This window comes from Pseudomonas sp. YeP6b (genome assembly GCF_025642995.1).
Classification (GTDB): Bacteria; Pseudomonadota; Gammaproteobacteria; order Pseudomonadales; family Pseudomonadaceae; genus Aquipseudomonas.
Map to the genome: position 1 here is coordinate 5,196,560 of NZ_CP080090.1, position 225,393 is coordinate 5,421,952.

Consider the following 225,393-nt stretch of genomic DNA (forward strand, 5'->3'; position numbering starts at 1 on the left):
ATTGGGAGCGCAACGGCTTCTGCCTTTGGCTCAAACGCCTTGAATCCGAACGGTTCAAAACCTCTCCAGAGGCCACCGATGAGGCTATCGTATTGAGCGTCCAGGAATTGAACTGGTTGCTCGACGGCTTTGACCTCTGGCGCAACCGTCCGCATCAGGTTGTGACTCCAAGATTTGTCGCCTGACAGGTATAATCCGCGGCATGATTTCCCTGCCCGATCAACTGCCTGATGACCCTGCTGCGCTCAAGCAATTGCTTGCCTATATGCAGTCCAAGGTCGCTGTTCTCGAAGAAGAGAACGCGCTGCTTCGTCAGCGTCTATTCGGGCGCAAGTCTGAGCAAAGTGCTGATTCGACGACACCACAACTGGTGCTGTTTGACGAAGCAGAAAATGTTGCTGCACACGCCACCGACGACACCGAAGAGGACGTTGTCGGCCCGGCGAAACGCCGTGGCAAACGCAAGCCTCTGTCCGCTGACCTGCCGCGCATCGAAGTCATCCATGACCTGCCCGAACACGAACTGACCTGTGCCTGCGGTTGCCGCAAGCATGCCATCGGCGAAGAAACCAGCGAGCAGCTGGATATCGTGCCGATGCAGATCCGGGTGATCAAACATATCCGCAAGGTTTACGGCTGCCGTGGCTGCGAAACGGCCCCGGTCACCGCCGACAAACCGTCTCAGTTGATTGAAAAGAGCATGGCCAGCCCGAGCGTGTTGGCGATGTTGCTGACGACCAAGTACGTCGATGGCCTACCCCTGCATCGATTCGAAAAAGTCCTTGGCCGTCACGGCATCGATATCCCGCGCCAGACCTTGGCGCGCTGGGTGATCCAGTGCAGCGAGCATTTCCAGCCACTGCTGAACCTGATGCGTGATCGATTACTGGAAAGTCCGGTGATCCATTGCGATGAAACCCGCGTCCAGGTACTCAAGGAACCGGATCGAGACCCGACCAGCCAATCCTGGATGTGGGTACAAGCCAGCGGCCCGCCGTATCGCAAAGTCGTATTGTTTGATTACACCTCCAGCCGAGCGCAGGATGTGCCATTGCGTCTGCTGGAAAGTTATCGCGGTTACGTGATGACTGATGATTACGCGGGTTACAACGCATTGGCGTTGCAACCGGGTGTGGAGCGGCTGGCGTGTATGGCTCATGCGCGGCGCAAGTTCGTGGACGCACAAAAAGTGCAGCCAAAGGGCAAGACTGGGCGTGCCGATATCGCGCTGGCGATGATCAATAAGCTTTACGGCGTCGAGCGTGATCTCAAGGACGTCAGCGATGAACAGCGGTTCACCGGTCGTCAGGAAAAGAGCCTGCCGATCCTGGGCCAACTGAAAAGCTGGGTGGATAAAACCCAATCCCAAGTGACGCCGCAAAGTGCGCTGGGCAAGGCAGTTAATTATCTGGCGAACAACTGGAGTCGGCTGGAGCGTTACGTTGAGGCTGGTTTTTTACCGATCGACAACAACGCGGCAGAGCGCGCAATAAAGCCGTTTGTTATTGGACGCAAGGCTTGGCTGTTCAGCGACACACCCAAAGGGGCGAGCGCCAGTGCGCAGATCTATAGTTTGGTCGAGACCGCGAAGATCAACGGCCAAGAGCCCTATACGTGGCTGCGCCACGTACTGGAGCGGCTACCGCATGTGTCGACGGTAGAAGACTACGAAGCGTTGTTACCATGGAACTGCTCACCGGAAATGCCACGGTAAACGAACAACCCATCTTGCGGTAGGTGTCCTTCATGGATCGGATACATTGTATCGTCGGTAATACTGCGCCCCAATGGAGACTTGATTCCAAGAACATTGCGAGAGAATGGTGTGAAGGTATCGCCGCACGCTTGGACAATTAACGATCTGCGCGATTTAAACCAATACATGAGTGGTGTGATTGCACAAAGTCGATGATGGTGAGGGCCAGCCATTGCCGGCAAACCCATTCCAGCCTCTTGCTGAAGACAGGCGAGTCGGTGGCCGTCGTGTCGAGAGGTATTAGTGCCGCTTTTCCAAAACAGCGTGCTCCCCTGCAGATCGCGCGCGCCATCAAGGCTGCTGCGCCACCACGCGATTACGACCGCCCTGCTTGGCCTGGTACAACAACTTGTCAGCCCTCTCAAGCACAACGGATACCGAATCCCCTCCCGGTTGCCATAGCGCGACGCCCAGCGAAACAGTGATGTGCCCGACAGTAACGATCTCTGCGGCTTCGATCGAGGCACGCAGCCGCTCTGCGACATCCGTTGCCGCTTGAAGCGAACTATTGGGCAATAACAATACGAACTCTTCCCCACCGACCCGGCAGGGCAAGTCGTTAGACCTTGAGTTGTGCTGCATCAGTTCTGCGATAGCCCTCAGCGTTTGATCGCCCACACCATGGCCAAATGTATCGTTCACCCGTTTGAAGTGGTCGATGTCCATGGAAACAAGTGCGAACGCTCTGTCAGCATCTTGCCAACGCAACAGGACATCTTCCATCGCCCGGCGGTTGGCCAGCCCGGTCAGCGCATCGGTTTGTGCTTGCAGGTTAAGCTTGCCGATCTTCTCCTGTAACAGGGTGGCGCCAAGCAGCAACGCCCTGCGAATCTGCCAACTCTCGAAATAGTGCGCCGGTACTGCACTGATAAGGTCGTAGCTGTCGGGGGTGTCCAGTCGCTTGGCACAATCGGCGAGCCTGGACAGCGGCGCTGAGATCCGCGCTCCCAGCCACCAGATCAAAACGATTCCGAAAAAGGCAAGTGGGGCTGTGCCCAACGCAACCTTGACCATTGTCTGACGTAGAACAGCGTGTATATTTTCGAGTGGCTGCTGCGAGATCACCCCCCAGCCGCTGCTCGGCACTTTGGCGAAGCCCGCGAGCATTTCCACTCCATTTTCATCCGCAGCCTGTAAAACACCTGCGTCCTGGCTAAGTGCCGCATCGGCGATCACGCTCTTTCCAGTGATGTCTCCGATTTGTTCGGGACGGCTGTGATAAAGCACCCGACGGCTGCTGTCGACTAGATAGACATTCGCGCCATCCTTACGCACATTTGTGTCCATCATGGCCTGGAGCGTATTTTTTTGCTCAAGTTGAACACTGCCCCCTATCAGGCCCAAGTACTCTCCTTTCGTGCCAAATACGGGCTGGTTGATAAAGATCACCAGATTGCCTGCTATGGACTTAAAGGCGTTGCTGATTCTCGGCACGCGAAGGTTGAGTGGCTCCTTGTGTTGCAAAACCCGGCCATTGAGGCGAAAGCTTTCGGGAGCTGACGCAATAATAGTTCCCGTTGAGTCGGCGACAAGTACGGAGTTGAAACTGGCATCCTGCCCAAACAACCGCTGCGTTTCTTCTGCCAAAGCGTGCTTATCTTCAAACGCTTTGCCGATGACGACTGAGCCATACTTCAATTTGTCGAGGTCGGAATTGAGCACCTGTTCGACACTCTTGGCGATCCGAGAGGCGTAGGCTTTGTTCACTTGCAGCGCATTCTCAATCAACTCCTGCTTCTGAATCTTGAACATCACCCAGAAGCTGTTGGCGAGGGTCGCGATTGCAGCAAGCAGTACAAAGATAAGAATCAGAATGCGTAGATTGAGCTTAGGCTTCGGTCGAGTGGTCATTTTACGCAGTCCGGGTAGGCGGATGGATTACAAACGATTTCGATGCTGTGTGAATCGCCCTTGAATGTGTAGGTGGGGGGTCAATCAGTTTTGACGGACAGCCCGCTCAACAAGTAAGGAAGGCTGTTAACCCATTCTGGACCTATCGCGCAGACATGTCTGAGGACAGTTCAGAAGAAATACCGCCAGTCCCCACATTGAGCCTTTATGGCCTTTTTTTCAGGTGCCAGAAACCACAAACCCCCGGCTTTCTCTAGGAAAACCGGGGGTTTGTGTTTACTTAATGTGGCGGTGAAGGAGAGATTCGAAACTACCCGCCAAGCCACTTTCATTATGATAGTGCCCGGTTTACAAGGGCTGCAGCCTAGTCGACCTCTTGAAAGTTGGCCCAGATCTGTCCCATGGCTGTCCCATGGGTTTGCGGACCAGGTTGCTGCGAGAGGGCAAAAATACCATCCGAGCCGATTTATGTTGAGGCATGGGAAAAAGGTAATTTTGGTAATGCGTTATCAAATCCCGACTAAAAGTTAATGAAATCAGCTAGTTGATACAATTCTATAGAGGTAATAATAAGGTAAGTTAATGGTTATAAAATTACCTTTAGTGGTAGTAATCCCCACCCGCTACCAAACCCCGTAAAATGGGGCTCTGATCAAAATATTACCCTCACCCTTACCTTAAATTACCCTATGAGGTAATGCGTGAAAGCCACGTTCTATAAGGCTTCCAGCCAGCTTTGATCGACCACTTACTAAAATTACCCTTTTCCCGCCCCACGTCTGAAAAATAGACATGCGCCAGCGGTTTTGGCGCTTTCGCCATACACTCTCGGTCAGCACGGACAGCACCGAATTGCTGGTGATGCTGTGCAATGCCTTAGAATGCCGGAACCCTTACCAACTAGGCTCCACAGCTATCCAGCCGCAAGGGTCGGCAGTGGCTCGTTCGCCCGTGATATGAACGGTCACGGAAACGAAAACACCGCCTGCAGCAGGTTTTCACAACCATAGCTCCCGTAACCCGGGCACCTCACCAGCACGACCACCACCCTGCCGCCTCGTGACCCGTATGCAAAGCCGCTGCACTTTTTTGCAAAGCCTTGCACTCTGTGCAGTTGCCAAACATCCCCCAAACCCCGCAGCGGGCCTAGGCGGAGATACCGTTTGCACCCACTCCGCGGTTGCACAAAAAAGGAACACAAGGCCCGTCGGCGGGAGGGGGATAAGTGCTTTTTCATCTGGATTTTTTCATCCACAAAATGTATTCGTTTAACCAGTTGGTAGGGAGCCATGAGCTTTTTAGAACAGTATCTTCATCTTCAACTTAAGCCGAAGATGAGTCGCGATCGGCCATCGTTCTTGAGGACATTTCTCGATAGATACGGCAGAATGCAAAGCTGCGCAGGAAAAGCCCTAGGCAGACTGAAAAATTGTAAATGGAGTGAGTTTATGGAAGAAAAATTCGCCGTTGCCGCTGTACGTCACTATCGTGACGCAGACATGCTTGCAGCCTCTGAACGCTTAGATGGCGCCGGCCACTTGATAGGCTTTTCCGCTGAATGCGCAATTAAACATGCCGTTCTTTCTTTAAGGCCTGGCGTAGAAAAAATTCAAAAACACTTCCCAGATTTAATTGATGTAGCAAAACGCCACCTTGATATACGGGCGCATCACGGACTTTACATAATACTAAAAAATCCAGCCTTTATGCAGAATTGGACGGTAGGGAGTAGATACTCCGACGACGGTATTGTAACCAAAAAAATGTATGATCTTTGGCGCAGCCAAACGAGAGCGCTAATGTACGCTGCAAAGTTAAGAGGTTAAAAATGGCGAGCAAAAAAAGCATAATCCGTTACGATGATGTTCTGCCATTAACTTTGCAAGTTACCACAGAAATATGCGGCGAAGGCTTCTTTTCACGCAATCTTATATTGCGTGACTCCGAAGGCTTTATTACTGTCGTGCTGCGCGAAGAAATTGATCCAATCATTAGAGATCAGCTAGCTACTCTACTTACGAATTCGTTGGGAATATATGCAACATCCCCACCGGTAGTCACTCCCGATGAAATATACGACTCTTCTTTAAATGACGAGGCACTTGATAAATTTGAGTTCGTCGTGTGTCCAAACGGGTATCAGGATTATGTCCGATATATTGAAAGACGAATCGTAGGTGGCGACTGGGTCAGAAATATTCAACAGCCGATTCATGGAGCGCCAAAAGTCGTAGTGTTTTCGAGCTTGAAAGGCGGTGTTGGAAGGTCCACTGCACTCTCGGTCTCAGCGGTCCACCTAGCGAGAAAAGGAAAATCCGTTCTAGCTATAGACCTAGATTTAGAAGCTCCGGGGATAGGTGGTATGTTTCTCGATAAAAGGAATTTGCCTGCTTACGGGGCCCTAGATTTCTACGTTGAGTTTGGTAGGACAGTAATCAATAAACAATTTATGGATGACATGCGGCGAGTTGCATTTACAGATAAATCTGGTGGTTCGTTTACGATAGTACCGGCCACAGGCTTAACTAGTCAGCGCTCACCTCAAAATGTGCTAGGTAAAATATCTAGAGCGTATCTAGAAGTAGTGGATAAAGATGGAAAACCGATATCTTTCCTTGATAAGACTCGCGAGTTAATACAACAGCTTTGCAAAAATCAAAAATACGACGTCATTTTCGTTGACGCCCGAGCGGGGCTAAACGAAAGTACAGCAGCCACTATTCAAGGGCTTGGAGCAGATGTTCTATTTTTTGGGGTAGACACTCCACAAACATGGGATGGCTATACGTATTTTCTTGCTCACCTTGCTAGGCACAAAACTGAGGCAACACCACTGGAGGATTGGCGGTACAAACTCAAGGTCGTCCATGCAAAGGCTTTAGGTTCGGAAGAGTCTATGAAGCAATTCCGGGACCGATCTTGGGAGCTATTCAGTTCATATCTATATGATGAACTCGAAGGTGAAGAGGCGGCGGAGGGTCTTACCGAAGCTTTTGGTTTTGATCTGGACGACTCTACCGCTCCTCATTACGCGTGGCCAATATTAATCTCCGAAAAATTTTTTGAATATAATCCCCTGGACGAAAATGGACTTCAAAACACAGAAGAATTTGTTCTGCCAGTTTTTGGAGAGTTCTTGGAACAGCTTTGCGAGAGGCTCGGATATTAATGGCATTGGAAGAATATGAAATTAAGGCCCTCAGAGAAGTTATCTCTGCATTCAGGCCTGAATCAGCATCAAGCGCCGCACGTGCCTTGCCTATAACTGAAATTTATGTGCCTATTGGCCATAAAGACGCGTTAGATTTCGAAAGGCCTCTTGTTGTTGGTAATAGAGGAACAGGCAAAAGCGTATGGTCTGGTGCGCTGGCGAATACAAGCATTCGGAAAACGATTGCAAAAAACAACTCATTTGACACTATGGCCTCGGCTGACGTTGAACTAGGCTTCCACCAAAGCGCAGCTGAAATGGCAGGAGTCGCACCTTCGCCTAGGGTGTTACAGGCTTTACTGCTAAGAGGTATAGAGCCAGAAGTTATCTGGACGGCAGTACTATTAAAGGCCGTATCCAAATATGCTAAGTTAAGAATAAAAAGTGACTTCGACGATCTTGTTGACTGGGTAGACGCTTACCCAGGGAAGTGCGAAGCTATGCTTATTAAGGCTGACAACTATTACACTCGAAATAAAAAACGCTTTCTGCTCGTATTTGACGCACTAGATCGACTCGGGAAGTCTTGGGAGGCTATTCGCCCTTTAACTAGAGGTGTACTGGCTCTAACATTGAGCATGCAAGGCTATACAAGTATGCGTGCTAAAGTTTTCATGCGAACAGACCAATTCAAAGATAGTGCCATATTCAATTTCCCAGACGCTTCTAAAATTAAGGCTGCGCGGATTGAGCTTAATTGGTATTCCACCGACTTATATGGTTTATTTTTTCAGCAGTTATCCAATGATGTTTCCTCTCAAAAGGCTTTTTCGAAAATATACAAGCTAGTTACTGGAAGGCCTCAAAGACCTTATTCAAAACTAACCGAAGCAGCCGAGCAAAGGAGCGCTTTCGCTCTGATTGCCGGAGAATACATGGGTACTGATCACAGGCGGGGCAGAACTTATACTTGGATTATTGACCATTTAGCAGATGCTTTCCATGAAACAACGCCTCGAAGCTTTTTAGTTACTCTTCAGCGAGCCGCCGCATCTAGACAGCTCCCATCGCATTTAGTTATAGACCACCACGGAATAAGGGAAGGTGTACAGTCGGCCTCTGCAATCCGTGTCGACCAGCTTTCTGAAGATTATCCATGGATACGCCGAGTACTGGACGACTTGGCGGGACTTGAAGTACCTTGCGCACCGCTATCATTCACAACACGCTGGGCCGAAAGAGGTACAGTAGACTCTGTAAACACGCTGAATACTGAGCAACCTGGACCTGTAGAGTTATTGGAAACAGGCTCTAACAAAGAGGAACTATTACTTGAAGCACTGGTAAATATAGGAGTCGTCGAATATCGAGCCGAAGACAAAATTAATATGCCTGATATCTTCCGGGTTGCTGCTAAAATCAAACGCAGAGGCGGTGTTAGGACGCCAACTTTTGCACGAGGAAATTAGGAGCAATTCTACATCCAACAAAGGTAGCAGCACTGATTGCCTGCCAGCCGAGGGGGCGTACGTAGTGACGCCTCTGCCAAGCGGCGTTGAATATGATGCTGACGATGTATTCCTGCATACTACTTACACCGCACAGACAAAAGTACTACTTTGTACAAATGCTTGCATGAAATAAAATCTCTCCCAAGCATACAACTAAACAATCTAAACTCTAGAACTAATTACCTTATCAGCGATCAGATTTACATCTTTAAGACGTAATTATTTTTAATGCTCCGTTAAGCGAAGCAGCCGCGCCAGCATTTACTGAGAACTCAGCTGAGTTGCTTGGTATCGGTGTAGGTCCATGGGTATGACTCGCCAGTTGAGTGTTCATATGCTGCACTAGGTCGAGCAAATCGCACAGCACCTGCAGCACGTTCACTCCCTCGGATCCCAACCAGGTCTTGGGCGCTACCAGGCGCTGGCTGACCGCCGCCACACTTTCACGCAGCCCATGAATCCGTTCCTCCATATCGCCGCCCACCGTGGCGTTGTGCTTCTGCCCCACCACCAGGTTCAGGTCCCTCCCGGTCGCCTGGTGCAGATCATCCACCGCCGCCAGGCTGGCAGATCCGCCCGACAGCAACTTGAGCGCGCCCAGGGCTTCAAGCGTCTTGATGCCCCCTACCGACTCGGTTGAATGGTCGTCCACGGTCCTGGTGTGGCTCTGGTACCGCTCCGTGTTGCCCATCGCCTCCACTTCCCGTTCGATCGCTTTGTCCAGGATCTTGCCGTCAGTCTGGCGCAGCCAGTTGCCGTCCGCGTCGACACGCTGCTGACAGGCTTCGCTGTGCTGCCACACCTGGTCCCCCTTCGGCACGCTGGGCATGCTCAGGCCGTGGGGCAGGATGGTTTGGATATAGGGTTTGTGCGGCAGACCGTAGGCAAAGCACACCACCACTTGGGTGCCTTCCTCGGGGAACGCATAGATGCCCATTTCCTCGCCACCGGTGGGCAGCGGCAAAGGCACGCCGGCCAGGATTGGCAGTTTGCTGTCTGGTTCGCCGTCCGGGCCCATGACCTCGATGTCGACCGCGTAGCGTGGCCGGAAGTCGTCGCAGATCCCGGCGCCGGCGGGCGGGTCGGCCACGGCGACAACCCGGGCAAAGCGTGGCAGGTGGTACCCACCGGTGAGTTCGGGGAATTGTCGTTCTACGCTGCGGCGGATTGCGTCGTCCATCGGATGGCCATCTGGTTGTCGATGAGCGCCACACTGGTGATGCGCTCGCCGTGGTTGATTGTTGCACCTGGTCGCAACCCGGGAAGGGCTGCAATCATTGCGCTCTGGTTGCCCTGGTAGCCGTCGAACAGTTCCACCGGCAGCTGCAGCGGCGAACGAAGGCCAAAGAAGCTGTCAGCCCAACTACCCACGAACACTTCCCCATCACCCTGCTGCTGCCAGATGAAGTCGGGGATGTTGAAAACCCGGGCCAGGCTGTCCATGGCTTGATAGCCGGCAGCCAGGCTGTAGAAAAACGGTGCCTTGACGCTCGCATATGACTGTTCCGGGACGCGGAAGCGCAAACCGGTGTGCTTGCCGATCTCGACCAGGACGGCGCGCAGGTCGACGTGACGCAGGTTCAGCGGCAGCGGGTTGCCCAGGATCGCCGCCAGCTCGCGACAGAACAGCACCTGCTGGTTGCTGCTGGCCGTGCTGCTGCGCTCGACGTAGCCAATGAAGTGTCGCTGTAGCGTACTGCTGTTGTAGCCGATATCGAGTGTCACCAGCCCCTTGACCGGCGCCGTAGCCTGGATCGTGAACGTCGCCCGACCTGGGCTTTTCGCATCCAGCCGGACTTCGTTTTTGACTAGGACATATGGCACCCCGCTGATGGTCAACTCCTTGTGCAGCTTCATGCCTTGGGACTCCCGCCTAACCAGGTATCCACCTTTTTCAGCGTGGCTTCAAAACCGGTCAGTTCTTCGGGGGCACCAGGTGAGTCTCCACCACCACCGGTACCGCCGACCGCGCCGCCCGGGCCAGACTGCGCCGTCACCGCGTTGCCCGATCGGCGCCCTTCCACTTTTTCCGGGTTGGAGAGCTTTTCGGTCAAGGTGAATTGGATCAGCCAGCCGCGCAGATTGTCGTCTTCCCGGGCGCTCACGCCTTCGGTGAAAGTCACCTGGCGCATGCCGAACGCGGCAGCGGTGTCGTTGACGATGCGGTACGTCTTGAGCTGGCCACCGCCTTCGGTCGCTTCCACCAGGCGCATCAGGTCACGCAATTGCACCTGGTCAACAAAGGGAATCATCAGGCTGACAGTCAGGGTCTTGGGCTTGAAGCCTTTGTGCCCCTTTTCGGTGTTGCTGGTCTGGCCTGACAGATCGTCGCTTTCAATACGCAGGTTGCCGGTGACCTTGAGGTTCTTGCCGCGCACCTCTTGCCCGTCGAGTAACAGCGTCATAGGCCCACCAGTTCACGGACAAAGCTCAAACCCGGCTCAGATCCCACCAGCAGCGCGCCGGCGCACAGCACCCATTCGTGTCCCGGGGCATCACCGGCCAGCAGCCGGCGGCTCAGCTCGGTAGCGTTGCCCGGGCCGATCAGCCGCGCGCGCATGCTGCTGTCAGGGTTGCCATCAGCCAGCAGGGCTTTCAGATCTGCCAACTGCTTGTCACGGCCCTGTTGCTGCGCGACCTTGCGGTTGGCCAGGGCCGAGAGGTCGGCCATGGGCGAACTGTAGGCGGCGTAGCTCTCCAGGACGGCGATCTGTCCGGCCATGGATTGCTGCGCCGCCTTAACCACTGTGCAACGCTCCAGGGGCAAATCCTGCCAACGCGGCAACGCGCCGGCGGTGGGGATCTCCCACTTTTCCGTCTCCAGTTTGGACAGGTGCCGCGCTCGGCGCTCGGCGCGCACCAGGTCAGGCATCGGTAGCAAGGCATTGAACCGCGCCAGGCTGGCGGCTAACTGATCAAAGCGAGTGGCCAGGAACATCAGGCATAGGGCGTGCTGCTGACCATCGGGCAGGCCTGTATCGCTCACGTCCACCAGCTTGCTGGCCAGCTGCTGCAGCATGTTCGGTGCAGACAGAAAACGCTGGTAGCCGCGGCCCTGCCCAATGCCACTTTGAAACGGCGTCACCACCAGACAGGCCGGCGCCTCGCCCATCTGGTCGGCGAGCGCGGCACGACCTGCAGCGATCGCGCCCTGGGCAGCACCACCGACCGGCCCCGGGCTGGTACTGGTCTTGCCACTCAAATCAGCCAAGCGTTTAGCCGTGCTGGCCAGCTCGCCGCCGGCCAGGCCCTGGGCGGCTGACAATTGCCCCATCCATTCGGTGGCCTGCGCGGGCCAGCGCATGGTCACCGGTGCCCAATTCGCGTCAGGCATTGGGCAATACCAGGGCAGGTAATTCGGCCACCAGCTCGGCGCTGGTCGGTGCCTTGCGCTTGTCCTGCTCCATGGCGGCCAACTGCTCATAGCAATAGGCCCAGCACAGTGAGCGCCAGGTGCGGAACGCCAACCCATCCGCCTGAAACTTCGGTACCGAAGGTTCATCCGCGTAGGTGATCACGTCCTTCAGGTCACTGTAGCCGGAGGCTTTCGCCGTTTTGTCGAGGAACATCTGGACGCTGGCCACGTACTCGGATTTGCGCTGCTCCCAGGTCAGCGGCGGCGGGTCGACAGCCACGGGCCGGCCCTTCACCGCTTGAATGACTTTGCCCATAGCCTGGGCGGCAAACAACGATTGGTATTCGCCCAAGGTTATTTCCAACAACTCGCCGGCAGGTGGCAAGCTGCAGCCCGGGTTGGAAACCTCGACCAAGGGCGGTATGGCTTTAGGGTCTTTCACTTTGATCGTCGGGGCCTTGTCCTTCGAGCCTTCGGCGCCCATCCAGCTGGGATCCGGGACACTGATCATCGGGTGTTTCCACTTCGGGTCGGCTACCAGCAAGGTGCGCTCGCCGTGGGCGCGTGTGTCGTAAAAGCCTGCGGTTGTGGCGTGAAAAAATATGCTCATGATTAGTAGCCTGTGGCCTCCCAATAAATGTCATCTGGCGAGCTGAACGGGCCAGAAATCACGGAAAATTGGCTATTGCTGACGATCAACGTGTTCGTGCCTGTGGCAGGGTCGGAGTAGAAAAGGCTGGTCCGGGAGGCGACCAAAGACACGCAGCGGTTGGGGAGGCGATAGGAAAACTGCGGTGTGTCACCGTGTCAGAGGCCCCCAGGGTGATCCCCCACTGACGGATCAATCCGGTCTGGGCACACTTCCACCAGCCGTTTGGGCCAAGTGATGCGTTGTTCTTGAGCACCGCACCAGGTACCTCAGGAGTCGCCTGGGGCAGGTTGGTCAGCCCGCTTGCATCGCCGCTATAACTGCCGGTAACACGCAGGTTGCCGCCTTCACTGAGTGTCAGTGCGTTATTGGTGCCGCCTACGTGCATCACGACACTGGGCGGAGTGACAGAGCCACCGCCGGCGTAAACGTCCATGGACGCCAGGTGACGTTCCGCCCAGTTGGTGGCTTTCCACATCAGGTATGCGCCGCCATTGTTCGCGCAATTGATTTGTACAGCGGGGGATCTAGAACGCCAATCCACGAACCCACCAGCCATTGCGGGAAAATCAAAGACGGCCGATCCCGTCAAAGTCCCACCACCTAGCGGCAACTTTGAGTTATCCGCGATCGCGATGTTGGCGGTGCCGTCGAACGACACACCGTTAATCAGTCGAGGCGTGGCCAGCTTGGTAGAGGTAGCAGCATTGCCCGATACAGCAATGTCATAGGTGCCGTTCAATCGGGCCTTGGCCAGCGTGCCGAGTGTCAGTGCGTTAGCGTTCAAGCCGCTCAACTGCCCACCGTCGCCAAAATACGAACCCTTGATGGTCAAGTGTCCAGAGCCGTCCAAGGTGAACGCAGAGAAGGTTGCACCCACATGCATGACCACCGAAGGTATAGAGGTCGACGTGCCGCCTGCATACACCTCCATGGCAGCCAGGTGTCGCTCGCTCCAATTGGTACCCTTCCACACGGAATACGCGGCGCCATTTGCTGCGCAGTCGATCTGGATAGCGGTTTGGCGCTCCTGCCAGCTGACAAATGAACCACCGATCATGGGCACGTTGAATCGCACGCCGCCGGTGAGCGTCCCGCCGCTAAGTGGCAACTTTGAGCCGTCGCCAATCGCGATGTTTTGAGTACCGTCGAACGCCACACCGTTGATCAGACGTGCCGTTTCCAAGCGAGTGGCCGAACCGGCGTTGCCAGTCACCTGAACATCGTAGGCACCGTACAGTCGCGCCCGGGGAACGGTCCCGGCAGTGAGAGCGCTAGCGTTGAGGTTCACCAGTCCCCCGCCGTTACCGAAAAGCAGCCCGGTAATTACTACACCGTCGACAGATACCCGTACGCCGTTGCCTGTCGCATACCCATCGGCACCTAAGCCCATGAACAGCGTATGGAAGCCAGTGGCCGTACCAAAACCGCCGATGCTACCAACGGTATTACCGCCCGACGTAAAGGTCAGCCCACGCGCCCAGCCGCTTCCGAAATAGTTTTCAGCGGCGTAGACCACATCACCAGTCATTGTGCCGCCGGTCAGTGGCAGCTTGGTGGCGTCTCGCACCGTGATGTCCTGAGTACCGTCGAAGGCCACACCGTTGATAGCACGGGGGTTGGCCAGCTTGGTGGCGGATCCCGACCGCAAGTCAGGGTAATGACCCACTTTGGCGGCAAAGTGATCCACTAGCGGTCCGTCGATTGGTGCGATCGTGCGTAGATCGTTGATCTGGTTTGCACTTAATAGGTAAGCCAGAGGGACGCTGTAATGCCATGCGCCGTCGGTGTCCAGGTAGTCCACTTGGTTAGGGTCAAACACCACCGTCCAACTAGCCAGCACGTCGTTCAGTTCTCGGCGCAGAGACACTTTCAGCCATACAGGTGACGGCAGCCCCGGCGGCGCGAACGGCAAGGCGCTGGTTTGCTCTACGCGGATACCTTCTACATAGCCAAGGCCTGGTTTTAGCTGATATCCGCTTGCGACTTTCTCCACCTGGAGGCCGCTACGGTAGAAGCACGCTCGACCAAACACGTCGCGGTTGCTCAGCCGCTCGCGCTCGTCGATTCCCTTTAGGCGAACGGTGAAGTCATGCTGCCAAGTGCTAGCATCAATTGTGATGCCAGTCAGCGCCTGGGCCCCGTCGAACACCACTAGGATGTTGCGGGTGACGTTGTTGCCGACCTGCAGCGGCGGAATGTTCTTTCGCTTTTGCTGCACAGGCACGTAGGCGACGGCCAGCAAGACATTCTCGGCGGTTTCCAGGCCGATCCAGTTCCAGTCAAAGTCGCCGATATCGCTGCCCAACATCGAGCTGTACACCACCTGGTTGGGGTTCACAAAGCCGATGTTCTGTTTCGGGATCGTGTAGGTGTGGACGATCTGCGCCGCCGGCGGTTTCGCGGCTGCGCGGTCGACCGGGGCATTTGGGTTCAGGCCTGGCACGTTGGCGAAGACAAAACGCACGACATCGAGGCGCTGCTGTGCGCCTGTTTTTTGGGCGATCAGGCTTTCACCTGCAAGGGTAATACTGGCTCCCATGGGGACTCCTACAGGCGGGCGATCAGCGTTTGCTGATCGTCGTTAAAGTCAGCCGCGACGATGCGCAGCGATACGGGGGTGATGGTCACAAAGTCATAGCGCCGGCACGTGCGGCCGTATTGCTGAATCAGCACGCGCAGCAGCTCGGGGTTCTGCGATAGCTGGGAGTCGGAAAGGCGCAGTAGCACCACGTCCCAGTCCCGATCGGGCATACGCTCGTCTATCTCGACGTAACCCACGCCCAGACGCTGCAGGATGCGTTTGAGCCCCGCGGTGCTGCCGGCATCGACGGCGTTGATAAAGGCGAACTTGACCCGCAAGCGATACAAACTTTCAGGCTCGTCCTTGAAGCGGGTGGTGTCCCGCTGCCAGGCCAGCAGATCGAGGACGGTCAGGTGGCAGGTCTCGGCGTCCATCTGCAGGAGCGGCCATTGCAGCCAGCCTTCAACTTTCTCCCACCAGGACTGCGCGGCGGCTTTCAGCTTTGTGAGCTGTGGCCCATCGAGCCAGAACGGCAAATTCAGCTTGATCATGCCAACACCACCTGCAGGCTGCTGATCCGGGGAATGGTCAGCTCTGACACGATGTCGGCGTTATCGAAGTGCAGCGACTCGACGCCCGCGAACTGCTGGTGGAGTTCTTCGCCCAGGCGACTGAATGAAAAGCGAGACTGTGGATAAGTCAGCGTTGGCTGATAGTCGCCGGCGCTGCTTTCGCGGAAGGCCGCACGAATGAACAGTTCCACTTCCGTCTGCAGCTTGGTGCGCTGCTCTGCGGTCAGTAGCTGACGTGGCCACACGGTCAAGCTCAACGCGTGCTGGGTTTCAGGCATAACCATGACCAACAGATCATCGCCGTGGCCATGGTTGCCCTGGTCGCGGATATGCGCGTTGATTTGCTCCAGGTATGTCGCCGCCGGCACGTCTGCATCAAACAGCACGTAGGCATTGGCACTGCCTGGGCCCCGGGGAGCGCCGTGCAGGAAATACACACCATCAGGCCGCACGCCCGGGAAGGCTGAAATCATGGCGCGGTATACCGAATCGGTGTGCCACTGATTGACCGCCGAGAACTGGTTGCGAACCCGCAAACGCAGCTGATCGTCCGGTTCAGGATCTGCACCAGGTGCGATCAACCAGCCGTCGACGTTCACCACCTGGGCGATGCCGGCAATGGGTACCGGCAGGATCGCGTAGTAACCCGGGGCCAGGTTGTAGCCGCTGCCAACCTCTTGGGCTTCTACCGGGACTTCCAGCTGCTGCAGGCCGTCTGCAAAGGTCGCGGCCTGCGTGGTGATCAGTTGGTAAATATGGCCGTTGATAGCGGCGGATTGCACCAGGACGCCGGCGGGCAGCTCCAGCACGCCGCCGGCGACGTCCCGGGTAAACAACAGCATGCCCTGGGCCTTGGTCGCACCTTTGCGTTCGACGTTGACCGCCCAGGCCAGCATGTCCAGCCACTTGTCCCGGGCAGTTTTTACAAAGAAGTTGGGCAGGACCGTGTCACTGACAAAGCTGATCAGCCACATGACCGGTTTGGTCACCAGGGCCGTCATCACCCGCCAGAACGGCGAATAGGCGCTGGTATTGCTCATCTTGCTGCCCTGGGCCGCTACTTCCTTTTCCCAGGCCTTACGCAAACCGTCCTCGGTCACGGGAATGCCGGCGTCAGCGAGCGCCTGTTTAAAATCTACGTCGCTCACAGGGTCACCTCGATGTCGCCAAACTTCAGCGTTTTGGCCGTGACCAGGTACTGGCCGGATTGCACCTGGTTAATCAGTGCGGTGCCCGGTACCAGGCGTTCATCAGCCTCCACCAGCAGCTCCAGTTGCTGGATGCAATCGCGCTGACGCAGGCGACTGCGCTCAGCCACCAGCGTTACCAGCAGGCCGCTTTCGCGGATCATGTGCGCGATGTCCTGGGCGATGCTGGCCCGGTCCTCGATCAGCAACGGCTGACGGGACGGGTCCAGCGACAGGTCGTTGTCGATGATCAACAGGTCGATGTATTCGCTCATCCGCCCACCGCCATGGCCAACATGCCTTCCAGCTCCAGCGGGTTCATCGGTTTACCGGTGTGAATGTTGACGTTCTCCACGTGGGTGCCCTTGTTCTGGGTTTGGTTGTTGTTCTGGATGCTGCTCAGCAGGCCGCCCCGAGGCACGGCGTCGGGTCGCTTCGGTGACAGGCTGGCCACAGATCCATTCATGCGTTGCTGGCTTTGCTCGGCCTTCTCGGTGGGTGCCGGCGCAGTCACCAGCGCCGGCGGTTGCTTCGGCTGCGGAATGTTGAGCTGCGGCCCGATCGGCGCCGGTGTCTTCAAGGCAGGCGCGGCCACCAGTGCCGGCGCTGTGCGCGGTAGCTCGGGCGCCGTAAGGGGCTGTGGAACAGGCGCCGGCGTTTTCGGTACCGGGGCCAGGACCAACGCTGGCGGCTGCGCCTGGGGCTGCAATGCGTTGAGGGCGGGCATGGCCGGCGCGGGAGCTTTCTGCGCGGCAGTCATCACCAGGGGCGGCGCCTGGATGGGTTGTTGGGGAGCGCTCACCAGCTGCGGCAGCAACGGTGCCTCGACCGTCGGGGCCGTGATGGTTGGCAGTTGCGGTGCCGCCGGCATGTCGCCAAACGCGGCATCTATCTGCACGCCCGGAATCTTGTTCAGCATCTCGATCAAGCCATTGATGGCCGATTTAAAGATATTGACGATGCCGTCCCACGCGGCGCTGGCCATGCCCGACCAACCGCCCATGGAGTCGAACCACTCCGACAGCGCGGTCAGTTGGCTGCTGACCCACTGGAACGCTTCGCTGTTGAGTAGCGCACTGGTCCATTCGTCCCAGTAGATGATCGCAGCCGCCACGGCAGCGACCAGGGCGACAATGCCGACCACAACCCACGTCACCGGGTTGGCCAGCAACGCGGTGTTGACCAGCCAGATGGCGCCCTGCCACAGCAACATCGCGCCCTTGACCAGCCCCATCCAGGCGACCATCAGCACCAGGCCCGCAACGAACCCGATCACCATAACGGTGTGATACAGGAACATGGCGATGCTGCGCAGGCCGGCCATGGTCAGGACTTTCCACACAGTGATCAGGCCCAGCCAGACCATTTTCGAGATACCCACGGTCAGCGTGAGCAACGACATGGCCGCAATGATCCCGAACACCACCAACGTGGTGATGCCGATCACGCGGGTAATGTTGGGAAACAACTGGGTCCAGCGGGTCAGCGTGCTAGCAATGCCCACCAGGCGGTCCATCAGCGGCGTCAGGATCGGGATCAGCGACTGCCCGAAGGCGATACGCAACGCCTGCACAGCGGCGCCGAACTGTTGCCACGGGTCCACCATCTGTTTGGCCATGCGCTCGGCGTTCTCCAGCCCATGCACATTGCCCAGTCGATCCATGCCGTTTTTCAGGCGGTCGGTATCGCCCAGCAGTGTGGTGATCAGCCGCGCAGCTTCGCCGCCGAAGGCGTCACGCAGCTTTTTGCCGTTGGCCTCAATCGACAGATCGCCAAACTTGCCTTTGAGCTTGTCCAGGATGTCCATCATCGGCAGCAACTTGCCCTGCTGGTCGACAAAGGACATGCCGAGTTTTTCCGATGCGCCGCTGACGTTCTCAAAGAACGATTTGTAGAGGCCGCCGGCCTCCCCGCCGTCCATGGTGCTGCCCAGTGTGCCCAGCACCGCCATTTGCTCGGCCAGGCTCACACCGGCAGTGCTGGCCAGGCCGCCGGCGGCTTTAAACGCCTCGCCGATCTGCTCGCCACTGGTACGGAACAGCTGCACCGCCGTGGCGGTTTGCCCAGCTAGGGTTTCCACCCACTGGCCCTTGCCCATCGCGTCGGCCTGGCCTTTGAACAGGTTGTACATCGTGCCGACGTAGGTGCCCATGGTGTTCGCATCGGACTTGGTGGCCTTTGCCAATAGGTTGCTGGCATTGGTAAAGGTGGCCAACTGACTGCCCGCCAAGCCTTTTATAGCTCCTTCAATCTGGTACGCCGAGGCGACAAAATCCCGGGCGTTTTCCCCGTAGGCCACCGAAAACTCCAGCGACTTGCGATTCAGTGCGGTCAGCGCATCCTCGGCCACACTCAGCGATCGGACCTCGCCCAGGGCGCGGTTCATCTCCAGGGCGGGTTCCAGCGACTGGGTGATGGCCACGCCGGCGCCGACCAATCCCGCCAGGCCAAGGCCCATGGTCTTGATGTGCTTTTCGCTCTGTTCCGCCAGGTCAGAAAAGCCCATTTTCACCTTGCCCAACGGGGCGGTGACCTTATCAGTCAGGCTCAAAATGAAGGCCAGGCGGGCGCTTTGGTCAGCCATCGATGTTTATCCGTTCAATGCGTGGGCGATGCCGTTGGCGATGGCAATTTCCATCCGCCGCCAGTGTTCGTCCTCCAGCCACTTGGCCGTGCCCATCACCTCGGCGGTGGGCTCGGCGCCTGGTAGCCAACGACCGGCCAAGGCCAGCAGTTGGCCCAGGCCGTTTTCGGTCAGTCGTTCGGCGTGGTCGAGGGCTTTTTTACGGTGACTTCAACGTCTGGGCTGTATTCCTCCAGCAGCGCGCCGGCCAGCTGCATCACGAATACCGGGTTGCCCAGCATCGGCTTGAGCGTGGCGCGTTCTTCCTGCTTAACGGTGGTCACCAACAGGTTGTTCGCCGGCGCGACCTTGTTGGCCTGGGTCACCGCGTTGAAGTACTTGGTCACGTCTTGCGGGGTCAGTTCAAAGGTGAATTCCTTGTCGCCGACTTCCAGGGTGATCTCGCGTTTATCGGTCATGCGTGTTGCTCCGTTCAGGTTTTAAAGTGGGTGAATCAGCGCAGGCAAACCCGGCGCACGTGGTCCTGCAGCCCCAGGATCATTTGCTTGCTGAGGGCAAGCTGATCTCTGAGGGTGAAATAATCCGATCGAGCGTCTGCAGTGAGTTCGGCGGATCCGCCATCAGCCACGCCGCTGGCGCCGGCATCGCCGGGCTTGGGCGCGCTGCAGGTGGCTTTGATCCGCAGCCGGCTAAGGCCATCGTCAACAGCACGGCGCAGACCGTCGTTTTGGTTGCGTTCATCGTTCAATTCCTGGGTACGTTGAAGGTCGATAGCATCACGCTCGGCCAGCCGCTCGCCGGCGATGCGGGCCGCTTCGCGCAGGCCCTCCACTTCGAACAAGGCGCTGTCGCGTTCGCTGCGTGCGGTATCGCGCTGGCCTTCCAGCAGGTCCAAGGCGAACCAGGCCACCAGGCACAGCACCAGGGGGAAAATGGCTTCGCGCACTACAAACCCGCCTTGCACAGCTGTGCTTCGGCCAACCGGCGCTGGTGCAGGCCCCGTACAAATTTCTTTTGCCCCGGGGCGGTGGTGACGTAAGCCCATACTGGAGTTTTGCCGTCAGCGGCCCACGCCAGCGCGTTGCAGCCGTCCTTGATGCGCCCGGCATTGATCAGCGCGACGGCACGACTGGCGCAAGTGCTGGGCACGCCGAAGTTGTGGCTATGGCTGCTCAGCGCGTCGAAGGTGTTCTGGCCCACGGCCTGGTTGGTGATGCAGTCGGCCAACTGCAACTGGCCCTTGCTGATCACCAGCTGCTCCACCTCGCTGCAGCGCGCATCTGACCAGTAGTCACCGACCACCACCGGATAAGGGCTGGTGTGGCGGGTGATGCCTTTGCACACGGTCGGCAGGCCCTGGGCGAGCTTGTCGGCATACACGGTGTTCTGGCCGTTGCCTTCCCAGGTGCCCAGGAACACCACCAACGTGGAGCTGCAGAGTGCAATCGCGCCGGCGGCGATCTTGCCGCGCAGGCTCATGGCTTCACCTTCCAGTCGCGCAACATCTGGCGATACTTGGGCACCAGCAGCAGGATCTGCAGCACCATATAAAGGGCAGTCAGCATGTAGGCGACAGCCGACCAGTCGACGGCTCCTGTCGCTCCGGTGGCCGCTACACCGATCGCAGGCGAGGCCTTTGCCAGTGCGATGGCGGTGTCCTGGGCCGCCTGATTCGCGCTCATCGCTTCACTCCTTTTTCGAAAAAAGACTGGCACGGGACGCAACGAGTCTTGCCGCCCAGGGCACGGCGCGCTTCGGGAATCTCTTTTTCACAGTCCAGGCAGTGGATAAAACTGGGGCCCGTTGGCTGCGCCCGGGCTTGGGCCAATTGCGCGTCGATAGCCTGTTGTCGTTGACGCTGTTCCAGGGCTTGGGCGCGGTCGAACGGGCAGGTCATCAGCTCAGGCCCTCGATCTCGGTAGCGTCGAGGTACGGCACGCCGTTGATGCGGATAAAGTCCGGGCTGGTGACCTCAAACGGCACCTTGTGCTTGGTCTTCTCGCCGCCCTTGGGATCAATGCTCAGCAGGCTGGAGACCTTTAACTTGCAGCCGAAGGCCTCAATGCGTAGCTCGTCGTCGCCGGCTTTGGCAAAAAACACCGTGTCGAAGGGCGGCAGCTTGCGAAAGCTGCCTGCACTGCGGGCCGCCTCGATCAACAGATTGAAGTTGGTGGAATCCAGCTCCAGGTCGCCAGCAGCCGCCACATCGCCGTCGACGTAGCCGTCAGGCACGCCCCGGGTTTGCGCGGTCTTGCTGTTGTCGGTGATGTCCAGGGTGCAGCTTTCAACGTGGACCTGCAGGTCGCCCAGGTTCACGTCGAAGTTCTTGCCGCCAATACGTGACATGGTGGGTTACTCCGAATCGTCGTTGGAAAGGTCCAGGGCGATGTTCGCCGTGAGGTCTTTCGGGCAGTTGTGGGGCTTGATCTTGATGAACGCCTCTACGGCGGTTTTGCTCTTCCAGACCAGCACGATGTCGCCGTCCTTCGGCGATTCGATCTCGCCCGGGAACACCTCGCCGGCGAACTTCACCGACTTGGCCATACGGCGCAGAGGCGCCATCAGCGCGGTGATGTTCACGGCCATGCTGTTGGGGGTGTTGTTCAGGCGCCGATCGCCTACACGGCGAATCAGCAGCGGACGGACCTGGCGAGCGGCCTTGTCGGCCAGGCGCAGGTATTCGATTACCTGGTAGTCACTGCCAGGGGTGTCCAGCATGTTGCCGTCACCCCAGTACACGCCCGAGTAGTCGGAATAGGTCTGGGAGACGGAGAACCGCGCCTTATCCAGCTCCGATCGGATCGAAGACGGCAGCGGTACGCCTTCGGAGTCGACAGGTACAGGCCCCAAGCCCAGCAGCGCGCCAGTGGCCACGCGCATCGGGCTGTCAGCAATACTTACTGCTGCGTTGGCCAGGCGACCGGCCAACACGCCCAGGTCGTTACCGTGCAGTTGCGGCACCACCAACACCCGAGGCGCAGCCAGGCCGGCAGTGATTGACTTCTGGGCTACCAGGTATTCCGCCCAACTCTGGAAAGGGCTCAGCGACAGGCCTGCCGTGGCCGCCATGACTAAAGCACGACGACCATAGGTGTCATTCATCGACACCGCCGCGTCGTGCATTGCCGACAGTTCGGCACCGGTGGCCACCGGCTTGGTGATGACCACCGCTTCGACGGAAAAACCCTGCTGCTGGGACATTTCCAGGGCCTTGGTCCACTCGCCGTCCGCTGTGATCGGCGCCGCCAGGCAGGCCCAGCGATCGCCACCGTTCAAGCGTGCTGCAGTGATCTGGGTTTTCAGGTCACTGGCTGGCACGCCCAGGGCGGCATCCAGGTCGCTGTCGGTGTTGAGGGCGATCAATTTGCCGGTGTTTTTCGGACCGGGGCCGATGTACAGAAAATAGCGTTCGATCTCAGTCACGGCGCCCTGGCCCAGATTGAGATTGTTAACGCTGACTTTGCCAAGTGCCATGCTGTGCCTCGTTAGCGGGGTGAATTAAGGATTTGTTGGAAGACCTGGTTAACCAGCTCGCGGGTTTCGCTCCCGGTCTCTACCCCGAGGAACTGGCGTTTTGGCAGGGTGATGTCCCAGCTTTGCGCGCCCGATGTCTCGGTTTTTTCATCGTTCAAAATGCGGATCAGCAAGCCGGCCTTGGCGTAGTTCACGTGTTCTTGAATCCATGCCACTGACGGCCTGGTCAGCGTCTTTTTGCCTTTCTGGCGGGTGCGAAAGCCCAGCCGGCGCAGCCGCTTGGCTTGTTTGTCGGTGCAGGCGATACCCGGTGGGACTTTGTTCCAGCGCTTCATCTGTGCAGCGGTGCGCCGCTCACTGGCGCCGTTGTGCTGCTGGGATGCAACCCACCGGGTAAGCGCGTTTTTCCAGCCCAGTTCGGCTTCATCGGAACTGACGCGGGTCACCTGCAGCAGCTTGGCCAGGCCGGCTTCCATCTTCTTTTTGCCCTTGGCAGAACCCTTGCGCTCGGCGAAGGGGCTGCCGTCCAGGTTCTTCTGCTCACGTACGCGCTTACGGCTCATCGTCCGCACGCGCTTGGTCACGTTGTTCAGCAGCCGCCGGCGCAACTGGGGCGATAGGTCAAGCAACGCCAACTGGGCGTCGACGTTGAGCAAGCCCCTGACATCGAGGTCGAGCGGGCTAGCTGCCATGACTGACCTCGCCGTATTCGGCAATCCAAAGGTCGAACGGCACGAACGCCCAGGTCTTGTTGAACGCCTCGATCTCGCCGGCGGGATCCTCGGCCAGGTACTGCGGCTCAACGAATTCCAGCGACAGCTCCACGTCGAAGCTGTCCTGGTCCAGGGGCTCAACGGCGAACAGCGGCGCCGGCAGTTCATGGCGGTCGCGGTTGGAGTCGTGTGTTTCCAGCCAACTGCCGACCAGGGCCATCAGCCTGGCCGGGTGACCGGTAAAGCGCTCCAGCGAGAACACAGCGCGGTAGCGCATATCAGCCATATGCAGGCCGTCGCGGTCAGGCTTCCAGATCAGTTCCAGACTGACCTGTTCGATCCAGCTGTCGAACTGCTCCGGGGGCACCAGGTTGCGGGCCATCAGGTAGGCGGTCAGCGCCTGCAGCTGGATCACTGCAAAGACGCCGTGATGCGGCCACGGCCCTGCAGAGCGCGAATGGCCTGCTGGCTGAAAGCCAAGAACGTTTCCGCCCGCTCCGGGGCTTCCTTTCCGGTGCTCTCGGCGCTTTCCCTGCGGGTGACCGTGGCGAACTGCGGCAGCAGATTGGCTTTGGTGCGGCAGTACACGGCTCGCTTGTACAGCTTCACCTTGAATGCACGCTCCTGCAGCAGCACCGTGTCTGCGGCTTCAACATTGTTGATGCCAAAGGACTGCCACCGGGCCTTGCACTTGGCCAGGTCACCATTGACCTCGATCATGGCCATCGTCATGTCACCGCCCAGCAGCTCTACCAGGTACTCCGCCGGCAGGCGGTATTCCTTCTGGAATTCGGACAGGGAGAGGTTCGGCCAAAAGCCGTCGTTCTCGATTGTCTGTTCCACAAAGGTGGTGGGTTTCCCGGAAAAGCTCATCGCTGGGCGCTCAAATAGGGCGGGGAGCCTGTTTGCAGTGGGACGGTCCATAAATGGGCGGCTCACTTCCACAGGTCCCCGCTGGGGGGGGTAGTCGGTTATTCGGGAGCCGTGCTGGCCTGTTGTTTTGCCAATGCCTTGCGGCATTTCACGATGCGCGTTTCGTTGCCGGCTTTCGGGTACAGCTCGGTGGAGCGCTCAAGGTGCTTGAGCGCGGTTTCCCACTGCTCGGCCTCCATGGCGCGCATGCCGATCAACTTGTGGTACTTGCTCGGGATCTGTTCCGTCAGGTTCCACTCGTTGTCTACACGCGGCAGCAGGTCCGACAGGTAGGGCTCTGGGCTGCGACCGGCGTTGTATTCGGCGTAGGCCCACTCGCACACGGCGTCGGCCACAAAGGTCTGAATATCCCGGCGCTTGAAGCGCTCCGGCATTTCCTGGCCCTGCTCCATCAGGAAGTCGGCCAGCTCCAGGGCGTCTTCGAACTGAGCGGTGTCGAACAGCCAGACCAACACCTGCACCGCGACGCGGTTGGGGAAATTCAGCCCCGACTCGCAGTAGCGCTGGACGTATTCCTGGTACTTGGGCAGCAGCTCTTCACGCTTGAGTGCCTGGCGTCCGGCCAGGCCGTTGATGGCGCTGATTCGAGCCAGATCCTGGTCCAATGCCGCTTCCTGCAACAGCAAGTGCTTGCGGGCGTTGGCCGGGCTGCTCAGGGCATCGGCCGGGGAATAGGCCAGGCCTGCAGCGGCGGCGAGTGCCGCCACTGCAGTGCTGCCCAAGGCGATAGTGCGGCGCTTGTGCGCCAGGGCCAGGCTCACGCGGCCACCAGCTCAACGTTTTCAGTGAACGCGATTTTTTCCAGTTGCTCGATCACGTAACCTTCGTTGCGGCTGTTGTAATCCTCAACGCGGGAGCGCTTCGGGTTCTCGATCGTCTGCTTACGCCAGCTGGAATCCTGGTAGTAAATCGAGAGGTTGTCCCAACTGGTGACCAGCACCGCGTTGACCGGGAAGTTCGGCACGCTGAACGCCGGCAGACCGCCATAGGTCGCGATGACCTGCGCGTTTTCGATGCGCTCTTTTTCGGTCGGGGTGTCGCCCTGCTTGGTGTACAGCTTGGCCTTGTCAGCAGCGAGCAAATCGGTGCCGATTATCGCGACCAGGTCGCCGTCTTCGCGCAGGATCTCGTCAACCATCTGTTTGGTGTCGTGCACCAGGGCATCAAGGTTGGCGTAGTCGCCACCGGCGCCCAGCGTGACCTTGCCAGCGGTGGTGCCCTCTTTCAGCACCTGCTGCGGGGCCTGCTCGCGCAACTGCTGCAGCCAACCCTTGTTCACGTCCTGCAGCTTGGGGAATTTCTCCAAGTCGGTCTGCGGGGCGGCGTGGGTGCCGTGGAAACCGATAACGATCCGGTCCTGTGCGATGCGCTTTTGCACTGCGGCCGAATAGCGCTCTTTGAAGTCGGGAAACTTCGCCCAGGCATCGATCTTGGCGTACGGCAGGCCCACATCCGACTGGGTATCGGCCAGTTCGTACAGGGTGTTGTCCAGCGCCGAAGCGTCTTTGGCTTCGCGATCGGTGGTCTTGGTGTTGGTGCGGCCAGTGACCGGACCATTCACACCAATGAACACCTTTTCACCCTTGATCTCACTGACCGAGGTGACGTTGATCCGCTCCAGGAAGTCGGCTTTTGCGGTGATCGCGTCGTTCAGTTCCTGGGCAATCGACGGTTCCACACTGAACATGCGGCTGGATCGCTCAACGCCATAGGCCTCGGCGATTGCGGCCTGCAGCTCAGCATATTGTTTGGCGCCACGGGCGCTTAATGGCTGGGCCATGTCAGAGCACCTTGCGTCGTGGGGCGGTTACTGGGCCACGGTTGCGTGGCAGCTGGCGACCGGTCGAGGTGTTCTGCAGAGCGGAGAACTGCTTTTGCAGCTTCTCCAACTGAGCCAGAACGGCCTTGTTCGAACCACCGCTACGGCGGAACTCACGTTCTTCCTCGGCTGTAGTAACGATCTCGTCTACGGCCGCGCTCACGTCGTCGATTGGTGCCTGGTCGGGTTCTGGTGCATCTGCGGCGGCGGGTTCAATCACGGCCTGAATGCCGGCAGCGACGACAAGCAGCTGCTCCAGCAGGGCTTTGAGGGCCGTTGCGGTAGCTTCATCCATTGGGGGTTTGCTCTCGGTTGGGGTGGTGGGTTCGGCGGGCTCGGCATCCGTGGCAAAGCGCTTGAACAGGCCAGTAAGCAGGCCGATCAATTTGCCGACCTCGCTTTGTGGTTCTGCCTCAAAGGAGCCCAGTTCAACGGACGCGGCGTAGAAGGAGTTTTGGTGGGTCTGCTTTGAAAAGTAGAGTTCCTGGGTGCCCAGACTGGCCGGTTCATCAGTGACGCCCAAACCGGTCAAGTAGGCCTTGCCGCTGCCTGCGAAATTGGGAGTGATCTCGATGCTGGAGAACAGCTTTTGGCCCTGATCATTCAGGTAAAGTAGGCGATCATTCGGCTTGAGCTGTGCCTCCAGAGCGATTTGCCCGGGCTCCAGATCTTCGCCCTCTTCCAACAAGCGCACGGCAAAGACGGTGCCGTGGGAACCGCTCCAACGTTCGTGGTCGCACCAGATCACTGCCGTATATTTCGAAGGCTTGTAGGTTTCAGCGATGTCGCGCAGTTCCTGGGGAAGGATCTCGCGACCATCGGCGGTGGTGCCGCTGGTGGCGACACGTTTCCAGTACGAAACAAGGGAACGGGGCATGTGCGTTGACTGCGCTCAATCGGTTGAATGAGCCGCCAAGATAGGGAGCCATCAGCACTCAAACAAACGGTTCACCTGCGCGTTTCTCCTATATTCACGATGTAGGAGAGACGCGGAATTTAACCCCGCGTTTCCAGCGTTTTCGCCGCATAGACTGCGGCCCATGTACTACTCGACCGAAGTTAAAGAAGCCGCCAAACGCCTATTTCTACGCCGCTGTAAGGCCAAGGAAATTCAGGCGCAGCTCAACCTGCCCAACATCCGCATCGTCTACTACTGGATCCGCCAGGGCGGGTGGGAGGACATGCTGTCGGACGAAGAACCGCTGACCGCCGTTGGCCGGCGAATCACCCTCCTCCTGGACAAAGCCAGCAGCCTGACCAAGGACGAACTGAACGAGCTGGACCGACTGACCACCGTTCGCGAGCGTCTGCTAAAGCAAGCGGTAAAGCCGTCGCCGGCACCGGTCGGGGAATCTGCGGGCGAGCCCCAGGAAGGTCGCCAGCGGCCGCGTGGCGAACGATCGGGCCGTGGAGATAGCGGAGGAAAGAAGCGCGAAAAGAAGGTGAAGAACGACATCAGCGAACTGACTGAAGTCGACTTCCTGGATAAGTTCATCAGCAAGATGTACCGCTATCAGCAGGAGCTGTTCGCGGCCAAGCAAAACCCGCTGACGTGCCGGATCCGCAACATCCTGAAAAGCCGCCAGGTCGGCCTGACCTACTACTTCGCCGGCGAAGCGTTCATGGACGCGGTACTCAGCGGCGACAACCAGGTGTTTCTATCGGCAAGCCGATCGCAGTCGGAAATCTTCCGTAGCTACATCATCCAGTTTGCAAAGCAGTGGTTCGGCATCGAGCTGACCGGCAACCCGATCACGCTCAGCAACGGCGCCGAGCTGCGGTTTCTCAGCACCAACAGCAGCACCGCCCAGGGCTACCATGGCCATGTGTACGTGGACGAATATTTCTGGATCCGCGACTTCGAAAAACTCAGCACCGTGGCCAGCGCCATGGGTACCCACAAGAAGTGGCGGAAAACCTACTTCTCGACGCCCAGCGCCGTGTCGCACCAGGCTTACCCGTTCTGGTCCGGCGAGGAATTTCGCAACAGCAAACGCGGTAAAAAGATCGGCGGTACCTGGCCCACCGAGGCGTCGTACACCCAAGGCGCATTGTGTCCCGATGGCCAATGGCGCAAGACCATTACCATCGACGACGCCATTGCCGGCGGCTGCGATTTGTTCGACCTCGAGCAACTGCAGCTGGAGTACGACGAAGACAAATTCCAGCAGTTGTTCCACTGCAAGTTCATCGACAGCAGCCAGAGCGCCTTCGGCCTCAAGGATCTGGAGCGGTGCTATTCCGATCTGTCGTTGTGGGAGGACTACAACCCGGAACTGGATCGCCCATTCGGGAACAGCCCTGTATGGCTTGGCTATGATCCGAGCCGCACCCGCGACGACGCCACGTGCGTGGTGGTCGCCCCGCCGCTGGAACCTGGGGCGAAGTTTCGAATCCTGGAGAAGCACAGCTGGCGGGGACATTCGTTCACCTACCAAGCCGTCCAGGTCAAAAAGCTTACCGAGCGTTTCAACGTCCAACACATCGGGATCGATATTACCGGCGTGGGCTATGGCGTATTCGACCTGGTGCGCGACTTCTACGCGAAGGCAACGCCGATTCACTACAGCCTTGAGACCAAAAACACCCTGGTACTCAAGGCCCAGGACACGATCCAGGGCAGCCGCATTGAGTGGGACGCCGGCTGGACGGACATCGCCCAGGCGTTCCTAACCATCAAGCGCGGCACCACCAACAGCGGCCAGGTCACCTACAGCGCTTCGCGCACCGACGCCACCGGCCACGCCGATATCGCCTGGGCCGTCATGCACGCCCTGGCCAACGAACCCCTGAATACCAACAAGCGGCGCCGTAGCCGCTACGTCACGAGCGGAAACAATGCCCAAACCACAACACAGAAAGCCCCAAGCCAGTCAGCAGTTACGACAGCAGCAGCCCATGCGGGCGTTCACGTTCGGGGAACCCGAACAGGTGCTGTCCGGCAACATCGGCGAGTATCTGGGGGTGTTTCTCAGCGACGACGGCGAAATCTACAAGCCGCCGGTATCGCGGGCGGGCCTGGCCAAGTTGCTGCGCGCCAACGCGCACCACGGCGCCATTCCCAAGTTCAAACGCAACCTGCTGTTGCGTGAGTTCATCCCTTCCGAGGGCTGCAGCACACAGACCATGGGACGGGCGAGCCTGGATTACATGGTGTTCGGCGAAGCGTATTTCTATCGCGATACCAATGCGTTCGGCGAGGTGCTGGAGATGCAGCACCTGCCAGCGATCAACATGCGCGTGAAGGTCGACGGCGGTTTCAGGATGCTGCTGCCGGACAGCAAGTTCATGGACTTCGACCAGGACGAAATTGAACACGTCCTGGACTACGACGTGGAACAGAACATCTACGGCGTGCCCGATTACCTGGGTGGCCTGCAGGCGCTGTTGCTCAACGAAGCCGCGACCCTGTTTCGCCGGCGCTACTACAGCAACGGCGCGCACGCGGGCTACATCTTCTACACCAACGACCCGGACCTGACCGAGGAAGACGAAGAGAACCTGCGCGCACAGATCAGCGCCAGCAAGGGCGTGGGCAACTTCCGCTCTATGTTCGTCAACATCCCAAACGGCAAGGAAAACGCGATCCAGATCATCCCTGTGGGCGACTTCCAGGCCAAGGACGAGCTGGAGAAGGTGAAGAACATTACCCGCAATGACGTGATCGCTGCCTGGCGGATGAATCCTGCCCTGGCCGGGATCATCCCGGAGAACAACGGCGGCTTTGGCGATATCGAGAAGATCGATCGCGTGTACACCAGCAACGAGATCAGACCGATCTGTCAGCTGTTCAATCAGTTGAATGAAACCCTTCGAAGAGACAGGCGTATCGACTGGAAAAAGATTGATAACGCAGGGGAAACCGCTACCTGACATCTCAAAAATAGAGAAATATCCTGCTCTACGTGCGAGCATAGTGGCAATTAGTTGCACCCTGGGGAGGGAACATGAGAGTTACTTGTAAATGCGGACATAAAGGGCGGATCGCATCACGTGAGGTGCTGTCAGCCGATTTTGCGAAACTTTACTGCCAGTGCCTCGACGCAAAATGTGGGCACAGTTGGGTCGCGAATCTCACGTTTTCTCATACGCTTAGCCCGTCCGCTCAGACGTTCGACAGACTGTTGATGGACAGACTGAGAGACATGCCCAGGGCCCAACAGCGGGAGCTATTTGAAAAGCTCGGATCGCAGGCCGTCGCATGATGCGAACCGCCGACAATCAAGTGCCGGCGGCCCAGGTATCAATCTTCGTCGAAGTGTTCAGGGTTACTTATCAGCACCTGAGCCAGTCTTCGCAATTGCTCCTGGTCGTGACGGTTCAATTGGCGATAAAGCCCGATCAGGCGACGCTCAATGTGCGAAAGCTCGTACCGCGCAGATGCAGCTACTTCAACATAACCGACATCCGCGTTTCTGCGATCCAACATGCTTACAACTCCATAAAATCCATTGCTGACGCAATGATATGGGGGCGAGCCGGCGGTAACGCAGTAACAGAGTGGTCAGCTCATTCCTTTGGCAGCATCGTCCGCCATGGCTCTAAGGAAGCGCCGGATAGCTTTTTGATCGTCCGCTGGAATATTGCGGTACTGCTGAACGATGCTGTCTTCAACCTCGGACAGTGCATCCGCGTTCAGCGTGGTGCGAATTCCGGTGACGATGTAGAACACATCAAATCCGAGCGAGCTTGCAGCCATGCTCAAGTAGGACGCAGGAGCGTCACTGGCACCGGATTCGTAATTTCCTTGAGTTCTTTTCGAGACACCAAGATGTTCCGCAAGTTGATCTTGCGTCAGCCCAGCCTGGGCGCGTTGTTGACGCAACCTTGCGCCAATCTCTTCGGAGAGTGTCAATATTTTTCCATCCAGATATTTACATTGGCAGTTTTTTGCCACATCCTGCGATCGTCATCACACGAAAACGCAAGGAATTGCACTATGCCCAACTCAACCATCACCGAGCAAGCTCGCCATCAGGCGCGTTCATCCTTGGAGAAGCGTGGCCAGACGGCAAAAAATTTTGCAGAACTGCACAACCTCAACCCCAGCACCGTTTACGCAGTGCTGAATGGCCAAACCCAGTGCCGTCGCGGAGAGGCCCATCGTGCTGCCGTACTGCTGGGAATCAAAGACGGCGTGATCGCACAGTAATGGCCAAGAATCTGAGGGAACAGCAGAAGATGAAAAGTCAGGTTCTAAAAACCCGCCGTGAAGTCGTCAGCGCAATTATTTGCACCTTCGATGGTGGCCGTGAACGCGCCGCTGCCAGCATCGGCCTACCGCTCAAGAAGTTTGATAACCACGCTTACGAGAACAACAACTGCCGCCCGCTGACGGACGTGCAGATTTTCAACCTGGAACAAGTCACGGGCACCCAGCATCTGGCCAACTACGTTGCCGCGATGTACGGCGGCATGTTTGTCCCAGTCGTCCACCCAGAAAACTTGGACAACGTAGAGATGTATGCCCGGGCCATGCAGACCTCGGCCAAGCAGGGCACGGTTGATCAGATCATTGCCCAGGCGCTTGAGGACGGCGTAATCACCGAGGATGAAGCCGAACTGATCCTGAACGCTCATATCTTGCACATAGCTGCACGGACTGCCGAAGTCCACGCCGCCATCGATCTCTACCGCGCCAAAACAGGGAAAGGCCAATGAACACGCAAACAAATACCCTGGATTACCAACAGTGCATGCAGAACGCTGCACTGGCATTTCTTGAGCATCATCAAGCCGAACATCTGGGCGACCTGTCGACGCTACGCAGCCGTGCAGTCGATCACCTGGTCGAGCGCTTCGACGTGGCCGAACCGGTTGCAATCAAACTGACGTCACTTGCTCACATCGAGCTGGTGGAAGTCTCGCACCGTCAGCGCTCCGCCAACTCGTAACACCCTACCCAACCAATCGCCGGCCCCACTCCCGTGGGTTTGGGTGAGCTGCGCCCGAAATTGAGGTTTAACGATGGCAAACGCCGTAATTGTCACCACACAACTGCCCCCAGCCGAGGCCGAAGCGTTGCTGGCCAACCTGCGTGAACAGTATCGCTTGAGCCTCAACGAACACTGGTACGCCGACCAATTCCGCCTAGTTACGGCCGGTCTGCGCCACGGCGCGATTCTCGCCCACATTCCGGTCATGGCTGCGCAAAAACGCCTCATGGCAGCCCTGTCCCACAGCCTCAAAGCAGTGAAGTAACCCCATGAAAGAAGATCTTCGCGAAGACGTGTTGCAACGCCTCCAGTCCGACTTCGGGCTCAAGCACCGCACGGGCACCGACTACATGCGCGGCGGCACCTGCCCGAAGTGCAAAAAGAAAGAACTGTATTCCCGCTTTGATACGCCATGGATGGTGATTTGTGGTCGCCCCGAAAAGTGTGGCCACACCCTGCACGTGAAAGAGCTGTACGACGATCTGTTCGAAGATTGGAGCAAGCGCGCGCCGGCGACAGACCAACACCCCAATGCAACGGCCCGCGCCTACCTGGAGTTCGCCCGGGGCTTTCGATTTGAACTGATCCAGGGCTGGTTCACCCAAGAAACGTTCTACTCCGCTGAACACAATGCCGGCAGCGCGACTGTGCGCTTCGCCCTGGAAAAAGGCGGCTGGTGGGAACGCCTGATCGATCAGCCGCACCGTTTCGGCAAGATGAAAGCCCGCTTCAAATCCAAGGACAGCTATCGCGGCGTCTGGTGGTGCCCGCCCTGCGTCGACCTTCTTGAAACCAAGGAAATCTGGATTGTCGAAGGGATCTTCGATGCCATCGCTCTGGTGCACAACGACATCGCGGCCGTCTCGGCCATGTCCTCTAATGCGTTCCCGGGGGACTCGCTGAAAGCGTTGGTCAAGATCCGCGATGGCGGGAAATTGCCCAAGCTGGTTTGGGCGCTTGATAACGAGCCCAGCGCCAACGCCTACACCCGGCGCTGGGTGCGCGAAGCCCGCGCCCTGGGTTTCGTTTGTGAGTCTGCACAGATCCCGCAACGCGACGGCCGCAAGTCAGACTGGAACGATCTGCATCAGCGCTGGAGCTTCATCCAGGACGACACCAAGCGCGCCGAACAGATAGCAACTGACCTCAAGCAAGCCCGCCACCAGGGCGCCCTGCTGCTGGCCGAGAGCGCAGCGGAAAAGGCCTTGCTCATGTACGACTGGAACAAGCGCGGGGAATTTCACCTGGGCTTCGGCAGCCGCCTGTACTGGTTCAAGTTGGATATGGAGAAATTCAACCGAGCCATGTCCGACATCGAGGACAGCGAGAACCACGACGACCAACTGCTGAACCAGGCGCAACAGCGCGAAAAAGCGCTGCAGCAGTCCGGCAGCGTCGTGGAGATTGCCAACTGCTACCCACAAGCCCTGTACTTCCAGCGTAACGAGGTAACGGACGAATCCTGGTACTACCTGCGCGTGGACTTCCCGCACGACTCCGAAAGCGTGAAAAACACCTTCACCAGCGGCCAGCTGTCGGCCGCAAGCGAATTCAAAAAGCGGCTGCTCGGCATGGCGGCGGGGGCGATGTTTACCGGCAGTGGCCAGCAGCTCGACAAGCTCATGAAGGATCAACTGTTTGGCATCAAAACCGTATCGACCATCGACTACGTGGGCTACAGCAAGGAATACGCCTGCTACGTCTACGGCGATATCGCGATCAAGGACGGCACCACCTACAAGGTCAACAGCGAAGACTATTTCGAGTTCGGCAAGCTGCGCCTAAAAACGCTGCAGAAAGGCGTCCCCATCAAGCTGCAGCGCGAAGCAAAGGGCTTTGATGAGAAGTGGGTGCAGTTGCTATGGACCTGCTTCGGCGCCCAGGGCTTTGTCGCTCTGGTGTTTTTCTTCGGCTCTCTGTTTTGCGAACAGATCCGCGCTCGCTACCAGTCCTTCCCTTTCCTGGAAGCCACTGGTGAGGCCGGCGCCGGCAAAACAACCTTGCTTAACCTCCTGTGGAAACTACTCGGCCGCGAAGGCTATGAAGGGTTTGACCCCATGAAGTCCACTAAGGCCGGGCGTTCTCGCTTGATGGGCCAGGTCTCCGGCATGCCCGTGGTGTTCCTGGAAGCCGATCGCCACGGTGATGACCGGGCACACGCTAAAACCTTCGAATGGGACGAGCTGAAAGACTTCTATGGCGGCGGCACCCTGGCCACGAAAGGCGTCAAGACCGCCGGCAACGAGACGTACGAGCCGCCATTCCGGGGAACGATCGCTATCAGCCAGAACGCGGCCGTGGTCGCCCACGAAGCGATCATGACGCGGATTGTGAAACTGCACTTTGTGCGGCCGACCGTCACGCCGGAAAGCCGTACTGCAGCTGATCAACTCAACGCCCTGGACGGCGGCATCCTCAGCCACTTCCTGTTGCGGGCCGTGGGGAAAGAGTCCGCGGTGCTTGAGCTGTTCGCCCAGCGTATGCCCCAACACGAATCGAAGCTGCGTCGTTTGCACACCCATTGCTTCGCCTGCAGCAAGGCCTACGTGAGTGACCAGGGTAATTGCACCAGCTGCGGCTATGACCTGCGCGCCTACATCCGCGTGGAGCGCATCAGCAAAAATCACGCGCAAATGCTTTCGCTGCTGGATGGCATTCGTCTGGTATTGAAATTGAGTGACCCCCAGGTCGCAGCCACCCAGCGCCAGATCGTGCGGATGGCCATCGAGCGCCAAGCCTCGATCAGTTCCGACCATGCGGCCGTGGCCGAGTTTTGGGAGGTCTACGACTACCTCGAATCCTTAAGCGAAGACCCAGTGGTCGACCACAGCAGCGACCCCACAGTGATCGCTATCAACCTCAACGAATTCTGCGAGCGAGCCGCCGAACACAAACAGAAGCTGGCCGAGGTGGCCACGTTGCGCGACCTGCTCAAAGAGTCCCGTTCCCGCAAGTTCCTGGATAGCAATAAGGCCGTACACAGCGCTGTCCGTGCTGCGTTCAACGGCCGTAACCCATGCTCGCAACCCCGGCCGACGACAGTCAAGTGCTGGACACTCAAGGCATAAAGGAGAGTAAGACCGATGCAGATCCAAGTGTTTATGGGCAATGCCGGCGACGGCAAAACAAGCAAGCTGCAGTCAGTGCAAGACCGCCTGGACTTCACAGGTGAGAGCGCGCCGATTATTCAAGCCGGGGCGTATGGAGAGAATGGCTTGCTGGAGATCCTAGAAGTACGCGCAGCCGGTGGCCAGCGCGAAATCCTGATGGACGACTGCAGCAGGCAACAGATTTTGAGGGTGTTGGAGTGGCAATCATGCGTTGAGCATGAGCCGGATTTTGACGATCTGGTGATCCACCTGGCCCGTAAGGACTGAACTTAAAAGAAGCAGTGTCGAGGAGTTGCAGCTCCCCGACACCTAACCGCAACAGAGGGCTATACCATGCAAGCACAGAACCTAAGCAGCAGCGGCGCGAAGGCTATCACACCGGCACGCCACCTGGTGGCCACCGCGATCATCGGCGCGGCAGTCATTGGTTACCTGGTACACAAAACCCCTGAATCACGAACCCGCCTTGAAAGCCTCAGCCAGATGGCCAGCACCCTGGGCGAACTCAGCGAAACGGATGCCGCCGTCGTCGCCCAACTGCTCGCCAAGCCGGCAACCCGAGGCGTATCACGCAATGTCTGACAGTTCTGCAGCACCAACACGGCGCTTTCCTTGGAACATTGATCACACCAGCGTTTGCGACCAATGCGGCAATTGGCGCGCCCAGGGCAATCACCTGAAATGCAGCCGGCTGCGCCAGCTGCAGAACGCCCATCTACGCAATCACAAGCCTAAAGGGTAAGCCGCGTCCACCAGAAGATGCGCTACCAGATACTTGGCCCGGAAACGGGCCTTTTTGTTTCCGATCGTCAGACTGTCGATACACGAGCACAGCGTTAGGGGTTTACATGAGTGGGGTCGAAGCTCGCGGGAAATCCGTGAGAATCTATTTTCAATACAACGGGGAAAAATGCCGGGAAGCAATCCCGGGGGGCAACACACCCGCAATCGTGGCCCAGGGAAAGCGCCTGGTCGACATCATCGAATACGAAATTCAGGCCGGCACGTTTGATTATGCGCGGCACTTCCCCAACTCCGCCAAGCTGGTCGAAAACACCTTCGGGCACTACCTGGACCTATGGTTAAAGATCAAAGCAAACAGCGTGGCGGCGTCGAGTTATCGGGGCTATGCCAACAAGGCAGAAGTTCACGTGCGGCCGCGCTGGGGAAAGGTTCAGATCCAAAACATCGATCACCTTGACCTGCAGGAGTGGATCCAGGGAACACTGTCTAAAACGCTCAAGAACAAGACCATCCGCGACATCATCAGCAACGTGCGTCAGGTGTTTAGGCTGTATCGCACCAGGATGAAAGTCGCGCACGATCCAACCGAAGGTTTGCAGGTGCGCTTACCAGATCCCGAGGCGCCAGACCCGTTTACCCGGGCGGAAATCAAACAGATCTTGGAGACCCACACCAGCCGCACACAAGAGCTGTTAATGGTTCAGTTCATGATGTGGGCCGGCCCCCGGGTATCCGAGACCATCGCCCTGGCTTGGGAGGATGTCGACCTGGAGCGAGGCACCGTAACCTTCCGCAGGTCGAAGGTGCGCGGGGCTTACCGGGTGACAAAAACCCGGCGATCGACGCGCAAAGTTCGCCTACTTCCCCCCGCCTGGAATGCGCTGCAGAAGATCGATGCGTTGAATAGAGATCGGAAGGCGGAAACTGTTGAAATCGTTGAGCGGGACAACAAGACGGTGAGAAAACACAAACTGCATTTTGTCTTCCTGAATACGAAAAGCGGCCTGCCTCACGCCAACGATTTTGTGGTCCGCGACAGGTTCTTCAAGGCTCACTTACTCGCGGCCGGGGTCCGCTATCGTGGGCCTGGCCAGTGCAGGCATACATACGCCAGTCAGTTACTAACCACCGGCGTTGCGTCGATCGACTGGATAGCCGAACAGATGGGGCATACCAACGGCAACATGATCCGTCAGCACTATGGGACGTGGATCAATGAGGACGGTCCAGACGTCGTAGGAATGCTGCAACTAGCACTAAAACTATCGCCGGTCACAGCCCTACACTGAATCAGTGATGCTACCGTCTCGGCAAAGCCATCGGACGGCCGTCAGGCTCGCGCCTGCGACACTGCACGCAGCATCTCGGCCAGCTCGCACCAGGGGTGGAGAGTAAATTCGCTGGCCAAACGGCAGCCATCGCCGTGACGGAACGGTTGGTCAGCGTCCCGGGCGCGCTGCCCGCCACTACAGCTGGCGCACAACAGCATATTTGCGTCTAACACCCATTTGGTGGACCAGGCATTCAGGCTATCGTCCAGCTGGTACCGGGCCGCGTCAACGTCAAGCGCACTCATTCAGGAACCACTCCAGAAGGCCCGCCCAGGCAGGCCGCTTCATTCAGAAACGCTGCGGCTTCGGCATGCTGCAACGCCTGACCTTGTAACAGGGGAGAGAACCAAGCGCTCAGACGGGTAACGCATCGTACCCGCTGCTGGCCGACTGCCTGTAGGCGATCGAATAACTCGCCTTCCAAAGTGCTTTCCGACAGCTCCAGAGCCTCGGGTTTTATTGCCTGGGCGATACGCGCAGCCAGATCGGCCACCTTGGGGTTATAGCTGCGCAAGGCGATCAACCGTTCCCGATATGACGGCGTGACGGGTAACGGCATGGCGGCGGTTCCTTTTTGAGTGAGGGGGTCAGTGTGTGAACCAGAATAGGGGGGGCTGAGCTACCAGTCCAGGGGGGTATTAGTTTCCTCCGGCGCACAAAAAAGCCCCCGCACCTGGTCAAAGTGGGGGCCAGTTGAACATAAACGGCACACTGGAAAAGATACATGCCGATCCTCATCCTGCACTCTCAAAGAATAAGTCGGATAAGCCGCTGTTACAAAACTTACATCTTTGTGCACGAATACACTTTGACGCATCTTCGCAGCCGCATGATGATGGCTCATTGCCAAAAGGAGAGAATCATGGATGACCTGGTAGAAGACCAACCTGAAGATTTAGTAACCGAAACCAAGACAAACGAGAAAACTGAAGCTGAGAAAATTCGGGTGTTATCTGCGATCGCAAGCAACAGTCCCGCTCGGCTTACTGATCGCGTTGGCTGGATATTGAATCACTATCCTTCCGCACGCGACTCAGACATAAAATGTCAATTCCTATATTGGAAAACATTTCAGTCTGACCTTTATTCGGGTGGAGCGATTCCAGAAGATAAGTACCCTGAGTTAGAAAAACTTAATTCTATCTCTAGAGCCCGCGCCACCGTTCAAAATACACTTGGTTTGTTCAAAGCCTCACCTGAGGTAAGGAAATACCGTGGAACGTTAGAAGAGGAGGAAAAACAAAAAGCACTGGAGGTTCGCCCTTCTCATCCGGTGTACTGCATTTACGCAGATGAAAGCGGCAAGACAGGGAAATATCTGATGGTTGGTAGTCTGTGGGTTCTACGAAGCTACGAGACAATGAAAATAACCAGAGCAGTAAATCAAAAGAAAAGCGATATAAACTTCAAAGGCGAAATGCACTTCAAGGAGATAGATAAAAATAATATAAATCAATACCTTGCACTTCTTGGCGTCATAATAGAAAACTCAACTTCGATTTCATTTAAAGGGCTAGGAGTTTTGAGAGCAGGTCTTTACAGCGTTGACGATACTTTAAACAAACTATTCTATCACATGGTAATAAATGGAATTAAAGAGGAGAACGTATCTGGCCGAGCCATTCTCCCTAGAAATCTTCAATTCAGGAAAGACAGCGAAGAAGAGTCAAAAGACAAATTATCCATAATGGAAATCAAGCTTCAACTGCAAAATGCATCGACCGCAATATTCAATGGAAATGTATATATCGACGTAGTAGAAGCAGAAGATTCAGCTATATCGCCGCTGATGCAAATATCCGACTTGTTCGTGAGTTCAATCTCTAGAGTGCTGAATAGAGAAAAACCTAGCGAACACCCAAAGGACATCTTTGCCGATAAATTCCTCGCTTCGTTTGGCATGACATACAAAGATAGAAAGCTGGATGGGTTGAGCGAATGTGTAAGCTTTTCCTGAGTTTTTCCGAGCGGCGGGAGCATCAAGCTCAGGTCGGAATTGACATTACTAAGACTGCGAGCTGAGAGGCTCGCTTATCAGTGACCGGCTAGAAGATGGCAGCGCCTCCGGCAGCCCGGGTGTTTGGACGGGAAGTCGTTTCATGCCCATTTGCCAGATTTTGTTTTTACGCACCAACATAGAGCATCTGTCCCAGATCTGTCCCATATTGCTATTTCCCAGACGTCAGAAACCACAAACCCCCGACTTTCTCTAGGAAAATCAGGGGTTTGCGTTTTCAGAATGTGGCGGTGAAGGAGAGATTCGAACTCTCGATACAATTTCTTGTATACACACTTTCCAGGCGTGCTCCTTAAGCCACTCGGACACTTCACCGTATCTCGTCAAACTAGTTCAGTCTGTCGAGGCGCGCTAATGTAGTCGAAAGCCTTTCTGATGGCAAAGGTTTTTTTCAGAATTTTCATGCGGTTAGACGGTTATGCCATTACCCACCCAGCAAGGGGCGGTGAATCTGCCATTCTCGGGCATCGGCGGTACGCGTTCGGGGCGGCGGCTGCGCCCGGCTCCGGGCCGTCTACCCTTGGGGATGCGGCAAAAGCCTGACTGGGTAGTCAGTCACGGCGCTTTACCGGGGCGGGCGTGGTGGGTAACGTCTGCGCATGCGCTTCTATAAACAGCCTATCTATAACAAGTCCTACAAGGAACCGCGTCATGAGTGAGTTGATTGCCTACCACTTCGAAGACGGTATCGCGACCCTGACCTTGAGCAACGGCAAGGTGAATGCCATTTCTCCGGCGGTGGTCAGTGAGTTTAATACGGCACTGGATCAGGCCGAGAAGGATCGGGCGGTGGTGATCATCACCGGGACGCCGGGGATTCTGTCCGGTGGTTATGATTTGAAGGTGATGACGGCCGGCCCTAAAGAGGCTATCAGCCTGGTGACGTCGGGCTCGACGTTGGCGCGTCGCCTGTTGTCGCACCCGTTCCCGGTGATTGTGGCGTGCCCTGGGCATGCGGTGGCCAAGGGTGCGTTCCTGCTGTTGTCGGCCGATTATCGGATTGGCGTGGAAGGCCCGTTCAGCATCGGCCTGAATGAAGTGGCGATCGGCATGACCATGCACCACGCCGGTATTGAGCTGGCGCGGGATCGGCTGCGTAAGTCGGCGTTTCATCGTTCGGTGATCAATGCCGAGATGTTTGACCCGCAAGGCGCCTTGGGCGCTGGCTTCCTGGATAAGGTGGTAGCACCGGAGGAATTGCACGCGGCGGCCCTGGCAGCGGCGCGTCAGTTGAAGAAGATCAACATGAACGCCCACAAGCACACCAAGTTGAAGGTACGTAAGGCGCTGCTGGAAGCCTTGGATGATGCAATCATTCAGGATCAGGGCCACAACCTAAGCTGATGCTTTATAGCTGCTGCGCCAAAGCCCGACCATGAGTCGGGCTTTTCTTACAAAAAATTCGGAAACATCCTTAACCGCTCTAGCCGGGCTTTGCCGGCACACGTTGAAACATGTGCTTAAACATCGCCTATCTCCTACGTCTGTAGGGGCAATTGCCGAATACAGTGCACATCCGTACACTGCGCCACCTTTTGTCCAGATGGGCCGTGTCGATGCTTTTTCTGTTACGTATGTTGTTGATGGGCCTGCACTTTATGGTCGCGGGTGTGCTGGGCGTGTTGCTGGGTATCTGTCGGCCGTTCAATCCGGACAACAGTCGCCTGTGTGCTCGCCTCTACGGGCTGCCTGCGATGTGGATATTGCGGCTGAACGTGAAGGCGGATATCGACTCGCTGCGTAACAAACCGGGCACGTGCGTGATCCTCGCTAACCACCAGTCCAACTACGATCTGTTTGTGTTGGGCACTGTGGTGCCGCATCGCACGGTGTGTATCGCCAAGAAGAGCCTGAAATGGGTGCCGCTGTTCGGCCAATTGTTCTGGCTGGCGGGCAATGTACTGATCGACCGTGGCAATGCGCAAAAGGCGCGCCGCGCGATGCTCACCACCACGCATACCTTGCAGCACGAAGACACCTCGATCTGGGTGTTCCCGGAGGGCACGCGCAACTTGGGCAAAGGGTTGTTGCCGTTCAAGAAAGGCGCGTTCCATATGGCGATTGCGGCAGGTGTGCCGATCGTGCAGGTGTGTGTCAGCAATTACGTCACGCATATGCAGCTTAATCGTTGGAACAGTGGTGATGTGCTCATACGTTCGTTGCCGCCGATTCCTACCGTGGGACTGACTCCGGATGACATCCCGGCGTTGATGCAGGCGTGTCAGGCGCAGATGGATGAATGCATTGCGCAGATGGATCGGCAACTGCAAACCGCTTGGACACCTGCGCCTTTGTGATTTTGGGGGGCGCCTCGCCCCCCAGTGCAAGCAAGCTTGCTCGCCACATGAAGCGCGCACCTGCAAGAGCAACAATGGAACGCCATTCGAGCTAAGCTGCCCAACACCTGTCCTCCTAATAAGAAGCGATCAGCACCATGGGTAGAGTTGTTGCGGCGGCCGTTTACAGCGCCGGAAAGAAAGTCACTGATATCACCCTCGACGAAGGCGCAGCCTGGGCTGCCAAACCCGACCACTTTGTGTGGATCGGCCTGGAAGAGCCCAACGCCCAGGAGCTGGCCAACCTGCAACGCCAGTTCAACTTGCATGAACTGGCGATCGAAGACGCGCTGGAAAAACACAGCCGCCCGAAGTTGGAAACCTTCGGCGATGCGCTGTTTATCGTCACCTATTCACCAGTGCGCGAGAACGGCAAGCTGGTGTTTATCGAAACCCATATTTTCGCCGGCAACGGCTACATCATCACTGCCCGCAACGGTCATTCGGCGTCCTACGGCTTTGTGCGCCAACGCTGTGAGGCAAGGCCACTGCTGCTCGAGCACGGTGAAGATTTCGTACTCTATGCGCTGCTGGATTTCGTCACCGAAAACTACCAGCCGGTGAGCGAAGCAATCCACGCCGAAATTGATGAGCTGGAGCGTAACGTGCTGTGCAGCTCGCTGAGCGAGCGCGATATCCAGAACCTCCACGGCCTGCGCCGCGACGTGCTGCGGCTCAAACGTTATGTGGCACCGATGGTGGAGATCAGCCAGGAGCTGCAGAAGCTGAGCTTCCCGTTTATCGACAAGAATATGCGCCCGTATTTCCGTGACGTGCAGATCCACGTGACGCGGCAGATGGAAGACCTCACCACCCTGCGCGATATCGCCAGCCAGACCATTGAGATTGGTGTGTTGCTGGAGGCGTCGCGCCAAAGCGTGGTGCAGCGCAAGTTCGCCGCGTGGGCGGCGATCCTGGCATTCCCCACCGCAGTAGCGGGGATTTATGGGATGAACTTCCAGAATATGCCCGAGCTGCAATGGCACTACGGCTATTTTGCGGTGCTCGGGTTTATCGCCGTGGGCTGCACCAGTTTGTGGGCCAGCTTCAAGCGTTCGGGCTGGCTTTAAGCTGAAGCCTGCGGCTTGTGCGCGACAAAGCGCATCATCCATTCCGCCACGGTGACGCCGTGGTGGTCACGTGCCAAGCTGGCGACGCCGTTGGTGTAGACCTTTTCGCCCAGCGTTGTCTGAAGAATCTCCAGCAGCTCGCGGGAATAATCGTGGATGAATTCCGGGTGGCCCTGGAAGCACAGCACCTGGTCGCCGATGTGGTACGCAGCGAACGGGCAAAAAGCGCTGGAAGCGATGACCGTGGCGTTTTCCGGCAAGGTGGTCACCTGGTCCTGGTGGCTGATCAATAGCGTCAACTCGTCCACTTCCGGGCTCATCCATGGCGCCTTGGCATCAAGTTTGTAGTCGTGGATGCCGATGCCCCAGCCTTGCCCGGCGCGTTCGGTCTTGCCGCCCAGCAGCAGTGCCAGCAGTTGGTGGCCGAAGCAGATGCCGAGCAACTTGTCGCCGCGCTCGTAACGTTGGAGCAGGTAGGTCTTGAGGGTCTGGATCCACGGGTCGGTGCCGAAAGAATCGGCTTTGCTGCCGGTGACGAGGTAGGCGTCAAACACTTCTTCATCCGACGGGTATTCACCCTGCACCACGTTGTAGACGACAAATTCGGCGGCAATCGGTTGCTTGGAGAACAGGCGCTTGAACATCTGCCCGTACCCTTGGTATTGATCGATCAAGCCTGGACGCAGGATATCGGTTTCCAGGATACAGACGCGTAGCGACATAAAAAATACCTGACACGGTGATGGGAATAATGCACACCCCAGAGCCTGCCTTGAAATGTACCTGCAAAGCAAGTCCCGCCAAGTGCCTCAGTGTGGGAGCGGGCTTGCCTGCGATGGCGTCATATCAGCCGACCTATGCAGTGGCTGACATACCGCTATCGCGGGCAAGCCCGCTCCCACAGTGGTTCTCTATCGGGCAGGATAGGGCGTTTCGGTCAGCCGAATATTTCTCCTTGTGCCGCTTTTTCCAGTAGCAATGCCGGTGGCGAGAACCGTTCCCCATACTGCTCAGCCAGGTACCGCGCCCGGGCGATAAAGTCGTTCAGGCCGTACTGATTGATAAACTGCAGCGCGCCGCCACTCCACGCGGCAAAGCCGATGCCGAAGATCGAGCCGACGTTGGCGTCAGCCGTGGACATCAACACGCCCTCCTCCACGCAGCGCACGGTTTCGATAGCCTGAATAAACAGCAAGCGGTCGCGTACATCCTGTGGCGAAATCTGTTTGTCGGGCTGTTCAAACCGCGTTTTCAACTCGGGCCACAGGTGTTTCTGCCCACCGACGGGGTAGTCGTAAAAGCCCCCGCCCGCCGCCTTGCCGGGGCGTTTGTATTCGTTCACCAACAGGTCAATGACCACTGTCGCCGGATGCGTCGGCAGCGGCTTGCCTTCGGCCTGCAGATCCTTCGCGGTTTGCTGTCGGATGTGGCTCATTAAGCTGAGCGACACTTCATCCGACACCGCCAACGGCCCCACCGGCATGCCGGCCTTGCGCGCTTCGGTTTCGATCATCGGCGCGGCCACGCCTTCGCCGAGCATGGCGATACCTTCGTTGGTGAAGGTGCCAAACACGCGCGAGGTGAAGAAGCCGCGACTGTCGTTTACCACGATCGGGGTTTTCTTGATTTGCAGTACGAAATCAAAACCCCGAGCCAGGGTTTCGTCACGGGTGTGGGCGCCCTTGATGATTTCCACCAGCGGCATCTTGTCGACCGGGCTGAAGAAATGCAGGCCGATGAACTTGCCTTGATCAGGCACCGCTTTCGCCAGACCGCTGATGGGCAAGGTCGAGGTGTTGGAGGCAATTACGGCGTCGGTGCCGACCACGCTTTGAGCGGCGGTCGAGACCTTGGCCTTAAGTTCGCGGTCTTCGAACACAGCTTCGATGATCAGGTCGCAGCCGGCCAGGTCAGCATCAGACGCCGTAGGATGAATCCGCGCCAAAGTGATTTCCCGCTGTTCGGCGGTCAATTGCCCACGGCTGACTTTCTTATCCAGCAGCGCGGCCGAATGTGCCTTGCCCTTCTCTGCCGCCGCCACGTTAATGTCCTTGAGCACCACCTCGATGCCCGCACAGGCGCTGACATAGGCAATGCCCGCGCCCATCATCCCCGCGCCAAGCACACCGACTTGGCGCGTGATGTACGGCGCAAAACCTTGTGGCCGCGAGCTGCCGGCGTTGATTTCGTTGAGCTGGAACCAGAAGGTGCCGATCATGTTTTTCGCCACCTGCCCGGTGACGAGTTCGGTGAAGTAGCGGGTTTCGATCAGGTGCGCGGTGTCGAAATCCACCTGGGCACCTTCCACGGCGGCGCAGAGGATTTTCTCCGGGGCCGGGAAGCAGCCATGGGTTTTGCTGCGCAAAATCGACGGTGCAATCGCCAGCATCTGCGCTACTTTTGGGTGTGAGGGCGAGCCGCCGGGGATCTGATAGGCCTTGTTGTCCCACGGTTGTTTGGCCTCAGGATTGGCCAGAATCCAGGCCCGAGACTTGGCCAGCAGCTCATCGCGATCCGCCGCCAATTCATGGATCAATCCCGCCTGCAACGCCTGCTGCGGCCGCACTTTTTTGCCTTCCAGCAAATACGGCAAGGCCTTTTCCAGCCCCAGCATACGCACCATACGCACGACCCCGCCGCCGCCCGGCAACAGGCCTAGGGTGACCTCCGGCAAGCCGAGCTGGGTCGACTTGTCGTCCAGTGCGACGCGGTAATGGCATGCCAGGCAAATCTCCCAGCCGCCACCGAGTGCCGCGCCGTTGATCGCGGCCACCACCGGCTTGCCGAGGGTTTCCAGGCGGCGCAATTGCGCCTTCAGCACCAACACGCTGTCGTAGAAAACTTTTGCATGGGCCTTATCGACTTTGATCAATTCATTGAGGTCGCCGCCGGCAAAAAAGGTCTTCTTCGCCGAGGTGATAACCACACCGGCGATGTCATCCTTTTCCGCTTCCAGGCGCGCCACGGTGGCCGCCATGGCCTCGCGGTACACGGCGTTCATGGTGTTGGCGCTCTGGCCGGGCATGTCGAGGGTCAGCACCACGATCTGGTCCTGGCCTTTTTCGTAACGAATGGCTTCGGTCATGACAGGTTCCTTGGGCTCAGAGGCGTTCGATGATGGTGGCGATGCCCATGCCACCGCCGACACACAGGGTGGCCAGGCCGTAGCGCTGCTGGCGCACTTCCAGCTCGTCGAGCAGGGTGCCAAGGATCGCGCAGCCCGTGGCGCCCAGCGGGTGGCCCATGGCGATGGAGCCGCCGTTGACGTTGACCCGAGCGGCGTCGATGCCCATGTCCTTGATGAACTTGAGGACGACTGAGGCAAACGCCTCGTTGACTTCGAACAGGTCGATGTCTTCCACACGCAAACCGGCCTTGGCCAAGGCTTTGCGCGTGGCCGGTGCCGGGCCGGTGAGCATGATGGTCGGGTCGGTGCTGGTCACCGCTGTGGCGACAATCCGCGCTCGCGGTTGCAGGCCCAGTTCGCGGCCACGGGCCTCGGAGCCGATCAACATCAGCGCGGCACCGTCGACGATGCCGGAGCTGTTGCCGGGTGTGTGCACGTGATTGATGCGCTCCACATGGCTGTAGACCCGCAACGCCGTCGCGTCGAAGCCCATCTGCCCCATCATTTCAAAGCTTGGCTTGAGCTTGCCGAGGCCTTCGAGGGTGGAGTCGCCACGGATAAATTCGTCGTGGTCCAGCAGCACGATGCCGTTCTGGTCCTGCACCGCGATCAGCGACTTGTTGAAGGCACCGTCTGCGCGTGCCCTGGCCGCTTTCTGCTGGGAATGCAGGGCGAAGGCGTCGACGTCTTGGCGGGTAAAACCTTCCAGGGTCGCGATCAAATCCGCGCCGATGCCTTGGGGCGTGAAGTGGCTGTGCATATTGGTGTGCGGGTCGAGCACCCAGGCGCCGCCATCGCTGCCCATGGGCACCCGCGACATGGATTCAACGCCGCCGACCACCACCAAGTCTTCAAAGCCGGAACGCACTTTCATCGCGCCGAGGTTCACCGCTTCCAGGCCTGAGGCGCAGAAGCGGTTGATCTGCAGGCCGGCAACGCTGACGTCCCAGTCGGCCACCAGCGCGGCGGTTTTGGCGATGTCGGCGCCCTGGTCGCCCACCGGGGTCACGCAACCGAGGACGATGTCATCCACCTGGCGTGTATCAAGGTCGCTGCGCTGGGCCAGCGCGGTGAGCAAGCCCGCCACCAGGTTTACCGGTTTGACGCTGTGCAGGGCGCCGTCGGCCTTGCCTTTGCCCCGGGGCGTGCGTATCGCATCAAAGATCAAAGCTTGAGTCATGACATCCTCGAACGCTGTGCGTGTGTGCCCCTACCTTAGGCCCGATTGACACGGTTTCAATGACCGATGCGCTCATTGCTTTTGACCCTCACGCTCGGACGAACGGTAGGGTGCTATGGGATACCTCGGGTTAATCGTTTTAGCGGTCTAGCCAAGGCATTGGCGCCAAGATGGCGGTATGCCTCATGCCTTTTTAAGTAGAAATGCTGATTAGCTGATATGAAATGGATCTAAGGCAATAAGAACGAGGGCTCTAAGGTTCACTTAGTAGGAAGTTGCTGCCGGGTTTTGCTGGAGCAGCTGTAAGAAAAGCGACACGTCACGTTGCGATACTGAAAATTACCAGCCCGCATTTGACGCTCAGGAATAACAACAAAAGGCAGTCAGCCATGTTCAAACATTCGAAAGTACGTCAGGCGGGACTTATTCTCTTCGCCACCACACTGATTCTGATCTTGCCCAATTTAACCAAGATTATTGGGTGACGACTCGATCCACACATTCCGGGCACTCATTGCACCAGGACTACAGCTTTTGGCAGCACCTGCCGGGACATTGCGTATAGCGATCCTGTTACAGGGGCTGTCTTTTTACATGCGGATTTCCGGTATCGTGGGCCGCATCGCCACCCACCATCGGGCTCTCTTCTTGAAACCAATCCTTGCCGTCCTCGCCCTGCTGCTCGCCTTGCCCGCTTCGGCTGCGCAATTGACTATAGAGCTGGATCACGCCAACAAGACCTGGCAGACCGCTGATCTACTCAAGCACCCGGATGCGCAGACGGTGCAGGTCGTTGATGACGTTTCCTACAAGCGCAACATGACTTATCGCGCGGTGCCGCTGGCGTCTCTGCTTCCAGGCTTGAAGCCTGAAAACCACCTGCAAGCCGTGGCCCTGGATGGCTTCGCCGCTGAGCTGACGGCTGCGCCCTTGCTTGAAAATCGTGGCGCCCGTGCTTGGTTGGCGGTGGAAGACCCTGCCCATCCATGGCCTGCGTTGGCGGCGGGCAAGCCGAGTGCCGGGCCGTTTTACCTGGTGTGGACCGATCCGCGGGCCGGCCATATCAGCCCTGAGCAGTGGCCGTTCCAGATCTCTGGAATTAAGCAATTGAAGACCGTGGCCGAGCGCTTTCCGGCGTTGTTGCCAGACCCGAAGTTGGCCGCCAATGACCCGGTCAACCAGGGTTTTGCGTTGTTCCAGAAAAACTGCCTGGCCTGCCACCGCCTTAATGGCGCAGGCGATGCGCAGGTGGGGCCAGACCTGAATATTCCCTATAACCCGACTGAGTATTTCAGCGGGGATTTCCTCAAGCGTTATATCCGCGACCCGCAAAGCATGCGGCATTGGCCACAGGCGAAGATGCCGGCGTTTGCTGCCAGTGTGTTGCCGGATGGCGAACTGGACCTGCTGGTGGGGTATTTGAAGCATATGGCGGGGCGTAAACAGCAGCCGTGAGCCTTGCAAACGTTCTGAAAACACCACCGCTCACTGTGGGAGCTGGCTTGCCTGCGATGGCGGTGGGTCAGCTACAAATGGGTTAACTGACAGGCCGCTATCGCAGGCAAGCCAGCTCCCACCCTCGATCAACTTCGCCGGTAAAGACGGTTATTGCTGCTGCACCGAAAGCACCGGCGTCGGCGCCACGAACACCTTGGCATGCATCTGCTCATGCCCACCACCACGGCGCATGCCGCGTACCGGGCAGGCGTCGAGGTAGTCCAAGCCCACTGCCAGTTTGAGATGCCGCTCGGGCCGCGCCAGTTGGTTGGTCACATCAAAGCTGTACCACGCGTCATCCAGCCAAGCTTCGGCCCAGGCGTGGCTGGCCAGGTGGGTGCTGTCCTCCGTGTACAAATACCCCGACACATACCGCGCAGGAATGCCCAGGCTGCGTGCACAGGCCAGGAACGCATGGGTGTGGTCCTGGCACACGCCCGCGCGCCCTGCGAAGGCCTGGGCGGCGCAAGTGTCAACTTCGGTGGCGCCGGGCGTGTAGACCATCGACTGGTTGAGCGCGTGCATCAGGTCGATCAACGCGCTGCGGTCGCGACGTTGATGGCAATGCAGCTCGGCGAACAGGCGCAAGGCCTCATCGGGCTCGGTCAGGCGCGTACTGCGCAAGAACGGAAACGCCGACTGGCTCTCGTGTTCGGCCTCGCGCAATTCATCGATATCCACCTGGCCACGGGCGCCGATGATGATGGCGTCGTGGGGTTCGTCGAGGGTCAGCACATGCAGGATGTTGCCGAACGGGTCGACCTGGGCGCGCACCGGGCGCGGCAAGTCCAGCTGCCAACTGAGCACGTGCTGGCGTTCGCTGTCGTGAGGCGTGAGGCGCAGGTATTGGATGCTGGCGCGCACTTGGTCTTCGTAGTGGTAGGTGGTTTCGTGGCTGATGGAGAGTCTCATGCGGCCTCCAGGTAGGAACTGTAGATGGCGTCGCCGAGCTGGCGCACCAAGGGGATAAAGTCGGTCAGCCAGGCGTGCAGGCCTTCCTCGAGGATTTCATCGATGGCGGTGAAGCGCAGGCGCGCGTCCATCTCGGCGGCCAGGCGCTGGGCCGGGCGACCGTTGAGGCCGGGCAGGCTGGCGAGGATCTGATCGATCTCTTCGCTGCACGCCCGTAGCGAGCGCGGCACGTCGGCGCGCAACAACAGCAGTTCCGCCACTTGCCTGGCGCCCGGCGCGTCACGGTAGATCTCGGTGTAGGCCTCGAACGATGACAACGCGCGCAACAAGGCGCTCCACTGATAGTAGGCGTGGGCCGTGCCGTCGCTGACGGCGGCGGCTTGGTCGCCGGCCATTTCGTAGCGCGCATCCAGCAGGCGCAGGGTGTTGTCGGCGCGCTCGATGAAGGTGCCCAGACGAATAAAACGAAAAGCGTCGTTGCGCATGATGGTGCCGTAGGTGGCGCCACGGAACAGGTGCGAACGTTCCTTGACCCATTCACAGAACCGGCTCATGCCGTAGCGGCTAAGGCCCTGCTGGGCGATATCGCGAATATCCAGCCAGGTGGCGTTAATGTTTTCCCACATGTCGGCGGTGATTCGCCCACGCACCGCATGGGCGCTGGCCCGCGCGGCGCCGAGGCAACTGTAGATGCTCGCCGGGTTGGCCGCGTCCAACGCAAAGAAGTGCAGCAGGCGCTCGGCATGCAGTTCGCCGTGGCGTTCGTGGTAATCATCGAGGGTGCCGGTGATCAGCAGCGGCATCGCCAATTCATGCAGGCCATCACCGCGCCCATCCTGCGGCATCAGCGACAACGAATAGCTGACATCGAGCATGCGCGCGAGGTTTTCCGCGCGCTCCAGGTAGCGCGACATCCAGTACAAATCCGAGGCAGTTCTACTCAACATGGCATCAGTCCTCGACCACCCAAGTGTCTTTGGTACCGCCGCCCTGGGAGGAGTTGACCACCAGCGAGCCTTCGCGCAAGGCCACGCGGGTCAAACCACCGGGCACTACGCGGGTTTCCTTGCCGGACAACACGAACGGCCGCAGGTCGATATGGCGTGGTGCGATGCCATTTTCGACGAAGGTCGGGCAGGTGGATAAACACAGGGTCGGCTGCGCGATGTAGGCGTGAGGTTTGGCCTTGATACGCGCACGGAAGGCTTCGATTTCCGCTTGGGTGGACGCGGGGCCGACCAGCATGCCGTAGCCGCCGGAACCCTGGGTTTCCTTGACTACCAGATCTGGCAGGTTGGCCAGCACGTGAGACAGTTCGTCGGGCTTGCGGCATTGAAACGTAGGAACGTTCTTCAGGATCGGCTCTTCATCCAGGTAAAAACGGATCATCTCGGTGACGAAGGGGTACACCGATTTGTCATCCGCCACCCCGGTGCCAATCGCGTTGGCCAGTACCACATTGCCCGAGCGATACGCCGCCAGCAGGCCGGGCACGCCGAGCATGGAGTCCGGATTGAAGGCCAGCGGGTCGAGGAACGCGTCGTCGAGGCGACGGTAGATCACATCGACCGCCTTGGGGCCGTCGGTGGTACGCATGAACACGCGGTCATCGCGCACGAACAGGTCGGCGCCTTCCACCAGTTCCACGCCCATTTCCCGGGCCAGGAAGGCATGCTCGAAAAACGCGCTGTTGAAACGCCCCGGGGTCAGCACCACCACGCTGGGGTTATCCAGCGGGCTTGAGCTTTTCAGGGTGTCGAGCAGCAGGTTGGGGTAGTGGTCGATGGGCGCGATGCGCTGGGCGGCGAACAGTTCGGGGAACAGGCGCATCATCATCTTGCGGTCTTCGAGCATGTAGCTGACGCCGCTCGGCGTGCGCAGGTTGTCTTCCAGCACGTAGTAGGTGCCGTCGCCATCACGTACGAGGTCGACGCCGGAGATGTGGGAATACAGACCGCGGTGCAAGTCCAGGCCCTGCATGGCCAGCTGGTATTGTTCGTTGGCCAGCACCTGTTCGGCAGGGATGATCCCGGCCTTGATGATGCGTTGCTCGTGGTACAGGTCGGCCAGAAACATGTTCAGCGCCTTGACCCGTTGAATGCAGCCGCGCTCGACGATCCGCCATTCGCTCGCCGGAATGCTGCGCGGGATGGTGTCGAAAGGAATCAGGCGCTCGGTGCCCTGCTCGTCCCCGTAAAGGGTGAAGGTGATGCCGGCGCGATGGAACAGCAAATCGGCTTCGCGCCGGCGCTGAGCCAGCAGCTCGGCCGGTGTTTCGGCCAACCAGCGGGCGAACTCGCGGTAATGGGGGCGGACCTGCCCTGCCCCGTCGTACATTTCATCGTAATAAGTGCGGGTCATGCCGTACTCCTTGTCACCCGGGCGTTTGAACTATCGCAAAGCCCGTGCCATCGGCATAAACACTTAAAAATCAGTGAGTTGAATTGCCATCGGGATCTATACGCACCGTCCTGGTGCGCAGAATGCCCGCCGTCGTGTGCCGCGCTTCATCACAATGCGGGCTTTGACTATCAACAGCATAGTCAGAGTTGATTTCACTGCCCGCCCACGCCTGCGGATAATCATCCCCATCGGCTGAACAGGATGCGTCCTACAGCTTCAGCGAACCGATCTTCCCTTTAGGCCACCCTCTTTGGGTGGCTTTTTTTTGGTGCGAGAAAACACGCTGCAAGTTCCGAGAGTTTTCCTACAGCACAAACAAAATCGGCCGACCCAAAGGTCAGCCGATACGCTGCGTTTCTCATTCTGCTCTGTGCAGTGAATTACATCGGTAACCCACGCACCTCCTGCTTGACGCCCCATCCCTCGATGATCCCGCCCAAAGGCTCGACCACCGCCTCAAAGTCTTGCTCGAAGTCTCCTATGCCGTCGTAGGTTGCGAACATGATTTTGCTCAGTTCCAGGTACCAGGCGCCATCATCGCGCGCGCTGACCTGGGCATTCAGGGATTCCCCACGAAATCGACCCGCAGCCCTGCGCGCCCGTTCCTCATCCGGGAATATGGCGTAGAACTCGATGGGGTGAAAACGTGAGAAGTCAAAGCCGCCCTCTTTCATGCGGCGCAATACGTTGGTGCTGATGTCTTCTTGATAGGCTGTGCTCATGAAACGTCCTCCTCAAACTGATGGATAGACTTTCCGTGCTTCCCGAAGACCGCGCCCTGCTGGCGCCGGTGCTACGGCATTAACGACACCGTGGGAAAACAAGCATGTAGCTGACAAGACCAGACCTTAGCGATTCATTCGCTGATCTCACTTGCAGAGTAGCGCGAAGCTATCACCTCCACCAGAGGCGCTTTAAAGGCATACAGAGAATGTTCAGGCGGCAGGCGATATGTCGAGGATTTGAATGCTGTTCTGGTCTTTCAGAATCTTGACCGTAGGCTCGGGTTTACGGCCTTCCAGGTCATTGAGGTCAAGTTCGGCGGCCACAGGTACGAGCTTGTTGCGAATCATGTGCGCCGCATCTTCGAGGCTGGGCTTCTGGTCGCAGGTGAACTGCTCGACGGACTTTACGCCGTGATCATCAACGAAGGTAATCTGCCACTTTTGCATCGGTGCCTCCTCGATAAAACCCGTGTGTGGGCTTACAACTATCTGGACCTTGAGGGCTCGGCAAACGTTCCACTCATGTCCGGAGGCACCGGATCAACTGCGCTTATTTTTCAGCGTGTTCTTTCAAGGCTTTCAAGGTGTTGAACGGCGCGTCCACCACAAACTTGTTGGCCAGCCACGATGGCACGCTGCCGCCTGGCTCGGTGTGCACCTGGTAGGTCACTTCGGTCTGGTTGTCGCCTTTGGGCACCAGTTTCCAATAACCGTCTACCTGGGCCACTCGCACGTAACCTTTGACTTCCGGCTGGTAGGTCGGCACTTCCAGCAGTTTGCGCGTCACGGTGCCGTCGGCGGCCTTGGAGGTGGTGATTTCGAGGATCGAATCACGGTCGGTCACCGGGAAAGGTGCCTTGAACTGGGTGTAGGTCCAGCTCTTGTCGCCTTCGGTCTTGAGCAGTTTTTGCGATTTGCATTCGTGGATCCAGGAGCAGGCACCGGCCACGTCTTCCTGCAGGGCCTGGATCTTGGCCACTGGCGCCTTGATCAAGGTGACACCGCGATACGCCTTGTATTTGGAACCGGCAATTTCGCTCAGGGACACCTTGATACCGTCTTCGTCCTTGGCGACTTGCCAATCCTCAGCCTGGGCAGTGGCAGCAAACAACACCGTAAAACCGCACAGCACAGCCATTCGTTTCAGCGAACCCATTGTTGTATTCCTTATTGTCGACGTTCTGAAAGTAAGTTCCGAAAGTAAAGCCCATCAAGCCGCCGTCATCTGCTCCCACCAGCCGATCAACCGGATCGCATCGGCTTGGTCGGTGCCACAGACATCCAGATCCGCCTTGAAATCACTGCACACCGCTGGGCGTTCCGGTTGGCCAAACAGCTGGCATAGCTGTTCGACCGACAGGTGCAAGCAGCGTTCGCCCGCCGGTTTGCCATGGGGCATGCCCGGCAATGGCGAACTGATGGAGGGGGCGATGCAGCATGCGCCACAGCCTTCACGGCATTTCATGACCAGCAGGTCCTCGACGACTCAATGTGGATGGCCGGGCTAGAGTACGCCCTTAAACAGCCGTTTTAAAATGGTCTAACAGGGGTTTTTCGCACAAAACAAAAGTGACCGACCAGTCTGCGACAGATGGTCGGTGGGCGACGTCACCTTTGCGGGAAAAATTATTGCTTGAATTCGAAATCCAGCGCGGCGCCTTCGATATCGCGCCGCTCTTCGTTACGCAGTTGCAGCTTCATCTCGTTGCTGAGCAGGCGCCCGTTGATCTGGAACGCGCTGTTGTCGGTAGGCTTTTCGCCAAACATGGGCGGCAACAACGGCACGCTCTTGGGTTTGGGCATGGTGCCGATGGGCTGCAAGTGCCTGACCATCTCAGAGGGCAAAGACAGGTCCAACTGTGCCGATGGCAGTTTAGTCTGGGCCACTTCACGGGCCGACTTGGATTTGCTCGCAATCGGTGCGCGCTTTTTGACCTTCGCGGCTTTCTTCTTGGCGACCGGGGCTTTTTTAGCCGGGACCGGTTTCTTCGCTGGGGTCTTTTGCTCGGTACTGGCCGCGGGCGTGCTTTTGGTCACGGGAGCCGCCGCCAGCACGGTGCCAACGTTACACAGGCTTAACAGGCCAATCACCACAGCAGCGCGAAAAATAGAGGTCATATCGCCTACAGCATTAACGGCAGAGGGCCATATGCTCGCTTGTTGTGCGCGGCCTGACAAGCCTGGAGATCAGCCAGCGATCGATACTGTCCCCTTTCCACGCCTCAGCCAGCCGTTTTAAACCCCGGCAGCTGTCTCTTGGCACAGTTGGCTGGCGAGCATCCCCAACGTCATCAGGGCCCGTTCTGCCTCGCGGTTCCACGGCGTGCCGCAGTTGAGGCGAATACAGTGGTTGAACTGTTCTGTGTTACTAAAAATTACCCCCGGTGCAATGCTGATGCCCTGCTGCAATGCGCGCACGTGCAGTTCCTGGGTATTGACGCGCCCGGGCAAACTGACCCACAAGATAAAGCCGCCGTTCGGGCGGGTCATCTGCGTGCCTTCGGGGAAGTACTGCTGCACCGCCAGCTGGAAAGCGCTGAGGTTCTTGCGGTATTCCTGGCGGATGTAGCGCAGGTGGCGATCATAACCACCGTTTTCCAGATAGGCCGCGACGCCCATCTGGGTGACGCTGCACGCCGAGTGGGTGCTGAACATCTGCAATCGCTGGATTTCCTGCTGGTACTTGCCGGCGATCATCCAGCCGATGCGCACGCCGGGTGACAACGTCTTGGAGAAACTCGAACAGTAGATCACCCGGTCCAGGCGGTCATAGGCTTTCAGGGCCTTGGTGCGGCCCAACTCGAACATTAGCTCACCGTAGATATCGTCCTCGACGATCTGGATATCGAAATCCGAGGCCAGGCGCAGCAACTGTTTCTGCCGATCCTCAGGCATGGTCGCGCCCAGGGGATTGCTCAGGCGCGTGGTCAACACCAGCGCTTTGATCGACCACTGGTTGGCCGCCAGTTGCAGGGCCTCAAGGCTCATGCCGGTGGACGGGTCGCTGGGGATCTCGATGACTTTGAGGCCCAGCAAGTCGGCCAGTTGCAGCAAGCCGTAATAGGTGGGTGATTCTGCGGCGATCAAATCACCCGGACGCGTCAGCACGCGCAACGACATCTGCAACGCATCGACACAGCCGTGGGTGATCACCACTTCGGAGGGGTCGACCACCACGCCGGCGTCGCGCATGCGAATCGCCACTTGGCGGCGCAGCGGCTCAAAACCGGGGCTGAACATGTAACTGAATGCCCGCGGGCTTTGGAAGCGCGTGACCTTGGCCAGTTGCTGGTGCAGCGCGCGTACCGGCAGGTAATCCACACTCGGCACGGCGGCGCCCAACGGGAAGACGCCTTCGCGGCGCGACTCGACCAAAACTTGCTGGATGATGCTGCTGCGGGTGACCAAGCCCGGGCGCTCGACCCGTGCGATGTCCGGCGTCGGCGCCGTGAGCGCAGGCGTCTGGTGCACGTAGTAGCCCGATTGCGGCCGCGCCCGGATCAGCCCCTGGTCTTCCAGGTTGGCGTAAGCCTGCAACACCGTGGCGTGGCTGACGTTGAGCTGGGAGCTCATTTTGCGCACCGAGGGCACACGCTCACCGGGCTGATAGACACCACGCCGGATGTCCTCAGCCAGTTGCTGGGCGATACGTTGGTAGAGCAACAGATTGGTCATGACGCAGCACTCGATTTCACGGGTATTTTATTTTTGTGTGAAACATACCGGCACAGTTTAGAAGTGTACGGGGACAGTTGCGAGAATAGTCGAGCACGAGCGGCAGTGATAGAAAAAACTGTAGGGGTGTTGAACATGAAAAACCCGATCAGCGATCGGGTTTGCTTTGGGTGGGAGCTGGCTTGCCTGGGATGCAGGCACCTCGGTGTATCTGGCTCAGCGAGGTGATGCTATCGCAGGCAAGCCAGCTCCCACACAAGACCGTGCCGGGCCTTAGCGCGCGGCGCCCAGCTGGCCCTTCTCATCGGAGAACACAATTTCCACCCGACGGTTCTGCGCACGGCCACGTTCGGAAGCGTTGGCTTCGACCGGGTACTGGTCGCCATAGCCTTCGACCTGGATGCGTTTTTCGTCGATCCCCAGGTCCATCAGCACATCGGCCACCGATTGCGCGCGGTCGCGGGACAGTTTGAGGTTTTCCTGCTCGCCACCGGTGTTATCGGTGTAACCCTCAATGCGCACTACGCGCTTGGGGTTCAGTTGCAAAAACTGCACGATCTTCAGCACAGTGCGGTTGGCCGAGTTTTCCAGTTCCGCCTCACCGGTGTCGAACAGCACATCGCCCAAGGTCATCACCAGGCCGCGATTGGTCTGGGTGGTGGTCAGGCTAGCGATTTGCTCTTCGAGCCACTTGCCCTGCTGCTGCACACTGGCCAGCTTGTTTTCACGCAGGGCCAGTTGCAGGCGTTGGCGTTCCAGTTCGAGCTTGGTGCCGCGCTCGGCATTAAGCCCCTGTTCGGTGTGTTCGCGGGCGATCGCGCTGTAGCGCTGGCTCAGGTAAGCGTAATGCACCACGTCGGCGCCGCTGCCCCAATAGCTGGACAAGCGATCGGCGCGGGCCAGGGATTCACCGGCGCGAATCACATCCTTGGGCGCAAAGCGCAACACGTTGGCGTCTTCCTTGACCGCCTGGAAGTCATTGCCGGCCTGCTCCAACGCTTGCTCGCTATTGGCCTGGCTGGCGCAACCGCCCAAGGCGGCGCTGCTCAGTAGCAACACACAGCTCAAACCACGGATCATCGGGCTCATTGGGCTTCTCCCAACTGCAATTGCTTGCGCAGGCGGGTGATGCGGGTGTTGAGCACGTTCAGTTGCTCCTGGCTTTTCTGGGTCAGAATCTTGGCTTCGGCGAGGCGCGCATCCAGCTCAGCTTGTTCGGCCCGCATGCGCGCACGTTTATAGGATTCGTCGGCCATGTTGGCCTTGGCCCTGGCGAACTTGTCTTCGGCCAGTTTCAGCTCTGGCGAATCATCGGTGCTGGCACCCACGGCGCTGGCTTGCTCCAAGGCTTGCTGGGTGAGGCGTATTTGTTCATTCGGCGCAGGATCGGCTGCACATCCCGCCAAAGCGACAACGGCGAGGGCCGCGAAAAGAGGTCGAATAGTCACTGTAGATCCTTACTTTGCTGGGGTGCCGACGGGTTGCTGCAATTGCGCCTTCCAGCGCTCGAGGTTGCGCTGCGTTGCCGCTTGCACCACACCGGACGCGGCCAATTCTGTCATCTTTTTAGCCAGCTGTCCGCGCAGCCATGGGTCATTGCAGGCGGAGTTGTGGGAAATCGCCAGGTACAGGCCGGGCTGATCAATGGGTACTTCGCGCGCGATCAGGTCATTGCTCATGCCCAAGGTCTGGGCCATGGCCATGCCGGAATAACGCCCGGCGAGGACGTAGTCCACTTCGCCGAGCAACAGTTTTTGGAAGGCTGGCGTGAGGCTGGGCAGGCGTTGCAGGCTCAGTTGCAGGCCGGCGAACGCTTCGAAGTCGGCACTCAAACGTGCACGTTCCGAGACCGCGCCCTTGTGGCCGTGCAGGTCGGCGGCCGAGGTGTAGACCAGCGCCGAATCCTTGCGCGTCCAGACCAGATAGTCGATCTGCATCAACGCCGGGTGGATATAGTCGAGGGTTTCCAACTCGCCCAGGTTCAGCGGCGCATCGGCGAGGATGTCCATGCGCCCGCTGCGCACTTCATCCAGGGCCAGGGAGCGTTTGCCGCCGTAGAGCAGGTCAAGTTTAAGCCCGAGGTCCTTGGCCACTTGCTGCAATACATCAGCGGTGGCGCCGATCAGGTGGGTCGGGTCTTGCGGGTCGCGCCATAGCAAGGGCGGTGCGTCCGGGCTGCCGGTGATCACCAGGCGCTCACATTTGCCGGCGGCCAGCGTCAGGCTCGGCAGTAGCGACAGGGCTAGCAATACGGGACGCAGGTCCATGGCGGTTTCTCCAGGTTAAAAAAGGCGCAAAAAAAAGCCCGGTCCAAAGACCGGGCTCTTTATAAGTGAAGCCGCTGGATTAGACCAGCTTCTCCAACTCAGGTACGGCTTCGAACAAGTCCGCAACCAGGCCGTAATCAGCCACCTGGAAGATCGGTGCTTCTTCGTCCTTGTTGATCGCTACGATCACTTTGGAGTCTTTCATACCGGCCAAATGCTGGATCGCGCCGGAGATACCGACGGCGATGTACAGCTGTGGCGCAACGATTTTGCCGGTCTGGCCGACCTGCATGTCGTTGGGTACGAAACCTGCGTCGACGGCCGCGCGGGAAGCGCCGACCGCAGCGCCCAGCTTGTCGGCCAGGGCGTACAGGTGCTTGAAGTTGTCACCGTTCTGCATGCCGCGACCGCCGGAAACGACGATCTTGGCAGCGGTCAGCTCTGGGCGATCCGACTTGGCCAGCTCTTCGCCAACAAAGCTGGAAGTGCCAGCGTCGTGGGCAGCGGAGACGGCTTCAACGGCAGCCGAACCACCTTCAGCAGCAACCGGGTCGAAACCGGTGGCACGCACGGTGATGACTTTGATCGCAGCAGTCGATTGCACGGTGGCAATGGCGTTACCGGCGTAGATCGGGCGCTTGAAGGTGTCAGCGCTTTCAACCGAGATGATCTCGGAGATCTGGTCAACGTCCAGGTGCGCGGCAACGCGTGGCAGGATGTTTTTGCCGTTGGACGTGGCAGCTGCCAGGATGTGGCTGTAGCCAGCGCCCAGCTCTGCAACCAGCGGAGCAACGTTTTCCGGCAGTTGATGAGCGTAAGCGGCGTTGTCGGCCAGCAGTACTTTGCTCACGCCAGCGACTTTCGCAGCGGCTTCAGCCACGGCGCCAGCGCCTTGACCGGCTACCAGCACGTGAATGTCGCCACCGATTTTAGCGGCAGCGGCTACGGTGTTGAGTGTGGCCGGGGCCAACACTTTGTTGTCGTGTTCTGCGATTACCAAGATAGTCATGGTTAGGCTCCCCAATTCAAAGCACCTTCGCTTCGTTTTTCAGTTTCTCGACCAGCTCAGCAACAGACTTGACCTTGATGCCCGCGCTGCGTGCAGCCGGTGCTTCAACTTTCACAGTCTTGTTGGTAGAGGCGGTAGAAACGCCCAAAGCTTCTGGAGTAACCGACTCAAGCGGCTTCTTTTTGGCTTTCATGATGTTTGGCAGGGACGCGTAGCGCGGCTCGTTCAAACGCAGGTCGGTGGTCACGATGGCCGGCAGTTTCAGCGAAACTGTTTGTGCGCCGCCGTCGATTTCACGGGTAACAGCTACGCTGTCGCCGCTCACTTCGACTTTGGAGGCAAAGGTGCCCTGGCCGTAACCGGTCAGCGCAGCCAGCATCTGGCCAGTCTGGTTGTTGTCGCTGTCGATCGCCTGTTTGCCGAGGATCACCAGTTGAGGCTGTTCCTTGTCGACAACGGCTTTGAGCAGCTTGGCAACGGCCAGGGAGGTCAGCTCTTCAGCCGACTCAACCAGGATAGCGCGGTCGGCGCCCAGTGCCAGGGCAGTACGCAACTGCTCTTGAGCAGTGGTAGGGCCGATGGAAACCACGACGATTTCAGTCGCCACGCCTTTCTCTTTCAGGCGTACGGCTTCTTCCACAGCGATTTCGCAGAACGGGTTCATCGACATCTTGACGTTAGCGAGGTCGACGCCGGAATTGTCCGCCTTGACGCGAACTTTCACGTTGTAATCGACAACGCGTTTGACAGCTACAAGAACCTTCATGGATTCCTCGTTACTCTCCGGTGAAAAGAAAGTCGCCTAGGCGAACCTGGCGGTTGATGCTCATCGGCACACAAGGGCACCTCCAAAAACCTCGGCAAGTGACTCAGCGATGGGGAAATGATGACCGTTCGTCAGGGGTGACTGAGGGGTCATTCTTTATCGCAGCGTGTAAACTGCGCGCCATCGTTTAGGCGCGCGTCACCTGTCTTGCTTTTGGACGTGCTCTTGAAACCTGCTGTCTGCCTACGGTAAGCGCAAAACCGACCGTATATTGACCGGAACACCTATTCTGGTCAATACGCCAAAATAGCCAGTCATAAGCCGCGTTGCTTTGATTTACCTAGCTTCCAAGCAATTCAAACAAACGTTTGTATTGGACGCTGCCAGTGGTGTAGATATAATGCGCCACCTAGAGAGAAAGGTGGGTCTTGCCGTTGCTGCGAGGCGACACCGAACCTCCACCCATTAGAAAAAAAAGCCTGTTGAGCCTTGAGTAGGAGATAGCCTGTGGAACGCGAATACATGGAATTCGACGTGGTCATCGTCGGCGCTGGCCCGGCAGGCCTGTCTGCCGCCTGCCGATTGAAGCAGAAGGCCGCCGAAGCCGGTAAAGAAATCAGCGTCTGCGTGGTCGAGAAAGGCTCCGAAGTCGGCGCGCATATCCTCTCCGGTGCGGTGTTCGAACCCCGCGCCCTGAACGAACTGTTCCCGGACTGGAAAGCACTCGGCGCCCCGCTCAACACCCCTGTAGTGCGTGATGACATCTATGTACTGCGCAGCGCCGACACCTCCACCAAGGTGCCTGACTTCTTTGTGCCCAAGACCATGCACAACGAAGGCAACTACATCATCTCCCTGGGCAACCTGTGCCGCTGGCTGGCCCAACAGGCTGAGAACCTGGGTGTGGAAGTCTACCCAGGCTTCGCCGCTCAAGAAGCACTGTTCGACGAAAACGGCGTGGTGCGCGGGATCATCACCGGCGACCTCGGCGTCGACCGTGAAGGCCATCCAAAAGAAGGCGTGTACACGCCGGGCATGGAACTGCGTGGCAAGTACACGCTGTTCGCCGAAGGCTGCCGTGGCCACATCGGCAAGCAACTGATCCAGCGCTTCAACCTGGACAGCGACGCCGATGCCCAGCACTACGGCATCGGCCTGAAGGAAATCTGGGAAATCGACCCCGCCAAGCACCAACCTGGCCTGGTGGTGCACACCGCCGGTTGGCCGCTGGACATCATGAGCAACGAGAACACCGGCGGCTCTTTCCTTTATCACTTGGAAAACAACCAAGTGGTCGTGGGCTTGATCGTCGACCTGTCCTACAGCAACACCTTCCTGTCGCCGTTCGATGAGTTCCAGCGCCTCAAGCATCACCCCGTACTGGCCCAGTACCTGGAAGGCGGCAAGCGTATCAGCTATGGCGCGCGGGCCCTGGCCAAAGGCGGCATCAACTCGTTGCCGAAAATGGTCTTCAAAGGCGGCGCCCTGATCGGCTGCGACCTGGGCACCATGAACGTGGCCAAGATCAAAGGCAGCCACACCGCGATGAAGTCCGGCATGCTCGCTGCCGACGCCGTGGCCGAGCGCCTGTTCGCCGAGTCTGAAGGCGGCGACGAACTGACCAACTACGTCGAGAGTTTCAAAGCCAGCTGGCTCTACGAAGAGCTGTTCGCCAGCCGCAACTTCGGCCCGGCGATGCACAAATTCGGCCCGATCATCGGCGCCGGCTTCAACTGGTTCGACCAGAACATCCTCGGCGGCAAAATGCCGTTCACCTTGCACGACACCAAGCCGGACTACGCCTGCCTGAAGCTCGCCAAGGACAGCACCAAGATCGACTACCCCAAACCCGACGGCAAGTTGAGCTTCGACAAGCTCAGCTCGGTGTTCATCTCCGGTACCAACCACGAAGAAGAACAGCCGTGCCACTTGAAGTTGAAAGACCCGAGCATCCCGATCGGCACCAACCTGCCGCTCTACGATGAACCGGCGCAGCGCTACTGCCCGGCCGGCGTGTATGAAGTGATCACAAAGGAAGACGGCGAGAAGCGCTTCCAGATCAACGCCCAGAACTGCGTGCACTGCAAGACCTGTGACATCAAGGACCCTTCGCAGAACATCACCTGGGTGACGCCGGAAGGCGCGGGTGGGCCGACTTACCCGAATATGTAAGTCGATTGCTTGACCTGAAAGGCTCCCAGACCGGGAGCCTTTTTTATGGCCGGCATAAATCGAATGTGGGACCCGCTTTCTGTGTGGGCCGGGCTTGCCCGCGATGCAGGCGACTCGGTCTGTCAGTAAAACTCAGCTGATGCCATCGCAGGCAAGCCAGCTCCCACATTGACCGAGTTGTATCAACAGAACCTAGGCCGCGCGCTCTTCACCCGGATTACGCAGGAAATAGCGCTTATATTCGCGACTGAACTGCGACGTACTCTGATACCCCACGCTGTGCGCCGCCTGCGCCACGCTCTGGCCGTCCACCAGCAGCAACTGCTGCGCCTTGAGCAAACGCAAACGCTTGAGGTACTGCACCGGCGACAACAACGTGCAGCGTTTGAAGTGCTCATGAAACGTCGACGCGCTCATGTGCGCATAACCCGCCAAGGTCTCGATATTCAGCGGCTCGGCGTAATGGGCATGCAGGTGATTCAATGACGTGGCAATCCGCGAAAACTGCCCCTGCTGTTCCACCAACGCCCGCAGCACATCGGCCTGCGGCCCGCGCAACGCGGTGAACAACAATTCGCGTACCCGCGCCGGGCCCATGATCCGGCTTTCCAGCGGATCGTGCAGGCACTGCAACAGCCGCTCGACGCAACCGCGCATCGCCTCATCCAACACCACCGAACTCATCGACTCCAGGGTCTGCGCGGTCGGCGGCGGCCCGGCCTGGATGCCCATGGCCATGACCAACTCGCCCAGCACCACACGGTCGATGCCCACCGTCACGCCATACAGCGGCGCATTCGGCAGGGCAAACGTCTCGCATTCAAACGGCACCGGCATCGCCTGGATCAGGTAATGCCCAGCGCCATACTCCAGCGTACGCGGGCCCAGGTAGGCGACTTTGCTGCCCTGGGCGACGATCATCAGGCTTGGTTCATAGATCTGCGGCCCACGCGCCACGTCGCAACTGGCGCGCAAGACCTTCACACCCGGCAGGTGGGTCGGGGAAAAACCGTCGCGGGGCGTAAGCCCTTTTATCAAGGCCACCAGCGTGGCGTTGGCGTCGAGATGGCGGGTCAACAACATGGCAAAAAACTTCGCGAAAAAGGGATGAGAGCATCATCGCAGGTCTTGGGGCGGATGAATCCAATCCAGGGGCACTGCCGGACGAATAGGCATGAGGTTCGGAGCAATCGCCATGGCCGCGTCAGGGGGTGGCGCGGAGAATGGCCCGCCTTACCTGTCACTGCTTTTGCGAGGTTTTCACCATGTACACCGCCATCGGTTATGCCGCCCAGTCGGCGACCACTCCCCTCGCCCCCATGTCCTTCGAACGCCGCAGCCCGCGCGCCGATGACGTGGCCATCGAGATCCTTTACTGCGGCGTGTGCCATTCCGACATCCACCAGGCACGCAACGAGTGGGGCATTGCCGTGTACCCGCTGATGCCGGGCCACGAGATTGTCGGCAAAGTCACCGCCGTCGGCGCCAGCGTCACCGCGCACAAAGTCGGCGACCTGGTCGGCGTAGGCTGCATGGTTGACTCGTGCCGCCACTGCGACGCCTGCCATGCAGACCTGGAGCAATACTGCCTCGAAGGCCCGACCATGACCTACGCCACCCCGGACCGGGTTGATGGCAGCAACACCATGGGCGGCTACTCCGACAGCATCGTGGTCAGCGAGCACTTCGTGGTGAAGATCCCGGCCAAGCTCGACCTGGCCAGCGCCGCACCGATCCTGTGTGCAGGCATCACCACCTACTCGCCACTCAAGCACTACGGCGTGAAAGCGGGCGACAAAGTCGGCGTGCTGGGCATGGGCGGCCTGGGCCACATGGGCATCAAGTTCGCCAAGGCGATGGGCGCGGAAGTCACGCTGTTCACCCGCTCCGCGAGCAAGGCTGAGGAAGGCCGTCGCCAGGGCGCCGACCACGTGATCGTGTCCACCGACGCCGACCAGATGAAAGCCGCCGCCGGCAGCTTTGACTTCCTGCTCGACACCATTCCGGTGCAGCACGATCTGAACCCCTACCTCGATGTGCTGCGCTTTGACGGCGTGCACATCCTGGTCGGCCTGATCGAGCCGGTCGATCCACCGGTCAACGCGGCCAAGCTGGTGTTGGGGCGTAAAATGCTGGCCGGTTCGTTGATCGGCGGCATTGCCGAAACCCAGGAAGTCCTGGACTTCTGCGCCGAGCACAACATCACCTGCGACATCGAAATGCTCGATATTCGCCAGATCAACGAGGCTTACACCCGCATGATCGCTGGTGATGTGAAGTACCGCTTTGTCATCGACATGGCGACCTTGAAGGCCTGATCAGGCCTTCGCGCCCAACTCCGCTGACAGCCGCGCTGCGACCTGTTTGATCACAGGGATCAGCTCGGCCATTTTCTCCAGCGGCATGTAGGGCACGGTACTGGCGATGCTGATGCCGGCGACGATTCGCCGGCTGGCATCGCGCACCGGTGCCGCCACACAACGGATCGACGGTTCGTTGTCCTCCAGATCGAACGCATAACCGCCCACCACGTATTCGCGCATGCGCTGCTCGAACTGCGCCCAGGATTGCTCCGGGTGCTGAGGCCATTGCTGGCTCTTGCCTGCGGCCGGCAGGCTGGCTTCATACAGGCGCTGCCACTCCTGCACCGAGTCATCCAGCAACATTGCCTTGCCCACACCCGTGCGCGCCAGCGGCATGCGATGACCGACCCGCGAGCGCATTTCCGGGCCGTTGCGGCCGGGGTTCTTGTGCAGGTAAAGCACGTCGTCGTATTCGCGAATCGCCAAGTGGATGGTGTCGCCGGTCAGCGCCGACAGCTCATCCAGGTAAGGCACGGCTAGGCTGACCAGCGGCAGTTCTTCACGGGCCTGGAAGCCCAGCTCAATCAGCTTGGGCCCCAGCAGGTAACCGACTTGCGGCACCACGCGCAGGTAACGCTCCTCCACCAGGCAACTGGCCAGGCGGTGTGTGGTGCTGCGGGTAGTGCCGATGCGCCGGGCGATCTCTTTCAGATCCCGCGCACCGGCCGCCACCGCTTGCACCACGCCCAGGCCACGCAGCAGGGTCTGGGTGCCGGTGGGCGCGGCGTCTTTGACGGGAGTGTGGGCGTTTTCCTGCATATCGGGCCTATTGGGAAGTACGAAAACGGCGCCATTATGGCAAATGCAGCCTTCCTGAACAGAGGTGATCCATTGTGGGAGCTGGCTTGCCTGCGATAGCGGTGTGTCAGCCAACCCATATACCGGCTGATACGCCCTCATCGCAGGCAAGCCAGCTCCCACATTTTGATCTCCACAGGGCAGACTTTAACGTTGCTTCATACGGTCGATAATCACCGCCAGCAACAGGATCGAACCGCGGATCACGTACTGGTAAAAGGTGTCGATGTTCTTCAGGTTCATCGCGTTCTCGATGATCGCCAGAATCAACACCCCGGCAATCACATGGCGGATCATGCCGATGCCGCCGCTCAGCGAGACACCGCCCAGCACACAGGCGGAAATCACCGTGAGCTCAAAGCCCTGCCCGATCATCGGCTGGCCCGAGGTCATGCGCGAGGCGAGGATCACCCCAGCCAAAGCACCGATCAAACCGTGCACGGCAAAGATGATGATCTTGGTGCGATCAACGTTCACCCCAGCCAGCAACGCGGCTTCCTGGTTACCACCGATGGCCATGGTATTGCGCCCGTAGGTGGTGTAGTTGAGCAACCAGCCGAAGAACACAAAGCACAGCACGGTGATGATGATCGGCACCGGTACGCCCAACAGTTGGCCGTTACCGAACACGAAGAAGCGTTCGTCCATCACACCGACGGCCTTGCCGTTGGAGAAGATGTAGGCCAGGCCCCGCACGATCTGCATGGTCGCCAAGGTGGCGATCAACGCATTGATGCGCAGCTTGGCGATCACAATGCCGTTGATCAGCCCCACCACCAGGCCCATGGCCAACGCCGCCGACACGCCGAGCACCATGCTGTTGGTGTCACGAATCACAATCCCCGCCACCACGCCGGCACAGGCGATCACCGAGCCCACCGACAAGTCGAAGTGCCCCGACGCCAGGCAGAACAACATGGTGCACGCGGCAATCCCGACCGTGGAAATCGCCAGGCCCAGCCCGCGCATGTTCAGCGGCGAGAGGAAGTTATCGATAAACAACGCGCTGAGCACAAAGATGCTCAACGCAGCGAGTAGCATCACCCATTCATCCAAAAACTTGCGCTGGTTGAAACCTGGCCAGAAGCCTTTTGCTGTTTTTACCTGGGACATCATTCACCTCGAATTCTTCAAGCCCGCGTACGCGGAAGGGCCAGTTGCAATAACCGTGCTTCATCCGCCTGGTCGCGGTTCAACTCGCCCGTCAGCGCGCCTTCGCTCATCACCACGATACGGTCGGAAATGCCCATCACTTCCATCAGGTCGCTGGACACCACAATCACCGCAATGCCACTGGCCGCTAGGTTGTGGATGATCTGGTAGATCTCCGACTTGGCGCCGATATCGATGCCACGGGTCGGCTCATCGAGCAGCAGCACCTTCATTGGCATCGACAGCCAGCGGCCGAGAATGGCTTTCTGTTGGTTGCCGCCGGACAGGTACATGATTTTCTGTTCGGCGTTCGGCGTTTTGACTTTCATGGCCTTGATTTGCTGGTCGGCGTTGCCCTTTTCCCACCCCTCACGCAATAACCAACCGAATGTGGAATGGGCACCGCGCGCACTGATGTTGATGTTCTCAGCCACGCTGGACAGCGGGATGATGCCTTCCTTTTTGCGGTCCTCCGGGCAGAGCAGCACGCCGGCGGCGATGGCATCGCGGGGCGAATGCAGTTGCAGGGTTTGCCCAAACAATTCCAACTGCCCGGCGGTGGCGCGTTGCAGCCCGCTGAGCAAGCGAAACAGCTCAGTGCGCCCGGCACCCACCAAACCAAACAGGCCGAGAATCTCGCCTTTGTGCACTTGCAAGCTGACCGCTTCACGCAAGCCCGGGCCGAGCAAACCCTCGACCTTGAGCGCCACCTCGCCGCGCTCACGTGGGCGGTAATCGTAGATGTCCTGAATATCGCGACCGACCATGCAGGTCACCAACTGGTCATGGGTCAGCGCGGCCATGTCGTCAAAGGTGCGCACGAAGCGGCCGTCCTTGAACACGGTGACGGCGTCGCAGATGCGGAACACTTCTTCCATACGGTGCGACACGTACAGCACCACTTTGCCCTCGTCACGCAGGCGCGTGATGATCGCCATCAAGCGGTCGATTTCGCGTGCCGACAGGCTGCTGGTGGGTTCATCGAACGCAATCACATGGGCGCCACGGGACAATGCCTTGGCGATTTCCACCAGTTGGCGCTGGCCCAGGGACAGGCGCCCGAGCTTCTCCTGCGGGTCGATTTCATCGGCCAGGCCTTTGAGGCAGGCCAGCGCCTGCTTGCGCAGCTGGCCGCCATTGACCACGCCGAAACGCGATGGCAAATGCCCGAGGAACAGGTTCTCGGCCACGGTCATTTCCGGCACCAAGTGCAGCTCTTGGTGGATCACCGCGACACCGTTGGCGATGCTGTCGGCGGCATTTTTGAAGGCCATGGTCTGCTCGCCGATCTGCACCGTGCCACTGCTCGGAATGTAGGCGCCGCCGAGGATTTTCAGCAGCGTCGACTTGCCCGCGCCGTTCTCACCCATCAGCGCGTGTACCGAGTGCGGCCGCGCTTCAAAGCTGATCTGCGCCAAGGCTTTGACCCCGGGAAAATCCTTGCCGATGCCGTTGAAACGCAGGGCTGCGCCGCTCATTTCCACAGACCGATTTTGCTCAACTCTTCCTTGAAGTTGGCGCGGGTGATCAGGGTCACGTTGTCCAAGGCGGTGAACTTGGCCGGCTCAGTGCCTTTGGTCACCCACTCGAACATCGCGCTGGCGGTTTTATAGCCCGAAGCGTCCGGGCTCAGCAGCATCGAGCCGTAGAAGCCAGTGTCGGATTTCTTCAGCTCTTCGATGGCGTCGGTGCCGTTGATGCCGACGCCGATCACGTTGGCCGCCTTGAAACCGGCGCTCTCGGTGGCGCGCACGCCGCCCAATACGGTGCTGTCGTTCATGCCGCCGATGATCAGGTTTTTCGCGGTGCCCGGCAGTTTCACCAGCGCCGAGTTGGTGGAATCCATGCTGCCCGGCACATCGAGGGTTTTCTGTGCGCTGAACAGGATGTGGTCGGCGGGCAGGCCGGCGGCCTTCAGGCCTTCTACCGAACCGTCGGTGCGCTTCTTGCCGGTTTCCAGCTCGTCAAAGGTGTTGATGACGGCATAGGTGTCTTTCCAGTCCCAGTTGCGACGCTTGGCTTCGGTGGCCATGGCTTCGCCTTGTTTCTGGCCGATCTTGTAGGCGTCCAGGCCGACGTAAGGCACGTCTTCCATGGGCTTGCCTTTGGCGTCGACGAAACGGTCGTCCACCGCCAGCACTTTCAAACCGTTGAGCTTGGCCTTGGCCATGATCGCCGGGCCCAGGGACACATCCGGTGGGCAGATGACGAAGCCCTTGGCGCCGTTGGCCGCGAGGGTGTCGATAGCGGAAAGGGTTTTCTCGCCATCCGGCACGGCGATCTTGATCACGGTGAAGCCCTGGTCCTTGCCGGCTTTTTCGGCGAAAGCCCATTCGGTCTGGAACCAAGGTTCTTCGGCTTGCTTGACCAGGAAGCCGATCTTCACTTCTTCGGCAGATGCAAAGCCGCTAAAGGCAACAGCGAGCGCCAAGGCGCCGAGTGTTTTCTTGAACATGAACCACCTCCTTCTTGTTATTGGAAACGTTTTTAGTCGTGGTACATCACAGAACGCCCGCCATCGATCATCAGGCAGGTTGCATTGATAAAGGGCGCCTCGTCGGTCGCCAGGAACAGCGCCGACATCGCCACCTCAACCGGCTGGCCGATGCGCTTGGGCGGGTGCAGGTCGAAGGCGCGTTGCCGTTCGGCGTGGGGGTCGGGGAAACCGTTCCAGTAATCGACGTTGAGCTGGGTTTCGATATAGCCCGGGGCGATGGCATTCACGCGGATGCCCTTGGGCGCGTATTCGATGCCGAGGGCGCGGGTCAGCCCGAGCAGGCCATGCTTGGCGACCGGATAGGGAAAGCAGCCGGGGATGATGTGGCTGGAATGGGTGGAGGCGATGTTGATGATGTTGCCGATGCCCTGCTCGATCATGTGCGGCAGCACTGTGCGGCAACCGAACCAGGCGCCGTCGAGATCGATGGCGAAGCAACGGCGCCAATCTTCGTCGGTCATTTCCAACGGGTCGCGGAACACATTGACCCCGGCGCAGTTGACCAGCACATCCACACGGCCAAAACGCTCGATGGCCAGGTTGACCAGCGACTGCCATTGCTCTTTAGAGGTGATATCGACGGCCTGCGCGACGATCTCGGCGCCGCGTTCGCGCCAGTGTGCAGCGACTTTTTCGACTTTTTCAGCCTGAATATCTGCGATGACCAAGCGCGCCTGCTGGGCCTGGAAGCAGGCGACGATCGCCTCGCCAATGCCTTGGGCAGCACCGGTGATGATCACCACTTTGTTCTTCAGCCGCTCGCCGTAGGTAGGTTCGGGCACGGCGGGTAATGACAACGGTTGGGGCTGCATCGCTTCACCTGTTTTATTTTTGGTAGTGAGTGCTGATGCTGCCGACTATAAACCCATCATTTGAAATATCTCAATATATAAATTTGCATCCCATATAGTGAAACAAAGCCAAAAAAATGTGGAAACGGGCTTGCTCGCGAATACGGCGGGTCAGGCAATAAATCATTGGCTGAACCACCGCTATCGCGGGCAAGCCAGCGCCCACATTTGATCTTCGGTGTGCGTGGAAGGGTGAATTCAGCCCTGGGCGAAATCGCGCAGTGCATCCCCTTCCATGCGGTAACGCACCCACTCTTCCTGCGGCTGCGCGCCGATGGATTTGTAGAACGCAATCGCCGGTTCGTTCCAGTCCAGCACGCTCCACTCAAAACGCCCGCAACCGTTGTCGCAGGCGATCTTCGCCAGGTGGCGCAGCAACTTTTTGCCCGCCCCGCCGCCGCGTTGCTCGGGGTTGATGTACAGGTCTTCGAGGTACAGGGAGTTGCTGCCCAGCCACGTGGAGTAACTGAAAAAGAACACCGCAAAACCAATCGGCAAACCGTCTCGCGAGCAGATCAGGCCATGGGCAGTGGCGCCCTCGCTGAACAGGCTGCGCTCGATGTCCACGACACTGGCGATCACTTCATGCCGGGCTTTTTCGTATTCGGCAAGCTCAGTGATGAACGTCAGGATCTGCGCAGCATCGCTGGGCACGGCAGGGCGAATCTCGATGGTCATGGGCGGGCCTTGGGCAATTTCAAAGGCCACATACTAAGGCGCTTTGATGACTGATTGCAGTGCATTTTCGCGGGGCCCGCGCGCTTTACTCCGTCGAACAGTAATCCGAGCACCACCAACCACAGAACAATCCGCTTGGCCACGCGTGGTAAACAGAGGGCATAAATCCAACAATTCGAGACTCGCTCATGCACACCCCGTCTACGGTGGGCGCGAAGACCTTCGCCCTGTTCTGCCTCGCCAGCTTCCTGCTGTCACTGTCCTACGGCTCGACGTTTCTGCTGTCGCTGCTGATTCATTCGCGCGGCGGTAATGAGCACGACGCCGGCAGTGTGATTTCCATGGCGATGCTCAGCACCTTCGTGGCGGTGGTGTTCTCCGGGCATTTGGCCGATGCATTGGGCGCGGCGCGAGCCATTGCGGGGATGGGTGTATTGCTGGTGGTGGCCTGCCTGGGTTTTGCCCTGATGCCGGGTTTTGGCCAAGGCTTAATGGTGTTCGGGCTGGCCCTGGGGTTGGGCTGGGGCGTGTTCTACACCTTGGGCCCGATCATCGTGAGCCTGTTGGTGGAGCCCCAGCAGCGAGCCAAGTACTTTGCCCTGCTGTCGGGCAGCATGTTGAGCGGGATCGGCTCCGGCCCGCTGCTCGGGCGCGCTGCCAGTGCGCTGGACCTGCCCCTGACCACGGCGTTCTACATCGCCGGGGTGGCCAGCCTTGCCGGGGTGGTGATGTTCTGGCGCATGGGCGCTCAACTCAAGCAGCACGCGAATGTGCCGGCGTCGAGGATTTCCTGGGCCGCCAGCCGTCGCGTGCTGTCCTCCAAGGCGGGGTTCGCGATCTTGATGGTCGGCCTGGGAGGTTGCGTGTTTGGTGGGCTTTCGTCGTTCCAGACCAGTTACGCGGCCGCGCACGGGTTGGACTATTCGCTGTTCTTCGCGGGGTTCCTGAGTGCTGCGATCACCAGCCGCCTGTTAATCGCGGGGTTCGTGGTCAAGCGTGATGCCTACCGGGCCGCCTGTGTGTTGTCCGGGATCATGCTCGGGGCCATCGCACTGTTTGCGTTTGGCGTGAGCGGTAATCTCAGCTACTTGCTGGCCGCTGCCACGCTGGGGGTTGGATACGGCCTGACGTATTCGGTGATCAATGGGTTGGTAGCCAACGAAGCGCCAGCCGGAACCACGTCACAAGCGCTGCTGCTGTTCAGCCTGGCGTACTTTGTCGGCGTGTTCGGGTTTCCCTGGCTGGCGGGCAAGATCATCGTCGACTACGGCATGCCCGTGCTGATGCTCAGCCTATTGGTCATCGCCGCGTTGAACTGGCTAATCACCGTGGCCCGCCTGATCAGGCGCCATCTTTCAGCACATAAAATCTTACAGGTGAGCTAATACCGTTCGTCGCCATCAAGGCACGAACGCGAAGGCCGGGCGGACCAATAAAGGGTAAGGACATTAATCATATGGAGACACCCTCATGAAGAATTCCAAGTTTGCCGCCCTCGCCCTCACGGGCCTGTTGTCTGCCGCCTCGCTGAACGCGTTTGCGGCCACTTCCTCGACCGGCAAGACTGACCCGGTCGGCAGCCCACCGAACCCTGCCACCCAGGAATCTCAGGATTCGATGGGCACCGGCATGGATACCAATGGTGGCGCGATCATCCAACCCGGCGCTGACCCTCGCACCCAGGGCAATGACACCCAACGCCAGGCGCCCGCTGCGGTCGGCAACGGCAAAATGGGGCCGAGTGTTAACCAGCCAAAAATCAACACCGGTGACGACTCCAATGTCCCTGGCTCGCCAAAACAACCTGCGCCTTGATACATCGAACGCAAGACGAACACCCGATCATTTCCCAGTGAAGAGGTACGCATGAACGTCGATAGAAACCTTGAGAAAGAAGTCCTCACCCGCCTGCTGCACGCCCACCCTAACGGCCTGGGCAAGGAGGTGCTGGATAACTACCGCGGCGAGAAGGAGGTTGCCAGTGTCTTGGCGTTCCTGCAGGACCGTGGGTTTATCAAGGATGGGCATGTGACCACCGACGACGCCGGTGAATATTCGTTAAACCTGCCGATCAAGCTGACCGCCTCGGGCGTTGACGAGGCGCGCAAGCTGGACGGTGAACGCTCTCAATGATCCATTTTGTCTGGCCTGGCCCGTTGATTGAAGCGCTGCGCAAAGCTGGCTAACGCCGGTTTTCCAGCCACTACAAAACTCATGTGGGAGCGGGCTTGCTCGCTCCCACAGTTTGATTTGTGCTGCACACCCGAAATCAGCGTTGAGCCGACACCAGCAGCATCATTGGGCGCTCTTGCTCTTCCGCCAGTTCGGGCCGAGCAATCAGGTCCACTTCGCTTGGCCCCCACTCCTGCACATGACTCAGCGTAAACCCCGCCTGAATCAACAAATTCAGCAACGTGCCCAAGGTACGATGCTGCTTGATCACGCCATCGGCCAGCCAGTTGGTCACCCGCGGCCCTTCCAACTGGTAACCATCCACCGGCCAACTCTTACGGCCCTGATCATCCACCAGCCACCCAGGATTGCGCGGCGCCATGAAGATCGGGTGTTCGATGGAAAACACCAGCCGCCCACCGGGCACCAGCGCCTGGTGTATGCGCGCAAACAGCCCTTTGAGGTCGACGATGTAATGGAAGGCCAGGGCGCTGTAGGCCAGATCGAATGCGCCGGCAGGTAGGTCGAGCTGTTCCAGGTCGGCGATTGCATAAGTGATGGTCGGCGCAGAGGTCATCTCTTTGGCCCGCGCCAGCATCTTGTGCGACACGTCCAACCCGAGCACCTGCGCGGCGCCCTGCTCCTCGGCCCAGCGGCTGAACCAGCCGTAGCCACAGCCAAGGTCCACCACTTTCAAGCCACGCATCGGCGGCAGCAGTGCCTGCAAGGCAGGCCACTCCGGCGCACCGGCCAGGCCTTCGACCGAGCGGCCCATCTTGCTGTAGCCCTCGAAGAAGGCCGGGGTGTCGTAGATATTCTGGGTCATGGGCTCATTCCCTGCTAAGAAGGCCCTATTCTGCCAACAACGCATCCACTTCGTCAGTACCCGGTGATGTCGCCGGCCCCCAGCGTGTCACCGCCAAGGCCGCGGCAGCATTCGCGCGACGCGCTGCTTGTGAAGGTTGCAACCCCTTGGCCAACCCCGCAAGAAACACACCGGCATGGGCATCCCCCGCGCCGTTGCTGTCCACCGCTGTCACCTTGAAACCCGGCACATGCTCGGCCTGGCCTTGGTGACTCACCCAGCACCCATTCGGCCCATCGCGCACCACCAGCAGTGCCTCAGCCGGCAGGTGGCGATTAAGTTCAAGCAGCGCCTCGGCCAACGTCCTCGCACCAGTAAACGCCAGGGCTTCGGGGCCATTGCTGGTCCAGATGTCGATACGCGGCAGCAAGGCAACCATCAACGCCGAATCCGGCGCTTTGACCAGCGGCCCCGGGTCGAACACCACCGTGATCTCACGCGGCAGCGCCAGCAGCCAATCGAGCAACGCCTGCGCCTTGCCTTCAAGCAACAGGCTGTAGCCGCTGACGTACACATAGTCGTCCGCGCGCGGCACCACACCGGCCAAATCCTCGGCGCTCAACTCCCCTTCAGCGCCGATATGCGAAATGAACGTGCGTTCGGTGGTGGCCTCGGTCAGCGACACACACAAACCGGTGTCCTTGCCATCGCTGGCCGCCTGCGCGATTTCCACGCCTTCAGCCTGCATCGCTGCGCGCGCCAGGTCGCCGAAACGGCCGTTGCCATGCCGGCCGAGGTAAATCACCGGCAAACCATTGCGCCGGGCAGCAGCCATTACGTTGAAGCCGCCGCCGGCTTCGAAGCTGGCGGATTGCGCCAGCACGTCGCCGCCGGTCGCAGGCAGTGTGTCGAGGGCCATCACCAGGTCGACGATGACCTGGCCGGTGTGCAGCAATCTAGACATTAGGGCTCTCGACTAAAGCCGGACGACGGTCAGCCGCGCCGCCCAGTAGCTCATAAATCCCGCCGGCCACCAGGAAGGTGACGATCCAGCCCAGGCCGTTATGGCCCAGCCACGAGTCGGACAACGGCCCGGCGAACCAAATATTTTCGGCGGTGGTGCCGATGGTGGTGAAGCAAAAACCCAGCACAATCGCTATCGCCCAGGCGCCGAATGCACGCCATTCCACACCGCCGCGATACCAGTAGGCGCTGCTGGGGCTCACGTCCAGCAGGTCTTGGGGGCTGTAGTAGTGACGGTGGATGAGGTCGACCACGAAGATGCCGACCCACGCGGTGATCGGCACGGCCAGCAGCGAGATGAAGGTGATGAAGGGGCCGTAGAAACTGTCGGCGATCAGCATGAAGTAAATCGAGCCGGCGAAGATCGCCACGATGTCGACGATCACCGCGTGCACGCGCTTGACCTTCAAGCCGAGGGTCAAGGTGGTAAGGCCCGCCGAGTACACCGAGAGGTTATTCGACAGCAACAGCCCGCCAAACGCGGTGATCAGGTACGGCACGGCCATCCAGGTGGGCAGCATGTCGCGGATCGCGATGATCGGGTCAGTGGCCGAGGCCAGGTCGTTGTTGCCCACCGACAGCAGGCCGCCGAGGGTGATCAGCAGCACCAGCGGAATGCCCGCGCCAAACGCGGCAGATGCCACCAGGCGTGCGGCTTTGACGCTGCGGTGCTGGTAGCGCGACATGTCGGCACCGGCGTTGGCCCAGCCGATGCCGGTGCCGGCAGCCATGGTGCCGACGCCGATGATCATTGCGCTCAACGGCGCCGGGGTGGCATTGAACACCGCGCTCCAGTCGATGGTGGCGCAGAGGAAGCCGCCCACCAGAATGTTCAGCGCGCCGAACACGTAGGTGGCCCACTTCTGGATGACCAACAAGGTGGCGTGGCCGAGGCCGGAGACGGACAGGGTCAGCAGCACGAAAATGGCAATGAAGATCAGCGTCAGCACCGGTGCGCTTTTTGCCTCGACCGGCGAACCGAACAGGATCGAGCACAACGACAGCAACACAAACGCGGCGGTGGTGGTGTTGACGGTTTCCCAGCCCAGGCGCGACATCAGCGAGACCAAGGTGGGGCCGATATTGCCGCGCACGCCGAAGATGGCGCGCGACAGCGTCAGGCTTGGTGCACGCCCGCGACGACCGGCAATCGAGATGATACCCACCACGGCGAAAGAGCCGGCGGCGCCGAGGATCGCGACGATGATCGCCTGCCAGATCGCCAGGCCACGAAAGGCCACGAGGGTCGCGCCGAGCGGCAAGCCGAGGATGCTGATGTTGGCCGCGAACCACACCCAGAACAGCTGCAGCGGATGGCCGTTACACTCGCCTTCAGGGACCGGTTCGATACCGCGTGTTTCCAATTGCCCGGCGCTTTGGCCGCTAGACGGGGTGCTCATGAGGGAGATGCTCCTGGTGCCTGTACTGTTGTGGTTGTGGCAGATAGTCAAAGCTTCAATCGGTCGTCCTGACTCAAACTGGGCTCAATGTGGGCGCTGGCTTGCCTGCGATAGCGGTGGTTCAGCCAACTGATAGGCCACCTGATACACCGATTTCGCGAGCAAGCCCGCTCCCACCTGTTTGCCTGCGGCGCTTATCGAATTTCGAGCAGCCCTTGCACCAGCGCCTGCAAATCCAGGCCATTGACCTGCTTGACCTGTTCAATCATCGCCTCAGGCCAGCACTGCATGCCTAAACACGCGCCCAACATCGCGCCGAGGATCGCGGCGATGGTGTCGGTGTCGCCGCCAAGGCTGGCGGCCAGGCACACGGCCTCAAAGGCATTCATCGCACCCACCGCCACTTGTTGCGCGAGGGCAAACGAGACCACTACCGATTCCTGGGACGCGACGGAGGTGCCGATCAATTCGTAGAGCAGGTCGGCAAACAAGGCCTTGTCGCCACTGCCGACGCTCAAGGTCCGTGCCCAACTGATTCGCGTGGAAATGCGTCCACCGGCAATCCAGTGGCCGTGGCGTTCGGCCTGCTGGGCAACCTGGGTGCCAATGTTGAGTGCTTCGCCCAGGTCCACGCCGTTGATGCCGGCCGAGACCACCGCGGCCACCGCCGCCGCACTGGAGATACCCAGCGTGGTGTTATGGGTGACCTGGCAGGCCTGAATCACGGCCTGGATAAACTGCGCCGGGTCGCTGACATCGGCGGCGATCCCCACGGGCGTGATACGCATCGCGGCGCCATTGGTGGTGCCGTAGCGCCCGGATTCTTCCGGGGTGTGGCCGGCGAGGATCATGTCGATGGCGCGCTTGGTCGATGGCCCGAGCAAATCCTGGGAGCCCTTGGCGCGCATCACCGCTTCCCAGTCGATCAGGCGTTGGGCGAGCACGGTCGGTTCGATCTTGCCCTTGCCTTCGACCAGCAACTCGCCGACCAGGATCGCCTGTTCAGTGTCATCGGTGATCGAACCGGCCGGCATATTCGGCGCAATCGGTTGGTCGCCATCGGCGTCCTCCAGGCCGGTGATGGCCCCGAAGCGCTGCTGCACCTGCTCGCGGCTCAAGGACTGGGTGGGCATGCCCAGAGCGTCGCCCAAGGCCAAGCCGTAGAAGGCGCCAAGCGCGCGATTTTCCGCGGTCATTTTGAAGCTCCAAACTGCAGATGCAGACGAAAGTGCAGAGGGTCGAGCAGGCTTTCGACGTACTCCATGAAGCGCTCGCGACGGTCGTAGGTGGTGCGCGAGGCCTTGAGAAATACCGTGCCGGCCGGACGGCCTAGCAACTCGGCGTCTTCGTCGCTCAGCGGCTCGGCGCCGATCCATTGGTCACCTTCGGCACCGATGTAGCCGTAGGCCGCCAGGGTGATGGTCAGGGAGTTGTCGATCAGGCCGACGCGGGGCAGGCTTTCCAGGCCACCGGTGGCGGGCATCAGCGAGCGCTCCAGCGACACGGCCGTGCCGTCAGTGGTGCGCCGACGGCGGTCGAGGGCGATGAACTGGTCGCTGCCGAAACGGCTGAACAGGTCCGGACGGGTCACGGCGTCCAGGCGCAGGATGTCGGTGGTCACCTGCGCGCCGGTGTCAGCCAAAGCCTGGGCCCAGCCGCTGCGTTGGTCGAGGACCATGCCGTCAAAGGTGACGATGGAACCTACGCCGCTCTGGGTGGCGATGTAGTTGCGGCGTTTGAGCTCAGCCAAGGCTTCGCGCAGGGTGCCACGGCTGACCGCGAATTCCTCGGCCAACTGATGCTCGCCCGGCAGCAGGAACCCGTCGGCCATCACTCCACCCTCGATACGGCGGATGAGCTCGTCGACGACGCGTTTTTTCTTATCAAATCGGACATGTCTAATCATGTACAAACTGATAACCGAAAGCGCCTAATGACAGCAAGCACATTATTTCAGGAGGATGAAAAAGCCGGCCTCAGGGTTCCAGGCCGATGCGGAAAAACTCACCGCCGCTCCAGACGCCCAGCCAGTTCTGACCGTTGATCGGACGGCTGACCGCAAGCTCCACCAGTTGGTAGAACACGTTGCGGTGCACGAGGGCTTCAAGGTTGGTGCGCACCCGCAGGTACGGCGCCGGTTCCTGGGTGACTGGGTCGATGACGACACGCAGCGGGTGTTCGAGGCCGGCTTCGATTTGATCGTCAACGTTGGTGCTGAAGCGCAGTACTTGGCTCTCGCCCTGCCCTTCGACCTCCAGGGTCACCGCGACAAACGGCGCATCATCGACGCTGATGCCGACCTTTTCCACGGGCGTGACCAGGAAGTAATCATCGCCATCGCGGCGGATGATGTTGGAGAACAGCTTGACCATCGACTTACGCCCGATCGGCGTGCCTTGGTAGAACCACGTGCCGTCGCGGGCGATGCGCATGTCGATGTTGCCGCAAAAATCCGGGTTCCACAGGTGTACCGGTGCCGGCCCCTTGCCCTTGGGCAGTTGGGCCAATAGGTCATTGGCCTTGGCGGAATCGGTCATCGGGCGCTCCTCTGGCTTACTGATTACTCATACCCAGCAGGCTCCGGGCGTACTGCGCCAGTGGGCGGGCAATCAGATCTTCTGGCTTGTTGTCGTGGAACGTCAGTAAACCGCCACGACTGCGAATACGTGCAGTATCAATCAAATACTGGGTGCTGGTCTCGATCAACATGATCTGAATGACGCCAGTGTCGATCCCGACGCGGTCCAGGGCCTGTTGATCGGTCCACTCGTCGGTATTGCCGATACGGTCATCGGCTGCCGCGAAGCGGCAATACAGCAGGTAATGCGCACCCGCCGCGCGGGCTTCGGACATGGCCTGTTCCAGGCCTTCAGGCTTGTGGGCGCGACGCACCATCGGGAAATATTCGACGAAACCGTTGAAGGCTTCCTCAGCCACCACGTTAGGGCGCGGATAGGCGCTGCCCGGCGGCACAAACACACCCTGGGCGATAAACACAAAAGAGTCCGGCTGTATGCGAATCGACGCGGTGCGGCGCGTATCACTGTGGTCCAGCAACCCGGCGTCGCTCATCTGATAGCGGGTGCCTTCGGCCATATCGCTGACGGTCATGCAACCACTCAGCGTCAATGACGCCAGCAACAAAACCAGACTTCGCATCCTAATCCTCCAGAAGCCGGTGACGGAAAACCGGCGAATGGGCGTGAGATGCAGAATCCGCGCCAGAGGAGCAGATATTAGCTACAAGCTTGAGACTCGGCGTCAGCCGCCAATGATTTTCATGATGGTCGCACCGCCGGAGAAGGCCACTTCCTGTTTGTCACCCAGGGCCTTCATCAACAAACCCTGCAAGGCCGGCAGCGCCTGGTGGCGCGGCTGGTCGAGCAGGTCGCCGACGTAGTGACGGTTGCTCGACGACAGGCAACCATGCAACCAACCCGTGGACGACAGCCGCAGCCGCGAACAGGTACGACAGAACGGCACGCTTTCGTTGGCTATCACACCAAAGAAGCCCTTGCCCGGCACTTCGTAGCGCACTGCCGTGGCGTCGACCGGCGCATTGGCTTGCAGGTATTCGTGGTGTTCGCCGATCAGGCTGAGCAGTTGCTGCAAGCTGACGAATTGCTGCAGGAACGCGTTGGAGTCCTTGGCCAGGTGGCCCATGCGCATCAGCTCGATAAAGCGCAGCTCGTAGCCACGCTCCAGGCAGTAGTCGAGCAGCGGCATGACCTGGTCGAGGTTCTGCCCGCGCAACGGCACCATGTTCACTTTGATCTTGATCCCGGCAGCGCGGGCCTGGTCCATGCCATCGAGCACGGTGGCCAGGTCGCCGCCACGGGCAATGGTGCGGAAGGCGTCGGCGTCCAGGGTGTCGAGGGAGACGTTGATGCGGCGGATGCCGGCCTCTACCAGCAATGGCAGCTTGCGTGCGAGCAATTGGCCGTTGGTGGTCAGGCTGATATCACTGAGGCCCATCCCACCCACCGCGCGCATGAAGGCTTCCAATTTAGGACTGACCAGCGGCTCGCCGCCAGTGATGCGCAGGCGCTCGATGCCCGCCGCTTCGATCAGATACGCCACGCCACGGGCCATGGCCTCGGCCGAGAGCTCGTCCTGGGCAGCCACCAGCCGCTTGCCGTTAGGCACGCAGTAGGTACACGCGTAATTGCAGGCTGAGGTCAGGCTGATCCGCAAATTGCGAAACCGCCTGCCTTGACGATCAACGATCATGGATCACTCCGGCAGAGGATTGTTCGGGCGCGCTAAAAGCTGACTTATAAATCAACTTTTAGCAAGGTCCTTGCCTGAGTATATTCCTGGGGTACTGCAACTGGCAGTAAATCATTGCGCCAGTAGTGTCGGGAACGGCTTAAGTCGCGGGGGTTTCGCCACTCTTGGGCTCAGCACTTGGCAGCTCGGCGCTGTGCTTACGCTTGTTGCCCATGCGCACGCCGATGTCCATCAGGAACTGGAAGAAGCCTTCCTGATCTTCCAGCACATTGCTCCAGAACGGCGAGTGGTACAGCGCCACGGCGCCATGCACCAAGGCCCAGGCAGCGCAGTAGTGGAAATACGGTGGCACGTCTTCAAGCTTGCCTTCGCTGATGCGGCCTTTGATCAACAGAGTCAGGCGCTCGAAGTTCGAGGCGCGGATCTTGTGCAGCTCCTCGACCATTTCCGGCACCTGATGGCCCTTGACCACCTTCTCTTCCAGGCGATCGAACAGGCGGTAACGCTGCGGGTCACGCATGCGGAACTCGAAGTAGGCCCGGGACAGGGCTTCCTTGTCCTTGTCGACATCGGCCGAATGCAGCAGCTCGTTCAAGTCGCGCTCGTAGTCGAGCATCAGGCGCAGGTAGATCTCGGCCTTAGATTTGAAATGCTTGTAGATCGTGCCTTTGCCGATACCCACGGCATCCGCAATCATCTCGACGGTGACGCTGTCTTCACCTTGTTCGAGGAACAACTTGAGTGCGGTGTCGAGAATTTCCTGCTCACGGCGGCGAAACTCACGGACCTTACGGGGTTCTTTTTGCATGAGGGAGAGGTCTGCAGAGGTGAATATTAGGAGGGTTGTGCATGGCCACGGCTACATGACGATACGATTTACCCAGTACGAGGGATTATCCCGACTGAACAGTCGTTGGGCAACGTCTATGTGAACCCGTCACGCACTTTAGCTTCAGCACGCCAACGATTTCATTGATATCAGTCAGAAACGAGACGTGCCCAAGGGCGCCGTGCACCTGCTCAATGAGAACTCAAGCGAAGCGCGCGTATTCCAAATCTGTTTAAAAAACGATCAGATGCGACTGGACTGAACGGGATACTGATCAATACTTGAACTGTCGACGTGACATCTCCCCCAAGTGACGCGTCGACCTGGGTACCGACGGACTGCGTACTCTTGTTTTACTCCTAATGGTCTTAGCCCGGATTCCCCCCCCAGAACCCGGGTTTTTTTTGCCTGCGATTAGGCCTTATCAGCCGGCAACGTGGGCGAGCGGGAACAGGCGCTTGAAGTTCTCGGTGGTCTGCTCGGCAAAGCGCTCGTAGGATTCGCCGCGCAGCATCGCCAGGTAATCCGCCACGTCCCGCACGTATTCCGGCAGGTTCGGCTTGCCACGATGGGGGATGGGCGCCAGGTACGGCGAATCGGTTTCCACCAGCAGGCGGTCGGCCGGCACCTGGCGCGCCACGTCACGCAGGGCGTCGGCGTTGCGGAAGGTGACGATACCCGACAGGGAAATGTAGAAGCCCAGGTCCAGCGCGGCCTTGGCCATGTCCCAGTCTTCGGTGAAGCAGTGCAGCACGCCAGCCTGTGGCAATGCGGCTTCGCGCAGCAGCGTGAGCGTGTCTGCGCGGGCGCCACGGGTGTGGACAATCACCGGCTTGCCGGTTTGCTGGGCGGCTTGCAGGTGCAGGCGGAAGGATGCCTGCTGTAATTGGGCGGCTTCGGGCTCGTAGTGGTAATCCAGGCCGGTTTCGCCAATCGCCACCACGCGTGGGTGGTTGAGTTCACCCAGTAGCCAATCCAGTGCCGGCGCTTCACCGGGTTTGAGATCCAGCGGGTGGATGCCCACCGAACAATCGACATCGGCATAACGATCAGCCAGCGCTTTGACGTCGGCGGCGTTCTCGGCGCTCACGCCGATGCACAGGAAGTGCCCTACTCCACGCTGGCGCGCCGCTTCAAGGGCAGCGTCAAGGGAGCCACCGTGCTGGGCAAGGTCGAGGCGATCAAGGTGGCAATGGGAATCTACGAGCATAGGAAGTTACAACTTAGTCCGGTAAAGGTGAACCACGGAACGTGTCTGGCCAACGATACAACCGTCGGCCACGGAAATTAACGCCGGCCGAGCAAGCCGACCCACTGCACCAGCAATGCTTCGAGCAACAGCACGCGGTTGAGGTTGGCTTTGCCCAGGACCTTCTGGCGCTGGGCCAGAATCCAGTCCTGGATGTTCAGCACTTTGTCTTGCGCGCTTTTCTGCGCGAGGTACTGCACCACCTTACGCATGTCCGGCAGGCCCAGGCCGCTTTCATCCTGGGTCAACTGGTAGCGCAGGATCAGGCTCGACCAGTCACAGAACCAGTCAAACAGCAGCAGCAACGGAATATCCTTCCAGGCGCTTTCGGCCAGTTGTGTCGCGGACAACTCCTGCTTGAGCAGCTTTTTCACGCCATCCACGACCAAAGCCCGTTGCTCGCGCACGCCTTGGGCTTGCAGCTTCACGGCCGCGAGCGGTGAACCTGCGGCCAGGATCAGCAGTTCAACCCGTTCGTCTTCGGAGCACTCCGGCAGCGCCTGCGCCAGCCACTGCAAGCTCATGGCTTCGCTAGGCAACGGGCAAGCCTGCTGCACGCAGCGGCTGCGAATGGTCGGTAACAAGCGGCTGGACTGGTGGCTGACCAGCAACAGCACGGTATCGCCCGACGGTTCTTCGAGGCTTTTGAGCAAGGCGTTGGCGGCATTGATGTTCATCGCCTCCACCGGCTCGATCAGCACCACCTTGCGCCCGCCCATCTGCGCGGTCTGCACCACAAAGCTGACGAGGTCACGCACCTGGTCGACCTTGATCGCCTTGTCGGCTTCCTCGGGTTCCAGCAGGTAGTTATCAGGGTGGCTGCCGGCCTTGAGCAGCAGGCAGGATTTGCAAGCACCGCAGGCTTCCAGACTGACCGGGCGCTGGCACAGCAGGCTGGCCATCAAGCGCTCGGCCAAGGCACGCTTGCCGATACCCGCCGGCCCATGCAGCAGATAGGCGTGGGCGTGCTGAGCACGGCCGGCCAGTTGCTGCCAGAGGCTGTCCTGCCACGGATAGGCTTCAGCCACGGGCACGCTCCAGCAGAGTCGGCAATAGGGCGTCGATGGCCTGCTGTACCTGCGTCAGGGGCTGGGACGCGTCCAACCGGTGATAACGCGCAGGCTCAGCCTCGGCACGCTGGAGGAACGCAGTGCGCACGGCGTCGAAGAAGACTTGGCCTTCCAGTTCGAAACGGTCCAGGCGCCCCCGGGCACTGGCGCGAGCCATGCCCACTTCCACCGGCAGATCGAACAACAGCGTCAGGTCAGGGCGCAATTCGCCCTGGACGAACGTTTCCAAGGTGGCGATGCGCGCCAGGGACAAGCCGCGGCCACCGCCTTGGTAGGCGTAGGTCGAATCGGTAAAACGGTCACAGATCACCACGGCGCCACGTGCCAGGGCTGGGCGGATCACTTCGGCCAGGTGCTGGGCGCGGGCGGCAAACACCAGCAGCAGCTCGGTGTCCGGGTTCATCTGTTCTTCACCTGGGGCCAGCAGCACTTCACGGATGCGCTCGGCCAGCGGCGTGCCGCCGGGCTCACGGGTCAACACCACCTCGACGCCCTGCGAACGCAAGCGCTCGGCCAGGTAATCGCGGTTGGTGCTTTTGCCGGCGCCTTCCGGGCCTTCCAGGGTAATAAACAAGCCAGTCACAGGCGGTCCTTAGTCAGAGTCATTGCGGGCTTTGCGGCGCGGCGGTGTCCCGCGCAGGCTCGGCGGGCGTTTCACCCGGTGCTTGCGCCAGTGCATCAGCAGGGGGCGACGCGTCTTCCGGTGGTTTCACCACTGGCGCCGGGCTGGAACGGTAATCGGCGCGGCGCTTGAGCTGAAACTCACGCACGGCGGCATTATGCGCATCCAGGTCATCGGAGAAAATATGGCTGCCATCGCCACGGGCGACGAAATACAGGCTGCTGCCCGGCACCGGGTTCAACGCGGCATGGATCGCCTCGCGGCCGACCATCGCGATCGGCGTCGGCGGCAAGCCGGCAACCATGTAGGTGTTGTAGGGGTTGGCTTCCTTGAGGTGCGCACGGGTCAGCTTGCCGTTGTAGCGTTCACCCAAGCCGTAGATCACCGTTGGGTCGGTTTGCAGCAGCATGCCGATCTTCATCCGCCGCACAAAGACGCCCGCGATCTGCCCGCGCTCTTGCGGCACGCCGGTCTCTTTCTCGACCAGGGAAGCCATGATCAGCGCTTGGTAAGGGTCGGTGTAGGGCGCATCAGCGGCGCGCTTGCTCCACTCTTGAGCGAGCACATCGTCCAGGCGGTTGTAGGCTTTTTTCAGGAATTCGACGTCGGTCATGCCGCGCACGAAGCGGTAGGTATCAGGAAAGAACCGCCCTTCGGGGAACACGCCAGGGTGGCCGAGCTTATCCATCACTTCGCTGTCGCTCAGGCCAGACAGGGTCTGCACGATCTTTTCATGCTTGGCCAGGGCCGATCGCACTTGGCGGAAGTTCCAGCCCTCCACCAACGTCAGGCTGTATTGCACCACTTCGCCGCGCTGCCACAGGCCGATCAGGCCTTCGGCGGTGAGGCCGGGGGTCATGCGGTATTCGCCGCTGTGCAGCGGCTGGCCGTCGAGGTTGAAACGCCAGTACAGGCGCAACCAGAAGGCATCATCGAGCACGCCTTCGGCTTCGAGGCGATTGAAAGTCCCCGTCGGGGTCGACCCCGCCGGTACATCGAGCAATTGTTCCTGGGTCAGATTCAGGGGCTGCTTCAAGGCAGAGTCAAGCTTCCAGGCCGAGAAGCCCAGCAGCAAGCCTGCCGAGACCAGGCCGATCTGCAGCAGTAAAACCAGTTTTCGTATCAACTCAAATATCCAATAGCGCGCGAACAATGGCCTGCAGTTTACGGGTGAGCGGCCCAACCGGCCAGCTCATCGCAGCACAGCCACGCACCGGCCAAATGCCATAGACGCTGTTGCAAACAAAAACCTCGTCGGCCTGCTGCAACTGCTCAAGGCTGATGTCGGCCACGTCCAGCGGCATGCCAAGTGCTTGAGCCTGGGCCAGAATCTCGGCGCGCATGACTCCGGCGACCCCGCAACGATTCAGATCGGCGGTCGTTAACACGCCGTTGCGCACCAGGAACAGGTTGCTGAACACGCCCTCGATGACGCGCCCGGACATATCCAGCATCAATCCTTCGGCGTGCTCAACGTCCTGCCACTCGGCGCGGGCGATCACTTGTTCCAGGCGATTAAGGTGCTTGAGACCGGCGAGCAACGGCTGCTCGGCCAAGCGGGTGGCGCACGGAAACAGGCGGATGCCGTCGGCTCCATACGCGGGGGGATAAGTAGCGGGCGGATTGCCCTGCAAGAGACGGCGCACCGGGGCGCCTGGGTTGATGCCATAACCGCGCAAGCTGTCGCCGCGGGTGAGGATCAATTTGAGAACACCGTCGCCAAGGGCGGCGGCATACGCCAGCACTTCGTTACGGACAAGCTTTGGGTCCGTAACCAAGGCTAGGCGCCTGCAACCCTCGTCAAGGCGTTGCAGGTGACGGTCGAGCAGCACAGGCTGCCCGGCCTTGACGGCGATGGTTTCAAACACCCCATCACCGTACGCCAGGCCGCGATCTTTCAGGGGCACGTTGTCCGCTGGCTGACCGTCGACCCAGCTGTGCATCACTGCGTGAACCGGCGGAACACCAGGGAACCGTTGGTGCCACCAAAACCGAACGAGTTGGAGATCACCACGTCGATCGGCATCGGCTGCGCTTCGTGAGGCACGAAGTTCAGGTCGCAGCCTTCGTCCGGCTCATCGAGGTTGATGGTCGGCGGAGCGACCTGATCCTTGATGGCCATCACACTGAAGATCGCCTCGACCGCGCCCGCCGCACCCAACAGGTGGCCGGTCATGGACTTGGTGGAGCTGACCGCCAGCTTATAGGCGTGCTCACCGAACACCGACTTGATGGCTTCGGCTTCCGCCAGGTCGCCGGTCATGGTCGAGGTGCCGTGGGCGTTGATGTACTGCACCTGGTCGGCGTTGACCTTCGCATCGCGCAAGGCGTTGGTGATGCAACGCGCAGCACCGGCACCGTCGGACGGTGGCGAGGTCATGTGGTAGGCATCACCGCTCATGCCAAAGCCGATCAGCTCCGCGTAGATCGTGGCACCACGCGCCTTGGCGTGCTCCAACTCTTCCAGTACCAGCGCACCGGCGCCGTCGGACAGTACAAAGCCGTCACGGCCCTTGTCCCACGGACGACTGGCACGGGTCGGCTCGTCGTTGCGCGTCGACAGCGCACGGGACGCGCCGAAGCCGCCCATGCCCAGGCCGCAGGCGGCCATCTCGGCGCCACCGGCGATCATCACGTCAGCTTCGTCATAGGCGATGTTGCGTGCTGCCATGCCGATGCAGTGCGTACCCGTGGTGCACGCCGTCGCAATGGCGTAGTTAGGCCCCTGTGCACCGAGGTGGATGGACAGGAAACCGGAAATCATATTGATGATCGAGCCCGGGACGAAGAACGGTGAAATTCGACGGGGGCCGGAATCGTGCAGCGTGCGGCTGGTTTCTTCGATATTGGTCAAACCGCCAATACCCGAACCCATGGCCACACCGATGCGCTCACGGTTGGCGTCGGTGACTTCCAGGCCGGCATTACGCACCGCCTGAAAACCGGCGGCCAGGCCGTATTGAATGAACAGGTCGAGTTTGCGGGACTCTTTGATCGAGAGATATTCCTCGACATTGAAGCCCTTTACCGAGCCGCCAAAACGGGTGGAATAGGCAGAAAGGTCCGTGTGTTCGATCAGACCGATACCACTGCGGCCAGCCAGAATGCCCTGCCAACTGCTTGGCACATCCGTACCCAGTGGCGACAACATACCCATACCGGTGACTACGACGCGTCTACGCGACACAGCACTCTCCTTTTTCTTGATGACGACACTTCGCTAGCGCTCACGCTTCATCAGACCAAAAGTCTCATCAGAGCTAAAGAAAAAACCGCACGCCGTTACAGCAGTGCGGTTTTTCCCTAACAGCAAGCGACGACTACAAACTATTACGCCTGGTGGTTCGTAACGTAGTCGATAGCAGCTTGAACAGTAGTGATTTTTTCAGCTTCTTCGTCCGGGATTTCGGTCTCGAATTCCTCTTCCAGAGCCATCACCAGCTCAACGGTGTCAAGGGAATCGGCACCCAGGTCTTCTACGAAGGAAGCAGTGTTGGTCACTTCTTCTTCTTTGACGCCCAGTTGCTCGGCAACGATTTTCTTGACGCGCTCTTCGATGGTGCTCATACCTTGTTTAACTCCTAATGGACAAATTCAGGCAGCTGGCCAGTGGGTAAGTGTATAGAAAGCCATTTCAGCTTTTCAACTGAAAGCTTCACCCTGTACCCGGTCCGCCACCTGCCTATAAATTAAGTTGCAGCTTTATAACGGATTTTAGACAGCTCGTATGACATTTTTTTGAAGCGATCCGTCACAATTTAACTCATGTACATCCCGCCGTTCACCGGGATTGTAGCCCCAGTCACGTATGCCGCACCGTCGGATGCCAGGAAAGTGACCACATTTGCGATCTCTTGAGCCTGGCCCAGACGGCCCAGCGGAATCTGCGTCAGCAGCGCTTCACGCTGTGCTTCGGGCAGTTCGCGGGTCATATCAGTGTCGATGAACCCTGGGGCCACCGAGTTGACCGTAATCGACCGCGAGCCGACTTCACGGGCCAATGCACGGCTGAAACCTTCCAGACCGGCTTTAGCCGCCGCGTAGTTTACTTGGCCTGCGTTGCCCATGGCACCCACTACGGAGCCAATATTGATAATTCGACCCCAACGCGCCTTGGTCATGCCACGCAAAACACCCTTGGACAGGCGAAACAGACTGTTCAAGTTGGTATCGACCACGTCGTACCACTCGTCGTCTTTCATGCGCATCATCAGGTTGTCGCGGGTAATACCGGCGTTGTTCACCAGAATAGCCGGCGCGCCGAACTGTGCAGTGATTTCAGCCAGGACAGCGGCAACCGACTCATCGCTGGTCACGTTCAGCTCAAGGCCGGTGCCCTGAACGCCGTTTTCCTTCAAGGTGGCGGCGATACGCTCGGCACCCGAGGCGGACGTGGCAGTGCCGATAACAACGGCGCCCTGACGGCCCAGTTCCAGGGCGATCGCCTGGCCAATGCCACGGCTGGCGCCGGTAACCAGTGCAACTTTACCTTGCAGACTCATGCAGGCTTCTCCTAAGTTCGGGGATCAGGGATTCAGGCCAGTGCCGCGCGAGCGGCAGCAAAGGCATCCGGGGTATTGAGGTTGGCAGTCGACACGCCGTCGGCGCAGCGCTTGTTCAAGCCAGCCAGGACTTTGCCCGGGCCACACTCGACAAGCGTGGTAGCGCCATTGGCGGCCAGGGTCTGCACTGACTCAACCCAGCGCACAGGCTTGTAGAGTTGCTCGAGCAGGTCGCGCTTGAGGGTGTCGAGGTCGGCGGCAACGGCCGCGCTAACGTTCTGCACCAGCGGGATCTGCGGCACCTGCCAGTTGATGGCGGCGATGGACTCGGCAAAACGCTCAGCGGCCGGGCGCATCAGCTCGCAGTGGGACGGCACGCTGACCGGCAATGGCAGGGCGCGCTTGGCGCCACGGGCCTTGCAGCCTTCGATGGCACGTTCAACCGCCGCCTTGGCACCGGCGATCACCACCTGGCCAGGGGAGTTGAAATTCACCGCGCTGACCACTTCGCCTTGGGCCGCTTCGGCGCAGGCTTCGATCACCACAGCATCGTCCAGGCCCAAGATAGCGGCCATGCCGCCCTGCCCGGCCGGCACGGCTTCCTGCATCAGTTGGCCACGACGCTCGACCAGCTTGACCGCTTCACCCAAGGTCAGGCTGCCTGCGGCCACCAGGGCGCTGTATTCGCCCAAGCTGTGACCGGCCACGTAAGCCGGGCGCGCGCCGCCTTCGGCCAGCCACAAGCGCCACAGGGCGATCGAAGCGGTCAGGATGGCCGGCTGAGTTTTATCGGTTTGATTGAGTTGCTCTTCCGGCCCCTGCTGGGTCAGCGCCCATAGGTCGTAACCCAGGGCATCGGAAGCTTCCTTGAAAGTTTCCAGGATCAGCGGATGTTGCGCGCCCAGCTCGGCCAACATGCCGAGGGACTGCGAACCCTGCCCTGGAAAGACGAATGCGAGGGATGTAGACATGTAACAAGCCCCTAATGATCTGGTCGTCAAAAATGCGCACTCCCGATTTTGAGATGAATCCAAGGTTGGGAGCGTACGAAACTGACAGATTGGATGGTCAATTGAACTGGCCGGTCACATTTAAGCACTCCCGGGCCGATTCGCCTAAGGCAACAAGTCCTCAAGACGGCCGTGCAAGCGTTGCGGCAGGTTTTCCTGGATCTCGATCAACGCCCGCGCAATCGCACTTTGAAAGCCCTGCACGCCCGCCGAACCGTGGCTTTTAACGACAATGCCCTGCAACCCCAGAAAGCTCGCACCGTTGTGCCGCGCTGGCGCCAGGTCAGCCTGCAAGCGACGCATCAACGGCAGCGCCAGGGCGCCGACCAGGCGTGAGGCCAGGTTCTGCTTGAACAAAGCCTCGATACGCGTGGCAATCATGGTCGCCAGGCCTTCGCTGGACTTGAGCAGGATATTGCCGACAAACCCGTCGCACACCACCACATCGGCTTCGCCCCGGTACAAGCCGTCACCTTCGACAAAGCCGATGTAGTTCAAGCCCCGCGCACCTTGCAACAAGGTGGCGGCGAGCTTGACCTGCTGGTTGCCCTTAATGTCCTCAGTGCCGATATTCAGCAACGCCACCCGCGGTCGGTTCACGCCCAGCGCCTCGGCAGCCACCGAGCCCATCACGGCGAACTGAAACAAATGCTCGGCACTGCAATCGACGTTCGCGCCCAGGTCCAGCAGTTGGCAGTAGCCTTTCTGCGTAGGAATCGCCGCGACCATCGCCGGCCGATCAATACCGGGCAACGTCTTGAGCACATGCCGCGACAACGCCATCAACGCCCCGGTATTGCCCGCACTGACACAGGCTTGCACCTTGCCATCACGCAGCAACTCAAGGGCCACCCGCATTGAAGAGTCAGGCTTGCCACGCAGGGCTGTCGCCGGCTTGTCGTCCATGCTGATGGTTTCGCTGGCCGGCGTAATCGTCAGGCGCGCGCGATCCACCGCCGGATGGCTGGCAATCAGTTCTTCAAGAAGGGAGAGTTGACCGACGAGGGTCAGGTGCAGCGAGGGCGTAGCAGCCAGGCTGGCAATGCAAGCCTGAACAATGCTGCGGGGACCGAAGTCCCCGCCCATTGCGTCAATCGCGATGACTTGAGCAGACAAGTGATTACTCGTCAGCGCCCTTGTCGATCACTTTACGGCCACGGTATACGCCTTCTGGCGATACGTGGTGACGCAGGTGAATTTCACCGGTGGTTTTTTCTACAGACAGAGTGCTCGCCGTCAGGGCGTCGTGCGAACGACGCATGTCACGGGCAGAGCGGGATTTTTTGTTCTGCTGAACAGCCATAATTGATTAACTCCTAAACGTTTGGGTCACGCTTTAACTGCGCCAATACACTGAACGGGTTGGACCGCGTTACCTCGTCCTCGCTCGGCTCGGCCTCGTCATCGAGACCCTCCGGCTGCTGGCATTCTTCCGGATGATGAGCAGGCACAATGGGCAAGGCGAGCAGAAGCTCTTCCTCGATCAGTGCATGCAGATCCAAAGGATCTTCGCCCAGTTCCAGCACGTCATAACCTTTCGGCAACGACTGGGTATTCGCACCCTCCTTCACCACAGCGTAACTGCATTCGCTGTGAATCGGCAGGGTGACCAGCTCAAGACAACGCTGGCAAACCATTTTGACTTCGGTGTCGATAAAACTGTGGATTACCACAGACTTACGTTCATCTCGTTCAAAAACGAATTTGGCCTGCACCGTACCGACAGTGTCGGAAAGCGGGTCGCAGAGTCTCTCCAAATCGGCCAGCAGCAATTCACCTTGAAGGGAAGTGCCACGATCTGCCAATTTGCGCGGGTCAACGTGAGGTGGAATCGGGTCATTCAACATAGGCGCAGCATTATAGGGATGCACCCAGCCATGTCAAAGGAAATTCAGCCCTGTGCGTCAGCGGGTCGCCTCGCTAGAATCTCCAACTGCCTTAAGGAGACGCCCATGCTGCCTTTATTACTCGCATCCAGCTCGGTTTACCGCCGGGAATTGCTGAGCCGCCTGCACCTGCCGTTCATCTGCAGCTCGCCGGACATCGACGAAAGCCACCGCGAAAATGAGTCCGCCATCGAGCTGGTCAAACGCCTGGCCGAAGAGAAAGCCCGCGCCCTTGCCCACAGCCATCCAAGGCATCTGATTATTGGCTCGGACCAGGTGGCCGCGCTCGACGGTCGGATCATCGGCAAGCCCCACACCTTCGAAAATGCCCGCGAACAATTGTTGGCAGCCAGCGGCAAGCGCGTGACCTTCCTCACCGGCCTGGCACTGCTTAACAGCGAGACCGGGCACTGCCAGGTCGACTGCGTGCCGTTTACCGTACACATGCGCGTATTGGACGTGGAGCGCATTGAGCGCTACCTGCGCGCCGAGCAGCCTTATGACTGTGCCGGCAGCTTCAAGGCTGAAGGGCTGGGCGTGAGCCTGTTTCAGAGCACTGAAGGGCCGGATGCCACCAGCCTCATAGGCTTACCACTGATTCGCCTAGTGGATATGTTGCTGGCTGAAGGCGTGCAGATCCCTTAAACCCACCACAAAACCAAATGTGGGAGCTGGCTTGCCTGCGATAGCGGTAGGCCAGCCGCTATAAATGCCAACTGACAAACCGCTATCGCGGGCAAGCCCGCTCCCACACTTGAAACTCTGCGCCTGCTGGATCTCAGCGCAAGGTCGGGCCCTGGAAGCCCATGTACAGGGCCAATTTCTCCGCCACGCTGGCGCCAAGCTTCTTGGAGAAGCGATCAAACGGCGACTCCTCAACCGAGAAATCCACCAATTCTTTCTCGCCAATCACATCCCGCGCCACCGAACTGGCACTGCCCAGGCCATCAATCAAACCCAGCGGCAACGCCTGCTCGCCCGACCACACCAGACCGGAGAACAACTCCGGATGGTCTTTGTCCTTCAGACGATCGCCGCGCCCCTGCTTCACGCTGGCGATGAACTGACGATGGGTGGTATCGAGTACGCCCTGCCAAAACTGGGTTTCATCAGCCTTTTGCGGCTGGAACGGGTCGAGGAAGGACTTGTGCTCGCCCGAGGTGTAGGTGCGACGCTCCACACCGAGCTTCTCCATGGTGCCGACAAAGCCGTAACCGGCCGCCGTCACACCGATGGAGCCGACCAGGCTGGCCTTATCGGCATAGATCTGGTCAGCGGCGCTGGCGATGTAATAGGCACCTGAGGCGCCGAGGTCGGAAATCACCGCGTAAAGCTTGGTATCCGGATGCAATGCGCGCAGACGGCGAATCTCGTCATACACATAGCCCGACTGCACAGGGCTGCCACCCGGGCTGTTGATGCGCAGAATAACGCCTTTGACCTTGGGGTCTTCAAACGCGGCGCGCAGGCTGCTGACGATATTGTCGGCACTGGCGGACTCCTTGTCGGCAATCACCCCGCGCACTTCGATCAAGGCGGTGTAGTTGCTGCCACGGGTGGCGCTTTTTTCCATGTCCATCAGCGGGCTGAACAGCGCCAGCATGCCGAGCAGGTAAACAAAGGTCAGCAGCTTGAAGAAAATCCCCCAACGCCGCGAACGACGCTGCTCCTGGACGCCGGCCAGGAGAGTCTTCTCCAGCAGCTTCCAGCTTTTGTCATCACCGCTCTCGGCCTTTTCGGGCGCTTTCCACTCGTCACTCATGCCATTAACCCCAGCAAAGACTTATTGGGCCCGGCTTAGCCAGGCCTGCAGTTCAGAAAAATGATCAATCGTCAGCCTCGGCTCGTACTGCTGCAAGGCCTCGGCAGCCTGGGCGCCGTAGCTGACCGCGACACTGTCCATGCCGGCATTGCGCGCCATCATCAGGTCGAAGGAGGCGTCGCCCACCATCAAGGCCTGGCGCGGCGCTACGCCGCAGTGCGCCAGGATCTGCTCCAGCATCAGAGGATGGGGTTTGCTGGCGGTTTCATCCGCTGCACGGGTGATGTCGAAATAATCTTCATAACCGTGAGCCTTCAGCACCCGGTCCAGCCCGCGACGGGCCTTACCGGTGGCCACGGCCAGGTGATAACCCTCGGCGCGGAACGCTTCCAGCGACTGCACTACACCGTCGAATAACGGCGAAGGCGTGGCCTCCAGCGCAATGTAGTGGTCAGCGTAATGGTCACGAAAGGTCACCAGTTCAGCGTCGCTGATCTGGGGGTACAAGGTACGTATCGCCTCAGGCAAGCCCAGGCCGATAATGCCTTTCACCGCCAGATCAGTGCACAACGCGAAGCCCGAACGGGTCGAGGCGACATGCATTGATTCAACGATCCGACCAATGGAATCACACAGGGTGCCGTCCCAGTCGAAGATCAGCAGCTTGTAATCAAGGTGCGACACTCAATCGCTCCACGGTCTTGGCCCACATCTCATCGACCGGCGCCTGCAGCTTCAACTCACCGCCATCCGGCAGTGGAACCGTCAGCATGTAGGCATGCAGGAACAGGCGCTTGCCGCCCAGGTCGCGGATTTCCTTGGAGAAATCCTCGTCACCGTATTTGGTATCGCCAGCAATGCAGTGGCCTGCGTGCAAGGTGTGCACGCGAATCTGGTGGGTGCGACCGGTCACCGGCTTGGCCTCGACCAGGGTGGCGAAATCGCCGAAGCGGCGCAGCACCTTGAACAGGGTCAGGGCTTCTTTGCCCTCCTCGTCCACTTCGACCATGCGTTCGCCGGAGCGCAGGTTGCTCTTCTGCAACGGCGCGCGAACGCTCTTGATCGAACTGGCCCAGTTGCCACGCACCAGCGCCATGTAGCGTTTGTCCACACCATCGCCACGCAGGGCGGTGTGCAGGTGACGCAACATGCTGCGCTTCTTGGCGATCATCAGCAGGCCGGAAGTGTCGCGGTCCAGGCGGTGGACCAGCTCCAGTTCCTTGGCATCCGGGCGCAACTGGCGGAAGGCTTCGATCACGCCGAACGTCAGGCCGCTGCCGCCGTGAACGGCAATGCCGCACGGCTTGTTGATCACGATCAGCTTGTTGTCTTCAAAGACAATCGAGGCTTCAAGGCGCTGCAACAGGCCTTGGGCCAGCGGCACGGGCTCGTCACGCTCAGGCACGCGCACCGGCGGCACGCGAACGATATCGCCCGCCTGCAGCTTGTACTCGGGCTTGATCCGGCCCTTGTTCACGCGCACTTCGCCTTTACGCAAGATGCGGTAAATCAGGGTCTTGGGCACGCCTTTGAGCCTGGCCAGGAGAAAATTGTCGATGCGTTGGCCGGCATATTCCGGCGAGACCTCGAGCAGCTGGACGCTGGGGGTCTGGGGGGCGGTAGTCGTCATGGCGGCGATGATAACAATTTTTTATGGAATTGAAGCACTTAATCATTGCTGCTATAGTCGCGAACGCCGCCAAAAGCGGCCTGGACAGAGGACTTGCGGCAAACTGCCGGCCCTGACCATCGCAATTCATCAGGACGCGAGGCCGTCCTACGGGGCTTTCGCCATCGTGAAAGGCTCGAGATTGTAACAAGCGCAGGTGACATGAGGCCTGAAGCGAGTGCAGAAAGCAGAGTGAATACTCGCGTTCTGCGCCGATATTTACGGCCAGTTCACAAAGTGCAGTCAGTCTTGAGCCAGACCATGGCGAATGCTTCGGAAACAACGCCTGTTAAGAGCTGAGTGAGAGCGCAGTCGCCCACACCTAGTCTTGTTTAGCCATGAGCGTGGACTCCCCATTGGAGAACACGGTAAATGCCAACCCGCTGCGGATTCTGCGCGCGGCAGCACCCGAATTATCAGGGATACGTGTAGGGTGGAGATGCACAACCGTCGGACCGTGTAGCACTAGGCTTATATTTAGACGCTTCATCTCGTCCACAGTCGCCGGTTGATTCCTCCTCCTGACCTTAGCTTTTGTTGAAGTGGTGCCTTTGTCACCACCGCTAACAAGCAGGACGCGTCCGTCGCGATACCGGCCCAATTGGCTCGTTATTGCTGGACACTGGAGTGGCCAACCACTCTTGACGCACCTGACACCGACCGTGAGAAGTCGTGTGTGCCGAACGCCGTTTCCGGCAGCCCGGAAACCGACGGTACAACATGAAAAGAATGCTGATTAACGCAACTCAACCCGAAGAGTTGCGTGTTGCACTGGTAGATGGCCAACGCCTCTACGACCTGGACATCGAATCCGGTGCACGCGAGCAAAAGAAGGCCAACATCTATAAAGGCCGTATTACTCGCATCGAACCGAGCCTTGAGGCTGCCTTTGTCGATTTCGGCTCCGAGCGCCACGGCTTCCTGCCCCTCAAAGAAATCTCCCGCGAATACTTCAAGAAAGCCCCTGAAGGCCGCGTGAACATCAAAGACGTCCTGAGCGAAGGCCAGGAAGTTATCGTTCAGGTCGAAAAAGAAGAACGTGGCAACAAGGGCGCCGCCCTGACCACCTTCATCAGCCTGGCTGGCCGTTATCTGGTCCTGATGCCGAACAACCCGCGTGCCGGCGGCATCTCCCGTCGCATCGAAGGCGAAGAGCGCAACGAACTGCGTGAAGCGCTGAACGGCTTGATCGCACCGGCCGACATGGGCCTGATCGTTCGCACTGCCGGCCTTGGCCGCAGCAGCGAAGAAATGCAGTGGGACCTCGACTACCTGCTGCAACTGTGGACCGCTATTAAAGAAGCGTCCCTGGATCGTTCCGCGCCGTTCCTGATCTACCAGGAAAGCAACGTGATCATCCGCGCCATCCGCGATTACCTGCGCCAGGACATCGGCGAAGTGCTGATCGACAGCGTTGAAGCCCAGGACGAAGCCCTGACTTTCATCCGCCAGGTGATGCCGCAGTACGCCAGCAAGATCAAGCTCTACGAAGACAGCGTTCCGCTGTTCAACCGTTTCCAGATCGAAAGCCAGATCGAGACCGCCTTCCAGCGCGTGGTCGAACTGCCTTCCGGCGGCTCCATTGTGATCGACCCGACCGAAGCCCTGGTGTCCATCGACATCAACTCGGCGCGTGCGACCAAAGGCAGCGACATCGAAGAAACCGCCCTGCAGACCAACCTGGAAGCGGCTGAAGAAATCGCCCGCCAGCTGCGCCTGCGTGACATCGGCGGCCTGATCGTGATCGACTTCATCGACATGACCCCGGCCAAGAACCAGCGCGCCGTGGAAGAGAAAGTCCGCGAATGCCTGGAAGCTGACCGTGCCCGCGTACAGGTTGGCCGCATCTCGCGCTTCGGCCTGCTGGAAATGTCCCGTCAGCGCCTGCGCCCATCCTTGGGCGAGAGCAGCGGCATCGTCTGCCCGCGTTGCAACGGCACCGGCATCATCCGTGACGTTGAATCGCTGTCCCTGGCGATCCTGCGCCTGATCGAAGAAGAAGCCCTGAAAGACCGCACTGCCGAAGTCCGCGCGCAAGTGCCGATCCCGGTTGCAGCCTTCCTGCTTAACGAAAAACGCAACTCGATCACCAAGATCGAACTGCGCACCCGTGCCCGTATCGTCATCCTGCCGAACGATCACCTCGAGACGCCGCACTTCGAAGTGCAGCGCCTGCGTGATGACAGCCCGGAAGCTCACAGCGGCCAGTCCAGCTACGAAATCGCGGCTGCCGCTGCCGAAGTCGAAGAAGTCCAGCCAGCCGCCGCGACCCGCACTCTGGTTCGCCAGGAAGCCGCGGTGAAGACGGCTCCAGCTCGCGCCAACGCACCGGTGCCTGCTGAAGTCGCCGCCCCGGTTGCCGCGCCGGCCGCCCTGCCTGAGCCAAGCCTGTTCAAAGGCCTGGTGAAGTCTCTGGTTAGCCTGTTCGCAACTAAAGAAGAGCCCGCGGCTCCGGTTGTGGTTGAAAAACCAGCCACCGAGCGCCCGGCGCGCAACGAAGAGCGTCGCAACGGCCGTCAGCAAAGCCGTAACCGCAACGGTCGCCGTGACGAAGAGCGCAAGCCGCGCGAAGAACGTGCTCCGCGTGAAGAACGCGCACCACGTGAAGAACGCGCACCTCGCGAAGCCCGTGAAGAAACCCCAACCGTAGCCCGCGAAGAACGTGCACCGCGTGAAGAGCGCGCACCACGCACCCCACGCGCACCCCGTGAAGACCGCAAGCCACGTGGCGAGCGTGAAGAACGTGTACGTGAACTGCGCGAGCCACTGGACGCAGCGCCTGCCGTAGCTGGCGAAGCTGCCAGTGAAGAACGCCCGGCTCGCCAGCCGCGTGAAGAACGCGCCCCACGTGAAGAGCGCCAACCGCGCCCACCGCGTGAAGAGCGTCAACCACGCGCCGAGCAAGCAGCTGCTGCCAGCGAAGAAGACGAAGTGCTGACCGGCGAAGAGCAACTGCAGGAAGATGGCCAGGACAACGCCGAAGGCGATCGTCCACGCCGCCGCTCCCGTGGCCAGCGTCGTCGCAGCAACCGTCGCGAGCGTCAACGTGATGCCAACGGTAACGTGATCGAAGGCTCGGAAGAGACCGGCGAAAACGCAGAAGCCGCCACCACCGAACCAACTGGCGCCGAATTGGCTGCCGGCCTGGCGGTAACGGCTGCCGTTGCCAGCTCGGTCATCAGCGCACCGGCTGAAGCCCAGGCGCACGAGCAAGCTGAACGCGCCACAGCTGCCGTTGAAGAAACTGTTGCGGTAGAAGCCCCAGAAGCACCGGTGGCTGAAACCCCATTGGTAGAAGCGCCGGTTGTTGAAGCAACTACCCCAATCGAAGCCCCAGTGGTTACGGAAGTGGAAGTTGCACCGGTTCGCGAAACCCAACCAGAAGTGGAAGTGGCTGCTGTCGAGCCTGCACCGGTGGTTGAGCCTCAGCCCGTGTTTGAAGCGCCGGTTGTTGAAGAAGCCGCCCCGGCAGTGCGTGAAGTTCGCGAAGAACAGACCGCCTTCCAGTGGACTGCCGAACCAGCCGCTGCAGTTGAAGCGCCAGCCTCTGCCCCCGCGGTAGAAGAAGCGCCTACACCGGTTGCCGAAGTGGTTGAAGCCGCTCCGGTTGTGGTTGCCGAGCCTGCGCCAGTGGTTGAAGCGCCAGTGGTTGCCGAAGTCGCCGCCCCGGTGGTCGAAGCAGCACCTGCCAGCGCCCTGACCGAAAACGGCCGCGCGCCGAACGACCCACGTGAAGTGCGTCGCCGTCGCAAGGAAGCTGAGGCAGCCGCTGCAGCTGCCGCAGCAGCACCGGCCGCTGTCGAAGTAATCGAGGCACCAGCCCCGGTTGCTGAAACAGTGGTTGAGCACGCCCCAAAGGCTTTGGAAGCAGAACACGAGCCTAAACCCCTCGTCTGATTCCATCAGCCACTAAAAAGCCCCGCCTGAGTGATCAGGCGGGGCTTTTTTATGGGGCTGAACACACCGCTATATTGAATTGAAATGCACTCAACTGTGGGAGCGGGCTTGCCCGCGATGACGTCGGCCCAGCAAACATTGATGTTGACTGACCCACCGCTTTCGCGGGCAAGTCGAATCGTCGCACCGCCGCTCCCACAGGGGATCTGCGCTTAACTGAACGGCATTAGGGCAAGCCCGCTCGCCACAACAAGCCAGCTCCCACATTCAGTCCACGTGGAAACTTAGCATCTGCGGTAGGTCCACATCCCAAAGCACGCCAGGATCGCTAACCTGGACCTCACTCACCGTCGCACAGGCAAATAACGGCTTGGCGCCGCGATCCCCGTTCAGCGCCATCAAGGATGGCCCAAGCGCCCGGCCAAACGCCACTGGATGCCCGTATTCACCCGCCAGCACCGGCACACGGATGCCATCTGCTGCCAGCGCATCAACCACCCTTTCGATACTAGAAGATTGGATAAACGGCATATCCCCCAACACCACCAACCAGCCATCAGACTCACCACTGGCTGCGACCGCCGCCGCAATGCTATCGCCCATCCCAACTGAGTGCAGCAGCAACACCTCACAACCGTAGGCCCGCGCCAGGCGAATCACTTCGGGCCGGTCCGGCGAGGTCACCAACCAGCGCGTTACAACACGCTCAGGCAAATTCAATAGCACCTGCTCGATCACCGGTCGCGTCACGCCATCCAAGCCTACGCAGTCGGCCAACAACTTATCCTTATCAGCCCCCGCTTCGGCACGAAAACGACTGCCCTGCCCGGCCGCCAGCACAATCGCGGTAACGGTCATTCAGCCACTACCGGCAGCGGCTTTTTCTGCGTCGGTGCCACGCCATTCTTGATGGCGACGATTTCCGCCATCAACGACAACGCAATCTCGGACGGAGTATGGCTGCCGATGTGCAAACCAATCGGCCCATGCAAACGTGCAATCGCCTCCGCCGACAAACCCAGCGCCGTCAGGTTTTCCCGGCGCTTTTGCGTATTGACCCGCGAACCGAGGGCACCGATGTAGAACGCGGTGGAATTCAACGCCGTCAGCAGCGCCATGTCATCCAGGCGTGGGTCGTGGGTCAGGCAGACGATGGCCGTGCGCTCATCCGTCTGGATATTCAAGACCGCCTCATCCGGCATGCCCGGCACAAAGCGGCCGTGTTGCTCTTCCCAGCCATAGACGAACTCTTCGCGCGGGTCACAGATCAGCACCTCGAAATCCAACAGCCGCGCCATCTCAGCCACGTAGCGCGACAGCTGCCCGGCGCCGATCAACAGTAGTCGCCAACGCGGCCCGTAAATGGCCCGCAGGCGTTCGCCGTCGAAGGTCACGACATCGGTTTTGCTCGCACCGACCAAGCTCACGCGGCCCGTGACCAGGTCCAGCTCTCGGGCGACGATTTCATGCGCTTCGCAACGCTCCAGCAATTGCGCGACCCAACGCCAGTCATCAACCCGCTCCTCTGTAAGGCGCAGAGTGCCACCGCAAGGCAAGCCAAAACGCGCCGCCTCATCGCGGGTAACGCCATAGGTCACTAACTGCACCGGCGGCCCATCCTCAGGCAAGCGGCCATCCTGCAAGCGCGCGATCAAGTCATCCTCGATGCAGCCACCGGACACTGAGCCAATCACCACGCCATCGCCACGCAAGGCCAACATCGCCCCCGGCGGACGCGGCGCGCTGCCCCAGGTCTGGACCACGCTGTAGAGCACCACGCGGTGCCCGGCACGGCGCCAGTCGAGCACGCTGCGCAAGACATTCAGATCCACACTGTCCATCAAGACTCCTGCAAGCAATTACTGCGCAAACATGCGGCGGGTTAAGGGGTTTTAGAGCGGGCAGCACGGTGCGAGTTTCATCAGCGTAACCAACAGCCGCCTTGTAGAGACGGGCTTCATCGCAACGTGATGAACTACTCACTGAATGTAAATCAAAACATGCAAAAAGTGACCCAGCAGAAACGCAAACGCCCCGAACAAGTCGGGGCGTTTGTTGGTAACTTCGGCGTCAGTTCACGCCATCAGCCCCTTACTTCACAGCAGCAGGAGCAGGGCCTTCGGCCACACCCAGGTCATCTTCCGGACGGGTGTCGGAGATGCCAGTACCGCCGGATGCCAACTCGCTGTGCAGCTTGTCAGTGTCCAGTTCCTTGACCCACTTGGCCACAACGATGGTGGCAACGGCGTTACCCACCAGGTTGGTCAGTGCGCGGGCTTCAGACATGAAGCGGTCGATACCCAGGATCAGCGCCAGGCCGGCAACCGGCAGGTGGCCGACAGCCGACAGGGTAGCAGCCAGTACGATGAAGCCCGAACCGGTCACGCCAGCAGCGCCTTTGGAGGACAACAGCAGCACCAGCAGCAGGGTGATCTGGTGAGTGATGTCCATGTGGGTGTCAGTCGCCTGGGCGATGAACACGGCAGCCATGGTCAGGTAGATCGAAGTACCGTCGAGGTTGAACGAGTAGCCGGTCGGGATCACCAGGCCTACTACGGATTTCTTCGCGCCCAGACGCTCCATCTTGATCAGCATGCGTGGCAGTGCGGATTCGGAGGAGGAAGTACCCAGAACGATCAGCAGCTCTTCACGGATGTAGCGAACCAGCTTCAACACGCTGAAACCGTGTGCGCGGCAGATAGCGCCCAGCACCACGACCACGAACAGGATGCAGGTGATGTAGAAGCAGATCATCAACTGGCCGAGCTGCACCAGGGAACCTACACCGTAGGCGCCGATGGTGAACGCCATGGCGCCCAGGGCACCGATTGGCGCGAGCTTCATGATCATGTTGATGATGTTGAACATCACGTGAGCGAAGCGATCGATGAAGTCCAGTACCGGCTTGCCATAGGCGCCCAGGCGGTGCAGGGCGAAACCGAAGATCACCGAGAACATCAGCACTTGCAGGATGTCACCGTTGGCGAAGGCGCCGACGATGGTGTTCGGGATCACGTTGAGGATGAAGCCAACCACGCTCTGGTCTGCACCGGCAGTCACGTAGGCAGCGACTTTGGAGGCATCCAGGGTAGCCACGTCGATGTGCATGCCGGCGCCCGGTTGCACAACGTTGACCACGACCAGGCCGATCAGCAGGGCGATGGTGGAAACAACTTCGAAGTACAGCAGCGCGTAGCCGCCGGTTTTGCCGACCGATTTCATGCTTTGCATGCCAGCGATGCCGCTGACAACGGTGCAGAAGATGATCGGGGCGATGACCATTTTGATCAGTTTGATGAACCCGTCACCCAGTGGCTTGAGGGCCACGCCGGTCTGCGGGTAGAAGTGACCGAGCAAAATACCGATAACGATTGCAACGATCACTTGGAAATACAGGGATTTGTAGATTGGCTGACGAGTCGTCATTGCAAAGTTCCTCAATCGCACCGTGTGGCAAAGATCCGCCATTGCCCACGACACTTGAATTGCGAACCCTCCTGCACTGGAGGGATTTGTTGTTTGCGAGGTCTGTAAGAACATTCCTGCGCTGTGATCTTTATCGCAAACGCCGTGCCACTTTGCTTAAAAACCCTGAAGGCCTTTAGACATCAGGGCTGAGGGGTTGAATGCCCCCGTCAGGGCCACCAAGAAGCTGGCGGAAACCCGCCACGCCCTCTGATCTCGTCCTACAATTTGGCGGATATCCGCCTTGTCGTCCCGCCCTCGGGTGGCTACCATCCGCCACTCCATGGACGAGGACCTCACATGCGTGAACGTACCATCGCCAGTCACTACGCGCGGGCCGCCCTCGGCGGGGCGCGTCGGGCGGGCTACGATTACTCGCCCCTGCTGTTGCAGGCCGGCATCACCCCGGAACTGTTGACCGAGCCACGCGCCCGCATCGCCCCCGAGCAATTTACCCGGCTGTTGCAAATGCTCTGGCTGGCGCTGGACGACGAATACCTGGGGTTTGCCGAAGGCCCAAGCAAACGCGGCACCTTCGCCATGATGTGCCACGCGCTGATTCACTGCCGCACCCTGGAGAAGGCTCTGGAACGCGGCTTATTATTTTATAGCCTATTCCCACAGGGTCCGCGCTGGCAGCTGACAAGAGAAGGCGACATGGCCCGCCTGAGCCTGGACGATTCGCAGCTGTGGGACCCGGATCATTTCCTCAGCGAATGCCTGCTGGTGATCTGGCATCGCCTGGGCAGCTGGCTGATCGGCCAGCGTATTCGGCTGCACCAGGCCACTTTCAGCTACCCGATGCCGGCGCATGCTGGCGAATATGACCTGCTCTTCCCCTGCCCTCAGGTGTTCGGCGCGCCGCACAGCAGCCTGGTGTTTCCGGCGCGCTACTTGAGCCTGCCGCTATTGCAGGACGAACGCACCCTCAAGCACTTTCTTGAGCGCTCGCCCGCCGACCTGCTGTCGCGGCCGGATGAAGGCGACAGCCTGAGCAGCCAACTGCGCCGCTTGCTGAGCCGCGACTGCACGCCCTGGCCGGACCTGGAAGCCGTCGCGCAGCACCTGCACATCAGCCCACAAACCCTGCGCCGGCATTTGCGTGAAGAAGGCACCAGCTTTCAGGCGCTCAAGGATGAGTTGCGGCGGGACATCGCCATCTACCATTTGGGGCGGGCGGATTTGTCATTGCAGGAGATTGCCGAACAGCTGGGGTTTTCCGAACCGTCGGCGTTTCATCGGGCGTTCAAGAAGTGGACTGGATTGACGCCGGGGGCGTATCGGGCGCAGGAGAGTTAGAGGTGAATTGCCTGCGATAGCCTTAGGTATCTACACATCTTTTTATGGGTTGAATTCTTTGGTTGTTGCGGGGGCGCTGGGTGCATATCCGTTATTTGGGTAACGGCGGCTATGGGTTCCGCCCTTACGGCGGGTCACTTTTGGAAAAGAGCCCCAAAAGTAACCAAAGGGCTCTTGCCCCACCACTCGGCACCTCGCTTAGGCTCGGTGTGCCCTCACTCCGGCTTTGGGCGGGGCCGCCGCCATGGGCCATCCTTGGCCCATCGCGGCTAAACCGGCGTCCTGCCGGTTTACCCCGCTCCAAAGCCTGCGTTCGGCCAGCGTGGTTTAACGGGGCGCCTAAGATCAAGATCAAAAGCAAGAGCACGGCGGCCTAGTAGCCGACCTGAGTGGTTAGATCAAAAGCAAAACCGAGGCGGCCTGAAAGCCGATAATCGTGGAGGCTGAACTCAATCTAATGTGGGAGCTGGCTTGCCTGCGATGGCATCGGCTGGTTATGCCTGACACACCGAGGTGCTTGCATCGCAGGCAAGCCAGCCAGCCCACAGAAAAGCAGAGCACTGCGGTGCTGGCAGCTAAACTCGGTCAAAACTGTGGGAGCGGGCTTGCTCGCGAAGGCGGTGGGTCAGTCAGATCATGTGTAACTGACTCACCGCGTTCGCGAGCAAGCCCGCTCCCACATTGGGATCTCATTACATCAGCTAGATAGGGTGGTGCTCTGCTTCTGCTCTGCTTCTGCTCTGCTTCTGCCTTGCTTTTGCTTCTACCACTCAGGTCGGCTACTAGGCCGCCGTGCTCTTGCTTTTGATCTTGATCTTAGGCGCCCCGTTAACCACGATGGCCGAACGCAGGCTTGAATCCGTGGGTAACCCGGCAGGACGCCGGGTTAGCCGCGATGGGCCAAGGATGGCCCATGGCGGCGGCGGCCCACGGATTCAAGCCGGAGTGAGGGCATGCCGAGCCTAGGCGAGGCACCGAGTGGTGGGGCAAAGACCTTTGCTTACTTTTGGGTCTTTCCAAAAGTGAGCCGCTGTAAGAGCGGAACCCTAAGCAGCCGTTACCGCAGCAACGGATATGTACTCATATCCACCTAAAAACCCCGTCAAAAGCTTAGCGCAACACAAAAAGTTGCGTAGATACCCATGCTGCGATGAGGCCCGCCCAGGCAATAAAGATCAAACAGCCGGAAAGTGAATCTTGAACGCCGCGCCACCCAGTGGCGAATCCCCAAGGGTCAGCCGCGCGCTGTAGCTTTCGATGATGTCCTTGACCACCGCCAAACCAATGCCCTGCCCCGGGTGCTGACGGTCAAGCCGTTCGCCCCTTTGCAGAATCCGTGCACGCTGATCGGGCGGCACGCCAGGGCCATCATCCTCAATGCACAGCTCAGTGCCTTCGAGGTTTTCCGTCAGGCTGATGTGCACTTCGCTCAGGCACAGGCGGTAAGCGTTTTCCAGCAGGTTGCCGAGCATCTCGAGCAAGGCGCCCTTCTCGATCGGCAAATCACACTCTGGCGGCAAATCGAAGGTCACCGTCACGCGCTTGTCGCGGTAGACCTTGTCCAACGTGTCGCACAGGCTTTGCAGCACCGGCTCCAGGCGCACCTGGTGGCGCACCAAGCCACTTTTGCGCAGGCTGGCACGCTGCAATTGATAGCCGATCTGCTGGCTCATGCGCTCGATCTGCGATTGCAACACCCAGGCCTGGCCGCGCTCTTCGGGGCGCTGGGCCATGTCTTCGCTCACGCCCTGCAACACCGCCAGCGGGGTTTTCAGGCTGTGGGCCAAGTCGTCGAGGGAGTCGCGGTAGCGCGCCCGCTGCTCACGCTCGCTGTGCAGCAAACGGTTCAGAGAACCGGTGAGGCGCAGCAGTTCGCGCGGGTGCTCTTCGGTCAGGCTTTCGCGGGTGCCGCCTTCAATCTGGTCAAGTTCCTGGCTCAGGCGCCGCAGGGCCTGCAGGCCCCAGGTCAGGCCCAGCCACAGCAGCGTCAGCAACACCAGCAAGGCGGCGCCGAAACCCAAGTAGAGGTTTTCTTGCAGGCCTTCAAGGGTCAGCTGGTATTCGCGTACCGGTTGCAGGGCGACGATACTGAACGCCGCGCTCTTGCCGCCCAGCAGCCTGACCTCGACGTCATACACGAAAAACTCCTGGCCATTGGCCTCGCGGATCCGCGCAAACTCATTCCCGCGCCCGTCATAGCGCGGCTTGTAGTTGATGTTTTCTTCCTGGGTCGCCCGCGAACGCCAGACCAGATGGCCTTCACGGTCGTAGATATAGCCGAGCAGGCGACTGTCGGTGAGGTTGAAGCGTTCATCCGGCAACTGCGCCGGCATCAGCAGGCGGTTGTTGTCGACCCGCGCGGCGGAAATCAGCGTGGTAACGTCCGAGGCCAGGCGCTGCTCGATGGAATCCTGCAGCGCCAGGCTGAACGCACCTTGCATCGCGGGCAATAAGCCCAGCATAAACAGCACGGCCAGGGTGGTGGCCGCCAGCATCAAGCGCACACGTAACGAGCGTATCAACGGCAGCGCTCATTAAACAGGTAACCCAGGCCGCGCACGGTGTCGATCGGCTTGAACCCGGCCGGGCCTTCCAGCTTGCGGCGCAGGCGCCCGACCAGCACTTCGATCACATTCGGATCACGCTCGTCGTCATCGGGGTAGAGCTGTTCCATCAAGCGGTCCTTGGCGACAACTTGTTGATGGTGACGCATCAGGTATTCGAGAATCCGATACTCATAGGCGGTCAGCGCCAAAGGCTGCTCATCCAGGGACGCCTGCTTACGATTGAGGTCCAGCAGCAAGGGCCCGGCGACGATGGTCGACTGGGTGAACCCGCTGGAGCGGCGCAGCAAAGCGTTCATGCGCGCTTCCAGCTCTTCGAACTGGAACGGCTTGACCACGTAGTCATCGGCGCCGGCCGCCAAGCCTTCGACCTTGTCCTGCCAGTTGCCGCGCGCGGTGAGGATCAGGATCGGAAAGGTCTTGGCCTGGCTGCGCAGTTGGCGGATCAGGTCCAGGCCGCCCATGCCGGGCAGGCCCAGGTCGATGATGGCCAAGTCATGGTTGAACTGCCCGGTCTGGTACAGGGCTTCCTCGGCATTGGCCACGGCCTCGACCACGTGCCCGCTGTCGGTCAGGCGGGTGAACAGGTGATGACGCAACAGCGCCTCATCTTCCACGACCAGCAATTTCATAAGGCTCTCCAAGGCAATTCAACTGTCCGACAGGGGGATATCATAGCGGCCCTGCAAGTCTTGCGGGCGCAGTTTAATGCCATTGTATTGGCTCGTCAGGTGTTCGTAGCCGGTGCGGTAGCCTGGCTGCGGGCTGGTCAGCCCCAGGGACTGGCCCCACGGTGCGGCCTGGCTGCCCGCGTCTTCGAAGCTGACACGCTGGATCAGGTTGCTGGACTTCTTGGTTTTCTCGCCACCAAAGCCTGCAAAAGCGCTGTCCGAAGCCTGGACCCCGGCAGTGGCACTGAGCATGGTTAACGCCAACATCAGCTGTTTGATCGCAGTCATGGTGCTTACCTCTACGCGTTTTGGCTGTTGAAGCCAGACTACGCAAGCGCCCCTGAACTCCCCCTGAACAGGCTCTGAACCTGGCCTGAACCGTTACGGGCTATCCACTGGCGCGCCAACTGACGCAAAATACCGCGCATGACGCCCCTACCTGCTTGCTGCACCCCACTCGATGCCCATTGGCCGCTGCCCGTCCCGTTACCGGGCACGGTGTTTCTGAGCACCCGATTCGATCCAGCTTTATTAGAGTCCGGTGATTTCCAGCGCTGCGCGGTGCCGCCGCCGGCCAGCATCCAGCGTTCGGTGGCCAAGCGCCAGGCCGAGTTCCTCGCTGGCCGCCTGTGCGCCCGTGCGGCATTGCAACAACTCGACCGCTTGGACTGCGTGCCGGCCATCGGCGAAGACCGTGCGCCGGTATGGCCTGGGCACATCAGCGGCTCCATCACCCATAGCACCGGGCATGCGGCGGCGATTGTCGGGCACAAGACGCAATGGCGTGGGCTGGGAATAGACTTGGAGAATGTGCTGACACTGGAACGGGCGGAACGCCTGGCCGGGGAAATTCTTACGGCTGAGGAAATGCAGCGCATGGCAAGCGTGCCGCGCGAGCAGCTCGCCTTGTTGGTGACGCTGACGTTTTCGGTCAAGGAAAGCCTGTTCAAGGCGCTCTACCCGATTGTGCAGAAGCGTTTTTACTTTGAGCATGCCGAGGTGTTGGAGTGGTCGGTGGCTGGGCATGTGCGGTTGCGGTTGCTGACCGACCTGTCGGCGCAGTGGTGCCATGGCACCGAATTAGAGGGGCAGTTTGTGGTGGATGGGGAGCAGTTGTTGAGCCTGGTGGCTATCGGCGCCTGATTTACCGCCATCGCGGGCAAGCCCGGCTGCCGCATTTGATTGGGTTCACACTTTCAAACTGTGGGAGCTGGCTTGCCTGCGATAGCGGTGTCAGGGTTTCTCCTGATCCCTGGGCCAACTCAGGCTAAAGCACGCCCCACCCAGGTTGTTGCTCTTGCTGATCAACGCCCGCCCGCCGTGCCAATAGATAATCCGCCGCACAATCGACAAGCCCAGGCCATGCCCGCCCGAGGCGCGGGTGCGGCTGTCGTCCAGGCGCAGGAACGGCGTGAAGATCCGCTCCCAGGCGCTTTCCGGCACGCCGGGGCCGTCGTCTTCCACGTCGATGCGGCAACGCACCTGGCCCACCTGATAACTGATCAACACGTGGCCCTGAGCATGGCGCATCGCATTGCTCACCAGGTTTTGCAGGGCGCGATGCAGGTAGCGCGGCTCGGCGTCGACCCAGGCGTCATCCCAATGCGCGGAAGACAAACAAACGCCGCGAGTCACCGTGACCTGCGGGCGCAGTGGTGACAATTCGCCGATCACCTGATCGAGCAGCGTGTTGAGGTCGACCCGTTGGAAACTCAGCTCCGGCGCGCCTTGCTCCAGGCGTGCGTAAGTGAGCATTTCGTCAACCAGGCCATCCAGGTCTTGAATGTCGCTGTCCATGCCGTCCATGTATTTGCGCCGCGCCTCGGGGGTGGCGGCGTCGCCGATCATCTCCAGGCCAAAGCGCAGGCGCGCCACTGGGGTGCGCAGTTCGTGGGACACCGCGCGCACCAGTTCACGCTGGATCGCCAGCAATTGCTGCAGGTGCTCGGCCATGCCATTAAAAGCAGCGGCCAGGCGCCCCACCGAGTCGGCGCCGCGCGCCGGTACGCGCACCTCCAGGTTGCCTTTGGCAATGCGCGTAGCCGCCGCTTCCAGGCCCTTGAGGCGCCGCTCGAGCTGGCGCACCAATAAATACACGATCAAGCCGATCAGGGTCAGGCTGATCAAGGCAATCAGGATCAACCACTGCGGCGGGTAAGGGTTCATTTGGTAAAGCGGGCCGATTTCCAGCACCCACGGCGTGCCGACCATGCCGGCAAACACGCGGATCGAATCGCCGCCCTTGCCCAAGGCCATCACCGTGTCGCCTTCCGCAACCCGGCGGCGCTGGTCATCGTCCATGTCGGCCTGATCCAGGGTGATCAGGTGCATGTCAAAACCAAAGCCCTTGGCCTGCTTAATGTCGGCCAGCGTTTGCGGCTGCTCGGCGACCGGGAAGCGCACCAGTTCGTCAGCCAGCAGGTAAATCGTCGCGCGGGCCAGTTGTTCGCTGATCTGCTGCACTTCGCCCGTGAGTACCAACTGCTCCGGTTCGCTGACCAGGCGCAACACGCGCGCCGCATGCGGCCCGGTCTGCTCCACCAGCACCTGGCCGCGTTGCAGGCGGTTGCGTTGGCTCAGGTCCAACTTGGCATCAGCCAGTGTGCGCAACTCCAGCGGGATACCCAGTAAGCGCTCCCACACTGCCAGCGCGCGCTGGCGTTCGATGGGGCTCATGGGTTGCAGGTTGTCGCCCATCAGCGCAAAGGTGCCGTGGGCCAAGCGCTCACGGTACTGGCCACTGCGCACCTCATTGAGCAGGTGCAAGGCCAGCACGCCGAGCAGCGCGACCAGGATCAGCGCCGCGCACATGCCGCCGTAGATGCGCAGGAAGATCGAGTTCACAACGGCATGTCGGCAGCGGCTTCGGGGACGAACAAGTAGCCTTTGCTGCGAATGGTCTTGATCAGGCGCGGGTGGATCGGGTCGTCGCCAATTTTTGGGCGAATGCGTGAGATGCGCACATCAATGGAGCGGTCCTGGCCGTCGTAGCCGATGCCACGCAGCGCAATGAAGATTTCCTCGCGGGACAGGATGCGCCCGGCGTTCGCCACCAGCAGCCACAACAGGTCGAACTCGGCACTGGTCAGCTCGATGCCACCCTCGTGCAGCCAGGCTTCGCGCAGGGCGTTGTCCACCACCAGCGGGCCGAATTGCAGGCGGCGCTGGTTTTCCACGGCGACGGGCAACGCCGGCTCGCTGCGCCGCAGCAGGGCCTGGATACGCGCCAGCAACAAGCGCGGGCGCACGGGTTTGCACACGTAGTCGTCGGCGCCCATGTCCAGGCCCAGCACCTGGTCCATGTCGTCGGTGCGCGCGGTCAGCATCAGGATCACGCCGTCATAGCGTTCGCGTACTGAGCGGCAAATGCTCAGGCCGTCTTCGCCGGGCAGCATCAGGTCGAGGATCACCAGATCAGGCTGCTCCGCAATGATGCGCGCCGCCGCCAGGGCGCCGTCGCCCTCCACCGACACCCGCAGGCCGTTGCTCTCCAGATAATCACGGGTCAACTCGGCCAATCGCTCGTCGTCCTCGACAATCAATATTTGCCAGGCTTCTTGCTCCACGGGTGATCCTCATTGTTATAAAGGGATTGGTTGGCCAACTCGCTCACCCGCCGCACCTTATTTGTAATGTTTTGAGGGCATAACAACGCCTGTCAGTAGTCCGATTGTAGCCATGGGCCAACCCTCCAGCACAAGCCGGGAAATCCATTCGGTGATCAGGTTTTTTTGTGGTAGGGTTCGCGCCCTCAAAATTCCAATCAGCTGTTTTTACCTTGGAATATTCGGTGACAAACGGCGCAATCCAGCAGTACTGCGGCCTACACGGGCGTTCCACGTTTCATACACATTTTACCCACAGCGTTATCCACAGGTAGTGCGTTGCTAAGCCCCTGAAAACGCATTATCTTGTAGCTCGGCGCTAAAAAAACCCTACATGTAGGGTTTTAAGCAAAAAACCAAACACAGATCAGACAAGAAACTCAAGTGCTTTCTTGCTCCCGTTTGGTTGAACCAAAACATTTTTTCAAAGCCCAAACCGCGCACGCGGATGGCAGCCGTTTTCCAGCCTCAACGGCAGAAAGCGGTACGGGTGTTGCAGTGTTCGAAGCGAGCAACTGTCACCCACCAGGAATACGGCGAAGGGTGCTTCAAGGCCCGAACCGAAGACTTCGGCATGGAAGCGGCGCGATGAGCTCCCTTCCTCCTGTCCCGAAGTTGTTATGCCAGGCCCAGGCCTGCTGTAAGTGCTTCAGGACGGAACGGTGGGCACCGTGATGGTGCCCAAATAAATATAGAATGTGGAGACAACCCCCCCATGCAAACCGACACAACTCGCGAGAACCCGCAAGGCTCCGTGCCGCAGGCCGCTGATTCGAACCTGGATCTGTCCGCCACCGCACCGGGCCAACTGCGCGTGATCAAGCGTAACGGCACTGTCGTTCCTTACACCGATGACAAAATCACCGTCGCCATCACCAAAGCGTTTCTTGCAGTTGAAGGCGGCACCGCTGCTGCCTCGTCGCGCATCCACGACACCGTTGCCCGCCTGACTGAACAAGTCAGCGCAACCTTCAAGCGTCGCATGCCATCGGGCGGCACCATCCACATCGAAGAAATCCAGGACCAGGTTGAACTGGCCCTGATGCGTGCCGGCGAGCAGAAAGTAGCCCGCGACTACGTGATCTACCGTGACGCCCGTTCCAAAGAACGCGCCGTGCGCTCCCCGGCCGAAGAAGCTGCCGTACAAGCTCACCCGTCGATCCGCATCACCCTGGCTGACGGTACATTTGCACCGCTGGACCTGGGCCGCCTGAACACCATCATCACCGAGGCCTGCGAAGGCCTGGAAGAAGTTGACGGTGACCTGATTCAGCGCGAAACCCTGAAGAATCTGTACGACGGCGTGGCCCTGACCGACGTCAACACCGCCCTGGTGATGACCGCCCGTACCCTGGTTGAACGTGAGCCGAACTACTCGTTCGTGACCGCGCGCCTGCTGATGGACACCCTGCGTGCCGAAGGCCTGGGCTTCCTGGGCGTGGCCGACAGCGCCACTCACCACGAAATGGCCGACCTGTACGCCAAGGCCCTGCCTGCCTACATCGCCAAGGGTATCGAATTCGAATTGCTGAACCCGATCCTGGCCACTTTCGACCTGGAAAAACTCGGTAAAGCGATCAACCACGAGCGCGACCAGCAGTTCACCTACCTGGGCCTGCAAACCCTGTACGACCGTTACTTCATCCACAAGGACGGTATCCGCTTCGAACTGCCGCAAGTGTTCTTCATGCGTGTGGCCATGGGCCTGGCGATCGAAGAGAAGAACAAAGAAGACCGCGCCATCGAGTTCTACAACCTGTTGTCGTCCTTCGACTACATGTCGTCGACCCCGACCCTGTTCAACGCCGGCACCCTGCGTCCACAGCTGTCGAGCTGCTACCTGACCACCGTGCCGGATGACCTGTCGGGCATCTACCACGCGATCCACGACAACGCCATGTTGTCCAAATTCGCCGGCGGCCTGGGTAACGACTGGACCCCGGTGCGTGCACTGGGTTCGTACATCAAGGGCACCAACGGCAAGTCCCAGGGCGTTGTACCGTTCCTGAAAGTCGTCAACGACACCGCCGTTGCGGTTAACCAGGGTGGCAAGCGTAAAGGCGCTGTGTGTGCCTACCTGGAAACCTGGCACATGGACATTGAAGAGTTCATCGAGCTGCGCAAGAACACCGGTGATGATCGTCGTCGTACCCACGACATGAACACCGCCAACTGGATCCCTGACCTGTTCATGAAGCGCGTCTTCGATGACGGTCCGTGGACCCTGTTCTCGCCATCCGAAGTACCGGACCTGCACGACCTGACCGGCAAGGCCTTCGAAGAGCGTTACGAGTACTACGAAGCGCTGTCCCAGTACCCGGGCAAGATCAAGCTGTTCAAGACCATCCAGGCCAAAGACCTGTGGCGCAAAATGCTGTCCATGCTGTTCGAAACCGGCCACCCATGGTTGACCTTCAAAGACCCGTGCAACCTGCGTAGCCCGCAGCAGCACGTCGGCGTGGTCCACAGCTCGAACCTGTGCACCGAGATCACCTTGAACACCAACAAGGACGAGATCGCCGTTTGCAACCTGGGCTCGATCAACCTGCCGAACCACATCGTCAACGGCAAGTTGGACACCGTGAAGCTTGCACGCACCGTGAACACCGCCGTTCGCATGCTCGATAACGTTATCGACATCAACTACTACTCGGTGCCACAGGCGCAGAATTCCAACTTTAAGCACCGCCCGGTTGGCCTGGGCATCATGGGCTTCCAGGATGCGCTTTACCTGCAGCACATTCCTTACGGTTCGGATGCTGCGGTCGAGTTCGCCGACAAGTCCATGGAAGCGGTCAGCTACTACGCGATCCAGGCTTCCTGCGACCTGGCCGACGAGCGCGGTGCCTACGAGACGTTCCAGGGTTCACTGTGGTCCAAAGGCATCCTGCCGCTGGATTCGCAACAGATCCTGATCGAGCAACGTGGCCAGAAGTACATCGACGTTGACCTGAACGAATCCCTGGACTGGGCGCCGGTACGTGCCCGTGTGCAGAAAGGCATTCGTAACTCCAACATCATGGCCATCGCACCGACCGCGACCATCGCCAACATTACCGGCGTATCGCAGTCGATCGAACCGACCTACCAGAACCTGTATGTGAAATCGAACCTGTCGGGCGAATTCACCGTGATCAACCCGTATCTGGTTCGCGACCTGAAAGCCCGCGGCCTGTGGGACTCGGTCATGATCAACGACCTGAAGTACTACGACGGTTCGGTGCAACAGATCGAGCGCATCCCGCAAGAACTCAAAGAGCTCTACGCAACTGCCTTCGAAGTCGACACCAAGTGGATCGTTGACGCCGCCAGCCGTCGTCAGAAGTGGATCGACCAGGCTCAGTCGCTGAACCTGTACATCGCCGGCGCTTCGGGCAAGAAGCTCGACGTGACCTACCGCATGGCGTGGTACCGTGGCCTGAAAACCACTTACTACCTCCGTGCCCTGGCCGCGACCAGCACCGAGAAGTCGACCATCAACACCGGTAAGCTGAACGCTGTTTCCAGCGGCAACCACGGTGATGATTCGGTACTCGCAGCGCCAGCCGGCCCGGCACCTGTGCCAAAGGCCTGCGCGATTGATGAGCCGGATTGCGAAGCTTGCCAATAAGCTGAGCCAATCCAGGGCTTGAACGCCCTGGATTGAAAAAGCCCGATAGACCCTGATTGCATGGGGTTTATCGGGCTTTTTCGTTTCTCGCCCCTAGAGGAACGCGTACGCAATACCCTGCTTCGGCGCGCCACCTCGTCTTCCCCACAACTCCACTCGCCCATCGATGACCGCCATCGAGTGGCGATCATAGGCCACGACACCGAGCTTACCGCTCGCCAGCTCACTGCTCGAAGACTGCCGGTAAAGCCCTTTCAACCCCAGGCGATCCAACGCTTCGTGGGGCATTTCGCCGTTATTCAGGCTTTGCATCGCATGGGCAAAGCTCTTTTTCGATTCATTCGGGTTGTCGTCCAGGCCATTGCCTTCCATCTGCGCGCGCTTGGCACTCGCCGCAAACATGAAGTTGGCATCAGTCAACATCTGCGGATTATCGCCCTTGAACTGCGCATACCTGGCCGCTTGCTTCAATTCGTCCTTGGATAAATTGAGTTCGAAGCCGTCACGCATTTTCACCTGATAACCATTGGCCGTCTCTTTCACCTCCTTGAAAACGTCAGTGGGCTTCTGACCAAACTTCATCATTGCGCCCTTTATCGCTGAAACGGTGACGCAGTTACCGTCCGGCCCCTGGCTGAACCCACTCCAGATATTGTCTGGTTTTTTCCCTGGATTACTTTGATCAGGCTTGTAGTTGAAGTGCTTGGAGCCTTCGGTAACCGGCAGGTTACTCATGGGCTGGCTGGGACCAAAATTGTTTGGACTGGCCCTGCCACCGCCGCCGCCTCCGCCACCTCCGCCAGGCGATGGCGCGGGGGAAGGCGGTGATGGTGTTGGAGATGCATCATCCATTTCTGGAAACCACAACTTCATCAGGCGGCGCATATACTCCAACCAAGAGACGTCAGCCTTTTCCATCAGCTCTTTCACGATCTCTTTGAATTTTTCGTCACCCAGCTCTTCGCGCTTATCATTCAACTTGTTGCGAAGGTCTTGAGCCGTCTGGCTCTTGGATGTTTTTTCGGCATCCATCAATTCACTGAGCAGTTGCCTGACCGACTCCGTTTTGGCAGCCTTGTCATCGTTGGCCCCATACGCCGGACTTTGCCGCCCATACGTGCCGCCATAGACAGTCGCGTCGAAACCACGCGCTCCACGCGCGCTTCCCTCCCACAGTGCATAGCCCGCCATTTACTTACCCCTATAGTCGCTGGACGACGTTCGTCCGTTGGCTCATACGTGGCGAAATTGGCGTTACGCGTTCCCGCATCGGGGTAAGGTGAAACAAGCAGTAAATGACTAAGTAGCGCACACAAAAAAGGCCCCTCGATCGAGGGGCCTTTTTTGTGTGCGCTGGTACTTGAGCGACGATATCAGGTCATCTGAATGATGGTCTGCATGATGGTGCTCTGGGTGGAGATGGTCTTGGCGTTCGCCTGGTAGTTGCTCTGGGCCTTGATCAGGTCCACCAGCTCGCTGGTCAGGTTGACGTTGGAGTTCTCCAGGGAGTTGGCCACGATCGAACCCAGGGTACCGGATTGCGGGGAATCGTAACCCGGCTGGCCCGACGCGAAAGTCTCTCTCCAGGTAGTGCCGCCGGCTGGCTGCAAGCCCTGCTCGTTGTTAAAGCTGGCCAGGGAGATCTGGCCGATAGCCTTGCTCTGCTGGTTACTGAAGGTGGCGAACAGCACACCGCTGCCATCGATCTTCAGGCCGGTGATCTGGCCGGTGGCGTAGCCATCGGTAACCGGTGGGTTACGGTAGCTGGCCGAGTTGTACTGGGTGACGGTGCCCATGTTAATGGCGATGCCGTCTTTGTTCGCCGTCGCATCGTTAGCCTTCCATACGCCATCGGTCACCGTGCCAGGCACCCAATCCTTGATGGTCAAGGTGTTACCGGCAACCCCCCCGGTCACGATGCTCTTGAGATTACCGGCACCATCGAAGCTCAAGGTCGACGGCACAGGCGCCGTCACGCCAGCACCAGTACCGGTAGGGGCCGAACCATCAGGATTGCGGCCATCGATCAAGGTGTAGGCCTGCCACTGGTTGGCATCGGTTTTCACCAGGTACTGCACCATCGGGTGTGCGTTGCCCTGGGAATCGTACAATGTGGTGCTGTATTGCGTGGTGAAGGTCTCGGACTTGGTTGGATCAAACGGGTTCTTGGTCTGATCGATCACCGGCGACGAGGAGTTCAGGTTACTGCTGGAGTCCACCTTGGTGGAGGCCTTCGGTGGCAGGTTCGACAGGTTCAGTTGCAGGTCGACCAGGCCGCCCTTAGTGATCTTGCCATTCTCATCCGCGGCATAACCCTGCAGACGCGAGGTGCCGGTGTTGTTGGTGATATAGCCGTCTTTGTCAGCACGGAAAGCACCACTGCGGGTGTATTCCAGCGAACCGTCGCTGCCCTTCTGTACGAAGAAGCCGCCACCCTGGATCGCCATGTCCAGAATACCGCCACTGCCGTTAACGTCGCCCTGGGTGAACTGCTGAGACACCGCCGCCAGGTTCACACCATTGCCGATGCTGTTCTGGCCGGTGCCCAGCTTGGAGGCCGCGTAAATGTCCGCGAATTCCGCACGGGACGACTTGAAGCCAGTGGTCGCAACGTTGGCGATGTTGTTGCCGGTCACGTCCAGTTGTTTGTTGGCCGCATAGAGGCCGCTAAGGCCGATATTAAAAGACATGTTTCTCTCCCTCTGCCGTATTTAGCCGGCTCTATGTACCGATAGTCTGAATTTGCGACAGCTTGACGCTGCCCATGCCGCCAGCAAGGTTGAGCAGCATTTCGCCGCCGGTCTTGCTCAAAGTCACGCTGGTTACCGTGGCTGGCAGCGAAGTAGCGAGGGCAACCGAGTCGCCCTTGTCGCTCTTGGTGGTGGCATTGAAGGTGTAAGTGCCAGCAGGCGCGACCTCACCTTTGTCGTTCTTGCCATCCCAGATAAAGCTGGCATCGCCGGCACTCTGCGCACCCATGTCGAGGGTGCGTACCACGTTGCCGTCCTTGTCGGTGATCTTCACGGAGACGTTGCCCGTCGCCGCCGTCACCGCCACTGAGCCGGTCATGCTCTTGCTGGTATCAACCATGGCCTTGTCGGTCTGGGTGATGATCGAACGCCCCACCAGCGACGACGCTTGCAGCGCTTGCGACGAACTGAAGTTGCTGGAGATCGCATTCACCGAGTCGTTCAGGGTGTTGATGCCTTCCAGGCTGCTGAACTGTGCCAGTTGAGCCACGAACGCACCGTTGTCCTGAGGCGACAGCGGGTTCTGGTTTTTGAGCTGGGTCACCAGCAGTTGCAGGAATGCGTCCTTGCCGAGCGACTGGTTACCCGTCGCGGCCTTGGAAGCAGCACCGACACCGCTGTTGTCCGTCGCAGTCTTGACCTTGGCGTTAAAAAGGTTCTGGACTGCCGTGTTGTTAGTGGTATCAACGATGGCCATTATTTGGCGCCCCTTATCACTGACCCAGGGTCAGGACCTTCTGCATCATGGTTTTGGCGGTGTTCATCATTTCCGCGTTGGTCTGGAACGAGCGGCTGGCGGAAATCATGTCGGCCATTTCCTCGACCACGTTGACGTTGGGGTAGTAGACATAACCCTTTTCGTTCGCGGCGGGATGGTTAGGCTCATAACGGGCTTCCAGGTTGCTCTGGTCTTCGACCACACCAAGCACCTGCACGCCTTGGCCCGCCGCATCCTGGTTCTGGAACAGTGAATCGCTACCGCCGCTCTGGCCACCCTGGAACATGGTGGCAAACACCGGGTGACGGGCGCGGTAGGTCTGGTCAATGCTCGAAGACACGGTCTCGGCGTTGGCGATGTTACTGGCGACGGTGTTCAGGCGCGTGGTCTGCGCGCTCATGCCACTGCCGGCAATATTGAAAACACTGGCTAAAGACATGGCTTACTCTCCACGCAGGGCTGACATCAGCCCTTTGAATTTACTGTTGAGCAGGGTGAAGCTGGCCTGGAAGTTCACCGAGTTCTCGGCGTAGGCCGATTGCTCCAGCTGGGCGTCGACGGTGTTCTGGTCGATCGATGGCTGCATCGGCGTGCGATACAGCAGCGACTCGTCGCCACTGCTCAGGCCTTGCGCTTCGATATGACGGCTATTGGTCATATTCAAGGCGAAGGTGCCGTTCTTGTTCTTGTCCTGCTGTGCGGCGAGCACGGCGGAGAAGTCCAAGTCCCGAGCTTTGTAGTTCGGGGTATCGGCGTTGGCAATGTTGTTGGCCAGGACTTCAGCACGCTGGGCGCGGAAGCCCAGGGCTTGTTCGTGGATACCGAGCGCTTTATCGAAGCTGATGCTCATGGCGGAAACCTTTAGGCTGACCTGCTTTTCGTATCTGGGTTATAGCAAGGCGCATGCCAATTCCCTTAAGGCCCGTAATTCAAGGGGTTGCGGGATGTTTGCCAGCGGCAATGCCAGAAAAGCGGCAACGGTCTTCCGCGTGGCGCCAGTAAAGCGGCAATGGCGGTTGCCGCTTTACTGGCGGCGGCAACGGTGAGAGGCGAACGTCGAGGTTGTTGAGTGACCACTTGTCTGCACTGTCATTTCTGACAGTTGCGCTGTACGTCGCCTCGAATGCCTTATTAGCAGACGTCCCACCGTGCCTGGCAGAGGTTAAAAATGTTGAACATTCCGCCTCCAAAATTTAACGAACAAGATTCAGTGGTCCCCATCCCGAATCTGAACACCCTGCTTATTCTCGGCGACAGCGCCAAGTTGACGCTCGATTTCCCCGTCCAAGCCGGCGACATGATCTATCTGACATTGAGCAGCAGCGTCCTCGGCGGCGAGTACAACCAAAGCTTTGCAGTTGCCCAAAACGCCCCCCGGCGCGAGATTCTGATACCTAAAACCTTTGTTGAAGCCAGCACGGGCACGGTTGTAAGTTTGCTGCTGCAGATAAGACGCGGACAGCTAATTACCCCCGCGCCGACCGCCAGAGTGCGTATCAACTCACTCCCCATCATCGTGCCAACTCCAACCACAATATGGGATTTCAGCAATGGCACTTTCCAGGGCTGGGTACCCCAGGGGCCTTACGCCGGCGGGTTGCTGCACGTTCTCAATTCAAGCGTGGTCGTTGACGTGCCCAACAGCCAGGCAACCCGTTCCCATATCATTACCCGTCCCGTGCAGGTGACTGCAGGGCGCACGTATGATTTCAGCTTTGATGTGATTGGAGGCGGCCCAACCTCCGATGGTTCGAGCCTATATATGACGATGAACGGTCTGCGGATAAGCACCGTCAATGTCCAGAACATTACCCAAGCCTCGCCGCAAACCGGGCGAGCAACCTTCACCGCCTCCGCCTCCGACACAGCCGGGCGGCTAGGTATTTTCAATGAGGCGGTTCCCAGCGGTGTTCATCGTCTTTCCCTGGGAAATATCCGAATGACGCTCAGGCCCTGAGTGACGACGACCAGGTGTCGTCAACACTTTGAGCGCATAAAAAACGGGAGGCCTTTGCGGGCCTCCCGTTTTTTATGCTCCAGCGCCGATCACTTGGCTTGGTAAATGATACCGGGACTGCACTGCACCATTTGGTAATGATCCGGCAGACCATTCAGTGCTTCGGATGCACCGAGGAACAGGTAACCACCGCGCTTGAGCGTACCGTGGATACGCAACAGGATGTCTTTCTTCACTTCAGCCGAGAAGTAAATCAGTACGTTGCGGCAAAACACCATGTCGAACTTGCCCAGACTGGCATAGCTATCGAGCAGGTTGAACGAGCGAAACTCCACTCGGCTCTTGATCGGCGCCTTGACCGCCCAACGCCCGGCCCCTTTCGGGTCGAAGAAACGTTGCAGGCGTTCCGGTGACAAACCACGGCCCAGGGCCAGGCTGTCGTACTCGCCGGTCTTGCAGTTGGTGAGCATAGAGCCCGACAAGTCAGTGGCGACAATTTGCGCCCCAGCCTTCAGCTGGCCCATGTTGGTGCGCTCGAACTCGTCGATGGACATCGAGATCGAGTACGGTTCCTGCCCTGAGGAACAGGCGGCCGACCAAATGCGCAGGCGCTGGCCCGGGCTGGCCTTGATGGCTTCCGGCAGCACTTTGTTCTTGAGCACTTCGAAGGGGTAGGTGTCGCGAAACCACAGGGTTTCGTTGGTGGTCATGGCATCCACCACCATTTCCTTTAGCCCGCTGCGCGGCTGGCCCTGGATGCGCTGTACCAACTCACCCAGGGACTTGATGCCCTGCTGCTCCATCAGTTTGTTGAGACGACTGGATACCAGGTACTGCTTGTTTTCACCAAGCAATATGCCACAGGCTTTTTCCAGGAAGACCCGGAACTGTTCGAAATCCAAATTACCCGTAGACACTGATACCGCCTCTAAAATCGTAAGACCGCCAGGGAAAAAGCCCCTTAGCCATGATCTGCTGCCTTGATCCGGTCGACTACCCGGGATGCCAGGTCATCAGGGCGGAATTTGGCCAGAAAGTCATCAGCACCGACCTTCTTGACCATCGCCTGATTGAATACACCCGACAACGAAGTATGCAGGATGATATGCAACTTTTGCATGCGTGGATCGTTGCGAATCTCGGCCGTGAGCGTGTAGCCATCCATTTCCGGCATCTCGATGTCGGAGATCATCATCAAGAATTCTTCTTCCGGCTTCTTGCCTTCATCCACCAGCTTACGCAGGTAATCCAAGGCCTGGCGACCATCGTTGAGGGCCACCACTTCCACACCCACGGTTTGCAGGCAACGGCTCACCTGCTTGCGCGCGACCGAGGAGTCGTCCACGGTCAGCACGCGCAACGAGATCGCCTTGTGCGCCGTCTCAGCGTCGACGACACCCACCGAAATGGATTCCGAGGTCGGCGCCACTTCGGCGAGGATTTTCTCCACGTCGATGATTTCGACCAACTGGTTATCGACCCGCGTCACCGCCGTGAGGTAGTGATCGCGGCCGGTGCCCTTGGGCGGCGGATGGATCTCCTCCCAGTTCATGTTGACGATGCGTTCCACCGAGCGCACCAGGAAACCCTGGGTCTTGGTGTTGTATTCGGTAATGATCACGAACGGGCTCTGGCGGTCCTGCAAACCTGCAGAACCGGTGGCCAAGGCCAGATCAAGAATGGGGATGGTCGCACCACGGATGTTGGCCACGCCACATACCACCGGACTGGACTTGGGCATGATCGTCAGTTTGGGGCACTGCAGCACCTCCCGCACTTTAAACACATTAATGCCATACAGCTGCTTGCCATCGAGGCGGAACAGCAACAACTCCAGGCGATTCTGCCCTACCAGCTGTGTGCGCTGGTTTACTGAATCCATTACTCCTGCCATGCCCAGACTCCTACGCTAAAACCTAGAGGTACGAAGCGTACCCAACACAAAACGGCACGAGCTTTGCTATTTATTGATTTATGAACTTTAAAACGACAGTTTCCCGACGCCTGCCACGGTACCGCAGATTGCTCTGCGTCACGATGGCGTTGCTCGCCTTGAGCTCGGGCACGGCGGCCCGTGCAGATAATGTCACCTTGCCTGATCTCCTTATCGGCGTCACTCAAGGCTTTCTTGAGTTCACTGTAGAAGATTATTTGGCGACCACTCAGACGCCTGGCCGTTATGAAATCCAGGTCAGCCAATTGGACCCGCGCCTACGCATGCCAATGTGCGACAAGGAATTGACAGCCACCCTGGAAAGCCCCGCCCAGCCCATCGGCCGCGTGACGGTAAAAGTGCGTTGCGACGGCGCTTCGCCCTGGACCGTATTCGTACCGGCCCAGGTCAAGCTGTTCCGCGATGTAGTGGTCGTCACACGCCCGCTCAAACGCACCGGTATCATCGGTTTTGAAGACGTTGCGCTGCGCGAACGGGACATAAGCCTGATCAGCCAGGGCTACCTCACCTCTGTGGACCAAGCCGTCGGGCAAAAACTTACCCGACCAATGGTCACCGACCAGGTGATAACGCTCGTCCACCTGGAACAGGCTGAAGTGATTCGCAAGGGTGACCAAGTGGTGATTTCGGCCAGCAGTGGCGGGCTGATGGTAAAGATGCCGGGCGAAGCGCTGTCCAACGGAGGGATGAGCGAACAGATACGAGTCAAGAACCTCAACTCCAATCGCGTGATCAAGGCTCAAGTTACCGCGCCGGGCCAAGTCGAGGTAGCTTTATAGATCACTGGTATCAAGCGTCAGGTTTTCCTACACTGTGCGTTGGATGTCGACCTGTACAGGTTTATTGTCATTCGAGCCTAAAGTTTGTTCGGGTATGGCCGAAAACATGGCAAGCGTCCAAATACCCAGAGGTTTTTTTATCATGGTCATCGATTTCAGTCGTTTGAATAACACCCCGGCATTGCCCGGCAATACGCGCACCAGCGGTGCCAAGGACAGCGTAGAAGCCAAGGCCCAGCCAGCGCCCGCCGCCAAGACCGAACAGGCCAGCGCCAGCCAAAGCGGGGAATCGGTACACCTGAGCAATGAGGCTCAACAGTTGCAGAAGGTCACTGACTCGCTGCGCGACCAACCGGTTGTCAATAAAGCCCGCGTGGCCGAGTTGAAACAGGCAATCGCCGATGGCAGCTATAAAGTCGACAGCAACCGTGTAGCCAGCAAGCTGCTTAACTTCGAAGCCGAGCGCTAGGCAAAGGCCTGCGCAGGGCTTTTGGACGCTTAAAACCCAAGGCCAGCCATGCACCACGACGAACATTTGCTTGAACTGATCATTGATGATCTGGCGCCGACGCAACATTTGCTCGAGCTGCTGAAAGAAGAATCCCTGGCACTCTATGGCCGGGACATGCGCTTGCTGGAAGAAATTCTGGCGCGCAAGCAGTCGCTGATTGTGCTGCTGGAGCAGCATGGCAAAAAGCGCAGCGAGATTCTCATCAGCCTCGGCCTACCGGCTGATCACGACGGCCTCGCACAACTGGCTAGCCACTCCTCAGTCGGCGATCAGTTGCTGGCGCAGAGCACCGCACTCAACCAATTGCTCACCGAGTGCCAGGACGCCAACCTGCTCAACGGTCAGTCGATCCAGCTGCAGCAAGCCACGACCGCCAACCAGTTGCGCATACTTCACGGCGGAGAGCCTCCGGCCCTTTACAACGCCCAAGGCTCAACCTCGCGCCTGGTCAAGCCAAGCACCCGCAGCCAGGCCTGACACTGGTTTACAGCGCGCCCTATCCAAGGCGCGCTACATGCTGGCAAAATGCCGGTTCTTGCGTGTAGTCGTATTTTGTCTGGAGATGGAAGAACCGTGTTCAACGCCCTTAATGCGGAAGATGCCCCGCAGCCACCCAAGGTGCTCACCACGCCTCTGGAAATCGCCAGCACGTTGCGCATGCTGCAAGAAAGCCATGATCCGCTGATCATCACTTTCCACGAACGCAGCCAGCGCTTCCAAAGCTACTTGGTGGACGTTGACCGGGACAGCAAGACGCTGGCCCTGGACGAAATGATCCCCCGCGACGGTGAACGCTATCTTGAGAATGGCGAACCGTTCCGCATCGAAGGCTTTCATGACGGCGTACGCGTCGCCTGGGAAAGCAATGGCACGCTGACGATCAGCGAAAAAGACGGCCATCGCATCTACACCGGCAGCATGCCCGACGAAGTGGTCTACCATCAGCGTCGCAATGCTTTTCGCGCCGCCTTGAAGCTGGCGCAATTGGTCAACATCGAGCTGGGTGGCGAGAAACTCAAGGCGCCGATCAGCGGCAAGTTGCTGGATATCTCCGCCACCGGCTGCAAATTGCGCTTTGAGGGCGATATTTCCGAGCGCCTGCAACTGGGCCAGGTCTACGATCGCTTTATCGCCGCCCTGCCCTTCGGCAGCATGACCACCTCCGTCGAGCTGCGTTACTTGCACCTCGAAGACAAGATCAACACCACATTCGCCGGTGTGCGCTTCCACAACATGAGCGGCCTGGTGCAACGGCAGGTGGAGCGGTTTGTGTACCAGTTGCAGCGTGAAGCGCGGCGCTTTGACAAAGACGACGACCTTTAAGCCTTAAAGGTCGCGGCAAAAAAAACGGGCAGATCCTGATGGGATCTGCCCGTTTTTGCTTTCAGGGGCGTGCCCTGCTCAAGTCATGAGGATGCTCGTCCGGCCCCAGAGGCTCCGGCGGACCTTCAAAAGCCGGCTCATCCGCCGGTTGTTGCGGATCAGCTTCAGGCTCTGGGTCCGGGACAACGGTCTGCATTTGCTCCTGTACCACGGCTTCGTCTACTCGCGGGTCCAGGCACGCCACCAGCGGCGAGCTGGACATGCTGTCGGGCATCGCCACGTGGTGCAGCGGCGCATCGTCCACCTGATGCAGGTTGGTCACCGCCTTCGGCCGGATACGCCACACCAGGATCAACGCACACAGGCTGAAAAACGCATACAGCATGTGGCTGCCGAACAGCTTCATGACCACACCAGCCAACAGCGGCCCAATACTTGCGCCGATGCCGTAGGTCACCAGCAACATGGCGGTCAGCGAGACCCGACGATCGCCTTCAACATGGTCATTGGAAAACGCCACCGCCAGCGGATACAGGCAGAACTGCACCAGGGAACACAGGAACCCGGCCACAAACAGCACTTCCAAAGGCACTTTGGTCAACACCGCCAACGGCAATGCAGCCACCGCCAGGCACAAGGCAAAGCAACGAATCAGCAAGGCTCGATCATAGCGGTCCGATAACCAACCCAACGGCCACTGCACCAACAGCCCAGCAAAAATGCAGCTACCCATAAACAGACCGACTTGCTCGGTGGTCAGGCCTTGCTGCGAGGCATAGAGCGGCGCCAAACCGTAGAACGAACCGACGATCAACCCTGCGCCCAACACCGTGCTCAGTGACTGCGGCACACGTTTGATAAAGAAGCGCGGCTCCATCGGCGCAGGATGCAGGGGCGCCGGGTGAATCCGCCGGGTCATGGCTACCGGCACCAGGCACAGCGCAAAACACAGGGCGACCAGCATCAGCAACTCGAGACCGAGCTCGGGGTGCATCACTAGGATCAACTGGCCCAGTACCAGGCCGAGATAGGACGCGATCATATAGCCGCTGAACACCACGCCACGCTGCTTGGCGTCCGCCTGCTCATTGAGCCAGCTTTCGATGACCATGTACTGGCACATCATCCCCAGGCCCACGATCATCCGCAGCACGATCCAGGCCGGCAGCCAGTTGATCAGGCCATGGCCCAACACCGCCGCACCGACAATCCCGGCACAGGTGGCATACGCGCGAATATGCCCGACCCGGGCGATCAGGCGGTGCCCGATCTTGCCGCCCAGCACCAGGCCAAAGTAGTTGGCCGCCATCAGCGCACCCACCCACAGGCTGTCGACATGGTCGGCAGCCAGGCGCAGGGCCAGGTAAGTACTGAGCAGGCCGGAGCCGATCAGCATCATCAAGGAGGCGAAATAAAGGGCTCGAAAAGATTTCCAGATTTGGCGCATCGGCGTTCCGAGCGGCTCCTTGCAGTGGGTGACAGGGCTATCGGCATGATAGTCCGGGGTTGCCGGGTCCGGACAGGCGATAAATCGGTATCCGGGGAATATTTTGCTTAATAGCTCAGACGTTGCCTGGCCGCGTGCAAGGTACAAAGATGGCGATAAATACATCGCGCACCTGCTGTGAACACCGATCGCCGGCAAGGTTCGACCGGTGTTTGACAAGCACCCACAAAAAAGCCCCGCCAGAGCAATCTGTACGGGGCTTTTCAGCGTTGAATCTGGTGTCCCAGGGCCGGTTCGAACGGCCAACCTTCCCCTTAGGAGGGGGATGCTCTATCCAATTGAGCTACTGGGACAAATGACAGCCATCGGGCCAAAAGCGCAGCGACGGACGGCGTGCATGTTAACGGCCGAGGTCGGTTTTGTCATGTCGTCCGTTGGCTTTTTGAGTGTAGGCCGATCCTTGTCGTGGGGATTACAGTTTCGCCGAGTAAACCCGGGCACTTGGCGCTATCGTGCAAATTGCACTCCTGCAAAATAGCCGCATTGCAAATTGCAACGTAGCATGACTAAAAATAACACCTAACTTATTGTTTTTATTGATATAAAAGATTGGCACGGGACCTGCAATACTTATTCTACAAAACCATTCGGCCCAGCCACTGCGGAGAACAAGAACATGAACAGCGCCCTACTGTTAAGCCTCAACGCTTTGGCCCTGGCTGCACTGGTCATGTTCCATTTTCAAGCAACCCAAGATGACGTCGCGCAAATCAGCCAGCCGGTGCCTCACCACCTGCAACAGCGTCCGCAATTGGCGGTGATGAACCCCACTGTGCAGTCGCCGATTCGTGTGGCCCAAGACACTCAGGCAGCCCCCGTCTCTGAACACTGGGTTTTCTGAGGAAACCTTTATGACGAAACCCGCCTGGTTATTCCTGTGCCTGACCCTGGCAGCCGGCCTATTTGGCCTGAGCACACCCTCTCAAGACGGCCAAACAACAGCCCTCATAGCCGCCGGCGTCTTCGCTGGTTTGCTGGTTCTGACGCTGATCGTTGGGCGCCGTATCAAGTTCGATCCTGTGCTGCGCTAAGAACCTCCTCGCGTCACCCCTTCCTACCTTATGTCGCAACGCCCTAGCAAATCGGCAAATTGCCACTAGTCTTAAATGCGAGGGCAAAAGGCCATATTGCTATAGGATGTGCGGCCTCAAACCCAGTCGTGGCCTGGACTTACGAGAAGTTCCGTCGCGGAATCACTCGTTGAAAAGTTTTCAAACCAGTCCGCAAAAATGCAAATGAGTGCTGGCATAAAGCCTTTAGGCGGTTCAATATTTGTCACAGAATTGACGCCAAGGAAATGTCAAATCTGAGGCATGATGCGGCCTCTTTGCAATTCGGGTTGAACTTTGGTCGTGAGCCTTGTCTTAACACTCATCTTGCGGCCAATTCCAAAAACCGCTCCCCTGAACTAACCGGTTAAATATATGCGCCCATTGAAACAGGCAATTTATTCCAGCCGTACGGCTGACAAGTTCGTCGTACGTCTGCCAGACGGAATGCGGGAACGCATTGCCGAGGTGGCTCGCAATCATCACCGCAGCATGAACTCCGAAATCATCGCGCGCCTCGAACAAAGCCTCATTCAGGAAGGTGCGCTGGGCGAAGAGTTGAGCATGCGCCTGGACAGCCCAGAGCTGTCACTGCACGAACGCGAACTGCTGCAGCGTTTTCGTCAGCTCTCCCACCGCCAGCAAAATGCTCTCGTCTCGCTTATTGCGCACGACGTTGAGGCGGCCGCAGAAGCCAATTGATCTGCAACTGAAAGCCGAAGCCAGCCCTGTGCTGGCTTTTTTTTGCCTGGGATTTGAGTAGAAGAAGCAAAGCGGGAGCAGATTTGCTCCCGCGGGAAGGGATCAGAGCAGGAAGATCGTCGCCAAGCCCAGGAAGATGAAGAAGCCACCACTGTCGGTCATGGCGGTGATCATCACACTGGCGCCCATCGCCGGGTCGCGCCCAAGGCGCGCCAGGGTCATGGGGATCAGCACCCCCATCAGCGCCGCCAATAGCAGGTTGAGGGTCATGGCGGCCGTCATCACGACGCCCAGTGACCAACTGCCATAGAGCAAATAGGCGACCACACCGATCACACCACCCCACACCAGGCCGTTGATAAGGCCCACGGCCAACTCTTTGCGCAGCAGGCGCGAGGAGTTGGCGGTACTCACCTGATCCAGCGCCATCGCGCGCACGATCATGGTGATGGTTTGATTACCGGAGTTGCCGCCGATACCGGCCACAATCGGCATCAGCGCCGCGAGGGCCACCAGCTTCTCGATGGAGCCTTCAAACAGCCCGATCACACGTGAAGCTATGAAGGCGGTGATCAGGTTGATCGCAAGCCACGCCCAGCGGTTATGCAGGGAACGCCAGACCGACGCAAAAATGTCTTCCTCTTCACGCAGACCCGCCATGTTGAGGACTTCGGTTTCACTCTCTTCACGGATCAGGTCGACCATTTCATCGATGGTCAAACGGCCGATCAGCTTGCCGTTCTTGTCGACCACCGGCGCCGAGATCAAGTCATAACGCTCAAACGCCTGCGCCGCCTCATAGGCGTCTTCATCCGGGTGAAAACTCACGGTATCGCTGGCCATCAGATCCGCAACTTTCTTGTCAGGATCATTCACCAGCAAACGCTTGATCGGCAACACGCCCTTGAGAATGCCTTCGTAGTCGACCACGAACAGCTTGTCGGTGTGACCGGGCAATTCTTTGAGGCGGCGCAGGTAACGCAATACCACTTCCAAGCTGACGTCTTCGCGGATGGTGACCATCTCGAAGTCCATCAACGCGCCGACCTGATCCTCATCGTAGGACAGCGCTGAACGCACACGCTCACGCTGCTGGCTGTCGAGAGCCTCCATCAGCTCATGGACAACATCACGGGGCAACTCGGGGGCCAAGTCGGCCAACTCGTCGGCGTCCATTTCCCTGGCCGCAGCGAGGAGCTCGTGATCGTCCATGTCGGCGATCAGGGTTTCACGGACCGAGTCGGACACTTCGAGCAGGATATCGCCATCGCGGTCAGCCTTGACCAACTGCCAAAGGGTCAGTCGATCATTCAGCGGCAAGGCTTCGAGGATATAGGCGACGTCGGCGGAGTGCAGGTCGTCGAGCTTGCGCTGCAACTCGACGAGGTTTTGCCGGTGCACCAGGTTTTCGACGCGGTCGTGATGCGGACCTTCCTGGCGGTGCGTGAGGTCTTCGACCACGCGCTGGCGCTGCAGCAGCTCGATAACTTGAGCCAAACGATCCTGCAGGCTGTCTTGTGTTTTCTTTACTTCTACTTCGGTCATAGGCGAACTCCACTCCCAGCAGCGGGGCACGCCGGAAGGATCAATCAGTCAATTCATGATTGGAAAAACGGGGTACTGAGTAACTACTGGGTAAGTCCATGGAGGTATTCCACAAGCCCCGGCGGGGCTGACGGGCGCAATGATACACCTTGCGTCCGTTTTAAACGTTAAAAAACTGGAAAGAACAAGCGCTTGCGAGCCAAAGCTGAACATCGGCTGCATATAGAACTGCGACGACGCAGGCTGAAAGGAAAACACATGGCGCTGGAGAAAAAGATGAAACCCTACACAAACCCCAGACGGCAAAAAGCCCGCACTAGGCGGGCTTTTTGTTTGTATGGTGCACTCGACAGGATTCGAACCTGTGACCGCTCGGTTCGTAGCCGAGTACTCTATCCAGCTGAGCTACGAGTGCAGATTGTGTTTTTAGACCAGATCACAACTGGTTGAAGCTGAGTCACCTGCATCGCTGCAACTGACTCTTAAATGGTGCACTCGACAGGATTCGAACCTGTGACCGCTCGGTTCGTAGCCGAGTACTCTATCCAGCTGAGCTACGAGTGCATTTGTTGCCGCGCATTATAGGCTGTTCAATCTCTATGTAAAGCTATTTTTTCGAGCAATTTCAACAACTTACCGAAAAAACCAGATTGCAACGTACTAAGCAAATAATGGCGGAGAACGGGGGATTCGAACCCCCGACACCCTTTTGAGGTGTACTCCCTTAGCAGGGGAGCGCCTTCGGCCACTCGGCCAGCTCTCCGCAACACGGGGCGTATATTAACCACGTTCATCCCCGTTTGCAAACATAAAAAACGATAAAAATTAAAGGCTTGGTTCTTCGTCCTTCTCTTTCTTGATCCGCAGGTAGATTTCCTCGCGGTGGACCGCTACCTCTTTCGGAGCGTTAACCCCTATACGTACTTGATTGCCTTTGACGCCGAGCACGGTCACGGTGATTTCGCCATCACCGATAATCAGGCTTTCTGCGCAACGACGAGTCAGAATCAGCATACCTTTCTCCTCACGCATTTCAGTTCAGGAACAACAGTCTGCAAAAAAAAGGCCTTCGAACTGCAACCCAAAGGTCACAGCCCTACTCGCCTAAGTATTGTCGAGCGCACCAAAAAGAACATGCGCCCGGCAAAAAAATGAAAGGCGCGGTAAGCCGCGCCTTCCTGGCATCGCATCACTCGCCCGGTCGGGCCGGAGCATCCAGCTCAAAAGCGGTATGCAGCGAGCGTACAGCCAGTTCCAGGTACTTCTCTTCGATCACCACCGAGACTTTGATTTCCGACGTGGAGATCATCTGGATGTTGATGCTTTCCTTGGCCAGCGCCTCGAACATGCGGCTGGCAACGCCGGCATGGGAACGCATGCCCACACCCACGATCGACACCTTGGTAATCTTGGTATCGCCGACCACTTCACGGGCGCCGATCTCGCTCGCGGTGTTCTGCAGGATCCGTTCCGCCGCATCGTACTCGTTACGGTGCACGGTGAAGGTGAAATCGGTGGTGTTATCGTGCGAAACGTTCTGCACGATCATGTCGACTTCAATGTTCGCACCGCTGATAGGGCCGAGGATCTTGAAGGCCACGCCCGGGGTATCCGGCACGCCACGGATCGTCAGCTTGGCTTCATCGCGATTGAAAGCGATGCCGGAAATGATCGGCTGTTCCATGGATTCCTCTTCATCAATAGTAATGAGGGTGCCCGGACCCTCTTTGAAGCTGTGCAATACGCGCAGCGGAACGTTGTACTTGCCGGCGAACTCCACCGCGCGGATCTGCAACACCTTGGAACCGAGGCTGGCCATTTCCAGCATCTCTTCAAAGGTGATCTTGTCCAGGCGCTGGGCCACGGACACCACACGCGGATCGGTGGTGTACACGCCGTCCACATCGGTATAGATCTGGCATTCATCCGCCTTGAGGGCCGCTGCCAGCGCCACACCGGTGGTGTCCGAACCACCACGCCCAAGGGTAGTGATGTTGCCGTGTTCGTCCACACCCTGGAAGCCTGCTACAACTACCACGCGCCCAGCCTTGAGATCAGTACGAATTTTCTGATCATCAATCTGCAGGATGCGCGCCTTGGTATGTGCGCTATCGGTGAGGATGCGCACCTGACTGCCAGTGTAGGACACTGCCGGCACACCGCGCTTATTCAGCGCCATAGCCAGCAAGGCGATAGTCACCTGCTCGCCAGTGGACACGATCACATCCAACTCACGCGGCAGCGGCTGTTGATCACCGCTGATTGCCTTGGCCAGATCGATCAGGCGATTGGTCTCCCCGCTCATGGCTGACAGCACCACCACCAAGTCGTCGCCGGCGTCGCGGAATTTCTTAACCTTGTCGGCGACCTGCTCGATTCTTTCGACAGAGCCGACCGAGGTGCCTCCAAATTTCTGTACGATCAAAGCCATTTCTAAGCCGCCTCAGCCCGTAAAGGGGCGCCCAATAAACAAATATTCCAGCAACCGAACGAGCCCATGACTAGACCACGGGCTCAGCCATAGCGCCTTAAATACCGGCTTCGACAAACGGCACGGTCAGGGCCAGGGCCGCGTCCAGGCTGCCGGCGTCTACACCACCGCCTTGCGCCATGTCCGGACGACCACCGCCCTTCCCGCCCACTGCCGCAGCGGCTTGCTTCATTAAATCACCGGCCTTGAGTTGGCCAGTCAGGTCTTTGGTTACACCGGCAACCAGAACGACCTTTTCCTCATGGACACCGCCGAGCAGGATCACTGCGCGGCCGAGCTTGTTCTTCAACTGATCGACCAAGGCCAACAGCGCCTTGCCGTCCTGACCGTCCAGGCGTACGGCCAGGACTTTCACGCCCTTGACGTCCAGCGCCGAGGCCGACAGATCGTCGCCCGCCGCGCTGGCTGCCTTGGCCTGCAACTGCTCCAGCTGTTTCTCCAGCGCGCGGTTGCGTTCCAGTACGGCGGACAGCTTGTCGATCAGGTTGTCGCGACTGCCCTTGACCAGGCCGGCCGCTTCCTTGAGTTGTTCTTCGCCCGCATTGAGGTAGGCCAGGGCCGCAGCACCAGTAACCGCTTCAATACGACGTACGCCGGAGGCCACACCGCCTTCGCTGATGATTTTCAGCAGGCCGATGTCGCCGGTACGGTTGGCATGGATACCGCCACACAGCTCCACCGAGAAGCTGCCGCCCATGCTCAGTACACGCACTTCGTCGCCGTACTTCTCGCCAAACAGCGCCATGGCGCCTTTGTTCTTGGCGGTTTCGATATCGGTTTCTTCGGTTTCCACCGGGGTGTTCTTGCGGATTTCAGCGTTGACGATCTCTTCCAGCGCCTTGATCTGTTCAGGCTTGATCGCTTCAAAGTGGCTGAAGTCAAAGCGCAGGCGCTGGCTATCGACCAACGAACCCTTCTGCTGCACGTGCTCACCCAACACCTGACGCAACGCGGCGTGCAGCAAGTGAGTGGCAGAATGGTTCAAAGCAGTTGCATGCCGCACGTCGGCATCAACCTGCGTGTCGACTGGCGCGCCGACCGTCAGGTTACCCAACACCAACACACCGTGGTGCAGGAACGCACCGCCGGTCTTGGTGGTGTCGCGCACTTCAAAACGACCGGACGTCGAGCTCAGGAAGCCGCAATCACCCACCTGGCCACCGGACTCGGCGTAGAACGGCGTCTGGTCAAGCACCACCACCGCCTCTTCGCCTTCGCTCAACACGTCAACCGACTTGCCATCTTTATAGATAGCCACGATCTTGGCCGAGCCTGCCGTGGCCTGATAACCGGTGAACGCGGTCGGCACATCAACTTTGACCAGGGTGTTGTAGTCCAGACCAAAGGAGCTGGCGGAACGCGCGCGTACACGCTGGGCTTCCATCTCACGCTCAAAACCCGCCTCATCGACGGTCAGCTCGCGCTCACGGGCGATGTCGGCGGTCAGGTCCATCGGGAAACCGTAGGTGTCATACAGCTTGAACACCACGTCGCCCGGCACCACAGTGCCTTTGAGCTCAGCCAGGTCCTGCTCGAGAATCTTCAAGCCGTGCTCCAGGGTCTTGGAGAACTGCTCTTCTTCAGCCTTGAGCACACGCTCGATGTTGGCCTGCTGCTGCTTGAGTTCCGGAAAGGCATCGCCCATCTCGGCCACCAGCGCGGCAACGATTTTGTAGAAGAAGCTACCGGTAGCGCCCAGCTTGTTACCGTGACGGCAGGCGCGACGAATGATACGGCGCAACACATAGCCACGGCCTTCGTTCGACGGCAGTACGCCGTCGGCGATCAGGAAGCCACAGGAACGGATATGGTCCGACACCACCTTGAGCGAAGACTGGCCTTCGTTGGCGCAACCAATGGCTGCGGCAGACGCGCTCAACAGGTTGGTGAACAGGTCGATTTCGTAGTTGGAGTGAACGTGCTGCATCACCGCACTGATCCGCTCCAGGCCCATGCCGGTGTCAACCGACGGTGCCGGCAGCGGATGCAACACGCCATCGGCGGTGCGGTTGAATTGCATGAACACGTTGTTCCAGATTTCGATGTAACGGTCGCCATCTTCTTCCGGCGAGCCCGGTGGGCCGCCCCAGATGTCGGCGCCGTGATCGTAGAAAATCTCGGTGCACGGGCCGCACGGGCCGGTATCGCCCATGGTCCAGAAGTTATCGGAGGCGTAAGGGGCGCCCTTGTTGTCGCCGATGCGAATCATGCGCTCAGCTGGAACGCCGATTTCTTTGGTCCAGATGTCATACGCTTCGTCGTCCGTCGCGTAGACGGTGACCCAGAGTTTTTCTTTCGGCAGCTTCAGCACGCCAGTCAGGAAGGTCCAGGCGAACGTAATCGCATCTTTCTTGAAATAGTCGCCGAAGCTGAAGTTACCCAGCATCTCGAAAAAAGTGTGGTGGCGAGCGGTGTAGCCGACGTTTTCCAGGTCGCTGTTCTTGCCCCCGGCGCGTACGCACTTCTGGCTGCTGGTCGCGCGGGTATACGCGCGCTTTTCCTGGCCCAGGAAGCAGTCCTTGAACTGGTTCATCCCCGCGTTAGTGAACAGCAGGGTTGGGTCATTGCCTGGGATCAAGGAGCTGGAGGCTACACGGGTGTGGCCTTGCTCTTCGAAGAAGCGAAGGAAGGCTTCACGGATTTCTGCGCTTTTCATTAGGTTCTTCCACGGAGGCTGCGGCCAAAGGCCAGTGCGCAACATCATCAGACGGAGCGACGGCAAAGGGCCGCATTATATCGGCCCTTTGCCGGTGGTACAGCGTGTTTATACGATAGAAGCGCTCAATTAGACGGCGGGCACGGTCATTTCTGCGAAAAATCGACAAATGCCTGCACGACGTGCTCAATCTGCGCCCGGCTGACATCCAGATGCGTGACCATGCGCAGACGCGGCGCGGCGCTCAGCTTGATGCCGCGCTCAGCAGCAAATGCCTTCAAGGCCTGCGCCCGATCACCGACCTGCACATACACCATGTTGGTCTGGACCGGTTCCACCTCAAAGCCGGCTTTGCGCAACGCATCGCCCAGCCACTGCGCATTGGCGTGGTCATCGGCCAGGCGCTGCACCTGGTGATCCAACGCATACAGCCCCGCCGCCGCCAGGGAGCCGGCCTGGCGCATACCGCCACCGACCATCTTGCGCAGGCGACGCGCCTTGGCGATCAACGCCGCCGAGCCGCACAACACTGAGCCGATCGGCGCACCCAGGCCTTTGGACAGGCACACCGACACCGAGTCGAAATGCTGGGCGATTTCCCGCGCATCCACCCCAAGCTTGACCGCCGCGTTGTAGATTCGCGCGCCATCCAAGTGCAAAGACAGGCCATGCTCACGGGTAAACGCACGCGCCTTCGCCAAGTATTCCAGCGGCAACACTTTGCCCTGCATGGTGTTTTCCAACGCCAGCAGACGGGTGCGGGCGAAGTGGAAATCGTCGGGTTTGATCGCTGCCAGCACGTGGTCCAGATCCAGCGAGCCGTCAGCCTGTACTTCCAGCGGCTGCGGCTGGATCGAGCCCAGCACCGCCGCGCCACCGCCTTCGTATTTGTAGGTATGAGCCTGCTGCCCGACGATGTACTCCTCGCCGCGCTCACAGTGAGCCATCAACGCCAACAGGTTGCTCATGGTGCCGGTGGGCACGAACAACGCCGCCTCGAACCCCAAGCGCTTGGCCAGTTCGGCCTCCAGGTGGTTGACGCTCGGGTCTTCGCCGTAGACGTCGTCGCCGCTGGCGGCACTGGCCATCGCGTCACGCATGCCGGAGGTGGGTTGGGTCACGGTGTCGCTACGCAGGTCGATCACAGACATGAAACAAGCCTCTAATGGGTTAAATAAGTTCCTTTTATGGATGATTACTGCGGGCAAAGCCACGCAATATCAAGCCCCACGTTACTTCAATCGAATACCAACCAAACAAACCGATATAGGTTATCGATGCGGCAATCGTGCAGTTTTTGAAAAACCATGTTAAAAACTCTCCGCCACCAGGGTTCTGGCGGCAACGTTCTCAGGGCGGGGTGCAATTCCCCACCGGCGGTAATTGCACGCAATGTGCATAGCCCGCGAGCGCTTGGCGCCTCGAACTGCTCACGCAGGACGGCGACAAGGTCAGCAGACCCGGTGTGATCCCGGGGCCGACGGTCATAGTCCGGATGAAGAGAGAACGGGATTGGCACCTAAGGGCCGCGCGCCGGGTTCATGCTTGCATGACGCAGCGCTTCGTACCCTTAAATCCCATTCGATTCATAACGCCCTGTTTTTTTCTTAAACAGGAGTCAGAACATGCAACCCACCGCAATCGACAGCAAAAGCAAAAACCATCACGGCGAGCGTGTCGCGTTTATCCAGGCCTGCTGGCACAAGGATATTGTCGACCAATCGCGTAAAGGCTTCCTCGCCGAAATGATCGCCCAGGGCTACCAGGAATCGGACATCGACTTCTTCGAAGTCGGCGGCGCCTTTGAACTGCCCCTGCACGCCAAGCTGCTGGCTAAGACCGGCCGTTACGCCGGTATCGTTGCCGCCGCGCTGGTGGTGGACGGCGGCATCTACCGCCACGAATTCGTCGCCCAATCGGTGGTCAGCGGCCTGATGCAGGTGCAGTTGGAAACCGAAGTGCCGGTGTTCTCGGTGTCCCTGACCCCGCATCACTTCCACGCCGGCAGCGAGCACACCACGTTCTTCTACGAGCACTTTGTGCACAAGGGCCAGGAAGCTGCACGCACCTGCGCCGATACGCTGCACAAGGTCCGCGCTATCCGTCGCAGTGAACCGCGCGCTGTAGCGGTTTAAGCAACACCGCAAAAAAAATGTGGGAGGGGCTTGTGTGGGAGTCGGGCTTGCCCGCGATGCAGTCACCTCGGTGTGTCAGTCACACCGCGGTGATGCTATCGCAGGCAAGCCAGCTCTTACACAAGCCCGCCCCCACAGTTGGATCCGATCAAGCCTTGAGATTTATGCCAGGCCAGCATCCGTGGTCGGCACAATCAATATCCCAGCACGCAAACCATTCTTCACCTTAGGGTTGGGAAAGATGATGCGCGCGCCCTCCTCTTCGATCACCCAACGCGTCTTGGCCACGTCTTCAGCCAGCAGATAGCCCTTGGCCAATGGCGAAAAGTTTTCCACATCCGCCGGCAGGTGCAGCAAGAACGCATCACTGTGCTTGATCACTTCACGCGACACGGCAAACAGCTGCAGGCCATCCAGGCTCTCGGTCGCAGGCTCAGAGCCTTCGATGATGTGCTTGAGGCGCGCCTCCAGGCGGGAAACATCCACGCCCTGGTTATGCCCGAACGGCCGCGCCTTGCCCAATTCCAACGTGAAGGCTTCGGCCTCCAGTTGTTCGTAGGTAAACGCGGTGAAGGTGATCGAGGTCTTATTCTGCAACAGCACCGCTTGCATGCCGGCGGCGCACAGGCGCGCCAGTTCGTGGCGTGAGTGCTGGCGGCCTTCCTTCCACGGGTACAGGGCGAACTGCTCGATCTTCGAGCCGCGAATGGCGGTGTGCAGGTCGTAATGCAGGCGCGAACGGCCAGGCAGGCTGAAGAAGGTGCGGGCCAGTTGCTCAAGCTCGGCGGCGCGCATGGCCTCCGGGCCGATGTTTTGTTCATGGCGGCCGTTGAACAGCCGGTTGACGTCCAATTCGAGGTAACGCTCGCCGCGGCGCATGGCCTCGGGGTTGCCGAACAGGAACAGAATACGGGAGCGGGGTTTAATCTCCCCACGGGCGATGCCATGCAACAGGCGATCGAGCAGTTCGATCGGCGCCGTTTCGTTGCCATGGATGCCGGACGACAGCAGCAGGTCGCCGCCGTTGTCCTTCGCTTCAGGCGGGCGCACTTCGAGCGCGCCCTCGCTGAGCCAGCGCATCTGCACGCCGTCGACAGTCAGTTGAATTTTTTGCGCCGGTTCGCGACCGGCGAGGGTCAGTTCAAGCAGTTTGCCGAGGGCGAGCATAAGCAGCTTCCTTAGTGGTTGCAGCCAGGGCCGTGGACGTGATCGTCGTCATCACCTTCGACATCAGCCGGTTCCATTTCCAGCTGCAGGCTCATCAGGTTGGTGGCCAGTGGGCGCATCAGCAGGTTGGCGTACTCGGCGTCGCCTTCTTCCACGTCTACACCGATCAGCAGTTGGCCGCGGCCGTCGTGCTGGATCCAGATCTCTTTGCCCTGCCAGACCACGGCGACGCGGGTGCAGGAGGTTTCCAGCTGGGTGCCGTCGGTGTCTTCAAGGATCAGTTTCAGGGTGTCGGTGGTCATAAATAGTTCTCAGCCGTGCGGAATTAATTGATCTGGAAAGGATAAACCGAGCCCAGTTTAAGGATTTGCGTCAGTTCATCCAGTGCCGTCCGGCACTCAAGCAGCAATTGCGGGTCAGCCAGGTCGCTTTCGCGCAGGCTGTCGCGGTAGTGCTTGTCGACCCATTGGGTCAGCGTGTCGTACAACGGCGCCGTCATGATAACGCCTGGATTCACCGCCGCCAGTTCCGTTTCGTTCAACGCTACGCGCAAGCGCAGGCACGCCGGGCCACCGCCGTTCTGCATGCTTTGCTTGAGGTCGAACACCTTTACTTCGCGGATCAGCCCGCCGGACGCTGTCAGGCCTTGCAGGTACTGCCAGACGCGCTCGTTGGCACGGCATTCTTCCGGCACGATCAGCAGCATCGAGCCGTCGGCGCGGGTCAGCAACTGGCTGTTGAACAAGTAGGAACGCACTGCGTCCTCGACGCTGACCTGGGCGCGCGGCACGCACACCGACTGGAAGTTGCCGCCCAGCTTGCCCAACTTGCCGTGCAACTCAGCGAGCATCTGCTCGGTGTTGAGGAAGGCGTCCTCGTGATAGAACAGCACCTCGCCGTTGCCCACCGCAATCACGTCGTTGTGGAACACACCGGCATCGATCACTGATGGGTTCTGCTGGGCGTAGACCACGCCGTCGTCCTTCAAGCCGTGCAAGCGCGCGACGGCTTGGGAGGCTTCAAGGGTCTGGCGCGCCGGGTATTTCTGCGGCGCCGGGTAACGGGTGTCGAACGCACTGCGGCCGAACACGAAGAACTCGACGCCCGCCTCGCCATAGTCACGGCAGAAACGCGTGTGGTTGGCCGCGCCTTCGTCGCCGAACTGCGCCACCGCCGGCAATGCGGCGTGGTGGGCGAAGTGTTTGCCATTGGCAAACATCGCCCCCAGCACGCGGCTGGTGGTCGGGTGCTCGATGCTGCGGTGGTATTTGCAGTTGAGGTTGGCGGCAGTGAAATGCACGCGACCATCCGCCGTGTCGGCGCTCGGGCTGACCGTGGCGGCGTTGGCCACCCACATGCTCGACGCCGAGCAGCTGGCGACCAGCAGCGGCATGGCTTGCTTGGCGGCTTGCTGGATGACTTGGGCATCGCTGCCGCTGAAGCCGAGGTTGCGCAGGGCGGCTACGTCAGGACGTTCCTGCGGTGCCAGCACGCCTTGCACAAAGCCCATGTCCATCAGCGCTTTCATTTTTTGCAGGCCCTGCAACGCCGCTTCCTTCGGGTTCGAAGACTGCTGGCTGTTGCTCTGGGACGCGACGTTGCCGTAGGACAAACCGCCGTAGTTATGGGTCGGCCCCACTAGACCGTCAAAATTGACTTCATAGGATTTCATCGGCGAGGCTCCACGAACATCTGTTTTTATAGGCATCTAGTGCAGATCTCTATCTGTAACCCGATCAAGTGCGGGAGCTGGCGTGCCTGCGATGCAGACGACTCGGTCTTTCAGCTGGACCGAGGTGATGCCATCGTAGGCACGCCAGCTCCCACATTAGATCAGTGTCACCTTCACTTCAGCGTTATACCTGGGGTCAGCGTTGCGGGGACCACCAAGCTCGGGGTCTCAAGCGAGGCCACCGGGTACGCGCAATAATCCGCCGCGTAATAAGCACTCGCGCGGTGGTTGCCCGAGGCCCCTACCCCACCGAACGGCGCAGTACTGGCGGCGCCGGTCAGCTGTTTGTTCCAGTTGACGATGCCGGCGCGGCTTTCCAGCCAGAACTGCTGGTAGCGCGATTCGGAATCGGACAACAAACCCGCGGCCAAACCGTACTGGGTGTTGTTGGCCTCAGCGATGGCCGCGGCAAAATCAGCGTAGCGGATCACCTGCAACAGCGGGCCGAACAGCTCTTCATCTTCGCGCTCGGTCACGCCGGTCACATCGATAATGCCTGGGGTCAGCAACGCGGCCTGATCCTGGGGCTGGGTCATTTCCAGCAGCGCCACGGCGCCATTGGCCAACATCAATTGCTGGGCGTCCATCAAGGCTTTCGCCGCACCGAGGGAAATCACCGAGCCCATGAACGGCGCCGGCTGCTGGTCGAACGCACCGACTGCAATCGTCGCGCTCACCGCCACCAGGCGCGCCAGCAACGCATCGCCCCAGGCGCCTTCCGGCACCAGCAAGCGACGCGCACAGGTGCAACGCTGGCCGGCAGAAATGAACGCTGACTGGATGATGGTGTAGACCGCCGCATCCACGTCGGCCACTTCGTCGACCACCAGTGGGTTGTTGCCGCCCATTTCCAGCGCGAGGATCTTGTCCGGGCGCCCGGAGAATTGCTGGTGCAAGTGATTGCCGGTGCGGCTGGAACCAGTGAAGAACAACCCGTCGATACCTGGGTTGGCCGCCAGGGCAATACCGGTTTCGCGCGCGCCTTGCAGCAGGTTCAACACGCCCGCCGGCAAACCGGCTTCGATCCAGCACTGCACGGTCAGCTCGGCGACTTTAGGGGTCAGCTCGCTCGGCTTGAACAGCACGGTATTGCCCGCCAGCAATGCCGGGACAATATGCCCGTTCGGCAAGTGGCCCGGGAAGTTGTAAGGGCCGAACACCGCCACCACACCGTGGGGCTTGTGGCGCAACACGGCAGTGGCGTCGCCCAGCGGGCCGCTCTTCTCGCCGGTACGTTCGCGGTAGCTTTGCACCGAGATCGCGATCTTGTTGGCCATGCTGGTGACTTCGGTGGCCGACTCCCACAGCGGCTTGCCGGTTTCTTCACCGATGCAGCGGGCGATTTCATCGGCGCGGCTTTTCAGCGTGGCGGCGAAGGTTTCCAACACGCTGATGCGCTCTTCCAGCGGGCGCCGGGCCCAGCCGGGGAACGCTTGGCGCGCGGCCTGCACCGCCGACTCAACCTGTTCGGCAGTGGCGCCATTGCCGGCCCACAGCACGTGCTGGGTGACGGGGTTGCGCGATTCAAACAGTTCACCCTGGCCAGCCAGCCAGCTACCTGCGATATACAGCGAATTCATTATTTCGACTCCCGAGCAGCAGACAACGCAACAGCACGCACTTGATCACCCACCACCAGTTGCAGGCGTTTGGCGGTCTGCTGATCGACCACCAAGGTGCCTGCCGCCAGCCGGGCCGGAGCGGCCGTGATGCGGCACTCCTCGCGCTTGCGGTTATGAATCAGGAACGGCGTGGCGTCGTCCCCCGGCGTGCCGATGGCCAACACCAGCGACTGGCTGTCGCGCACCGCACGGATTTTACTGGTCTCACACTCCACCGCCGGGCCAGCGTCGAAAATATCGACATAGCCCTGGTAGCTGAACCCTTCGCTCTTGAGCATGCTCAGCGCCGGCTCGGTATCCGGGTGCACCTTGCCGATCACATTGCGCGCGTCTTCAGACAGGAAGCAGCTGTACAGCGGAAACTTGGGCATCAGCTCGGCGATAAAGGCCTTGTTGCCCACACCGGTGAGGTAGTCGGCCTGGCTGAATTCCATCTTGAAGAAGTGCCGGCCCAGGCTTTCCCAGAACGGCGAACGCCCGGCCTCGTTGGACACGCCGCGCATCTCGGCAATGATCTTGTTGCCGAACAGCTGCGGGAATTCCGCGATAAACAACATGCGCGCCTTGGCCAGCATGCGGCCATTGAGGCCGTTGCGGTAATCGGCGTGCAGGAACAGCGAGCACAGCTCGGAATTACCGGTGAGGTCGTTGGCCAAAAACAGCGTCGGAATCTCGCGGTAGATATTCAGCTCCTGGGAGGCGCTGACGGTCAGCCCGACCCGGAAGTTGTACCAAGGCTCGCGCAGGCCGACGGCACCGGCAATGGCAGAAATACCCACCACACGGCCTTCGTCGTTTTCCAGCACAAACAGGTAGTCGGCATCGCCGCGCCCGGCTTCGCCGCGAAAGGTTTTCTCGGCCCAGCCCACTCGGTGGGTCAGGCGCTCTTCGTTGGCCGGCAAGGTGGTGAGGCCGGTGCCGGTGCTGCGCGCCAGATCAATCAGGGCCGGTAAATCGCTGCTGCGTACGGGACGAACGATCATGCTATCTCCTCAAACGGGCCGCTTTGCAGCCACCCGCGAAACTCTTTTTTAAACAGCAACCAGGCGCACACTGGCACCTTCGCCAACACCCAGGGCTTCGGCCGTTTCCAGGTCCAACGTCACCGGTTTGCCGGGTGCGTAGTCCAGGTCCAGCATCACCGCGCGGTAATCCTGCAACTGCGCATTGCTTACCAGGTACTGACGGCCGGCCCCCTTGACCATCTCGCCGATCTTCACCGGCACCACGCGGCTCTGGGCAATCGAGCGAATGCCCGAGACCCGTGCATGCAGCGTTGGGCCGCCGTCGAAGATGTCGATGTAATGATCAGTTTCAAAACCTTCACGCATCAGGATGTCGAAGGTGATCTGCGCACGCGGGTGTACCTGGCCCATGGCTTCCTGGGCTTCGTCCGGCAGCAGCGGCACGTAGATCGGGTAATGCGGCATCAGTTCGGCGAGGAACGTGCGGCTTTTCAGCCCGCACAGCCGTTCGGCAGCGGCGTAGTTGAGGTCGAAGAAATTGCGGCCGATGGCGTCCCAGAACGGCGAATCACCGTTCTCGTCGCTGTAGCCGACAATCTCGGTCACCACCGAGTCGGCAAAGCGCTCGGGGTGGCTGGCGACGAACAACAGGCGGCCACGGGAGTTGAGTTCCGACCACGGCGAACCGACCAGCGCAGGCTCCACATAGAAGCTGGTGAGCAGGCTGTTGCCGGTGAGGTCGTGGCACTGGGAAAGCACGTGGATCTTGTTGTGGATCTTCAGCTCGCGGGAGGCGTGCACGAAGGTTTCGTTACGAAAGCTGTAGAACGGCTCCGAGTAACCGGCCGAGGCCACAATGGCCGAGCAGCCGACGAGCTTGCCGGTTGAGGTGTCTTCGAGCACGAAGAAATAACTTTCTTCACCGTTGAAACTGACCTCGGCCGCGAAGGACGCTTCGCTGGCGGCGATCTTGTCGCTTAGGCGTTCCACATCATCCGGCAAGGAGGTGACACCAATCGGGCTGTCCGCAGCCAGACGCTGTACCTCGCCCAGATCAGCCATTTGCGCGGGGCGCATCACCAGCATGGTGTCACTCCTTAACTCGAAAACTCACAGAGGGAAAAATGCCGGACACAGGATCTGGGCTCACACAGATCCAATGTGGGGAGTCTTTTGTGGGCGCTGGCTTGCCTGCGATAGCATCAACGCGGTTTAACAAATGCACCGAGTTGTCTGCATCGCAGGCAAGCCAGCTTCCACAGAAATTGGCTCCCACATTTGATTCGGTCCGGCATATAGAATTTTTGCTCGACGCCCGATCACTCAGGCGCCGAACGGTCAATCAGGCTTGCGTCAACGTCTTCACAGCACGTTCAAAACGGTCCAGGCCTTCCTGGATGTCCGCCTCTTCCACCACCAGGCTCGGGGCGAAACGCACCACGTCGGGGCCGGCTTGCAGGATCATCAGGTTTTCTTTCTCGGCCGCGTTGAACACGTCCTTGGCCTTGCCTTTGAACGCATCGCTGAGCACGCAACCAATCAGCAGGCCCATGCCGCGCACTTGGGTGAAGATGCCGTACTTCTCGCCGATCTGTTCCAGGCGCGCCTTGAACAGGTCGTGCTTGGCATTCACGCCGGCCAGCACTTCTGGGGTGTTGATCACGTCGATCACCGCTTCTGCCACCGCGCACGCGAGCGGGTTACCGCCGTAGGTGGTGCCGTGGGTGCCGACCACCAAGTGCTTGGCCAGGTCTTCACGGGTGAGCATGGCGGCAATCGGGAAACCGCCGCCCAGGCTCTTGGCGCTGGTGAGGATGTCCGGCACCACGCCGTAGTGCTGGTAAGCGAACAGGTGGCCGCTGCGGCCCATGCCGGTTTGCACTTCGTCGAACACCAACAGCGCGTTGTTGGCGTCGCACAGCTCGCGGGCACCTTGCAGGTAAGCCAGCTCGGCCGGCAGCACGCCGCCTTCGCCCTGAATCGGTTCCAGCACCACGGCGCAGGTCTTGTCAGACACGGCGGCTTTCAGCGCGTCCAGGTCGTTGTAAGGAACGTGCGTAATGCCGGTGATTTTAGGCCCGAAACCGTCGGAGTACTTCGACTGGCCACCGACGTTGACGGTGAACAGGGTACGGCCGTGGAAACTGTTCAGCGCGGCGATGATCTCGTACTTCTCAGTACCGAAACGGTCGAACGCCACACGACGAGCCAGCTTGAACGCGGCCTCGTTGGCTTCGGCGCCGGAGTTGCAGAAGAACACGCGCTCGGCAAAGGTGGCGTCGATCAGCTTATGTGCCAGGCGCAGGGCCGGCTCATTGGTGAAGACGTTGGAAACGTGCCACAGCTTGTTGGCCTGCTCGGTCAGTGCACCGACCAGCGCCGGGTGCGCGTGGCCCAATACGTTAACCGCGATGCCGCCGGCAAAGTCGATCAGCTCGCGACCGGCCTGGTCCCAGACGCGCGAACCTGCGCCACGCACGGGGATAAAGGCGGCAGGTGCATAGTTGGGAACCATGACCTGGTCGAAATCGGCACGTTGCACCGGGGCTTGCTCAACGGACATCGGAGTCTCCTGAAGAGGAACGCCTGCCTGGAACTGGCGGGCGATGCAGGGATTGTAAGGACAGTTTTCAGCGCCACCTTGTCGCCAAGCGACAACTTCTTATAGCGCCAACCCCGGTTTTACGCGGGTTTACGGCAATGCGACATATTGCGTCGCAATGGCGCAGTGTAAACCAGCGGCGGATGTTTCGGCACAACGCGCCGGGATCAGATCAACCCCTGTCGATTGCGATAAACCTGTAGCGCCCCGAAAGGGTCGTGCGCCGATTAACTGGAGCTCTTTCATCACGCTCAAGGATTGGCACCATGCCCGACGCTACTGAACAAACGCTGCAAGCCGCGCCCCCGAACCAGCCCGACAACCACTACGCCCCGCTGAAAAACGCGCTACCGCGCTGGCTCGGCGAAACCTCCCTGCGCCGCCGCCAAGCCTTGGGCAACAGTGTTGTGGGCCTGCCTCAATCGGTGCGCAGCGCCAGCCCCGACAACCTGGGCGAACTCAAGCGCTTGGCCACCGCCCACTGGAGCGCCCAAAACACCGTCGAACACGCCCTGGCCAACGTGCTCAATGCCCAAGACTTTGCCGAACCGATCCTCACCCTGGCCCTCAAGACGCAGTTCGGCCTGGACCTGGACGTCAAAAATACCTTCTTGCGCCTCTATGTCCCGCAAACACTGCCTGGCCTGCCGATCCACTCGGGAGCCGCGCGCACCTGGACCGTGTCACTGCTGGAGGCCGTGCTGCACAACTTTGAAGCCAAGGAAACCCAGGCAGACGCCTATGAAGCGGTGTCGACCTTCATCACCCGCCCCGACGCCAGGGGCCACTTCGACACCTTGCCAGCCATCAAAAAGGTGCTGTCGATCCACGCCTTTACCCAGCTGTGCCGCGACCTCGACATCGGCGCGCTGTATGCGAGCTACCTGCGAGAGCAACTGGGCTTGAACGAACCGGTCGCCGAAGCCGCCTTGCGCCTGAAGGTTGAGAACAGCCACAAGGCCGAGCTGCAAGCCGCACTGCACTGGGCCTTGATCACCGGCGACATCCAGCTGGACTATTTTCGCTTGATCCAAGGCCTGCTCGACGGCCTGGCCGGCATGCGCCTGGACGGCCAGGCGCTGCGCTATCACGACCTGAGCCTGATGGGCGCCGACCTGCCCGGCATCATCGTGTTTGCGCCTGACCTTGAGACCAGCCGCTCGGCGGCGCGGGTGGTCGCCTATGTGCCCGGCGACCCCAAGCACCCATTCAAGGAATATGCCTCCTCCCAGGCGATGCAAAAAGAGCTGGTGCGCCAGCTGCGCGATGAAGGCTACCAACGGTTTTTCAGCCGGTTTGTCGCCCATGACCAACGCGGGCATTTTTTCGCCAACCTGGGCCAACTGCTGGCCAAAGTCACCTGGCACCCCCATGTACATGGCAGCGGCCTGCCGACTTGGTATGAAGCGCCCACAGACAACCCACGCGTGCGCTTTGTCGCCACACCCCGCAGCGGCGGGCTGGAGCGACATCAATACCAGCGCACACTCAATCAGATCCTCAACGACGGCCGCACCACCGCCGTCACCACGGCAACCGTGGACCGCAATGCCCGTTGGGCACTGTGGGATTCATTCGTCAACGTCGCCTCCTCAATCCTGCAAGCCGCTGCTTTGATCATTGCGCCCTTCGTGCCGTTTGCCGGCGAATTGATGCTCGGCTATATGGCCTACCAATTGCTGGATGAGGTGTTCGAAGGGATCATCGACTGGAGCGAAGGCGTGCACAGTGAGGCCGTCGGTCACCTGCTGGGGGCGGTCGACGCCTTGGTGCAACTGGGTGGTTTCGCCGTGGGCGGTACGATTGCCATCGCCGAGTTTCGCAAGGTCCTGCCCCAGAGCGTCATCGACTTCATCGACCGCTTCAAGCCGGTAAAACTTGCCAACGGCCGCACCCTCTACTGGAAACCCGACCTCAGCGCTTACGAACAACCGATCAGCGTGCCGCAGGGCAGCTACCGCGACCCATCGGGGCTGTTCCAACACCCGCGCGCAAACCTGCTGAAGCTGGACAACAAGGTCTACAACGTGGAAACAGACCCGGCGTCCAACACCCAGCGCATCGCGCATCCTTCGCGCCCTCCCGCCTACCGCCCGCTCGTGCGTCACAACGGCCATGGCGCCTGGCACACGGAGCTGGAACAACCGCTGCAATGGGGCCGAGAAACCCTTTTGCGGCGCTTGGGGCACAGCGTGGAAGGCATCAGCGAGGCTGACCAGACGTTGGCGCTGAACATCAGCGGTGTCGACGAAGCGGCGCTACGCAAGATGCACGTCAACAGTGAAAATCCCCCGGCCCTGCTGATTGATACCCTGGACCGCTTGCGCGTCGACCGCGCGCTTCAAACCCAGATCGACCAGCTCAACAGCGATGACCCGCAGGTGTACGGCAAGGTCGACCCACAGGCCAACCTGCAGTTATTGACCGGCCAGGGCTATTGGCCGCAAACCCGCAGCTTGCAATTTATCGACGCCCAAGGGCAAACCGCCTGGACGTTTGGCGACAACCAACTGCCCGCCATCCGGATCCTCGAAAGCCATTTGAACAATGGCGATCTGCTCAAGGCGATACTCACCCAACTGCCCCCGCAAGATGCCGCTCAAGCGTTTGGCGCAGACGTGGGTGATTCGCGCCTGAGCCTGGACACACGCGCCACCCACTTGCGAAAAAAACTTGCGGCGATTGCCCAAGAAAAGCGCATGTCGTTGTTCGAATCACACTACGCGCCCCTGCAAGCCACCCGTAATCCAAGAGCACAGCGCCTGATGGATGCCGCCCCTGGGCTGCCGGCCAGCGTCGCGGAAAAACTGCTGGACCACGCCACAGCCGAGGAGCTGGCAGAACTGGACAACCAACGCACGCCCCAGCGCCTGAACCAGTCGGCACGCGATGCGTGGGCCGAAGTACGCGTTTGCCGCGCCTACGAAGGCTTGCACTTTGGCGCGGCCACCTGGGACACCGAGCGCCTGGCCCTGCATTCGCTGCCCCAACTGCCGGGATGGCCTGCGCAGGTGCGCCTTCAGGTCAGGGACTATTCGGCCAACGGCCTGCTGCGCGATCAGGTCGGCACTGCCCAGGCGCCGATCGCGCGCACGTTGGTACGCAGCGAAACCGGCGAATACACATGGCCTGACGACAACGGCGCACTCACCAAGCCCACCGATCTTTACTCGGCGATCCTCGGCGCACTGCCCGAGGCGCAACGCCAAACCCTTCAGCTGGGCATTGATCAAGGCGTACGCCTGCGCCGGCGTATTCGAGAACACGCCCTGGCACGCAATCAATTGCGCGAACTGCTCAGTGCAGCCCCCCTTCGCAAACCGACTTACGACCCGGGCATCATGAAGCTGCTGGGCGGCATGGAGGGCTACCCGGCCCTGGCTGAGCACGGTGATGGACCGCCGCCGCTGCTTGCGCAGGTACGCGATCTGTTTCCCACGCTTGACGATGCGCAAATACAGAACGCACTCGAACACATGCAAGCGCAACCAGGCGGCGCCAGCAATGAGCTCGCCCTCCTACGCGCGGAGCGCCAGGTATTGCGCCAAAACCTGCAAACCTGGCAGCAAGCCATCCCCGCTATCGACCCCGAAACCCAGCTTGCAATGACGCCTCAGCGACGGGATTACGAGCAAAGGACCCGCCACCTGATAGCCGCACAACTGGAAGAGTGCTGGCGTCAGGAAACCCCGCGCGACCAGTACTTTACGGATGGCTCGCCCAATGGTTATACCCTGAGGCTCAATGCCCCGGGCTTAACCGACCTGCCGGACCCCGGCTCAACCTTGAAGCATGTGTCACTGTTGTCCGTGATCGGCGGCCCCCACCTGCAAGGAATCGAAGGGTTTTTGCAGCGTTTTCCCTGGCTTCGCCACTTGGAACTGCGCTCGATTGCGCTGGGAGACTTGCCGCCCTACATCAGCACGCGGCCCGATCTGAACAGCCTGATCCTGAGCGACTGCAACATTACCCTCACCGCGCAAAGCCAGGCCCGATTGAACGCCATGACCGGCCTGCACGCGCTGGACCTGCACAACAATCCGCTGGGCCTGGTACCCGATGTGCAGGCCATGCCCAACCTGAGCCTGTTGGACCTGTCTTCCACCGACATCGACCGCCTGCCCAATGGCGTATTGGATCACCCGCAGTTGCAGGCCATCTTGCTGAGCGACAACCAAATCGCCGAGCTACCCCAGGGCCTGTTCAGCGTGACGCCTGAGACCGCCCAAAAGTTCGACCTGTCCGGTAACCCACTCACTCGGACCACCCTGCAGCGGGTCAAGGCCTACTGCCAAAACCAGGGCGCGTTTTTCGCCGCCCAGGCGCCCAGCGCGGAGCGTACCAGGGTCATGAACCTGTACCCGACCTTTCTGGAGACTGAAGCGGACCGGTTCATCTTTCGTATGCCCGGCGACATGGACGCCGTCGCCCCGACACTCACGCGCCTTGAAGCCGAATACGCGCAACTGGGCACCGACCTTCAGCAATGGGCCCTGAACATCCCCGCGCGCCATCCCACCCTAGGCATCCCGCTTGACGAACAGACTGCCGCGCTGGAGCAACTGGCACGCCAGAACTTCAAGACCTTGCTTGAAGACGCTTGGCGTCGCGAAAGTGAGGAGGACCAAGAAAGCCTGGACAGTGAATTCACCCATTCAGTGGCCATTGAAACATCGACCCTGGGCCCGCTGCCTGAACTGAGCGCAAGGTTCGAGCATGTCACCAACCTCGAAATCAACGGCAGCGGCGTCACCAACGGGGTTGATGGCACGCTCAGATGCTTCCCTCACCTGGAAACACTGACCCTCAACCAATGCATGCTCGGCAAGCTGCCGCAAACACTCGCGCACCTGCCGAGGCTGTCCATCCTGAACCTTGAAGACAGCCGGGTCACGTTGACCGCGCCAGACATCAATATGCTCAGCGACATGACCCAGCTTGAGTACATCAGCCTGAGCAATAACCCACTGGGCATGGCACCTGACGTCAGCAAACTGCATGAATTGAAGGCGCTTCATCTACGCAATAGCGGGATCAGCGCGGTACCTCACGGCCTGTTCAGTCTTCAGGAACTGGAAACGGTGGACCTGAGCGACAATTTGATCAGCGACATTCCGGCCGACCTGCTGGAATCGACAGCGGCCTATGGCGAGGACAGCGATTTCAGCGGCAACCCGCTGTCACCGCAAAGCCTGCAGTATCTGAGGCAACACTACCTGCGCACCGGCATCGATTTTCAGGTAGAGGCCGCCACAGTGGACGATCAAGGCGTGCCCTTGGTGTTCGTGGGCCCGACGCCGATGGAGGAGTAATCAGCCGCGCTCGGAAGGCACTGACGACAGCTCGAAGGGGCTGCTGCTGCGTCGCTGGTTGCGGTCTTCACGTGGGGTGGCGCCGAAGAAGTTGCGGTAGGCGCTGGAGAAGTGCGGCCCCGAAGAGAAGCCACACGACAGGCCGATCTGGATGATCGACTTGCTGGTTTGCATGAGCATCTGGCGCGCCTTGTTCAGGCGCAGTTCCAGGTAATACTGGCTGGGAACGCGGTTGAGGTATTGCTTGAAGATCCGTTCAAGCTGTCGTCGCGACACGCACACGTGCTGGGCGATTTCGTCGGTGGTCAGCGGCTCTTCGATGTTGGCTTCCATCAACAGAACCGCCTGGGTCAGCTTTGGATGGCTGGAACCCAGGCGATTTTGCAGCGGGATACGCTGGCGTTCGCCGCCTTCGCGGATGCGCTCCACCACCAGCTCTTCGGACACCGCGCCGGCCAGCTCAGCACCGTGGTCACGGGCCAATACCGCCAGCAACAGGTCAAGTACCGACATGCCGCCACAGGCGGTCAGGCGATCACGGTCCCAGTCGAACAGATGGCTGGTGGCGATAACCTTGGGGAAACGCTCGGCAAAGTCATCCTGCCAGCGCCAGTGCACGGCGGCGCGGTAGCCGTCGAGCAAGCCCAACTGAGCCAGCGGATACACCCCGGCCGACAAGCCGCCGATCACGCAACCTGCCCGCACAAGCTGCTTGAGCGCAGTGCTTAGCTGGGAGGCGATGACGGTGGGCGGTTCGTCCGCGAGCAGGAAGAGTTTCTGGAAGCCTTCAAGCTTGCCGGCCCACGGCTCGCCCGGCAATTGCCAGGCGCCTTCAATGGCAGGCTCTGCGAGCAGAAACGACAACTCGTAGACCACGTCCGGATGCACCCGCTGAGCAACGCGCAAGGCCTCCTCAGCCAGCGCAAGCGTCAGGGCTTTTGTGCTGGGCCAAATCAGGAAACCAATTTTGTGGGCGGTCATGGAATGCTATCCGAAGCGAAGAACGGTAATGAAGACAAAGGCCAATGCTAGCCCGGAAACCAACACAAATCTCTAAAGCTAATGAAGATCAAAATGTGCGAGCTGGCTTGCCTGCGATGGCGGTGGGGCAGTTGGCACATCGGTTACTGATACACCGCTATCGCAGGCAAGCCAGCTCCCACAGGGACCGAAGTCAACTTCCGAGCTGCCAAGCATGCACTAACTCGGTGCACAAAAGCAGTCTTGATTATTTCAGGCTGCCGGACAGAAACTGCTGCAACCGCTCCGATTGCGGGTTCACCAGCACTTCGCGCGGGTTGCCACGTTCTTCGACGATGCCTTTGTGCAAGAACACCAGTTGGTTGGACACTTCACGAGCAAAGCCCATTTCGTGGGTCACCACCACCATGGTGCGGCCTTCCTGGGCCAGGTCCTGCATGACCTTGAGCACTTCGCCAACCAGCTCCGGGTCGAGCGCCGAGGTCGGTTCGTCGAACAGCATTACCTCAGGCTCCATCGCAAGCGCACGGGCAATCGCCACGCGCTGCTGCTCGCCGCCGGACATGTGGCCGGGGAACGCATCCTTACGATGGCCCACGCCGACTTTGGCCAAGTAGTGCTCGGCCTTCTCGCGCGCGTCTTTCTTCGACATGCCCAGCACGTGCACCGGCGCTTCCATCACGTTTTCCAACGCAGTCATGTGCGACCACAGGTTGAAATGCTGGAACACCATCGACAGGCGCGAACGCATGCGTTGCAGTTGCTTGGGGTCGGCGGCCTTCATGGCGCCGTCCTTGTTGGCCACCAGTTTCAGCTCTTCGTTGTTGAGCAAAATCTTGCCGGCGTGGGGTTGCTCGAGCAGGTTGATGCAGCGCAAAAAGGTACTTTTGCCCGAACCACTGGAACCGATGATGCTGATCACATCACCGGCCGCGGCGGCCAAGGACACACCTTTGAGCACTTCATGACTGCCATAGCGTTTATGCAGGTCTTGGACTTCAAGTTTGTACATGCGGTCGGTTCTCACAAAAACAGGTGGTCAGTCGTTGAGCAAGCGCCCGTGACGCAGCGCTTCGCGCCCCGCCACCTTGGCCAGCCAGAAACCCGCTTGGGCATAACGTAGCCGTTCAACGGCAAACAACACCCCCGAGGTGCCCGCGCGGATGATGCTCACGCGGTCTTCCAGAGGGTCAATCACTTCAAAAATCGGCTCGCCGGCCTCCACCCAGTCACCGGCTTTACGCAGGTAACTGATTACGCCGGCATGGGGGGCGAACAACAATTCGGTGCCTTCAAAGGGCAAGCCTTCGCAAGGTTCGTGCTGCGGCGCGGGCCATTCACCTTTGATCAAGCCTTGCTCGGCCAGGAACGCCAAGATGCCTTCAGCGTGGAAGATCGCCTCATCGCGGCCGGTGTCGGCCTGACCACCCAGTTCCAGGGTCGTCGCCAGGCACGCCAGCGGAATCTGCGCCTCGGGGAACGCCCGAGACAGACGCAACCACGGCAGCGAGCACGCCTCATCAAACGAGCTGCCGCCGGAGTCTTCGGCCAGCAGGCCGACTTTCACATTCAAATGCGCCGACAGCGAGCGCCACTGCGGCCAATGCTGGGGCAGCGCGTACATATGCAGCGCGGCTTCGGCGTCGCAATGCAGGTCCAGAACGATATCGGCGCTGCAGGCGTGGCTCAGCAGAACGCGCTGCATGCCTTGCAACTGGCTGCTCGGCTCGGGCAATGCACTGAGCGCATCGCTCATCGCCTGGCGGATCATGCGCACATTCGCATGCGGATCATCGCCCAGCTTGCCTTGGAGCAGCGCGGCAACCGGCTCGCTTAGCTCAACGAAATCACGGTTGAAATTCTTGCCGCTGCCGACCTCGAAACGCCCCTGGTGGCTGCCTTGCAACAGCTGGCCCAAGCCCATTGGGTTGGCCACCGGCACCAGCTCGATCACCCCGTTGAGGGCGCCTTGCTGTTCCAGTTCACTCAGGCGTTTTTTCAGCTCCCAGGCCGCGCGCATGCCGGGCAACTCGTCGGCGTGCAGGCTGGCCTGGATGTAGGCCTTGCGCTCGCCCTTGCCGAAACGAAACACGCTCAGCTGGCGCTCGCAGCCCAGGTGGCCCCAGGGCAACCGGTGATCGATACGTTCCATATCAGTGCTTCCGTGGCGCCAGGTAGCTCAGCCAGCGGCGCTCGGCCAACTTGAACAGGCGTACCAGGATAAAGGTCAGGCACAGGTAGAACACGCCGGCCGTGATATAGGCTTCGAACGGCAGGTAGAACTGGGCGTTCACCGTGCGCGCGGCACCGGTGATGTCGATCAAGGTGACGATGGACGCCAGACTGGTGGTCTGCAACATCATGATCACTTCGTTGCTGTACTGCGGCAGCGCGCGGCGCAGGGCCGACGGCAGCAGGATGCGGCGGTACAGCTTGTAGCGCGACATGCCCATGGCCTTGGCCGCTTCGATCTCGCCATTAGGGGTGGCCTTGAGGCTACCGGCAATGATCTCGGCGGTGTAGGCGCTGGTGTTGATCGCAAAGGCCAGGCACGCGCAGAACGTGGCGCTGGACAGCAGCGGCCAGAGGAAGCTTTCGCGCACGGCTTCGAATTGGGCCAGGCCGTAGTAGATCAAAAACAGCTGCACCAGCATCGGCGTGCCGCGAATCACATAGGTGTAGAGCCAGGCCGAGCCGTTGACGATCGGCTGCTTGGACACACGCATCAAGCCCAGAGGCAAGGCGGCGAGCAGGCCGAAGAACAGCGAAATGGCGAGCAATTTCAGGGTGGTTGCCAAGCCGCCGAGGTACAGCGGCATGGCGTCCCAGATGACGTTGTAGTCGAAGATCATAGATCAGCCGCCCTTACGCCTACCGAGTAGCGCTTCTCAAGATAGCGCAGGGCCAGCAACGACACGCTGGTGATCACCAGGTACATCGCCGCCACTGCGAGGAAGAAGGTAAAAGGCTCGCGGGTGGCATCTGCCGCCTGCTTGGCCTTGAACATCATGTCTTGCAGGCCCACCACTGAAATCAGCGCGGTGGCCTTGGTGAGTACCAGCCAGTTGTTGGTAAACCCAGGGATCGCCAGCCGAATCATCTGCGGCACCATCACCCGGAAGAACACCTGAAAACTGCTCATGCCATACGCAAGGCCGGCCTCGGCCTGGCCCTTGGGAATGGCCATGAAGGCGCCACGGAAGGTTTCCGAGAGGTAGGCGCCAAAGATGAAACCCAGGGTGCCGATACCGGCGGCCAAGGGGTTCAAGTCAATATAGTCGTCATAGCCAAGCAGCGGCGCGACGCGGTTCAGCAAGTCCTGACCGCCGTAGAAAATCAGCAGGATCAGCACCAAGTCAGGGATCCCGCGGATCACCGTGGAGTACAAGTCACCCAGCCAGGCCAACCAACGCACCGGCGACAGGCGTAACGCGACCCCGATCAGACCCAGAACGATCGCCAAGGCCATGGACGACAAGGCGAGCTGAAGCGTCAACCATGCGCCATCGAGGATGACGGCCCCGTAGCCTTTCAACATGATTCAGGTCCTCGAAAAGGGGGATGAAAAAATGGCGCAAACCGCAGGAATTCTGTTGCTTGCGCCATTCTGGACAGACAGCTAGGACGAGTTACTTAAGGTCAGCGCCGTAAATATCGAAGTCGAAGTATTTGTCCTGGATTTTCTTGTATTCGCCGTTGGCACGGATCGCAGCAATAGCAGCGTTGATCTTGTCCAGGTCGGCCTTGTCGCCTTTACGTACCGCGATACCGATGCCTTCACCGAAGTATTTGACGTCGGTGAACTGTGGGCCCACAAACGCGTAGCCTTTGCCTGCGTCGGTCTTCAGGAAACCGTCTTGCAGCAAGGTAGCGTCAGCCACGGTGCCGTCGAGGCGACCGGCTTCCACATCCAGGTAAATTTCGTTCTGCGAGCTGTAAGGAACCACGGTGGCGCCTTTAGGGGCCAGTACTTCCTTGGCGAAACGATCGTGGATCGAACCGCGCTGCACACCGATCTTCTTGCCTTTGAGTTCATCCAGGCTGTCGCTGACGGTGGTGCCTTCCTTCATCACCAGGCGCGCTGGGGACAGGTAGTAGCGGGAAGTGAAGTCCACGGACTTCTTGCGGTCGTCAGTGATGGACATGGACGACAGGATCGCATCGATCTTGCGCACTTTAAGCGCAGGGATCAGGCCGTCGAACTCTTGCTCAACCCAGACGCACTTGACCTTCATCTCTGCGCACAAGGCGTTGCCGATGTCGTAGTCAAAACCGACGATGCTGCCATCCGGCGCCTTCGAGGCAAACGGAGGGTAAGCCGCTTCGATACCAATCTTCAGGGGCTTTTCATCAGCGAAGGCCTGCATGGACAACACGGACAGCGCCAGGGCGCCCAACAGCACAAGTTTCTTCATCTTGGGACTCCATCGGTAGGGCAAAAAGCAGAATGAGCCGTGGCCCACGATGCGACTTAAGTGAAACCGAATAGCGGTGCTGCGTCCTACCCCGAATTGATACAGGAGACGACGAGCGAGTGATCGGCATTCTAACGACAGGCCGGAAGCCGATATTTCCTCAATGCGACAACAATTTACAGAAGCACCGAGAAAGCGGTTCCAGCACATTGACAGCCGCTGCTTTTTATGCAGAGACAAAAGACATTAAACCTATTGATGCTGCAAATTGCGGGCCTATTATTCGCAAACCCTTCTAGCACGGCAAGTCTGGCGTTTAATCTTATTTCTGAGGGTGTCTAAACCGTGGGTTTTCGGGGCATGGGCGTAGCACTTTGCCTCATGTTTGGGCGTGGGGTTACACATTTAGTGTGCTCGGTAACATTCAGAAATATCCAACCAGGTAAGTCGATATTTATTGGCTTGAGGGTTATGCGGGCCTGTCAGACCACGGCTTCAGCCAGCCTGCAAATACATTCCAACTGTGGGAGCTGGCTTGCCTGCGATAGCGGGCTGTCAGCTAGCCCATTGTTGCCTGCCCCACCCTTATCGCAGGCAAGCCAGCTCCCACGCTAGCCCGCTTCGTATTCTGAACCCCACAAAAAAGCCCCATCCAGCTCACGCCGAATGGGGCCCTGTCCCATCAACCTCGCCTTACGCGACGTTCATGGTCTTGTGCGTCTCAATCAAATGCGCCACCACACCTGGGTCCGACAGCGTGGAGATATCCCCCAACCCGTCATACTCAGCCGTAGCGATCTTGCGCAAGATACGGCGCATGATTTTCCCCGAACGCGTCTTCGGCAAACCCGGCGCCCACTGGATCACATCCGGCGAAGCAATCGGCCCGATCTCTTTGCGCACCCAGTTTTTCAGCTCCAGGCGCAGCGCTTCATTCGGCTCTTCGCCATTTTTGAGCGTGACATACACATAGATGCCCTGGCCCTTGATGTCATGCGGCACACCCACCACCGCCGCTTCGGCGACTTTCGGGTGGGCAACCATGGCGCTTTCAATCTCGGCGGTGCCCATGCGGTGGCCGGACACGTTAAGCACGTCATCCACACGGCCGGTGATCCACCAGTAACCATCTTCATCGCGACGAGCACCGTCACCGGTGAAATACATGCCACGGAAGGTCTTGAAGTAGGTATCGACGAAACGGTCATGGTCGCCGTACAGCGTACGCGCCTGGCCTGGCCACGAATCGAGGATCACCAAGTTGCCTTCGGCAGCGCCCTCAATGATGTTACCGAGGTTATCCACCAACGCCGGCACCACACCGAAGAATGGCCGCGCCGCCGAACCCGGCTTGAGTGCATGAGCACCCGGCAGCGGGCTCATCAGGGTGGCGCCGGTTTCGGTCTGCCACCAGGTGTCGACGATCGGGCAACGGGATTGGCCGACGTTCTTGTAGTACCAGTCCCACGCTTCCGGGTTAATCGGCTCACCGACAGAACCGAGCAAGCGCAAGCTGCTGCCATCCACGCCTTCGCAAGCAGCGGTGCCCGAAGCCATCATCGCGCGGATCGCAGTGGGCGCGGTGTAGAGGATATTGACCTTGTGCTTGTCGACGATCTTGCCGACACGGGTGATGTCCGGGTAGTTCGGCACGCCTTCGAACAGCAGCGTGGTCGCGCCATTGGCCAGTGGGCCGTAGACAATATAGGTGTGGCCGGTGACCCAGCCGACGTCGGCGGTGCACCAGTAGATTTCGCCCGGGCGGTAGTCGAACACGCGCTCGTGGGTCAGGGCTGCGTAGAGCAGGTAGCCGCCGGTGGTGTGCTGCACACCTTTAGGCTTGCCGGTTGAGCCGGAGGTATACAGGATGAACAGCGCTTCTTCGGCGCCCATCTCTTTGGGCGCACACACGGTGCCCGCCACTTTCATCAGGTCTTCGTACCAGATGTCGCGGTGCTGGTTCCACTTGATGTTGCCATTGGTGCGCTTGCACACGATGACTTTCTGGATGCTGCTGGTTTCCGGGTTGGTCAGCGCGTCGTCGACGTTGGCTTTCAGCGGAATTTTCTTACCCGCGCGGATGCCTTCGTCAGCGGTGATTACCACCTTCGACTTACAGTCGATGATGCGACCGGCCAGGGCTTCCGGCGAAAAGCCGCCAAACACCACGGAGTGAATCGCACCGATGCGGGTACACGCCAACATGGCGACCACGGCTTCGGGGATCATCGGCATATAGATAGTCACCACGTCGCCGCGGTGCACATCCTGGCCGCGCAGGGCGTTGGCGAACTTGCAGACTTCTTCATGCAGCTCGCGGTAGGTGATGGTGCGGCTTTCGGAAGGATCATCGCCTTCCCAGATAATCGCCGCCTGATCGCCACGCTCGGCAAGGTGACGGTCCAGGCAGTTGTAGGAAACGTTCAGGGTGCCATCGGCGAACCATTTGATGTCGACATGGTGGTCGTCGAAAGAGGTCTGCTTGACCGCGGTGAAAGGCTTGACCCAGTCAAGGCGCTTGGCTTGCTCACGCCAGAAACCATCGGGGTTGACCACCGACTGCTGGTACATGGCCTTGTAGGTCGCCTCGTCGGTCAGCGTGTTGGCTGCTACTTCGGGGCGAACGGGGTACAGGGAAGCCGCACTCATCTTTCTTACCTCGGTGACATAGTTGTTGTTGTATGGCCCCTGTTGTAGCCGGGGCTGCCCCATAGAACCATTCGACGATGGTAGTAACAAGCCCCTACACATTGCCCTGCTATGCCCATATGCGGCTCTGGCCCGCGCCCTGCGTGGCTTTCACGCTGGGTGAAAAAACCTTTACCACAGGATTGTTACAAAAACCGCCAATAGTCTTTATCAAAAGCACGGGTATATGAATATAACCCGCGAGCCTAGAATCAACTCCGCCAACCAAGGCAATGTGATTAACACCGTAACAGCCCCCACGAAGGCAACGTTAATCCGAACTAACCCATCCTAAGTTACACACGCGGCCTCATAAGGGCCCCGTGACCCCTTTCGCCCAGAAGAAGGTAAAAAGAGAAATGAAAGCTTTAGTAGTTATGGCCCTCAGCAGCGTGTGCGCTACCGCCGCCCTGGCCGACGAAGCCCCGACTGAGCTGGCTGGCCAGAACGCCCCGATTGTTGAAGATTACACTTACAGCACACACTTGGATGTGGCCAAAGTATTGTCCATGAGCGCTGTTCCAGAAGTCTGCCAAGTTGTACCGGTGAAGATGGAATATGAAGACTCACACGGCCAGCGCCATATTCTTAATTACCAAGTGATGGGCAATGGTTGCTCTAACGGATAACAACTTCCCGCCGTGGAGTTAAATCCAGATCTTATTCGCCGCAAGAAATCGTTCTTGCGGCAAAGAGCCGATCCAGAGCCCTCCACGAAACAAATGTGGTAGCTGGCTTGCCTGCGATGGCGATTTCGGCCTTACACACCTCCCAAAGCCCTCCACATCCCCGCCTCCTCCAGTCCCACAAAAACTATCCCACCGCCCGTCAAAAAATTCCTACCCTGGCAAAGCCTTGCAAACACACGCCTTGGCCGAAAACCACGGCATTTTGGCCCTCCATCGTGACCATCCGCCGCAACACAAAGACAAATTTTTCCTTATAATGCGCGGGTAAATCGGGCCTGCAATATCCCTTTACACGGGGATGAAGAGCCAGACCTGAGGCCCCCGCTGGAGCATGCACCTGTCGCTCCGCCCCTCAAGCCTCACGCAGAGCACCCGTTACCCTATTCCGTTTAATGCCTGCGCTAGCTGTTGCAACAAACGATTCCTTAAGATCCACCGCGGCCCGAGGGCCGTGTGAACACCCAACCATCCGGTTTCACACGGGCACCTTTGAGCCCTCACGCAGGAGACGACACGTCATGCTGAGCTGGGACGAATTCGACAAAGAAGAAGACGGCGAAGTAGTTGCCAAAGGCGCCAACGCCGGCCACGCCACCGAAGCCAACATGGACCGCCTCGACGGCGCCGGCGCTGCGGCCGCCATCGAAGCCCGCGCCGTCACCGCCAGTGACTCCGCCGCCATCGTGCGCGCCAAGGCCGCCCTGGACAAACTCGACGTCGCCGAAGGCCTCGCTGAGCTGGAAGGCTCCGCCGCCCGCGTCGCCGTTGACGAAAAGCGCATGATCAACTGCCGCGCCGACCTCAACCAACTCGTGCCGTTCAAGTACGACTGGGCCTGGCAGAAGTACCTCGACGGCTGCGCCAACCACTGGATGCCGCAAGAGGTCAACATGACCGCCGACATCGCCCTGTGGAAAAACCCCGAAGGCCTGACCGACGACGAACGCCGCATCGTCATGCGCAACCTCGGCTTCTTCTCCACTGCGGATTCGTTGGTCGCCAACAACCTGGTGCTGGCCGTGTACCGCCTGATCACCAACCCGGAGTGCCGCCAGTACATCCTGCGCCAGGCCTTCGAAGAAGCGATCCACACCCACGCTTATCAGTACTGCATCGAATCGCTGGCCATGGATGAAGGCGAGATCTTCAACATGTACCACGAGATCCCATCGGTGGCTAAAAAAGCCGCCTGGGGCCTGAAGTACACCCGTTCGATCTCCGATCCGAAGTTCGAAACCGGCACCGTCGAAACCGACAAAGAACTGCTGCGCAACCTGGTCGCTTACTACTGCGTCCTGGAAGGCATCTTCTTCTACTGCGGCTTCACCCAGATCCTGTCCATGGGCCGTCGCAACAAAATGACCGGCGTGGCCGAGCAGTTCCAGTACATCCTGCGCGACGAGTCGATGCACCTGAACTTCGGTATCGATGTGATCAACCAGATCAAAATCGAAAACCCACATTTGTGGGATGCTGAAATGAAAGAAGAAGCGACCCAGATGATCCTGCAAGGGACGCAGCTAGAGATTGAATATGCGCGCGATACCATGCCGCGCGGTGTTCTCGGCATGAATGCGGCAATGATGGAGGACTACCTCAAGTTCATCGCCAACCGTCGTCTGTCGCAGATTGGCTTGAAAGAAGAATACCCAGGCACCACCAACCCGTTCCCGTGGATGAGCGAGATCATGGACTTGAAGAAAGAGAAAAACTTCTTCGAAACCCGCGTGATCGAGTATCAAACCGGTGGCGCGTTGAGCTGGGATTAATCCCTAAGCCGGCAACATCAAGAAGCCCTGACATGTTCAGGGCTTTTTTATGCTCCGTGATTTGAATAGGAGCCTTCTTACACCAAGATCATCCATTCAAGGGTTGATGTGAGTTTCAATGCTGAATAGTCTCGTCCACCGGTGCCTAAGAAACGCCCAACGTAGAAGCTAGCCACACTTACAGCCAAAATCCGCCTGATCTCATTCATGCGAACTTAATGCTGCTTTGAGGCCAGGCAAGTTGGAGTTTCTTAAACCCGCTCTCTACGTTGGGCTCCTGCCCTCGCGACAATCACGTAGAGATCATAGGAAATGCCTAGCCAATATCTGCTCGACTTGCCGACAGCCAAGAAGGTTGCCACGGCTGAGCCCTTTGTTGCCGTCGTTTTCACCCGCCAAAACCTTCAACTTCACACCCTCCTTTTAGAAAACCAACCCTGGTTCTGCGCGCGCGACCTTGGGCGTTTGATGGGCTGGTATCTAGATGAGCGAACGACGCGCAAGCTCGATGAAGACCAGCGAAGAACTCTAAAACTACTGTTTCACGGTCAGCCGCAAGAAATGCTGATGATCAGTGAATCCGGGGCTTACGCATTGCTGGTTTATCACTACACACCGGGGAATCGCCTACTGCGTAGCTGGCTGACTCATGAAGTAGTTCCGACGTTGCGGGACGAGCGTCAGCCTCGGACGATGGAGCGACCGTTGTTGAGCATGTTGGATTGGCCTGAGATGTCGTTGAACCTGCTGCATTGGCAGGATGAAGGTTGGATACGACTTCGGGATATGCCGTATTTGTTAGTGAATCGGTCCTATCGGGGAGAATCAACAAAGACTCTGTGGTGGCGCAAGCTCATTCAACCTTTCCGAATGAAGCAGCGATTTCACTAAATTCGACGACAGCCAAATCTGACCGATTCGCAGGAAATTTCGTAGACGCCATAATGGCTACTCAGTATCGTCCGAGGGTTTTCTACCCTCGGCGGCTGTATGGATACGCAAAAAAGTAATACCGGATGGAGCGATCAGGAGCTTGAAGCGTCCGTCGATGGCTACCTGAAAATGTTGAAGCTGGAAAGTCTCGGCCAGTCGCTTAACAAGAAAGCTGAACACGAGCTTCTGCGCGAGGGCGCTCTAAGCGATCGGTCCTTGGCGTCGGTCGACTACCGCATGCGCAATATTTCTGCTGTATTTGAAACACTGAATCAGACGCCAATTGCAGGCTACACAGCTGCAAATAATGTCGGCTCGGGAATCGTCTCTCGTATTCGTCGAATGCTTGAACAGCGCGGCATCGTTGAATCTGAAAACAACGCCCCCACGTTTGATGAAGAGCTATTGGAGCGGCGCGCGGCAAAGCTTCAAAGCAAACCCATCAAGACTAAGCCCGAAGGCATCGCCACGCCGCAACAGGTCAGCACAACCAGCACATCTTACGTCCGCGATCCGGAAGTACGCGCTTGGGTGCGTCAGCAGGCGGCGGGTATTTGTGAGGGTTGCGGCCTACAGGCTCCGTTTACTCTAGATAACGGCCAGCCATTTCTTGAAGTACATCACGTCAAGCACCTCGCCCAGAAGGGTTCGGATCGCACCACCAATGCTGTAGCCTTGTGCCCCAATTGCCATCAGCGTTGTCACCGGTCGAGCGACCGGGATGAATTCACCGCTGGGCTGTACTCGAAAATCAGTCGATTGATACAGGAGTAAAATCCTGCTGTCACACCTGATGCACGCTTAAAAAATATTAGATAGGACCGAGGCCAACCCGTGAACCCAGACATGCTCGAAGCCGGCCCAGTAGACGCCAAAGTACTCTCCGTCTTTGACTTCGACGGCACCCTGACCCATCACGATAGTTTCGTGCCGTTCCTCAAGTTTGCCTTTGGCCCCGGCGAGTTTTATGGCCGGATGGTCAAGCTGGCGGTGCCTGGGCTGCGCTTTTTGCTGCGGCAGATCAGCCGGGATGAGTTGAAGGCGCAGTTGATCCGCACCTTTATGACTGGGGTGGAGAAGGCGTGGGTGCAGCAGCAGGCTGAGGCGTATTGCCAGCGCTATTGGAGCAAGTTGATGCGCCCCACCGGGTTGCAGTCGGTGGCGGATGAGGTGAAGTCCGGGGCGGTGGTGACCTTGTGTTCGGCATCGCCGGCATTGGTGTTGCAGCCGTTTGCGAATCGGTTGGGGATCAAGTTGATTGGCACTGAGCTTGAGGTGGTCGACGGGGTGTTGACGGGCAAGCTCACGGGGAATAATTGCCGCTGTGAGAATAAGGTGCTGCGGCTTGAGGCGGTGTATGGGGATTTGGGCGAGTATCGGCTGCGGGCTTGGGGCGATACTCGTGGGGATCGGGAGTTGTTGGCGGCAGCACAGGATGCGCATTTTCGGCATTTTCATGCGAAAAAGAAGCGGGCTCGGTTGCAGCGGTGATGCAGGTGGATGGGGGCGGCGGGTGGACCGAGGCGATCCCATCGCTGCCTCGCTGGGGCTCGAGAGCTCCCACATTTTGATCGGTGCAGGGCTGGGTGGCGCACTCGCATGAGGTGCTTGGGGGTCGATGCAGATGGATGGAGTGGGCAGGTAAACCGAGGCGACCCCATCGCTGCCTCGCTGGGGCTCGAGAGCTCCCACATTTTGATCGGTGCAGGGCTGGGTAGCGCACTCGCATGAGGTGATGGGGGTCGATGCAGATGGATGGGGTCGGCAGGTAGACCGAGTCGATCCCTTCGCTGCCTCGCTGGGGCTCGAGAGCTCCCACATTTGAGCTTTGTAGGCTCATTGATCAGTGTTCGGCGGGGGTTTAGATCGGGGCTTTGAGGTCTACGCCCAGGGCTGTGGCGAAGGCTTTTAGCATCGCGCTTCTTGGCGCGTTGTGGCGCAGGATCAGGTTGAATGCGGTGCTCAGGTGAACCTGTTCCGGGCACAGTGCGCGCAGGCGCCCTTCCCTTACCAGTGGCGCGGCGTAGTGTTGGAAGCGGTCGGTGAGGATCAGGATGGCGACGGCTTCCACTTGTGAGGCCGAGGCGGACTGGCTGTCGTAGGTGACGAAGTTGGCCTTGTCGCGGTGGATCGCGTACCGGTGGTTGACCACTTGGTATTGACGCAGCACATCAGGCTTGCCTGCGATTGCGGTGGGTCAGCTTGCCTATACCTGACTTGATACTCCGCTATCGCAGGCAAGCCAGCTCCCACATTTTTGATCTCCGTAATAAAGGATATTTGCGTAATATCCAGCAACTCATCTCACGGATCCGAGCCCCATGAAATTCGACACGGCCTACAGCCTGAGTCTCGACGAAAAACTGTCGATCTACGACGTACGAGATCTGAATTTCGACGAAACCAGCCCTTTCGACTCCGACAAGGACAGTTTCCTGTGCCCCAACGACGAATGCCGCGCAGCGTTCGATGCGGGCAATGCGTTGAGCACCTTCAACGCGAAAAACATCAATTACCAGCGCACGCCGCACTTCAAGAACAAGACCAGCACCCAACACATTGATGGCTGCCGCTATGCCAGCACGCACAAGAGCGCGCCCGGTGAAAGTGACGACGAGCGCGAGGACAATTTCCCATCAGAATTTGTACTGACGCGGCGTCAGTACCCACGCAAAACACCACTCGCGGGCACCGAGGGACACGTCCCGCAGGATCCAACGAAAGCGCCTTCGCCCCGCACCGCCACATCCCACAGCGCCAGCGACACCACCCCGGAAAAAACCAGCGTGTTCGCCCACCCGGTGGAATGCTATGTGTCGAATATCGACGACAAAGACAAGCTCAAGGCCATGCCGCTGAAGATCGGCGAGCACACCGCGACCTACTGGACGTTTTTCAAGAAGGTCGAATACCTGCAAGACAACAAAGGCCTGATCTACTGGGGCAAGATCAAAGCGATCAAGGACTACACCAGCAGCTTTCGCATCGACTTCGAAAAGAAGGTGTGGCTCGACAAGAAGCCCTATTCGGTCAACGTCTACCTGAGCAAAAAACTCATCGAGAACTACCGCAAGCGCAAGGCGTTCCTGGAGCAGATCAAGGCGGCGGTGGACAGTGAACGGGCGTTGTATTGCTTCTTCTATGGTGTGACGCCAGCGTTGCAACAGGTGCCGAGCAAGAAAAACCCCGAGCAGACCTTCGGGGTGTTCAGCGCGAATATCGAAAACCTGGATCACCTGATCATTCGGGAGGCGCCGAGGCTGCAAGGGCATTAGGGGATAGAGCGTGACCGCTGGCTTTGCCGATATTTTTCACGTGCCTGTTGAGCCATCGCCGCGTCCACACCACCCACTGCCATCAACCAGAAAATCAGCATTTCTTCCTCGGGCCAGCCATAGCCCTTTAATCCTGTAATGGTTCTGGGCGTCCGGTTAATGGTCGCGTCATACCGGCGGGTGCTCCAGGGTTGCGTCACAAAGTCGAAATCTTCGGCATCCCATTTGAAAATACGCAGGATTTCGTTGATTTGCCCTTGACTGCTGCGGTCGCCGCGCTGGACCAGGCGATAGGTGTTCCCCAAGTCGCTCAATAGCCGTTCATACGCCTGTGGTTCGATCATATCCAGCACATCACACTTCAAGGCCAGGTCCATGACGCCATCGATCCAGCGATGGGTAAATGCATGCACAAAGCCCGCGTGGTCGGCCTTCTTCATATCGAAGAACAGCATGCTGTAGCGCGTTTTCAAGTGGATCGCCACCAGCACATGCTTACGCTTAACAGTCGCGGCGTGGACCAGCCACTGGTTAGGGTCTGCGTGTAGCCCTTCATCCTCGGCGCTTGGAATCGGCGGCTTTTCAACTGGGGTTATTTTTTTCCCTTTGTGAATGCGGCTGAAGAAGTCGCAGGCGGCCTGCGAGCAATTGAATGTCAGCACTCTGTGCTCCTGTGTAAATTAGTCAGCATTGAGTGTGCCCATTAATCGAGGGGTGGTCGCTCTTCAACCCACTCAAGCTCATAGGGCTGGATGATGGCCTGAAGGCGTTTCTTCGCTGAGCATCGCCAGCTCGGCATCGGTCAGAAGGTCGTGACGCACCATCAACGCCAGACACGAACAGGCCCACGCGCGACTGTAATGGTCAAACATATCGGCCATGTCCCTGTTGCGGTCGTAAATCACGCCGTACAACATTCCTTAGCGAGCATGAGCGGGCAGAGCACCGTGCATGCTGATGGTCTTGGCGTCGGCCAATACGCCCTGGCAAAGCGGTCGAGGGCCAACGCCCTTAACCTTTGAATTTCTTCCAATCGCTTTCAAAAATGGACATCGCGCCTTCCTCTGGTACGCCCAATCGCACCCGGATTTTCCTATTGATACATGAGCGCTGCAACCTCCTGAGCTCATCATGGAGGCCGCAGGGGTAGTCATGATGAAAAATCCAGTTGATGAGCGGTCAAAACAACTGTACAAAAACACAGTATAGTTTGCCCTCCCCCGTCGAACCTGGAGAAACCCCATGTCCTCTCTGGCAATGAGCAATTTCGTAGAACAGCAGATCGTCCTGCATCAATTCACCACCAAACACAGCGTGCAGGCCCGCGCGATGCTCGGTTGGAGCCGCGAAGAACTGGCCCGACAAGCCGGGTTGACGGTGGAAGCGGTACAACGCTTTGAAAGTCAGGGTGATGTGGATGATGACACTCGCCTGGCATTGGCCTTTCGGCTGGAGGCTGAAGGGCTGGTGTTTTTTCCGGGGTTTGCGCCGGGGTGGGGGATGAGTGTGCGCGGAGCGTCACTCAAACCATCAGCGCCTGTGGCTTATGAGGCGGCAGAGTAAATTATTTACTCGCACTCACGCTTATCCCTATTTAGGTATGTCGTCTCATGAGTCCATGGAAGCCACTCCTATGGGTGGGCGGCAGTAAAAAAGATCTTCAGTTGATGCCCGGTTCTGTTCAGGACGTGTTTGGTTTTGCACTGCACCTCGCTAAAGAAGGTGGCAGGCACTCACAAACCAAGGCATTGAAAGGATTTGGTGGTAACGCGGTATTGGAAATTGTCGAAGATTTCGACGGCAGCACTTATCGGCGGGTGGCGGGTCCACTGCGAGCGATTGCGCACCCTGTCGGATGATCGAGTACATGCCATATTCAACGCCAACCATAAGGCCTCTCCAGGGTTCAGAAGTCATCAAGGATCAAGGTTGACCCGTTGACCATTCTAAGAACCCCAGCCCCTTCCAGACGTTAGAACCCTAGCCACTTACAGCGTAAGAGGGGTTAGCACGCCACGTAGTTGATCCTCGCCCCCTCACACGTTAGCGCTGAGCTGTCGATACGCACGCAGCAACGTGGGTAACGCATCACGCGACCACTGAGCGCCATAAAACCAGAGCTTCGTCCCACCTGCCACAGGCACGCTGAACGAGGGATATCCGCTTACGCAAGCGTCATGAAACGCGGCACTTTGATCTTCAGACATCAACGCATCAAGACGATGCCCGGAAACAAGTTCGTCGATTTCATTACGTTGCAGAGTGAATTGGAGGGTGTGATCCTTACGTCGTGCGTTCACCGGCACCAACTGCGCCCCGGCCTGGCGCAGGATATCGAAGGCTCCACGCAGGGCCGCGCTGTGTTCCATGGGCTCATCAAGCACGTAACGGTAAGCGAACCCAATACGCCAACCCGAAAGCAGCTCGGAGGCGGTGAAGGTGGTGTTATTCAGCACAAAGGGGACTTCTTCCATCACCGGCCCTGTGGGATCGATACCACTTAAGGCAATGAGTGATAACGAAGGATCTCGCAGCGACCTCAGATGCGGAGCCAAGGTGTTATAGCCGGGAATTAGCGCGACGCCATCACGGTGCCCGGCGCCGAAGACAATACCGCCCGAGTTTGGCTTATCCGTTTGAGAATGGGTTGATGCGAGCGGCGAACCGACCGGTTCCTCGGTCAAGGGCAATGAATGCCCTATCGGGCACGGCAACCTCATGCACCAATGCACCCCACAATAGTTATCCATCAAAACCTACACCCCCGAGAATAGTCTGCCCGGGATCATCGCACTCCCATCTGACGTTTGTCGCAGAGCTGAAACACCCTGAAAAACCCTTTTTCCAGAACGCTTGGCCTTACCCCGCAGCGTGCTCTTTTACACCCTGAGTTTCCACGTCCAGCCACCACGCATGCCCGCGTTCAGGCTGGTTCAAACTGAACGCCTGCCCCATCGCCGGGGTGGTAATCGACACGTTGCGCTCCCAGGCCAGGGCCATGATGCGGTCGAAGGGTTCGTGCCAGGCGTGGAACGCCAGGTCGAAGGTGCCGTTGTGAATTGGCAGCAGCCAACGCCCTTTCAGGTCGATATGCGCTTGCAGGGTTTGTTCCGGCTGCATATGCACATGAGGCCAGTCGACGTTGTAAGCACCTGTTTCCATCAGCGTCAGATCGAACGGGCCGTAGTGTTCACCGATACGTTTGAAGCCGTCGAAATAGCCCGTGTCGCCACTGAAAAAAATCCGCCGCGCGCCGTCGATCATCACCCAGGAACACCACAGGGTCTGGTTGCTATCAAACAGGCCACGCCCGGAAAAATGCTGGGCCGGCGTGGCGACAAAGCGAATGCCGTCCACCTCGGTGCCTTCCCACCAATCCAGTTGCCGCACTTTGCTGGCGTCCACACCCCACTTCACCAGGATGTCGCCCACGCCCAGCGGGGCGAGAAAGTATCGGGTTTTGTCGGCCAGTTGGACGACAGCCTTGTGGTCGAGATGGTCGTAATGGTTGTGGGAAAGAATCACCGCCTCCAGCGGCGGCAAGTCTTCAAGGCTGATAGGCGGCTGATGAAAGCGCTTGGGCCCGGCCCAACTGAAAGGCGAGGCGCGCTCGGCAAACACCGGGTCGGTGACCCAGAATTTACCGCGCATTTTCAGCAGCACAGTGGAATGCCCCAGGCGAAACACGCTGTGGTCAGGGGCGGCCAGCAGTTGCTCGCGCGTCAGTGGTTGCACCGGAATCTTGCCTACCGGCCGCGTGCTGCGTGGTTTGTTGAAAAGCATGTTCCAGAAAATCCGCAACGTCTTGCCAAAGCCACCGTGTTGCACCGGGGCGTCGTTGCTGAAGTGCCCTTGCGCCTGTTCGGCAGGCTTGAGTGCCGTTGGCGCTGGGTCGAGTCGGCTTGAAATCGTGGCCATAACTGAGTGACTCCTACATTCCGCTCTATAATTACACTGCACAGTGTAGTTTCTAGATTGCAACAAATCCCGGAGCAAGTAAACTACCGAGTGTAATTTTCCTTTTAGAGTCGAACGCCCTCCATGACTGCTCCCCTGCGCCTCACCGACCGTAAACGCGAAGCCATCGTGGCTGCGGCCATCGCCGAGTTTCGGGTTAACGGGTTCGAGGTCACCAGCATGGACAAAATTGCGGCCACCGCCGGCGTTTCCAAACGCACGGTGTACAACCACTTCCCCAGCAAGGAAGAGTTGTTTGCCGAAATCCTCCACCAATTGTGGGCCAGCAGCGTTGCACAACTGGACGTGAGCTACACCAGTGACCGCCCCCTGCGCGAGCAATTGCGCGGCTTGCTGCAAGCGAAGATGAAGATGATGGCAGACGCCAACTTCCTCGACCTGGCCCGCGTCGCGATTGCCGCCACCATCCATTCGCCGGAACGCGCGCAAGATATGGTCAACCGCCTGAGCAAGCGCGAAGAAGGTTTCACCCAATGGGTACGCGCCGCCCAGGACGATGGGCGGCTGCGCTGCACCGACGCGGCCTTCGCAGCCCACCAGATACAAAGCCTGCTCAAGGCCTTCGCCTTCTGGCCCCAGATCACCCTGGGCCAGCCGGTCCTTGACGACGCCAGTCAGGCCAGCGTTATCGAGTCGGCTATCGACCTGTTCCTGGCCGGCTACGAAGTCAGCGCGCCCTGCCCGCAGTAAAAGCCTGTTGCAGGCGCGACATTCCAGGTCGTTTTTAGCCGATTTGCACGCAGTGCTGCGCAAATGGCCTGGAAGGACACTGATTATTGCTACGCGAATAACTGACAATATTCACAACTATTATCCGATCAACGGTTCCAACCGCTGACGCATGCTGTCGTATCTGCAAAAAAGAGCTGACCTGGAACATTATGGAAAACAGACGAGGCAAAGGGCTTTCATTTGCCAGGCGTATCTACAAGCCAAGGATCATCGGCCTGGGCATCGGTTGTATCAGTGTCGCTGGCGCGCTTTACCCTCTGGCAATGCCCGGCTGGGTCTGGGCGTTTCTGCTATTTAACGGTTATATCTGGGCCCACGTGGCCTACCAGCTTTCAACGCGTTCGCAGTTTCCCTTCCAGGCCGAACAACGCAACCTGCTCTACGACTCACTGTTCGGCGGTTTCTGGGCCGCGGCTATCCAGCTCACGCCGCTGACGACGGTGACCATCCTGTCAATGATGACCATGAATAACGTCGCTGCGGGCGGCAAGCGTTTGTTCCTGCGCGGGCTGCTGGCACAGGCCGCCGGCATCGGGTTGGCGTGGGGGCTGTTCGGGATCAAGTTCAACCCCAACGTCAGCCTCACCCAGGTCTACACCTGCCTGCCGATGTTGACGCTCTATCCGATGGCCATCGGTATGGTCTGCTATCAGTTGGCAATCAAACTGTCCGAACACAAACGCGCCCTGAGCGCCCTGAGCCGCACGGACAGCTTGACCGGGTTGCTCAACCACGGCTCCTGGAAAGACCTGCTGCACTTGAAATTCCACAAATGCCAACTGCAACAAAGCCACGCCACCATTGCCCTGATTGATATCGACCACTTCAAGCAGATCAATGACGCCCACGGCCATATCGTGGGGGATGCCGTACTGAGGCAACTGAGCCTGGAACTGCGCAAAGTCCTGCGAGAAAACGACTTGGCCGGTCGTTACGGTGGCGATGAATTCTGTGTGATTCTTCCGCAAATGCCTTTGCAAGCACCCGCGAAGGTCATGGAGCACATGCGCGAAACATTCAGTAACTACCGCAACCCGCAGATACCCGAGCTGCGCGTGAGCCTGAGCATTGGCCTGGCGGACTTCCAGCCCACCTTCAGCGATGCCGCGATGTGGCTCAACGCCGCGGATCGCGCGCTGTACGCGGCCAAGGACACCGGTCGCAACCGAGTGAATGTCAGCGACTATGTAATGGCCCATTCCGCCTAAGTCGTCCTACAACATCTCGTCTGAATTCTCTTACGTCAGCCTGTCGCAATAGCATAATGCCTCCATTGGTCGCTTCCCCTGAAAATGCCCGTTCCGGCGGCGAACTCCTTGACCGACCGATCACTCTGACCCCGTTGTTCCACCCCACTCTGTCAGCACAAGGAAGCTGACAATGAGCAAGTCAACCGTAAGGCCTGGTGCCCTACGGGGGCAGGCGCATATTCATGGATACCTCAGACGCGTGGTTCCCCGAGCCTTCGAACATGCTATTCAACGCCCATAAAAAAACCATCAGTACCCTGCAACACACCAACGCCCAACACGCCAGCCTGCTGGAGGCCATCGAGCGCTCCATGGCAGTGATCGAATTCGACCTGCAAGGCACGGTGTTGCGCGCCAATGACAACTTCCTCAAAACCATGAGCTACCGCGCCGAACAGATCGTGGGCCAGCCTCACCGGATGTTCTGCACGCCCGCCTTCAGCCGCAGCGCCGAGTACAACCAGTTGTGGACGCAATTGCGCAATGGCCAATTCCAGTCAGGCACCTTTGAACGGGTGGCCGGCGATGGCCAGTCGGTGTGGCTGGAAGCCAGCTATAACCCGGTGCGCGATGACACAGGCCAGGTCATCAAGGTGGTGAAGTACGCCATGGACGTCACCCCACGCCTGCAGGCCGAAAGCGAAGCCAATGCCAAGCTGGGCGCCATCGACCGCGCCATGGCGGTGATCGAGTTCAATCTCGACGGCACCATCATCACCGCCAACGACAATTTCCTGCAGCGCATGGGCTACAGCCTGACGCAGATCCAGGGCAAGCATCACCGCCTGTTCTGCAAGCCGGAGCTGGCCAACAGCGCGACATACGACGATTTCTGGAAACGCTTGAACCAGGGCGAACTGTTCAGCGGCCAGTTCGAACGCATCGACAAAAACGGCCAGACGGTCTGGCTCGAAGCCAACTACAACCCGGTGTACGACGCCAGTGGGCGCCTGTGCAAAGTGGTGAAGTTCGCCTCCGACATTACCGCCAAGGTGCAGCAACACACCGCCGATGCCGCCAGCGCCGCCCAGGCTTATCACATCTCCTTGAACACCCGGGACATCGCCGAAAAAGGCGCCAATGTGATCCAGCAAACCGCCAGCGGCATGCGCGAAATTGCCGCTGACATTGACGGCTCTTCACAACTGATCGCCAAGCTGGGCGAGCGTTCGCAGCAGATCACCGCCATCGTCAACACCATCCGCGGCATCGCCGACCAGACCAACCTGCTGGCCCTCAACGCCGCCATCGAAGCGGCGCGCGCTGGCGAGCAAGGTCGCGGCTTTGCCGTAGTCGCTGATGAAGTGCGCCAACTGGCGGCACGCACCAGCGGCTCGACGGCGGAAATCTCCAGCATGATCGCGATGATCCAAGAGGAAACCCGTCAGGCCATCGACAGCATGGAAGGCACTCGCGACCGTGCCGCACAGGGTGTGGAGCTGGCCAACCAGGCCGGGACGGTGATCCTGCAGATTCGCGAAGGCACTGGCGAGGCCGTACAGGCGGTGAGCGCGTTTGCCAATGAGCGGGGCACCAACTGACCCGATCTTCATGTGTTTGGCCCGGGGGCTCGGTCTATAGTGCTGACTAGTCTTACGCTAAGGATTCGAGCCCGCCATGACCCCAGACAAGCCAGACGCCGCCCCCGTCGATCACCTGCGTTTCCACCGAAGCCACGCGCACCTGATGTCGACCTTCGGCAACGACACTTTTGCCCTCAAGGCTGAGGCGTTCGCACGGTTCTTCGGGACGCCGACCTTCCTCGGCGCGCAAACTGTGATCGTGTTGGTGTGGATAGTGCTGAATATCACCGGCATCACCCACTTCGACGTGTACCCGTTCATCCTGCTCAACCTCGCCTTCAGCCTGCAAGCAGCCTATGCCGCGCCGCTGATCCTGCTGGCCCAGACACGCCAGGCCGCCCGCGACAAAGCCCAGTCCGACGCCGATGCCCAGCACCGCGAAGACATCGCCATTGCAAACACCGAGCGCCAGGCCCAAGCGGCGCAGACCACCAAACAGCTGCTGGAACTGCTGGAGCAAAACACCCGCCTGACGGAAATGACCAAGCAACTGACCGAACGCATCGAAAGCCTGACCTGCGAAATGCATGATCAGTTTGTGCGCAAAACCTGAAAGTTTCCCGTGCGAACGGGCTTCTTATGGCGAGCGGGCTTGCCACAGTAAGCCGCTCGCCACAGCTAGCCACTGGGCAACCGCACATGCCGCCCCAGCTCATCAAACAACGTGACCACCGAACGCAGCGCCCGGCAGTCCGGGCGCGTCAGCAGCCACAGTGCGCTATCCCGCCCGGCCAACGCAGGCCCCAACGGTTGCAAGCCATCGCCCAAGAGAAAATCCGGTAACGCCGCCACGCCCAACCCCGCCCGCACCAGTTCGGTGACCGACAACATGCTGTTGCAGCGATAACTGGGGCGCACGCCCGGCAAGTGCTCGCGGCGCCAGGCGACCGTGGGGTGATCGGGCAGGAAGTCGTCCGGCGCGATCCAGGGCAGGTCGGCCAACTCGCGGCCTGCATGCTGGCGCACAAAACCGGCACTGGCGCACACCTGATAGGCCACCGTGCCCAGGCAACGCCCCACAAGGTGCTCCGGCGGCGTCTTGGTCAGGCGCAGAGCGATGTCCGCATCGCGGCGGCTGAGGTTGGCGAAATCATTCGAGGTGCTCAACTCCAGGGTCAACGCCGGGTACTCGGGCATGAACTGCGCCAACGCCGGCAGCAGCAAGCCTTGCAATACTGAGTCGGTGCAGGTCAGGCGCACGGTGCCGCTGATCACTTCACCGCCCTGCTCCACGCCAATGCGCGCCGCTTCCAGGGCCTGTTCGGCGTTTTCGGCCTGCTGCGCCAGGTGACTGGCTAAGCTGGTGGGCAGGTAACCGGCGCGGCTTTTTTCAAACAGGGTCTGGCCCAGGGCCGCCTCCAGCCGCCGCACCGCACGGAACACCGTGGATACATCCACCCGCAATAACGCCGCCGCCCGCGCCAGGGTGCCGCCGCGCACCAAGGCGAGGATCAGCGACAAGTCTGGGTAGTCAATTTGATAGTGCGTGGCTGCATTGAGCATGTGGGCAAACGCCAATTTTTATTGCGTGAGCGCCAATCTATAGTGCGTACCAAGACACAACAAGCCATGGGGCCTACACGATGAAAGCCAGCACCCTGCACCTCGCCCTGATCGGCGACTACAACCCTGACGTGATTGCGCACCAAGCCATTCCCGTGGCGCTGCAACAGGCGGCCGAAGCCCTGGGCCTGAACGTCCACGTGCAATGGCTCGACACAGATTCGCTCACACCCAACACCCAACTGCACCGCTTCGATGGCTTCTGGTGCGTGCCCGCCAGCCCCTACCGCGACACCGACGGCGCACTGCGGGCGATCCGTTTTGCCCGCGAGCACAAGCGCCCTTTCCTCGGCACCTGCGGTGGTTTTCAACACGCGGTGCTGGAATATGCTCGCAACGTGCTGGGCTGGGCGGATGCCGAACACGGCGAACTGGCCCCACAGGCCAAACGCGCGGTGATCACGCCACTCAACTGCGCATTGGTGGAGGCGACCGATACCGTGCGCCTGGTGCCGTACACCCGCATCGCCGAGGCCTACGCCAGCCTGGATATCCATGAAGGTTACCGCTGCCGCTACGGCATCAACCCCGAGTTCGCCAACGCACTGCTTGAAGGCGACTTGATTGCCAGCGGCCACGATTCGGCGGGTGATCTGCGCGCCATGGAGCTGCTGGACCACCCGTTTTTCGTCGCCACCCTGTTCCAGCCTGAACGCGCCGCGCTCAAAGGCACTACCCCGCCGTTGGCGACTGCCCTGCTCCAGGCCTGCCAGGCGCTGGCACGATGATCGCCAACACACCCGCCCCGCCCTACTACGCGGTTATTTTCAGCTCACTGCGCACCGAGGGCGATCAAGGCTACGGCCAGGCCGCCGCGCGCATGCTGGAGCTTGCGCGCGAACAACCGGGGTTTCTTGGGGTGGAATCGGCCCGCGAAGACGGCTTGGGGATCACCGTGTCCTATTGGCAGAGCGAGGCCGCGATACTGGCCTGGAAACAGCAGGCCGAGCATCGCGAGGTGCGCGAGCAAGGTCGCGCCAGCTGGTACTCGGCGTTCCACACGCGCGTGTGCAAGGTGGAGCGGGCGTACGCCTTCCAAAACTGAAATGCTTACCCCTGTGGGAGCCAGCTCCCACCTTTGATCTTTATTGTCTGCAAAAACGACATTCGCTTAGCTGACCAAACTGCGCAGCGCACTGATCTGCGGGATCTCCACTCGGCGCATATACACGCGCAACGGCTCGGTGATGTTGATGCGATCGTCGATGTTCTGGTCCAGCAGCAATTGCAGGCGTTCGCGCGATAAGGTCATCGCGTGGTCGGCGGCCGGCAGCCAGACAAATTCGGCGGTGGGGATGATGCCGTCATCGGCCACGTCCATGCCGAAGGAATCTTCGCTGAAACGTACGATGTACTGGCCAGTTTTGCGGTTCAGGCCGACAAACCCGTGGAGTTGGTCGGCGGCCTGGCAGATAAGCTCGGACGTGATGCGCATGGTAAACCTCACTGAAAAGTCCCACAGGGACTGGAAAGATGGTTTACACGCGTGGCAGAAATCACTGCCCTCTAACGGGGCAATTCGGCCAAGAATACTGCAATGCAGCACAAAAAAACCCAGAAAAATGGCCCGCGCGCACGTTAATGTCGGTTTGGTGATAGCGCCTTTCGCAATCAATTGTTAAAAAGGATGCCTTCTCAAAGTTACCTCCACGAAAGGACTTCGCTTATGCCTGTCACGTTTTCCAAGAGCGCCCTGCTGCTCGCGCTGATGCTCGGCCTTGGCCAAGCGCAGGCTGGCGACCCGATCAGCCCGGCTGAATTGTCGACAAACGAAGGCATTCCGTACCCGGCCGTCATCGCCCACCGCGGCGCGTCCTACGACGCCCCCGAATCCACCGCCGCTTCCTACAAGCTCGCACGCGACCTGGGTGCCGACTACCTGGAAATGGACCTGCAGCGCAGCAAGGACGGCGTGCTGTTCGCCCTGCACGACAACAACCTGCAGCGCACCACCGACGTTGCCACCAAGTTCCCGGAGCGCAAAGACGCCCCGGCCAACGAATTCACCTGGGCTGAATTGCGCACCCTGGACGCCGGCAGCTGGTTCAACACTGCCTACCCAGACCGCGCGCGCCCTGCTTTCGTCGGCCTGAAAATCCAGAGCCTGGACGAAATCATCAAGATCGCCGAAGGCAACCCGCAGCACAAACCCGGCCTGTACATCGAGACTAAAGAGCCCAAGCAGTTTCCGGGCATCGAAGCCGACCTGAAAAACAAGCTGCTGGACAAAGGCTGGTTGAGCTCCGCCGGTTCCAAGCTGGGCAAGAGCAACACCGGCGTTGGCCAGGGCAAGGGCCGCGTCGTGCTGCAAACGTTTGAGAAAGACAGCTTGAGAGAGCTGCAAAAAGAAATGCCCAACACCCCGAAAATTCTGCTGTTGTGGGTCGGCCCAGGCAGCATCGAACCGAAGTCCGCGCAGACCTTCGCCGAGTCCGGCGAGCCGACCAAGGCCGCCTACTACGCCAAGCAAGAGCCGAAAGACGCCGCCGAGTTCGAAAAATGGGTCGACGAAGCCAAGAGCCTCGGCGCCATCGGCACTGGCCCATCGGCCGAGCTGACCAACCATGGCGACCAGAGCTACACCGACCTGGTGAAGCCTGAGATGAACAAGCTGACCCACGACAAAGGCCTGCTGGTGCACGTCTATACCGTCGATGAGCCGGTGGACTTCGAGAAAGTGATGAAAGCCGGCGTCGATGGCATCTTCACTAACCGCGCCGCCGAGCTGCTGAAGTTCTACAAGCGCTGGCCGTCGTCGAGTGTGCAGGACCTGCTCAAGGACAACGGCTACTGAGTGAAACCCGAATGGTCAGGTCGCCTGTGGTTGGGGCGTGATTACGGCCTGATCCTCGGCGAGCTGGGGCGCACCGCGCCCCACGCGCACTATGCCCATCAGTTATTATTCTGCCCCGGCAAGCCGGTCACGGTCAGCCTTGATGGCCGTGTCACCACGGCCCATCGCCTGTTTATCCCTTCGCGACACAGCCACGCCATTCTCGCGAGCGAGGGTGAGGTGTTGATGCTGTATGCCGAGCCTGCCCGCTTTGCGGCCCAAGCCTTGGAACGCCTGTTGATCGATGCGCAACCGTGCCTCGAAACGCTGGACGTGCACCTGCGCCAATTACCCCGACGCACCCTCATCGACCCGCGCGTGGAGCGGGCACTGTCAGCCCTGGATCAACACCTTAGCGGCAAGGTTTCTGCCCAGGCACTGGCACACGCCGCACACCTGTCATTGAGCCAATTGGAACGCCTGTTCACTCACCAATTGGGCTTGCCCGTGCGCCGCCTGGTGCTGTGGCGAAGAGTGCGCGCAGCCCTGCGCCTGGCGCTGGCCGGCAGCAGCTTGACCGAGGCCGCGCACACTGCGGGCTTCGCCGACTCCGCGCATTTTTCGCGGACCATGAAGCAGATGTTTGGCGTGACGGCGGGCGCGTCGCTGCGCCAGTTGGACGTGCGCCTGTTAGCGTAGTGCGTCCGGCAACGGCGGTTCTTGGCTATCGCGCACCGGCATAAACGGCTCGCGCAACTGCGCCACATACGCCAGCGGGAAATCCGGCCGGCTGCCAATCCCCAGGTCGCCTGGGCCCATGCGATAGGCCTCGCGGTAAAACGCCGTGCCCAGCAGCCAATCCCACAGGTTGAAGAACAGCCCGAAGTTCACATCCCCAGCCCGGCCATACTTCATGTGATGGAACCGATGCACCGGCGCCCAGGCGAACACCCAGCGCAACGGCCCCAGGCGCATGTCGACGTTGGCGTGCTGCAACAACAGTTGAATCGCGATGGCCAACGCCAGTAGCTGCGCAACCTCCACCGAAATCCCCAAGAGGATCAGCGGCAGCAAGCCTGCCGTGGCCTCCAGTATCTGATGCAAGGGATGCTTCATCAGCCCATTAAAACCATAGAGCCGCTGCACGCTGTGGTGCACCGCATGCAAACGCCAGAGTGGCGCAACCCGGTGGCTCGCGTAATGCATCAGGGTGATGCCGGCATCGGCAAGGACGATGGCCAGCAGCAATTGCGCCCACATCGGCCAGCCACTCGGCCAAATGCCTTCGAACGCCAGCAGGCCGGTGAGCCACGGCAGTATCAACAGGCCCAGGGCGTTCAGGCTTTCGTTGACCAGCGCGTGGAACGTATCGCGGCGTCGATCGCCGAGGCTGCGATTCCATTGCGGCTCATAGGGCAGCCAATGTTCGGTCAAAAATGACACGGCCAGCGCTGTCGCAAACACCCACACCAGCGCATCGGGTTGCCACAGCCCCCATCCCACAAATCCCAGCAGGAATACAGGCGCGTAAAGCCAAGCCACTAAACGTTTCATCCGAGTCTCCCTTTAAGTGAGCCCCCAGCATGAAAGCCGCCAGGCACAGCGGATTGAACAAATGGCGCAACTAGTTGAAATAATTAAGGGTGAGTTAAGTTGCGCTGGTTAACCTGAGCCCACTTAAACAGCTCACCGAAGAAGGACACACACCATGAAAACCCTGACTGCTCTGTTCGCCGCTACCGCCCTGACCCTGACCGCCGGCCTGGCCCAGGCGGATGTTCGTCCGGATCACATTGAAGGCCTGCTCAAGTCCGGCGCCGTGATGCCTTTTGAGCAACTCAACACCAAAGCCGTCGCCACGCACCCTGGCGCCACCATCACCGACACCGAGCTGGACCACAAAAACGGTGTACTGGTTTACGAAGTTGACGTCACCGACACCGCTGGCAAACGCTTTGAAGTGAAGCTCGACGCCAAGACCGGCGCCGTGCTGGAAAACAAGCAAGACACCTGAGTTCCAGCGCCAAAAAAACCGCGCCACTGTTTAAGTGGCGCGGTTTTTTTATGCCTGCTCGAAACCAAGCGCTGGAAAAGTACCCAGCTAGTTAATGAAATTACACTTACAACGCGCAAGGTCGCTAGAATCCCACTCATTGGTCTGGGCGCTCCGCTCACCTCCTTGCGTAACGAGATCGCTGCATGGCGCAGAAAGCCGTCGACATCGCCACCATTGGCCGCATCAGTGCCGTACCCGCGATGCTCAAAGTCATCAGCGACATGACCGGCCTGCGCTTTGCCGCCGTGGCCCGGGTGACCGAGGACACTTGGACCGCCTGCGCCGTGTTCGACCAACTGGAGTTCGGCCTCGATGTCGGTGGCGAGCTGGACCTGACCACCACGATCTGCCACGAAGTTCGCGGCTCCCACGTGTCGGTCGTGATCGACAAGGCCAGTGAAGACCCGCTCTACCACGACCATCACACCCCGCGTATGTACCAGTTTGAAAGCTACATCTCGGTGCCGGTGTTCCGCACCGACGGGCGCTTCTTTGGCACCATCTGCGCCCTCGACCCTAACCCCGCAGAGCTGCGCAGCAGCACGATCCAGTCGACCATGGAGTCGTTTTCCCGGGTGCTGTCCTTGCAGATCGAAGCCGAAGAAGCCCTGCAAACCACCCAGGCGCAATTGCAGGAAGAACGCGGCACGGCCGAGCTGCGCGAGCAGTTCATTGCGGTGCTTGGGCATGACTTGCGCAACCCACTGTTCGCCATCAACTTCGGTGCCGAGCGGTTGCTGCGCAAATACCCCAACCCGGCGACCGACCCGCTCGTGCGGCATATCCTTGCCAGCGGTCGACGCGCTTCGCAACTGGTCGAGGATGTCTTGGATTTCGCCCGCGGGCGCATGGGTAACGGCATTCCGCTGAATATCAGCGATTGCCAGGGCCTGCAGGATGCGTTGCTGCATGTGGTGTCGGAGGTGCAAAGCGTGCACCCGCAGCGCGTGATTCATGCCCAGATCGGCAACCTTCAAGGGGTAAAAGGCGATCGCGATCGACTGGCACAGTTGCTGTCCAATCTGGTGGCCAACGCTGTCCACCACGGCAGCAAGGATGGCCCGGTGGAAGTCACGGCGCTGATTGAGCACGGCCACCTCAAACTGACGGTGAAAAACACCGGGCAGATCAGCGAACAAGCCTTGCCCCGGTTATTCCAACCCTACTCACGCCCGGTGACCAACACGCCCCAGGCCGGCCTTGGCCTGGGGTTGTATATCGTCAAGCAGATCGCCCAGGCTCACGGGGGTGAACTGAGCGTGTCCACTGATGAGCAGCACGGCACCGTGTTCAGCTTCAGCCTGCCGATAGGCTGATCAGGCGCCCAAACGCGCCGTCACTTCATTCAGCTCAGCCGACAAACCACGCAGGTTCTGGCTCGCCGCTTCAGTGCGCTGCACGTTGTCCATGTTCGCCGTGGCCACCGTGGTGATCTGGGTAATATTGCGCGAGATATCCTCGGCCACCGAGGTCTGCTCTTCCGCGGCCGTGGCGATCTGGCGATTCATGTCACGGATCGCCTCCACGGCCTGGGTGATGTGATTAAGCATGGCACCGGCCTGGGAAACTTTTTCCACGCTGTCATCACTGCAGGACTGGCCGCTGACAATCGCCTCGGCCGCATCCACCGCACCGGTTTGCACCGCGTGAATAATCTGGTTGATCTCGATGATCGACGCCGCCGTGCGTTGCGCCAGGCTGCGCACTTCATCGGCCACCACCGCAAAACCACGGCCCGCCTCACCCGCCCGCGCCGCTTCAATCGCGGCGTTGAGCGCGAGCAGGTTGGTCTGTTCGGCGATCCCACGGATCACCTCGAGCACCTTGCCGATGCGCACGCTGTCGGTTTCCAGGCGGCGGATGATGGTGCCGGTGTTGAGGATTTCATTGCGCATCTGGCCGATGGTGGCGATGGTGACCTTCATCACTTCCCCGCCTTCGCGGGCCGAATGATCCGCCTCGTCGGCGGCGCGCGAGGCACTGGCGGCGTGGCGGGCAACTTCTTGGGCAGTGGCGGACATCTCGGTCATGGCCGTGGCCACTTGGTCGGTGCGGTTGAATTGTTCGTGGGTGCCGTTTGCCATCTGCCCGGCAATCGAACTCAACTCGCCGCTGGCGCTGACCAGTTCGGTGGCGCTGCGCTGCAAGCGGCTGAAGGTTTCGGCGAGGAAGTCACGCAAGGTATTGGCGGCGGCCGCCAAGTGGCCCAGTTCATCCTGGCGGCGACTGGCGACGCGTTCGGCAAACCGGCCGTGACTCAGTTGCGTCACGTAGTCGATCAAGCCACGAATCGGCAGGATCAGGTTGCGGTTGATCAACCACAAGCTGAACAGGCCGATCAACACACCCGACAGCAACATGATTGCCAACCCCACCATGACCGTGCGCTCGGCATAGGCGCTGATGGCTTGGGATTGCTGGCTGCCCTGCGCGCGCAAGTCACTGACCAGCGCGCTCATCTGGTCGCTGGTGGCGCGGTCCACACCTTTGACGGCGGTGTCGCCGACAGTCGGGTCGCCACCCGCCGCTACGTAGGCATCGCGCCCCTTTTGGTAAGCCACACCCAACTGCAGGTGTTCCTGGCGCAGGCTATCAATGCGCCGGCTCAGGCTTGGGTCGTCCTGGGTCTGGGTGACCAACCGAGTGAGGATGCCCTGCACATCGCGTTGCCGGTCCTGGAACTGGCCCCAGTATTTCTCCATGTCCTGGGGCTGTTTGCCGCGTAGCAGGACGTTTTTCCACTCCTGCACTTGTACCTTGAATTGCAGGTTGGCTTCATCAATCAGTTGAGACGTGAGCAAGGGCCCTTCGATCAAACTGCGATAACTTTGCACGCCGTTAGAGAGGAAGTTGAAACAGGCCAGGGCGATCAACAAGATCGCAAGCAGACTGCCACCGAGCAGCGACAAAATTTGTGCTCTCAAGGAAGTACGCAAAATGTTCATGGGGAAAGCCTCAAAACAAGGAAAAAGGTGCAAGCACGCCATAACATCCCTGTCATCAAGGCTCAGCCCATTCGCAGCGGGCCTTGTGCTTGGAGTCGGCCGTGCTAGAGGCTTCTTTAAGGATTCCAGACCGACGGTCAATAAAATGTCATCTCCAGGAAATACATCATAACCCGTCACAAAATTGTCAAATTACCTTGCAATGATTCGCCCACGCGAACCTGTGAAACGTCCTACAGGCGCTTTCTCTGCGAGCCTCCATGAACCACAGCATCGACCACGGCCACCAGGATCCCGATCTGTTTGGCCTGCTTTACGGTTTCCGTTTTCGCCCCGGAGAAAAAGGCGAGCAGATTGATTCAGCCACCGCGCTGGCGGCTTTGCAGGCACCACAAGACCCGGAAGAATTCCTTTGGCTGCACCTGAACCTGGCTCACGCCGCGTGCGAGCGCTGGATGCAGACGCACCTGTCGTTGCCGGATGAGTTTTTTGAAGCGCTGCACGAAGGCTCACGCTCCACGCGTATCGAACACGTCGACTCGGCCTTGCTGGCGGTGGTCAACGACGTGGTGTTCAACTTCAGCAGCATGGTCTCCTCGGATATTTCCACGCTGTGGGTGTGCGCCCGCAGCCGCTTGCTGGTGAGTGCGCGCCTGCAACCGTTGCACTCGGTGGACAAATTGCGCTCGTCGGTGAAGGCCGGTGAACGCTTTCGCTCGCCACTGGAACTGCTGGTGCATTTGTTGCGCGACCAAGGCGAAGTGCTGACGCAGATCGTGCGTAAGACCAGCCTCAGCGTCGACCATATCGAAGACCAGTTGCTGTCTTCGCGCCTGTCCACCAACCGCGCCGAACTGGGTGCCGCGCGCCGAGTGCTGGTGCGTCTGCAACGCCTGCTGGCGCTCGAACCGGGCTCGTTGCTGCGCCTGCTCAATCGCCCGCCGCAGTGGCTGCAAAAAGAAGACGTGAAGGAGTTGCGCAAATCCACCGAGGAGTTTGCGCTGATCATCAACGACCTGACGGCCCTGGGTGAGCGCATCAAGTTGTTGCAGGAAGAGATCGCCGCCAACCTCAACGAGCAAAGCAACCGCACGCTGTTCACCCTCACGGTGGTGACGGTACTGGCATTGCCGATCAATATCATTGCCGGTTTTTTCGGCATGAACGTGGGGGGTGTGCCGCTCTCGACTGACCCGGAGGGGTTTTGGATTCTGGTGGCGTTGGTGGCGACGTTTACCTTGATTGCCGGGCGCTGGGCGTTTCGCAAACGCAAAGATTACTGACCTTGGCATGCAATCAAACTGTGGGAGCTGGCTTGTGTGGGAGCCGCCGAGCTTGCCCGCGATGCAGGCACCTCGGTCTTTCAGAGACGCCGCGGTGATGCTATCGCAGCATAGGTATCTACACATTTTTTTATGGGTCGAGTTCTTTGGTTGTCGTGGGGGCGCTGGGTGCATATCCGTTATTTGGGTAACGGCTGCTATGGGTTCCGCCCTTACGGCGGGTCACTTTTGGAAAAGAGCCCCAAAAGTAACCAAAGGGCTCTTGCCCCACCCACTCGGCACCTCGCCTAGGCTCGGTGTGCCCTCACCCCGGCTTTGGACCGTGGGCCGCCGCCATGGGCCATCCTTGGCCCATCGCGGCTAAACCGGCGTCCTGCCGGTTTACCCCAGCTCCAAAGCCTGCGTTCGGCCAGCGTGGTTAACGGGGCGCCTAAGATCAAGATCAAAAGCAAGAGCACGGCGGCCTAGTAGCCGACCTGAGTGGTTAGGTCAAAAGCGAAGCCAAGGCGGCCTGACAGCCGACCTGATATTTGAAACTGAACTCAATCTAATGTGGGAGCTGGCTTGCCTGCGATGCAGACACCTCGGTCTATCAAGTACACCGAGTTGATGCCATCGCAGGCAAGCCAGCTCCCACAGAAAAGCAGAGCACTGCGGTGCTGGCAGTCGAACTCGGTCAAAATTGTGGGAGCGGGCTTGCTCGCGAAGGCGGTGGGTCAGCCAGCTCATGTGTAACTGACCCACCGCCTTCGCGAGCAAGCCCGCTCCCACATTGGGATCTCAGTACATCTGGCAGAGAGTGCACTGCCTTGCTTTTGCTGTGCTTCTGCCCTGCTTTTGCTTCTACCACTCAGGTCGGCTACTAGGCCGCCGTGCTCTTGCTTTTGATCTTGATCTTGATCTGAGGCGCCCCGTTAACCACGATGGCCGAACGCAGGCTTGAATCCGTGGGTAACCCGGCAGGACGCCGGGTTAGCCGCGATGGGCCAAGGATGGCCCATGGCGGCGGCCCACGGATTCAAGCCGGAGTGAGGGCATGCCGAGCCTAGGCGAGGCACCGAGTGGTGGGGCGAAGACCTTTGCTTACTTTTGGGTCTTTCAAAAGTGAGCCGCTGTAAGAGCGGAACCCTAAGCAGCCGTTACCGCAGCAACGGATATGTACTCACATCTACCTAAAACCCCGTCAAAAACTTAGCGCAACACAAAAAGTTGCGTAGATACCATGCTCATCGCGGGCAAGCCAGCTCCCACATTGATTGCACTCTGACATTAGTTTTGCGGGGGTTTGTAGACCAGTGGCACACCCAATTCCCTAAACACTGACTTACCGCAGCATCTCTGTAACATTCTGCAATGATCATCAACAACATCCTCCTCACACTGGATGCTCCGGCATGGCCACCCCTTCCCTGACTGCCTCCACCACCGCCTCATACGCAGACCCCAAACCCCAGCTGGACAAGAAACCCGGCCTGGTGACGGTGATCATTTTCTTCGCCGTACTTGCCATGGGCCTGTTGTTCACCGCCTACAGCCTGATGCACGACATGCACGAACTGGGCACGGTGGTGACCACCTGGACGCCGTTCCTGCTGCTCGGCGTGGCGCTGTTGATCGCCCTGGGTTTCGAGTTCGTCAACGGCTTCCACGACACCGCCAACGCGGTGGCAACGGTGATCTACACCAACTCGCTGCCGCCGCATTTTGCAGTGGTGTGGTCGGGCTTTTTCAACTTCCTCGGCGTGCTGCTGTCCAGCGGTGCAGTAGCGTTCGGCATCATTGCCTTGCTGCCAGTCGAGCTGATTTTGCAGGTGGGTTCCTCAGCCGGTTTTGCGATGATCTTTGCCCTGCTGATCGCGGCGATCCTCTGGAACCTCGGCACCTGGTGGCTGGGCTTGCCGGCCTCGTCGTCGCACACCCTGATCGGCTCGATCATCGGCGTGGGCGTGGCGAATGCCTTGATGCATGGGCGTGACGGCACCAGCGGCGTGGATTGGAGCCAGGCGATCAAGATTGGGTATGCCTTGCTGCTCTCGCCGCTGATCGGCTTTGCCTTTGCCGCCTTGCTGTTGCTGGCCCTGCGCGCCTTTGTGAAAAACCGCTCGCTGTACAAAGCACCGAAGGGCGATACCCCGCCGCCTTGGTGGATTCGCGGCATGTTGATCGTCACCTGCACCGGCGTGTCGTTCGCCCACGGCTCCAACGATGGCCAGAAAGGCATGGGCCTGATCATGCTGATCCTGGTCGGCACCCTGCCGATGGCCTACGCACTGAACCGCACCATGCCCGCCGAGCAGTCCTTGCAGTTCGCGGCGGTGGCTGAAGTGACCCAGGTGGCGTTGATGAAAAGCGCGCCGCAAGCCTTGCCCGGCGACCCGCGGCCGATTCTTTCGACCTACGTGCGCACCAAGGAAGCCACCCCGGAACTGGTGCCAGCCCTCGCCGCCCTCGCCGGCCAGATCGGTGATGAAGTCAAAGGCTACGGCTCCCTAGCCAAAGTCCCCGCCGAAGCGGTCGGCAACGTGCGTAACGACATGTACCTGAGCAGCGAAACCATTCGCCTGATGGACAAGGGCAAGGTCGGCAACTTCGATGCCGACACCCAAGGCAAGCTGCAATTGTTCAAGCAACAGATCGACAATTCCACCCGCTTTATTCCACTGTGGGTGAAGATCGCCGTGGCCATCGCCCTCGGGCTGGGCACCATGGTCGGCTGGAAGCGCATCGTGGTGACGGTGGGCGAGAAGATTGGCAAGACGCACCTGACGTATGCCCAAGGCGCCTCGGCCGAGACGGTGGCGATGCTGACGATTGGCGCAGCGGATATGTTCGGGTTACCGGTGTCGACCACCCATGTGCTGTCGTCGGGTGTGGCCGGGACCATGGTGGCGAATGGCGGTGGGTTGCAGATGAAGACCATCCGCAATCTGCTGATGGCCTGGGTGCTGACGTTGCCGGCGGCGATTCTGTTGTCGGGCAGTTTGTACTGGCTGTTCACCAAACTGTTCTGACACAACACAGATCAAACTATGGGAGCTGGCTTGCCAGCTCCCATAGGAGTTTTAGGGTGTGTCAGGAAGTAAAGAGGCCAGCCATGGCCTTCAGCCGCTTCTTGTACACCCGCCGCGCCTCCAACGCCTCCTCCAGGCTGACCGCCACAAACCCCGCCCTTTGATTCGGCTGCATCTGCCCGATCAAATCCAGATCCGCACTGATCACCGTGCCAATCATCGCGTAACCGCCGCCCGACACCGCATCCCAGTGCAACACAATCGGCTCCAACCCCGCCGGCACCTGAATCGAGCCAATCGGGTAGCAACTGTCGACGATGTTCGACGGATCCGACCCCGCGCCAAACGGTTGCTCGCGTGGCTGAAAGCTCAACGCACTGCCGCCCTTGAAGCGATAGCCGATACGGTCCGCCTCCGAGCCCACCGTCCACGGCTCGGCAAAAAAGCTGGTTTTCGCGCCATCCGTCAGCCGGTCGTAATACAGCCCCGGTACCACGCGCAACGTCACGTCGCCGCCGACTGAGCGACGCAACGCCATCGGCAAACTATTGCCTGCGCACGCCTGCCCGCTGGCCTCGCCAATCGGCAGTTCATCGCCTTCCTGCAAGCGCCGCCCCTGAAACCCGCCGAGTGCGCCAAGGGTGTAGGTCGAGCGGCTGCCGAGCACCAGCGGCACATCAATGCCACCCGCCACCGCCAGGTACGTGCGCGCGCCCGCCTTGGGAAACTCAAAGCGCAACACCTGCCCGGCGCGCACTTGGAAGGCGGTGTCTTGGTGCACCACTTCGCCGTCCAGGCGCGGCGACATCAGTGCACCGCTGAGTGCCACCAACGCGTCCTGCTGAAACTGCAACTCGGGGCCAATCAACGTGCATTCCAAACCCGCCGCGCCGAGCGGATTGCCCACCAGATGGTTGGCCGCGCTCAATGCGTATTGGTCCAGCGCACCCGATGGCGGAATGCCCAGGTGGTAATAGCCTTCACGGCCAAGGTCCTGCACGGACGTGGCGAGGCCGGGTTTGAGCACCTTGATCATGCCAGCGCCTCCTGCAGGGTTTTCGGATAGCCGATGGGGTCGGCGAGAAAGGCATCGAGGGAAAATTCCACCGGGCGGATGCGCAGGTCGAAACGCCCGGCGTCCACCTCGGCAACCGCCAGGTCATAGGCGTCACGGTCCATGGGTTTGAACTGCACAATGTCGCCGGGGCGGAAGAACACCATGTGTTCCTTGAGGTACGCCAACTGCTGCGCCGGGTCGTAGATCGGCGCAGGGGTCACGCCGAACATCTGGTAACCACCGGCGCCGCGTACCGAGTAGATACAACCAAAACAGCCGCCATGGCCGAGGGTCAGTTTGGGCGTGTCGGTGCGCGGGCGCAGGTACTTGGGCACCTGCAATTGCCGCTCGCGCTCGACCATCTGGAACATGAACGGCAGGCCCGCGACAAAACCGACCATCGACACAAACCACGGCGCGCCACTGTGAGCGGCGATAAACGCGTCCACATCGGCCAAACCGTTGATGCGCGCGGCGTACTCCAAGTCAGTGGCGCTGGGGTCTTGATGGCGGTCGCGAAAACGCATCAGCGTCTCATGGGTCCAGGGGTCGTTGTAGAGCACCGGGATTTCGATGATGCGCGTGTGCAAGGTGCGTTCGGCAACGGCCTGGGCTTCGGCGCTTTGCACGGCGTCGAGCAGCACATGCGGCGCGATGCGGTCGGGGTCGAAGCGGATCTGGAACGATGCATTGGCCAGGCACACGTCCAGCACACCGTCCAGCGCCAGTCGCTCCACGGCGCGGGTCACGGCCATGCCTTTGAAAAAAGCCTCCAGGGACATGCTGTCGCTGACCTCGGCAAACAGGTGTTCATCAGCGCCGAAGCTATAGCGGATGGGGGTCGTTTGAGCCATGTCTGTTCCTCTTGGAATCATTGTAGAAAGGCAGGCAAAAAGGGCTGTTTCAATCTTATTGGAGAGCTCTCTTATTGAAGAGCTCTGACTTCAATGCCCGCCTGGTCCAAGGCTTCGCGGGTGGCTTCCACCAGTTCCAGGGCGCCGGGGGTGTCGCTGTGCAGGCAGATGGAATCGAATTCGATCATCAGGTCTTCGCCTTCCACGGTTCGCACCAACCCCGTCTGACAAGCACGCAGGACCCGTGCCGCAACCGTTGCCGGGTCCAGCGCGCGCACAGTGCGGGTAAACACGATGGAGCCGCTCAGGTCGTACTCACGGTCGGCGTAAAACTCGCGCACCACCGGTTGCCCGAGTTCTTTGGCAACGCGCCAGATCACCGAGTTGGGCATGCAATACAGCAACAGCGTCGGCTCGATGAGTTGCAGATTTTGCACCAGCAATCGCGCGGCTTCTTCGTCACGGGCCAGGTGCATGTAGAGCGCGCCGTGGGGTTTGATGTGTTGCAGGGCCACGCCTTGAGCGCGGGCGATTTCGCGCAGGGCGCCGAGCTGGTAGAGCATGTCGTCCACCAGTTCCTGGGCCGGAGCGTTGATATGCCGACGGCCAAAACCCACCAGGTCGCGAAAGCCCGGATGCGCGCCGATAGCCACGCCCAGTTGCTTGGCACGCGCGACGGTGCGGCGCATGGTGCCGGGGTCGCCGGCGTGGAAGCCGGTGGCGATGTTGGCTGAGCTGATGTAGGCCATCAGTTCCGCGTCAACGCCATCGCCGATGGTCCAAGGGCCGAAGCCTTCGCCCATGTCTGAATTGAAATCCACTGCCTGCATTGGGGCTGCTCCGCCAAAGGGTGATGGCTGAAAGTAGGCTGACGCTTGACCCCTTGGGAAGATCTATTATCAGATGGGCCATCTTCTGAAAATCAGATACACACAGATCGTTCCTATGCTCCGCGTGGGAATGCCTCTTGTGACGCTCTGCGTCACGCATTGGGACGCTCTGCGTCCCTGGGCTGCATTTCCACGCAGAGCGTGGGAACGATCTGTTATCGGAGTGTTGAATGTCATTGACCCTGCGCCAAATCCGCTACTTCGTCGCCACCGCCGAGATCGGCCAGATTTCCCAGGCGGCGATTCACCTGAACATCTCCCAGTCGGCGGTGACCACGGCAATCAAGGAGCTGGAAGCGATGCTCGGCGTGCAGTTGTTCGTGCGCTCGGCCCAAGGCATGAACCTGACCGACGCCGGGCGGCATTTTCTCAACCGTGCCTATGTGATTGTGCGCAGCGTGGACGACGCGCTGAACAGCCCGCTGCCGGACTACCGCGCCAGCGGCGTGCTGCGGGTGGCGGCCAGTTACACGGTGCTCGGCTACTTCCTGCCACATCACTTACAGCGCATGGAACACTGGCATCCGGACGTGACCATCGAGGTCTTCGAACAGGAGCGCCAGGCCATCGAACAGGGCCTGCTCGACGGCCAGTTCGACATGGCCGTGGTGCTCACCGCCAACCTCACTCACGCGGATATCGTCTCAGAAATCCTGTTCAATTCGGAGCGGCGCCTGTGGCTGCCCAGCCATCACCCGTTGTGCGAACGCGGCGCGGTGAGCCTGGCCGATGTGGCGCAGGAACCCTACATCCTGCTCACCGTCGATGAAGCCGAACACAGCGCCATGCGTTACTGGGAACAGGCCGGGCAAACGCCAGAGGTGCGGCTGCGCACCAGCTCAGTGGAGGCGGTGCGCAGCATGGTCGCCAATGGCAGCGGCGTAGCGATTCTGTCAGACCTGGTGCATCGGCCCTGGTCACTGGAAGGCAAGCGCATCGAAACCCTGACCGTGACCGACCCGGTAACGCCCATGAGCGTGGGCCTGGCGTGGCACCGCGAGCGTACATTTACCCCGGCGATGCAGGCGTTTCGGGATTACTTCCACGACGCGTTCCTGGCGCCACAGCAGTTGTCAGCGCGGCGTTAGAGCTGGGATTGCAACGTGGCGGCCAGCCACGCCATAAACACTCGCACCCGTTGTGGCAGATGCCGTTGCCCGGCATAGAGCAACGACACGTCCAACGCCGGCGCGGGGTAGTCGGGCAACACGGACACCAGCACACCACTGTCGAGCAAATCGCGAATCCCCAGGACCGGCACTTGAGTGATGCCGAAGCCACCCAGGCACGCCGACTTGTAGGCATCGGTGCTGTTGACCGTGACGCGCCCGGCCATCGGCACGCGGTGCACCTTGTTGCCCTGCTGGTATTCGAACCCCGCTGAACGTGAACCCAATGGCCGCACGTAGTGCACCAATTGGTGATGCGCCAGGTCGGCCAAGGTCTCGGGCATGCCATACCGCTGAACGTATTCGGCGCTGACACAGTTGATCATCGGCATGCTGCACAGCAACCGCGCGACCACCGACTGGTCGGGCTGCGCGCCGACGCGCAACACGCAGTCGAACCCTTCGGCAAGCAGGTCGACCTGGCGGTCGGTGGTGCTGATTTCCAGCTCGATCAACGGGTGTGCATGCATAAAATCGGGCAGGCGCGGCAGGATCAAGTCCCGCGCCATCACGTTGGGCATGTCCACGCGAATGCGCCCGCTGAGTTGCGCTTCATCCTGGCGAAACAAGCCTTCAAGTTCCTCCATGTGCGCGAGCACATCCTTGCTGCGCTCATACAGCACGCGCCCGTCCTGAGTGGCTTGCACCTTGCGCGTGGTGCGTTGCAGCAGGCGCGCGCCGAGCAGTTCCTCCAGCGCCTGCACATGCTCGGACACGGTGGAGCGCGGCAGGCCCAGGCTCTCGCCCGCCTGGGTGAAACTCGACAGTTCAGTGACCCGCACGAAGGTGCGCAACAGCTCCAGCTTGTTCATGGGATTGTTCGCCTTATCCGGCCAGTGATTCCGATATCACCCTGTTTATCACGTAACAGCCGGACAAATACACTCAGTCCCACATCAACGCCGAGGACTGCACCATGACCCGTAAAATCGCACTGATCACTGGCGCCAGCCGCGGCCTGGGCAAAAGCGCCGCGCTGCACCTAGCCGCACAAGGCGTCGACATCATCGGCACTTACCACAGCGCTGCGGGCGAAGCCCAAGCGGTGGTGGAACAGGTTGAAGCCTTGGGTGGCCGCGCCACCATGCTGCAACTGGATGTCAGTCAGAGCGGCAGCTTCAATGCTTTCGTCGGCCAAGTCGCCACGCTGCTCAAGGGTGTTTTCGCACAGGATCACTTCAACTTTCTGATCAACAACGCCGGTATCGGTACCCACGCCAGCTTTGCCGACACCACCGAAGAACAGTTCGACCGCCTGGTGGCCATCCACTTCAAGGCGCCGTTTTTCCTGACCCAGAAGCTGCTGCCGTTGATCAGCGATGGCGGGCGCATCATCAATATTTCCAGCGGCCTGGCGCGGTTCAGCCTGCCGGGCTATTCGGCGTATGCCTCGATGAAAGGCGCAGTAGAAGTGCTGTCGCGCTACCAGGCCAAAGAGCTGGGCCCGCGCGGGATTACCGTAAACACCCTGGCACCCGGCGCGATTGCCACCGACTTCAGCGGCGGCGCGGTGCGCGACAACCCGGATGTAAATGCGATGGTCGCCCACAACACCGCCTTGGGCCGTGCCGGCCTGCCGGACGATATTGGCGGGGCGATTTCGACCTTGCTGGCCGATGGCAGTCACTGGATCACCGGGCAGCGCATCGAAGCCTCGGGCGGCATGTTTCTGTAGGCATTCTGCGCTGGCATCAATGACTACAGATCGCTGACAGGCAATCACCGATGAGTGTTGATCCCGGTGTGGCCGGCGGCATGGGAGTGTTAGCCGCCGTGGTCGACAGCGGCAGTTTTGCCCGCCGCCAAGGTGCGGGCGTTTCTGGATTTTGTCGCGTCCCTCAAGCTTGGCTGACCAGGCGACGTTGTACGAACTTTTCCCGCAGCACGTCGTAGCCCCAGTGATACACATAGGTGTACGGCAGGAAGAACAGCAGCACGCCGATGTCGAGGATGAACGCCTGCATCAGGCTGATATTCAGCCACGCCGCGATCAACGGTACGCACACCAGAATCAGGCCGCTTTCGAACATCAGCGCGTGCAGCACTCGGGTCCAGCCATTGTTGGCCAGTTTCCAGCGCGCCTTCAGGCGGTCGAACAAGCCGTTGAAGATCACGTTCCAGGTCAACGCCATCAGGCTAATCGCCAGGGCGACCATGCCCATTTCCAGGGCGGGCTTATCCATGATCCACGCCAGCAACGGGGTGCAGATCAACAACGCCAGCACCTCAAAACCAATGGCCTGGCAAACACGTTCAGTAATAGACTTGGTAGGGTTCATAACACAGCTCCGTGAGTGACGATGGTTGCCATCATTACCCCCTTGATCGATACTTCATAACCAATAACCATCGACAAAGGCGATACTCATGGCCTCTAACGAAGTGCTGCAGGCATTTGTCCAGGCGGCCACACAGGGCTCGTTTTCCGCAGCGGCGCGCAAGCTGGGCAAGAGCCAGTCCACCGTCAGCGCGGCGGTGGCCAGTCTTGAGATTGACTTGGATGTGGTGCTGTTTGACCGCAGCAGCCGCAAGCCGACGCTCACCCCGGCTGGCCACGTATTGCTGCAACGCGCCGAACAGGTGCTGGAAGCCAGCAGCCGACTGGAGTTGGCGGCGAACCAGTTGGCCCAAGGGTTGGAACCCAAGCTGAGTATCGCCATGTCCGATACTTACCAATCTGAACGTTTCGAACTCGTGCTCAAAGCCTTTGAACAACGCTACCCGGACCTGGAACTGGAGTGGTTGATCGCCGAGTGCGAAGACCTGATCGCCTTGGTGCAAAGTGGCCGGACGCAGATTGCCTTGATTGAAGCCCAGGAGGTGTATCCGCCCGACCTGACCCGCGCGCCCGTGGCGGAACGCGCGGAGATGGCCCTGTTCGTGGCCCCCACGCATCCATTGGCCAGCCTGCAACACATCGACCAGCCCACCTTGCAGCAGCACCGCGAATTACGTCTGGCGAGCATCATCAGCCCGAATGAAACGCGCCCCACCGGCCGCGTGTGGTCGGCGCCGAGTTTTCTGATGCTGATGGAGATGGCCCAACTCGGTTTCGGCTGGGCAGCGCTGCCGCGCTGGTTGGTGGAGCGCTTTGGCAATGCCGAGCTGGTTGAACTCAACGTACGCAGCTGGCCACGCTCGGTGGCGGTGGATGCGCTGTGGTCACGCCAGCACCCGCCGGGGCCAGCGGGGAGTTGGATGTTGGGGCAGATGTTGGAGTGATAAACACGCCCTTTCTGCCAATTTGGCAATAGAGACACAAACCTGTGGGAGCTGGCTTGCCTGCTCCCACAGTTGAGCTTTATTGTCTGGGGGATTTGAGTTCGGCCAGGCGGCGCTCTATGAAGCGTTTTTCGGGGGCTTGCTGCGTGAGTGACAGGGCTTTTTCGTAGGCCGCCCTGGCCTCTTCGATACGCCCCAACTGCCGACAAAACTCCCCGCGCGCCGAGTGAGCCAGGTGGTAATCCTGCAACTCACCTCGCTGCAAAATACCTTCCACTACCTGCAACCCCGCTAACGACCCATCACGCATCGCCACCGCCACGGCGCGGTTTAACTCGATCACTGGCGACGGCACTTCCCTGAGCAACACATCATAAAGCCCGACAATCTGCAGCCAGTCCGTCTTCCCGGCGCTCGGCGCTTCGGCATGCACCGCCGCAATCGCCGCCTGCAGGCAATACGGTCCAAAACGCCGTGTTCTCAACGCCTGTTCCACCAGCGCGCAACCTTCAGCAATCAAGGACGCGTCCCACAACTTACGGTCCTGTTCATCCAGCAGCACCAACTCGCCGCTGGCCGAGGTGCGTGCGGATCGGCGCGACTCGTGGAGCAGCATCAACGCCAGCAGGCCCATGACTTCCGGCTCCGGCAGCAACTCCATCAGCAGGCGCCCTAGCCGAATCGCTTCGCGAGTCAAATCCTCACGGGTAAGGTCCGCGCCCATGGACGCCGAATAGCCCTCGTTGAACACCAGGTAAACCACGCGCAACACACTCTCTAAGCGCTCGGGCAGCGCGTCGAGGGACGGCACTTGATAAGGAATGTTTGCCTCACGGATCTTGCCCTTCGCGCGCACGATGCGCTGGGCGATGGTGGTGGGTGTGACGAGAAAGGCGCGGGCGATTTCTTCGGTGGTGAGGTCGCAGATCTCACGCAAGGTCAGCGCCGCCTGGGCATCGGGCGCCAGCGCCGGGTGGCAACAGGTGAAGATCAGGCGCAGGCGGTCGTCTTCCACGTCTTCCTCACTCCACTGCGCCGCTTCCAGCGCGTCGGCTTGCTCCTGCAATAACGGCGTGAAGCGCGCTTGGCGGCGCAGGCGGTCGATGGCTTTGAAGCGGCCGGTCGAGACCAGCCAGGCGCGTGGATTGCTCGGCACGCCGTCTTGCTGCCAGCGTTCGACCGCGACAAAGAAGGCCTCGTGCAAGGCGTCTTCGGCGAGGTCGAAATCGCCGAGCAGGCGGATCAGCGTGGCGAGCACGCGCCGTGATTCGCTGCGGTAAATCGCCTCGATTTGAGGCGTCAATCGGGCATGCCTTGGGTCACCAGCGTCACTAGGCGGTCCAGGCTCTGGCCCCAGCCGTCATAAAAGCCCATGGCTTCATGGGCCTGCTTGTCGGCTTCGCTCCAGTGCATGGCGCGGGCGGTGTAGAGGGTTTTGCCGTCGCGCTCTTCGAAAGTGACTTTGGCGGTCATGAACGGCTTGCCCGACGGAATCCAGCCTGGCGAGTACGCATCGGTAAACACCAGCCGGCTCGGCGCCTCGATCTCCAGGAACACGCCTTGGGTCGGGTATTCGGCGCCATCGGGCGCGCGCATCAGGGTGCGAAACAGGCCACCGACCCACAGGTTCATTTCGCACTCGGGGGTGGTCATGCCGTGCGGGCCCCACCATTGTTGCAACAAAGCAGGCTCGGTCCAGGCGCGAAACACGCGGTTGCGCGGGGCGTCGATCAAGCGGCTGATGCACAGTTCAAATTCGGCAGGTTGCGTTGTCATGGGGTAAACCTCCTGAAGCCTTTTGGTTGTTGTGTTCAGAGATTCAATTCACGCACGGGGCGTACTTCCACACTGCCAACCCTTGCTGCCGGAATGCCACCGGCCACCTGGATCGCTTCGTTCAAGTCCTTGGCCTCGATCGGGTAAAACCCGGCGAGCTGCTCCTTGGTTTCGGCAAACGGTCCGTCGGTAATCGACAGCTTGCCATTGCGCACGCGCACGGTGGTGGCGCTGCTCACCGACTCCAGCGGCTCGGCGGCGAGCATGCGCCCGCTGGCCTGGATCGCCTCGGCATAGGCGAAACACTCAGGGTCCTCCGGGCTGTCCGGCGAGGTGTGCAGCACCTGTTCGTTGCTGTAGATCAGGCAGAGGTATTTCATGTGCGTCTCCGTTTTCGGACTACTGACTATAGTTCGTGGCGGTCAGGGTTTCAGGTCGAACAGCGCCGTGCCGCTCGCCATATCGAAAGGCGCCGACCAGTGTTCATGCACCACGCGCCATTGGCCGTTGATCCGCTGATAGCCGGCGGTTACGCGCATCCAGCAGGCCTTCACCACGCCGTCCGGCCCGGCACCGCCGCAATGGGCCAGCCAGTGGGCAAACGCACTGTCTGGCGCCTCGACGATATGCAGGTCATGAAACTCGAAAATGCCGGGGCCGGGGCAATGCTTCATGCAGTCTTCCCAGTGTGCACGGTAGGCGGCCTTGCCCTTGAATTGCAGCGCGGTGACGGCGTCGAACGAGACGATATCGTCGGCGTAAAAGCTGACAATTTTGTCGATATCCCGGTCAAGAACAGCTTGCTTCCATTGCTCGATCAGGGTGTTGATTACGGTACTCATAGCGATACTCCTGAGGGTTGGAAAATCACGAAGAACACCCTTAGTCGAATAGCTTTGGGGTAAATAGACATCCTGTTTAAAAATAATTTCGCCCTGCGCAAACCCGATAGAATCCACACCTCTTTGTAGGATTTCGGATGCACCCCTGATGGAAACTCGCCTCGTCCCCTATGAGACGCTGAGCCTTGTGCAAAAACAGCAGCTCGACACGCTGCAAGTGCACCCCGAGCAACTGGTGTTTTCCGGCGATATCTACTGCGCGCTGAACAGCTTGCTGGTCAATCCCAACCCCGGCGCTATCAAAGGTTTCGCCCTGCTCGCCGACGAACAGCCCGTGGCCTTCCTGCTGCTCAAACGCCCGCCTTGCCTGCCCCATTGGGCCGATGAACACAGTGCGACGCTGCATGCGTTTCAGGTTGATCGGCATCAGCAGGGGCGTGGCTTTGGCAAGGCATGCTTGCAAGCGCTGCCGGCGGTGGCGCTGCAGGCCTGGCCGCAGATCAAGGGGTTAGAGTTGTCGGTGGACACCGATAATGGGGCGGCGATGGGCTTGTATTTGGGCGCCGGATGGGTGGACAGCGGGGAGGCGTATAAGGGGCGGGTTGGGTATGAGCGCCGGCTGGCGTTGGTGTTTTGAACGATAAGGAGGTGGTGAATATGCTGACAACCCTAGAACAACTTGAAACCCTCTACGGCCTCCCCCACGAGCGGGCGGTGCGCAAGGAAATCGCGTTTCTCAACGAGGATTACCAGGCCATGGTGCGGGCGTCGCCGCTGGTGGTGGTGAGTTCATCCGGGCCGGACGGCATTGATGGTTCGCCGCGCGGCGATGTGCCGGGGTTTGTGCGGATTGTGGATGAGCGCACGTTGGCGATTCCGGACCGGCCGGGAAACAACCGCCTCGATACCCTGCGTAATCTGCTGCAGGACCCGCGGATTGCATTGCTGTTCATCATCCCGGGTATTGGCGAGACGTTGCGCGTGAATGGCCGGGCGCAAATTTCCATCGAGCCCGACCTGCTGGAGAGTTTTGCGGTGAATGGCAAACCGGCGCGCTCGGTGATTCTGGTGCAGGTGCACGCTGCGTATTTCCACTGCTCCAAAGCCTTTGTACGCTCAGACTGCTGGAACCCCGAGAAGCATCTGGACCGCTCGGCATTGCCGTCGGCCGGGGCGTTTCACAAGCGGCTCAATGATGGGCAGTTTGACGCCGATGCGTATGACCGTGAGATGCCAGAGCGAGTCAAAAGCACGTTGTATTGAGCCCATTGCAGGCGCCGGCTGGCCGGCGCTTGCAAGGCGGCAGTCAGCCTCGTTCCCCGATCGGCAACCAGATTTCCACGGTCCCCGTACCTTTGCGCACATCAAAATCGGCACTGTAGCGCTCGAAATCCGCCCCCATCACCTTGTAGCCCGAGTGCGGCAGCCATTCGAACATGATGCGCTCGTAAGTTTGCTCAAGTGCCTGTACCGGCCCGTAATGCGGGAACACGGCGTAGTTGAGCGGCGGAATTTCGATGCACTCGAAGTTGCCCGGCACGTCGCCCCGGGTGGGGACTTCAGCACCGGCCATATAGTCAAATTCGGCATTTTTGGGGTTATGGCAAACGCCATACGTCACGCCGCCGACGCGCTGCTTGATGTCCTTGATGCAGGTGTCGAACAACTCCCACAGCTTGGGGATATCACCCACGGTGGCCTTCGAATAACGCCCTTGGACGCCTGCGATCACCAGGGCTTTACCGGCTTCCATGCGTGGCTCTAACGGTTGTTTTGTCTGCTGATCCATCTGAACAGTCTCCTTCTTATGAGGGAACAAACCCGCATCGAGTATAGGGGCATATCCGTGCGGTGCCTCAAGCAGAAATTTTTCCCGCGACATCTGGACAACTGGCCATCATCGACCGTATTGTCTGCCCCGCAGGCCACCGCAGTGGCCGACGTCGCTCGGACGGTTCCGGGCGCTTACGTACCTCGAGGCAACAATGGCAGACCAAGGTTCGCCGCGCCGCTTTGCGCGCATAGATCGACTCCCCCCTTATGTTTTTAATATCACTGCTGAGCTGAAGATGGCTGCGCGTCGGCGCGGCGAAGACATCATCGACTTGAGCATGGGTAACCCAGACGGCGCCACGCCTCCACACATCGTGGAAAAAATGGTCACCGTCGCCCAGCGTGAAGACACCCACGGCTACTCCACCTCCAAAGGCATTCCGCGCCTGCGTCGGGCCATTTCGCGCTGGTACAAAGACCGCTACGCAGTGGACATCGACCCGGAAACCGAGGCCATCGTGACCATCGGTTCCAAGGAAGGCCTGGCGCATCTGATGCTGGCTACCCTGGACCAAGGCGACACCGTGCTGGTGCCCAACCCGAGCTACCCGATTCATATCTACGGCGCCGTGATTGCCGGCGCCCAGGTGCGCTCGGTACCGCTGGTGCCGGGTGTGGACTTCTTCGCCGAGCTGGAACGGGCGATTCGTGGATCGATCCCCAAGCCAAAGATGATGATTCTGGGCTTCCCGTCCAACCCGACCGCGCAGTGCGTGGAGCTGGATTTCTTCGAACGGGTGATTGCACTGGCCAAACAGTACGACGTACTGGTGGTGCACGATTTGGCCTACGCCGACATCGTCTACGACGGCTGGAAAGCCCCGTCGATCATGCAAGTGCCCGGCGCCAAGGACATTGCGGTGGAGTTTTTCACCCTGTCTAAGAGCTACAACATGGCTGGCTGGCGCATTGGTTTTATGGTCGGCAACCCGGAACTGGTCAACGCCCTGGCCCGCATTAAGAGTTACCACGACTACGGCACCTTCACCCCGCTGCAAGTGGCGGCCATTGCGGCGCTGGAAGGCGATCAGCAATGCGTGAAAGACATCGCCGAGCAGTACCGCCAGCGCCGCAACGTACTGGTTAAGGGCTTGCATGAGCTGGGCTGGATGGTCGAGAACCCGAAGGCGTCGATGTACGTCTGGGCGAAAATTCCCGAGGCGTATGCCGCCATGGGCTCGTTGGAATTTGCCAAGAAACTGCTGTTGGAAGCGAAGGTGTGCGTGTCCCCGGGGATTGGCTTTGGTGAGTATGGGGATGATCACCTGCGCTTTGCGCTGATCGAGAACCAGGACCGGATTCGCCAGGCGATACGCGGTATTCGCGGGATGTTTCGGGCGGATGGCTTAGTTCGCAAAACCGAGGCCTGAGGTTGGCAGGAGCGATCTGATTCGCTCCTGCCTCAGGGGTCAATAGCGGGTGCTATTGATCAATCATAAATACCTTGAACGTTGAAACTGACTTTGTATTCAGAGACCGGGATGGTATCGCCTTTCTGTACGCCCTTAATTGTCACCCCCCCCTTTACAGAATTGACGAGATTACCAGGTGGCTTAATCATCTGCGCGTCAACCAGGAATTGACCACTCCACGTCCCGCTCTTGTTGACTATAAAAGGGCCGCCAATCTCCTGCCAGCGTCGTCGTAAATCCAAACGCGAGGAAGCGGCTCGCCCTTGCCCGTTCCGCTTTCATCCCTCGGCTCACCGTACCCACCGACATCATGCCAACCTCAAGACTTGTAAGCACTCGTAGACGAATAGCCATTGCCTGCCGGAGTCGTAATTCTGAATTCAGCCATGTCCCTATACCTCCAGAACGCTGCCACGACGGTGGCAGCCTGGAGGTATTTCTAGCAACAGGCGCTCATTCAAACTACCTGTCAACGTTGACAGTTCAGACGAGAGATCAGCGCCGCTGGCTTACACCACCAACGACAGCAGCATGATAAAGATCAGCGCCACCACCGACAGGATGGTCTCCATCGCCGTCCAGGTTTTGAACGTCTCGAGCACGGTCATGTTGAAGTACTGCTTCACCAGCCAGAACCCCGCATCGTTGACGTGAGACAACACCAACGAACCCGCCCCCGTCGCCAACACCAGCAGCTCAAGGTTCACACCCGGAATCATCCCTACCACCGGCACTACAATGCCTGCGCCAGTAATGGTCGCCACGGTCGCGGAACCGGTGGCCACGCGAATCACCGCCGCCACCAGCCACGCCAGCAGGATCGGGTTGATCTGCGCGTTCACGGCCATATGGCCGATCACATCACCTACGCCGCTAGTCACGAGCATCTGCTTGAAACCACCACCGGCGCCGATGATCAGGATGATCGCCGCGGTCGGCGCGAGGCTGGCGTCGAGCAGCTTGAGGATTTGCTTGGAATGAATGCCTTGGCGATGGCCAAAGGTGTACAGCGACAGCAGCAATGCCAGCAGCAACGCGGTGATCGGGTGGCCGATCATGTCCATCCAGTTACGGATGGCGTGGCCGTCCGGCAGCGCGACGTCAGCAAAGGTTTTGAGCAGCATCAGGAACACCGGCAGCAGCACGGTGATCAGGGTAATGCTGAAGCTCGGCAGGTCTTTGGATTCCGGCTCGCGGGCCAGTTGGTCGACCAGTTCCTGGGACGGGTTGCCCGGAATGTACTTGGCGATAAACGTACCGAAGATCGGGCCGGCAATGATGGCGGTCGGCAGTGCGACGATCAGGCCGTACAGGATGGTCTTGCCGATGTCCGCGCCAAACACGCCGATAGCCAGCAACGGGCCCGGGTGCGGTGGCACCAGGCCGTGCACCGCCGACAGGCCAGCGAGCAGCGGGATACCGATCTTGATCAGCGACACGCCGGTGCGACGCGCAACGATAAACACCAGCGGGATCAGCAGCACAAAGCCGATCTCGAAGAACAGCGGGATGCCCACCAGGAACGCGGCGAACATCATGGCCCATTGGACTTTGTCTTTGCCGAAGGCGCGGATCAAGGTCTGGGCGATCTGATCGGCACCGCCGGATTCAGCCATCATCTTGCCGAGCATCGTGCCCAGCGCGAGGATGATGCCGACAAAGCCGAGCACCCCGCCGAAGCCGTCTTGGAACGCCTTGATGATCTTGTCCACGGGCATGCCCGAGGTCAGGCCGAGGAAGCCGGCCGCGATGATCAGTGCAATGAACGGGTGCACCTTGAACTTGGTGATCAGTACGATCAGCCCGATGATTGTGACCACTGCATCTAGCAGCAGGTAGGACTCGTGGGACATGCCAAACATGGGGGGTCTCTCCTGTTTGTTGTTGTTATTAAAGCCGGTGTTGAATCTTTCGCCGGGGATAGCGCTATCTTTTCCGGCAAAAAATTAATGGGTTGGTTCAAAGCCGTGCTGCAGCCACCAGGCATTGGTTTGCTCGGCCAGGTCCTCGATGCTGTCTTCGCTGGCGTTTAACGCCAGGGTCAGCGGCTCGCCCACGGGCGATTCAAGGGTGGCGAACTGGCTGTCGATCAGGCTGGCGGGCATGAAATGACCGGGCCGATGGGACACGCGGTCAGCGGCCACGGCACGGGTCAGCTCCAGGAACACAAAGCCCAGGCCCGGCGCGGCTTCGCGCAAATGGTCACGGTATTTTTTCTTCAGGGCCGAACAGGTGAGCACCGGATGCTCGCCGGCTTTGAGCGCGCGGCGCAGTTCATCGCACAGGATATCGAGCCAGCCGGCGCGGTCGTCGTCGTTGAGGGGGTGGCCGGCGCTCATCTTCTCGATGTTCGCGGCAGGGTGAAAGCTGTCGCCTTCAATGGCGGTGGCGCCGTTCAGGCGGCACAAGGCTTCGCTGACGCTGGACTTGCCACAGCCGGAAACACCCATGATGACCAGGGCGGTAACAGGTTGACTCATGAAACACCTCAGGACGCAGATAGCGCTACCTTTGCACGCTGTAAGGCTAGTGCAAAAACAGGCTTTTCCCGCGCCGACTTGTCATTTTTATGGAGTGACGCGTGCATCCTCTCCAAAACCGTTGAACCGGATCAGGCAACCCTGTGTTCAAGCATTTGCAGCCTTTTGGAGACAGCGCTACCTTAGTGCCTCGATTTTTGTTTGGCAACCGCCTGATGACCTCCAAGAACGATAAAAATACCCGCACCACCGGTCGTCCGACCTTGAATGAAGTCGCCCGCCTGGCCGGCGTCAGCCCGATTACCGCGTCCCGCGCCTTGCGTGGCGTCAGCACGGTCGCCACCGAACTGGTGGAAAAAGTGCAACTGGCCGCCGCCGAACTCAACTACGTGGTCAACCCCGCCGCCCGCGCCTTGGCCTCGGCGCAGAGCCATTCAGTGGTGGTCATCGTGCCGTCGCTGTCCAACCTGCTGTTTATCGAAACCCTCGAAGCCATCCACCAGGTGCTGCGGCCCAAGGGCTTTGAAGTACTGATCGGCAACTCCCACTATTCACGCGACGAAGAAGAGAACCTGCTGCGCAACTACATGGCCTACCAGCCACGCGGTTTGCTGCTGACCGGGTTTGACCGCACTGAAAGCGCCCGACGGATGGTCGAGGCCAGCAATGTGCCGTGTGTGTACATGATGGACCTGGACCCGAATGCCGGCGTGAACTGCGTAGGGTTCTCGCAACTGAGTGCGGGTGAAACGGCAGCGGCACATTTGATCTCACGTGGGCGCAAGCGCCTGGCGTATATCGGCGCGCAGTTGGATCAGCGCACGTTGCTGCGCGGTGAAGGTTTTCGCCGCGCGCTGCAACAGGCGGGCTTGTATGACCCGGCGCTGGAATTGCTGACGCCGCGCCCCTCCTCTGTGGGCTTGGGTGGCGAGCTGTTTTTGCAGCTGCTGGCCAGCCATCCGGATGTGGATGCGATCTTCTTTGGCAACGACGACTTGGCCCAAGGTGCGCTGCTGGAAGCCATGCGCCACGGTATCAACGTGCCGGAGCGCGTGGCGGTGCTGGGCTTTAACGACTTGCCGGCGTCGTCGTTCATGGTGCCGCGCTTGAGCAGCATCAGCACACCGCGTGAAGCGATTGGGCGGCGGTCGGCGGAGCATTTGCTGACCATCATGGCGGGCAACAAGATTGCCAAGCCGGTGGTGGATATGGGGTTTGAGTTGCAGGTGCGCGAAAGCACCTGAGCGCGGCCTGATCGTTCCAACGCTCTGCGTGGGAATGCCTCTTGTGACGCTCTGCGTCATGCTTTGGACGCAGAGCGTCCAGGTCTGCATTCCCACGCGGGAGCGTGGGAACGATCAGAGTGGTGTAGGACGCGACTGACATTGCGGTAAGCGCCTTGCCCGGTTGCCTACGCTTACGTCAGAATCCGCCGGCTTGTGCGCTTGGGTGGTGGTCTCTAAGGTTGGCCGGTCGCTGAATTTCTCGGCGATCGGGTTTAGTAGCCCGAGCCCCCTCACCAAAAGTGCATGAGCTTCATCAGTAGGACTTATTTGTCTGTACTTGATGGTGGCTGTGCGCAGGGCGCCCTCGTGGCGCGCCGGTTTTGGTGTGGGCACCGGTCTACTAACCTGCGTGCAGCCGCCACCCTTCGTTTAGTAGCGATCAGGTGGTGGCTCAGTTAGAGGCCCCACCTATGTTCAAAACAACGCCGAATCCTCCGCTTAACGACACAAAACGCAACAAAGCCGCCCATCGCGCGATTGATCACTACCTCAATCCCACCACCGAACCCGCACCAGAAACCCCTTCTTTGTGCACTGTCAGCCCCGACACCAGCCCTGAAAGCCTGATTGCCAACAGCTACGAAACCGTGTGTTCCGTCAGCGCCTTGTTGCTCGACCTGTCCGATGACCTAACCGGCAAAGAGCGCGACGTGGCCCTCGCCATTCATCAACTGAGCGAGCTATCAGTCTTGATGGTAGGCAAGGCCATGGACCAGCAAACACCGCGAACCTAAAGCCCTACTCGGTCAAAAATGTGGGAGTTGGCTTGCCTGCGATGGCGGCGGGTCAGCTACAGATGGGCTAACTGACCCACCGCATTCGCGAGCAAGCCCGCTCCCACATTTGGCCCCTGTGCACTTCTCGCCCTCGCTGTCGTTCCCGCCCCCTGCTAGATTGGTCATCTCCATCGTCAGGGAAGCACCATGGGACACTCACTGAAAATCTTAGGCCGCACCTCCTCCATCAACGTGCGCAAAGTGCTCTGGACCTGCCAGGAACTGGGCATCGACTACGTGCGCGAAGACTGGGGCATCGGCTTCAAGCCCACCCAGTCTGCCGAGTTTCTCGCTCTGAACCCCAACGCCCAAGTGCCGGTGCTGATCGACGACCATGGCGTGCTGTGGGAATCCAACACCATCTGTCGCTACCTGATCGGCCTTTACCAACGCACGGACCTGCTACCCGTCGAACCCGCGCCCCGTGCGCGCATCGAGCAATGGGTGGACTGGCAAGCCGTGGAACTCAACCGCGCCTGGGGCGATGCCTTTACCGCGCTGGTGCGCAACAACCCGGACGGCCTGGACGCTGCGCAGATTGCCGCCGCGGTACACCGGTGGAATGACAAGATGGGCCTGCTGGAGCAACAGCTGGCGAAAACCTGCGCCTATGTGGCCGGCGATGAATTCACCCTCGCCGATATCCTCATCGGCCTCTCGGTGCACCGCTGGCAGAACACGCCCATGGCGCGCCCGCCCTACCCCGCCATTGCGGCGTACTACCAACGCCTCAGCCAGCGTCCAGGCTTCAAGACCTTTGCCCTCGACGGTCATAACTAACACAAGGACACTCCGTGAAAGGACTCAACGTACTGCTCACCGGCGCCTGCGGCAGAATCGGCAAGACGTTTTTCGAAGCCTCGAAAAACCGCTACCGCTTCACCCTCACTGACCGCATCGCGCCGGATTTCGACCTGGGCGAGCACCGTTTTGTGCACGCCGACCTCAGCGACAAGTCCAGCTTGGCCGCCCTGCTCGACGGCATCGATGTGATCGTGCACCTGTCGGGCATCCCCCACGCCAGCGCTTCATTCGATGAGTTACTGCCGAACAACATCCTCGCCACCACCTACTTGTTCGAAGCCGCCGTGGCCGCCGGGGTTAAACGCCTGGTATTCGCTAGCAGTGCGCAAACCATCGAAGGCTATCCGGTGGACCGGCAGATCACCCCCGGCATGCCGGTATTACCCGCCAACCTGTATGGCGTGAGCAAATGCTACGGCGAAGCGCTGTGCGGCTATTACGCAGCCAAGACACCCCTGTCGACCATTGCCCTGCGCATCGGCGCGTTCGAATTCCCTGAAACCCACGACCTGAACAACGCCCGCGACCTCAGCGCCTGGCTCAGCCCGCGTGACGCCGTGCAACTGCTGCAACGCTCGGTAGAGGCCGAGGGCGTGAAGCACCTGATCGCCCATGGCATTTCCAATAACCGCTTCAAGCGCCTGGACTTGAGTGAGACCATACGGGTGTTGGGTTACCAGCCAGTGGATGACGCGTTCCAGACCTTCGAGATCCCCATCACTTATTGAGCCCCGCGCCATAAAACCTTTAAACCTGACACCCTGGCGCAATAAATCAGCGAATGTGAGGCCTGCCGCACGTAATTTCACAAGCGCCGATTTCCGTTAGCCCGCTAAGATTCCAGGTCACTGCTCCTGGAATCCGCTCCATGTCGACACTCACTGCCTCAGCCACGGACAGCATCGACCCAATCCGTGCCGCTCATATCAGCGCGCGCATTGACCGCCTGCCCGCCGTCGCCACCGTCTGGCGCCTGGTGGCGTTGCTGTCGATTGGCGGTTTTTTTGAGCTGTATGACCTGTTCCAGACCGCCTATATCAGCCCCGGTTTGATCAGCGACGGGATTTTCCACACCGGCAGCGAAGGCGTATTCGGCTTCTCCGACCAGGCAGCGTTTGCCTCGGCGACCTTCCTGGGCCTGTTCCTCGGCGCCAGCCTGCTCAGCCCCATCGCCGACCGTTTCGGGCGCCGGGCAATCTTCACCTTCGCGCTGATCTGGTACACGATCGCCACTGTGTTGATGGGCATTCAGACGTCCGCCCTGGGCATCATCGGCATGCGCTTTCTGGTGGGCATTGGCTTAGGGATTGAGCTCGTGACCATCGACGCCTACCTCTCGGAACTGGTGCCCAAACGCATGCGCAGCTCGGCGTTTGCCTTTGCGTTTTTCATCCAGTTTCTGTCGGTGCCGGCGGTGGCGTTGATGTCGTGGTGGCTGGTGCCCCAGGCGCCGTTTGGCATCTCCGGCTGGCGCTGGGTGGTGTTGAGCAGCGCGGTGTTTGCGCTGTTTATCTGGCAACTGCGCAAACGCCTGCCAGAATCACCGCGCTGGCTCGCACAGAAAGGCCGCTTTGACGAAGCCGGGCAGATCATGGACAGTCTGGAGGCGCGCTGCCAGAAAGACCACGGCAAACCGCTGGATGAGCCTGAGCCGCAAGCCGTCAGCGTGCAAGGCAACGGCCGCTTTGCCGATATCTGGCAACCGCCGTACCGGCGCCGGGCGTTGATGCTGATTGTGTTCCACGTGTTCCAGGCCATCGGCTTTTTCGGCTTTGGCAATTGGTTGCCAGCGTTGCTGTCGGGCCAGGGCGTGAGCGTGACCCACAGCTTGATGTACGCCTTTATCATCACCCTCGCCTACCCGCTGGGGCCGTTGCTGTTTGTGAAGGTGGCCAACCGCTTTGAAAACAAATGGCAAATCGTCGGCTCGGCCATGGGCGCGATGATCTTCGGCAGCCTGTTCGCCCTGCAAACCACAGCAGTGGGCCTGGTGATCTGCGGGGTGATGATCACCTTCTGCAACGCCTGGCTGAGCTTCAGCTATCACGCCTACCAAAGCGAACTGTTCCCGACCAACATCCGCGCGCGGGCAGTGGGGTTCTGCTATTCGTTCAGCCGCTTGTCCACGGTGTTCAGCAGTTTGTTGATCGGCTTTATCCTCGAACACTTGGGCACGCCTGGGGTGCTCGCGTTTATTGCCAGCAGCATGTTAATCGTGATGATCACCATCAGTTGGTTCGGGCCGCGTACGCGCAATTTGGCGTTGGAGAATATTGCGCACTGACGGCAACGCTTGGCCGCGATCTGGACAATGTTTGCCGCGACGGCCGCGCCATCTCCAATAAAACCGGGGGCATCGCCTCCGGCACACTATTTGCTCCACCTGTGGCACCGAACATATCCACAGGTAACCGATCATGCTGGTTAACAACAACACCCAAGCTGTGTCGACCGTGCAACAGCTCAAGCGCCCCGACATGGACCCCGCCAACGCAGCCGCCAGCGCGCTGTACAGCGGTGCCGTGCAAGCCGCGCAGCAGAGCGTGACCGTGCCGACTGCGCAAAAGGACCTGGACAAGGCCAACGACCGTATCGACGAAGCCTTCGCCAAGACCCGTGTGCAGTTGCAAGCCACCACCGCCGCCCCTACGGCGTCGACGGATGTGCCGGCGGCCGGCTCGAGCACCAGCACCGCGCGTGCCGACTTCACCGACTACATGAGCAAAACCCCGGCCGAACGCATTCGCGAACAGCTGCTCAAGGAGCAGGGTTTGACTGAGGCAGAGGTGCAAGCCATGCCACAGGAAAAACAGGACGCAATTGCCAAACAAGTGGCTGAGCGCATGAAGCAGCAGCAAGAGCAGCAAGTCGCGGCGAAGACCGCTGACCCGCAGGCACAGAGCGTGAAAGAGACCTTGGCTGCGATCTGACTACGTAGCTTTTGAGGAGGGGAGTAACTCTGCTCCCCTCCTTGCGCAAGTAACCTTACAACGCCTTGCCCGGTTGGTCGGTAGGGGCGCTGAACATGTGCTCCATCTGTGCTGAAAAGGGCACGTTCACATTCAGCGTCTTGGTCGCAATCGGCGATTCAAACCACTTCACGTACAGCGCCTTGGCTTCCCCGGAGGCCATCAAGCCCGCCAGGGTCGTGTCGACCGTACGTTTTAACGCTGGGTTATTTTTCGGCATGATCAACGCCAAGTGTTCAACCACCAGCACATCCGGCAAAAACTGATAACGCGCAGGCTCGGCGGCGCTCGCCATTAACGGGGCCACCACCACTTCATCAAACACCAGGCTGTCGGCCTGGTTCTCGACCAACAACTTGAAACCCTCGGTCAGGTTCTTGGCAGGCACCTTTTTAAGGCGCCAGCCTTCGCGCTTTTCAAGTTGCTTGACCACCTCACCCACCGTGGTGCCGTCAACGATCACCACAGACCGGCCATTGAGATCCTTCAAGGTGTCCAGCTTCTCACCCACCCGGGAGACCACTTTGATCGAGGCTGCAAAGGTTGAAACGCTGAAATCAACCTGCTTCTGGCGCTCCGGCGTATTAGTGGTGGAACCACATTCCAGATCCACCGCGCCGCTGCTGACGGCACTGATACGTTCTTTGAAACTCAAGGGTTTGAAGCTCAAGGCCAGTTCGTCGAGCTTGAGGTTTTTCTTCACATCACTGGCGATACGCCGGCACAGGTCGATGGAGTAACCCACCGGCTCACCGGCGCCGGGTTGATAGGAGAACGGCAGGGCCTCAGCCGGATAACCAATCACCATGTGTTTCGTTTCGCGGATCTTTTCCAGAACGGCATCGTTCGCGGCAACGCCGGCTGACAGCACGCACAGCGACAGAAATAAGGCACCTTGCAACTTCATAGTTAGTCCAACTCAGTGAATAAACCTGAGTTTTATACCGCCCCCCGTGGAAGCACTCTGTAGGGTAAATCGCAAAGCTCGCTGCCGGCCCAGGGCCGACCGCGAGCGCCAAGACGTTTACTGCAGCTGCAACGTCGAGTTGAACTGGCTGATCGCATCCACCACATGCCGTGAGCCTTCCTGAATCTCCAGGATCACCTGCCCCGCTTCATTCGCCAGTTCAACCCCCAGCCCCGTGCGACTCAGGCTCGACTGCATGCTCGACACCGCACTCAGCGACAGGTCGTGGTTCTTGCGCACGACATCAACAATTTCCACCGTCGCCTGGCTGGTACGTGCCGCGAGGCTGCGCACTTCGTCGGCCACCACCGCGAAGCCGCGCCCATGCTCGCCGGCCCGCGCCGCTTCAATCGCTGCGTTGAGCGCGAGCATGTTGGTTTGTTCGGCAATGCTGCGGATGGTCTGCACGATGGAGCCAATGATGTCCGACTGTTTGTTCACCGCATCGATGCTCTGGGCCGCCTGGTTCAAGTCGTTGGAAATGGCTTCGATGATTTGCACGGTTTGCTGCACCACCTGCGAACCTTTGCGTGCACAGGCGTCGTTTTGTACCGACGTGGCGTGGGCCGAATCGGCGGCGGTGCGCAGGGTGGTGACCTGCTCGGTGATGTCGCTGGCAAACTTCACCACTTTGTACAGGCGCCCGTTGGCGTCGAAGATCGGGTTGTAGGAGGCTTCCAGAAACAGGGTTTTGCCGTATTTGTTTTTGCGTTCAAAGCGATGGGAGTGATATTCGCCGCGATTGAGCGAGGCCCAAAAGGCCTTGTACGCTGGGGATTCCACTTCGCCGCGATGGCAGAACATGCTGTGGTGCTGGCCGATGATTTCTTCACGTGAATACTGCACGGTGCGCAGGAAGTTGTCGTTGGCATTGAGGATCTGGCCTTGGGGCGTGAACTCGATCACCGCCATGGAGCGGCTGATGGCATCGATCAGGCTCTGGTTCTCGTGTTCACGGTGGACCCGTGCGGAAATATCCGACGCCACCTTGATCACGCTCTGCACCTGATTGCTGCTGTCCAGCACCGGCATGTAACTGGCCTCGAGCCACACCTCTTCGCCGCGCTTGTTCAGGCGCATGAACGTGCCGCTGAGGGCTTCGCCCCGCGCCAGGTCGCGCCAGAGTTTGGTGTAGGCCTCGGTGTGGGTGTAGGCCTCTTCGCAAAAGAGCCGGTGATGTTTGCCGCGAATCTCCTCGACGGTGTAGCCCATGGTTTTGCAAAAATTGGGGTTGGCGTCGAGGATCACGCCATTGCCGTCGAACTCGATCATCGCCATGGAGCGGCTGATGGCGGCGAGTTTGGCGTTAGCTTCGGTGAGGGCACAGGAGAAACGTTCGATTTCTTGCAGGTCGGATTGGTGGTGGCGGTTGAACATGGTCAGATCACCCTAGATTCCCGGCGCCCGTGGAAGGCGCATTCCATTCTTCAGTTGGCTATTGCTGGCACACCTTCATAGGGAAAAAACCATCCAAAACGCTATATATGCCAAACGTCATCAACGGTTCTGGGTGAGCATAGACTCGGCTTGGCGCTATGCAAGGCCATTATTCAGCCAGCATTTTTAACAATGCGCTGACGGCAGCCGAGGTCGGAAGGGCTGGTGAACCGACTAAGGCAAACTCACGGTACAGCGGGACCGTAAGCGGCATCACGCGCAGGCCGTTGCGCTGGGCCGGCAAGGCCATTTCAGGCACTAGGGTGACGCCGACGCCTTCGCGCACGAGGCTGTAGGCGCTGTTCCATTCGCGCACTTCCACGCGGATGTCGCGCAGGCTCAGCCCGGCGTCTACAGCCAGGCTGCGGGCATTGGCGGTACAGCCACCGGTGGCGAGCACGAAGGGTTGTTCGAGCAATTCCTCAAGCGACACGCTGGCATCGGCCGCACGCTGCGCCAGTGGATGGTGGGTCGGCAACACCGCCATCCACAGGCCGCGACCCAATACCGTGGCGTTGCGCTCGGGCTTGGGGTTGAGCACCACGCCCAGGTCGATCAGGCCGGCGTCGAGCAAGGTGTGCACTTCGCTGTCCGTGACGTCCAGGGTGGTGACCTCGATACCCGGGTTCAACTGACGAAAACGCTGCAACAACGGCGTCAGAACGGTCGCCAACACCATCGGGAAACTGGCGATGCGAATACTCCCACGCAGCAGCGGGCGCGCTTCATCCACCGTGGTGCGAATGGTTTGCAACGCCCCCATCATCACCCGCGCCTGCTCGATCACACTCAGCCCCAGCGCAGTGGGCAAGGTCTTGCGCGGCTCACGAGTGAACAGTTGCGCCCCCAGCGTCGCCTCCATGGACGCCATGGCCTGGCTCGCGGCGGACTGGGTCATGCCCACCTGTTCGGCAGCCGCCGTGATGCTGCCGTGATCGGCCACAGCCACCAACAAACGCCAGTGCATCAGGTTCATCATGGCAGTAGCTGTCCTTATGGATGGGGTTTGAAGGTTTAATTTTACGCAAGGTGCCATGCCCGTGAGACTGGCGCAAATCCAACGGAGCGGCCTTAGATGAAACTGTATTTTTCCCCCAATGCCTGTTCGCTCGCCCCGCATATCGTGCTGCGTGAATTGGCGTTGCCGTTCGAGCTGGTGCGGGTGAATAACCAGGCCAAAACCTTCGCCGGCGGCGAAGACTTCCTACAAATCAACCCCAAAGGCTACGTCGCGGCGCTGCAACTGGGCAACGGCGAAGTACTGACCGAGGCAAGCGCCATCCTGCAGTACCTGGCCGACCTGCAGCCCGCCGCCCACCTGGCCCCGGCCAATGGCAGCTGGGAGCGTGTGCGCTTGCAGGAATGGCTGAACTTTATCGCCAGCGAGATTCATGGCGGGCTGGCGATTTTCTTTAATGGTGCGATTCAGGGTGAAGTACGGGCGATGTTCCTGGCCACGTTGTACAAGCGGTTTGCGATTCTGGTGCAGACGTTGGAGCGTCAGGATTATCTAATGGGCGCGCAGTATTCAGTGGCGGATACGTATTTGTTTGTGGTGCTGCGCTGGGCGGGGTTTCACGAGATTGATTTGCAGCAGTGGCCAGCGTTGGCGGCGTTTGAGCAGCGGATGGGTGAGCGGCAAGCTGTGATCGCCGCATTGGCCGCCGAAGCCGCATGACCTGAAATGCAATTCACTGTGGGAGCTGGCTTGCCTGCGATGGCGGTGAGGATTTCGTCGTTGGAAAAGTTGAGCGCGCCGATGTACAGGCCGTTGAGAAAGTCGATTCAGATCGGTTGCATTGTCTGCTCACTGATTAAAATCGGATGTTTTTGTGGCGAGCGGGCTTCCTGTGGCGAGCCCGCTCGCCACAACAGGCCCGCGGGTTGCAGGAAGCCCGCTGGCCGCAGGGTTTAGGGGGCCTTGAGCACGATCTGCTGCACATCGACCTTCTTGGGGATCAGGCCGTTGGCAAAAAACAGGTCGGCGGTGCGTTGCTGGTTGGCGATGTCCACGGCTTCCAGTGGGCGAATCGGTGCGGGTGAGCGGTGTTCGAAGTAGCTTTTGACCACGGCCGGTGGCAGGCCCAAAGTGTTGGCCATCAGTGCGATGCTGTCCTCGGGTTGGTCCAGGGACAGGCGCTGGGCCTTGGCGAGGGTCTTGATAATCGCGCCGACGGCCTGCGGGTGTTGTTTGGCAAACGGGCTGCTGACCACAAAGAAACTGCCGGCCGGGTTGAGGCCTTGGCCGTCGCCTAGCACACGGGCGGAACCGTCGACCACGGCAGCGGAGTAATACGGGTCCCACACCACCCAGGCATCAACCTTGCCTTGTTCGAACGCGGCGCGACCGTCGGACGGCGACAGGTACACCACGTTCACATCCTTCCATTGCAAACCGGCGCGCAGCAGGCTTTTGAGGAACAGGTTGTGCGCGCTGGAACCCTTGAGCAGCGCCACGCGCTTGCCCTTGAGTTCGGCCACGCTTTGAATCGTGCTGGCCTTGGGCACCAGCACCGCTTCGGTTTTACCCTCGTTGGGCTCGACGGCGAAGTACTGCAAATCGATGCCGGCGGCCTGGGCGAAGATCGGCGGGATGTCGCCGATATTGCCGATGTCCAGGCTGCCGCCGTTCAACGCCTCGATCAGCGGCGGGCCGCCGAGAAACTCAATCCATTGCACTTGGGTGCCGGGCAGTGCCTCTTCGAAAAGCTTGTGCTCACGGGCCAGCACCATGCTCACCGAGCTTTTCTGATAGCCGATGCGCAAGGTGGAAGGTTCGGCGGCTAAAACCGCTGCCGACAACACAACTGAAGCCAGAATCACGCTGAAAAACTTAACCATCACTGTCACCTCTGATCGTTCCCACGCTCAGCGTGGGGATGCATCCTGTGACGCTCTGCGTCACGACTTTAGAGCGGGACGCGGAGCGTCCCTGGCGGCATTCCCACGCGGGGCGTGGGAACGATCTACAGGCTTGCCTTGACCTTGGCCGCCACGTCCGCTGGTACCCATTGTTGCCAGACTTGCGGTTGCTCTTTGAGGAACGCCAGCGCCACTTGGCGTGGCTGTTCACGTTTCTCGCTCATCTGCGCGAGGATGCCGTTGAGCAGGTCGATCGGCAGGTCGACTTTCTCAAACAACGTCACCAGTTGCGGGTACTGCGCCTTGAACGGCGCCGACACGCCAATCGCCAAGTGCGCGGGCATCGAGCGGGTGCCGATGGGGTGTGGGTTGTTGGCGTCGGCCAGGGTCTTCCAGGCTTGTGCGTTGAACGGCGGCTCCTCTAGCTTGATCAGCTTGAAGCGCCCGAGCAGCGGGGTCGGCGACCAGTAGTAGAACAACACCGGTTTGCCACGTCGGATCGACGACGCCACTTCGGCGTCCAGCGCCGCGCCGGAGCCGGTGCGGAAGTTGACGAAGGTATCGGTCAGGCCATACGCCTTGAGCTTCTGGCTGTTGACGATTTCCGAGGTCCAGCCGGTGGGGCTGTTGAGGAAGCGGCCACGGCTCGGGTCTTCGGGGTCGCGGAACACATCTTTATAGCGCGCCAGGTCGGCCACCGACTTGAGGTCCGGTGCCAGGGGTTTGATGCCGCGTTCGGCGTCGCCCTTGATCACGTATTCCGGCACCCACCAGCCTTCGGTGGCGCCTTTGACCGTGTCGCCCAGACCGAACACTTTGCCTTCGCTTTCAGCCTTGACCCACGCAGGACTGCGCCCGGCCCACTCTTCGCCGATCACCTGGATGTCGTCCTTAGCCAGGGCGGCTTCCAGGCTCACGGTGCTGCCGGGCAAGGTGTCGGTGGGCAGGCCGTAGCCTTTCTCGACGATCAGGCGCAGCACTTCAGTGATCAGGCTGCCGCTTTCCCAGGTGATGTCGCCGAAGTGGATCGGTTTGACCGGTTCACCAGCGGTGGCTGGCTGGGCCAGGGCGGTGAGTGCCAGTAGCGAACCACCGAGCAGGTTTTTTAGTGTTCTCATGAGTAGCCTCTTGGAGATTCGATTCACAACACATTCAAAGTGGGCAGCTCCCACATTCGATCTGCGCAGTCGTCAAGATCGGTTGAACGTCATAACTGAGCCGCGTGCAGTGGAACGCCCCTTCCGGCGCGGTCGGCGACAGGTAGCTGTGTTGCTGGCCCGGCGCCGGCGGCTGTTGAAGTCGTCGGGTTTGGTTGAGCGCGCGGGCCATGTAGTCACTGACCGAGCGCTGGGAAATCCCCAGTTCGGCAGCGATCTCGGGATACGTCAGGCCATTGAGTTGCGACAGCAGGAAGGTCGCCTTGACCTTGGCCGGCAAGCCGTCGAGCAACTGGTCGATGGCCTGCAGGGCTTCGAGCATTTGCGCCAGGTCTTCGAGCGAAGGCGCGGTGCAGGTTTCGTCGTTGCCCAGGGCGTCGAGGTAAGCGCGCTCCAGGTCACGGCGGCGCCACAGCTGGTACATCAGGCGCTGGGCGATGGTGGTGAGTAAGGCGCGGGGTTGGCGGATTGGCGTCACACCCGACGAGCTCAGGAGTTGGACGAAGGCGTCGGCGGCGATGTCTTCGGCGTGGGCACGCGAATCCAAGTGGCGGTGCAAACGGCTGCACAGCCAGTCGTAATGACTGCGGAACAATCCGCCCACGTAATCGCAGTGTGAAGTGTCGGCGCCGGACATAGTGGCTCCATCTGAGTAGGTTGCGCGTTATGTCCGGTGTTCCGGTGGAGCGATCCTAGCAAGGCTAGCTTATTCTTTAATAATATTTAAAAGGTATTTTTATATAACTTATCGTTCCAACCCTCTGCGTATGAAAGCGTGACGCGGAGCGTCACAACAGGCGTTCCCACCCAGAGCGTGGGAACGATCAGTGCAGGTTTGGATAACCGGCGCTGACGGCTTGTTGTTGGTAGCCCAACAGCACGTGGTAGTCGTCTTCGCTGGCGGATAAAACTTCTTGAATACCCAGCGTTTCGACGACCTGCGGCAAGTCCTGCAACGCCAGGTTCATCGCCTGACGAATCTGCGCCACCTGTTCGTCGCGCAGATGCAGCGGCCCGATGTAGGGCAAGGTCGGGCTTGGCGCGCTATGGGTGACGATGCGCAGCCCCGCCACCTCCTGCGGGGCGAAACGGGCGAGGTAGTCGTAGGTGACGCTGTCGATGGCGGCAAGGTCGGCGCAGTCTTCGCGCAGCCAACGCAGGCTTTCGCGGTGGGCGCCACTGATGCCGACACGGGTGAAGAAACGGCCGTCGCGCTGCAACGGCGCGAGGCGTTCGCGCAGCAGGTTCATGCCGCTATTGGAGTCGTGGCCGTTGATCACGCCGCGGCTGCTGTAGAAGTCCGCCAGGGCGGTGCGCGGGTTGTCGTCGCGGGTCAGCAGCAGGCTGCAATGTTCGCCGTGGCTGCTGTGGGCCAACTCGTAACGTGGGCGCCCGATCACCCGCACCTGGCCGCGCAGTTGGGTCATCAGCGGGTAACCGCAGGTTTGCGTGACGAGCAGTTCGGGCGCCCGCCACAGGCTGTGCAAGTCGAGGTGGTCGGCGTTGCGCCGGCTGAGGTTCAGGCGCTCAAATATGCGCGTCAGCCATTGCTGGTTGGCTTGCTGCACCGCTTCGGGCGCGACGTACATCAACAGCTCGGCATAGCGATCACTCATGGTCGTCTCTCACGCAAAAGGGTGCCGGGGGCTGTCGATGGCCTTGAGGCCGTGACGGCTGATCAACTGGCCGTAACCTTGCACCAGAAAACCACCGTTGCGCGCCAGCCACTGTTCGCGGCGGGCGTGGTAGACCGTGGGCAGCAAGTACCAGGGCAGTTTCGGCAAGTCGTGGTGCACCAGGTGCAAGTTGTTGTTGAGAAACAGCCAGGTCCACGGCCAGGCGGCTTCGTTGAGCACGGTGCGCTGTTCCGGTTGCAGGTGCGGGCGGTGTTCATAGTAGGAACGGATCGAGGCCAGGGACAAGGCTGGCACGCTGACCAGCAGCAGGTAATGCCACACCGGCATTACGCTGAAGTGGGCGATAAAGCTGAGCATCAAGACCGTCACGGCGCCGTGGGCCAGCCACATCGGCCACACCTGTGGCAGGCGTTGAAATTCCTGGCGCGCCAATCGACCAATCGCCAGCGGGGCCGCGAGCAGGAAACGGCCGAGCACGGTTTTGGTCAGCCAATGCACACCGCGTTTAAACAACGAGCTGTTGTCCCATTGGGATTGATTCAGGTAGCGGCTTTCCGGGTCGATGCCCGGCAGGGTCAGGTCTTCGTCGTTGTGGTGCAGCAGATGGCTGTTGCGGTACAGCGTGTAGGGGTACCACACGGCAAAGGGCGCGTAGCCGAGCAGTTTGTTTACGAAGAGGGAACGGGTGGGATGGCCGTGGAGCAATTCGTGTTGCACCGACAGCCACAGCGTCACCAACGGAACCAGCAACAGGGTGCTGAGCCACAGGCCCAGCCAAGGGCTGGCGAGCATCACAGAGAACCAGCCGGCATACACGCCGATCAGCAGCAGCCAGGTCGGCCATTCGGTTCTGGCGGTAAAGCGGTGCGCCAGGGCTTCGATTTCCCGGCGTTGGGTCAGATCAAGGTAGTTGGCCATCGGCAGCTCAGAGCAGGTGTTTCCTGCTCTGTGCAGCGAGACCTAAAAATCTTGCAGATCGTTTGGTTCTAAGCTTGTAACTCAGTGACCGAACAGGCCTGTCTCGGTTTTCTTGGCCTTCTTGTCGGCGCGTTTTTCATCGGCGGTTTTTGCCGGTTTCTTCTTCGCGGCTTTCTTTGAATCCATACCTTTGGCCATGATGCATGCTCCACTAAAAGGGGATGTAACAATGGGTATACCACCTATTGCCGGGCAGAAGGCGCTTATAATCCCCGGCCCTTGAAAACGCTGGCTTAAAGACCATGCCCGAACTGCTCATCGAACCGCTGGCAGAGCCACTGTGGCCGCTGCTGAACAAGTTTTACCGCAGCCATAATTCACCGATGAAGGCGCTTAAGGGCGGGCGTTTGTGGGTGGCGCGCGACGGCGAGATTGTGGCCGGGCTGTGCCTCACGCCCGTGGTCGGAGGGCAGTGGCTGACCGGCGTATTTGTTGACCCTGGGTTTCGCGGCCAAGGGTTGGCGGCGCGCTTGATTGTGCAGGCAGTGGCCGACGTGGAAGGAACGGTATGGCTGCTGTGCCATCCTGATTTGGAAGCTGTGTATCAGCGTATGGGTTTCAGCCAGGACACGGTGCTGCCGCAATCACTCAGCGAGCGGTGGGCGCGCTACAAACGTAACAAGCCAATGATTGCCATGGGCTTAGAACGTTTGGTGAGGTCGACTGCGGATAATGTGTGATCGACCTGTGCGGGGCCCGTGCTAGCCTCGGTGGCACAGTGCCCCCTTACAGGACGATCATGAAAACGACGCTCGCAGCTCTATCCCTAGCCGCCCTGCTCTTTCCAGCTTTCAGCCAAGCAGCCGACGCCCCCATTACTGCCCAGCAATATTCAAGCGTATTGGCCGGCAGTTGGCGCGACCCGGCCAACAGCGCGCGTGACGGCTATCGCCATCCGCAGCAGACGTTGGCGTTTTTCGGCTTGGGCGCCAAGCAGACCGTGATAGAAATCACGCCAGGCGGTGGCTGGTACAGCGAAATACTGGCGCCACTGCTCAAGGACCACGGGCACTACATCGCCGCCGTGCAGGCCGCCAGCAGCAGCGCCTACGCGCGCACCTCTGAAGAAAACCTAAAGAAGAAATTCGCCGCCGACCCAACGCGTTATGCCAAGGCCGACGTGGTGGAGTTCGACCCCAAGGCGCCGGTGTTCGGCAAACCTGCGTCGGCGGATGCCGTGCTGACCTTTCGCAATGTGCATAACTGGGTGGCGGCGGATACCGCCAACGCCACGTTCACGGCGTTCTACAGCGTGCTCAAGCCGGGTGGCGTGCTGGGCGTGGAAGATCACCGCGCCAAGGACGGGGCCGATCTGGAAGCGATCAAAGACAGTGGTTACCTGACCACAGCGCAGGTGGTGAAACTGGCCACGGATGCCGGGTTCAAGCTGGCCGGGCAGAGTGAGGTGAACGCCAACCCCAAAGACACCAAGGATTATCCAGGTGGCGTGTGGACGTTGCCGCCGACGTTGAAGCTGGGGGAGCAGGATAAGGCTAAATATGTGGCGATTGGGGAGTCGGATCGGATGACGTTGCGGTTTGTGAAACCGGCCAAATAGTCTGAATGAACGCAACACCAATGTGGGAGCTGGCTTGCCAGCTCCCACATTTTTGATCGATGGTGTGTCAGGGGGCTATTCGTCCGCCGTGGGACCCATATCCGGAAACATCACTTCGATAAACCCGAACTTGCTGAAGTCGGTAATGCGCGATGGGTACAACCGGCCGATCAGGTGATCGCATTCATGCTGCACCACCCGCGCGTGGAAGCCTTCGGCGATGCGCACAATCGGCTCGCCCTTGGGGTCGAAACCCTCGTAGCGAATATGCTGATAACGGTCCACGGCGCCACGCAGGCCAGGCACGGACAGGCAGCCCTCGTAGCCCTCTTCCAGTACTGGGCTAAGCGGCGTGATCAATGGGTTGATCAGGATGGTCTGCGTCACCGGCGGTGCGTTCGGGTAGCGCTCGCTGGCCTCAAAGCCAAAGATCACCAGTTGCAGGTCGACGCCGATCTGCGGGGCGGCGAGACCGACACCGCCGACGTGCTCCATGGTCTGGAACATGTCATCAATCAACTGCCAAAGCTCGGGGCTGTCGAACATCTCCGGCGGAACCGGCGGTGCAATACGCAGCAGGCGCTCATCGCCCATTTTCAGAATTTCATGGATCATCGATCAGGCTCAATGGGTGTGGGCTTGGAGTGGTCCCGGCCTAGGCCTGAGACGTGCTGTTTTTCATCCGTGTAAGAACTTGCATCGGCGTTTTCTTCAAACTCCTTTTCCCCCGGGTCCTTGCCTTCAGCCGACATGTGTTCGATCACGGCATTCATCTCCGCGCCCAGCAACAGCACGGCAGCGGAAATGTAGAAGTACAGGAGCAGGACGATGATCGCACCGATACTGCCATACATGGCGTTGTAGTCGGCGAAGGTTTTGACGTAGTAACCAAAGCCCAGGGAAGCAACGATCCACACCACCACGGCGAGCACCGAGCCTGGAGTGATGAAGCGGAATTTCTGCTCTACATCGGGCATCACGTAATACATGAGGGCCACGGCGAACATCAGCAAAATCACGATCAGCGGCCAACGCAGGATGGTCCACAAGGTGACCACAAATTCCTGCATGCCGATCTGCCCGGCGAGCCACCCCATCACCTGCGGGCCAAGCACCATCAACGCGGCGGCGGCGAGCAGCATGCCGGCGATGCCGACGGTGTAGAACACCGAGAGCGGGAAGCGCTTCCAGATCGGTCGACCTTCGACCACGTCGTAGGCGGCGTTCATCGCGCTCATCATCAGGCGAACGCCCGCCGAGGCAGTCCACAACGCAATCACGATACCGACGGACAGCAAGCCACCCTTGGATTGCTGCAACTGGTCGATCACCGGGTTGACCTGTTCCAGCGCCTGGGGCGGCAACACCAGTTCCGACTGCAAGCGCAGCCAGGTGAAGAAGTCCGGCAGATGCAGGAAGCCGATCAGGGCAATGAGAAACAGCAGGAAGGGGAACAACGAGAACAGCATCTGGTAAGCCAGTGCCGAGGCATAGGTGGGCATTTCGTCATCGACGAATTCCTTGACGGTGCGCACCAGCACTTTGTGGAGCTTGAGGCCGTCTAGTACCGGAAAAATCATAGCGTCTCCTTTCGCCGCAAAAAGAGTGAGGTCGTGGGCGACTCAGGGGCCGTTTTCTACATTAAAAGTAGCCTACTTGGCGACTTTGAAACAATTACCAGATTTTAGTTTCAACGTAAGGCATAAAAACGGCCATCCGTGGATGGCCGTCGGGCTGCACGCATACAGCCAGCGATTCAGGCTTACTTGGTGGCTTTGTTAATCGCGTCTTTGGTATCGCCGACGGCTTTTTGCACTTCACCTTTCTTTTCCTGCACCACGCCTTCAGCGCGCAGCTTGTCATTGCCGGTGACTTTGCCGACACCTTGCTTGATGTTGCCGACGGCTTCGTTAGCCAAACCTTTTGCCTTATCCGATGTGCTGCTCATGGTATTTCTCCTGGAACAATCGAGGTTTTTGGTCATTACGTAGAGATTGACCTGAAGCCGTTCAGCAGAGTTTCAATTATTTTTCAGCGCGCATTTCATCGCCGCCTGCAGGTTTGGCTTTATGTTTTGCGGCCAACCCACGAGAATGCGCGGCACATTCAGGCTATAACGCTGAATAACAGATCCCGTAGGAAGGTTATGAAACTCAATAAAGCACAGGCCATCGCCCGCAGAAACCAGGAACTGGGCGGTGCCGTACTCGGCGTCAACAACTGCCACTTCACCGACCTGGACCACAAACGCAACATCTGGTGGTTCGACCTGCCGGTGGGCCGTATTGCCGTGGGCCAGTTCGAGTGGGTTCACCTGTTGATGCACAACGCCGAGTCCGACCAGTTGCTGCACCTGAAGGTGCCGACGGCGTTCCTGCGTGAAAAGCTCGAAGGGCTGGTGGTGCGCAATGCAGGCAAGCGCAAGCCGGAGATCACCCTGGAGTTGAGTGCGGACAAAGATTCGTTCTTGAAAGATGTGCGCCCGGCGGGTGCTGGCGTGAGCTTCGCGCAGTTCGCCCTGTAACAACGCGGTAAAAATAATGTGGGAACTGGCTTGCCTGCGATGGCGGTGGGTTAGCCACATTGCAGTGGCAGTTACACCGCTATCGCAGCATAGGTATCTACGCAACTTTAAGCTTTTGACGGGTTTTTTAGGTAGATGTGAGTACATATCCGTTGCTGCGGTAACGGCTGCTTAGGGTTCCGCTCTTACAGCGGCTCACTTTTGGAAAGACCCAAAAGTAAGCAAAAGGTCTTCGCCCCACCACTCGGTGCCTCGCCTAGGCTCGGCATGCCCTCACTCCGGCCATCGTGGTTAACGGGGCGCCTCAGATCAAGATCAAAAGCAAGAGCACGGCGGCCTAGTAGCCGACCTGAGTGGTAGAAGCAAAAGCAGGGCAGAAGCAGAGCACCACCCTATCTAGCTGATGTAATGAGATCCCAATGTGGGAGCGAGCAAGCCCGCTCCCACAGTTTTGACCGAGTTTAACTGCCAGCACCGCAGTGCTCTGCTTTTCTGTGGGAGCTGGCTTGCCTGCGATGGCATCAACTCGGTGTACTTGATAGACCGAGGTGTCTGCATCGCAGGCAAGCCAGCTCCCACATTAGATTGAGTTCAGTTTCAAATATCAGGTCGGCTGTCAGGCCGCCCTGGCTTCGCTTTTGATCTAACCACTCAGGTCGGCTACTAGGCCGCCGTGCTTTTGATCTTGATCTTAGGCGCCCCGTTAAACCACGCTGGCCGAACGCAGGCTTTGGAGCGGGGGTAACCCGGCAGGACGCCGGGTTAGCCGCGATGGGCCAAGGATGGCCCATGGCGGCGGCCCCCGCTCCAAAGCCTGCGTGAGGGCACACCGAGCCTAGGCGAGGTGCCGAGTGGTGGGGCAAGAGCCCTTTTGGTTACTTTTGGGGCTCTTTTCCAAAAGTGACCCGCTGTAAGAGCCAGCCCTTTCAAGGTCTTTGATAAAATGCCCCAAAACTCCAGTCAAGGTGACGAAAGCGATGTGGGCAGAAGTTCTAGCGCGGTTTGAGAAAAAAGCACCGACCAGTGTCATGACTAGAGTGATATTGGAACAGGCTGTTCCTGCCGAATGGGTCGATCAGGTGTTCGAAGAGCATCGTCAGCGGCAGTACCCACGTGAGCTTTTGTTTTCAACCATCGTTGAACTGAAGTCCCTTGTTTCATTGGGTTTACGACCTTCATTGCATGCTGCAGCGCGGCAGATGGAAGACCTTCCTGTCAGCTTGGCGGCGCTGTATGACAAGGTCAGCCGCACAGAGCCTGCGCTCCTGCGCGCCCTGGTCACCGGCAGCGCAGAGCGCTTGGCACCGACGATAAAAGAGCTGGGGCACTCAGCCACTTTGCCTGGCTGGCAACTACGGGTCGTTGACGGTAACCACCTGCCTTCCAGCGAAAAGCGTCTGAGCGCTTTGCGCCGTGAACGGGGCGCCGCCCGGCCCGGTTTTTCCGTCGTGGTTTACGACCCCGATCTAGACCAAGTCGTCGATCTTCAGCCTTGTGAAGATGCCTATGCAAGCGAACGCGTCAGCGTGCTGCCATTGCTGGAAAAGGCCAGTGCGGGGCAACTGTGGATGGCTGATCGACTCTACTGCACGCTACCGGTCATGCAGGCCTGCGAAAATACCGGGGCCTCGTTCATCATTCGCGAACAGAGCAAACATCCACGTCTGCTTAAGGAAAACGACTGGCAGGAGCCTGTCGTGGTCGCGGCAGGCAGCGTGCGCGAGCAAATCATCGAAGTAAAAGGTGATCACCAGTGGCGGCGAGTCGAACTGAACCTGCAAACCCCCACCGAATCCGGCGACACCACGCTGCGGTTCTGGAGCAACTTGCCCGACTCTATCAGTGCTGAGCAAATCGCCGATTTGTACCGCCGTCGCTGGAGCATCGAAGGGATGTTCCAGCGCCTGGAAGCGGTGTTGGACAGTGAAATCGAAACCTTGGGCAACCCTAAAGCAGCCTTGCTGGGGTTTGCGTCGGCCGTGTTGGCTTACAACGTCTTGGCCGTGCTCAAACGCAGCGTTGAGCAGGCTCATCACCAGACCCTGACCGACGATTGGGAGGCATCGATTTTCCACCTGACGGTCCAGGTACGCAGCGGATATGAGGGCATGCTGATTGCCTTGCCGCCAGAGTCCTTATCAATCCCCATTCCCGCAGATGGGCTAGCTCCATACTTACTGACGTTGGCGAAAAACGTCTTACCCAAAGCCGTCGCCAAGAGCAAACGAGGTCCGAAGGTGCCTAAACCCAAGGAGTGGCTTAAAGGTAAAGCAGCGAACGCCCACGTGTCGACGGATCGGGTGCTTAAGGCCGCTAAAGTCAAAAGACCTTGAAAGGGCTGGCTGTAAGAGCGGAACCCATAGCAGCCGTTACCCAAATAACGGATATGCACCCAGCGCCCCCGCGACAACCAAAGAACTCAACCCATAAAAAAATGTGTAGATACCTATAGCTATCGCAGGCAATCCAGCTCCCACAGAGGCTAGTGTTTCGCCAGCAGCAGGCAATAAAAAACCCCGCATTGGCGGGGTTTCTTATTGGGTTACTTTTTAAGTCCCAGCTTCTTCAGTTCTTCATCGCGCAACTCACGGCGCAGGATCTTGCCTACGTTGGTGGTCGGCAACGCATCACGGAACTCCACGGCCTTGGGCACCTTGTAGCCGGTGACATTGGCGCGCATGTGTTCCATCACCTGGTCCTTGGTCAGGGTCGCCCCCGGCTTGACCACGATGAAGATCTTAATGTGCTCCCCGGACTTATCATCCGGCACGCCGATGGCCGCGCATTGCAGCACGCCCGGCAGGGTCGCCAGCACGTCTTCCAGCTCGTTGGGGTAGACGTTGAAGCCGGAGACCAGAATCATGTCTTTCTTGCGGTCGACAATGCGCATGTAGCCATCCGGCTGGATGATCGCGATGTCACCGGTCTTCAACCAGCCTTCGCTGTCGAGGATCTCGGCGGTGGCATCTTCGCGCTGCCAGTAGCCCTTCATCACTTGCGGGCCTTTGACGCACAGCTCGCCGATTTCACCGAGGGCCAACTCGACGCCGTCATCGGTGATGACTTTGCACACCGTCGATGGCACTGGAATGCCGATGGTGCCGATCTGGATGTTCTGAATCGGGTTGACCGTCGCCACAGGGCTGGTTTCGGTCATGCCGTAACCTTCGCAGATGTTGCAACCGGTCACGTCTTTCCAACGCTCGGCAGCTGCCAATTGCAGCGCCATGCCACCCGACAGGGTGACTTTCAGCGCGGAAAAATCCAGCTTGCGAAAGCCTTCGTTGTTGCACAGCGCCACGAACAGGGTGTTCAGGCCGACAAAGCCGCTGAACTTCCACTTCGACAGTTCCTTAACCATCGCCGGCAAATCGCGCGGGTTGCTGATCAGGATGTTGTGGTTGCCGATCAGCATCATCGCCATGCAATGAAAGGTGAAGGCATAGATGTGGTACAGCGGCAGCGGCGTGATCAGGATCTCGCAGCCTTCGTTGAGGTTGGAGCCCATCAGCGCCTTGCACTGCAACATGTTGGCGACCAGGTTGCGGTGGGTGAGCATCGCGCCCTTAGCCACCCCGGTGGTGCCGCCGGTGTATTGCAGCACGGCGACATCGTCGCTCGCCGGGCTGGCATCGCTGACCGGTTGGCCGTGCCCCTTGGCCAGCACGTCGTTGAACTTGATCGCCTTGGGCAGGTGATAGGCCGGGACCATTTTCTTCACGTACTTGATGACGCTGTTGATCAGCAGGCGCTTGAATGGCGACAACAGGTCAGCGACTTCGGTGACGATCACATGTTTGACGGCGGTCTTGGGCACGACTTTTTCAGCCAGGTGCGCCATGTTCGCCAAGCACACCAGGGCCTTGGCCCCGGAATCATTGAATTGGTGTTCCATTTCCCGCGCGGTGTACAGCGGGTTGGTGTTGACCACGATCAGGCCAGCACGAATGGCGCCGAACACGGCAACTGGGTATTGCAGGACGTTGGGCAGTTGCACGGCGATTCGATCGCCAGGCTTCAAGTCGGTATGCTGTTGCAGGTAGGCGGCGAAAGCGCCGGACAATTCGTACAGTTCACCGTAGGTGATTGTCTTGCCCAGGTTGCTGAAAGCCGGTTTGTTGGCGAAGCGCTGGCAGGACTGTTTCAGTACCGCCTGAATATTTTGATACTCGTCTGGATTGATGTCTGCAGCAATCCCGGCGGGGTACTTATCCTTCCAAAAGTCTTCGTTCATGGAAGCCCACTCCTCAGCGACGCGAATTCATCATCGCATTTGATGCGATTATTATTGGTGTATGTTTTTTTAAGGTGAGTCTGGCGCTTTCAAGCAGGCCGAGAAGTCACAAAGCGCGCCGAGAGTAGCAGCTTTGCCAAGGGCCGCCTAGAGCCAAGAGAGGGCCCTACAGTCATAAACATGACTCAAGAATACCCAGTGGTCATTTTTAGAGCAAAGATTCTATATCTTTGAAAGTCGCTCTGGAATGGGCCTTTCAGCGCGATAAATAACAATATGGGAGCGGGCTTGCCTGCGATAACGGTCCATCAGTCGATGAATTAGGTGACTGATACACCGTTATCGCAGGCAAGCCCGCTCCCACATTTTTGAAGCCTATTTCACATCAAGCGATGTCGCGCAGCTCCCTGCGCAGAATCTTGCCCACCGGCGTCATCGGCAATGACTCGCGCAACACAATGTGCTTGGGCACCTTGTACCCGGTGAAGTTGGTCTTGCAGTACGCCTTCAGTTCTTCAAGGCTCACACCCTGGGCACGCGCCACCACAAACAGCTTCACCGCCTCACCGGTACGGTCATCCGGCACGCCGATCACTGCGCAGTTGGCGACCGCCGGGTGGGCCATCACCACGTCTTCGATCTCGTTGGGGTATACGTTGAAGCCCGAGACGATGATCAAGTCCTTCTTGCGATCGACAATGCTCACGTAGCCATCGGCGTCGATCACCGCAATATCACCGGTTTTCAGCCAGCCTTCAGCGTCCAAGGCCTCGGCGGTGGCGGCCGGTTGCTGCCAGTAGCCCTTCATCACCTGCGGGCCCTTGATGCACAGTTCGCCGCGCTCGCCCAACGGCAACTCGCGGCCCTCGTCATCAATCACTTTCATGCCCGTGCCGGGCACCGGAATGCCTACGGTGCCGAGGCGCGATAGGCCGCCGTAGGGGTTGGTGCTGGCCACCGGTGAGGTTTCGGTCAGGCCGTAGCCTTCGCCGATGGAGCAACCGGTCAGCGCCTTCCAGCGCTCGGCCGTGGCCTTGATCAAGGCGGTGCCGCCAGAGTTAGTGATCTTGAGGTGGGAGAAGTCCAGGGTCTTGAAATCCGGGTGGTCCATCAGCGCCACGAACAGCGTGTTCAGCCCCAACAGACCGGAGAACCGCCACTTTTTCAGTTCCTTGATAAAGCCGCCAATGTCGCGCGGGTTGGTGATCAACACGTTGTGGCTGCCGGTCACCA

Annotated in this window: 221 protein-coding genes, 5 tRNA genes, 4 pseudogenes and 1 riboswitch (2 of these 231 only partly in view); of the genes and pseudogenes, 79 read left to right on the forward strand and 151 right to left on the reverse strand. The window is 59.4% G+C overall.

Annotated elements, in window-relative coordinates; genetic code table 11:
• From tnpB to KZH41_RS23365, 3 genes and pseudogenes are all read left to right on the forward strand, one after another.
• Positions 1 to 185, forward strand: partial view of an IS66 family insertion sequence element accessory protein TnpB gene (gene tnpB, locus KZH41_RS23355; RefSeq protein WP_242151908.1) — the 3' portion only. The gene continues 175 nt to the left of window position 1, outside the view; only the last 185 of its 360 coding nucleotides appear in the window; its start codon lies off the left edge, out of view; it ends in the stop codon at positions 183 to 185.
• Positions 186 to 202: 17 nt separating this feature from the next.
• Positions 203 to 1,714: an IS66 family transposase gene (gene tnpC / locus KZH41_RS23360; RefSeq protein ID WP_263273809.1), complete on the forward strand. Its 1,512-nt coding sequence runs from the start codon at positions 203 to 205 to the stop codon at positions 1,712 to 1,714.
• A gap of 39 nt (positions 1,715 to 1,753) precedes the next feature.
• Positions 1,754 to 1,912: pseudogene (locus KZH41_RS23365) on the forward strand (cytochrome c); the annotation flags it as partial.
• 135 nt (positions 1,913 to 2,047) lie between these two features.
• On the opposite strand, the gene KZH41_RS23370 reads toward KZH41_RS23365, so the two are convergent.
• Entirely contained in the window at positions 2,048 to 3,607 is a 1,560-nt protein-coding gene (locus tag KZH41_RS23370; RefSeq protein WP_263273810.1) for a diguanylate cyclase, read from the reverse strand.
• A 1,448-nt stretch (positions 3,608 to 5,055) separates the two neighbouring features.
• Between KZH41_RS23370 and KZH41_RS23375 the strand changes: the two genes are divergently transcribed.
• The 3 genes from KZH41_RS23375 to KZH41_RS23385 are packed head-to-tail and all read left to right on the forward strand — an operon-like array spanning position 5,056 to position 8,227.
• Positions 5,056 to 5,433, forward strand: a complete 378-nt coding sequence (locus KZH41_RS23375) for a hypothetical protein (protein ID WP_263273811.1) — start codon at positions 5,056 to 5,058, stop codon at positions 5,431 to 5,433.
• 2 nt (positions 5,434 to 5,435) lie between these two features.
• Complete coding sequence (locus tag KZH41_RS23380; RefSeq protein WP_263273812.1) at positions 5,436 to 6,776, forward strand: KGGVGR-motif variant AAA ATPase; 1,341 nt, start codon at positions 5,436 to 5,438, stop codon at positions 6,774 to 6,776.
• The gene (locus KZH41_RS23385) at positions 6,776 to 8,227 is read left to right on the forward strand and encodes a hypothetical protein (protein ID WP_263273813.1); all 1,452 of its coding nucleotides are present in this window, start codon (positions 6,776 to 6,778) and stop codon (positions 8,225 to 8,227) included. The genes KZH41_RS23380 and KZH41_RS23385 overlap by 1 nt, the downstream gene beginning before the upstream one ends.
• 250 nt (positions 8,228 to 8,477) lie before the next feature.
• Here the strand turns inward: KZH41_RS23385 and KZH41_RS23390 are convergent, their stop codons facing one another.
• The 24 genes from KZH41_RS23390 to KZH41_RS23500 form a co-directional block, all read right to left on the reverse strand.
• A complete protein-coding gene (locus KZH41_RS23390; protein WP_263273814.1) occupies positions 8,478 to 9,449 on the reverse strand; it encodes a hypothetical protein in 972 nt (323 codons plus the stop codon).
• Positions 9,422 to 10,126: a hypothetical protein gene (locus tag KZH41_RS23395; RefSeq protein WP_263273815.1), complete on the reverse strand. Its 705-nt coding sequence runs from the start codon at positions 10,124 to 10,126 to the stop codon at positions 9,422 to 9,424. The genes KZH41_RS23390 and KZH41_RS23395 overlap by 28 nt, the downstream gene beginning before the upstream one ends.
• Positions 10,123 to 10,674, reverse strand: a complete 552-nt coding sequence (locus KZH41_RS23400) for a DNA-binding protein (protein ID WP_263273816.1) — start codon at positions 10,672 to 10,674, stop codon at positions 10,123 to 10,125. The genes KZH41_RS23395 and KZH41_RS23400 overlap by 4 nt, the downstream gene beginning before the upstream one ends.
• Positions 10,671 to 11,603, reverse strand: a complete 933-nt coding sequence (locus tag KZH41_RS23405; RefSeq protein WP_263273817.1) for a hypothetical protein — start codon at positions 11,601 to 11,603, stop codon at positions 10,671 to 10,673. The genes KZH41_RS23400 and KZH41_RS23405 overlap by 4 nt, the downstream gene beginning before the upstream one ends.
• Positions 11,596 to 12,234, reverse strand: coding sequence for a hypothetical protein (locus KZH41_RS23410; protein ID WP_263273818.1), 639 nt, complete (start codon positions 12,232 to 12,234; stop codon positions 11,596 to 11,598). The genes KZH41_RS23405 and KZH41_RS23410 overlap by 8 nt, the downstream gene beginning before the upstream one ends.
• A gap of 85 nt (positions 12,235 to 12,319) precedes the next feature.
• A complete protein-coding gene (locus KZH41_RS23415; RefSeq protein WP_263273819.1) occupies positions 12,320 to 14,815 on the reverse strand; it encodes a phage tail protein in 2,496 nt (831 codons plus the stop codon).
• Positions 14,816 to 14,823: 8 nt separating this feature from the next.
• The gene (locus tag KZH41_RS23420) at positions 14,824 to 15,348 is read right to left on the reverse strand and encodes a phage tail protein (RefSeq protein ID WP_099312221.1); all 525 of its coding nucleotides are present in this window, start codon (positions 15,346 to 15,348) and stop codon (positions 14,824 to 14,826) included.
• Positions 15,345 to 16,517 carry a baseplate J/gp47 family protein gene (locus KZH41_RS23425; RefSeq protein WP_263273820.1) on the reverse strand — a complete coding sequence of 391 codons (1,173 nt, stop codon included), beginning with the start codon at positions 16,515 to 16,517 and terminating at the stop codon, positions 15,345 to 15,347. Before KZH41_RS23425 ends, KZH41_RS23420 begins: the two co-directional genes overlap by 4 nt.
• Positions 16,514 to 16,831, reverse strand: a complete 318-nt coding sequence (locus tag KZH41_RS23430) for a DUF2590 family protein (RefSeq protein ID WP_178966268.1) — start codon at positions 16,829 to 16,831, stop codon at positions 16,514 to 16,516. Before KZH41_RS23430 ends, KZH41_RS23425 begins: the two co-directional genes overlap by 4 nt.
• Entirely contained in the window at positions 16,828 to 19,140 is a 2,313-nt protein-coding gene (locus KZH41_RS23435) for a phage tail tape measure protein (protein WP_263273821.1), read from the reverse strand. The genes KZH41_RS23430 and KZH41_RS23435 overlap by 4 nt, the downstream gene beginning before the upstream one ends.
• Before the next feature lie 6 nt (positions 19,141 to 19,146).
• Positions 19,147 to 19,290: a DUF6890 family protein gene (locus tag KZH41_RS30545; protein ID WP_370881270.1), complete on the reverse strand. Its 144-nt coding sequence runs from the start codon at positions 19,288 to 19,290 to the stop codon at positions 19,147 to 19,149.
• A gap of 20 nt (positions 19,291 to 19,310) precedes the next feature.
• Positions 19,311 to 19,598: a putative phage tail assembly chaperone gene (locus tag KZH41_RS23440; protein ID WP_263273822.1), complete on the reverse strand. Its 288-nt coding sequence runs from the start codon at positions 19,596 to 19,598 to the stop codon at positions 19,311 to 19,313.
• A 35-nt stretch (positions 19,599 to 19,633) separates the two neighbouring features.
• Positions 19,634 to 20,086: a lysis protein gene (locus KZH41_RS23445; RefSeq protein WP_263273823.1), complete on the reverse strand. Its 453-nt coding sequence runs from the start codon at positions 20,084 to 20,086 to the stop codon at positions 19,634 to 19,636.
• The gene (locus tag KZH41_RS23450) at positions 20,086 to 20,619 is read right to left on the reverse strand and encodes a lysozyme (RefSeq protein WP_263273824.1); all 534 of its coding nucleotides are present in this window, start codon (positions 20,617 to 20,619) and stop codon (positions 20,086 to 20,088) included. Before KZH41_RS23450 ends, KZH41_RS23445 begins: the two co-directional genes overlap by 1 nt.
• Complete coding sequence (locus tag KZH41_RS23455) at positions 20,616 to 20,822, reverse strand: hypothetical protein (protein WP_069078036.1); 207 nt, start codon at positions 20,820 to 20,822, stop codon at positions 20,616 to 20,618. Before KZH41_RS23455 ends, KZH41_RS23450 begins: the two co-directional genes overlap by 4 nt.
• Positions 20,819 to 21,037, reverse strand: a complete 219-nt coding sequence (locus tag KZH41_RS23460) for a TraR/DksA family transcriptional regulator (RefSeq protein ID WP_094952013.1) — start codon at positions 21,035 to 21,037, stop codon at positions 20,819 to 20,821. The genes KZH41_RS23455 and KZH41_RS23460 overlap by 4 nt, the downstream gene beginning before the upstream one ends.
• Positions 21,037 to 21,486, reverse strand: coding sequence for a DUF2597 family protein (locus tag KZH41_RS23465; protein ID WP_263273825.1), 450 nt, complete (start codon positions 21,484 to 21,486; stop codon positions 21,037 to 21,039). The genes KZH41_RS23460 and KZH41_RS23465 overlap by 1 nt, the downstream gene beginning before the upstream one ends.
• A gap of 6 nt (positions 21,487 to 21,492) precedes the next feature.
• Positions 21,493 to 22,614: a DUF2586 domain-containing protein gene (locus tag KZH41_RS23470; protein WP_263273826.1), complete on the reverse strand. Its 1,122-nt coding sequence runs from the start codon at positions 22,612 to 22,614 to the stop codon at positions 21,493 to 21,495.
• An 11-nt stretch (positions 22,615 to 22,625) separates the two neighbouring features.
• Positions 22,626 to 23,306 carry a phage virion morphogenesis protein gene (locus KZH41_RS23475; RefSeq protein ID WP_263273827.1) on the reverse strand — a complete coding sequence of 227 codons (681 nt, stop codon included), beginning with the start codon at positions 23,304 to 23,306 and terminating at the stop codon, positions 22,626 to 22,628.
• Positions 23,296 to 23,742: a phage tail protein gene (locus KZH41_RS23480; protein ID WP_263273828.1), complete on the reverse strand. Its 447-nt coding sequence runs from the start codon at positions 23,740 to 23,742 to the stop codon at positions 23,296 to 23,298. Before KZH41_RS23480 ends, KZH41_RS23475 begins: the two co-directional genes overlap by 11 nt.
• Positions 23,739 to 24,200 carry a head completion/stabilization protein gene (locus tag KZH41_RS23485; protein WP_263275132.1) on the reverse strand — a complete coding sequence of 154 codons (462 nt, stop codon included), beginning with the start codon at positions 24,198 to 24,200 and terminating at the stop codon, positions 23,739 to 23,741. The genes KZH41_RS23480 and KZH41_RS23485 overlap by 4 nt, the downstream gene beginning before the upstream one ends.
• A gap of 98 nt (positions 24,201 to 24,298) precedes the next feature.
• Positions 24,299 to 25,021 carry a phage terminase small subunit gene (gene gpM, locus KZH41_RS23490; protein WP_263273829.1) on the reverse strand — a complete coding sequence of 241 codons (723 nt, stop codon included), beginning with the start codon at positions 25,019 to 25,021 and terminating at the stop codon, positions 24,299 to 24,301.
• Positions 25,018 to 26,040, reverse strand: coding sequence for a phage major capsid protein, P2 family (locus KZH41_RS23495; RefSeq protein ID WP_263273830.1), 1,023 nt, complete (start codon positions 26,038 to 26,040; stop codon positions 25,018 to 25,020). The genes gpM and KZH41_RS23495 overlap by 4 nt, the downstream gene beginning before the upstream one ends.
• 1 nt (position 26,041) lies before the next feature.
• Positions 26,042 to 26,956 carry a GPO family capsid scaffolding protein gene (locus tag KZH41_RS23500; protein ID WP_263273831.1) on the reverse strand — a complete coding sequence of 305 codons (915 nt, stop codon included), beginning with the start codon at positions 26,954 to 26,956 and terminating at the stop codon, positions 26,042 to 26,044.
• A 163-nt stretch (positions 26,957 to 27,119) separates the two neighbouring features.
• Here KZH41_RS23500 and KZH41_RS23505 point away from each other — a divergent pair, with 163 nt between their 5' ends.
• The 3 genes from KZH41_RS23505 to KZH41_RS23515 all read left to right on the forward strand — a co-directional run bounded on the left by KZH41_RS23505 (position 27,120) and on the right by KZH41_RS23515 (position 30,284).
• Complete coding sequence (locus KZH41_RS23505; RefSeq protein ID WP_263273832.1) at positions 27,120 to 29,171, forward strand: terminase large subunit domain-containing protein; 2,052 nt, start codon at positions 27,120 to 27,122, stop codon at positions 29,169 to 29,171.
• Positions 29,110 to 29,952, forward strand: coding sequence for a phage portal protein (locus KZH41_RS23510; protein WP_263275133.1), 843 nt, complete (start codon positions 29,110 to 29,112; stop codon positions 29,950 to 29,952). Before KZH41_RS23505 ends, KZH41_RS23510 begins: the two co-directional genes overlap by 62 nt.
• 74 nt (positions 29,953 to 30,026) lie before the next feature.
• Entirely contained in the window at positions 30,027 to 30,284 is a 258-nt protein-coding gene (locus KZH41_RS23515) for an ogr/Delta-like zinc finger family protein (protein WP_186640718.1), read from the forward strand.
• A gap of 38 nt (positions 30,285 to 30,322) precedes the next feature.
• Here KZH41_RS23515 and KZH41_RS23520 read toward each other — a convergent pair whose 3' ends face one another.
• Complete coding sequence (locus tag KZH41_RS23520; protein ID WP_263273833.1) at positions 30,323 to 30,508, reverse strand: hypothetical protein; 186 nt, start codon at positions 30,506 to 30,508, stop codon at positions 30,323 to 30,325.
• A gap of 75 nt (positions 30,509 to 30,583) precedes the next feature.
• The gene (locus KZH41_RS23525; protein ID WP_263273834.1) at positions 30,584 to 30,976 is read right to left on the reverse strand and encodes a helix-turn-helix domain-containing protein; all 393 of its coding nucleotides are present in this window, start codon (positions 30,974 to 30,976) and stop codon (positions 30,584 to 30,586) included.
• A gap of 42 nt (positions 30,977 to 31,018) precedes the next feature.
• Between KZH41_RS23525 and KZH41_RS23530 the strand changes: the two genes are divergently transcribed.
• The 8 genes from KZH41_RS23530 to KZH41_RS23565 all read left to right on the forward strand — a co-directional run bounded on the left by KZH41_RS23530 (position 31,019) and on the right by KZH41_RS23565 (position 37,158).
• Positions 31,019 to 31,231: a DNA-binding protein gene (locus KZH41_RS23530; RefSeq protein WP_262667332.1), complete on the forward strand. Its 213-nt coding sequence runs from the start codon at positions 31,019 to 31,021 to the stop codon at positions 31,229 to 31,231.
• Between the two features lie 29 nt (positions 31,232 to 31,260).
• A complete protein-coding gene (locus KZH41_RS23535; RefSeq protein WP_318654908.1) occupies positions 31,261 to 31,740 on the forward strand; it encodes a YmfL family putative regulatory protein in 480 nt (159 codons plus the stop codon).
• Entirely contained in the window at positions 31,737 to 31,973 is a 237-nt protein-coding gene (locus tag KZH41_RS23540) for a hypothetical protein (protein WP_242152001.1), read from the forward strand. The genes KZH41_RS23535 and KZH41_RS23540 overlap by 4 nt, the downstream gene beginning before the upstream one ends.
• 73 nt (positions 31,974 to 32,046) lie before the next feature.
• Positions 32,047 to 32,280 carry a hypothetical protein gene (locus tag KZH41_RS23545; protein WP_106576220.1) on the forward strand — a complete coding sequence of 78 codons (234 nt, stop codon included), beginning with the start codon at positions 32,047 to 32,049 and terminating at the stop codon, positions 32,278 to 32,280.
• Positions 32,281 to 32,284: 4 nt separating this feature from the next.
• Positions 32,285 to 35,083, forward strand: a complete 2,799-nt coding sequence (locus KZH41_RS23550) for a toprim domain-containing protein (protein ID WP_263273836.1) — start codon at positions 32,285 to 32,287, stop codon at positions 35,081 to 35,083.
• Positions 35,084 to 35,098: 15 nt separating this feature from the next.
• A complete protein-coding gene (locus tag KZH41_RS23555) occupies positions 35,099 to 35,392 on the forward strand; it encodes a hypothetical protein (protein ID WP_263273837.1) in 294 nt (97 codons plus the stop codon).
• A 66-nt stretch (positions 35,393 to 35,458) separates the two neighbouring features.
• Positions 35,459 to 35,707, forward strand: a complete 249-nt coding sequence (locus tag KZH41_RS23560) for a hypothetical protein (RefSeq protein ID WP_263273838.1) — start codon at positions 35,459 to 35,461, stop codon at positions 35,705 to 35,707.
• 266 nt (positions 35,708 to 35,973) lie between these two features.
• Entirely contained in the window at positions 35,974 to 37,158 is a 1,185-nt protein-coding gene (locus KZH41_RS23565; protein WP_263273839.1) for a site-specific integrase, read from the forward strand.
• 283 nt (positions 37,159 to 37,441) lie between these two features.
• Here the strand turns inward: KZH41_RS23565 and KZH41_RS23570 are convergent, their stop codons facing one another.
• Positions 37,442 to 37,759 carry a hypothetical protein gene (locus KZH41_RS23570; protein ID WP_263273840.1) on the reverse strand — a complete coding sequence of 106 codons (318 nt, stop codon included), beginning with the start codon at positions 37,757 to 37,759 and terminating at the stop codon, positions 37,442 to 37,444.
• Positions 37,760 to 38,062: 303 nt separating this feature from the next.
• Between KZH41_RS23570 and KZH41_RS23575 the strand changes: the two genes are divergently transcribed.
• Positions 38,063 to 39,157, forward strand: coding sequence for a DUF3800 domain-containing protein (locus KZH41_RS23575; protein ID WP_263273841.1), 1,095 nt, complete (start codon positions 38,063 to 38,065; stop codon positions 39,155 to 39,157).
• A 285-nt stretch (positions 39,158 to 39,442) separates the two neighbouring features.
• Here the strand turns inward: KZH41_RS23575 and KZH41_RS23580 are convergent.
• Positions 39,443 to 39,532, reverse strand: a tRNA-Ser gene (locus KZH41_RS23580).
• 336 nt (positions 39,533 to 39,868) lie between these two features.
• Between KZH41_RS23580 and KZH41_RS23585 the strand changes: the two genes are divergently transcribed.
• From KZH41_RS23585 to KZH41_RS23595, 3 genes are all read left to right on the forward strand, one after another.
• Complete coding sequence (locus tag KZH41_RS23585) at positions 39,869 to 40,561, forward strand: crotonase/enoyl-CoA hydratase family protein (protein WP_263273842.1); 693 nt, start codon at positions 39,869 to 39,871, stop codon at positions 40,559 to 40,561.
• 212 nt (positions 40,562 to 40,773) lie between these two features.
• Entirely contained in the window at positions 40,774 to 41,514 is a 741-nt protein-coding gene (locus KZH41_RS23590) for a lysophospholipid acyltransferase family protein (RefSeq protein ID WP_094950377.1), read from the forward strand.
• Between the two features lie 137 nt (positions 41,515 to 41,651).
• Positions 41,652 to 42,623: a magnesium and cobalt transport protein CorA gene (locus KZH41_RS23595; RefSeq protein WP_094950378.1), complete on the forward strand. Its 972-nt coding sequence runs from the start codon at positions 41,652 to 41,654 to the stop codon at positions 42,621 to 42,623.
• Here KZH41_RS23595 and KZH41_RS23600 read toward each other — a convergent pair.
• The 3 genes from KZH41_RS23600 to KZH41_RS23610 form a co-directional block, all read right to left on the reverse strand.
• Entirely contained in the window at positions 42,620 to 43,345 is a 726-nt protein-coding gene (locus tag KZH41_RS23600) for an amidotransferase (RefSeq protein ID WP_094950379.1), read from the reverse strand. The genes KZH41_RS23595 and KZH41_RS23600 overlap by 4 nt on opposite strands.
• 215 nt (positions 43,346 to 43,560) lie before the next feature.
• Positions 43,561 to 45,708 (reverse strand): 3-hydroxyacyl-CoA dehydrogenase NAD-binding domain-containing protein, encoded by a 2,148-nt coding sequence (locus tag KZH41_RS23605; protein ID WP_263273843.1) that lies wholly within the window; start codon positions 45,706 to 45,708, stop codon positions 43,561 to 43,563.
• A gap of 16 nt (positions 45,709 to 45,724) precedes the next feature.
• On the reverse strand, positions 45,725 to 46,930 hold the full coding sequence (locus tag KZH41_RS23610; protein ID WP_242152031.1) for an acetyl-CoA C-acetyltransferase: 1,206 nt from the start codon (positions 46,928 to 46,930) through the stop codon (positions 45,725 to 45,727).
• Between the two features lie 648 nt (positions 46,931 to 47,578).
• On the opposite strand from KZH41_RS23610, the gene KZH41_RS23615 reads away from it, so the two are divergent.
• A complete protein-coding gene (locus KZH41_RS23615) occupies positions 47,579 to 48,385 on the forward strand; it encodes a c-type cytochrome (protein ID WP_263273844.1) in 807 nt (268 codons plus the stop codon).
• A gap of 150 nt (positions 48,386 to 48,535) precedes the next feature.
• Here KZH41_RS23615 and KZH41_RS23620 read toward each other — a convergent pair whose 3' ends face one another.
• The 14 genes from KZH41_RS23620 to KZH41_RS23685 all read right to left on the reverse strand — a co-directional run bounded on the left by KZH41_RS23620 (position 48,536) and on the right by KZH41_RS23685 (position 60,184).
• A complete protein-coding gene (locus KZH41_RS23620; protein ID WP_094952781.1) occupies positions 48,536 to 49,339 on the reverse strand; it encodes a transglutaminase family protein in 804 nt (267 codons plus the stop codon).
• On the reverse strand, positions 49,336 to 50,286 hold the full coding sequence (locus KZH41_RS23625; RefSeq protein WP_094952782.1) for an alpha-E domain-containing protein: 951 nt from the start codon (positions 50,284 to 50,286) through the stop codon (positions 49,336 to 49,338). Before KZH41_RS23625 ends, KZH41_RS23620 begins: the two co-directional genes overlap by 4 nt.
• 4 nt (positions 50,287 to 50,290) lie before the next feature.
• On the reverse strand, positions 50,291 to 51,700 hold the full coding sequence (locus KZH41_RS23630) for a circularly permuted type 2 ATP-grasp protein (protein ID WP_094952783.1): 1,410 nt from the start codon (positions 51,698 to 51,700) through the stop codon (positions 50,291 to 50,293).
• A gap of 422 nt (positions 51,701 to 52,122) precedes the next feature.
• Positions 52,123 to 52,464, reverse strand: coding sequence for a ribonuclease E inhibitor RraB (locus tag KZH41_RS23635; RefSeq protein ID WP_003193463.1), 342 nt, complete (start codon positions 52,462 to 52,464; stop codon positions 52,123 to 52,125).
• A 213-nt stretch (positions 52,465 to 52,677) separates the two neighbouring features.
• Complete coding sequence (locus KZH41_RS23640; protein WP_025854180.1) at positions 52,678 to 52,914, reverse strand: hypothetical protein; 237 nt, start codon at positions 52,912 to 52,914, stop codon at positions 52,678 to 52,680.
• Positions 52,915 to 53,017: 103 nt separating this feature from the next.
• The gene (locus KZH41_RS23645; RefSeq protein ID WP_094952784.1) at positions 53,018 to 53,623 is read right to left on the reverse strand and encodes an START domain-containing protein; all 606 of its coding nucleotides are present in this window, start codon (positions 53,621 to 53,623) and stop codon (positions 53,018 to 53,020) included.
• 54 nt (positions 53,624 to 53,677) lie between these two features.
• Positions 53,678 to 53,932 carry a YkgJ family cysteine cluster protein gene (locus KZH41_RS23650; protein ID WP_094952785.1) on the reverse strand — a complete coding sequence of 85 codons (255 nt, stop codon included), beginning with the start codon at positions 53,930 to 53,932 and terminating at the stop codon, positions 53,678 to 53,680.
• A 161-nt stretch (positions 53,933 to 54,093) separates the two neighbouring features.
• Positions 54,094 to 54,585 (reverse strand): translation initiation factor 2, encoded by a 492-nt coding sequence (locus tag KZH41_RS23655; protein WP_242152037.1) that lies wholly within the window; start codon positions 54,583 to 54,585, stop codon positions 54,094 to 54,096.
• A 117-nt stretch (positions 54,586 to 54,702) separates the two neighbouring features.
• Complete coding sequence (locus KZH41_RS23660; RefSeq protein ID WP_263273845.1) at positions 54,703 to 56,142, reverse strand: PLP-dependent aminotransferase family protein; 1,440 nt, start codon at positions 56,140 to 56,142, stop codon at positions 54,703 to 54,705.
• 273 nt (positions 56,143 to 56,415) lie between these two features.
• On the reverse strand, positions 56,416 to 57,231 hold the full coding sequence (locus KZH41_RS23665) for an OmpA family protein (protein ID WP_094952788.1): 816 nt from the start codon (positions 57,229 to 57,231) through the stop codon (positions 56,416 to 56,418).
• On the reverse strand, positions 57,228 to 57,590 hold the full coding sequence (locus tag KZH41_RS23670; RefSeq protein ID WP_083357227.1) for a DUF4398 domain-containing protein: 363 nt from the start codon (positions 57,588 to 57,590) through the stop codon (positions 57,228 to 57,230). Before KZH41_RS23670 ends, KZH41_RS23665 begins: the two co-directional genes overlap by 4 nt.
• Positions 57,591 to 57,599: 9 nt before the next feature.
• Complete coding sequence (locus KZH41_RS23675) at positions 57,600 to 58,409, reverse strand: substrate-binding periplasmic protein (protein WP_094952789.1); 810 nt, start codon at positions 58,407 to 58,409, stop codon at positions 57,600 to 57,602.
• 79 nt (positions 58,410 to 58,488) lie between these two features.
• Positions 58,489 to 59,418, reverse strand: a complete 930-nt coding sequence (locus KZH41_RS23680) for an electron transfer flavoprotein subunit alpha/FixB family protein (RefSeq protein WP_263273846.1) — start codon at positions 59,416 to 59,418, stop codon at positions 58,489 to 58,491.
• A gap of 16 nt (positions 59,419 to 59,434) precedes the next feature.
• Positions 59,435 to 60,184 (reverse strand): electron transfer flavoprotein subunit beta/FixA family protein, encoded by a 750-nt coding sequence (locus KZH41_RS23685; RefSeq protein WP_094952791.1) that lies wholly within the window; start codon positions 60,182 to 60,184, stop codon positions 59,435 to 59,437.
• Between the two features lie 507 nt (positions 60,185 to 60,691).
• Between KZH41_RS23685 and KZH41_RS23690 the strand changes: the two genes are divergently transcribed.
• Positions 60,692 to 62,356 (forward strand): electron transfer flavoprotein-ubiquinone oxidoreductase, encoded by a 1,665-nt coding sequence (locus KZH41_RS23690; RefSeq protein ID WP_094952792.1) that lies wholly within the window; start codon positions 60,692 to 60,694, stop codon positions 62,354 to 62,356.
• Positions 62,357 to 62,548: 192 nt separating this feature from the next.
• Here the strand turns inward: KZH41_RS23690 and KZH41_RS23695 are convergent, their stop codons facing one another.
• Positions 62,549 to 63,439, reverse strand: coding sequence for an AraC family transcriptional regulator (locus KZH41_RS23695; RefSeq protein WP_094952793.1), 891 nt, complete (start codon positions 63,437 to 63,439; stop codon positions 62,549 to 62,551).
• 182 nt (positions 63,440 to 63,621) lie between these two features.
• On the opposite strand from KZH41_RS23695, the gene KZH41_RS23700 reads away from it, so the two are divergent.
• On the forward strand, positions 63,622 to 64,674 hold the full coding sequence (locus KZH41_RS23700) for an NAD(P)-dependent alcohol dehydrogenase (protein ID WP_094952794.1): 1,053 nt from the start codon (positions 63,622 to 63,624) through the stop codon (positions 64,672 to 64,674).
• On the opposite strand, the gene KZH41_RS23705 is transcribed toward KZH41_RS23700, so the two are convergent.
• The 6 genes from KZH41_RS23705 to KZH41_RS23730 all read right to left on the reverse strand — a co-directional run bounded on the left by KZH41_RS23705 (position 64,675) and on the right by KZH41_RS23730 (position 70,695).
• Positions 64,675 to 65,478, reverse strand: a complete 804-nt coding sequence (locus KZH41_RS23705; protein ID WP_094952795.1) for an IclR family transcriptional regulator — start codon at positions 65,476 to 65,478, stop codon at positions 64,675 to 64,677.
• 186 nt (positions 65,479 to 65,664) lie between these two features.
• Complete coding sequence (araH, locus tag KZH41_RS23710; protein ID WP_263273847.1) at positions 65,665 to 66,630, reverse strand: L-arabinose ABC transporter permease AraH; 966 nt, start codon at positions 66,628 to 66,630, stop codon at positions 65,665 to 65,667.
• Between the two features lie 17 nt (positions 66,631 to 66,647).
• On the reverse strand, positions 66,648 to 68,147 hold the full coding sequence (gene araG / locus KZH41_RS23715) for an L-arabinose ABC transporter ATP-binding protein AraG (RefSeq protein WP_094952796.1): 1,500 nt from the start codon (positions 68,145 to 68,147) through the stop codon (positions 66,648 to 66,650).
• Entirely contained in the window at positions 68,144 to 69,124 is a 981-nt protein-coding gene (locus KZH41_RS23720) for a substrate-binding domain-containing protein (protein ID WP_263273848.1), read from the reverse strand. The genes araG and KZH41_RS23720 overlap by 4 nt, the downstream gene beginning before the upstream one ends.
• A gap of 32 nt (positions 69,125 to 69,156) precedes the next feature.
• Positions 69,157 to 69,978, reverse strand: coding sequence for an SDR family oxidoreductase (locus KZH41_RS23725; RefSeq protein ID WP_094952798.1), 822 nt, complete (start codon positions 69,976 to 69,978; stop codon positions 69,157 to 69,159).
• A gap of 237 nt (positions 69,979 to 70,215) precedes the next feature.
• A complete protein-coding gene (locus KZH41_RS23730) occupies positions 70,216 to 70,695 on the reverse strand; it encodes a GNAT family N-acetyltransferase (protein WP_094952803.1) in 480 nt (159 codons plus the stop codon).
• A gap of 188 nt (positions 70,696 to 70,883) precedes the next feature.
• Here KZH41_RS23730 and KZH41_RS23735 point away from each other — a divergent pair, with 188 nt between their 5' ends.
• From KZH41_RS23735 to KZH41_RS23745, 3 genes are all read left to right on the forward strand, one after another.
• Positions 70,884 to 72,080 (forward strand): MFS transporter, encoded by a 1,197-nt coding sequence (locus KZH41_RS23735; RefSeq protein WP_263273849.1) that lies wholly within the window; start codon positions 70,884 to 70,886, stop codon positions 72,078 to 72,080.
• A gap of 85 nt (positions 72,081 to 72,165) precedes the next feature.
• Positions 72,166 to 72,510 carry a hypothetical protein gene (locus tag KZH41_RS23740; protein ID WP_094952800.1) on the forward strand — a complete coding sequence of 115 codons (345 nt, stop codon included), beginning with the start codon at positions 72,166 to 72,168 and terminating at the stop codon, positions 72,508 to 72,510.
• Between the two features lie 51 nt (positions 72,511 to 72,561).
• Positions 72,562 to 72,828 carry a hypothetical protein gene (locus tag KZH41_RS23745; protein ID WP_263273850.1) on the forward strand — a complete coding sequence of 89 codons (267 nt, stop codon included), beginning with the start codon at positions 72,562 to 72,564 and terminating at the stop codon, positions 72,826 to 72,828.
• A 136-nt stretch (positions 72,829 to 72,964) separates the two neighbouring features.
• Here KZH41_RS23745 and KZH41_RS23750 read toward each other — a convergent pair whose 3' ends face one another.
• The 21 genes from KZH41_RS23750 to KZH41_RS23850 form a co-directional block, all read right to left on the reverse strand.
• Complete coding sequence (locus tag KZH41_RS23750) at positions 72,965 to 73,693, reverse strand: class I SAM-dependent methyltransferase (protein ID WP_263273851.1); 729 nt, start codon at positions 73,691 to 73,693, stop codon at positions 72,965 to 72,967.
• Positions 73,694 to 73,718: 25 nt separating this feature from the next.
• Positions 73,719 to 74,636 carry a PfkB family carbohydrate kinase gene (locus tag KZH41_RS23755; protein ID WP_242152050.1) on the reverse strand — a complete coding sequence of 306 codons (918 nt, stop codon included), beginning with the start codon at positions 74,634 to 74,636 and terminating at the stop codon, positions 73,719 to 73,721.
• The gene (locus KZH41_RS23760; RefSeq protein WP_242152053.1) at positions 74,629 to 76,095 is read right to left on the reverse strand and encodes a purine-cytosine permease family protein; all 1,467 of its coding nucleotides are present in this window, start codon (positions 76,093 to 76,095) and stop codon (positions 74,629 to 74,631) included. Before KZH41_RS23760 ends, KZH41_RS23755 begins: the two co-directional genes overlap by 8 nt.
• A 194-nt stretch (positions 76,096 to 76,289) precedes the next feature.
• Positions 76,290 to 77,291, reverse strand: a complete 1,002-nt coding sequence (locus KZH41_RS23765) for an ADP-ribosylglycohydrolase family protein (protein ID WP_094952777.1) — start codon at positions 77,289 to 77,291, stop codon at positions 76,290 to 76,292.
• On the reverse strand, positions 77,288 to 78,001 hold the full coding sequence (locus KZH41_RS23770) for a GntR family transcriptional regulator (protein WP_094952776.1): 714 nt from the start codon (positions 77,999 to 78,001) through the stop codon (positions 77,288 to 77,290). The genes KZH41_RS23765 and KZH41_RS23770 overlap by 4 nt, the downstream gene beginning before the upstream one ends.
• 70 nt (positions 78,002 to 78,071) lie before the next feature.
• Positions 78,072 to 78,632 carry a DUF1285 domain-containing protein gene (locus tag KZH41_RS23775; RefSeq protein WP_094952775.1) on the reverse strand — a complete coding sequence of 187 codons (561 nt, stop codon included), beginning with the start codon at positions 78,630 to 78,632 and terminating at the stop codon, positions 78,072 to 78,074.
• A 16-nt stretch (positions 78,633 to 78,648) separates the two neighbouring features.
• Complete coding sequence (locus tag KZH41_RS23780; protein WP_094952774.1) at positions 78,649 to 79,254, reverse strand: DUF4823 domain-containing protein; 606 nt, start codon at positions 79,252 to 79,254, stop codon at positions 78,649 to 78,651.
• Positions 79,255 to 79,356: 102 nt separating this feature from the next.
• Complete coding sequence (locus KZH41_RS23785) at positions 79,357 to 80,325, reverse strand: GTP 3',8-cyclase MoaA (protein WP_094952773.1); 969 nt, start codon at positions 80,323 to 80,325, stop codon at positions 79,357 to 79,359.
• 139 nt (positions 80,326 to 80,464) lie between these two features.
• A complete protein-coding gene (locus KZH41_RS23790) occupies positions 80,465 to 81,133 on the reverse strand; it encodes a TetR/AcrR family transcriptional regulator (protein ID WP_094952772.1) in 669 nt (222 codons plus the stop codon).
• Between the two features lie 445 nt (positions 81,134 to 81,578).
• The gene (locus tag KZH41_RS23795; RefSeq protein ID WP_094952771.1) at positions 81,579 to 82,364 is read right to left on the reverse strand and encodes a TatD family hydrolase; all 786 of its coding nucleotides are present in this window, start codon (positions 82,362 to 82,364) and stop codon (positions 81,579 to 81,581) included.
• A 77-nt stretch (positions 82,365 to 82,441) separates the two neighbouring features.
• Positions 82,442 to 83,431, reverse strand: a complete 990-nt coding sequence (locus KZH41_RS23800) for a DNA polymerase III subunit delta' (protein WP_094952770.1) — start codon at positions 83,429 to 83,431, stop codon at positions 82,442 to 82,444.
• Positions 83,424 to 84,056, reverse strand: coding sequence for a dTMP kinase (gene tmk, locus KZH41_RS23805; protein ID WP_094952769.1), 633 nt, complete (start codon positions 84,054 to 84,056; stop codon positions 83,424 to 83,426). The genes KZH41_RS23800 and tmk overlap by 8 nt, the downstream gene beginning before the upstream one ends.
• Before the next feature lie 19 nt (positions 84,057 to 84,075).
• Positions 84,076 to 85,221 (reverse strand): endolytic transglycosylase MltG, encoded by a 1,146-nt coding sequence (mltG, locus tag KZH41_RS23810; protein ID WP_263273852.1) that lies wholly within the window; start codon positions 85,219 to 85,221, stop codon positions 84,076 to 84,078.
• A 1-nt stretch (position 85,222) separates the two neighbouring features.
• Positions 85,223 to 86,038 (reverse strand): aminodeoxychorismate lyase, encoded by an 816-nt coding sequence (gene pabC / locus KZH41_RS23815; RefSeq protein ID WP_263273853.1) that lies wholly within the window; start codon positions 86,036 to 86,038, stop codon positions 85,223 to 85,225.
• Complete coding sequence (gene fabF, locus KZH41_RS23820; protein WP_094952766.1) at positions 86,038 to 87,282, reverse strand: beta-ketoacyl-ACP synthase II; 1,245 nt, start codon at positions 87,280 to 87,282, stop codon at positions 86,038 to 86,040. Before fabF ends, pabC begins: the two co-directional genes overlap by 1 nt.
• Positions 87,283 to 87,425: 143 nt before the next feature.
• A complete protein-coding gene (acpP, locus tag KZH41_RS23825) occupies positions 87,426 to 87,662 on the reverse strand; it encodes an acyl carrier protein (protein ID WP_094468504.1) in 237 nt (78 codons plus the stop codon).
• A gap of 191 nt (positions 87,663 to 87,853) precedes the next feature.
• Positions 87,854 to 88,597 carry a 3-oxoacyl-ACP reductase FabG gene (fabG, locus tag KZH41_RS23830; protein ID WP_015885432.1) on the reverse strand — a complete coding sequence of 248 codons (744 nt, stop codon included), beginning with the start codon at positions 88,595 to 88,597 and terminating at the stop codon, positions 87,854 to 87,856.
• 32 nt (positions 88,598 to 88,629) lie between these two features.
• The gene (gene fabD, locus KZH41_RS23835; RefSeq protein ID WP_094952765.1) at positions 88,630 to 89,568 is read right to left on the reverse strand and encodes an ACP S-malonyltransferase; all 939 of its coding nucleotides are present in this window, start codon (positions 89,566 to 89,568) and stop codon (positions 88,630 to 88,632) included.
• Between the two features lie 144 nt (positions 89,569 to 89,712).
• On the reverse strand, positions 89,713 to 90,723 hold the full coding sequence (gene plsX / locus KZH41_RS23840; RefSeq protein WP_263273854.1) for a phosphate acyltransferase PlsX: 1,011 nt from the start codon (positions 90,721 to 90,723) through the stop codon (positions 89,713 to 89,715).
• Between the two features lie 4 nt (positions 90,724 to 90,727).
• Positions 90,728 to 90,910, reverse strand: a complete 183-nt coding sequence (gene rpmF, locus KZH41_RS23845; RefSeq protein ID WP_008152339.1) for a 50S ribosomal protein L32 — start codon at positions 90,908 to 90,910, stop codon at positions 90,728 to 90,730.
• Positions 90,911 to 90,923: 13 nt separating this feature from the next.
• Positions 90,924 to 91,454 (reverse strand): YceD family protein, encoded by a 531-nt coding sequence (locus KZH41_RS23850; protein WP_032886799.1) that lies wholly within the window; start codon positions 91,452 to 91,454, stop codon positions 90,924 to 90,926.
• Between the two features lie 105 nt (positions 91,455 to 91,559).
• On the opposite strand from KZH41_RS23850, the gene KZH41_RS23855 reads away from it, so the two are divergent.
• Entirely contained in the window at positions 91,560 to 92,138 is a 579-nt protein-coding gene (locus KZH41_RS23855) for a Maf family protein (protein ID WP_094952763.1), read from the forward strand.
• Positions 92,139 to 92,271: 133 nt separating this feature from the next.
• Here the strand turns inward: KZH41_RS23855 and KZH41_RS23860 are convergent, their stop codons facing one another.
• Genes KZH41_RS23860 through rluC form a run of 3 tightly spaced genes read right to left on the reverse strand, consistent with a single transcriptional unit; the run spans position 92,272 to position 94,885 of the window.
• Complete coding sequence (locus tag KZH41_RS23860) at positions 92,272 to 93,255, reverse strand: S49 family peptidase (RefSeq protein ID WP_094952762.1); 984 nt, start codon at positions 93,253 to 93,255, stop codon at positions 92,272 to 92,274.
• Positions 93,256 to 93,276: 21 nt separating this feature from the next.
• On the reverse strand, positions 93,277 to 93,939 hold the full coding sequence (locus tag KZH41_RS23865; RefSeq protein ID WP_094952761.1) for an HAD-IA family hydrolase: 663 nt from the start codon (positions 93,937 to 93,939) through the stop codon (positions 93,277 to 93,279).
• A complete protein-coding gene (gene rluC / locus KZH41_RS23870; protein WP_032886795.1) occupies positions 93,926 to 94,885 on the reverse strand; it encodes a 23S rRNA pseudouridine(955/2504/2580) synthase RluC in 960 nt (319 codons plus the stop codon). The genes KZH41_RS23865 and rluC overlap by 14 nt, the downstream gene beginning before the upstream one ends.
• A gap of 759 nt (positions 94,886 to 95,644) precedes the next feature.
• Here rluC and rne point away from each other — a divergent pair.
• Positions 95,645 to 98,821 (forward strand): ribonuclease E, encoded by a 3,177-nt coding sequence (gene rne, locus KZH41_RS23875; RefSeq protein WP_406991545.1) that lies wholly within the window; start codon positions 95,645 to 95,647, stop codon positions 98,819 to 98,821.
• A 267-nt stretch (positions 98,822 to 99,088) separates the two neighbouring features.
• Here the strand turns inward: rne and KZH41_RS23880 are convergent, their stop codons facing one another.
• From KZH41_RS23880 to KZH41_RS23890, 3 genes are all read right to left on the reverse strand, one after another.
• Positions 99,089 to 99,679 (reverse strand): NTP transferase domain-containing protein, encoded by a 591-nt coding sequence (locus KZH41_RS23880; RefSeq protein WP_242152079.1) that lies wholly within the window; start codon positions 99,677 to 99,679, stop codon positions 99,089 to 99,091.
• Positions 99,676 to 100,662 carry an XdhC family protein gene (locus KZH41_RS23885; RefSeq protein WP_094951986.1) on the reverse strand — a complete coding sequence of 329 codons (987 nt, stop codon included), beginning with the start codon at positions 100,660 to 100,662 and terminating at the stop codon, positions 99,676 to 99,678. The genes KZH41_RS23880 and KZH41_RS23885 overlap by 4 nt, the downstream gene beginning before the upstream one ends.
• A 250-nt stretch (positions 100,663 to 100,912) precedes the next feature.
• Positions 100,913 to 102,247, reverse strand: coding sequence for a dicarboxylate/amino acid:cation symporter (locus tag KZH41_RS23890; protein WP_094951985.1), 1,335 nt, complete (start codon positions 102,245 to 102,247; stop codon positions 100,913 to 100,915).
• 339 nt (positions 102,248 to 102,586) lie between these two features.
• Here KZH41_RS23890 and KZH41_RS23895 point away from each other — a divergent pair, with 339 nt between their 5' ends.
• Positions 102,587 to 103,585, forward strand: coding sequence for an AraC family transcriptional regulator (locus KZH41_RS23895; RefSeq protein WP_263273856.1), 999 nt, complete (start codon positions 102,587 to 102,589; stop codon positions 103,583 to 103,585).
• A gap of 1,175 nt (positions 103,586 to 104,760) precedes the next feature.
• Here the strand turns inward: KZH41_RS23895 and KZH41_RS23900 are convergent.
• The 3 genes from KZH41_RS23900 to KZH41_RS23910 are packed head-to-tail and all read right to left on the reverse strand — an operon-like array spanning position 104,761 to position 107,108.
• Entirely contained in the window at positions 104,761 to 106,107 is a 1,347-nt protein-coding gene (locus KZH41_RS23900) for an ATP-binding protein (protein ID WP_094950529.1), read from the reverse strand.
• A complete protein-coding gene (locus KZH41_RS23905; RefSeq protein ID WP_017138377.1) occupies positions 106,104 to 106,781 on the reverse strand; it encodes a response regulator in 678 nt (225 codons plus the stop codon). Before KZH41_RS23905 ends, KZH41_RS23900 begins: the two co-directional genes overlap by 4 nt.
• A gap of 18 nt (positions 106,782 to 106,799) precedes the next feature.
• The gene (locus KZH41_RS23910) at positions 106,800 to 107,108 is read right to left on the reverse strand and encodes a hypothetical protein (RefSeq protein ID WP_094950528.1); all 309 of its coding nucleotides are present in this window, start codon (positions 107,106 to 107,108) and stop codon (positions 106,800 to 106,802) included.
• 138 nt (positions 107,109 to 107,246) lie between these two features.
• Here KZH41_RS23910 and KZH41_RS23915 point away from each other — a divergent pair, with 138 nt between their 5' ends.
• Positions 107,247 to 107,963, forward strand: coding sequence for a 4'-phosphopantetheinyl transferase family protein (locus KZH41_RS23915; RefSeq protein WP_263273857.1), 717 nt, complete (start codon positions 107,247 to 107,249; stop codon positions 107,961 to 107,963).
• 90 nt (positions 107,964 to 108,053) lie between these two features.
• Here the strand turns inward: KZH41_RS23915 and KZH41_RS23920 are convergent, their stop codons facing one another.
• Together KZH41_RS23920 and KZH41_RS23925 are read right to left on the reverse strand one after the other, a co-directional pair.
• Positions 108,054 to 109,664, reverse strand: coding sequence for an ATP-binding protein (locus KZH41_RS23920; RefSeq protein WP_263273858.1), 1,611 nt, complete (start codon positions 109,662 to 109,664; stop codon positions 108,054 to 108,056).
• Positions 109,661 to 110,386 (reverse strand): response regulator, encoded by a 726-nt coding sequence (locus tag KZH41_RS23925; protein WP_094950525.1) that lies wholly within the window; start codon positions 110,384 to 110,386, stop codon positions 109,661 to 109,663. Before KZH41_RS23925 ends, KZH41_RS23920 begins: the two co-directional genes overlap by 4 nt.
• A gap of 754 nt (positions 110,387 to 111,140) precedes the next feature.
• Here KZH41_RS23925 and KZH41_RS23930 point away from each other — a divergent pair.
• Positions 111,141 to 114,035, forward strand: coding sequence for a ribonucleoside-diphosphate reductase subunit alpha (locus KZH41_RS23930; protein WP_094950524.1), 2,895 nt, complete (start codon positions 111,141 to 111,143; stop codon positions 114,033 to 114,035).
• Positions 114,036 to 114,128: 93 nt separating this feature from the next.
• On the opposite strand, the gene KZH41_RS23935 is transcribed toward KZH41_RS23930, so the two are convergent.
• From KZH41_RS23935 to flgB, 5 genes are all read right to left on the reverse strand, one after another.
• Positions 114,129 to 115,226 carry a hypothetical protein gene (locus KZH41_RS23935; protein ID WP_406980038.1) on the reverse strand — a complete coding sequence of 366 codons (1,098 nt, stop codon included), beginning with the start codon at positions 115,224 to 115,226 and terminating at the stop codon, positions 114,129 to 114,131.
• Between the two features lie 182 nt (positions 115,227 to 115,408).
• Complete coding sequence (gene flgE / locus KZH41_RS23940; protein WP_094950522.1) at positions 115,409 to 116,725, reverse strand: flagellar hook protein FlgE; 1,317 nt, start codon at positions 116,723 to 116,725, stop codon at positions 115,409 to 115,411.
• Positions 116,726 to 116,756: 31 nt separating this feature from the next.
• Positions 116,757 to 117,482, reverse strand: coding sequence for a flagellar hook assembly protein FlgD (gene flgD, locus KZH41_RS23945; protein ID WP_094950521.1), 726 nt, complete (start codon positions 117,480 to 117,482; stop codon positions 116,757 to 116,759).
• A 16-nt stretch (positions 117,483 to 117,498) separates the two neighbouring features.
• Positions 117,499 to 117,942, reverse strand: a complete 444-nt coding sequence (gene flgC / locus KZH41_RS23950; protein WP_016973698.1) for a flagellar basal body rod protein FlgC — start codon at positions 117,940 to 117,942, stop codon at positions 117,499 to 117,501.
• Between the two features lie 3 nt (positions 117,943 to 117,945).
• On the reverse strand, positions 117,946 to 118,353 hold the full coding sequence (gene flgB, locus KZH41_RS23955; protein WP_016973699.1) for a flagellar basal body rod protein FlgB: 408 nt from the start codon (positions 118,351 to 118,353) through the stop codon (positions 117,946 to 117,948).
• A 318-nt stretch (positions 118,354 to 118,671) separates the two neighbouring features.
• Here flgB and KZH41_RS23960 point away from each other — a divergent pair, with 318 nt between their 5' ends.
• Positions 118,672 to 119,460 (forward strand): hypothetical protein, encoded by a 789-nt coding sequence (locus KZH41_RS23960; RefSeq protein ID WP_094950520.1) that lies wholly within the window; start codon positions 118,672 to 118,674, stop codon positions 119,458 to 119,460.
• Positions 119,461 to 119,549: 89 nt separating this feature from the next.
• Here the strand turns inward: KZH41_RS23960 and cheR are convergent, their stop codons facing one another.
• Together cheR and KZH41_RS23970 are read right to left on the reverse strand one after the other, a co-directional pair.
• Positions 119,550 to 120,377 (reverse strand): protein-glutamate O-methyltransferase CheR, encoded by an 828-nt coding sequence (cheR, locus tag KZH41_RS23965; protein ID WP_094950519.1) that lies wholly within the window; start codon positions 120,375 to 120,377, stop codon positions 119,550 to 119,552.
• 44 nt (positions 120,378 to 120,421) lie between these two features.
• Positions 120,422 to 121,354, reverse strand: a complete 933-nt coding sequence (locus KZH41_RS23970) for a chemotaxis protein CheV (RefSeq protein WP_094950518.1) — start codon at positions 121,352 to 121,354, stop codon at positions 120,422 to 120,424.
• An 80-nt stretch (positions 121,355 to 121,434) separates the two neighbouring features.
• Between KZH41_RS23970 and flgA the strand changes: the two genes are divergently transcribed.
• The 4 genes from flgA to KZH41_RS23990 all read left to right on the forward strand — a co-directional run bounded on the left by flgA (position 121,435) and on the right by KZH41_RS23990 (position 124,027).
• On the forward strand, positions 121,435 to 122,193 hold the full coding sequence (gene flgA / locus KZH41_RS23975; RefSeq protein WP_094950517.1) for a flagellar basal body P-ring formation chaperone FlgA: 759 nt from the start codon (positions 121,435 to 121,437) through the stop codon (positions 122,191 to 122,193).
• Between the two features lie 142 nt (positions 122,194 to 122,335).
• The gene (gene flgM / locus KZH41_RS23980; RefSeq protein WP_094950516.1) at positions 122,336 to 122,662 is read left to right on the forward strand and encodes a flagellar biosynthesis anti-sigma factor FlgM; all 327 of its coding nucleotides are present in this window, start codon (positions 122,336 to 122,338) and stop codon (positions 122,660 to 122,662) included.
• Between the two features lie 48 nt (positions 122,663 to 122,710).
• A complete protein-coding gene (locus KZH41_RS23985) occupies positions 122,711 to 123,181 on the forward strand; it encodes a flagella synthesis protein FlgN (RefSeq protein ID WP_094950515.1) in 471 nt (156 codons plus the stop codon).
• Between the two features lie 96 nt (positions 123,182 to 123,277).
• Positions 123,278 to 124,027: a flagellar brake protein gene (locus KZH41_RS23990; RefSeq protein ID WP_094950514.1), complete on the forward strand. Its 750-nt coding sequence runs from the start codon at positions 123,278 to 123,280 to the stop codon at positions 124,025 to 124,027.
• 61 nt (positions 124,028 to 124,088) lie between these two features.
• Here the strand turns inward: KZH41_RS23990 and KZH41_RS23995 are convergent, their stop codons facing one another.
• Both KZH41_RS23995 and KZH41_RS24000 read right to left on the reverse strand, forming a co-directional pair.
• Positions 124,089 to 125,474: an MFS transporter gene (locus tag KZH41_RS23995; protein WP_094950513.1), complete on the reverse strand. Its 1,386-nt coding sequence runs from the start codon at positions 125,472 to 125,474 to the stop codon at positions 124,089 to 124,091.
• A gap of 276 nt (positions 125,475 to 125,750) precedes the next feature.
• Positions 125,751 to 125,827: transfer RNA gene (locus tag KZH41_RS24000), tRNA-Arg, on the reverse strand.
• Positions 125,828 to 126,150: 323 nt separating this feature from the next.
• Here KZH41_RS24000 and KZH41_RS24005 point away from each other — a divergent pair.
• The 3 genes from KZH41_RS24005 to KZH41_RS24015 all read left to right on the forward strand — a co-directional run bounded on the left by KZH41_RS24005 (position 126,151) and on the right by KZH41_RS24015 (position 127,285).
• Positions 126,151 to 126,375 carry a hypothetical protein gene (locus tag KZH41_RS24005; RefSeq protein ID WP_263273859.1) on the forward strand — a complete coding sequence of 75 codons (225 nt, stop codon included), beginning with the start codon at positions 126,151 to 126,153 and terminating at the stop codon, positions 126,373 to 126,375.
• 10 nt (positions 126,376 to 126,385) lie between these two features.
• A complete protein-coding gene (locus KZH41_RS24010) occupies positions 126,386 to 126,565 on the forward strand; it encodes a PA3371 family protein (RefSeq protein WP_094950504.1) in 180 nt (59 codons plus the stop codon).
• A gap of 393 nt (positions 126,566 to 126,958) precedes the next feature.
• Complete coding sequence (locus KZH41_RS24015; protein ID WP_003193592.1) at positions 126,959 to 127,285, forward strand: Arc family DNA-binding protein; 327 nt, start codon at positions 126,959 to 126,961, stop codon at positions 127,283 to 127,285.
• 102 nt (positions 127,286 to 127,387) lie between these two features.
• Here KZH41_RS24015 and mgtE read toward each other — a convergent pair whose 3' ends face one another.
• The 8 genes from mgtE to ltaE form a co-directional block, all read right to left on the reverse strand.
• Positions 127,388 to 128,830, reverse strand: a complete 1,443-nt coding sequence (gene mgtE, locus KZH41_RS24020; protein WP_094950503.1) for a magnesium transporter — start codon at positions 128,828 to 128,830, stop codon at positions 127,388 to 127,390.
• Positions 128,831 to 129,168: 338 nt separating this feature from the next.
• Positions 129,169 to 129,245 (reverse strand) — tRNA-Arg (locus KZH41_RS24025).
• Between the two features lie 72 nt (positions 129,246 to 129,317).
• Positions 129,318 to 129,394: transfer RNA gene (locus KZH41_RS24030), tRNA-Arg, on the reverse strand.
• A 108-nt stretch (positions 129,395 to 129,502) separates the two neighbouring features.
• Positions 129,503 to 129,593 (reverse strand) — tRNA-Ser (locus KZH41_RS24035).
• A 62-nt stretch (positions 129,594 to 129,655) separates the two neighbouring features.
• Positions 129,656 to 129,844 carry a carbon storage regulator CsrA gene (csrA, locus tag KZH41_RS24040; protein WP_003175645.1) on the reverse strand — a complete coding sequence of 63 codons (189 nt, stop codon included), beginning with the start codon at positions 129,842 to 129,844 and terminating at the stop codon, positions 129,656 to 129,658.
• 175 nt (positions 129,845 to 130,019) lie between these two features.
• Entirely contained in the window at positions 130,020 to 131,261 is a 1,242-nt protein-coding gene (locus tag KZH41_RS24045) for an aspartate kinase (RefSeq protein ID WP_094950502.1), read from the reverse strand.
• Between the two features lie 97 nt (positions 131,262 to 131,358).
• Entirely contained in the window at positions 131,359 to 133,977 is a 2,619-nt protein-coding gene (alaS, locus tag KZH41_RS24050) for an alanine--tRNA ligase (protein WP_242152097.1), read from the reverse strand.
• A 146-nt stretch (positions 133,978 to 134,123) separates the two neighbouring features.
• On the reverse strand, positions 134,124 to 135,128 hold the full coding sequence (ltaE, locus tag KZH41_RS24055; RefSeq protein WP_242152099.1) for a low-specificity L-threonine aldolase: 1,005 nt from the start codon (positions 135,126 to 135,128) through the stop codon (positions 134,124 to 134,126).
• Between the two features lie 191 nt (positions 135,129 to 135,319).
• Positions 135,320 to 135,489: riboswitch (FMN riboswitch) on the forward strand.
• A 113-nt stretch (positions 135,490 to 135,602) separates the two neighbouring features.
• Between ltaE and KZH41_RS24060 the strand changes: the two genes are divergently transcribed.
• Positions 135,603 to 136,112 (forward strand): 6,7-dimethyl-8-ribityllumazine synthase, encoded by a 510-nt coding sequence (locus tag KZH41_RS24060; RefSeq protein WP_032879834.1) that lies wholly within the window; start codon positions 135,603 to 135,605, stop codon positions 136,110 to 136,112.
• Positions 136,113 to 136,274: 162 nt separating this feature from the next.
• Here the strand turns inward: KZH41_RS24060 and astE are convergent, their stop codons facing one another.
• The 7 genes from astE to KZH41_RS24095 form a co-directional block, all read right to left on the reverse strand.
• Positions 136,275 to 137,279: a succinylglutamate desuccinylase gene (gene astE, locus KZH41_RS24065; RefSeq protein WP_242152102.1), complete on the reverse strand. Its 1,005-nt coding sequence runs from the start codon at positions 137,277 to 137,279 to the stop codon at positions 136,275 to 136,277.
• A gap of 11 nt (positions 137,280 to 137,290) precedes the next feature.
• On the reverse strand, positions 137,291 to 137,581 hold the full coding sequence (locus KZH41_RS24070) for a hypothetical protein (protein WP_003214319.1): 291 nt from the start codon (positions 137,579 to 137,581) through the stop codon (positions 137,291 to 137,293).
• Positions 137,582 to 137,604: 23 nt separating this feature from the next.
• Positions 137,605 to 138,951: an N-succinylarginine dihydrolase gene (astB, locus tag KZH41_RS24075; RefSeq protein WP_094950498.1), complete on the reverse strand. Its 1,347-nt coding sequence runs from the start codon at positions 138,949 to 138,951 to the stop codon at positions 137,605 to 137,607.
• Between the two features lie 173 nt (positions 138,952 to 139,124).
• Entirely contained in the window at positions 139,125 to 140,594 is a 1,470-nt protein-coding gene (gene astD / locus KZH41_RS24080) for a succinylglutamate-semialdehyde dehydrogenase (RefSeq protein ID WP_176462923.1), read from the reverse strand.
• On the reverse strand, positions 140,591 to 141,616 hold the full coding sequence (astA, locus tag KZH41_RS24085) for an arginine N-succinyltransferase (RefSeq protein ID WP_094950495.1): 1,026 nt from the start codon (positions 141,614 to 141,616) through the stop codon (positions 140,591 to 140,593). Before astA ends, astD begins: the two co-directional genes overlap by 4 nt.
• 48 nt (positions 141,617 to 141,664) lie before the next feature.
• The gene (aruF, locus tag KZH41_RS24090) at positions 141,665 to 142,684 is read right to left on the reverse strand and encodes an arginine/ornithine succinyltransferase subunit alpha (protein ID WP_242152108.1); all 1,020 of its coding nucleotides are present in this window, start codon (positions 142,682 to 142,684) and stop codon (positions 141,665 to 141,667) included.
• Positions 142,685 to 142,940: 256 nt separating this feature from the next.
• Positions 142,941 to 144,161 (reverse strand): aspartate aminotransferase family protein, encoded by a 1,221-nt coding sequence (locus KZH41_RS24095; RefSeq protein ID WP_094950492.1) that lies wholly within the window; start codon positions 144,159 to 144,161, stop codon positions 142,941 to 142,943.
• A 305-nt stretch (positions 144,162 to 144,466) separates the two neighbouring features.
• Here KZH41_RS24095 and KZH41_RS24100 point away from each other — a divergent pair, with 305 nt between their 5' ends.
• Positions 144,467 to 149,512, forward strand: a complete 5,046-nt coding sequence (locus KZH41_RS24100; protein WP_263273863.1) for a dermonecrotic toxin domain-containing protein — start codon at positions 144,467 to 144,469, stop codon at positions 149,510 to 149,512.
• Here KZH41_RS24100 and argR read toward each other — a convergent pair whose 3' ends face one another.
• From argR to acs, 7 genes are all read right to left on the reverse strand, one after another.
• Positions 149,513 to 150,493 carry a transcriptional regulator ArgR gene (argR, locus tag KZH41_RS24105; RefSeq protein ID WP_094950490.1) on the reverse strand — a complete coding sequence of 327 codons (981 nt, stop codon included), beginning with the start codon at positions 150,491 to 150,493 and terminating at the stop codon, positions 149,513 to 149,515.
• Positions 150,494 to 150,740: 247 nt separating this feature from the next.
• Positions 150,741 to 151,505, reverse strand: a complete 765-nt coding sequence (locus tag KZH41_RS24110; RefSeq protein WP_003214336.1) for an ABC transporter ATP-binding protein — start codon at positions 151,503 to 151,505, stop codon at positions 150,741 to 150,743.
• Between the two features lie 27 nt (positions 151,506 to 151,532).
• Complete coding sequence (locus KZH41_RS24115) at positions 151,533 to 152,645, reverse strand: succinylglutamate desuccinylase/aspartoacylase family protein (RefSeq protein WP_094950489.1); 1,113 nt, start codon at positions 152,643 to 152,645, stop codon at positions 151,533 to 151,535.
• Between the two features lies 1 nt (position 152,646).
• Positions 152,647 to 153,345, reverse strand: a complete 699-nt coding sequence (locus tag KZH41_RS24120; RefSeq protein WP_094950488.1) for an ABC transporter permease — start codon at positions 153,343 to 153,345, stop codon at positions 152,647 to 152,649.
• Positions 153,342 to 154,031, reverse strand: coding sequence for an ABC transporter permease (locus tag KZH41_RS24125; RefSeq protein WP_053257623.1), 690 nt, complete (start codon positions 154,029 to 154,031; stop codon positions 153,342 to 153,344). The genes KZH41_RS24120 and KZH41_RS24125 overlap by 4 nt, the downstream gene beginning before the upstream one ends.
• Positions 154,032 to 154,122: 91 nt before the next feature.
• Entirely contained in the window at positions 154,123 to 154,908 is a 786-nt protein-coding gene (locus KZH41_RS24130) for an ABC transporter substrate-binding protein (RefSeq protein WP_094950486.1), read from the reverse strand.
• A 693-nt stretch (positions 154,909 to 155,601) separates the two neighbouring features.
• Positions 155,602 to 157,557 (reverse strand): acetate--CoA ligase, encoded by a 1,956-nt coding sequence (gene acs / locus KZH41_RS24135; RefSeq protein WP_263273864.1) that lies wholly within the window; start codon positions 157,555 to 157,557, stop codon positions 155,602 to 155,604.
• A gap of 398 nt (positions 157,558 to 157,955) precedes the next feature.
• Between acs and KZH41_RS24140 the strand changes: the two genes are divergently transcribed.
• The 5 genes from KZH41_RS24140 (at position 157,956) to KZH41_RS24160 (ending at position 162,478) form a co-directional block, all read left to right on the forward strand.
• The gene (locus KZH41_RS24140) at positions 157,956 to 158,225 is read left to right on the forward strand and encodes a DUF2790 domain-containing protein (RefSeq protein ID WP_263273865.1); all 270 of its coding nucleotides are present in this window, start codon (positions 157,956 to 157,958) and stop codon (positions 158,223 to 158,225) included.
• Positions 158,226 to 158,803: 578 nt separating this feature from the next.
• Positions 158,804 to 160,054, forward strand: a complete 1,251-nt coding sequence (locus tag KZH41_RS24145) for a ribonucleotide-diphosphate reductase subunit beta (protein ID WP_242152119.1) — start codon at positions 158,804 to 158,806, stop codon at positions 160,052 to 160,054.
• A 312-nt stretch (positions 160,055 to 160,366) separates the two neighbouring features.
• Positions 160,367 to 160,945 (forward strand): Bro-N domain-containing protein, encoded by a 579-nt coding sequence (locus tag KZH41_RS24150; protein ID WP_094950483.1) that lies wholly within the window; start codon positions 160,367 to 160,369, stop codon positions 160,943 to 160,945.
• A 99-nt stretch (positions 160,946 to 161,044) separates the two neighbouring features.
• Complete coding sequence (locus tag KZH41_RS24155) at positions 161,045 to 161,761, forward strand: HNH endonuclease (RefSeq protein ID WP_094950482.1); 717 nt, start codon at positions 161,045 to 161,047, stop codon at positions 161,759 to 161,761.
• A 72-nt stretch (positions 161,762 to 161,833) separates the two neighbouring features.
• Positions 161,834 to 162,478 carry an HAD-IB family hydrolase gene (locus tag KZH41_RS24160; RefSeq protein ID WP_094950481.1) on the forward strand — a complete coding sequence of 215 codons (645 nt, stop codon included), beginning with the start codon at positions 161,834 to 161,836 and terminating at the stop codon, positions 162,476 to 162,478.
• A 370-nt stretch (positions 162,479 to 162,848) separates the two neighbouring features.
• Here the strand turns inward: KZH41_RS24160 and KZH41_RS24165 are convergent.
• Positions 162,849 to 163,163 (reverse strand): annotated as a pseudogene (locus KZH41_RS24165) (LysR family transcriptional regulator); the annotation flags it as partial.
• 145 nt (positions 163,164 to 163,308) lie between these two features.
• On the opposite strand from KZH41_RS24165, the gene KZH41_RS24170 reads away from it, so the two are divergent.
• On the forward strand, positions 163,309 to 164,262 hold the full coding sequence (locus KZH41_RS24170) for a hypothetical protein (protein ID WP_263273866.1): 954 nt from the start codon (positions 163,309 to 163,311) through the stop codon (positions 164,260 to 164,262).
• Here KZH41_RS24170 and KZH41_RS24175 read toward each other — a convergent pair.
• Together KZH41_RS24175 and KZH41_RS30335 are read right to left on the reverse strand one after the other, a co-directional pair.
• Entirely contained in the window at positions 164,259 to 164,924 is a 666-nt protein-coding gene (locus KZH41_RS24175) for a DUF6933 domain-containing protein (RefSeq protein WP_263273867.1), read from the reverse strand. The two genes, KZH41_RS24170 and KZH41_RS24175, sit on opposite strands and share 4 nt — an antisense overlap.
• A 78-nt stretch (positions 164,925 to 165,002) precedes the next feature.
• Entirely contained in the window at positions 165,003 to 165,167 is a 165-nt protein-coding gene (locus tag KZH41_RS30335) for a hypothetical protein (protein WP_318654892.1), read from the reverse strand.
• A gap of 337 nt (positions 165,168 to 165,504) precedes the next feature.
• Here KZH41_RS30335 and KZH41_RS24185 point away from each other — a divergent pair, with 337 nt between their 5' ends.
• Together KZH41_RS24185 and KZH41_RS24190 are read left to right on the forward strand one after the other, a co-directional pair.
• Entirely contained in the window at positions 165,505 to 165,825 is a 321-nt protein-coding gene (locus tag KZH41_RS24185; RefSeq protein ID WP_263273868.1) for a helix-turn-helix domain-containing protein, read from the forward strand.
• Between the two features lie 47 nt (positions 165,826 to 165,872).
• Positions 165,873 to 166,121: a type II toxin-antitoxin system RelE/ParE family toxin gene (locus tag KZH41_RS24190; RefSeq protein ID WP_256589304.1), complete on the forward strand. Its 249-nt coding sequence runs from the start codon at positions 165,873 to 165,875 to the stop codon at positions 166,119 to 166,121.
• A 177-nt stretch (positions 166,122 to 166,298) separates the two neighbouring features.
• On the opposite strand, the gene KZH41_RS24195 is transcribed toward KZH41_RS24190, so the two are convergent.
• Together KZH41_RS24195 and KZH41_RS24200 are read right to left on the reverse strand one after the other, a co-directional pair.
• Positions 166,299 to 166,946 carry a hypothetical protein gene (locus tag KZH41_RS24195; RefSeq protein ID WP_263273869.1) on the reverse strand — a complete coding sequence of 216 codons (648 nt, stop codon included), beginning with the start codon at positions 166,944 to 166,946 and terminating at the stop codon, positions 166,299 to 166,301.
• 175 nt (positions 166,947 to 167,121) lie between these two features.
• Positions 167,122 to 168,180 carry an MBL fold metallo-hydrolase gene (locus tag KZH41_RS24200; RefSeq protein WP_263273870.1) on the reverse strand — a complete coding sequence of 353 codons (1,059 nt, stop codon included), beginning with the start codon at positions 168,178 to 168,180 and terminating at the stop codon, positions 167,122 to 167,124.
• A 123-nt stretch (positions 168,181 to 168,303) separates the two neighbouring features.
• Here KZH41_RS24200 and KZH41_RS24205 point away from each other — a divergent pair, with 123 nt between their 5' ends.
• The 4 genes from KZH41_RS24205 (at position 168,304) to KZH41_RS24225 (ending at position 172,358) form a co-directional block, all read left to right on the forward strand.
• The gene (locus KZH41_RS24205; protein ID WP_094953045.1) at positions 168,304 to 168,930 is read left to right on the forward strand and encodes a TetR/AcrR family transcriptional regulator; all 627 of its coding nucleotides are present in this window, start codon (positions 168,304 to 168,306) and stop codon (positions 168,928 to 168,930) included.
• Between the two features lie 191 nt (positions 168,931 to 169,121).
• Complete coding sequence (locus KZH41_RS24210; RefSeq protein ID WP_263273871.1) at positions 169,122 to 170,180, forward strand: diguanylate cyclase; 1,059 nt, start codon at positions 169,122 to 169,124, stop codon at positions 170,178 to 170,180.
• A gap of 263 nt (positions 170,181 to 170,443) precedes the next feature.
• Entirely contained in the window at positions 170,444 to 171,763 is a 1,320-nt protein-coding gene (locus tag KZH41_RS30340; protein ID WP_094953043.1) for a methyl-accepting chemotaxis protein, read from the forward strand.
• A gap of 76 nt (positions 171,764 to 171,839) precedes the next feature.
• Positions 171,840 to 172,358, forward strand: a complete 519-nt coding sequence (locus KZH41_RS24225; protein WP_094953042.1) for a DUF1003 domain-containing protein — start codon at positions 171,840 to 171,842, stop codon at positions 172,356 to 172,358.
• A gap of 65 nt (positions 172,359 to 172,423) precedes the next feature.
• Here the strand turns inward: KZH41_RS24225 and KZH41_RS24230 are convergent, their stop codons facing one another.
• Positions 172,424 to 173,308 carry a LysR family transcriptional regulator gene (locus KZH41_RS24230; RefSeq protein ID WP_094953041.1) on the reverse strand — a complete coding sequence of 295 codons (885 nt, stop codon included), beginning with the start codon at positions 173,306 to 173,308 and terminating at the stop codon, positions 172,424 to 172,426.
• 80 nt (positions 173,309 to 173,388) lie between these two features.
• On the opposite strand from KZH41_RS24230, the gene KZH41_RS24235 reads away from it, so the two are divergent.
• Together KZH41_RS24235 and KZH41_RS24240 are read left to right on the forward strand one after the other, a co-directional pair.
• Positions 173,389 to 174,096 carry a CTP synthase gene (locus tag KZH41_RS24235; protein ID WP_094953040.1) on the forward strand — a complete coding sequence of 236 codons (708 nt, stop codon included), beginning with the start codon at positions 173,389 to 173,391 and terminating at the stop codon, positions 174,094 to 174,096.
• A complete protein-coding gene (locus KZH41_RS24240; protein WP_094953039.1) occupies positions 174,093 to 174,413 on the forward strand; it encodes an antibiotic biosynthesis monooxygenase family protein in 321 nt (106 codons plus the stop codon). Before KZH41_RS24235 ends, KZH41_RS24240 begins: the two co-directional genes overlap by 4 nt.
• Before the next feature lie 66 nt (positions 174,414 to 174,479).
• On the opposite strand, the gene KZH41_RS24245 is transcribed toward KZH41_RS24240, so the two are convergent.
• Positions 174,480 to 174,803: a DUF2025 family protein gene (locus KZH41_RS24245; RefSeq protein WP_094953038.1), complete on the reverse strand. Its 324-nt coding sequence runs from the start codon at positions 174,801 to 174,803 to the stop codon at positions 174,480 to 174,482.
• A 231-nt stretch (positions 174,804 to 175,034) separates the two neighbouring features.
• On the opposite strand from KZH41_RS24245, the gene KZH41_RS24250 reads away from it, so the two are divergent.
• Positions 175,035 to 176,162, forward strand: a complete 1,128-nt coding sequence (locus KZH41_RS24250) for a glycerophosphodiester phosphodiesterase (protein ID WP_094953037.1) — start codon at positions 175,035 to 175,037, stop codon at positions 176,160 to 176,162.
• The gene (locus KZH41_RS24255) at positions 176,163 to 176,840 is read left to right on the forward strand and encodes a helix-turn-helix transcriptional regulator (RefSeq protein WP_094953036.1); all 678 of its coding nucleotides are present in this window, start codon (positions 176,163 to 176,165) and stop codon (positions 176,838 to 176,840) included.
• Here the strand turns inward: KZH41_RS24255 and KZH41_RS24260 are convergent.
• Positions 176,832 to 177,695 carry a sterol desaturase family protein gene (locus KZH41_RS24260; RefSeq protein ID WP_263273872.1) on the reverse strand — a complete coding sequence of 288 codons (864 nt, stop codon included), beginning with the start codon at positions 177,693 to 177,695 and terminating at the stop codon, positions 176,832 to 176,834. The genes KZH41_RS24255 and KZH41_RS24260 overlap by 9 nt on opposite strands.
• 154 nt (positions 177,696 to 177,849) lie before the next feature.
• Here KZH41_RS24260 and KZH41_RS24265 point away from each other — a divergent pair, with 154 nt between their 5' ends.
• Complete coding sequence (locus KZH41_RS24265) at positions 177,850 to 178,155, forward strand: PepSY domain-containing protein (RefSeq protein WP_094953035.1); 306 nt, start codon at positions 177,850 to 177,852, stop codon at positions 178,153 to 178,155.
• 185 nt (positions 178,156 to 178,340) lie between these two features.
• Positions 178,341 to 179,513: a GAF domain-containing sensor histidine kinase gene (locus KZH41_RS24270; protein WP_263273873.1), complete on the forward strand. Its 1,173-nt coding sequence runs from the start codon at positions 178,341 to 178,343 to the stop codon at positions 179,511 to 179,513.
• On the opposite strand, the gene KZH41_RS24275 is transcribed toward KZH41_RS24270, so the two are convergent.
• Positions 179,514 to 181,142, reverse strand: coding sequence for a methyl-accepting chemotaxis protein (locus KZH41_RS24275; protein ID WP_263273874.1), 1,629 nt, complete (start codon positions 181,140 to 181,142; stop codon positions 179,514 to 179,516).
• Between the two features lie 260 nt (positions 181,143 to 181,402).
• Between KZH41_RS24275 and KZH41_RS24280 the strand changes: the two genes are divergently transcribed.
• Together KZH41_RS24280 and KZH41_RS24285 are read left to right on the forward strand one after the other, a co-directional pair.
• The gene (locus KZH41_RS24280; protein WP_094953032.1) at positions 181,403 to 182,425 is read left to right on the forward strand and encodes a transporter; all 1,023 of its coding nucleotides are present in this window, start codon (positions 181,403 to 181,405) and stop codon (positions 182,423 to 182,425) included.
• A gap of 1,394 nt (positions 182,426 to 183,819) precedes the next feature.
• Positions 183,820 to 185,436, forward strand: a complete 1,617-nt coding sequence (locus KZH41_RS24285) for an inorganic phosphate transporter (protein ID WP_094953685.1) — start codon at positions 183,820 to 183,822, stop codon at positions 185,434 to 185,436.
• A 61-nt stretch (positions 185,437 to 185,497) separates the two neighbouring features.
• On the opposite strand, the gene KZH41_RS24290 is transcribed toward KZH41_RS24285, so the two are convergent.
• From KZH41_RS24290 to KZH41_RS24300, 3 genes are all read right to left on the reverse strand, one after another.
• Positions 185,498 to 186,472, reverse strand: coding sequence for a biotin-dependent carboxyltransferase family protein (locus KZH41_RS24290; protein ID WP_263273875.1), 975 nt, complete (start codon positions 186,470 to 186,472; stop codon positions 185,498 to 185,500).
• Positions 186,469 to 187,347, reverse strand: a complete 879-nt coding sequence (locus KZH41_RS24295) for a 5-oxoprolinase subunit B family protein (protein WP_094953683.1) — start codon at positions 187,345 to 187,347, stop codon at positions 186,469 to 186,471. Before KZH41_RS24295 ends, KZH41_RS24290 begins: the two co-directional genes overlap by 4 nt.
• A gap of 71 nt (positions 187,348 to 187,418) precedes the next feature.
• Complete coding sequence (locus KZH41_RS24300; RefSeq protein WP_094953682.1) at positions 187,419 to 188,177, reverse strand: 5-oxoprolinase subunit PxpA; 759 nt, start codon at positions 188,175 to 188,177, stop codon at positions 187,419 to 187,421.
• A gap of 230 nt (positions 188,178 to 188,407) precedes the next feature.
• Here KZH41_RS24300 and KZH41_RS24305 point away from each other — a divergent pair, with 230 nt between their 5' ends.
• Complete coding sequence (locus KZH41_RS24305; protein WP_263273876.1) at positions 188,408 to 189,325, forward strand: LysR family transcriptional regulator; 918 nt, start codon at positions 188,408 to 188,410, stop codon at positions 189,323 to 189,325.
• On the opposite strand, the gene KZH41_RS24310 is transcribed toward KZH41_RS24305, so the two are convergent.
• Positions 189,322 to 190,218, reverse strand: a complete 897-nt coding sequence (locus KZH41_RS24310) for a LysR family transcriptional regulator (RefSeq protein WP_263273877.1) — start codon at positions 190,216 to 190,218, stop codon at positions 189,322 to 189,324. The two genes, KZH41_RS24305 and KZH41_RS24310, sit on opposite strands and share 4 nt — an antisense overlap.
• A 104-nt stretch (positions 190,219 to 190,322) precedes the next feature.
• On the opposite strand from KZH41_RS24310, the gene KZH41_RS24315 reads away from it, so the two are divergent.
• Positions 190,323 to 191,081, forward strand: a complete 759-nt coding sequence (locus KZH41_RS24315) for an SDR family NAD(P)-dependent oxidoreductase (RefSeq protein WP_094953679.1) — start codon at positions 190,323 to 190,325, stop codon at positions 191,079 to 191,081.
• A gap of 163 nt (positions 191,082 to 191,244) precedes the next feature.
• Here KZH41_RS24315 and KZH41_RS24320 read toward each other — a convergent pair whose 3' ends face one another.
• Entirely contained in the window at positions 191,245 to 191,685 is a 441-nt protein-coding gene (locus tag KZH41_RS24320; RefSeq protein WP_263273878.1) for a multidrug/biocide efflux PACE transporter, read from the reverse strand.
• A gap of 88 nt (positions 191,686 to 191,773) precedes the next feature.
• Here KZH41_RS24320 and KZH41_RS24325 point away from each other — a divergent pair, with 88 nt between their 5' ends.
• A complete protein-coding gene (locus KZH41_RS24325) occupies positions 191,774 to 192,628 on the forward strand; it encodes a LysR family transcriptional regulator (RefSeq protein ID WP_242152168.1) in 855 nt (284 codons plus the stop codon).
• 79 nt (positions 192,629 to 192,707) lie between these two features.
• Here the strand turns inward: KZH41_RS24325 and KZH41_RS24330 are convergent, their stop codons facing one another.
• Genes KZH41_RS24330 through KZH41_RS24345 form a run of 4 tightly spaced genes read right to left on the reverse strand, consistent with a single transcriptional unit; the run spans position 192,708 to position 195,246 of the window.
• Entirely contained in the window at positions 192,708 to 193,931 is a 1,224-nt protein-coding gene (locus tag KZH41_RS24330; RefSeq protein ID WP_263273879.1) for an RNA polymerase sigma factor, read from the reverse strand.
• The gene (locus tag KZH41_RS24335; protein WP_242152171.1) at positions 193,928 to 194,404 is read right to left on the reverse strand and encodes an SRPBCC family protein; all 477 of its coding nucleotides are present in this window, start codon (positions 194,402 to 194,404) and stop codon (positions 193,928 to 193,930) included. The genes KZH41_RS24330 and KZH41_RS24335 overlap by 4 nt, the downstream gene beginning before the upstream one ends.
• Before the next feature lie 35 nt (positions 194,405 to 194,439).
• Positions 194,440 to 194,784, reverse strand: a complete 345-nt coding sequence (locus KZH41_RS24340) for a YciI family protein (protein WP_263273880.1) — start codon at positions 194,782 to 194,784, stop codon at positions 194,440 to 194,442.
• A gap of 42 nt (positions 194,785 to 194,826) precedes the next feature.
• On the reverse strand, positions 194,827 to 195,246 hold the full coding sequence (locus KZH41_RS24345; protein WP_263273881.1) for a YybH family protein: 420 nt from the start codon (positions 195,244 to 195,246) through the stop codon (positions 194,827 to 194,829).
• Between the two features lie 148 nt (positions 195,247 to 195,394).
• Here KZH41_RS24345 and KZH41_RS24350 point away from each other — a divergent pair, with 148 nt between their 5' ends.
• Complete coding sequence (locus KZH41_RS24350) at positions 195,395 to 195,883, forward strand: GNAT family N-acetyltransferase (RefSeq protein WP_242152177.1); 489 nt, start codon at positions 195,395 to 195,397, stop codon at positions 195,881 to 195,883.
• A gap of 20 nt (positions 195,884 to 195,903) precedes the next feature.
• On the forward strand, positions 195,904 to 196,509 hold the full coding sequence (locus KZH41_RS24355; RefSeq protein ID WP_094952569.1) for a pyridoxamine 5'-phosphate oxidase family protein: 606 nt from the start codon (positions 195,904 to 195,906) through the stop codon (positions 196,507 to 196,509).
• A 43-nt stretch (positions 196,510 to 196,552) separates the two neighbouring features.
• Here KZH41_RS24355 and KZH41_RS24360 read toward each other — a convergent pair whose 3' ends face one another.
• Positions 196,553 to 197,035, reverse strand: a complete 483-nt coding sequence (locus tag KZH41_RS24360) for a GyrI-like domain-containing protein (RefSeq protein WP_094952570.1) — start codon at positions 197,033 to 197,035, stop codon at positions 196,553 to 196,555.
• Between the two features lie 196 nt (positions 197,036 to 197,231).
• Between KZH41_RS24360 and alaC the strand changes: the two genes are divergently transcribed.
• Positions 197,232 to 198,449, forward strand: a complete 1,218-nt coding sequence (alaC, locus tag KZH41_RS24365; RefSeq protein WP_263273882.1) for an alanine transaminase — start codon at positions 197,232 to 197,234, stop codon at positions 198,447 to 198,449.
• A gap of 551 nt (positions 198,450 to 199,000) precedes the next feature.
• Here alaC and KZH41_RS24370 read toward each other — a convergent pair.
• Together KZH41_RS24370 and KZH41_RS24375 are read right to left on the reverse strand one after the other, a co-directional pair.
• Complete coding sequence (locus KZH41_RS24370) at positions 199,001 to 200,353, reverse strand: GntP family permease (protein WP_242152181.1); 1,353 nt, start codon at positions 200,351 to 200,353, stop codon at positions 199,001 to 199,003.
• Between the two features lie 84 nt (positions 200,354 to 200,437).
• Entirely contained in the window at positions 200,438 to 200,971 is a 534-nt protein-coding gene (locus tag KZH41_RS24375) for a gluconokinase (protein ID WP_094952573.1), read from the reverse strand.
• 212 nt (positions 200,972 to 201,183) lie between these two features.
• Between KZH41_RS24375 and KZH41_RS24380 the strand changes: the two genes are divergently transcribed.
• The 6 genes from KZH41_RS24380 to KZH41_RS24405 all read left to right on the forward strand — a co-directional run bounded on the left by KZH41_RS24380 (position 201,184) and on the right by KZH41_RS24405 (position 206,767).
• Positions 201,184 to 202,215 carry a LacI family DNA-binding transcriptional regulator gene (locus KZH41_RS24380; RefSeq protein WP_162276204.1) on the forward strand — a complete coding sequence of 344 codons (1,032 nt, stop codon included), beginning with the start codon at positions 201,184 to 201,186 and terminating at the stop codon, positions 202,213 to 202,215.
• 452 nt (positions 202,216 to 202,667) lie between these two features.
• A complete protein-coding gene (locus KZH41_RS24385) occupies positions 202,668 to 202,991 on the forward strand; it encodes a DUF6124 family protein (RefSeq protein WP_242152183.1) in 324 nt (107 codons plus the stop codon).
• Between the two features lie 189 nt (positions 202,992 to 203,180).
• Positions 203,181 to 203,813: a glutathione S-transferase family protein gene (locus KZH41_RS24390; protein ID WP_242152186.1), complete on the forward strand. Its 633-nt coding sequence runs from the start codon at positions 203,181 to 203,183 to the stop codon at positions 203,811 to 203,813.
• Positions 203,814 to 203,827: 14 nt separating this feature from the next.
• Complete coding sequence (locus tag KZH41_RS24395; RefSeq protein ID WP_242152189.1) at positions 203,828 to 204,565, forward strand: NAD-dependent epimerase/dehydratase family protein; 738 nt, start codon at positions 203,828 to 203,830, stop codon at positions 204,563 to 204,565.
• A gap of 140 nt (positions 204,566 to 204,705) precedes the next feature.
• A complete protein-coding gene (locus tag KZH41_RS24400) occupies positions 204,706 to 206,121 on the forward strand; it encodes an MFS transporter (RefSeq protein WP_263273883.1) in 1,416 nt (471 codons plus the stop codon).
• A gap of 133 nt (positions 206,122 to 206,254) precedes the next feature.
• Positions 206,255 to 206,767: a hypothetical protein gene (locus tag KZH41_RS24405; protein WP_094952578.1), complete on the forward strand. Its 513-nt coding sequence runs from the start codon at positions 206,255 to 206,257 to the stop codon at positions 206,765 to 206,767.
• Between the two features lie 55 nt (positions 206,768 to 206,822).
• Here KZH41_RS24405 and KZH41_RS24410 read toward each other — a convergent pair whose 3' ends face one another.
• The 4 genes and pseudogenes from KZH41_RS24410 to KZH41_RS24420 form a co-directional block, all read right to left on the reverse strand.
• Positions 206,823 to 207,713, reverse strand: a complete 891-nt coding sequence (locus KZH41_RS24410) for an amino acid ABC transporter substrate-binding protein (protein ID WP_094952579.1) — start codon at positions 207,711 to 207,713, stop codon at positions 206,823 to 206,825.
• Between the two features lie 117 nt (positions 207,714 to 207,830).
• Positions 207,831 to 208,403: a methyl-accepting chemotaxis protein gene (locus KZH41_RS30550; RefSeq protein ID WP_371917704.1), complete on the reverse strand. Its 573-nt coding sequence runs from the start codon at positions 208,401 to 208,403 to the stop codon at positions 207,831 to 207,833.
• Between the two features lie 18 nt (positions 208,404 to 208,421).
• Positions 208,422 to 209,150: pseudogene (locus KZH41_RS30555) on the reverse strand (PAS domain-containing protein); the annotation flags it as partial.
• 169 nt (positions 209,151 to 209,319) lie between these two features.
• The gene (locus KZH41_RS24420; RefSeq protein WP_094952581.1) at positions 209,320 to 210,189 is read right to left on the reverse strand and encodes a LysR family transcriptional regulator; all 870 of its coding nucleotides are present in this window, start codon (positions 210,187 to 210,189) and stop codon (positions 209,320 to 209,322) included.
• Positions 210,190 to 210,285: 96 nt separating this feature from the next.
• On the opposite strand from KZH41_RS24420, the gene gstA reads away from it, so the two are divergent.
• A complete protein-coding gene (gene gstA / locus KZH41_RS24425) occupies positions 210,286 to 210,888 on the forward strand; it encodes a glutathione transferase GstA (RefSeq protein ID WP_242152194.1) in 603 nt (200 codons plus the stop codon).
• 233 nt (positions 210,889 to 211,121) lie between these two features.
• On the opposite strand, the gene KZH41_RS24430 is transcribed toward gstA, so the two are convergent.
• The 5 genes and pseudogenes from KZH41_RS24430 to KZH41_RS24450 form a co-directional block, all read right to left on the reverse strand.
• Positions 211,122 to 212,051, reverse strand: a complete 930-nt coding sequence (locus KZH41_RS24430) for an aliphatic sulfonate ABC transporter substrate-binding protein (RefSeq protein WP_094952583.1) — start codon at positions 212,049 to 212,051, stop codon at positions 211,122 to 211,124.
• Between the two features lie 125 nt (positions 212,052 to 212,176).
• Complete coding sequence (locus KZH41_RS24435) at positions 212,177 to 213,190, reverse strand: ABC transporter substrate-binding protein (protein ID WP_263273884.1); 1,014 nt, start codon at positions 213,188 to 213,190, stop codon at positions 212,177 to 212,179.
• 178 nt (positions 213,191 to 213,368) lie between these two features.
• Positions 213,369 to 213,866, reverse strand: a pseudogene (locus KZH41_RS24440) (sigma-70 family RNA polymerase sigma factor); the annotation flags it as partial.
• Between the two features lie 187 nt (positions 213,867 to 214,053).
• Complete coding sequence (locus tag KZH41_RS24445; protein WP_263273885.1) at positions 214,054 to 214,845, reverse strand: phosphate/phosphite/phosphonate ABC transporter substrate-binding protein; 792 nt, start codon at positions 214,843 to 214,845, stop codon at positions 214,054 to 214,056.
• 9 nt (positions 214,846 to 214,854) lie between these two features.
• Positions 214,855 to 215,784: a fatty acid desaturase gene (locus tag KZH41_RS24450; RefSeq protein ID WP_263273886.1), complete on the reverse strand. Its 930-nt coding sequence runs from the start codon at positions 215,782 to 215,784 to the stop codon at positions 214,855 to 214,857.
• A gap of 302 nt (positions 215,785 to 216,086) precedes the next feature.
• Between KZH41_RS24450 and KZH41_RS24455 the strand changes: the two genes are divergently transcribed.
• Both KZH41_RS24455 and KZH41_RS24460 read left to right on the forward strand, forming a co-directional pair.
• On the forward strand, positions 216,087 to 216,524 hold the full coding sequence (locus tag KZH41_RS24455; protein WP_094952587.1) for a GNAT family N-acetyltransferase: 438 nt from the start codon (positions 216,087 to 216,089) through the stop codon (positions 216,522 to 216,524).
• A 59-nt stretch (positions 216,525 to 216,583) separates the two neighbouring features.
• Complete coding sequence (locus KZH41_RS24460; protein ID WP_242152210.1) at positions 216,584 to 217,402, forward strand: class I SAM-dependent methyltransferase; 819 nt, start codon at positions 216,584 to 216,586, stop codon at positions 217,400 to 217,402.
• A 75-nt stretch (positions 217,403 to 217,477) separates the two neighbouring features.
• Here KZH41_RS24460 and def read toward each other — a convergent pair whose 3' ends face one another.
• The 3 genes from def to KZH41_RS24475 all read right to left on the reverse strand — a co-directional run bounded on the left by def (position 217,478) and on the right by KZH41_RS24475 (position 219,350).
• Positions 217,478 to 218,017 carry a peptide deformylase gene (def, locus tag KZH41_RS24465; protein WP_263273887.1) on the reverse strand — a complete coding sequence of 180 codons (540 nt, stop codon included), beginning with the start codon at positions 218,015 to 218,017 and terminating at the stop codon, positions 217,478 to 217,480.
• A complete protein-coding gene (locus KZH41_RS24470) occupies positions 218,014 to 218,982 on the reverse strand; it encodes a YihY/virulence factor BrkB family protein (RefSeq protein ID WP_094952590.1) in 969 nt (322 codons plus the stop codon). Before KZH41_RS24470 ends, def begins: the two co-directional genes overlap by 4 nt.
• 182 nt (positions 218,983 to 219,164) lie before the next feature.
• Entirely contained in the window at positions 219,165 to 219,350 is a 186-nt protein-coding gene (locus tag KZH41_RS24475) for a CsbD family protein (protein WP_094952591.1), read from the reverse strand.
• A gap of 198 nt (positions 219,351 to 219,548) precedes the next feature.
• Between KZH41_RS24475 and KZH41_RS24480 the strand changes: the two genes are divergently transcribed.
• Both KZH41_RS24480 and KZH41_RS24485 read left to right on the forward strand, forming a co-directional pair.
• Positions 219,549 to 219,926: a hypothetical protein gene (locus KZH41_RS24480; protein ID WP_242152218.1), complete on the forward strand. Its 378-nt coding sequence runs from the start codon at positions 219,549 to 219,551 to the stop codon at positions 219,924 to 219,926.
• Between the two features lie 1,028 nt (positions 219,927 to 220,954).
• Positions 220,955 to 222,259, forward strand: a complete 1,305-nt coding sequence (locus tag KZH41_RS24485) for an IS4 family transposase (RefSeq protein WP_263275136.1) — start codon at positions 220,955 to 220,957, stop codon at positions 222,257 to 222,259.
• A gap of 209 nt (positions 222,260 to 222,468) precedes the next feature.
• Here KZH41_RS24485 and fadD1 read toward each other — a convergent pair whose 3' ends face one another.
• Entirely contained in the window at positions 222,469 to 224,160 is a 1,692-nt protein-coding gene (fadD1, locus tag KZH41_RS24490; protein ID WP_094953904.1) for a long-chain-fatty-acid--CoA ligase FadD1, read from the reverse strand.
• 385 nt (positions 224,161 to 224,545) lie between these two features.
• A protein-coding gene (gene fadD2 / locus KZH41_RS24495) for a long-chain-fatty-acid--CoA ligase FadD2 (protein ID WP_263273888.1) crosses the window boundary here: on the reverse strand, positions 224,546 to 225,393 show its 3' portion. 841 nt of this gene lie beyond the right edge of the window; only the last 848 of its 1,689 coding nucleotides appear in the window; the start codon falls outside the window, past its right edge; the stop codon is at positions 224,546 to 224,548.

Coding starts and splice junctions, on each gene's coding strand:
- tnpC (WP_263273809.1), top strand. CDS start 203: ATGATTTCCCTGCCCGATCAACTGCCTGATGACCCTGCTGCGCTCAAG.
- KZH41_RS23370 (WP_263273810.1), bottom strand. CDS start 3,607: ATGACCACTCGACCGAAGCCTAAGCTCAATCTACGCATTCTGATTCTT.
- KZH41_RS23375 (WP_263273811.1), top strand. CDS start 5,056: ATGGAAGAAAAATTCGCCGTTGCCGCTGTACGTCACTATCGTGACGCA.
- KZH41_RS23380 (WP_263273812.1), top strand. CDS start 5,436: ATGGCGAGCAAAAAAAGCATAATCCGTTACGATGATGTTCTGCCATTA.
- KZH41_RS23385 (WP_263273813.1), top strand. CDS start 6,776: ATGGCATTGGAAGAATATGAAATTAAGGCCCTCAGAGAAGTTATCTCT.
- KZH41_RS23390 (WP_263273814.1), bottom strand. CDS start 9,449: ATGGACGACGCAATCCGCCGCAGCGTAGAACGACAATTCCCCGAACTC.
- KZH41_RS23395 (WP_263273815.1), bottom strand. CDS start 10,126: ATGAAGCTGCACAAGGAGTTGACCATCAGCGGGGTGCCATATGTCCTA.
- KZH41_RS23400 (WP_263273816.1), bottom strand. CDS start 10,674: ATGACGCTGTTACTCGACGGGCAAGAGGTGCGCGGCAAGAACCTCAAG.
- KZH41_RS23405 (WP_263273817.1), bottom strand. CDS start 11,603: ATGCCTGACGCGAATTGGGCACCGGTGACCATGCGCTGGCCCGCGCAG.
- KZH41_RS23410 (WP_263273818.1), bottom strand. CDS start 12,234: ATGAGCATATTTTTTCACGCCACAACCGCAGGCTTTTACGACACACGC.
- KZH41_RS23415 (WP_263273819.1), bottom strand. CDS start 14,815: ATGGGAGCCAGTATTACCCTTGCAGGTGAAAGCCTGATCGCCCAAAAA.
- KZH41_RS23420 (WP_099312221.1), bottom strand. CDS start 15,348: ATGATCAAGCTGAATTTGCCGTTCTGGCTCGATGGGCCACAGCTCACA.
- KZH41_RS23430 (WP_178966268.1), bottom strand. CDS start 16,831: ATGAGCGAATACATCGACCTGTTGATCATCGACAACGACCTGTCGCTG.
- KZH41_RS23435 (WP_263273821.1), bottom strand. CDS start 19,140: ATGGCTGACCAAAGCGCCCGCCTGGCCTTCATTTTGAGCCTGACTGAT.
- KZH41_RS23440 (WP_263273822.1), bottom strand. CDS start 19,598: ATGACCGATAAACGCGAGATCACCCTGGAAGTCGGCGACAAGGAATTC.
- KZH41_RS23450 (WP_263273824.1), bottom strand. CDS start 20,619: ATGAGCCTGCGCGGCAAGATCGCCGCCGGCGCGATTGCACTCTGCAGC.
- KZH41_RS23455 (WP_069078036.1), bottom strand. CDS start 20,822: ATGAGCGCGAATCAGGCGGCCCAGGACACCGCCATCGCACTGGCAAAG.
- KZH41_RS23460 (WP_094952013.1), bottom strand. CDS start 21,037: ATGACCTGCCCGTTCGACCGCGCCCAAGCCCTGGAACAGCGTCAACGA.
- KZH41_RS23465 (WP_263273825.1), bottom strand. CDS start 21,486: ATGTCACGTATTGGCGGCAAGAACTTCGACGTGAACCTGGGCGACCTG.
- KZH41_RS23470 (WP_263273826.1), bottom strand. CDS start 22,614: ATGGCACTTGGCAAAGTCAGCGTTAACAATCTCAATCTGGGCCAGGGC.
- KZH41_RS23475 (WP_263273827.1), bottom strand. CDS start 23,306: ATGGCAGCTAGCCCGCTCGACCTCGATGTCAGGGGCTTGCTCAACGTC.
- KZH41_RS23485 (WP_263275132.1), bottom strand. CDS start 24,200: ATGAGCTTTTCCGGGAAACCCACCACCTTTGTGGAACAGACAATCGAG.
- KZH41_RS23495 (WP_263273830.1), bottom strand. CDS start 26,040: ATGGCCCAGCCATTAAGCGCCCGTGGCGCCAAACAATATGCTGAGCTG.
- KZH41_RS23500 (WP_263273831.1), bottom strand. CDS start 26,956: ATGCCCCGTTCCCTTGTTTCGTACTGGAAACGTGTCGCCACCAGCGGC.
- KZH41_RS23505 (WP_263273832.1), top strand. CDS start 27,120: ATGTACTACTCGACCGAAGTTAAAGAAGCCGCCAAACGCCTATTTCTA.
- KZH41_RS23515 (WP_186640718.1), top strand. CDS start 30,027: ATGAGAGTTACTTGTAAATGCGGACATAAAGGGCGGATCGCATCACGT.
- KZH41_RS23520 (WP_263273833.1), bottom strand. CDS start 30,508: ATGTTGGATCGCAGAAACGCGGATGTCGGTTATGTTGAAGTAGCTGCA.
- KZH41_RS23530 (WP_262667332.1), top strand. CDS start 31,019: ATGCCCAACTCAACCATCACCGAGCAAGCTCGCCATCAGGCGCGTTCA.
- KZH41_RS23535 (WP_318654908.1), top strand. CDS start 31,261: ATGAAAAGTCAGGTTCTAAAAACCCGCCGTGAAGTCGTCAGCGCAATT.
- KZH41_RS23540 (WP_242152001.1), top strand. CDS start 31,737: ATGAACACGCAAACAAATACCCTGGATTACCAACAGTGCATGCAGAAC.
- KZH41_RS23545 (WP_106576220.1), top strand. CDS start 32,047: ATGGCAAACGCCGTAATTGTCACCACACAACTGCCCCCAGCCGAGGCC.
- KZH41_RS23550 (WP_263273836.1), top strand. CDS start 32,285: ATGAAAGAAGATCTTCGCGAAGACGTGTTGCAACGCCTCCAGTCCGAC.
- KZH41_RS23555 (WP_263273837.1), top strand. CDS start 35,099: ATGCAGATCCAAGTGTTTATGGGCAATGCCGGCGACGGCAAAACAAGC.
- KZH41_RS23560 (WP_263273838.1), top strand. CDS start 35,459: ATGCAAGCACAGAACCTAAGCAGCAGCGGCGCGAAGGCTATCACACCG.
- KZH41_RS23565 (WP_263273839.1), top strand. CDS start 35,974: ATGAGTGGGGTCGAAGCTCGCGGGAAATCCGTGAGAATCTATTTTCAA.
- KZH41_RS23570 (WP_263273840.1), bottom strand. CDS start 37,759: ATGCCGTTACCCGTCACGCCGTCATATCGGGAACGGTTGATCGCCTTG.
- KZH41_RS23575 (WP_263273841.1), top strand. CDS start 38,063: ATGGATGACCTGGTAGAAGACCAACCTGAAGATTTAGTAACCGAAACC.
- KZH41_RS23585 (WP_263273842.1), top strand. CDS start 39,869: ATGAGTGAGTTGATTGCCTACCACTTCGAAGACGGTATCGCGACCCTG.
- KZH41_RS23590 (WP_094950377.1), top strand. CDS start 40,774: ATGCTTTTTCTGTTACGTATGTTGTTGATGGGCCTGCACTTTATGGTC.
- KZH41_RS23595 (WP_094950378.1), top strand. CDS start 41,652: ATGGGTAGAGTTGTTGCGGCGGCCGTTTACAGCGCCGGAAAGAAAGTC.
- KZH41_RS23600 (WP_094950379.1), bottom strand. CDS start 43,345: ATGTCGCTACGCGTCTGTATCCTGGAAACCGATATCCTGCGTCCAGGC.
- KZH41_RS23605 (WP_263273843.1), bottom strand. CDS start 45,708: ATGACCGAAGCCATTCGTTACGAAAAAGGCCAGGACCAGATCGTGGTG.
- KZH41_RS23610 (WP_242152031.1), bottom strand. CDS start 46,930: ATGACTCAAGCTTTGATCTTTGATGCGATACGCACGCCCCGGGGCAAA.
- KZH41_RS23620 (WP_094952781.1), bottom strand. CDS start 49,339: ATGAGACTCTCCATCAGCCACGAAACCACCTACCACTACGAAGACCAA.
- KZH41_RS23625 (WP_094952782.1), bottom strand. CDS start 50,286: ATGTTGAGTAGAACTGCCTCGGATTTGTACTGGATGTCGCGCTACCTG.
- KZH41_RS23630 (WP_094952783.1), bottom strand. CDS start 51,700: ATGACCCGCACTTATTACGATGAAATGTACGACGGGGCAGGGCAGGTC.
- KZH41_RS23635 (WP_003193463.1), bottom strand. CDS start 52,464: ATGAGCACAGCCTATCAAGAAGACATCAGCACCAACGTATTGCGCCGC.
- KZH41_RS23640 (WP_025854180.1), bottom strand. CDS start 52,914: ATGCAAAAGTGGCAGATTACCTTCGTTGATGATCACGGCGTAAAGTCC.
- KZH41_RS23645 (WP_094952784.1), bottom strand. CDS start 53,623: ATGGGTTCGCTGAAACGAATGGCTGTGCTGTGCGGTTTTACGGTGTTG.
- KZH41_RS23650 (WP_094952785.1), bottom strand. CDS start 53,932: ATGAAATGCCGTGAAGGCTGTGGCGCATGCTGCATCGCCCCCTCCATC.
- KZH41_RS23655 (WP_242152037.1), bottom strand. CDS start 54,585: ATGACCTCTATTTTTCGCGCTGCTGTGGTGATTGGCCTGTTAAGCCTG.
- KZH41_RS23660 (WP_263273845.1), bottom strand. CDS start 56,142: ATGACCAATCTGTTGCTCTACCAACGTATCGCCCAGCAACTGGCTGAG.
- KZH41_RS23665 (WP_094952788.1), bottom strand. CDS start 57,231: ATGAGCCCGATGATCCGTGGTTTGAGCTGTGTGTTGCTACTGAGCAGC.
- KZH41_RS23675 (WP_094952789.1), bottom strand. CDS start 58,409: ATGGACCTGCGTCCCGTATTGCTAGCCCTGTCGCTACTGCCGAGCCTG.
- KZH41_RS23680 (WP_263273846.1), bottom strand. CDS start 59,418: ATGACTATCTTGGTAATCGCAGAACACGACAACAAAGTGTTGGCCCCG.
- KZH41_RS23685 (WP_094952791.1), bottom strand. CDS start 60,184: ATGAAGGTTCTTGTAGCTGTCAAACGCGTTGTCGATTACAACGTGAAA.
- KZH41_RS23695 (WP_094952793.1), bottom strand. CDS start 63,439: ATGTTGTTGACCCGCCATCTCGACGCCAACGCCACGCTGGTGGCCTTG.
- KZH41_RS23700 (WP_094952794.1), top strand. CDS start 63,622: ATGTACACCGCCATCGGTTATGCCGCCCAGTCGGCGACCACTCCCCTC.
- KZH41_RS23705 (WP_094952795.1), bottom strand. CDS start 65,478: ATGCAGGAAAACGCCCACACTCCCGTCAAAGACGCCGCGCCCACCGGC.
- araH (WP_263273847.1), bottom strand. CDS start 66,630: ATGTCCCAGGTAAAAACAGCAAAAGGCTTCTGGCCAGGTTTCAACCAG.
- araG (WP_094952796.1), bottom strand. CDS start 68,147: ATGAGCGGCGCAGCCCTGCGTTTCAACGGCATCGGCAAGGATTTTCCC.
- KZH41_RS23720 (WP_263273848.1), bottom strand. CDS start 69,124: ATGTTCAAGAAAACACTCGGCGCCTTGGCGCTCGCTGTTGCCTTTAGC.
- KZH41_RS23725 (WP_094952798.1), bottom strand. CDS start 69,978: ATGCAGCCCCAACCGTTGTCATTACCCGCCGTGCCCGAACCTACCTAC.
- KZH41_RS23730 (WP_094952803.1), bottom strand. CDS start 70,695: ATGACCATCGAGATTCGCCCTGCCGTGCCCAGCGATGCTGCGCAGATC.
- KZH41_RS23735 (WP_263273849.1), top strand. CDS start 70,884: ATGCACACCCCGTCTACGGTGGGCGCGAAGACCTTCGCCCTGTTCTGC.
- KZH41_RS23740 (WP_094952800.1), top strand. CDS start 72,166: ATGAAGAATTCCAAGTTTGCCGCCCTCGCCCTCACGGGCCTGTTGTCT.
- KZH41_RS23745 (WP_263273850.1), top strand. CDS start 72,562: ATGAACGTCGATAGAAACCTTGAGAAAGAAGTCCTCACCCGCCTGCTG.
- KZH41_RS23750 (WP_263273851.1), bottom strand. CDS start 73,693: ATGACCCAGAATATCTACGACACCCCGGCCTTCTTCGAGGGCTACAGC.
- KZH41_RS23755 (WP_242152050.1), bottom strand. CDS start 74,636: ATGTCTAGATTGCTGCACACCGGCCAGGTCATCGTCGACCTGGTGATG.
- KZH41_RS23760 (WP_242152053.1), bottom strand. CDS start 76,095: ATGAGCACCCCGTCTAGCGGCCAAAGCGCCGGGCAATTGGAAACACGC.
- KZH41_RS23765 (WP_094952777.1), bottom strand. CDS start 77,291: ATGACCGCGGAAAATCGCGCGCTTGGCGCCTTCTACGGCTTGGCCTTG.
- KZH41_RS23770 (WP_094952776.1), bottom strand. CDS start 78,001: ATGATTAGACATGTCCGATTTGATAAGAAAAAACGCGTCGTCGACGAG.
- KZH41_RS23775 (WP_094952775.1), bottom strand. CDS start 78,632: ATGACCGATTCCGCCAAGGCCAATGACCTATTGGCCCAACTGCCCAAG.
- KZH41_RS23780 (WP_094952774.1), bottom strand. CDS start 79,254: ATGCGAAGTCTGGTTTTGTTGCTGGCGTCATTGACGCTGAGTGGTTGC.
- KZH41_RS23785 (WP_094952773.1), bottom strand. CDS start 80,325: ATGATCGTTGATCGTCAAGGCAGGCGGTTTCGCAATTTGCGGATCAGC.
- KZH41_RS23790 (WP_094952772.1), bottom strand. CDS start 81,133: ATGCAAAAAGAACCCCGTAAGGTCCGTGAGTTTCGCCGCCGTGAGCAG.
- KZH41_RS23795 (WP_094952771.1), bottom strand. CDS start 82,364: ATGCTCGTAGATTCCCATTGCCACCTTGATCGCCTCGACCTTGCCCAG.
- pabC (WP_263273853.1), bottom strand. CDS start 86,038: ATGCACAGCTGGGTCGACGGTCAGCCAGCGGACAACGTGCCCCTGAAA.
- acpP (WP_094468504.1), bottom strand. CDS start 87,662: ATGAGCACCATCGAAGAGCGCGTCAAGAAAATCGTTGCCGAGCAACTG.
- fabG (WP_015885432.1), bottom strand. CDS start 88,597: ATGAGTCTGCAAGGTAAAGTTGCACTGGTTACCGGCGCCAGCCGTGGC.
- fabD (WP_094952765.1), bottom strand. CDS start 89,568: ATGTCTACATCCCTCGCATTCGTCTTTCCAGGGCAGGGTTCGCAGTCC.
- rpmF (WP_008152339.1), bottom strand. CDS start 90,910: ATGGCTGTTCAGCAGAACAAAAAATCCCGCTCTGCCCGTGACATGCGT.
- KZH41_RS23850 (WP_032886799.1), bottom strand. CDS start 91,454: ATGTTGAATGACCCGATTCCACCTCACGTTGACCCGCGCAAATTGGCA.
- KZH41_RS23855 (WP_094952763.1), top strand. CDS start 91,560: ATGCTGCCTTTATTACTCGCATCCAGCTCGGTTTACCGCCGGGAATTG.
- KZH41_RS23860 (WP_094952762.1), bottom strand. CDS start 93,255: ATGAGTGACGAGTGGAAAGCGCCCGAAAAGGCCGAGAGCGGTGATGAC.
- rluC (WP_032886795.1), bottom strand. CDS start 94,885: ATGACGACTACCGCCCCCCAGACCCCCAGCGTCCAGCTGCTCGAGGTC.
- rne (WP_406991545.1), top strand. CDS start 95,645: ATGAAAAGAATGCTGATTAACGCAACTCAACCCGAAGAGTTGCGTGTT.
- KZH41_RS23880 (WP_242152079.1), bottom strand. CDS start 99,679: ATGACCGTTACCGCGATTGTGCTGGCGGCCGGGCAGGGCAGTCGTTTT.
- KZH41_RS23885 (WP_094951986.1), bottom strand. CDS start 100,662: ATGGACAGTGTGGATCTGAATGTCTTGCGCAGCGTGCTCGACTGGCGC.
- KZH41_RS23890 (WP_094951985.1), bottom strand. CDS start 102,247: ATGACGACTCGTCAGCCAATCTACAAATCCCTGTATTTCCAAGTGATC.
- KZH41_RS23895 (WP_263273856.1), top strand. CDS start 102,587: ATGCGTGAACGTACCATCGCCAGTCACTACGCGCGGGCCGCCCTCGGC.
- KZH41_RS23905 (WP_017138377.1), bottom strand. CDS start 106,781: ATGAAATTGCTGGTCGTGGAAGATGAGGCGCTGTTGCGTCATCACCTG.
- KZH41_RS23910 (WP_094950528.1), bottom strand. CDS start 107,108: ATGACTGCGATCAAACAGCTGATGTTGGCGTTAACCATGCTCAGTGCC.
- KZH41_RS23915 (WP_263273857.1), top strand. CDS start 107,247: ATGACGCCCCTACCTGCTTGCTGCACCCCACTCGATGCCCATTGGCCG.
- KZH41_RS23930 (WP_094950524.1), top strand. CDS start 111,141: ATGCAAACCGACACAACTCGCGAGAACCCGCAAGGCTCCGTGCCGCAG.
- KZH41_RS23935 (WP_406980038.1), bottom strand. CDS start 115,226: ATGGCGGGCTATGCACTGTGGGAGGGAAGCGCGCGTGGAGCGCGTGGT.
- flgE (WP_094950522.1), bottom strand. CDS start 116,725: ATGTCTTTTAATATCGGCCTTAGCGGCCTCTATGCGGCCAACAAACAA.
- flgD (WP_094950521.1), bottom strand. CDS start 117,482: ATGGCCATCGTTGATACCACTAACAACACGGCAGTCCAGAACCTTTTT.
- flgC (WP_016973698.1), bottom strand. CDS start 117,942: ATGTCTTTAGCCAGTGTTTTCAATATTGCCGGCAGTGGCATGAGCGCG.
- flgB (WP_016973699.1), bottom strand. CDS start 118,353: ATGAGCATCAGCTTCGATAAAGCGCTCGGTATCCACGAACAAGCCCTG.
- KZH41_RS23960 (WP_094950520.1), top strand. CDS start 118,672: ATGTTGAACATTCCGCCTCCAAAATTTAACGAACAAGATTCAGTGGTC.
- KZH41_RS23970 (WP_094950518.1), bottom strand. CDS start 121,354: ATGGCAGGAGTAATGGATTCAGTAAACCAGCGCACACAGCTGGTAGGG.
- flgA (WP_094950517.1), top strand. CDS start 121,435: ATGAACTTTAAAACGACAGTTTCCCGACGCCTGCCACGGTACCGCAGA.
- flgM (WP_094950516.1), top strand. CDS start 122,336: ATGGTCATCGATTTCAGTCGTTTGAATAACACCCCGGCATTGCCCGGC.
- KZH41_RS23985 (WP_094950515.1), top strand. CDS start 122,711: ATGCACCACGACGAACATTTGCTTGAACTGATCATTGATGATCTGGCG.
- KZH41_RS23995 (WP_094950513.1), bottom strand. CDS start 125,474: ATGCGCCAAATCTGGAAATCTTTTCGAGCCCTTTATTTCGCCTCCTTG.
- KZH41_RS24005 (WP_263273859.1), top strand. CDS start 126,151: ATGAACAGCGCCCTACTGTTAAGCCTCAACGCTTTGGCCCTGGCTGCA.
- KZH41_RS24010 (WP_094950504.1), top strand. CDS start 126,386: ATGACGAAACCCGCCTGGTTATTCCTGTGCCTGACCCTGGCAGCCGGC.
- KZH41_RS24015 (WP_003193592.1), top strand. CDS start 126,959: ATGCGCCCATTGAAACAGGCAATTTATTCCAGCCGTACGGCTGACAAG.
- mgtE (WP_094950503.1), bottom strand. CDS start 128,830: ATGACCGAAGTAGAAGTAAAGAAAACACAAGACAGCCTGCAGGATCGT.
- csrA (WP_003175645.1), bottom strand. CDS start 129,844: ATGCTGATTCTGACTCGTCGTTGCGCAGAAAGCCTGATTATCGGTGAT.
- KZH41_RS24045 (WP_094950502.1), bottom strand. CDS start 131,261: ATGGCTTTGATCGTACAGAAATTTGGAGGCACCTCGGTCGGCTCTGTC.
- alaS (WP_242152097.1), bottom strand. CDS start 133,977: ATGAAAAGCGCAGAAATCCGTGAAGCCTTCCTTCGCTTCTTCGAAGAG.
- ltaE (WP_242152099.1), bottom strand. CDS start 135,128: ATGTCTGTGATCGACCTGCGTAGCGACACCGTGACCCAACCCACCTCC.
- KZH41_RS24060 (WP_032879834.1), top strand. CDS start 135,603: ATGCAACCCACCGCAATCGACAGCAAAAGCAAAAACCATCACGGCGAG.
- astE (WP_242152102.1), bottom strand. CDS start 137,279: ATGCTCGCCCTCGGCAAACTGCTTGAACTGACCCTCGCCGGTCGCGAA.
- KZH41_RS24070 (WP_003214319.1), bottom strand. CDS start 137,581: ATGACCACCGACACCCTGAAACTGATCCTTGAAGACACCGACGGCACC.
- astB (WP_094950498.1), bottom strand. CDS start 138,951: ATGAAATCCTATGAAGTCAATTTTGACGGTCTAGTGGGGCCGACCCAT.
- astA (WP_094950495.1), bottom strand. CDS start 141,616: ATGATCGTTCGTCCCGTACGCAGCAGCGATTTACCGGCCCTGATTGAT.
- aruF (WP_242152108.1), bottom strand. CDS start 142,684: ATGCTGGTGATGCGCCCCGCGCAAATGGCTGATCTGGGCGAGGTACAG.
- KZH41_RS24095 (WP_094950492.1), bottom strand. CDS start 144,161: ATGTCCGTTGAGCAAGCCCCGGTGCAACGTGCCGATTTCGACCAGGTC.
- KZH41_RS24100 (WP_263273863.1), top strand. CDS start 144,467: ATGCCCGACGCTACTGAACAAACGCTGCAAGCCGCGCCCCCGAACCAG.
- argR (WP_094950490.1), bottom strand. CDS start 150,493: ATGACCGCCCACAAAATTGGTTTCCTGATTTGGCCCAGCACAAAAGCC.
- KZH41_RS24110 (WP_003214336.1), bottom strand. CDS start 151,505: ATGTACAAACTTGAAGTCCAAGACCTGCATAAACGCTATGGCAGTCAT.
- KZH41_RS24115 (WP_094950489.1), bottom strand. CDS start 152,645: ATGGAACGTATCGATCACCGGTTGCCCTGGGGCCACCTGGGCTGCGAG.
- KZH41_RS24120 (WP_094950488.1), bottom strand. CDS start 153,345: ATGATCTTCGACTACAACGTCATCTGGGACGCCATGCCGCTGTACCTC.
- KZH41_RS24125 (WP_053257623.1), bottom strand. CDS start 154,031: ATGTTGAAAGGCTACGGGGCCGTCATCCTCGATGGCGCATGGTTGACG.
- KZH41_RS24130 (WP_094950486.1), bottom strand. CDS start 154,908: ATGAAGAAACTTGTGCTGTTGGGCGCCCTGGCGCTGTCCGTGTTGTCC.
- acs (WP_263273864.1), bottom strand. CDS start 157,557: ATGAGTGCGGCTTCCCTGTACCCCGTTCGCCCCGAAGTAGCAGCCAAC.
- KZH41_RS24140 (WP_263273865.1), top strand. CDS start 157,956: ATGAAAGCTTTAGTAGTTATGGCCCTCAGCAGCGTGTGCGCTACCGCC.
- KZH41_RS24145 (WP_242152119.1), top strand. CDS start 158,804: ATGCTGAGCTGGGACGAATTCGACAAAGAAGAAGACGGCGAAGTAGTT.
- KZH41_RS24150 (WP_094950483.1), top strand. CDS start 160,367: ATGCCTAGCCAATATCTGCTCGACTTGCCGACAGCCAAGAAGGTTGCC.
- KZH41_RS24155 (WP_094950482.1), top strand. CDS start 161,045: ATGGATACGCAAAAAAGTAATACCGGATGGAGCGATCAGGAGCTTGAA.
- KZH41_RS24160 (WP_094950481.1), top strand. CDS start 161,834: ATGCTCGAAGCCGGCCCAGTAGACGCCAAAGTACTCTCCGTCTTTGAC.
- KZH41_RS24170 (WP_263273866.1), top strand. CDS start 163,309: ATGAAATTCGACACGGCCTACAGCCTGAGTCTCGACGAAAAACTGTCG.
- KZH41_RS24185 (WP_263273868.1), top strand. CDS start 165,505: ATGTCCTCTCTGGCAATGAGCAATTTCGTAGAACAGCAGATCGTCCTG.
- KZH41_RS24190 (WP_256589304.1), top strand. CDS start 165,873: ATGAGTCCATGGAAGCCACTCCTATGGGTGGGCGGCAGTAAAAAAGAT.
- KZH41_RS24200 (WP_263273870.1), bottom strand. CDS start 168,180: ATGGCCACGATTTCAAGCCGACTCGACCCAGCGCCAACGGCACTCAAG.
- KZH41_RS24205 (WP_094953045.1), top strand. CDS start 168,304: ATGACTGCTCCCCTGCGCCTCACCGACCGTAAACGCGAAGCCATCGTG.
- KZH41_RS24210 (WP_263273871.1), top strand. CDS start 169,122: ATGGAAAACAGACGAGGCAAAGGGCTTTCATTTGCCAGGCGTATCTAC.
- KZH41_RS30340 (WP_094953043.1), top strand. CDS start 170,444: ATGCTATTCAACGCCCATAAAAAAACCATCAGTACCCTGCAACACACC.
- KZH41_RS24225 (WP_094953042.1), top strand. CDS start 171,840: ATGACCCCAGACAAGCCAGACGCCGCCCCCGTCGATCACCTGCGTTTC.
- KZH41_RS24230 (WP_094953041.1), bottom strand. CDS start 173,308: ATGCTCAATGCAGCCACGCACTATCAAATTGACTACCCAGACTTGTCG.
- KZH41_RS24235 (WP_094953040.1), top strand. CDS start 173,389: ATGAAAGCCAGCACCCTGCACCTCGCCCTGATCGGCGACTACAACCCT.
- KZH41_RS24240 (WP_094953039.1), top strand. CDS start 174,093: ATGATCGCCAACACACCCGCCCCGCCCTACTACGCGGTTATTTTCAGC.
- KZH41_RS24245 (WP_094953038.1), bottom strand. CDS start 174,803: ATGCGCATCACGTCCGAGCTTATCTGCCAGGCCGCCGACCAACTCCAC.
- KZH41_RS24250 (WP_094953037.1), top strand. CDS start 175,035: ATGCCTGTCACGTTTTCCAAGAGCGCCCTGCTGCTCGCGCTGATGCTC.
- KZH41_RS24260 (WP_263273872.1), bottom strand. CDS start 177,695: ATGAAACGTTTAGTGGCTTGGCTTTACGCGCCTGTATTCCTGCTGGGA.
- KZH41_RS24265 (WP_094953035.1), top strand. CDS start 177,850: ATGAAAACCCTGACTGCTCTGTTCGCCGCTACCGCCCTGACCCTGACC.
- KZH41_RS24270 (WP_263273873.1), top strand. CDS start 178,341: ATGGCGCAGAAAGCCGTCGACATCGCCACCATTGGCCGCATCAGTGCC.
- KZH41_RS24275 (WP_263273874.1), bottom strand. CDS start 181,142: ATGAACATTTTGCGTACTTCCTTGAGAGCACAAATTTTGTCGCTGCTC.
- KZH41_RS24280 (WP_094953032.1), top strand. CDS start 181,403: ATGAACCACAGCATCGACCACGGCCACCAGGATCCCGATCTGTTTGGC.
- KZH41_RS24285 (WP_094953685.1), top strand. CDS start 183,820: ATGGCCACCCCTTCCCTGACTGCCTCCACCACCGCCTCATACGCAGAC.
- KZH41_RS24290 (WP_263273875.1), bottom strand. CDS start 186,472: ATGATCAAGGTGCTCAAACCCGGCCTCGCCACGTCCGTGCAGGACCTT.
- KZH41_RS24295 (WP_094953683.1), bottom strand. CDS start 187,347: ATGGCTCAAACGACCCCCATCCGCTATAGCTTCGGCGCTGATGAACAC.
- KZH41_RS24300 (WP_094953682.1), bottom strand. CDS start 188,177: ATGCAGGCAGTGGATTTCAATTCAGACATGGGCGAAGGCTTCGGCCCT.
- KZH41_RS24305 (WP_263273876.1), top strand. CDS start 188,408: ATGTCATTGACCCTGCGCCAAATCCGCTACTTCGTCGCCACCGCCGAG.
- KZH41_RS24310 (WP_263273877.1), bottom strand. CDS start 190,218: ATGAACAAGCTGGAGCTGTTGCGCACCTTCGTGCGGGTCACTGAACTG.
- KZH41_RS24315 (WP_094953679.1), top strand. CDS start 190,323: ATGACCCGTAAAATCGCACTGATCACTGGCGCCAGCCGCGGCCTGGGC.
- KZH41_RS24320 (WP_263273878.1), bottom strand. CDS start 191,685: ATGAACCCTACCAAGTCTATTACTGAACGTGTTTGCCAGGCCATTGGT.
- KZH41_RS24325 (WP_242152168.1), top strand. CDS start 191,774: ATGGCCTCTAACGAAGTGCTGCAGGCATTTGTCCAGGCGGCCACACAG.
- KZH41_RS24335 (WP_242152171.1), bottom strand. CDS start 194,404: ATGACAACGCAACCTGCCGAATTTGAACTGTGCATCAGCCGCTTGATC.
- KZH41_RS24340 (WP_263273880.1), bottom strand. CDS start 194,784: ATGAAATACCTCTGCCTGATCTACAGCAACGAACAGGTGCTGCACACC.
- KZH41_RS24345 (WP_263273881.1), bottom strand. CDS start 195,246: ATGAGTACCGTAATCAACACCCTGATCGAGCAATGGAAGCAAGCTGTT.
- KZH41_RS24350 (WP_242152177.1), top strand. CDS start 195,395: ATGGAAACTCGCCTCGTCCCCTATGAGACGCTGAGCCTTGTGCAAAAA.
- KZH41_RS24355 (WP_094952569.1), top strand. CDS start 195,904: ATGCTGACAACCCTAGAACAACTTGAAACCCTCTACGGCCTCCCCCAC.
- KZH41_RS24360 (WP_094952570.1), bottom strand. CDS start 197,035: ATGGATCAGCAGACAAAACAACCGTTAGAGCCACGCATGGAAGCCGGT.
- alaC (WP_263273882.1), top strand. CDS start 197,232: ATGGCAGACCAAGGTTCGCCGCGCCGCTTTGCGCGCATAGATCGACTC.
- KZH41_RS24370 (WP_242152181.1), bottom strand. CDS start 200,353: ATGTTTGGCATGTCCCACGAGTCCTACCTGCTGCTAGATGCAGTGGTC.
- KZH41_RS24375 (WP_094952573.1), bottom strand. CDS start 200,971: ATGAGTCAACCTGTTACCGCCCTGGTCATCATGGGTGTTTCCGGCTGT.
- KZH41_RS24385 (WP_242152183.1), top strand. CDS start 202,668: ATGTTCAAAACAACGCCGAATCCTCCGCTTAACGACACAAAACGCAAC.
- KZH41_RS24390 (WP_242152186.1), top strand. CDS start 203,181: ATGGGACACTCACTGAAAATCTTAGGCCGCACCTCCTCCATCAACGTG.
- KZH41_RS24400 (WP_263273883.1), top strand. CDS start 204,706: ATGTCGACACTCACTGCCTCAGCCACGGACAGCATCGACCCAATCCGT.
- KZH41_RS24405 (WP_094952578.1), top strand. CDS start 206,255: ATGCTGGTTAACAACAACACCCAAGCTGTGTCGACCGTGCAACAGCTC.
- KZH41_RS24410 (WP_094952579.1), bottom strand. CDS start 207,713: ATGAAGTTGCAAGGTGCCTTATTTCTGTCGCTGTGCGTGCTGTCAGCC.
- KZH41_RS24420 (WP_094952581.1), bottom strand. CDS start 210,189: ATGATGAACCTGATGCACTGGCGTTTGTTGGTGGCTGTGGCCGATCAC.
- gstA (WP_242152194.1), top strand. CDS start 210,286: ATGAAACTGTATTTTTCCCCCAATGCCTGTTCGCTCGCCCCGCATATC.
- KZH41_RS24430 (WP_094952583.1), bottom strand. CDS start 212,051: ATGGTTAAGTTTTTCAGCGTGATTCTGGCTTCAGTTGTGTTGTCGGCA.
- KZH41_RS24435 (WP_263273884.1), bottom strand. CDS start 213,190: ATGAGAACACTAAAAAACCTGCTCGGTGGTTCGCTACTGGCACTCACC.
- KZH41_RS24445 (WP_263273885.1), bottom strand. CDS start 214,845: ATGAGTGATCGCTATGCCGAGCTGTTGATGTACGTCGCGCCCGAAGCG.
- KZH41_RS24450 (WP_263273886.1), bottom strand. CDS start 215,784: ATGGCCAACTACCTTGATCTGACCCAACGCCGGGAAATCGAAGCCCTG.
- KZH41_RS24455 (WP_094952587.1), top strand. CDS start 216,087: ATGCCCGAACTGCTCATCGAACCGCTGGCAGAGCCACTGTGGCCGCTG.
- KZH41_RS24460 (WP_242152210.1), top strand. CDS start 216,584: ATGAAAACGACGCTCGCAGCTCTATCCCTAGCCGCCCTGCTCTTTCCA.
- def (WP_263273887.1), bottom strand. CDS start 218,017: ATGATCCATGAAATTCTGAAAATGGGCGATGAGCGCCTGCTGCGTATT.
- KZH41_RS24470 (WP_094952590.1), bottom strand. CDS start 218,982: ATGATTTTTCCGGTACTAGACGGCCTCAAGCTCCACAAAGTGCTGGTG.
- KZH41_RS24475 (WP_094952591.1), bottom strand. CDS start 219,350: ATGAGCAGCACATCGGATAAGGCAAAAGGTTTGGCTAACGAAGCCGTC.
- KZH41_RS24480 (WP_242152218.1), top strand. CDS start 219,549: ATGAAACTCAATAAAGCACAGGCCATCGCCCGCAGAAACCAGGAACTG.
- KZH41_RS24485 (WP_263275136.1), top strand. CDS start 220,955: ATGACTAGAGTGATATTGGAACAGGCTGTTCCTGCCGAATGGGTCGAT.
- fadD1 (WP_094953904.1), bottom strand. CDS start 224,160: ATGAACGAAGACTTTTGGAAGGATAAGTACCCCGCCGGGATTGCTGCA.